We start from the raw sequence: 223,490 nt of genomic DNA, 5'->3' as shown, positions 1-223,490 counted from the left end.
CAAAATCCCCCTGGAGGAGGCGGCGCGCGAACGCCTGGGCCAGGCCGCGACCATCGTCCGCCTGCCGATGGTGTTCGGCCCGGGCGACCGGCAGCGGCGGTTTTCGTGGGCGATCCGGCCGATGGTCCAGAAGCGGCCGCGCTTCGTGATCCCCCATCCGTGGGCCAGCTGGCGCTCGACCTTCGGCTATGTCGATGACGTGGCGGCGGGGATCGCCCTGGCCGCCGTCCACCCCCGGGCGGGCGGCGAGACCTTCAACCTGGGCCGCGCCAACACCCCCACCAACCTGGCCTGGGCCGCCAGCTTCGCCGAGCACCTGAACTGGCCCGGCGACGTGGAACTGTCCCACCCCGACGTGGCGCGCGGGGCCCTGGCCAAGGCGGTCTCGGCCCTGGATCTCGACTACCCCCTGTTCATCGACAACGCCAAGATCCGCCGCCGCCTGGGCTATGCCGAGGTCACCGACTTCGACGAGGCCCTGGCGCGGACGGTGGCCGACGAGATGGGGCGCTAGCCGGCGGTCTCAGCCCCAGCAGGCGTCCATCAGGTTCTTGAACGGCGCCTTGGTCGGCTCGAGGTCGATCATCCACCCGATCGGACCCACCACCAGCTTCAGCGAGGACTGGGTCTTGACCTCGTCGATGTCCAGCACCAGCGGGGCGGTCGCCGGAGCCGCCGCCACCGCCAGGTCGCCCAGCCCCCTCATCAGCATGCTCACGGGATTTTCCCCACCCTGGCCGCCGCCCAGGCTGTCTATGAAGTCGCCGGTGGCATGGAACATCTTCTGCTGATAGGCGGCCACCATCTTGGGGGATTGGATCGACAGCGTGGCCTGGCTGGGATCGTAGTAGTTCGTGGTGGTCTCGACTTCGCGGCCGAACTCGCGCGTGGTGCTTTTCGAGCTGCCGGTCTGACGCAGGTTGGCGAAGACCAGGCGGTCGCGACCATTGACGACCGTCCGCACCCCGACGCTGTCGGTGGCGCCCGTCACGAACTTGCCGTTCGGATAGTTCATGTCCAGCACCAGCCCGCCCGCGCCGCCGCACGACAGGGTGGCCACGACGCCGGTCTGGACGCGCCTGTAGGCGTACTCGCCCGGCCGGCGGCTCCAAAGGCCGGCCTTGGCCGGCAGGGCCTTGGTCGCCGCGCGGCGAATGGCGGCCGAGCGCTCGGCGGCCGCCTGCGCCAGGCGCTGGGCTTCCAGTTGCCGCCGGTCGGCCTCGGCCTGGGCCAGCCGCGCCGCTTCCTGAGCCTGCTGGCGCTCCCGGGTCACGACCAGCGTCTGGCGGCGCTCTTCGCGGCGTTCGGCCAGGGCGTTCGCTGTCGTCGCGCTGTCGGCCGTGTCGATCCGAGCCCACAGCGCCGGTCGCTGCGACGCCAGCAGCCGACGCAGTATCGGCGACGCATAGATCCGGCCCCGGTCGTCGGTGGCCAGGCGGTCGCCGGGCCGCAGCAGGTAGTTTTCCCAGGGATCGCCGAACGAGACCAGGAACTCCGAGGCGCCCGTCTCCAGGGTCTCGGTCCAGGCGGCGACGCGCTCGTCGGAAACAGGGCCGCAGAGCCTGATGTCGACGATCGCGCTTTCCAGGTCCGTGAGGGTCTCCGCCACGCGGTAGAGCGGACCCGGCTTCAGAGAATCGAAAGCCTGGATCTGGGCGTCCAGCTTCTGGACCGCCGTGGCGAACTCGGTCCGGCCGTCGTCGCCGGCCTCGCGCTTGGCGACGTGGGCGGCCATGGCCGCCTGCCAACCGTCCTGGGTCGGGCTGTCCTTGAACCGTGCGGCGCACTCGTCCGCGCGGGCCGCCCCGCTCCAGGCCAGGCCGGCGACGAAGAGAGCGGCGGCCATCCGCCGGATCATTGCGGGACCCGGAAGTCCAGGGTGAGCGGCACGGTCTCGCCGCCCGAGGGGCGGCCGTCCGGCAGCACGGTCCTGGCGCGAAAGAGGCGGCTCAACTTCAGCGCCGCGTCGCCGAATCCGTAGTCGGCCGGCGTCTCCTCCGCCACGACGCAACCGATCACGCTTCCGGCCTCGCCGAGCGTGCACGACAACACGACGTGGCCGGAAATCTCCATCCGCTGCGCGCGATCGGGAAAATAGCGCTGGAGGTCGTCCGCCGAAGGCCGGCGCGCCCAGATCTGCGCCTCGGACATGGGCGAGGCCGCGCCGGCCTCTGGACACGACGCCGCGCAGCTGTCGGGGCCGGAGCCGGGTTTGACGGCGCAATAGTCATAGTTCGATCGGGGCCTTTGGCCCGGGGCGGTCGCGATCTCCAGCGACCAGGCCTCGTTGGGCGCCAGCGTCTTGGACAGGCGCCGAGCCGGACCGGCCCCGCCGACGGCGCAGATATTGAAATGGACCGGGCGACCGCATTGGTTCACGCCCGACAGCTCGTTCGGTCCGATCCGCTGCGTCACGCACTTGGCCGTAGGCTGCGCCACCGAGGCGGTGGGCGCCACGGCCGTCGGCGCCCAGACCACGGCCAGCGTCAAGACCGGGCCGAGCAGCCCCCTGAAAGCCCACATGTCGAAAGTCCCCCAACCGCTGGGACGATAACGGCCTTTCCGAAGCTTCGCCACCTCAAGTTGTTCGTGTGTCCGCGTTCCGAACCCGGGTGGTGAAGCGCCGAAATCCGCGTACCCTCGGCGCAAGGGAAGGGGCGCTGATCATGGGGCCATGGCTCGTCTGCCTGCTGGCGGCGATGATCGAGGGGTTCGACATCCAGTCGATGGGGGTGGCCGCGCCGCGCATGCTGCCGGCCCTTCGCCTGACGCCGGGCCAGGCGGGGTGGGCGTTCAGCGCCAGCCTGATCGGCCTGATGGTCGGGGCCAGCGTGGGCGGGGCGCTCGCCGACCGGGTCGGGCGGCGGCCGGTGCTGACCGCTTCGGTGGCGGCGTTCGGGGTCTTTTCGCTGTTGACCGCCCTGGCCACGGGCTTTGGGCCGCTGTTGGCGGTGCGGTTCCTCACGGGCCTTGGACTGGGCGGGGCTATGCCGATGCTGATCGCCCTGGCTTCGGAGCGCGCCAGCCCGGCCCGCAAGGCCACCATGGTGGCGGTGATCATGGGCGGCATGCCGCTGGGCGGGGCCGTGGCGGGTCTGGTGGCCCGCACGCCGATGGCCCTGGAGGACTGGCGGACCATCTTCCTGGTCGGTGGGCTGGCCCCGCTGGTCCTGGCCCCGCTGCTGCATGTCGTTCTGCCGGTGGGGCGGCTCGACCGGACCGAGCACCGGGCCGGCGACGCCCGCCAGGCCCTGTTCGGCAAGGGGCGCTGGCCGGCCACGACCTGCCTGTGGGTTTCCTACGCCCTGGTCGCCCTGACCCTGCACCTGCTGCTGAACTGGCTGCCGACCCTGCTGGTGGCGCGCGGCCTGCCGCCGGCCTTCGCCTTCCTGGTCTCGGCCCTGTTCAACATCGGCGGGGCCGGCGGCGGAGTGGTGTTCGGCCTGCTGGTCGACCGGCTGGGACCGCGCTGGCCGCTGCTGGCCGGGTTCGCGGGACTGGCCGTGGCGCTGGTGGCTCTGGCGGGCGCTGGGGGCGGACCGGCCATCGCCGTATTGGCCTTCGCCGCAGGCTTCCTGCTGATGGGCGGACAGTTCACCCTCTACGGCCTGACGCCGCCCTACTACCCGCCCGCCGTGCGGTCCACGGGCGTAGGGGCGGCGGTGGCGGCCGGGCGTGTCGGCTCGATCCTGGGACCGTTGGCGGCGGCGCAGCTGATCGGCGGCGGCGCGAGCGGCGCGGCGGTGGTCGGGGCGCTGGTGCCGGTGGTGGTCGTGGCCGGGGCGGTGGCGGGGCTGCTGACCTGGGTGGGGCGGCCGGTCGACTGAGGACGGGGACATGCGCATGCGCGTGTCCCCAGACGGTGCGTGGCATTTGGGGACACGCACGAGTGCATGTCCCCGGCCGAGCTATTGCCCCTCGCTGATCTCCACCACTTCCTCGAACGTCCGCAGGCCCGGACGCTGGGCGCAGACGAGCACCGCCATGTTCCCCGGCAGATGCTGGTTGGCCAGCATCTTCTCGTGGGCGGCGGGGATCTGGTCCCAGGGGAAGACCTCCGACAGGCAGGGGTCCACCCGGCGGTCGATGACCAGTTGGTTGGCGGCCGAGGCCTGCATCAGATTGGCGAAGTGGCTGCCCTGCACGCGCTTCTGGCGCATCCACAGGAAGCGGGCGTCCATGGTCAGGTTGAAGCCCGAGGTGCCGGCGCAGATGGCCACCATGCCGCCGCGCTTCACGACGAACACCGAGACCGGGAAGGTCGACTCGCCCGGGTGCTCGAACACCAGGTCGACGTCCTTGTTGCCGGTGACCTGCCAGATGGCTTTGCCGAACTTGCGGCTCTCCTTCATGTAGTCGGAGAACTCCGGCCCATTGACCTTGGGCAACTGGCCCCAGCAGTCGAATTCCTTGCGGTTCAGCACCGCCTTGGCGCCCATCGACAGCACGAACTCGCGCTTGTCGTCGTCGCTGACCACGCCGATGGCGTTGGCGCCGGTCACGGCCGCCAGCTGCACGGCGAAGACGCCCAGCCCGCCCGAGGCGCCCCAGACCAGCACGTTCTGGCCGGGCTTCAGCTCGTGCGGCTTGTGGCCGAACAGCATGCGATAGGCGGTGGCCAGGGTCAGGGTGTAGCAGGCGGCCTCTTCCCAGGTCAGGTGCCGGGGGCGCGGCATCAACTGGCGCGACTGCACCCGGCAGAACTGGGCGAAGCTGCCGTCGGGCGTCTCGTAGCCCCAGATGCGCTGGCTGGACGAGTACATCGGGTCGCCGCCGTTGCACTCCTCGTCGTCGCCGTCGTCCTGATTGCAGTGGATGACGACCTCGTCGCCCAGCTTCCACCGCTTCACCTTGGCGCCCACCTTCCAGACGATGCCCGAGGCGTCCGAGCCGGCGACGTGGAAGGGCTGCTTGTGGCCGTCCAGCGGGCTGATCGGCTCGCCGAGCGCCGCCCAGACGCCGTTGTAATTGACGCCCGCGGCCATCACGAGCACCAGCACCTCGTCCTCGCCGATCTCCCAGGTGGGCACGACCTCGACCTGCATGGCCTCGGAGGGCTTGCCGTGGCGTTCCTTGCGGATGGCCCAGGTGTACATGTTTTTGGGCACGTGATATGCCGGCGGGATCTCGCCGATCTCGTACAGGTCCTTCAGCTCGGTCTTGGCGTCCAGCGTCTCGGTCGTCATGTCACTCCCCGGGTGTGTCTTCGGCGCTGCAACACAAACGCCTGACGGGCTCTCCGCGCTCCGTGAACCGTTCCGCGCGGGCGCGAACCCGGCGTCGATCCATCGTTATAGGCTCCTCGCGAAGGCTTTCCGCGAGGAGACGACCTAAGCTGTGACAAGTGTTTGACGCTGGCAAGGGGGAATCTTGTGCGTCGCAGCATGGTTGCGCGTGAAACGACCCTTGTCCCCAAAAATCCCGACATCCCGGCGAAGGCCGGGACCCAAGCCGACCTTCCGAAGAGTCTCGGGCCGGTCGATCCGCAACGAACCCCGCTGAGGCGCGGCTTGGATCCCGGCCTTCGCCGGGATGCTGACAAAGAGGAAAGGTTGAAGCGCGCAGGATCATCGGCGAGGCTCGCGCCATGTCGCGTCAAACTCTCCTCGCCATCATCCAAGACCAGAACGGGCGTCAGCGTCGCCAGGCCCTGAAGCTGATCCTTCCGGTGGCGGCGTTCTCGCTGGTCGGGGCCGCCTTGCTGATGAGCGGCAAGGTCGCCGTCGGCCTGGCCTCGCTGCTGTTCTTCGGCGTGGGCGGCGGGATCACCGTCCTGCTGCGGCTGACCACGCGCGACCCGACCTACGGCGGCGGCCGGCTGGAGGCGCGGCCGGTCCTGTGGGCGCGCCTGGCCATGGCGGTGCTGATGCTGGCATCGCTGGCGGGCGTGGTCGCCTTTGTCGTCTCGGCCGAGGGCCTCAGGCAGGCCGAAATGGCGGTCCTGGGTTCGGCCTGGGTCCTGATCGTCGCCCTGGTGCTGGCCTCGTTCCTGAAGCGCGGCCCGGTGATCACGGTCGACGCCCAGGGGTATTTCGACCGCCGCGCCAGCCGCGCCCCGATCCCCTGGGAGCGGATCGACCGCCTGGACGTGACCGGGATCCGCAACCAGGTCTTCTACCGCCTGCGCATCGACGACGACCGTGGCCTGAACCTGCTGACCCGGATGAACCGCTGGGTGGGCGCGCCCGGGATCGCCATCGGCTGCGCGGGGCTGGACGTCTGCGACGGCGACGTGGTGCTGGCCGTCCACGCCTGGCGTCCGGCGCTGCTGGAGAAGACGCTGCTGGATCCGTACGGCGGATGAGCATGATCCACGTCTCCCGCCCCACCGGTTCGATCCTGCTCCTGGAGCTGGACGCCCCGCCGGCCAACGCCCTGGGCCTGGCCATGCGGGTGGAACTGACGCGGATCCTCGAGGAGATCGCGGCCGACGACGAGGTGCGGGCGGTGGTGCTGACCGGCCGGGGCGGGGTGTTCTGCGCCGGCGACGACCTGCGCGAGGCCTCGGCCCGCCAGGCCGCCGGCCGGACCGGCGAGGTGCTGGAGGCCATCGAGGACTTCAACATGATCATGGACTGGGTCGAGGCCGTGCGCGTCCCGGTGGTCGCCGCCGTCGACGGCTGGTGTTTCGGCGGCGGGCTGGAACTGGCCCTGGCCTGCGACATCCGCTTGGCCAGCGACCGGGCCGTCTTCGCCGCCTCGGGGGTCAATATCGGCCTGATGGCCTCGGCCACGCGCCTGCCCCGGCTGATCGGCGCGGCCCGGGCCAAGGCCCACCTGCTGACCGGCGCCCAGTTCGGGCCCGAGCGCGCCCTGGCCGACGGGATCGTCACCGCCGTCCACGCCCCCGAGCGGCTCCTGCCCGAGGCGTTCCACCTGGCCGAATGGATCGCCTCGCGCGCGCCCCTGGCGGTGGAGGCCACCAAGCGGGTAGTCGACGGCCGCTCCTACATCGAGGAAGAGCTGCCGACCCTGGCCGCCAGCGCCGATCACCGCGAGGCCATCGCCGCCTTCATGGCCAAGCGGTCGGCGCTTTTTCAGCGGAAGTAGGGACCCGGAGCGTATTTCCACCGGTCCCCTCGCAGGCGTGCTAGGCTCGTCCCCAAGGCGCTAGGACGCGCCGTCGGCGACTTCAGGTCCGCTCCGCGGAACGTCCCGACGCACCCCGGAAAGGGGTTCGCCCCCGATGAAGACCTATACCGGAACCCGGCCCTCGGGCCCCAAGGGGCTGAACGATCCCCGCTCGACCGGCGGCCAGCCGTCGCGGCCCAGGCCCATCGACCCGCAGGCCCTGCGCGGCACGAAGCTGTCCTGACATGCAAGAGACCAAGGGCGCGGCCCTGGCCGACCGGCTGAAGACGGCCGCCGAGGCCAAGCAGGCCTTGCTGGCCAAGTTCAAGCCCAAGCCGGCGGCGGTCGACCCGCTGTTCGCCGAGCGCGGCGCCGTGGCGGCGGCCGAGCTGAAGGCGGTGCGGGCCGAACGAAAGGCCGAACGGGCCGCCCGGAAGGACGTCGCCGACGCGGCGGCCGCACAGGCCGCCCCCGGCCCGAAGCCCGCGCCCAGGAAGGCCAAGGCGCCCACCGAGGCCGAGGCCAAGCACAAGCGCGACGCCCGCTACGCGGCCCGCAAGTCGCGCCGCTGATGGCCCCCTCCTGATGGCGAAACGCGCGCCCATCCCCGTCTCGCCGTTCGGGTCGCACGACTACGAACTGCTGTGCGACAACCTGCTGACCCTGCGCGAGGCCCACATCCGCTCGCGCCATGCCCGGCCGATGCGGGTGGGCGACCTGTGCACCCTGGTCCAGGACGGCGAGATCTACGACCTGGTCGTCACCGACTTCACCGATCGCGCGGTCGAGGGCTGGAGCGTCCGCTGCCGCATCGTCGCGACGCTTCCGCGATAGGCCCAGGGGCCGGATGAGGTGCAACCAACGCCGGGGCGAGCGGTTGGAAAGCCATGACCCAGACCCCGTCATCGCCTGAAAGCCACGAAACGCCGTCGCCGCCCGAGCGCGACGCCGACAGGCCCGAGACCGCCGCCGAGCAGCGACGCGGTGTCCTGCGGCAACGCCGGCATATCGAGGAGCTGGACGGCGAGGACCCGCTGCGCGGCGGCGTCGCCGACTGAGCAGACCGGCGAACACTTCGCCTACGGCGGGGCGGCCGTCGCGGCCTCACGGGCGCGCAGGGACTCGCGGCGCGGCGGCTGACCGAACAGGCGCGCATATTCCCGGCTGAACTGTGACACGCTCTCGTATCCGACCGAGAAGGCGGCCACGCCCGCCTTCTCGCCGTCGGCGACCATCAGCCGCCGCGCCTCCAGCAGGCGCAGGCGCTTCTGGTATTGCAGGGGCGACATCGAGGTCAGGGTCTTGAAGTGCTGGTGGAACGAGGATGGGCTCATGCCCGCCTCGGCCGCCAGTTCGGCGACGCTCGCGGTCGCCGGGAAGGATTCGTGAAGGCGTCGGATGGCCCTGGCGATCCGCAGAGGCTGGCCGTCCGGCAACACCATGCGCGCCACGTTGCGCCCCGCCGGTCCGGTCAGGAGCCAATAGGCGATCTCCCGCATGATCGCGGGGCCGAGGACCTCGACCGCCCCCGGCCGGCCGATGGTGTCCAGAAGGCGGAGGATGGAGTCGGTGATCCGGCCGTCCAGATCGCTCACCACCAGTCCGAACGCGTCGCCGCCCCGAGGGTGGGCCTCGTCGAGGCGGGCGGCGACGTCCAGGACGATGTCGGGGTCCAGGTTCAGGGTGGCGCCGACGAAGGGCCGGTCGCGGGAGGCTTCCACGATCTGGCTGAGCACCGGAACCTCGACCGTGACGACGAGCGACTGCATGTCGCCATAGGTCACCGTGCGGTCGCCGACCATCACCTGCTTGGCGCCCTGGGCCACCACGCACAGGGAAGGGCGGTAGTTCATGGGGTTGGGCAGCACGCGCTCGAAGGTGCGCATCAGGGTCAGGCCCGGCACGGGCGTCTGGAACGCGCCGGTCTCGACACCCTGGCCGTCCAGGAGGGCGGCGATCGCGGCGGTCAGGGCGTTGGCCATCGGCGGGGTTTCCAGGGGGAGACCTGCGAGGCGTAGCCGAGCGGCGCGGGGCCATCAATCGCCGTCGGAGGTTTAGGCAAAAAGTCCGGCGCTTTCGACATTCGCATCGGCGGGTCGCCGGTCAAACTGGCGACGGTTTCGACCGCCCGGGCGGTCTCTCGAAAGGCGCGAGCATGGCGAAGTGGACGACGTCCGACATCCCCGACCAGGGCGGCCGAACGGCCGTTGTCACGGGAACCGGGGGGCTGGGGTTCGAGGACGCCCTGGCCTTGGCGCGGGCCGGCGCGGCGGTGATCGTGGCGGGCCGCGACGCCGGGAAAGGCGCGGACGCCGTCGCCAGGATCCGACAGGCGGCGCCGGCCTCGGACGTCCGGTTCGAGGCGCTCGATCTGGCCAGCCTGGCGTCGATCTCGGCCTTCGCCGCACGGCTCCGCGCTCGGACGGATCGCCTGGATCTGCTGATCAACAACGCCGGGGTCATGACGCCCCCGCGACGGCGGGAAACGGCGGACGGGTTCGAACTGCAGTTGGGCACGAACTATCTGGGCCATTTCGCGCTCACGGGCCGGCTCATGCCGCTGCTTCGCAACGCCGGCGGCGCGCGGGTGGTCACGGTGTCGAGCGTGGCGGCGCGCGACGGCGCCATCGACTTCGCCGACCTGCAGGCCCGGCGACGGTATCGGCCGATGCCGGTCTACGCCCAATCCAAGCTGGCCTGCCTGATGTTCGCCCTCGAACTGCAGCGGCGCGGCGACGCGGCCGGTTGGGGCGTCGCCAGCCTGGCGGCCCATCCCGGCGTGTCCCGCACCGAGCTGCTGCACAACGCGCCCGGTCGGGGAAGCGCCGCCAGCCTGGCGCGCGGGCTGTTGTGGTTTCTGTTCCAGCCGGCCGCGCGGGGAGCCTTGCCGACACTGTTCGCGGCCACCGCGCCCCAGGCCGAGGCGGGCGGCTACTACGGTCCGGACGGACCGGGCGAAATCCAGGGCTTTCCGACGACCGCCCGGATCCCCCGGCGCGGGACCGACCGAGGTGCGGCGGCGCGGCTCTGGGAGATTTCCGAGGACCTGACCGGCGTGCGCTTCGTCTAGGCCGCGCCTACCGCTCCACCATCCCCGCGTGGTCCAGCGGGTCGCCGCCCACGGGCAGGCGCATGTGCATGTCGCAGATCACGCCGCCGGGCTCGAACCTCAAGGCAGCCGCGCCTTGCAGGTCGCGCAGGGCGCGGGTGATCAGGCGCGAGCCGAAGCCCTGGCGGGTGGGGGCGGCCACGGGCGGGCCGCCGGTTTCGGTCCAGGTCAGACGCACCACGCGGTCGGCCGGGTCGAAGGTCCACATCAGCCGCACATGGCCCTCCGGCGTCGACAGGGCGCCGTACTTGGTGGCGTTGGTGGCCAGCTCGTGCAGCAGCATGGCCAGGGCGAGGGCCGCCGAGGGCGGGGCCCAGACGTCGGGGCCGTCCACCTCGATGGCGTCGGAAAGGGCGTCCTCGACGAACGGGGCCAGGGCGCGCAGGGCCACGGCCCGCAGGTCCGCGCCGTGCCAGTGCTCGCGGGTCAAGAGGTCGTGCACCTGCGACAGGCCCAGCAGCCGGGCCTCGAACTTGGCGTAGGCCGACAGCGGGTCGGGATCGCTGCGCAGGGTCTGGCTGGCCATCGACTGGATGGTGGCCAGGGTGTTCTTCACCCGGTGGTTCAGCTCGTTGATCATCAGCCGCAGCTGCTGGTGGTGGCGCTGCTGCAGGCCTTCGGCCGCCTTGCGCTCGGCGATGTCCTCGACGATGGCCACGAAATAGTCCGGCGCGCCCTCGGGTGTGCGCACCAGCGAGACCGTCAGATTGATCCACACCGTGACCCCGGCGGCCGAGATGTAGCGCTTCTCGATGGTGTAGTTCTGCTTGCCGCCCGCCAGCATGGCGTCGACCAGGGCCTGGTCGGCGGCCAGGTCGTCGGGGTGGGTGATGGCCTGGAAGTTGGTGGCCAGCAGGGCGGCGCGGTCGTGGCCGGCGATGGCGCAGTAGCGGTCGTTGAGCTCCAGGAAGCGGCCGTCCAGCCCCACCCGCGCCACGCCCATGGCCACCTGGTCGAACACCGCGCGGTAGCGGGCCTCGGCGGTCTCCAGCGCCAGGCGGGCCTCGACGGTCGAGGTCACCACCTCGGTGTAGAGCACGATGCCTCCGATCGCCCCGTCTTCCGCGCGCCAGGGGGCCACCGACCAGCGGATCCAGTCGATGTCGCCGTCGGGGCGCACGAAGATCTCGCCGGGATGGTTGCGCTCGATGCCGTCGGCCAGGGCGGCGGCGTGGATGTCGCGCCAGCGCTGGGGCACGTGGGGGAAGACGTCGTAGTGGATCTTGCCCACCAGGGGCGTGTCGGCCGGCAGGTCCTGGTCGGTCAGGTAGCGTCCCGAGGCCGCCAGGTAGCGCATGTCGCGGTCGAAGATGGCGATGCCGATCGGCGCCTGGCGCAGGGCGGTCAGGACCGGCGACGGCTCGGGCGTCGCGATCGGATCGACTGGCCCCGTCTGCGTCGTCACCTGCGGCTTACCCCCTGAAAAGACCTCGTCGTTGCTCGCCCGAGGGCGGCAGGCGAGTCAAGGCTCGGCCCCTGCGTCAGCTCGCCTCATGCGGGATCGAAACGCTCATGGTGGCGCTTCGGCTTCATTCGCGTCACCTGACGCCGGCTAGACCTCCATATAGGCCGCCAGCTCGTCGGCGGTCCCCAGGGGGAAGGCCTGTTTCAGGTGGTCGAGGAAGGCGGAGACGCGCGCGCTGAGCAGGCGGCGGGAGGGATACAGCGCCCAGAGAGCGATCTCCGGCTCGGCCGCGTCGCCCCAGTGGACCAGCCGGCCCGCGGCCAGGTCGCGGCTGACCAGCGAGAGCGGCAGGCGGGCGGCGCCGACCCCCGCGCGCACCGCGTCGCGGACCATGATCATCGACGACAGGCGCAGCACCGGCTCGACCGCGATGCGGGCCGGGCCCGCCCCGGTGGTCAGGGTCCAGGTCTCGGTCCCGTCGCCGCCGCGCACCACGCCCCGGACGCTCGCGCCCTCCGCCGGTCGGGGCAGGTCGGGACCGGCCACCACCACCAGGCGGTCGCGCAGGAACACCCGGCCCACCAGGCTCTCGTCGGGATCGGGGTTTACCCGGATCGCCAGGTCGTAGCCTTCCTCCACCAGGTCGACGGGGCGGTCGTCGGTGGTCACCTCCAGCCGGACCTCGGGATAGGCGCGCGAGAACTCGGCGGCCAGCCGCCCCAGCGCTGTCTGGGAAAGCAGCAGGGGCGCGCTGATGCGCAGCCGTCCGCGCGGGCGCTCGCCGCCCGAGGCGATGGCGGCGGCCGCCTCGTCCAGCTCGGTCAGCAGGACGCCCGTCCGTTCGAACAGGGCCCGGCCTTCCTCGGTGAGCTTGAGCGCGCGCCCGCCGCGTTCGAACAGGCGGAGATCCAGGTCGGCCTCCAGTTCGGCGACCCGTCGCGACAGCGTGGCCTTGGGCCGACCCGCCGCGCGGGCCGCGCGCCCGAACCCGCCGTGCCGGGCCACCAGGTTGAAGTCGGCGAGGGCGAGCAGGTCCATGTGTTCCACCACTGAGACGGATCGTCCAAATATAGCGTCTATTGGATCGTGTGTGGACCGGTCATTTCTCCAGGCGTCGTCTTACCCCAACTGGAGATTTTCCCATGACCATCCTCGTCACCGGCGCCACCGGCCGTGTCGGCCGCCAAGTCGTTCAGCAACTGGTCCAGCGCGGCGCCCGCGTCCGCGCCCTGGTCCGCGATCCTTCCAAGGCCGACTTCCCGGCCGGGGTCGAGGTCGTGAAGGGCGACCTGCTGGACCTCGACGCCCTGCGCGCCGCGTTCCAGGGCGTGGAGGCGTTCTTCCTGCTCAACGCCGTGGCGGGCGACGAATTCACCCAGGCGCTGATCGCCCTGAACATCGCCCGCGACTGCGGGGTCGAGCGGGTGGTCTATCTGTCGGTGCTGCACGCCGAGCGCTTCGTGAACGTGCCGCACTTCGCGGTGAAGTCCGGCGCCGAGCGGATGATCGCCCAGATGGGCTTTTCCGCCACGATCCTGCGTCCGGCCTACTTCATCGACAACGAACTGATGATCAAGGACGTGGTCCTGAACCACGGCGTCTATCCGATGCCGATCGGCGCCAAGGGCGTGGCCATGGTCGACGCCGCCGACATCGCCGAGGTCGCCGCCATCGAGCTGATCCGTCGCCAGCAGGCGCCGGGCAAGCTGCCGGTCGAGATCATCAACCTGGTCGGTCCCGACACCCTGACGGGCGAGGCCCTGGCGGCCCTGTGGTCGGACGTGCTGGGCCGCCCGGTCGTCTATGGCGGCGACGATCCCGGCGGCTTCGAGCAGAGCGTCTCGGCCTTCATGCCCAAGTGGATGGCCTACGAGATGCGCCTGATGGCCCAGCGCTATGTCAGCGACGGCATGGTTCCGGAGGCGGGCGACGTCCAACGCCTGACCACCCTGCTGGGCCGGCCGCTGCGCACCTATCGCGACTTGGCCGCGCGGATCGCGCAAGAGGCGCGGTCGGCCTAGGGGGCGGGAGGCGGAGGGCGGGGGACGGGGCGGTCGCGGCCGCCCTCACCCCACCTTCGCCAGCAGTCCCAGTTCCCCCGCCTTCATCACCGCTTCCTGCCGCTTGACCACGCCCAGGCGCTTCTTGGCGGCTTCGATGTGGTGGTGGACGGTGCGGGGCGAGAGGGTGAGGATCGCGCCGATCTCCCAGTCGGTCTTGCCCCGGCTGGCCCAGTACAGGCACTGGGCCTGGCGCTCGGAGATCACCCCGTAGTCGGGATTGTCGTCCTGCATTTCCCAGTGCTTGAGCATGATGGTGCCGAACACCGTGGCCAGGCTCTCGACCACGGCGCGGGCGGTGGGGTCGACGGCGGTCTCCGGGGTGGACATGCGGATCAGCACCTCGTGGCCGGCCGGGCCGAACACCCGCACCACATAGCCGTCGTTCATGCCGAATTCGGAGGCCTCGCCCCACATGGCCTGGGCGCGGTTGTCGCCCAGCGGCCGCGCATCGCTCCAGGCGAAGGGGCGGTTGGATTTCTGCAGCAGCTTGATGCACGGGTCGTGGACCACGTAGCGCTCGCCCCAGTAGCGGGCGTCCCAGGCGTCGAAGTCGCGGCGCGCCAGGGTGGGGGGCTCGCGGCCCAGCTGCTCGGCGTTGATCAGGGTGGCGCAGAACCGGTCGTAGCCGAACGCGCCGATGGCCCGCCCGAAATGGCATTCCACCATGTCGGGGTCGGTGTAGTGCGGCGCCTTGCTGAGAAAATCCCAGGCTTCCTGTTCGGCGGTGTTCAGCACGCGTGCGGTGTTCCCTGTTCCCGCAAAGCCTAGGTCAGCAAAGGGACGGGGGCCATACCGCGTATCGAGACTGCGGCGCTTTGTTGCAAGTCTGAGACATATCGCACCTGCCGGAGGGTGCATTCGCACCTTGCGACGCGCGATGGTTGTGAAAAGTTCCGCCCGGCCGTGGCGTCGCGCCCTTCCGGCAAGTGGTGAAACCTCTCACCCTCCCACCGCTTCGCGGCGGGTCCCTCCCTCTCTCTATGAGAGAGGGGTCTAGGCCGCCGCTTCGGTGTCTTCGTCGTCGTCGCCGCCCAGGAGGGCGCTCAGGACCACGGCCAGGCGTTCGGGCTTGATCGGCTTTTCGACCACGTCCTGCATGCCGGCGGCGACATAGGTGGCCACGTCGTTGGGGTCGGCGTTGGCGGTCAGGGCCACGATGGGGACCTGGCCGGCGGGGCCGTTCATCTCGCGGATGGCGCGGGTGGCGGCCACCCCGTCCATGCGCGGCATCTTGATGTCCATCAGGATCAGGTCGAAGCGGCCCGAGCGCGCGGCCTCCACGGCCTCGACGCCGTCGACCACCTGCTCGGAGGTGCAGTCGAACATCTCGCAGAGGGCCTCGGCCACCATGCGGTTGGTGGCGTTGTCGTCGACGATCAGGATGTGGGCCGAGCGGGCGTCCAGCGACGGCTCCTCGACCTCGGTGACGGTCAGGTTGGCGGCCGGGGCGGTCAGAGAGAACTGCAGGGTCAGGCCGGCGCCCAGATTGGCCTCGGCGCGCAGCGGGCCGCCCATGGCGCGGGTCAGGCCGTGGGCCAGGGCCATGCCCACGCCCAGGGCCAGCTCGTTGCTGTCCTGGATGCTGCCGGCGCCCAGCGGGTCGTAGACCCGGGTCAGGCGTTCCTCGGCCGAGCCGACGGTGTTGTCGCGCACCCGGCCTTCCAGCTTCAGGCCGCCTTCGGTCGCGCGGGCCTTGAGGCTGGCCTCGATCACGCCGCGGCCGCTGGCCAGGGCGCCCTCGATCAGGGCGTCGAACACCTGCAGCACGCGGTCGGCGTCGATGACGGCGGCGGCTTCGGGATCGCCGTCGTAGGAGAACAGCAGGGTCGAGCCGCCCTCGGCGGCGCGGGCGCTCCAGCGGGCCTCGACGGCGTCGGAAAGGTCGCGCAGCAGGGCGGGGGCGAGGGTCAGGGAGAGGCCGCCGGTGGCCGCGCGGCGCAGGTCCATGGCGCGGTTCAGCACCTGGCTCATGTCGCGGCTGGTGTCGCCGATGGCGCGGACATAGGCGGCCGCGTCGGGCGTCAGGCGCGACTGCTCCAGCCGTTCGGTGAAGGCCAGCACGCCGTCCAGGTGATGGCCGATGTCGTGGGCCATGCGCTCGACCAGGGCCATGGCCTCGTCGGCCTCGCGCTGGCGGCGGCGATGGGAGGTGAGCAAGGAGCTCAGGCCGCCCACGCCCACATAGGTCCCGGCCTCGTCGACCGTGACATAGGCGGTGCGGAACAGGGGGGTGGCGCTCTGGGCCATGCCCTCGACGAATTCGGTGGCCGTCAGGCCGGCGCGGGCGATGCGCGGCTCGCGGTCCATGACGTCGGAAACGGGACGCGCGTCCAGGTCGGCGACCGCCGCCTGGCCCAGGAAGACGTCGCGATAGACCAGGCCCACCGGCCGTCCGTCCACGACGACGGCCACGGCGGCCACGTGCGGCTCGGCGAGGAAGATCGCCCGGACCTCCGCGCATGGGGTGGCGGGGGCGATCGGGGCTCGGCGGTCGATAAGGCGGTCGAGCGTGTCCATGCAGCCGTTCGGCGAGGCGTTCTTGGGACCACACCTTGGCCCGATTGGCGTTGCGGAGTCGTAAATGCCGGGAGGATTTGGGAATTCGGGGGAGCAGGGCCAGGAAAGCCTTAGGTTGTGCCTTGACGATGGAGCCGCCTCTAGGCCCTATGCCTGAGCTTAGAGCGGGGGGTGTTCGCGTGGCGGGGAATTGGAGTGCGGGGGGACCCTCGGCGGGTGACGATGTCTATGTCGGAGACGCGACGAACGAGATCGTGCACGGCCTGGGCGGAAACGACGTCCTGACCGGAGGCGGCGGCGACGACCGCCTGGACGGCGGGGCGGGCACCGACACGGCCTCCTATGCCGGCGCGTCTTCGGGCGTGACCGTGTCGCTGGCGGCCGCCGGCGGCCAGAACACCGGCGGAGCCGGAACCGACACGCTGGTCTCGATCGAGAACCTGACGGGCTCGGCCCACAACGACGTTCTCACCGGCTCCAGCGCCGGCCAGATGACCCTTGTCTCATCCAACAGCGCTGGCGTGCTGGCCGCAGGCGATCCCAACTTTTCGGGATCGAGCCAGCCGGTCTTCTCGCCGGACGGGTCGAAGGTGGTCTTCATGAGCGGCGCGACCAATCTGGTCGCCGGCGACACCAACGGGTACCGCGACGTCTTCGTCAAGGACCTGTCCACCGGCGTGGTCACCCGCGTCTCGACGAACGTCGCGGGTGGCGAGGCGACCCCCACCGCCAGCTACGGCAGCGCCAAGCCGGTGTTTTCGCCCGACGGCGCGAAGGTCGCCTTCGTCAGCTACGCCAACAATCTGGTGGGCGGCGACAACAACGGCTCCGCCGACATCTTCGTCAAGGATCTGCTGACGGGCGCGGTGACCTGTGTGTCGACGACCACCAATGGCCAGTTCGTGTACAGCGAAGGCGGCGCCGACAGTCCTGTCTTCTCGCCGGACGGGACCAAGATCGCCTTCGTCAGCTATGCCAGCATGGAGGCGGGCGACACCAACTACCTCTCCGACATCTACATTAAGGATCTGGCGACGGGCGCTCTGACCCGGGTCTCGACGACCGGCGCGGGCGGGCAGGCGGCGGGCGGCTTCGGCAGCACCCAGCCGGTGTTTTCGCCGGACGGGACCAAGATCGCCTTCGTCAGCTACGCCACCAATCTGGTCGCGGGCGACACCAACAATTCGGGCGATATCTTCGTCAAGGATCTGGCCACGGGCGTGGTCACCCGCGTCTCGGTCTCGGCGACGGGCGCGGAGGCCAACAATGAATCGCGGGAGTTTTCCTTCTCCGCCGATGGCACGAAGATCGTCTTCACCAGCCATGCCGACAATCTGGTCGCGGGCGACACCAACGGCTATTCGGACGTCTTCATCAAGAATCTGCTGACCGGAGAGGTGACGAAGGTCTCCACCGGACCGGCCGGCGTCCAGTCCAACGGCTACTCGCAAAGCGCGAAGTTCTCGCCGGATGGCTCCAAGGTCGCGTTCTGGACCAATGCGAACAACCTGGGCCCCGACATGTCCGGCCCGGGCGTGTACATCAAGGACCTGAGCACCGGCGTCATGACGAAGGCGTTCGCCTCGCCCTATGCGCCCGACTATTGGTCGTTCTCGCCCGACGGGACGATGCTGGTGTTCGCGGGGGATGGAAATCTCCCCGGCGACAACAACTACATGGCGGACGTGTTCATCGTCGACATCGCTTCGACGGGGGCGAACGTCCTGTCGGGCGGCGACGGCAACGACATCCTGACCGGGCTAGGCGGCGCCGACACGCTGGACGGCGGGGCGGGCAACGACCTGCTGCTGGGCGACGACGCCGACACCACGACCGCCGACGGCAATGACATCCTGAACGGCGGCGACGGCGCCGACGTGCTGATCGGCGGCCAGGGCGACGACACCCTTTCCGGCGGCGCGGGCGACGACATCCTGGTCAACGGGATCGCCAGCGGTGGGATCGACGCCGCCGGGGCCGCCTATCTGAAGCTGCGATACAATCTCTATGGCGGCGCCGACGTGATCGACGGGGGCGCGGGCAAGGACATCGCCTATCTGAACTATGCGGGCCAGAACGCCGCGGTCGTGTTCAGCAACGCCAACAGCGACGCGCTGAACGTGGTGACGGTCGGCGGGGTGGCGACCGGATCGGTCACCCGGGTCGAGCAGATCGTCTTTGTGGGCGGCAACGCGAACGACACCCTCACCGGCGGGGCCGGCGACGACACCTTGCAGGGCGCGGGCGGCGCCGACGCCCTGGACGGCGGCGGCGGGGTGGACACCGTCGACTACGTCGATCACTACACCTTGCCGATCACGGTGACCCTGAACGGCGGATCGTGGGTGACCGTCATGGTCGATGGGGTCGCTCAGGACACTATCCGTTCGATCGAGAACGTCACCGGCAGCTATCTGGGCGCGGACCGCCTGACGGGCGACAACCTGGCCAACGTGCTGGTCGGGGTCGGCGGCGACGACATCCTGGCAGGCGGCGGCGGCGACGACATCCTGGAAGGCGGGGCCGGCAACGACGGCCTGGACGGCGGCGCCGGCAACGACACCGCCTCCTATCTGAACGACGGGGCCGGCGTCGTGGTCAGCCTGGCCGAGACGGGCGTGCAGAACACCGGCGGATCGGGCGGGGACACCCTGACCTCGATCGAGAACCTGCTGGGCTCCAACTTCGCCGACGCCCTGGAGGGCGACGCCGGGGCCAACAAGATCGATGGCCGTGGCGGCGACGACGTGCTGTTCGGCGGCGAAGGGAACGACACGCTCTACGGCGGCGCCGGCGCCGACATCCTGATCGGCGAGGGCGGGGCCGACACCATGGTCGGCGGCGCGGGCGACGACTCCTACTGGGTCGACAACGCCGGCGACGTGGTCACTGAACTGGCCGGCGAAGGCTTCGACACCGTCGCCTCGGCGGTCAGCTATGTGCTGTCGGGCAATATCGAGCAGCTGATCCTGGTGGGCACGGCGGCCAACGCCACCGGCAGCGCCGAGGCCAACATGCTGATCGGCAATGCGTCCAACAACGTGCTGACGGGGCTGGACGGCAACGACGTCATGGTCGGCAATGGCGGGCTCGATACGATGATCGGCGGCCGGGGCGACGACGCCTACTGGGTGGGCTCGACCACGGATGTCGTCACCGAGCTGGCGAACGAGGGTTATGACAGCGTCGCGGCCTTCGTCAGCTACACCCTGACGGCCAATGTCGAGCAGTTGGTCCTGCTGGGCTCGGCGGCCAACGGCGTGGGCAACGCCCTGGCCAACATCATCACCGGCAACGAGCTGAGCAACGTGCTCGACGGTCAGGCCGGCGCGGACCTGCTGATCGGCGGCCTGGGCGACGACGCCTACTGGGTCGACAATGTCGGCGACACCGTCCTGGAGCTGGCGGGCCAAGGCTTCGACACGGTGGCCTCGTTCGTCAGCTATACCCTGGCCGACAATATCGAGCAGCTGAAGCTGGTGGGCGACGTCGCCCTGACCGCCACCGGCAGCGCCAGCGCCAACATCCTCAACGGCAACAGCCTCGACAACACCCTCTACGGCCTCGGCGGCGACGACGTCCTGGCCGGCGAGGCGGGCGCCGACACCATGATCGGTGGCATCGGCAACGACGCCTACTGGGTCGACAACGCGGGCGACGTGATCGTCGAACTGGCGGGCGAAGGCTTCGAAAGCGTCGCCTCTTCGGTCAGCTACACCCTGTCGGCGAACCTGGAACAGCTGGTGCTGGTGGGCACGGCGGCCAACGCCACCGGCAACGCCCAGGCCAATGTGCTAATCGGCAACGGTCTGGCCAACACCATCACCGGCGGCGGCGGCAACGATCTGCTGACCGGCGGGGCGGGCGTGGACACCTTCGTGTTCGGGCCGGGCTCGGGCCACGACCGGATCACCGACTTCGGCGCCAACGGCGACCACGACGTGCTGAACCTGGCGGCCTTCACCGGTACGGGCGTGACCTGGACCGTCACCCAGCAGGGCGGGAGCACCGTGGTGGCCTTCTCCAACGGCGACGACATCCTGCTGGACGGGGTGATCGCCTCGCATGTCACCACACAAGGGACGTCGCTGATCTGGAACTGATCGGGATCCGCGCAAGGATCGGCGGGGGCTATCGGGGCTCGGCGGTCGAGCGTGTCCATGCAGCCGTTCGGCGAGGTGTTCGTGGGATCACACCTTGGCCCGATGGGCGTGCGGGGTCGTAAATGCCGGGAGGATTTGGGAATTCGGAGGAGCGATATGACGCCTAGGGGGTCTTGGGCAGATCCGTACGATGCGTCCCGGGTGGGACTTTCGCGTTACCCAAGCCTGCCGTCTCGCGGGCGCCGAAGGTTGTATCTGGCGTGACCGCTAGCTCCTCGCTAGAGGTGATCAAGAATTGGCCGTTGGGGCGCTGAGAGCGCTGCGGCCCGGGAGAGCGACGCATGGCTTACCTGCCCGGCACCGACGCCAGCGAAACGATCGACGGTACGTCGGGGGACGACAATATTCGCGGCTACGGCGGCGCGGATGTGCTGAACGGCGGCGACGGCGCCGACACGATCTACGGCGATGAGGGCGACGACACCCTGAATGGGGGTAACGGCGACGACTTCCTGATGGGTCTGGACGGCGACGACATCGTCAACGGCGGCGACGGCGCCGACCAAATTCGCGGGAATTTCGGGACCGATGTCCTCGACGGCGGCGCCGGCGCCGATGTCCTGACGATTTCGTACGACGGTTTCGTGGCGGACACCTACAAGGGCGGGACGGGAGCCGACTTGTTCTATGTCGAACTGCTCTATGCCCACGAACAGCCCAGCAATCTGGTGGGGCTCGATCATATCGTCGATTTCTCGGCCGCCGACGGCGACCGTATCAGCCTGGGTCCGCTCGTTTCCGGCGGCAAGTCCGGCAACTTCTATTTCATGTGGTATGGCGCCATCACCGACCCGGCATTCAGCCTGTCGGCCGGCAAGACGCTTCCGGGAAGCCTCGGTTCCAACCTTATCGGCGTCTGGACCTGGGCCAGCGCCGGCAAGACCTATCTGATCGTCGACTCCAACCATACCCAGACTCTCGACAACAACGATTTGGTCCTGGCGTTCGACAATGGGGCCGTCATCAGCCAGGCTTCCTTCGTCGATGGCGTCTTTGTCGCCCAAGCCGGCGCCTCGGGCGCGGACGTCTTCGTGGGGACCAGCGGCATCGACGTCATCTACAGCGCCGGCGGTGACGACACGGTGTCCGGGTTCGCGGAGAACGATCAACTGATTGGCGGCGACGGCGACGACAGTCTCGACGGCGGCGACGGCGAGGACACCCTGTCCGGCGAGTCCGGTTCCGACACTCTTCACGGCGGCGCGGACAACGACATCCTGTCGGGCGGGTTCGGCTCCGACATTCTTCACGGCGGCGCGGGCAACGACGTGCTCTACGCGGGCATGGCCTACAGCGATATATCGGACACCGCCGACAGCGTGAACACGCTTTACGGCGAGGATGGGAACGACGCCCTCACTGGCGGCGCCGGTCTGGACACTATGTACGGCGGCGCTGGCGACGACGTGCTGAGCGGGGGCGTGGGCGATACGCTGTATGGCGGCGACGGCGCCGATAGCCTTCGCATCTACGGCGAAGCCTGGGGCTCGGCGGCGGCGGGTTGGCTGGATGGCGGGGCGGGCGACGACCAAATCTACGTGACGGCGCCGCAGGTCGTGACGGGCGGGGCCGGCTCGGACCTATTCTATCTGAGCTTCGCGTCCGAAGAGGCCGAGACCAGCAATCCGGCCGGTTACGCGATCATAACCGACTTCAACGCCACCGAAGGCGATCGACTCGATTTCGGCTACCCCGCCTACGAGACGCCCGTGGTCTTCCGGGGGGCGCTGGACAATCCGACGTTCTCGCTGACCAACGGCGCCGTCTTCTCCAGCAACGACTACGGACCGGACTTCACGCAAATCTGGACCTGGACCCAGGGAAGCGACACCTACCTGATCGTCGACTCGAATGGTGACGGCGTTCTTCAGTACGGGGTCGCCGAACCGGACTTCATCGTGAAGTTCAACGCCCCCGTCGGCCTGGACGCTGGCGCGTTCACGGCGGGTTTCCTGGTCACCGGCGTGAATGGCACGAGCGCGGCCGATCTCTTCAACGGCGGCGACGGCGCGGACACTTATTACGGGGTCAACGGCGACGACCAGCTTCACGGGGGCGGCGGAGCCGACGTCTTCCGAGGTAGCAACGGCGACGATCAGCTGTGGGGCGACGACGGTAACGACCAGCTTAGGGGCGGGACGGGCGACGACATCGTCGAAGGTGGCGCCGGCGCCGACACGCTTCTGGGCGAGTCCGGCTCGGACTTGATGCACGGGGGCGAGGGCAACGATCGGATATATGGCAGCGGAACCGCGGCCAGGTCCGCCGATGACGCGACCGCGGTCAACCGGCTCTATGGCGAGGGCGGCGACGACGTGATGTGGGGCGGCGCTCCGCATGACCAGCTGTATGGCGGCGACGGCGCCGACTACCTGATCGGGGGCGGCTTGCTCTATGGAGAAGCGGGCGACGATCGTGTGTACGGCATCACCGCCAGCATCTTGGACGGCGGGGCGGGAGACGACGACCTCTGGGCCGGCGACGAGGATGACACGCTGATCGGCGGGGAAGGGGCTGACCAGATGGCCGGCGAGGCGGGCAATGACGCCTACTGGGTCGACAATGCCGGCGACGCGATCTTCGAGGAGGCCCGCGAAGGCTTCGACACGGTCGCCGCGTCCGTCGACTACGCCCTGTCGGCCAATGTCGAGCAGCTGATCCTGATCGGCGGGGCGCTGGTCGGGACGGGCAGCGCGACCGACAATATCCTGGTCGGCAACGGCCTGGCCAACACCCTCTACGGCCTGGATGGGAACGACACCCTCAGCGGCGAGGGCGGGGCCGACACCATGGCCGGCGGCGCGGGCGGCGACGCCTATTGGGTCGACAATGTCGGCGACGTGGTCGTGGAGAACGCCGGCGAGGGCTTCGACACGGTGGCCAGCTCGGTCAGCTACACCCTGAGCGCCAATGTCGAGCAGCTGATCCTGGTGGGCACGGCGGCCAACGCCACGGGCGGCGCCGAGGCCAACATGCTGATCGGCAACGCGTCCAACAACGTTCTGACGGGGCTGGACGGCAACGACGTGATGGTCGGCAACGGCGGGCTCGATACGATGATCGGCGGCCGGGGCGACGACGCCTATTGGGTGGGCTCGACCACCGACGTGGTCACCGAGTTGGCCGGCGAGGGCTACGACAGCGTCGCGGCCTTCGTCAGCTACACCCTGACGGCCAATGTCGAGCAGCTGGTTCTGCTGGGCTCGGCGGCCAACGGGGTCGGCAACGCCCTGGCCAACATCATTACCGGCAACGAACTGAGCAACGTGCTCGACGGCCAGGCGGGCGCGGACCTGCTGATCGGCGGCCTGGGCGACGACGCTTATTGGGTGGACAATATCGGCGACACCGTCCTGGAACTGGCCGGGCAGGGTTTCGACACGGTGGCCTCGTTCGTCAGCTACACCCTGGCCGACAATATCGAGCAGCTGAAGCTGGTGGGCGACGTGGCCCTGACGGCCACCGGCAGCGCCAGCGCCAATATCCTGAACGGCAACGCCCTGGACAACACGCTCTACGGCCTGGGCGGCGACGACGTCCTGGCGGGCGAGGCGGGCGCCGACACCATGATCGGCGGGATCGGCAACGACGCCTACTGGGTCGATAACGTCAATGACGTCATCATCGAACTGGCGGGCGAAGGCTTCGAGAGCGTGGCCTCGTCGGTCAGCTACACCCTGTCGGCCAACCTGGAACAGCTCGTCCTGCTCGGGACCGCGGTCAGCGCCACCGGCAACGCCCAGGCCAATGTGCTGATCGGCAACGGCCTGGCCAACACCATCACCGGCGGCGGCGGCAACGACCTGCTGACCGGCGGGGCTGGAGCCGACACATTCGTGTTCGGGCCGGGCTCGGGCCACGACCGCATCACCGACTTCGGCGCCGGCGGCGACCATGATGTGCTGAACCTGTCTGCCTTCACCGGCACGGGCGTGACCTGGACCGTCACCCAGCAGGGCGGGAGCACCGTGGTGGCCTTCTCCAACGGCGACGACATCCTGCTGGACGGGGTGATCGCCTCGCACGTCACCACCCAGGGAACCTCGCTGATCTGGAACTGATCGGCCGAGCGCTCGGGGCGTAAAAAAAAAGGGCGGCGGGAGTGATCCCGCCGCCCTCCTTCTATCCGCCGTCGGACGGCGGTTAGAACGACTTCTGGATGCTGACGCCGTAGGTGCGCGGCTCCAGGGTGATCAGGTTGGTGAACAGGCCCGAGCTGTCGTCGGTGGTGTAGGCGTCGGTGATCGGCGTCTTGTTCGTCAGGTTCTTGACGTAGGCGTCGATCTGCAGGCCCCACTCGGGCTTCTCGATCTTCAGGGTGATGTTGGCGTTGTTCCACGCCTTCAGGCGGTCGTACTCGGTGTTGTAGACCCGGGTGAACTGCTGGCTCTGGCGGTAGTAGTCGCCGCGCAGGGTGGCCGACCAGCCGCTGGAGAAGTCCCAGGTGTACTGGGCGCCCAGCGAGATGGTCCAGTGCGGCGAGTTGGGCAGCTCGTTGCCCGACAGGTCCGCGGACGTGCCTTCCAGCGAGTAGCCGGGGCCGTAGTTGTAGAGGCCGATGCCGTAGGCCAGGCCCTGGGCCTGGGCCAGCGAGGCGCCCCGGCTTTGCAGGAAGGCCTGGTAGAGCGCCGGACCGCCGCAGGCGAACGGGACGCTGGCGCCCTGGCCCAGGGCGATCAGGGTGGCCACGCCGGCGGTGGTCAGCACGCAGTTGGAGCCGACCGCCACGCCGGGCAGGCTGGGGCCGGCCTTGACCACCTGGTAGAGCGGGTTGCTCTGGGTGCGGTTCATGGTGTCGACCGAGGTGACGCCCTTGCCGATCTTGGTGTCCAGATAGCCGAGATTGGCGTTCAGCCGCAGGTTCTGGACCGGCGACCAGACCGATTCCAGCTCCAGGCCGTAGACCGTGGCGTTGACGTTCTCGTTGACCGAGGTGCGGTTGACGATCTTGGAGATCTGGTAGCCCTGGTAGTCGTAGTAGAAGCCGGTGGCGTTCAGCATCAGGCTGCCGCCCAGCAGGGTGTTCTTCGACCCGATCTCGTAGGCGTTGACGAACTCGGGCGCGAAGGTGGCCTGGGTGCCCGCCGCGCCGGCCGCCGCTGGCGGGTTCGAGCCGCCGCCCTTGTAGCCCTTGGAATAGAAGGCATAGAGCAGGTTGTCTTCGGTCAGCTTGTAGTCGAAGCCGAAGCGGCCGGTCAGCTCGTTGAACACGGTGCGGTTCTCGGGGGTGACCGGGTCCTGCTCCAGGCCGATGCCGGGCGACAGCAGGACGGTTTCGAAGTTCTGCTGCACCTTGTCGTCGTGCGTGCGGCGCAGGCCCAGGGTGAACTTCAGCTTCTCGTTGGCCTGCCAGTACAGCTCGCCGAAGATGGCGTTCGACTTCAGGTGATAGGGCGAGCGGTTGTCATAGTAGTTGTGGCCGCTGCCGTCCGGGGTGGCGTTCTGATCGATGCCGATGCAGCTAGTCGGCAGGGTCACCGGGTTGCAGTTGGGGTTGCCGGTGTTCTGGAAGTTCAGGGCCAGGGCCGACATGGTCAGCGAGTTGCCGATCACGTAGTAGTCGGTGACGGTCTTGTAGTCGAACCAGATGCCGCCGAAGTTGAAGTTCAGCGGGCCGTCGAAGTTCGACTGCAGGCGGACTTCCTGGCTCCACTGCTTGGAGTTGCCCGACGAGACGTCCAGGGTGGTGAACTTGTTGGTCGTGCCCACCTGCGGGTCGGTGAAGGTGCCGTTCGAGCTGGTGATGCCCGGCACGGAGTTGAACGAGACCGTCGAGACGTTCCGGTTGTAGTCCAGCTTCGTGTAGACGTTGCCCTTGCTGTACGAGGTCAGGGCCGTGAAGGTCAGGTCGTCGGTCAGGTCATAGGCCAGGTTGAACTGGTAGACGTCCGACTTCGACCGGTAGATCGGGTCGAACATCGTCTCGATCTCACGCAGGTTGCGGCTGGTGGTGTCGCCGAAGTTGGCGTCGCCGCTGGTGAAGCCGAAGATGTTGCCCAGCTCGCCGGTCAGGGTGCCCGAGGTGTTGACCGTGCCGTAGGCGCTGTCGGCGTACAGCGAGGCGGGCAGACAGCCCTGGGTCAGGAAGGCGCGGGCCGCGCCGGTGTTGAAGCCGCCCACGGTGGCCGGGCCGTTGTCCTTGGTGCACAGCTGCTTGCCGACACGGGCGCGGGCGTCGTCCTCCTTGAAGTGCTCCCACATGAAGTTGGTGCGCAGCGAGTCGATGGGATTGAACATCACCGAGACGCGGGTCGAGTACAGGTCCCGGTCGTCGACCTTGTGGTCGTTGTAGGTGTTGGTGACGTAGCCGTCGCGCTTGAGGTAGTTGCCGGCGGCGCGGATCGCCAGCTTGTCGCCCATGATCGGGATGTTGATCATCCCGCGCACCTTCTGGGTGTTGTAGTTGCCGTATTCGGCCCGGACGTTGGCCTCGAAGTCGCCCACCGGCTTGGCGGTGATGATGTTGACCAGGCCGCCGGTGGCGTTGCGGCCGTACAGCGTGCCCTGCGGGCCGCGCAGCACTTCCACGCGCTCCACGTCGAAGAACTCGGCGTCGAACAGGTTGCCCACCTGCAGGGGGGCGTTGTTCTCGTGCAGGCCCACGCCCGCGTCGGTGGCCACGCCCACGGCCTTGTTGCCGATGCCGCGGATGGCGAAGTTGAAGCTGTTGGTGAAGTTGCCCTTGGCGAAGGTGGCGTTCGGTATGGCCTGCTGCAGGTTCGGCCCGCCGTCGATCTTCTGCGCCTCGAGGGTGTCCTGGCTGAAGGCCGACACCGCGATCGGCACGTCCTGCAGGGCTTCTTCCTTTTTCTGGGCGGTGACGACCAGCTCTTCCAGCACGTTGCCGCCGCCTTGCGGGGCGGCCGGCTTGGGAGCTGTCTGGGCGAAGGCCGGAGCGGCGATCGAGACGGCGGCCAGCACGGACACGGACGCGCCCATAGCCAGCAGGCTCCGCATACGCAGAGATTGCGACATTCTATTCCCTCCCTGGATGTCGCGGCCCCTTATTGCGGGGCCTGCGGACATCGCGTTGTTTCCTCGGCGCCGTACTTATATGCGCTGGGCGGGCATACGGCCGACCCATCCCAGCAATGGAGCGATTGCATACTTGGGAACTTGGGCTGTCAACCGGCCTTGGCGTAAGTGAACATTGATAGGTTACGGCTTTTCACTTTGCCTGCCGCGACATTCACCTGTCGCGAGTAAGTTTAGAGAAAAATTCGAAAAACCGGTTCGACGCCTGACGTTGCGTCAAGCGGTGTTTCAGGCCGGAAAACCTAGCGCGATCAGTGAGCGCGTTCAGCCGATAGTGTCTCATTCGCGCCGAAGGTACAGCTCAAATATCGTTGTTCGAAACATTTGTTTCATCGGTGTGACCGCCACGCCGCGCGGACGGGCGGGCGGCGGCGTGCCAAGCCGGCCGCTCTCGTGTAGAGAGGCGGCATGTCCGTTTCCCCCTCTTCCCCGGCCGCGCCGTCGCGCGCCGCCGCCGCGCTCGTGCTGTTCTCGGGCGGTCAGGATTCCAGCGTCTGCCTGGCGTGGGCGCTCGAGCGCTACGACCGCGTCGAGACCGTCGGCTTCGACTACGGCCAGCGCCACGCCATCGAGATGGAGGCGCGCGTGGCCGTGCGTCACCAGATCGCCGCCCGATTCCCGCACTGGGCCGAGCGCCTGGGCGAGGACCACGTTCTGGACCTGACCGGCTTCGGCGCGGTGGCCCATTCGGCCCTGACCGCCGACGTCGCCATCGAGATGACCGAGCGCGGCCTGCCGTCCACCTTCGTGCCGGGCCGCAACCTGGTGTTCCTGATCTACGCCGCCGCCCTGGCCGACCGCCGGGGCCTGGGGGCGCTGGTCGGCGGCATGTGCGAGACCGACTTCTCGGGCTATCCCGACTGCCGCCGCGACACCCTGGACGCCATGCAGAGCGCGCTGAACCTGGGCATGGACCGCGACTTCGTCATCGAGACCCCGCTGATGAAGCTGACCAAGGCCGAGACCTGGGCCTTGGCCAAGCAACTGGGCGGCGAGGACCTGGTCGACCTGATCGTGGTCGAGAGCCACACCTGCTACCAGGGCGACCGCGGCGACCTGCACCCCTGGGGCCACGGCTGCGGCGAATGCCCGGCCTGCGACCTGCGCCAGAAGGGTTATGAAGAGTGGGACGCAAGCGGGCGGGAAGCGCTCGGTGTCTAACGTTCTTTCACCCCACCACGGCTGTCATCCCGGACAAGCGAAGCGCAGATCCGGGACCGACCTGGAACGCGGCGCTCAGGCGTCGGTCCCGGATCGGCGCGCTGCGCGCTTGTCCGGGATGACAGCCGTTTTGTGGGTCGCGCGATGACCTACACCGTCAAGGAAATCTTCCTCACCCTGCAAGGCGAGGGCGGCCAGGCGGGCAAGGCCGCCGTGTTCTGCCGCTTTGCCGGCTGCAACCTGTGGACCGGCCGCGAGCAGGACCGCCACAAGGCCGTCTGCACCTTCTGCGACACCGACTTCGTGGGCACGGACGGCGAGGGCGGCGGCAAGTTCGCCACGGCCGACGCCCTGGCCGACGCGGTCGAGGCGGCCTGGACCGGCGGTCCGCACGACCGCCTGGTGGTCTGCACCGGCGGCGAGCCGCTGCTGCAGCTGGACGCCGCGGCCATCGACGCCCTGCACGCGCGCGGCTTCCAGATCGCCTGCGAGAGCAACGGCACCGTGGTCGCGCCGGAAGGCATCGACTGGGTGTGCGTCAGCCCCAAGGCCGACGCCCCCGTGGTCCAGACCCGGGGCCAGGAACTGAAGCTGGTCTTCCCGCAGGACAAGGCCATGCCCGAGCGCTTCGCGGCTCTGGATTTCGAGCGCTTCTACCTCCAGCCGATGGACGGTCCGGACCGCGAGCGGAACACGCAATTGGCCGTCGCCTATTGCCTTTCGCACCCACAATGGCGTTTAAGCGTCCAGACGCACAAATATCTCGGCCTGCCCTGACGGATAAGGCGCTCGACTTGGTGACAGGGTCGACGCGCTAGAGCCTCCCAGGCCTTGTCAAAGAAGTACACAGATGAAGCCCGTCTTCGAGATCACGAAGGCCGCGTTCTTCGACGCGGCCCATTACATCGAGCAAGGTCCCTCGGACCATCGCTACCGCAAGCTGCACGGCCACTCTTTCCGGGTGGAGGCCAGCGTGAAGGGGCAGATGCAGGACGCCGGCTGGGTGGCCGACCTGGAGAGCCTGGACGTGGCGCTGAAGGCCGTCGCCTCCGAGCTGGATCACGGCCTGCTCAACGACCGCCCGGGGTTGGAGAGCCCGACCCTCGAGCGCATCTGCCTCTATTTCGCCGAGCGCCTGCAACCCCAGTTCCCCGGCCTGTCGCGCGTGGTGCTGTCGCGCCCGACGATCGGCGAGAGCTGCGCGCTGGTGCTGTAAACAAATTCCGCTCATCCCGGCGAATGCCGGGACCCAGATGGAATGGCGATGTGGCTGACGCCATGAGCGCTGAGCGTTTCCAACCATCCGCACAGCCATAGGATCTGGGTCCCGGCATTCGCCGGGATGAGCGGGGTTGGGGGCTCATCGCCCCAGCGTGTAGCGAAAGCTCAGCGAGGCGCTGAACTGATCCGCGGATCCCAGGTCCGCGACGACGGGACTGTCGGCGGCGTCGCCGAGCACGCGACGGTATCGGGCGGCGCCGACGAGGTTCCAGTGGCGGTTCAGGCGATATTCCGCGCTGGCCGTGAGGCCGGCGGCCAGGACGGGACCGTCGGGCGCGTAGGGCGCGATGTCGAACGGGCTTCGAGCCGCTTCGATAGGGCTGACGCTGAAATAGGTGCGGGCGAAGCCGTCGTCCGCCCACGACAGGCGCGGTCCCAGCGACGCGACCAGCGGCCCCTCGCGCCAGACCGCGTCGGACCCGACATCGGCGACCCAGGAATGATGACCGCCGACCCCGCGCCGCAGTTCGCCGTGCAGGCGTAGCCAATCGCGGGGCCAGGAGGTGGCGAAGACGCCGCCCTCGGCCGCCCAGTCGACCTTCTCGAACCCCGTCAGGTCGTCGTCGTTCTCGCGCGGGCCGCGCAGGCGACCGGCCACGCCGGCGGACCAGCCGGAGCCGCCGATCAGCCCCAGGCTCGCGCCGTCGTCCGGCGCGCCGAAGGCGGGCGCCGTGCCTCGTCGGGAAAAGTTGATGCTGCCGCTGGGAAATGGGCGATAGTCGTTCGAGCCCATGTAGTCGGGCGCGACGCGCACGCCCAGACGCAGGTCGTGCAGCGACCATCCGAAGATCGTGATGTCGGCCAAGTCCGTGCCAGCCTGAACCGGGCGCGGGAGCATCGACGCCGCGACGGCCGCGCAGGCCGCCACGGTCCACCAGGCCGCAAGGCGGCGGCGTCCGGGAACCTGGGGCGCGTCCACGGCGAAACCCTGCACGACAGGCCTCCTTCGGGGGAAAGCATTGGCGCGCCGGACGGGCCTCGCCAATGCGGGCGAACCCCTAGGCGGGCCGCGTGGAATCCGGGGCGACGCTCAGGACGGGTCTCGGAAAACGCCGCTCTTCCACTGGGCGCGCGGCTGGCCTATCTCTGCCTCGCCGATGACGCCGGGGAAGGCCGCCGATGCTCTACATGCTGCTGTGCTACAACAACGAGGCCGAGGTCCTGGGCTGGACCCCGGAGCAGGACGCCGCCGTCATGGGCCGGCTGTCGGTGGTCCACGACCGCCTGATCGCCGAGGGCAAGATGGGCCCCTCCGGCCGGCTGACTGGCACCGACGCGGCCAAGACCCTGGTCAAGTCCGAGACCCCCTTCGTCACCGACGGTCCCTTCGCCGAGACCAAGGAGCAGTTCCTGGGCTTCTACACCCTGGACGTCGCCGACATGGACGAGGCCCTGGCCATCGCCCGCGAACTGGGCGTGGCCAATCCCGGCGGGGCCTACGAAGTGCGACCCATGCGGCTGTTCCTGCCCGGAGCGGCGGTGGGGGCGGCCTGAGCTTGGCCTTGAGGGTGCGGCGGGCTAAGTCGACAGCCTAGGGTTTTGTCCGCGAGCGTTCATGGCGTCGGTTTCCTTCCAGTATATTCCCGAGGACTTCCTCGACGCCTGGCGGCTGCAACTGCGCCACAGCTGGCTCGTGCGGTTCAGCCGTTGGATGCCGCTGATTCTGATCGCGTTCAGCCTCCTGACCTCGTGGACCGAGTTCCGCGATCGGGGCGTCCTCTATGGCCTGCTGCTGAACCTGCCGATGCTGGTCCTGGCCGGCCTGCTGCTCGGCCTCAACGTGCTGAACGACAAGGTCCTGCTGCCACGCCGCGCCAAACGCCTCCTGGCGCAGCAGAAGAGCCTGCAGGGCGAGGCCACGATCAGCTGGGACGCCGAAGGGATCAGCTTCGCGATCGCCAACGGGCAGACCCGGGTGGCCTGGGCCGACTATGTCCGGTGGCTGGAAAGCGACACGCTGCTGCTGGCGTTCCAGAGCGACAACCTGTTCAACGCCTTGCCCAAGCGCCTGTTCGACGACGGCCAGGTCGCCGAGATTCGCGACCACCTGACCGCCGCCCTGGGCGGCCCCGGCAAGACTCGGAAATAGCGAGACGTTCATGCAGACCGTCACCTACCGCTACATCGAGGCCGATCTCGTCGACGCGCGTCGCCACGCCTACAACGTCCAGCCGCTGGTGCGGGTGGTGCGGCTCGTGCCCACCGGCTTCTTGCTGATCGGCGTGCTGCTGGGCGTCTGGCAGGCTTCTGAAGGCCATTGGGATGGCGTCTTCGAGTTGTGGGGCTGGATGACGGTGGGCGTGGCCCTGCTGATCTGGCAGGTCATCGGTGATCGCTGGCTGCTGCCCGCCTCGGTCCGCAGGTCCCTGGCGCGCGACAAGGGCTTCCAAGACGACCACACCTTCGCCTGGGACGCCGAGGGCTTCCTGATGGAAAGCCGCCATGGTCAATCCCGTTGGCCTTGGGGCGACTTGGCCAAATGGCAGGAAAGTCCCGGCGGCTTCCTGCTGTGGCAGAGCCCCCGGCTCTACAACTATGTGTCCAAGCGCCTGTTCGACGCGGCCCAGGCCGACGAGATCCGCGGCTATCTGGCTGCCGAGGTTGGGCGCGTGGGCAAGGCCCGAAGACGGGTTGCTTGAGCGCCCCTACCGCCCCGCCACCCACGTGCGATACCGCTTGGTCCGGCCCTTGGACCACAGCTGGTCGCGGATCAGGCTCAGCAGGGGCGAGGTCTTGGCGTCGGGGCGGCGGCCGGAGCCCATGCGGCGCAGCTGGGCCTTGGTGACGGCCATGTCGGCCAGGCTGGCGGCCACCTTGTTCTTCCACTTGGCCACCGGCAGGGCGACTTCCAGGCTCTCGCCGCGCCGCCAGCGGTCGGCCAGGTCGGGGACGAAGGCCATGGCCCTGGCCACGCCCACCACGTCGACCCCGTCGCGGCCGTCTTGCGACTCCAGGGCCTGGCTGGCCACCGCCAGGCGGCGCACGCCGCCGGTGGCCATGACCGGCATCTTCGCGGCCGCGCCGATCTCGCGGGCGAAGTCGATGAAATAGGCTTCCCGCGCGAGGGTGCTCGACTTGGCCTCGCCCTGCATGGCCGGGCTCTCGTAGCTGCCGCCCGACAGCTCGACCAGGTCGACGGCAAGGTCGTTCAGCCAGCCTACCACGGCCGCGGCGTCGGCCGGCTCGAAGCCGCCCTTCTGGAAGTCGGCCGAGTTCAGCTTCACCCCCACGCAGAAGCCGGGCGACACCCGGGCCCGCACGGCGCGGACGATGTCGAGCAGCAGACGCGCGCGGTTCTCCAGTGACCCGCCCCAGGCGTCGGTGCGCCGATTGGTCAGGGGCGAGAGGAACTGGCTGAGCAGATAGCCGTGGGCGGCATGGATCTGCACGCCGGTGAAGCCGGCCTCCTCGGCCCGGGCGGCGGTGACGGCGAAGCGCTCCACCAGCTCCCCGATCTCCCGCGCGGTCATGGCGCGGGGCGTGGCGAACAGCTTGGAGTATTGGCCGAGGTCGATGGCCACGGCCGAGGGGGCGAGCGTCTCCTGGCCGAGGGCGGCCTGCGTTTGGCGGCCCGGATGGTTGATCTGCATCCACACCTGAGCCCCGCCGGCCCGCGCCGTCTTCGCCCATTCGCGGAAGGGCTCCAGTGGCTGGGCGGCGTCCAGCACCACCCCGCCGGGGCCGGTCATGGCGCGGGCGTCGACCATGACGTTGCCGGTCAGGATCAGCCCGGCCCCGCCCTTGGCCCAGGCCGAGTACAGCTTCAGCAGGGCCGCGCCGGGCAGGGCGTCGTCGGTCGCCATGTTCTCCTCCATGGCCGCCTTGGCCAGACGGTTCTTCAGCACCGTCCCGTTGGGCAGGGTGAGCGGCGAGAACAACGGGGTGACGAACGACGAGGCTGCGGGGATCTGCGACATGTCGGGACCTGTTGGAACTTCGATCACGAAGGCCTACACCTTCAACCTAGGTTGAAGGTCAAGCGGGAAGCTCGAACATGAAGATCGGCGACGTCGCCCGGGCCGCGGGGGTCACCACCTCGCGCATCCGCTTCTACGAGGCCGAGGGGGTGATCGCCCCCGCCGACCGCGCGGCCAACGGCTATCGCGACTATCCGGCCGCGACGGTCGAGCTGATCGTCTTCATCGAGCGCGCCCAGAAGCTGGGCTTCTCGCTGAAGGAGATCCGCGCTGGGGCGGCCGCGCCCCAAAACGCGTCAAAGACCGACGGCCACCCGGTGTCGTGCCAGACCGTCCTGCCCGCCCTGCGCCGCAAGCTGGCCGACGTCGAGACCCACATCGCCGCCGCCCAGGCCACCCGCGAGGAGATCGTGGGCCTGATCGCGGCGCTGGAAGCGGGCCGTCAGGCGGCCGAGGCGATGGCGGCGGAATAGATCACGCTTGTAATTTTCTTGCCGCGCCCGCAGGGTCTCGCGCGTGAACCGGACGGGGGCGGGAATGGATCGACGCGATAGCCGAGGCGTGGCGGCGTGGGCCGCCCTGGTCCTGACGGTGCTGCTGGCCATCGGCGGCGCGGGCCGGGCCGTGGCCGACTCGTGGGCTCCGCCCCGGACCGAGGTCTATGCGTCGCCCGACAAGGCGGTCCGGCTGACCGTCACCCCCGGCCGGCTCGACGTGGTCGGCGTCCCGGCGCGCGGGGTGCTGGAGAAGCGCGATCCCAAGGGGCGCTGGGTCGCGGTCTGGGACCGGCCCCTCGTCAATTCCGTGGCCCCCGTCGACGCCCTGGTGGCCCCGGACGGCGGCCATGTCGTCACCTTCGACAACTGGTTCCGCGTCGGACTCGGGCCGGACGTGGTGGTGATCTATGGGGCGGACGGGACGCTGGTGCGCTCCCTGCGCCTGACCGACATCGTGCCCGAGGCCTATGTCGAGGGGCTGGAGCGGTCGACCAGCTCGCTGCGCTGGGCCAGCGAGCACAGGCTGGACGGAGCCGACCTGGTCCTCCAGGTCCTGGGTCCCGGCGACCCGCCGGCGTCGAAGGGCGTCATCGAGATCCGGGTCGACCTCGCCACCGGCCAGGTGCGGCCGCCGTCGGGACCGGACTGGGAAGCGCTCCAGGACGCCGCCCGCCGGGTGGTGGCCCAGCGGCGCGAGGCCGAAGCCCGCGAGATCGCCGCCATGGTCCAGCCCCTGGTCGGGCCGGTCGCGGGCGGCGAGCTGGAATGGTCCGAATATCTGCAGGAGGCCTTCTACCGGCTCACCGCGCGCGAAGAGGACGCCTATCCCGCCACGATCGTCCTGCGGCGGAAGGACGTGCCCGACTACGCCCCGTCCCTAGCCTGGCTGCGCGACGCGATCCGCAAGCCCCAGGCCAGGCCCGGCGAGGTCCTGATGTTCGGCTCGCCCGACGCGGACAATCTGGTGGCGGCCCTGGCGGACGCCGCCGCCAAGGCGCGCCCCGGACGGCTGAAGGGCGTGCGGGTCTATGTGGCCGTGGACGACGCCCGCTGGCCGGCGGTGGCCGCCGCCCTGGGCGCGAGCGGGGCGAACCTGATCCAGCTGGATCCCGGCAAGCCCATCCCGCAGCGCCCGGACCGCCTGCCGCCGGGCGTCCAGGCGGAGTAGGGGCATGGATCGCGACTGGACGACGCTCGAGCGCTTCAGCTTCGGCGACAGTCCCGCCCTGGCGGACGAGCTCCTGGCCCTGGTGTTGAGCGGAGCCAAGACGGCCACCTGCTGGTCGGAGCGCGAGACGGTCGAGACCCATGTCGGCAAGCGGATGGTGGCCTGCGACGGGGCGGGAACGCCGCGCGCGGTGATCGAGACGCTCAGCCTGGAGGCCCGCGCCTTCGACGCGGTGGACGAAGCCTTCGCGCGGCTGGAGGGCGAGGGCGATCTCAGCCTGGCCTGGTGGCGTGACGCGCACCGGGCCTATTTCGAGCGCAACGGCGGCTTCGATCCGAAGATGACGCTGTGGCTGGAGGTCTTCGAGGTGGTCGAGCGGCTCTAGATTTCTTTGTTTTACGCGTTTTCTTCACGCGAACCGGTGTCCACTTCGCTCGAAAACGCTCTAGCCCCGCTGGGCCTTCTTCCATTCCTTGAACTCGCGCTTTTCGCGGTCCTTCTTGCTTTCGCCCGGAATCACGGCCTTGCCGCCGGCGACCACGACCTTGCCGGTGGTTCCGACCACGGTCCCGGCCGCTCCCACCACGGCGCCGCCGGCGGCGACGGCCAGGCAGCCCTGGCTGGTGACGGCGACGGCCAGCAGGGCCAGGGCAAGGGGCAGGCGACGCGAGAACATGAAGACGCTCACTGAAAAACCGAGGTTCGCCTTCTAGCCCGGCGCGGGGCAGGCGTCTCCGCGTCGGATGGCCGCTGTGCTCAATACGCGTCGATCATCACGCCCGGATCGCCGCCGCGCCGGTACGGCCCCTGGAAGTTCGGATCCGCCCGCCGTCTCCGGTCGGGGCCGAAATAGTCGGCGCAGCGGATGAAGGGGCGGGGGTGCTCGATGATCAGGTTGATGCGGTGGATCACGCCGCGCGCCGTCACCGGCTTGGCCAGGAACTCGTTTACCCCCGCGTCGCGCGCCTCGGCCACCCGGCGCAGGGTGGAGTGGCCGGTGATCATGATGACGGGCGCGAAGGGATCGGGGCTGTCGGGCGAGTTGCGCAGCAGATTGACGAAGTCGATGCCGTCCAGCGGACCCATGGTCAGGTCGGTCATGACCAGGTCCATCTGGGTCTCGCGCATGGCGTGGAGGGCCTCGGCCCCGTCCAGGGCCTCGAAGATGTGGCGCACGCCCAGCGCCCGCAGGATCTCGGTCAGCAGCACGCGCATATGCTGATTATCGTCGACCAGCAGGATCTTCAGCAGATCGAAGCGCACGGGCCCGCTCTTTCCGGCGGCGGCCCGCAGGGCGGCTCGCACGGGTCGAAGGTTACGGGGCTGAAACACGCGGTCAATCGCAAATTGACCGGAAAGCTCAATGTTTTCAGTCTTTAGTCGAAATTCGACATAGGCGGCGCGGGGTGTCGGGCGCGTGGATGCGACGGGTTCGGAAGAGTCTTGGTTGTATCCCGGATGAGAACATCCTTAATTTTCGGCGGAGCTTGATTACCTTTTGTCAACGAAAAATACAGGAACGAGTCGCATCGTCGGAGAGTTGAGTGGCTGGAGGATTTGTTTCCAATGCCGTCTCGTGACGAACTCATCAAGCGCGAAGCTCTGGAGCTCTGGGCGCAAATCCACGATGAGCCCCCGCCCGAGGTGAGCGGCGGGGAATTGCTTGAGATCATCTGTCGAGATCTTGACGTTTACGGTTACGACCGCGTGCAGTCGCCGTTCCTGCGTCCGACCATGATCATGCGCCCCGAGGAATGGCCCGAGGCGCGCAAGGGCTAGCGGCTAGGGCGCGGCTTCCAAACCCTCGGACGCCTCCACCGATCTTCTTTTTTAAAGCCGTCATTCCCGCCCTTGTGGCGGGAACCTCTCTGTCCGCCGCAGGTGCGGGAGGGTGGCGCGCCAGCGCGCCAAGACGCTTCACGTGCAAGCTGAACCAGGGGTTCCCGCCACAAGGGCGGGAATGACGGCTGAGATTGAGAGGGGCGCGCCCTTTAAACCCGCCCCTCGACCCCAGGCACGAACGCCCCGCCGCCGGTCTGGCCGCGATGGCGCAGGAAGGCGTCGGCCAGGACGCAGGCGGTCATGGCTTCGACCACCGGCACGCCGCGGATGCCCACGCACGGATCGTGACGGCCCTTGGTGCGCAGGTCGATCTCGGCGCCCGCCTCGTTCACGGTCTCGCGCGGCACCAGGATCGAGGAGGTCGGCTTGAACGCCACCCGCGCCACCACCGGCTGGCCGGTGGAGAGGCCGCCCAAGACGCCCCCGGCGTGGTTGCTAAGAAACACTGGACCGTCGTTGCCCCCATCAGGGCCCATGCGCATCTGGTCGGCGTTATCCTCGCCGGAGAGCGCGGCCGAAGCGAAGCCCTCGCCGATCTCCACGCCCTTGGCGGCGTTGATCGACATCAGGGCCGAGGCCAGCTCGGCGTCCAACTTGCCGTAGAGCGGCGCGCCCCAGCCGGCCGGAACGCCCACGGCCTCCACCTCGACCACGGCGCCGGTCGAGGAGCCAGCCTTGCGGACCTTTTCCAGGTGCTCTTCCCACACGGGGATCACGGCGGCGTCGGGCGACCAGTAGGGGTTCTCGTTCGTCTGATCCCAATCCCAATTGGCGCGGTCGATCTTGTGCGGGCCGATCTGCACCAGGGCGGCGCGCACCGTGACGCCGGGGATCACCAGCCGCGCCACGGCGCCGGCGGCCACTCGCGCGGCGGTCTCGCGCGCCGAGCTGCGCCCGCCGCCGCGATAGTCGCGCACGCCGTACTTGGCGAAATAGGGATAGTCGGCGTGGCCGGGGCGGAAGGCCTGGGCGATCTCGCCATAGTCCTTGGAGCGCTGGTCAGTGTTCTCGATCATCAGGCTGATCGGCGTGCCGGTGGTGCGCAGGCCGTCCGTCCGCTCGTCCTCGAACACCCCCGACAGGATGCGCACGACGTCCGGCTCCTGGCGCTGGGTGACGAACTTGCCCTGGCCGGGGCGGCGCTTGTCGAGGAAGGCCTGGATGGCCTCGGCGCTGATGGCGATGCCGGGCGGCACGCCATCGACCACGCAGCCCAGGGCCGGGCCGTGGCTCTCGCCCCAGGTGGTGACACGGAACAGGTGGCCGAAGGTGTTGTGCGACATGGGGGCGGTGTAGCGGAAAGCTTGAGGAGGGGCAAAACCAACAAGATCCTCCCCCTGTGGGGGAGGTGGCCCGAAGGGCCGGAGGGGGGAGTGGGCCAACCCGCGCAATATCTCCCCACCGATCGCTTCGCGATCGCCTCCCCCACAGGGGGAGGGCCTAAGAGCGCTACTCCACCCCGTACAGCTTCCCCCGTACAGCCACCTTCGGATCGATCGACAGCGCCAGGGCCTTGTCGGCGTCGGCCTTGTCGGTCTTGCCGGCGCGGCGCAGGGCCACAGAGCGGGCGTAGAGCGACCAGGCCTGGCGGGGGCGGGCGGCCAGGGCGGCGTCGTAGTCGGCCAGGGCCTTGTCCAGTTCGCCGCGCCGCAGCCGCACCAGGGCGCGGCTGTCCAGGATGTTCGGCGAGCCGGGACGCAGCTTCAGCGCCGCCTGGCAGTCGCCGAGCGCCGCGTCCAGTTCCCGGTTCAGCAGGGCCCGCGCCCAGCAGCGGCCGTTGAAGGCTTCCGCGCGCTGCGCGTCTTCGGGATGGGCGCGGAGCCAGAGATCGTAGTTCTTGAGGGCGATCTCGGGCAGGTCGGCGCGGTCGGCAAGCCCGCCCAGGCGCATGCGGGCGTCCGACGAGGGGGGCAGGTCCTTGCCCGCCGCCTCCAGGTCGGCGACGGCGCCGTCGCGGTCGCCCTTGGCCAGCAGCACAGGGGCGCGCGCCATGCGGGGCTCGGCGTCGTCCGGCGCCAGCTCGACGGCCTTGTCCAGGTCGGCCAGGGCCGGCTTGAGCTCGCGCGCGGCCATGTGGGCCTGGGCCCGCTGCAGGCGGTAGCGCGGCTCGGTCGGCGCCAGCTCGATGGCCTTGCCGAAGTCGGCGATCGCCGCTTCCATCTGGCCCTTGGACGCGGCCACGGCGCCGCGCTGGCTGTAGCCGGCCGCGTCGGTGGGCGCCTCGGACTTGTCGGTCAGGTCCAGCGCCTTGCCGTCGCTGTCCACGGCGCCCTTGGGCGACAGGCCGAAGAACGGCCCGCCCTCGTAGGTGATGAACATGCGGTGGTTCTCGTTGTCGACGAAGACCCGGTGGCTGAGGAAGAAGTCGATGCCGATCAGCATGTCGATGTCGTCCAGCGACTGGTCCATGATCCGCAACGTCGGCCGCTTGATCGTCTCGCCGGCGATGTCGATGGTGTCCAGCTTGGCGCGCCACGACCGCACGGTCTTGCGCCCGACGCCCACGAACGTGGCGTCCGGCTCGACCCCCGGGCTGTCGGGCGTGAGGCCCAGGCGCCTGGCCGCCGGCAGGGACAGCACCGAGGTCGAGGCGCCGGTGTCGAACATGGCGTCCAGCTCCACGCCGTTGACGGTGACCTTGCCGATCGTGCGCGTGCGGCCCTGGTCGGTGTAGCGCAGCTTCAGCACCGTGTAGGGCCGGTCGCCGGTCCAGTAGGCCAGGCCCTTGTCCTTGCAGCCGTCCACCTTCATCAGCCGCACCGCGCCGTGCGGCAGGTCGTATTCGACGTCCTGCAGGCCCAGGATGTTCTGGCCCAGCATGCCGGCATAGCCGGTGTCGCCGCCGCCCACCGCGAACTCGACGTTGCGGATGTCCTCGCCGGCGATGGTGAAGGTCTTGGCCGTGGCCACGCCCAGGCCGGTCTCGCCGCCCACGCCCTTCATCTTGACGTTCGGCCCCATGCTGCGGACGCTCAGGCCGAACTCCTGGGCGTTGGCCTGGGCGATGGTGCTGTAGAAGGCGCCGCTGTCGAGGACGAAGCGCGCCTCCTGGCCGTTGATCTTGGCGCCGATGATCGGTCTACGACCGGCCATGGTCACCGGAATGTCGGCGAACTTGACCACCTGGCAGCCGGCCGCCGCGAAGGCGGCCTGCGGCGCGGCCACCGCCGCCAGGGCCGCGCCCAGCAAAAGTCCGCCCAGCCGCTGGCCCGACCCGAATACTCCAGACATGCATCCCCCCGTTACGCGCCCATGGCCCGCTCCTGTCGGACCGACGGCCGCCTATTCATGACGCCTCAAGGTAGAGTTCGCCAGCCTTCTTGTTCAGGTCGTCCGGCGCCGCTGCTTGGCGGCGTCCGCCAGGTAGTCCTCCAGGTTGGTCCAGCCGTCGTCGTCGCGGTCCAGGGCGCCGTCGGCCTTTTTCGGGTCGAGGCCGTGGGCCTTCTCCCAGGCGTCGGGCATGCCGTCGCCGTCGGTGTCGACAGGGGCCTTGCCCGGGGGCAGGGCGGGCCAGCCGCCGACGTCCTTCTGGCTGTCGATCTGCTTGCCGGTCTTGTCGCGCACCCCGGCGATCACGCGGGCGTCGACGCTGTCGCGGAACGTCGAGGCGCCGGCGTCCTTCAGCACGCGCTCATAGGCGCTGGCCGCCGGATCGGGCGCGACCGGGGCCACGTCGATCGGCCCCGCCTGGCGGTAGCCGTCGGCCTGCAGCCCGTCGACCAGGCTCCACGGATCGGCGGGGACCACGCCGTTCATGCTGTTGCCGGCGAACCAGGCCTTGGCCAGGCTGTTGCTCTCGTTGAAGGCGATGGCCTTCTCGCTGTCGGGACCCGTGACATAGGCGTTGTCGACGAAGTTGTAGGCCGCCAGCGAGGCCTTGTCGGCGTCGTAGCCGGCCCGGCCCTTGCCCCAGTTGTAGAAGACGTTGGAGCGGAAATCGAAGAACGCCCCGACCGGGTCCTTGTCCGGCCCCTCGTAGTTGCCGGGGCGCGGCATGCGGGCCAGGTGGCTGGCCCACAGATTGTGGTGGAAGCTGATCTTCGAACCGTTCCCGCCCCGGATCAGGCTGCCGTAGCCGTGGTCGCCCTTGGCGTGGATCGAGTGGCGCAGGCTTTCGCTGATGATCGACCACTGGACGGTGAGATCATGGAAGCCCTGCCCCGGCTCGTCGTAGCGCGCCGAGGCCGACAGGGTCTCGTCCACCGACCAGCTGGCCGAGACGTGGTCCAGGATGATCCGCCGGCCCTTGTTGATCCAGATGGCGTCGCCCTCGGTCCGGCTCTCGTCGCCCAGGCGCGAGCGGATGAAGCGGATCACCACGTCGTCGGCGGCCACGATCAGGGTCTGGTCGCGCAGGGTGATCCCGCCGCCCGGGGCGGTCTGGCCGGCGATGGTGATGTTCGGCTCGACGATCTTCAGCGGGGTCTTGAGCGGGATCGTGCCGGCCACGTCGAAGACCACGGTGCGCGGCCCCTTGGCCTCGACGGCGGCGCGCAGGCTGCCCGGACCGGCGTCGTCCAGATTGGTCACCCTCAGCATCGCCCCGCCGCGCCCGCCGGTCGAGAGGCGTCCCGCCCCCTCGGCGCCGGGGAAGGCCAGGACCTCATGCGGGGCGGCGTGGGCGGCGGTGGTCAGGGCCAGCGCGGCCGCGAGAGCGTATCGGACAGGCATGCGTTTCCCCGGTCTTGCGCTCATCGGGGCAACGGCCGACCGGAGCGTTCGTTGGGGCGAACATCACTCGTGCGGTAAGTCCTGTCCACCGGTGTCATCGTTGTATTGCAAAGCTTTGCGTGACGGTCGGTTGACAGCGCTCGCCACAATCATGGTTAGCGAACGGGCGTTCGAAGGCATGATTTGCCGACAATTCGGGCGCCATGGGGTCGGTCGTTCGAAACGTCGTCGAAAACGCGCGACCTATTGTCCTGCCCCCATCCCGCGAACCTGACACTGGTGTCATGCTCCCCCATCCGGCGAGTGATTCGGCCGTTCGAATCCCGCTGCCTTGTTTCGGGGGAAACATGTCCGACCAAGACGCCAGCCTCCGCCCAGAGCGTATCCTGGAACTCAGCGAGCGGCTCAGCGTGGTCGCGGGCGAGAAGATCGGCGAGATCGCCTACGTCAACCGCTCGGCCAAGATGCTGGCCATCAACGCCCTGATCGTGGCCGCCCGCGCGGGCGAGGCCGGACGCGGCTTCGCGATCGTGGCCGAGGAGTTCAAGACGATCTCCACCCAGATCGACGTGGTGGCCGCCGCCCTGGAGAGCCAGGTGCGCGCCGACCTCAACGAGCTGACCCAGATCGGCGGCGCCATCCTGGGTCACCTGCGCGGCCAGCGCCTGGTGGACCTGGCCCTCAACGCCATCGAGATCATCGACCGCAACCTCTATGAGCGCACCTGCGACGTGCGCTGGTGGGCCACCGACAGCGCCGTGGTCGACTGCGTCGCCGCGCCGACGCGCGAGGCCTGCGCCTATGCCAGCCAGCGGCTGAAGGTGATCCTGGACGCCTATACCGTCTATCTCGACCTCTGGATCGCCGACGCCCAGGGGCGGGTGATCGCCACGGGCCGTCCCGACAAGTATCCGGCCGCCAAGAACATCTCGGTGGCCGAGGCCGACTGGTTCCGCAACGCCATGCGCACCAAGTCGGGCGACGACTTCGCCGTGGCCGACATCGAGCGCGTCAAGGCGCTGAACGACGCCCCGGTGGCCACCTACGCCACGGCCATCCGCGAGGGCGGCCAGGCGGGCGGCAAGGTGCTGGGCGTCCTGGGCATCCACTTCGACTGGAAGCCCCAGGCCCAGGCGGTGGTCGACGGCGTGCGCCTGACCGAGGAAGAGCGCGCCCGCTCGCGGGTGATGCTGCTGGACCAGAACCACCGGGTGCTGGCCAGCTCCGACGGCAAGGGCGTGCTGGAAGAGACCTTCAAGCTCGACACCGCCGGCGGCGTGATGAGCAGCTACGCCGACGGCGCCAAGACCATCGGCTACGCCCTGACCCCGGGCTACGAGACCTACGAGGGCCTGGGCTGGTACGGCTGCCTGGTCCAGACGGCCGAGGTCGAGAAGGCGGGCGCCGTTCGCCCCGCCGCGACGCCCCCGCCGACCTTGGCGAGCAAGCTGAGCGCGGCCTAAAGCCCCTCTCCCTCTGGGAGAGGGGTCAAACCTCCCAGAACCGGAACGCCGTCAGCCCGCCGACGATGTCGCGCCGCGCGACGCCCAGCAGGTCGGTGATGGTCAGCACCACGGTGTAGAGCACCGCGCTGACGCCCGGCACGAAGAAGATCGCCAGGAACACGCCGATGAAGACCAGCCCGCCCAGGCGCGTGGCTTGCTGCTGGATCCCCTCCGGCAGATAGGGGCGGATCACGCCGAAGCCGTCCAGGCCGGGCAGGGGCAGAAGGTTCAGCACCAGGGCGAAGGCCTGCAGGAAGGCCAGGAAGGCCGCGGCGCGCGACAGGGCGCTGGTCTCCACCCCGAACGCCCGGTCGGCGGCCAGGCAGATCGCCAGCACGATCAGCACCAGCAGCGTGCCCAGCGGCCCGGCCAGCGAGGCCAGGGCCCGGCCGCGCCGGCTGCGCATCAGGTCGTCGCGCAGATAGACCGCCCCGCCCGGAAAGCCGATGCCGCCCAGGGCCAGGGCGATCAGCGGCAGGATCAGGCTGGTCGACAGGTCGGTGTATTTCACCGGGTCCAGGGTCAGGTAGCCCTTGTCGGCGATGGTGTGGTCGCCGGCCTTCCAGGCCACGAAGGCGTGGGCGAATTCGTGGATCACCACGCTGAGGATCCAGCCCACCACCACGAAGGCGAAGGTCAGCACGCCCGGCGGGTCGGGCAGGCGGGCCAGGGCGAAGGCCAGGCCCGTGAAGATCGCCACCAGGATCAGGGCGTTGGCGCTGATCGGGGCGGGGCGCGAGGGCTTGGTGGGGCGGACGTCGGCGAGGGTCATGCTGCAGGTTGTAGCTGCTCCGGCTCCGGGCGGGAACCAAGATCGCCGCCCGCGCGCTGCCTGGGAGCAGTTGGGGAACGAGCGAGGGAACCCGACCATGAACCTGACGATGCAAGCCGCCGCCGCCCTGACCCTGACCGCCCTGCTGGGCGGTTGCGCCTCCGGCGGCCAGATGGCCAGCCGAGGCCCCAGCAGCGACGAGCGGATGTTCGCCACCACGTTCGCCGCCTGCCGCGACCAGGTCCGCGCCGGCAAGACCGACAACTTCAAGATCTCGCCCGCCTCGCCGGCCGCCCAAGGCACGCCGGCCGGCGACACCGGCCTGCGCCTGAAGGCCCCCTACGACCGGGTCAAGTCCGGCAAGTACCGCCGCAGCCACAACACCGCCATCGAGGCGGCGACGGACCGGTGCCTGTCGGCGAACGGGTATTCGGTTTCGTAAAACCCAATCTCCGGCCGTCATTCCCGCCCTTGTGGCGGGAACCCCTGGTTCAGCTCGTACGTGCGTTGCCTTGGCGCGCCAGCGCGCCACACCCCTGCACCTGCGGCGGACAGAGGGGTTCCCGCCACAAGGGCGGGAATGACGATAGTATTGGGAAATGCCGTCGAAGCCTCACCCCCGAGGCGTCCGCCCCGCGTGATAGACCACCATCGGCCCCAGCCGCCCGCACCCCGTGCATTCGCCCAGCTTGCGCACCGGGCTCGTGGCCCACAGGCGCAGGCCGCCCCTGAACGGCCGGTCGCGGCCGCAGTTCTCGCAGCGGATGCGCCAGGCGCGGCGCTCGCGGGCGATGGCGTCGGCGATGCGGCTGAAGAAGCCCATCCTAATCCACCCCGCTCAGCACCCCTCGGATCGTCTCCACCACCTGGTCCACCTGGCTCTGCTCGATGATCAGCGGCGGCGACAGGGCGATGATGTCGCCGGTGACGCGGATCAGCAAACCCTTGTCGAAGGCGGTCTCGAAGGCCTCCATGGCCCGGGCCGTGGGGGCGCCCGGCCTCGGGGCCAGTTCGATGCCGGCGATCAGGCCGAAGTCGCGGATGTCGATCACGTGGCGGGCGTCCTTCAGCGAGTGCACCGCCGCGCGCCAGTAGGGCTCCATGTCCAGCGCCCGCTGGAAGAGGCCCTCCTCCTGATAGACCTCCAGCGTCGCCATGCCCGCCGCGCAGGCCAGGGGGTGGGCCGAATAGGTGTAGCCGTGGAAGAGCTCGATGGGGGCGTCGGCGCCGTCCATCATCGCTTGATAGATCGCCTCGCTGGCCGCCACCGCTCCCGCCGGGACGGCGGCGTTGGTCAGGCCCTTGGCCATGCAGATCATGTCGGGCGTCACCCCGAACCGCTCGGCCGCGAACGGCGCGCCGACGCGGCCGAAGCCGGTGATCACCTCGTCGAAGATCAGCAGGATGTCGTGCTTGTCGCAGATCGCCCGCAGGCGCTGCAGATAGCCTTCGGGCGGCACCAGCACGCCGGTCGAGCCCGCCACGGGCTCGACGATGACGGCGGCGATGTTGGAGGCGTCGTGCAGGGCGACGATGGCCTCCAGGGCGTCGGCCAGCTCGGCCCCGTTCTTGGGCAGGCCCTGGCTGAAGAGGTTGCCCGGTACGCCGTGGGTGTGGGGCAGGTGGTCGACGCCGGTCAGCAGGCTGCCGAAGTACATCCGGTTCTTGGGGATGCCGCCCACCGAGATGCCGCCGAAGCCCACGCCGTGATAGCCGCGCTCGCGGCCGATCAGCCGGGTCTTGGTCCCCTTGCCGCGCGCCCGGTGATAGGCCAGGGCGATCTTCAGGGCGGTGTCGACCGACTCCGAGCCCGAGCCGGTGAAGAAGATGCGGTCCAGCCCCTTGGGCGTGATCTGGGCGATGCGGCTGGCGAAGGCGAAGGCCGCCGGGTGGCCCATGTTGAAGCTGGGGGCGTAGTCCATCTCGCCGGCCTGGCGGCGGATGGCTTCGACGATCCTGGGCCGGTTGTGCCCGGCGTTGACGCACCACAGGCCCGAGGTGGCGTCCAGCACCTGGCGGCCGTCGGGCGTCTTGTAGTGCATGCCCTCGGCGTGGCTGAGCAGGCGCGGCTGGGCCTTGAACCGCCGGTTGGGCGTGAAGGGCATCCAGAAGGCGTCGAGGTCGTTTGCGCCGAAATCGGGCATGGGCGGGTTCTCTGGGTCTGGCGTTCTGGGAGGACGCGTGCATTGTGATCGCAATTGCGTGGGCTGGCGCAAGCGGATTCAGGAGGCGGGGAGGGCATGAGCACGCAGACGCGCAAGCCTCTCGCCGACAGCCTGGCCATCCACGACCAGGTCTACGAGGCCATTCGCCAGGCCCTGATCACCGGCCGGATCGCGCCGGGCGTGGGGGTCAGCCTGCGCAGCCTGGCCGGCGAGCTGGGGGTCAGCCCCATGCCGGTGCGCGACGCGGTGCGGCGGCTGGTGGCCGAGCGGGCCCTGGCGATCAACCCGGCCAACAAGCGCCTGTCCGTGCCGTCCCTGACCGCCGCGCGGCTGGAGCAGCTGTCCCAGGCCCGCCTCTGGATCGAGCCGGAACTGGCCGCCCGCGCCGCCCCCCACGCCGACGCGGCCCTGCTGAAACACCTGCGCGACCTGGACGCGGCCGTCGACGACGCCCTGAAGCTGGGCGATGTCGACGCCTATATGACCGCCAACCACGACTTCCACTTCGCCCTCTACGAACGGGCCGAGGCCGAGGTGCTGCTGGCCATGGCCGGCGGGCTGTGGCTGCAGATCGGGCCGTTCATGCGGGTGGTGTTCGGCCGGGTGGGCGCCGACGGCCTGGTGGCCGACCGCCACGCCGAGGCCATGGAGGCGCTCAAGGCCCGCGACGCCGAAGCCTCCCGCCGGGCCGTGGCGGCCGACATCTCCGAGGGCATGGACAAGATGCGCGTGGCGGTGGGGGCGGGATGATGTGTTCTCCTCCTCACCCGCAAAGCGGGGGAGGTGGCGCGCTGCGGATACGCAGCGTGACGGAGGGGGCGTCCTCCGCCGCACGACGCCCCCTCCGTCACGTCGCCTATCGGCGCCGCGCCACCTCCCCCGTTGCACGGGTGAGGAGGAAGCAGGCGCCCCGCACAAACCTCACCGCTCCCCCGCCGCCCCGCCTTGACAGTCGGCGATCCGACGCAAACTGTGATCACAATTTTCGGAGTATCTTCGCGTGACCGCCGTCCGTCCCCTCGACGCCCTTGCCACCCTCGCCCTGCCCGGGCGGGCGGTGATCGACGGCGCCCTGGTCGAGGCGGCGTCCGGGGCGACCTTCCACAACGTCTCGCCGCGCGACGGCCAGGTGATCAACCAGGTCGCCGCCTGCCAGGGCGAGGACGTCGAGCGCGCCGTCGCCTCGGCCCGCGCCGCCTTCGAGGACGGCCGCTGGCGCGACCAGGGCCCGCGCGCCAAGAAGGCGGTGCTGTTCAAGCTGGCCGAGCTGATGGAACGCGACGCCGAGGAACTGGCCCTGCTGGAGAGCCTGGACACCGGCAAGCCGATCCGCGACGCCCGTGCCGTCGACATCCCGTTGGCCATCGGCACCACCCGCTGGTACGCCGAGGCGCTGGACAAGATCTATGGCGAGGTCGGCGCCTCGCCCATCGACCGCCTGTCGTGGGCGGTGCACGAGCCGCTGGGGGTGATCGGGGCCATCGTGCCCTGGAACTTCCCGCTGCACATGGCGATGTGGAAGGTCGCCCCGGCCCTGGCCATGGGCAATTCCGTCGTCCTCAAGCCCGCCGAGCAGTCGCCGCTGACGGCGCTGAAGCTGGGCGAGCTGGCCCTCGAAGCGGGGCTCCCGGCAGGGGTCTTGAACGTCATCCCCGGCCTGGGCGGCGTCGCCGGCGAGGCCCTGGCCCTGTCGATGGACGTCGACATGATCGCCTTCACCGGCTCGGGTCCGGTGGGCCGGCGGCTGATGGACTATTCGGCGCGCAGCAACCTCAAGCGCGTCTCGCTGGAGTTGGGCGGCAAGTCGCCCCAGATCGTCTTCGCCGACTGCAAGCATCTGGACGCCGCCGCCGAGGCCGCCGCCTGGGGCGTGTTCTATAACCAGGGCGAGGTCTGCACCGCCGCCTCGCGCCTGCTGGTGCAGGACAGCATCAAGGACGAGTTCCTGGAGAAGGTGGTCGCCGTGGCCAGGACCATGGTCCCCGGCGATCCGCTCGATCCAGAGACAAGCTTCGGGGCCATGGTCAGCGAGCGGCAGATGAACACCGCCCTGGACTACATCGCCACCGCCGACAGCCAGGGCGCCCGCCGGGTGCTGGGCGGCCGGCGCGTGCGCACCGAGACCGGCGGCTTCTATGTGGAGCCCACCATCTTCGACGGCCTGGCCCCCGACCACACCCTGGCGCGGGAAGAGGTGTTCGGCCCGGTGCTGGGGGTGCAGACCTTCAAGACCGCCGACGAGGCCATGCGCCTGGCCAACGACACCGTCTACGGCCTGGCCGCGGGCCTGTGGTCCAGCGACATCGACCAGGCCCTGGGCTGCGCCCGGAGGCTGAAGGCGGGGCTGGTCTGGGTCAACGGCTGGGACGCCTGCGACATCACCATGCCGTTCGGCGGCTTCAAGCAGTCGGGCTTCGGCCGGGATCGCAGCCTGCACGCCCTGCACAAGTACGCCGACCTGAAGTCGGTGTCGGTGACGCTGAGGTGATGGGGATGAGCCGTTCAACTCACCTCCATTCTCAGTCGTCATTCCCGCCCTTGTGGCGGGAACCCCTGGTTCAGTCCGCACGTGAAGCGCAAGCGGACCGCCGGCGGTCCGCTCCCGCTGCCCTTGCGGCGGACAGAGGGGTTCCCGCCACAAGGGCGGGAATGACGGGCGGGAAAAATGGATGGGTGGATTGTGGGGAATGCGCCGCATGACCCCCAAGCCCGCCAACGCCCCCATCCTCGCCGACCTCCTTCAGGACGAGGCCCGCCGCTTCGTGGCCGAACACCCCCGCTCGTGCGCCATGTCGCGTCAGTCGGCCGATGTCTGGCGGGGCGGGGCGCCGATGCACTGGATGACGGACTGGGCCAGCCCGTGCCCGATCTTCGCGGCGCAGGGCGTGGGCGCCCAGATCACCGACGTCGACGGCAAGCTCTACGACGACTTCTGCCTGGCCGACACGCCGGCCATGTTCGGCCATGGCCAGGAGGCGGTGGCCCGGGCGGTGGCCGACCAGGCGATGCGCGGGACCGGCTTCATGCTGCCCACCGCCGGCGCTGTGATCGTCGGACGCCTGCTGGCCGAGCGCTTCGGCCTGCCGCTGTGGCAGGTGGCGACCACGGCCAGCGACGCCAACCGCGCCGCCATCCGCTGGGCGCGGGCGGTGACCGAGCGGCCCGTGATCCTGGTGTTCGACGGCTGCTATCACGGCATGGTCGACGACGCCTTCGTGGTGCTGAAGGACGGCCAACCCGTCATGAAGCCCGGCCTGCTGGGCCAGGTCCACGACCTGACGGCCACCACCCGCGTGATCCCGTTCAACGACCCCGAAGCTCTGGCCGCCGCTCTGGCGCCCGGCGACGTCGCCGCCGTCCTGGCCGAGCCGGCCATGACCAATTGCGGGATGATCCTGCCGCAGGCCGGCTATCTGGACGTGCTGCGCGACCTGACCCGCCAGGCCGGGACCCTGCTGATCATCGACGAGACCCACACCATCTCGACCGGCCCCGGCGGCTATGCCCGCGCCCATGGGCTGGAGCCGGACATGCTGGTGATCGGCAAGGCCGTCGCCGGCGGGGTGCCCGCCGCCGTCTGGGGCGTGACCGCCCGGCTGTCGGAATGCATGGACCGCGCCGCCGCCCGGATCGGGCCGGGCCAGTCGGGCATCGGCACCACCCTTTCCGGCAATGCCCTGGCCCTGGCCGCCATGCGCGCCATGCTGACCGACGTGATGACCGACGCGGCCTACGCTCGGATGCTGGCCGGCGCCGGCCGCCTGGTCGAGGGGCTGCGGGGCGTGATCGCCGCGCGGAATCTCCCCTGGTCGGTGGTCCACGTCGGGGCCCGGGTGGAGCTGGTCTTCGCCGCCTCGCCGCCGAAAAACGCCGCCCTCATGCGCGAGGCGCTGGACGCCGACCTGCTGGCCGCGCTTCATCTGTGGCTGATCAATCGCGGGGTGCTGATCGCGCCCTTCCACAACATGATGCTGGTGTCGCCCGTGACCGAGGACGCCGCGATCGACCGCCTGGTCGAGGCGGTGGACGGGTTCGCGGGCGCGCTGGAGGGACTTTCGCTGTGACCTTTTCAAATCCCAACATCCCGGCGAAGGCCGGGACCCAAGCCGAGGCGGCGGCAAGCATCCTGGACGGAACACCAAGCTCAGCTTGGGTCCCGGCCTTCGCCGGGATGTTGGGAAGTAGGGGTGGCGTGGTGGGGGCGTCAGCATGAGCCAGGTCGCCCCGCTCCAGGAATGCACCGACTTCCTCGCCGCCAACCCGCAGGTGAAGTTCGTCGACGTGTTCTTCACCTCCATGACCGGCGTGCCGCGCGGCAAGCGGCTGCGGATCCACGAGCTGCCGGCGATCTACGAGTACGGCCGTTTCCTGCCGGGCTCGGTGCTGGTGGTCGACACCAACGGGGCCGACTGCGAGGAGACGGGCCTGGTCTGGGAGGACGGCGACGCCGACCGCCGCGCGCGGCCCGTGCCGGGCAGCCTGACCCTGGCCCCCTGGCTGGGCGACGACATGGCCCAGGTGATGCTGTCCATGTACGAGCTGGACGGGACGCCCAACGACCTGGACCCGCGCCATGTGCTGCAGCGGGTGTTGGACCGCTTCGCCGCCGACGGTCTGACCCCGGTCGCCGCCTGCGAACTGGAATACTATCTGGTCGACCAGAAGCGCGGCCCGAACGGCGAGCTGCTGCCCGCCCGCTCGGCCCAGACCGGCGAGCGGCCGCACGGCATCCAGGTCTACGGCCTGCCCGAGCTGGAGGCCCAGGCGCCGTTCCTGCGCGAGCTGTGGGCTGTCTGCGACACCCTGGGCGTGCCGCTGGAAGGCGCGATTTCGGAGTTCGCCCCGGGCCAGGTCGAGCTGACCCTCAAGCACAAGCCCGACGCCCTGACCGCCGCCGACGACGCCCTGCGCTACAAGCGCGCCGCCAAGGGCGTGGCCCTCAAGCACGGCGCCGAGGCCACCTTCATGGCCAAGCCCTGGGCCGACCAGGCCGGCAACGGCTTCCACGTCCATGTCAGCTTCAACGACGCAGCGGGAAACAACCTCTGCGCCGCCGAGGACATCGAGGGCTCCGACCTGCTGAAACACGCCATCGGCGGCATGAAGGTGCTGATGGCCGACTGCATGGCGATCCTGGCGCCCAACGCCAATTCCTATCGCCGCTTCAAGGCCAACAGCTACGCGCCCGTCGCCCCGACCTGGGGCGTCAACAACCGCACGGTATCCTTGCGCGTGCCGGCCGGCCCGCCGCCGACGCGTCACGTCGAGCACCGCGTGGCCGGGGCCGACGCCAATCCGTACCTGGTGCTGGCGGCTCTGCTGGCCTGCGCCCACTACGGCATCTCCAACAAGATCGATCCGGGTCCGGCGGTGGTCGGCGACGGCTACGCGGCCGCGGCCAAGGAGAAGATCCGCCTGCCGACCGACTGGTACGCGGCGGTGAACCTGTTCGAGGCCTCCGACGTGCTGCGCGACTATCTGGGCGCGCGGTTCGTGGAGATGTTCGTCTCGGTCAAGCGCACCGAGCAGGCGCGCTTCGCCGAGGTGGTCGGGCAGCTGGATTATGACTGGTATCTGCGCAACGCCTGACGGCGGGGCGTGAAATGTGGAGTTGAGGTGGATGCCCGATCCCCCTTCCCCCTTGATGGGGGAAGGGCCGGGGATGGGGGTGATGGGGTGGTTCAGCGGCGCGGCCGTTGTCACCCCCACCCCCGACCCCTCCCCCATCAAGGGGGAGGGGAGTCATGTGGATCTTTGGTTGTCAGACGAATTCAAGGGGAGAGAAGGCCATGAGCACCAACCGCATTCTCGGCACGCGCCGCTCGCTGCTGACGGCCATGGGCGCCGCCGCCATCGGCATCAGCTTCACCGCCTGCGGGCAGAAGCCCCAGGGCGAGGCGACGAAGTCGGCCAATGGCGAGGAAGCCAAGCTGAACTTCTACAACTGGGACACCTATATCGGCGAGACCACGCTGGGCGACTTCAAGAAGGCCACCGGCGTCGACGTGAACATGAGCCTGTTCGCCACCAACGACGAGCTGTTCGCCAAGCTGAAGGCGGGCAACGCCGGCTACGACGTGATCGTGCCGTCCAACGAGTTCGTGACCCGCATGGGCCAGGCGGGCATGCTGGAGCCGCTGGACCACGCCAAGATCCCCAACATCAAGAACATCGACCCGGCCTTCCTGGACCCCGACTACGACAAGGGCCGCAAGTTCTCCATGCCCTATACCTGGCTGGTGCTGGGCATCGGCTATCGCAAGTCCAAGGTGAAGGGCGTTCCCGACAGCTGGAAGTACCTGTTCGACAGCGCCCAGTATAACGGGCGCATCGCCCTGCTGTCGGAAAGCGCCGACCTGATCCGCCTGGCCGCCAAGTACAAGGGCCACAGCGTCAACAACATCCCGCCCGAGCTCGTCACCGAGATCGAGAAGATGCTGATCCGCCAGAAGCCCTATGTGAAGGCGTTCCACGACGACAACGGCCAGGACATGCTGGTGGCCGGCGATGTGGACCTGGTGCTGGAATATAACGGCGACATCGCCCAGGTCATGAAGGACGATCCGGACATCGACTTCGTGATCCCCAAGGAAGGGTCGCTGATCAACTCCGACACCCTGTGCATCCCCAAGGGCGCGCCGCGTCCCGACAACGCGCACAAGTTCATCAACTACCTGCTGGACGCCCAGGCCGGGGCCGAGATCTCCAAGACGATCCTGTACCCGACGCCCAATGCGGCGGCCAAGGCGCTGATGCCGCCGGAATACCGCGACAACCCGGTGATCTTCCCGCCCGCCGACATCATGTCCAAGTGCGAGTACGGGGCGTTCGAAGGGGCCGAGAAGGCCAGCCTGTACGAGGAAGTCATCACCCGCGTGCGGGCGGCTTAAACCCTCTTCTCCCTTCCCCCTTGATGGGGGAAGGGCGGGGATGGGGGTGACGCCGCCGGCGGATTGCACGCCGACCGCGCCACCTCCTGAACCGCTTTCACCCCCATCCCCAGCCCTTCCCCCATCAAGGGGGAAGGGGGCAGACGGAGCCCCACGATGGAGCAGAGCTGGAAACAGGCGAAAGCCGTCTTCGCCGGGGCGCTGGCCGCGCCGCTGGTGTGGCTGGTGCTGTTCTTCCTGATCCCCCTGGCCATCGTCTGGGCCTACAGCTTCGGCCACAACGAGGGCCTGACCCAGATCGCCATCACGGGCACGTTCAAGAACTACGCCCGGGCCATCGAGCCGCTGTACCTGAAGATCTTCCTGAAGTCGGCCTCCGTGGCCGCCCTGACCACGGGCCTCTGCCTGGTGATCGGCTTCCCGGTGGCCCTGGCCATCACCTTCGCCTCGCCAAAGGCCAAGGCCTGGCTGCTGCTACTGATCATGCTGCCGTTCTGGACGAACCTCCTGATCCGCACCTACGCCCTGATCGCCGTGCTGCGGAACGAGGGCTACATCAACAAGTCGCTCGAGGCGGTTTGGAACCTGGCGGCCAAGGTGGTGGCCCTGCCGTCGTTCCAGCCGCTGGAGATGATGCACACCAATTTCGCGGTCATCGTGGGCCTCGTTTACGTCCACCTGCCGTTCATGGTGCTGCCGCTCTATTCGGCCCTGGATCGCCTCGACAAGTCGCTGCTGGAGGCCAGTCTCGACCTCGGCGCCGGGCACATGCGCACCCTGTTCCGCGTGGTCGTGCCCCTGGCCCTGCCGGGCATCGCCTCGGGCGTGCTGATCACCTTCATCCCGGCCCTGGGGGCCTATCTGACGCCCGACCTGCTGGGCGGTCCCGACAGCCAGATGATCGCCAACGTCATCGAGCGCCAGTTCAAGCGCGCCAACGACTGGCCCTTCGGCGCGGCCCTGTCGTTCCTGCTGATGTACCTGACCTTCATCGCCATCGCGGTGCAGGCGCTGCTGGCGCGGACGAAGAAGGGGGAACGGGCGTGACTTTCCTCCCATCCCACAACGCCAACATCCCGGCGAAGGCCGGGACCCAAGCCGAGGCGGCGGCAAGCATCCTGGACGAAACATCCAACTCAGCTTGGGTCCCGGCCTTCGCCGGGATGTTGGGAGTTTGGGGACGGGGAGCCTTCCAATGACCAAACGCAGCGCCCCCGGTCCGCTGGAATATCTCCGCCGCTGGCAGATGCAGGCCTGGCTGGCCGCCGTGGGGGTGTTCCTCTACGCGCCGCTGATCGCCCTGATGGCCTTCAGCTTCAACGACAGCCGGCGCAACATCGTCTGGAAGGGCTTCACCCTCAAATATTACGAGAAGGCCTTCAACAACGACGGCCTGATCGAGGCCTTCGCCAACTCCCTCACCATCGCGGCCCTGTGCACGGTGCTGAGCGTGGCCCTGGGGGCCATGGTCGCCCTGGTGCTGTGGCGCTTCCGCTTCCCCGGCAAGACCGCCCTGGACGGCGCCCTGGCCCTGCCCATCGTGGTGCCCGAAATCTGCATGGGCGTGGCCATGCTGGTGTTCTTCGCCAAGGTCTTCCCCTGGCCGGTGGGCCTGCCCTGGCCGCTGAACCTGGGCGCCATCACCATCGCCCACGTGTCGTTCTCGTTCCCGTTCGTGGCGGTGGTGGTGCGCGCGCGCATGGCCAGCTTCAACCGCGAGATGGAGGAGGCGGCCCGCGACCTCGGGGCCGGCGAATGGCGCACGATCAAGGACGTGATCCTGCCGCACATGGCCCCATCGCTGGTGGCCGGCGCCCTGCTGGCCTTCACGCTGAGCCTCGACGACTTCGTCATCACTTTCTTCACCGCCGGCCCGGACACGGTGACCTTCCCGGTGAAGGTCTATTCGATGGTCCGCTTCTCGGTGACGCCCGAGGTCAACGCGGCCTCGACCATCCTGATCGTCCTGACCGTGATCCTGACCGCCGTGGCGCTGAAGCTGCAGGGCGACCCGGCCGGCGTGGCCGGGGCGCATGGGGACGGCAAATGAGCGGCATGACGCCCCCTCCGTCGGGCTTCGCCCGCCACCTCCCCCGTTTCACGGGGGAGGAGAGAGCCGCTCCTCCTCACCCGCGCAGCGGGGGAGGTGGCGCGATGCGCAGCATCGTGACGGAGGGGGCGTCCTGCGGCCGTTCCAACATGACCGAATTCGACCTGTCTCGGGGGCAGACGACGTGACCAGCCAACCCATCATCACCTTCGAGAACGTCACCAAGCGCTTCGGCAAGCTGGCGGCGGTCGACAACGTGTCGCTGAGCGTCAACGAGGGCGAGTTCTTCGCCCTGCTGGGGCCGTCGGGCTGCGGCAAGACCACCCTGCTACGCATGCTGGCCGGGTTCGAGACCCCGACCGAGGGCCGCATCCTGATCGACGGCCAGGACATCTCCAACGTGCCGCCCAACAAGCGCCCGGTGAACATGGTGTTCCAGTCCTACGCCGTCTTCCCGCACATGAGCGTGGCCGACAACGTCGCCTACGGCCTGAAGGTGGACCGCGTCTCCAAGGCCGAGCGCGACCGCCGGGTGGAGGAGGCGCTGGACCTGGTCCAGCTGCACGGCCTGGCCCAGCGCAAGCCCGACCAGCTGTCGGGCGGCCAGCGCCAGCGCGTCGCCCTGGCCCGGGCCCTGGTGAAGCGCCCCCGCGTGCTGCTGCTGGACGAGCCCCTGTCGGCCCTGGACGCCAAGCTGCGCGAGCAGATGCGCACCGAGCTCTGCACCCTGCAGGAGAAGGTCGGCATCACCTTCATCATGGTCACCCACGACCAGGACGAGGCCCTCGCGCTCGCCAGCCGCTGCGCGGTGATGAACCGCGGCGTGCTGCAGCAGGTGGCCGGCCCCAGCGACCTCTACGAGTTCCCCAACAGCCGCTTCGTGGCCGACTTCATCGGCAGCGTGAACCTGTTCGAGGGCGTGCTGGCGGTGGATGAACCGAGCCACGCGGTGGTGCGCTCGCCGGATCTCGACTGCGACATCTTCCTGGACCACGGCGTCACCGGCGCACGCGGCGGCACGGTCTGGGCGGCGCTGCGGCCCGAGAAGATTGAACTGCACAAACGCCCCGACGGCGCCCCGCCGCCGAACATGGGCGACTGTCCGGTGGGGCAGAACGCCGTGGCCGGGGTGATCAAGCACGAGGCCTATCTGGGTGGGCAGAGCCTGTATGAGGTCGAGATTAGGAGCGGCCGGAGGATCAAGGTGGCGCGGCAGAACCTGACCCGCTGGGACCAGGAGGACTTCAAGCTGGGCGAGGCCGTGTGGCTGGGCTGGCACGCCTGTTCGCCGGCGGTGTTGTTGAGCTGATCATGCCCGTGGCTCACCCCCTTGCCCCCACCTGGCGGCTGCGCCGCACGGGCGGCAGGGCTCTTCCCCCTATGGGGGAAGACGACCGCGAAGCGGTCCGTAGGGGGCAAGTGATGAGACCCGTCGCCGGCGTCATCTGCTGCACCCGCACCGTCGGGATCGAACCGGCCCAGGCGGTGATGAACCGCTATGTGGCCGGCGCGATGAAATACGCCGACGCCGCGGCCCTGCTGGTTCCCTCCATGCCCGAACTCATGAAGGCCTCCGAGGTCGCCTCCCGCCTGGACGGCCTGATGCTGACCGGCAGCCCCTCCAACATGGAGCCCGCCCGCTACGGCCAGGACGTGCCCGACGCTCCGGGCCCCTTCGACGCGGCGCGCGACACCATGACCGCCGACCTGATCAAGGCCATGCTCGACCTCGGCCGGCCCGTCTTCGGCGTCTGCCGAGGCTTCCAGGAGATCAATGTCGCGTTCGGAGGCACCCTGCGGCGGGACATGTCGGACACCGGCGCGCCCCTGCCGCACCACGCCCCCGACGAGGTCGATTTCGACGGCATGTTCGACCACGAGCACCGCGTCGACCTGACCCCGCGCGGCGTGCTGGCCACGGCCTTCGGCGCCGAGACGGCCACCGTCAATTCCGTGCACTATCAGGGCGTGGACCAGCTGGGCGAAGGCCTGCTGGTCGAGGCCCGCGCGCCTGACGGCGTGGTGGAAGCCGTGTCGGCCAAGGTCAACGGCGCGCCCGTCCTGGCCGTCCAGTGGCATCCCGAATGGAAGCCCGAGCGCAATCCGCAGAGCCAGGCGTTCTTCCAGGTGTTCGGCCGCGCCCTTAGAGGCGCCCCGCTTTCCCCTCCCCCTTGATGGGGGAGGGGCAGGGGTGGGGGTGATGCGGCAGTCAGTTTCGCGCCACACCTTCGACCGCTGTCACCCCCATCCCCGACCCTTCCCCCATCAAAGGGGGAAGGGAGCAAAAAAGAAAAATCGTCCAGGAGTACCCCCCGATGACCGTCCCCATCCGCAACCACGACATCGCCGAGCTGAAGCGCCTGGACCTGGCCCACCACCTGCCGGCCCAGGCCGACCACAAGGTGATCGCGGAGCTCGGCGGCAGCCGGATCATCACCCGGGCCGACGGCGTCTACATCCATGACGGCGAGGGCCACCAGATCCTGGACGGCATGGCCGGGCTGTGGTGCGTGAACGTGGGCTACGGTCGCGAGGAGCTGGCCAAGGCCGCCTACGACCAGATGCTGGAGCTGCCCTACTACAACACCTTCTTCAAGACGGCCTCGCCGCCGCCGATCCGGCTGGCCACCAAGATCGCCGAGAAGATGGGCGGGCGCCTGACCCACGTCTTCTACAATTCGTCGGGGTCGGAGGCCAACGACACGGTCTTCCGCCTGGCCCGCCACTACTGGAAGCTCAAGGGCCAGCCCCAGCGCACCCAGTTCATCAGCCGCTGGAACGCCTATCACGGCTCTACCGTCGCCGGCGTCTCGCTGGGCGGCATGAAGCACATGCATGTGCAGGGCGACCTGCCGATCCCCGGCGTGCACCACGTGATGCAGCCCTACCAGTTCAACGACGGCTTCGGCGAGGACCCCGCCGCCTTCCGCGACCGGGCGGTCAAGGCGATCGAGGACAAGATCCTCGAGGTCGGTCCCGAGAACGTCGCCGCCTTCATCGGCGAGCCGGTGCAGGGGGCGGGCGGGGTGATCATCCCGCCGGACGGCTACTGGCCCGCCGTCGAGGCGGTGTGCCGCAAGTACGGGATCCTGCTGGTCTGCGACGAGGTGATCTGCGGCTTCGGGCGCCTGGGAACCTGGTTCGGCCACCAGCACTATGGCGTGAAGCCCGACATGATCGCCATGGCCAAGGGCCTGTCGTCCGGCTACCTGCCGATTTCGGCCGTGGGCGTGGCCGACCACATCGTCGCCGAACTGCGCGAGAAGGGCGGCGACTTCATCCACGGCTTTACCTATTCCGGCCACCCGACGGCGGCGGCCGTGGCGCTGAAGAACATCGAGATCATGGAGCGCGAAGGCCTGGTCGAGCGCACTCGCGACGACACCGGGCCCTATCTGGCCAAGGCCCTGGCCAGCCTGAACGACCATCCGCTGGTGGGCGAGACCCGGTCGCTGGGCCTGATCGGCGCGGTCGAGATCGTGCGCGAAAAAGGGACCAACCATCGCTTCCTCGACAAGGAGGGCGAGGCCGGGCCCATCGTCCGCGACCTGTGCATCAAGAACGGCCTGATGGTCCGCGCCATCCGCGACAGCATCGTCTGCTGCCCGCCCCTGATCATCACCCACGCCCAGATCGACGAGCTGGTGGGCATCATCCGCAAGAGCCTGGACGAAGCCGAGCCGGTGCTGCGGGCGCTGAAGCCGGAGGCGGCGGGATGAGTACGGGCAGTCTCACGGGCGCACGGCGAGGATGATCGCCGATGCGCCCCCGCGTTACCTCAGCGAATAAGCTCGACCTCGACGCCGAGTTCCTCGGCCAGGTCCTTCCATGCCCGGTCGGCGGTCAGCGCCGTCGCGTTCGTGGCGCGGGCCAGGGCGAGGCAAAAGCGGTCGCCCAGCGAAAGGCCCGCCTTGCGCGTGGCCGCGAGCATGAGGCCGGCTTCGATGGCCAGGGCTTCATCCGGCGCTATGTAGGTGATGGGCAAGCCGGCCAGCAGAGCGTCGATATCGTTACGGTCCGCGCCCAACTTGGCGAAATGGCCCACGACCTCGGCGAGGTTGAAGGTTGTCATGCTCGCCCCGTGCAAGACGGCGTCGACCCGATCCGCGCCAGGCTCATCCTTCAAAGTCGCGATCAGCGCCGAGGCGTCGAGGACGACCGTCAATCCTCGGCCTCGGCTTCGCGTCGGCGCTCCGCCAGGAAGTCATCGACCGAGGCGCCGGGCTGGTCGCCGATGATCTTGCGCGCGATGTCGCGGGCCCGATCCATGACCTGCTTGATGCTGCGCACATGCAGTTCGCCGTCGACGACCTCGATCACCACCGGGCCGCCGTTCTCCAGGCCGGCCGCCGCGCGAACGTCGGAGGGGAAAGTCACCCCGCCGTCTTCGGACATGATTGCCTTGATCGCCGTCATCTCGGATGAACCCGCGTCTGTGAGTACCGGTAATAATACCGGAAGTCCCGCGATCGGACCATCCGCCAAACCTCCGCCACGCCGCGCACGCCGATCCTAGCCACGAGGGACGATGCGATTGTCGCCGACGTCCTAGAAGATCAGACTTCCAAAGCGCGAGGAGCGCCCCCGTGAAGTACAAAGAAAAGAAATCCAAGCCCGCCCCCAAGACCACGCGCGGGGCGTCCACGCTGGACGACGCCAAGGAGTGGTTCGCCCGGCAGAACATCGAGGAGATCGAGTGCGTCGTGCCCGATCTCGCCGGCGTGGCGCGGGGCAAGATCATGCCGGTGCGCAAGTTCCTGGGCACCCCGTCGATGAACCTGCCGCTGGCGGTGTTCTACCAGACCATCACCGGCGACTTCCCCGAGTTCGAGGGCGACGTCGATTCCGTCCAGGCCGACACCGACGTCATCCTGACCCCGGACCTGGCCACCCTGGCCGTGGTGCCCTGGGCCCAGGATCCGACCGCCCAGGTGATCCACGACGCCTTCCACCCCGACGGCCGCCCGGTGGAGGAGAGCCCGCGCCAGGTGCTGCGCCGCGTGCTGGCCCTCTATCGCGAGAAGGGCTGGGAGCCGGTGGTGGCGCCCGAAATCGAGTTCTACCTGGTCGAGAAGAACACCGACCCGGACTATCCGCTGAAGCCTCCGGTGGGTCGTTCCGGAAGACCGGAAACCGGCCGCCAGGGCTACTCCATCGCGGCGGTCAACGAGTTCGACGCCCTGTTCGAGGACATGTATGAATATTCCGAGCGCCAGGGCCTGGAGATCGACACCCTGATCCACGAGAGCGGCGTGGCCCAGATGGAGATCAACCTGCGGCACGGCAATCCGCTGGAGCTGGCCGACCAGGTGTTCATGATGAAGCGCACCATCCGGGAGGTGGCGCTGGAGCACGACATCTACGCCACCTTCATGGCCAAGCCGATGGCCGCCGAGCCCGGCAGCGCCATGCACATCCACCAGTCGATCCTGGGCGAGGACGGCGATAACCTGTTCTCCGATCCCAAGACCCGCGAGGCCACGCCGCTGTTCTACGCCTTCATCGCCGGGCAGCAGCGCTACCTGCCGGCGATCATGGCGATCCTGGCGCCGTACGTGAACAGCTACCGCCGGATCGCGCGGGACTCGGGCGCGCCGGTCAACACCCAGTGGGGCTACGACAACCGCACCTGCGGCCTGCGGGTGCCGCCATCGGATCCGGCCAACCGCCGGGTCGAGAACCGCATCCCCTCGTCGGACGCCAACCCCTACCTGGCCATCGCCGCGGTGCTGGCGGCGGGCTATCTGGGCATGATCCACAACCTGTCGCCCACGGCGCCGGTGGATACGGACGCCAATGTGCGAGGCATCGAGCTGCCGCGCAGCCTCTTGGAATCGGTGGCCCTGTTCGAGGCCGCGACGCCGCTGATCGACATTCTCGGGAGCACCTTCTGCGCCGCCTACGCCACGGTGAAACAGGCCGAGTACGAGACCTTCATGCGCACGATCAGCCCGTGGGAGCGGGAGTTCCTGTTGCTGAATGTGTGAGGCCGTGCGCGCCGACTTGCCCCCACCTGGCGACTGGCGTCGCCTGTCCGCCCCCATAGGGGGCGGAGCTTTCGAACCGTCCACGCCACGCGGCTCCGCCCCCTATGGGGGCGGACAGACCGCGAAGCGGTCAGGTGGGGGCAAGTAGGTGTTCGCTAACACCGGCCACCCCGCCACCTCCTGGTACGCCGCCACGGCCACGCCGTTCCCGGCGCTGCCGCCCCTGACCGCCGACACCCGCGCCGACGTCTGCATCGTCGGCGCCGGCTATACCGGCCTGGGCGCCGCGCTGGAGCTGGGCACGCGCGGGGTGTCCGTCGTCGTCCTGGAAGCCGCCCAGGTCGGGTCCGGCGCGTCGGGGCGCAACGGCGGCCAGGTCCATATGGGCCAGCGCAACGACCAGGCGTGGCTGGAGAAGACCCTCGGCCGCGACGACGCCCTGGCCCTGTGGCGCATGGCCGGCGACGCGCGGACCCATCTCCTCTCCCTGATCGCCGAGCACGGCATCGCCTGCGACTTCACCCCCGGCATGATCCACGCTCGCCACAAGCCTGGCGGCGAGGCCGAGGACGCGGCCCACATCGAGTTCATGGCCAGCCGCTACGGCTACGACCAGCTGTCGCTGATCGGCGAGGCCGAGCTGGCGCGGGAACTGGGGACCGAGGTCTATCACGGCGGCCTTATCGACCGGGGCGGCGGCCACCTGCATCCCCTGAACCTGGCGCTGGGCATGGCGCGGGCGACCCTGGCGGCGGGGGCCGTAATCCATGAGCAGACCCGCGCCACGGCCTGGCGGCGCGAGGGCGGGTCGATCATCGTCGATACGCCGAACGGCAAGGTCACCTGCGACCAGTTGATCCTGACCGGCGACGGCTATCTCGACACCCTGGTGGGCGGCGCGGCGCGGGCGCGGGTGATGCCGATCAACAACTTCATCCTGGCCACCGAGCCGTTGGGTGAGCGCGTCGACAGCATCATCCGCAGTAACGCCGCCGTGGCCGACAGCCGGTTCGTGATCAACTATTTCCGCAAGAGCCCCGACGGCCGGCTGCTGTTCGGCGGCGGCGAGAACTACCGGCCCGGCTTCCCGCCCGACCTGACGGGCTTCGTGCGGCGGCACATGCTGAAGATCTATCCGGACCTGGCGGACGTGAAGGTCACCCACGCCTGGGGCGGGAGCCTGGGGATCACGGTGCACCGCGCGCCGTATGTGCGCGAGCTGGCGCCGGGCGTGCGGATCGCGGCGGGCTATTCGGGGCAGGGGGTGATGCTGGCGCCGTGGTTCGGCAAGCTGCTGGCCGACGCGGCCTTGGGCGAGGGGGAGGGTGTCGCGTTGCTGTCGCGTCTGCCGACCCCGCCGTTCCCGGGCGGGCGGTTGCTGCGGTGGCCGCTGACGGTGGCGGGGCTGAGCTGGTACGCGATGCGGGATCGGCTCTAGGACGGAGCGACGCGACTTGCCCCCACCTGACCGCTGCGCGGTCTGTCCGCCCCCATAGGGGGCGGAGCTTTCGAACCGCCCGCGCCGTGCGGCTCCGCCCCCTATGGGGGCGGACAGGCGACGAAGTCGCCAGGTGGGGGCAAGTGCGTCGCGCCGGCGGCTCGGCTGATTGACTTCCCTCCGAACCCGCCATCCCATCCCCCCATGTCCACGACCACCACCTCGCCCACCGGCAGCGTCGCCACCGCCCTGGCCCACGCCAACCGCCTGCTGGCGACCAACCCCGCGATGGCCGCCGAGCAGGCCGTGGCGATCCTGGAGGCCGTGCCGCGTCATGCCGAGGCGACGATGATCCTGGCGACGGCCCTGCGGCTGCAGGGCGATCTGGCCAAGGCCCTGCGGGTGGTCGATCCCCTGTCGCGGGCCTTTCCGGGCGCGCCGCCGATCCAGCTGGAGCACGGCCTGATCCTGGCCGCCGCCGGCCAGACCCAGGGCGCCGTCGCCGCGTTCCGGCGCGCGGTCGCCGCCGATCCGAACCTGTCGCCGGCCTGGCGCGGCCTGGCCGAGGCCCTGGAGCTGCTGGGCGACGAGGCCGGCGCCGCCGACGCCCGCGCCCGCCAGATCAAGGGCGGGGTCCGCGACCCGGCCCTGATGGGGGCCGCCGCCGCCCTGGTCGACGGCAAGCCCGGCGAGGCCGAGAAGATCCTGACCGCCCTGCTGGCCGCGCGCCCCGACGAGCCGGCCGCCCTGCGCATGCTGGCCGAGGCCGTGGCCCGCCTGGGCCGCCAGGAGGAGGCCGAGGAGTTGCTGCGGCGCGCCTTGAACATCGCGTCCGACTTCGCCGCCGCCCGCCACAACCTGGCTACCGTGCTCTATCGCCAGGGCCGCTCGGAAGAGGCCCTGGCCGAGCTGGCGATCCTGCAGGCGGCCGACCCGCGCAACCCCGCCTACGACAACCTCAAGGCCGCCGCCCTGGCGCGGATCGGCGAGTACGGCCAGGCGGTGGCGATCTACGAGGACGTCCTGGCCCGTTTCCCCCAGCAGCCCAAGGGCTGGATGAGCTACGGCCATGCCCTGAAGACCGTAGGCCGGGCCGAGGACGCGGCGGCGGCCTATCGCAAGTCGGTCGACCTGGCGCCGACCCTGGGCGAGGCCTGGTGGAGCCTGGCCAACATGAAGACCTACCGCTTCGCCGAGGCCGACCTGGCGGCGATGGAGGCCGGACTGGCGGGCGAGGGCGTCTCGGAAGACGACCGCCTGCACCTGCACTACGCCCTGGGCAAGGCCCACGAGGACGCCGCCCGCTACGCCCAGTCGTTCGGCCACTACGAAAAGGGCGCGGCGATCCGGCGCGAGCAGATCGCCTACGACCCGTCGGTGATGCGCGAGCACGTGGCGCGCAGCAAGGCGGCGCTGAGCGCCCGGCTGTTCGCAGACCGGGCGGGGCAGGGCTGCCCGGCGCCCGATCCGATCTTTGTCCTGGGCCTGCCGCGCGCGGGCTCGACCCTGATCGAGCAGATCCTGGCCAGCCACTCGCAGGTCGAGGGCACCATGGAGCTGCCCGACATCGTCTCGATGGCCCGCCGCCTAGGCGGGGCCAAGACCAGCAAGGACGTCTCGGCCTATCCGGAGAACCTGGCCGAGCTGAGCGCCGACGAACTGGCGGCCCTGGGGCAGGAGTTTCTCGACCGCACCCGGGTGCAGCGCAAGACGGGCAAGCCGCTGTTCATCGACAAGATGCCCAACAACTTCGCCCACATCGGCCTGATCGCCCTGATGCTGCCCAACGCCAAGATCGTCGACGCGCGCCGCCACCCGATGGGCTGCTGCTTCTCGGGCTTCAAGCAGCACTTCGCCCGGGGCCAGAACTTCAGCTACGGCCTGGAGGACATCGGCCGCTACTACGCCGACTATGTGGAGCTGATGGCCCATTTCGACGCCGTACTGCCGGGCCGCGTGCACCGCGTGATCTACGAGGAGATGGTCGCCGATCCGGAGACCCAGATCCGCGCCCTGCTGGACTATTGCGGCCTGCCGTTCGAGGAAGCCTGCCTGAACTTCCACGAAAACGACCGCGCCGTGCGCACGGCCAGTTCAGAACAGGTCAGGCGGCCCATCTTCAAGGACGCCGTCGAGCATTGGCAGAACTACGAATCATGGCTGGACCCGCTGAAGACCGCCCTGGGTCCTGTCCTGGCCCGCTATCCCGCCGCGCCTGAATTTTGATCATCGGCCATCGCCGACGTAGCGGGCGGTCGCTGTCAGGGGTGTCAAAATTACGTCACTCGGCGTGTTTTACAGTCGTTCAATAGGTTGGCGCTTGCCGGTTCCCAAAACCAGGCGGAACCATGTTCTCCTAAAGTGGGGAGCGCGCATGATCTCGAAGAAACCTAGCAACCGGGGCCTGCTGACGGCGGCCCTGCTGACCTCGTCCATGCTGACCGGCGTTGCGGCCCACGCCCAGACGGCGCCGGCCGCGCCTTCGAGCGGCGCCGTGGCCCTGGAAGAGGTGGTGGTCACCGCCCAGAAGCGCTCGGAAAACCTGCAGGACGTGCCGATCAGCATCCAGGCGCTGGGGACCAAGACCCTGGAAGAGCGCCACATCGCGGGGCTGAACGACTACATCAAGTTCCTGCCCAGCGTGTCGATCCAGACCACCTCGCCGGGCTTCTCCAGCGTGTTCATGCGCGGCATCGTCAGCGGCGACAACGCCAACCACTCCGGCCCGCTGCCCACCGTCGGCACCTATCTGGACGAGCAGCCGATCACCACGATCCAGGGCGCGCTGGACCTGCACCTCTACGACATCGCCCGGGTGGAAGCCCTGGCCGGGCCGCAGGGCACGCTGTACGGCGCCAGCTCTCAGGCCGGCACGGTGCGGATCATCACCAACAAGCCCAGCACCGCGGGCTTCAGCGCCGGCTACGACATCGAGGCCAACAAGATCGCCCATGGCGACGCGGGCTATGTGGCCGAGGGCTTCTACAACCAGCCGCTCAGCGACACCGTGGCCGTGCGCCTGGTCGGCTGGGCCGAGCATGACGGCGGCTATATCGACAACGTCCCCGGCACGCGCACCTACCCGACCTCGGGCGTGACCGTGACCAACACCGACCGCGTCAAGGACGACTACAACGACGTCAAGACCTACGGCGCCCGCGCGGCCCTGCGCATGGAGTTCGGCGACGACTGGATCGTGACCCCCACGGTCATGGGCCAGCAGACCAAGGTCGGCGGCCTGTTCTCTTACGACCCGGCGGTGGGCGACCTGAAGGTGGCGCACTACTATCCGGAAACCTCGAACGACAAGTGGTGGCAGGCGGCCATGACCGTCGAGGGCAAGATCAGCAACCTCGACGTGGTCTATGCCGGCTCGTACCTGAAGCGCGACGTCGACACCCAGTCCGACTACACCGACTACTCGTACTTCTACGACACCCTGACCACCTACGGCGCCTACTGGACCGACGACCTGGGCAATCCGGTCGACCCGTCGCAGTACATCAAGGGCAACGACGCCTACACCAAGGTCAGCCACGAAATCCGCATCTCGACCCCGCAGGAGAACCGCCTGCGCTTCGTGGGCGGGGTGTTCTACCAGCGCCAGACCCACGGCATCACCCAGAACTACATCATCGACGCCATCGGCGAGTCGATCTCGGTGACCGGCTATCCGCACACCATCTGGCTGACCAAGCAGAAGCGCGTCGACCGCGACCAGGCCGTGTTCGGCGAGATCGCCTACGACATCACCGACAAGCTGACCGTCACCGGCGGCATCCGGTTCTTCAAGGCGCACAACACCCTGAAGGGCTTCTTCGGCTACGGCGCGGGCTACAGCTCCAACACCGGCGAGGCCCGCTGCTTCGCCGGCCAGGAAATCGCCGAGTCGCCCTGTACGAACCTGGACAAGGGCATCAAGGAAAACGGCAATTCGCCGAAGGTGAACGTCACCTACAAGATCGACCCGAACAAGCTGGTCTACGTCACCTATTCGGAAGGCTTCCGGCCGGGCGGCATCAACCGTCGCGGCACCATCCCGCCCTACACCGCCGACTATCTGAAGAACTACGAGGCGGGGTGGAAGACCTCGTGGCTGGACAACCGCATCCGCTGGAACGGCGCGGTCTATATCGAGAAGTGGAACGACTTCCAGGTGGGCCTCCTGGGCGCCAACGGCCTGACCGAGATTCACAACGCCGGCTCGGCCAAGGTCAAGGGCGTGGAGACCGACATCAACTGGGCCATCGCCGACGGCTGGACCCTGGCGGCCTCGGGCGCCTATACCAGCGCCCACCTGACCGAGAACTTCTGCCAGGACCTGGTGGGCGGCGTGCAGGTCACCGATTGCCCCACGCCCAACGCGCCCAAGGGCACGGTGCTGCCGATCACGCCCAAGCTGAAGCTCAACGCCACCACGCGCTACGAATGGGGCCTGGGCGACATCACCGCCCACGTCCAGGGCTCGGTCGTCTATCAGAGCGGCAGCTGGACCGACCTGCGCCTGGTCGAGCGCGAGATCATCGGCCGCCAGGAGGCCTATACGACGGCCGACTTCACCGCCGGCCTGGCGCGCGACAACTGGACGATCGAGGCCTACGTCAAGAACGCCTTCGACAAGCGCGCCAGCCTCTATCGCTACGCCGAGTGCATCGAGAGCGTCTGCGGCTCCAACCCCTACATCGTGCCCAACCAGCCCCGCCTGATGGGGCTCAAGTTCGGGCAGAAGTTCTAGGATCGCGAGGCTCCCTTCCCCCTTGATGGGGGAAGGGCCGGGGTTGGGGGTGATGCGGCGGTTCGGTCGCACGGGCCGTGGTCACCCCCACCCAACCCTCCCCCATCGAGGGGGAGGGCTCGCGACGATGGACGTCCGGTCCGCCCCGTGAAAGCGTAGCCATATGACGACGACCCAAGAGAAGGTCCCGATCCCTCAAGTCACGGGTCCAAAAGCCCTGGGCTTCTGGATGTGCACGGCCCTGGTGGTCGGCAACATGATCGGCTCGGGGGTGTTCATGCTGCCCGCGTCCCTGGCCCCCTACGGCTGGAACGCGGTGTTCGGCTGGCTGATCACCATCGCCGGCGGCCTGGCCCTGGCCTTCGTCTTCGCGGGCCTGTCGCGCGAGTTTCCCAAGGCCGGCGGGCCCTATGCCTACACCCAGGAAGCCTTCGGGCCGCTGGTCGGGTTCATGGTGGCGTGGAGCTACTGGATCTCGCTGTGGGTCGGCAACGCGGCCATCGCCACCGGGGCGGTCAGCTATCTGTCGGTGATCTTTCCGGCCATCGCCAAGGTTCCCGGCCTGCACATGCTGCTGACCCTGGCGGCGGTCTGGCTGATGGTGGGCGTCAATATCGTGGGCGCCCGCGCGGCCGGCGGGCTGCAGGTGGTGACCACGGTGCTGAAGCTGCTGCCGCTGGTGGCGGTGGCGGGCCTGGCCTTCTGGGTGATCGGCTCGGACGGCGGCGCCAGCCTGACGCCGTTCCACGCGTCCGACATCCATCCCGGCGGGATCACGGCGGCGGCCACCCTGACCCTGTGGGCGCTGCTGGGCCTGGAGTCGGCCACCGTGCCGGCCGGCAAGGTGGTGGACCCCACCCGCACCATCCCCCGCGCCACCCTGGCCGGGACAGTGTTCACCGGCCTGATCTACCTGCTGGTCTGTTCTGCCGTGGTGCTGCTGACGCCCGCCGACAGCCTGAAGGTCTCCAACGCCCCCCTGTCGGACTTCGTGGCCCTGCATTGGGGCGCGGCGGCGGGCAAGGTGCTGGCCCTGTTCGCGGCGATCAGCGCCTTCGGGGCCCTGAACGGCTGGGTGCTGCTGCAGGGCGAGATGCCCTACGCCATGGCCCGGGGCGGGGTGTTCCCGGCGTTCCTGGGCAAGGAATCCAAGCGCGGCGCGCCGGTGCGGGCCCACCTGATGTCGGCCGGTTTCCTGACCGTGCTGGTGGCGATGAACTACGCCAAGTCGATGGCCGAGGTCTTCACCTTCATCGCCCTTCTGGCCACCACGGCCTCGCTGTTCACCTATCTGGCCTGCGCCCTGGCGGCCCTGAAGCTGCAGGCGTCCAAGCGGATCAACCCGACCACGGCCCTGACCGTGGTGGCCATACTGGCGGGCGCCTATGCGGTCTTCACCCTGTTCGGCGCCGGCGGCCCGGCGGTGCTGTGGGGCGTCGTCCTGCTGGCCATCGGCGCGCCGTTCTACTGGCTGACGCGGGGGCGGTTGGGGGCGAAGACGGGGACACACACTCACCCCACCGCCTAGCCCTTTTCACACAGGTCGCGGGGTGAGTGTGTGTCCCCACCTCGATCCCCGGCCGCGCAGGATGAACACGATGATCCGCACCGCCCTGATGGCCGCAGCTCTCGCGCTGACCGCCTCCGCCGCCCAGGCCGCCCCCGTCTACGTCCACGCCGGCAAGCTGGTCGACACCCTGCAGGGCAAGGTGCTGACCGACCAGCTGATCAAGATCGACGGCGAGCGCGTGGTCTCGGTCGCGCCCTGGACCACGGCCCCCACCGACGGCGCGGTCATCGACTGGTCCAGGCGCATGGTGCTGCCCGGCCTGATCGACATGCACACCCACCTGGTCGACCAGGAGCAGACCGAAAACATCGCCGAGCCCCTGCTGACCACGGCCGCCTACCAGTCGTTCATCGCCGCCGCCCACGCCCGGGTAACGCTGGAGGCCGGCTTCACCAGCGTGCGCGACGTCGGCACCTGGCGGGCGTTCGGCGACGTGGCTCTGCGCGACGCCATCGACAATGGGCTGGTGCCCGGTCCGCGCATGTCGGTGGCCGGCGCCTACATCACCATCCCCGGTGGCGGGGGCGAGGTCACAGGCATCGCGGCCGATGTGGGCATCCCGCCCGAGATGCGGGTGGGGGTGGTGGAAGACGCCCCGGACGCCCGGCGCAAGGCCGCCAACATCCTGGCCCACCACGCCGACTTCCTGAAGCTGATCGCCACCGGCGCGGTCCTCACCGTCGGCACCGAGCCGGGCCAGCAGGAGCTGACCGAGGACGAGATGCGCGCCGCCGTCGACGAGGCCGCCCGGCGCGGGACCTACGCCACCGCCCACGCCCACGGGGCCGAGGGCATGAAGTCGGCCATGCGGGCGGGCGTCCGCTCGATCGAGCACGGCTCGCTGATGGACGACGAGGCCATCGCCATGATGAAGGCCAAGGGCGTCTTCCTGGTGGCCGACATCTATGACGGCGACTGGATCGACGAATACGGCAAGGCCCACGGCTGGCCGGCCGAGACCCTGCGCAAGAACTGGGAGACCACCGAGGCCCAGCGCGTGGGCTTCCGCAAGGCGGTCAAGGCCGGGGTCAAGATCGCCTACGGCACCGACGCGGGCGTCTATCCGCACGGCCTCAACGCCCGCCAGATGAAGTACATGGTCCAGTGGGGCATGACCCCCATGCAGGCGGTGCAGTCGGCCACCACGGTGGCCGCCGAACTGATGAAGAAGACCGACGTCGGCGCCGTGGCCCCCGGCCGCTACGCCGACCTGATCGCGGTGGACGGGGATGCGATGGCCGACATCACGGTGCTGGAGCACGTGGCCTCGGTGATGAAGGGCGGGGTGGTGGTGAAGTAGACCCAGGGCGCGGGCAAAGATGGGGACACACACTCGCCCCTCGGCCCTGCCGATTGAATCCGGGCCCTGCCGCGAGTGTGTGTCCCCCTCTCCGGGCGCCGCGCTGGCCCCGCAACCCTAAGCTTATGGTTAACCTTTCGGGCGCACCGTCCGTATCATGATCACCCGCCTGCTCATCGCGACCGGCCGCATGATCGTCTCCCTCGGCGAGATGCTGCCGCTGGGCGATCGTCTGCTGGACGACCGGTTCCGCGACGACGAGGGCGAGCACCTGATGTGGGGGCTGGGCTTCTATGTCAGCCTGGTCCTGGGCGCGGTGTCGCTCTTGGCCTGGCGCCACTGAACCCTTCGAATATCGCGACCGCGAACACTTCCGCCCGCTGATCGAGTCGTGGTGTCCGCGCCACCCCACGGCGCCGCTTTTCCTTACGCCGCAAGGCTTCGGCAACGCGAAAGCGGCCACAAAGTTGCCCGCCCATTCACCAAAAGACCGCTTGGCCCGGCTCCTGCAGTGTGCAATGCACAGGCGATGTTGCTGTGCAGCATCGAAACAGTTGTCACGCGGACGCGGTATGGCGGACGCTGAACGGGTACCAAGGAGTGCAAACCATGGCCGACGAACACACCTATTTCGTCCGACCTGTTTCGGGCGTCTGGCACGTGACCTGGAACGACGCGCCCGACCTGATCGGCTCCTATCCCGCCCAGCCCGAAGCCGTCGGCGTGGCCGAGATGCTGGCCCGCCACATGCGCACCCAGGGCAAGACCGCCCGCGTGCAGGTCTCCGAGCCGGAAGCCCGCCGCGCCAGCTGGGGCCGCACCAACCTCGGCGCCCAGGCGGCGGCCTAAGTCTTTCCTTCTCCCAGAGGGAGAAGGAGGGGCCCGCGCCGAAGGCGTGGGAGGATGAGGGGTTAAACCGCCAGCCGGCGCGCCGGCACGGCGCTTGTGTGCAATCGGTGAGGGCGTAACCCCTCACCCTCCCGCCACTCCGCGGCGGGCCCCTCCCTCTCCCTCTGGGAGAGGGTTTCTATTTGAGATACCCCGCCAGCAACCGCTCGGCGATGGCCCCCGCTTCGGCCGGGGTGAAGACCGTGTCGTCCAGGCACAGCTCCAGCCATAGTCCGTCCACGACCGCCGTCAGGCCGATGGCCGCCAGGCGAGCGTCGACCGCCGGGTCGCAGGCGGTCAGCAGTTCCTCCAGCCGGGCGCGATAGCCGGCATAGGTGCGCCGGTGGATGGCGGCGATGGCCTCGTTCACCTTCACCAGGCTCCAGAAGGCCAGCCACGTGGCCAGCAGGTGCGGGTCCAGCACCGGCGGGGCGAAGCTGGCCGTCAGATAGGCGGAGAGACGCTTGCGCGGGTCGTCGCCCGCCGCTTCGACGGCCGCCTCCAGGGCCGCGTCGATCAGGGCGCCGGTGGCCTCGTAGGCTTCGGCGATCAGGGCGTCGACCCCGTCGAAATAGTGCCGCAGCAGCCCCGCGCTGACCCCCGCCTCGGCGCAGATCGTCCGCACGGAGGCGCCGGCCACGCCCTTGGCGGCGAGGACGCGCGCGGCGGCCCCGATCAGGGCCGTGCGGCGCACGTCGGCGGCTTCGCGGGTGAAGGTGGCGCGGGTCATGGGTGAGGCCTACGTGCATTCCAGAAGGTTGTCATCCCGCCGGGACGCCCCCTCCGTCACGATGCGTATTCGCATCGCGCCACCTCCCCCGCTGCGCGGGTGAGGAGGATGCGGCGCCATCTCTTCTCCTCACCCGTGAAACGGGGGAGGTGGCGGGCGAAGCCCGACGGAGGGGGCGTCAAGGCGGCTACCACCCCTCCGGCGGCCGATGCAGCCGCGCCTGCGGGATCAGCGCCCGCATCTTGCGGCCGAAGCTGCGCAAGCTGACCTCCGTCTCCGCCAGCGGCCCCGCCGTGAAACTCCGAGACGCCATGCCCTGCTGCACGCGGGCGACCAGCTCGGTGTCCTCGGCGTTGACCTGGCGGTTGATGCGCCAGTTCAGATAGCGCGCCGCCTTCATCTCGCGCCGCTCGTCGGGCAGGGCGTAGGCGATCTCGCGGATCATGGTTTGGGTGGGCGAGACCGGGATGAACTGCATGAAGTCCACCTGGTCGGGATAGATGTCGAAGGCCTGGTTGGGCCAGAGCTTGAAATAGGTCCAAAGCCGCTTGCGCTCGGCCGGCAGGTGATCGACGTCGGGCAGCAGGTCCTGGTAGAGGCGCTCGGACGGATTGCGCGAGGGCTCGTCGATCAGCTGGCCCCACATCTTGTCGACCCAGGTCTGCGCTTCCACGCCATAGCCCTTGCCGAACAGGCGCGTCAGGCCCGGATGGGCGATGGGGATGTGCAGGCCGTCAGAATAGTTGTCGCTGATGTTCTTCCAGTTGACGTCGCGCGGCCGCAGGGTGACGCGGCCGAACGGGACCATCTCCTCGAAGCGGTAGGGCTCCAGCTCGTGGTCGTAGGGGGCCATCATGTCGGCCACCGAGGGACCGTCCCCCTCCAGCCGCACGAAGACGAAGCCGCGATAGACCTCGACGTCGACCGGGGCCAGGCCCTGCTCCTCCAGCTTGAGCGCCGGATAGGTCTCGCGGTGCGGCACGCCGATCAGCTGGCCGTCCAGGCTGTAGGTCCAGGCGTGATAGGGGCAGACCACCCGCGCGCAATGGCCGCTGGGGCCGTCCAGCAGCCGCGCGGCGCGATGGCGGCAGACATTGGCGAAGGCCTTGACCCCACCGTCCTTGCCGCGCAGCACCACGGTGCTCTCGCCCAGGAAGTCGAAGGTGTGGAAGTCGCCGGCCTTGGGGATGTCGTTCAGGTGGCAGACGATCTGCCAGGACGGGCGCAGGACCTTGTCCTGTTCCTCGCGAAAGAACCGGGCGTTGTCGTAGAGCCAGCCGGGGAGGCCCCAGTCGGAATCGGGGTCGTGGTTGGGGAGGTTCAGGTCCATCACCGCCACTCCTCAAATCCCAACATCCCGGCGAAGGCCGGGACCCAAGCCGAGGTGGCGGGAAGATCATTGCCGCTCGATCGTCCGCGGCCTTTCTGACAGTCAGCTTGGGTCCCGGCCTTCGCCGGGATGTTGGAGCTGAGAGGGAGGTCGCAACCCATCACCGCCCCACCACGCTCAGCTTCACCGCCGTTCCGAAGTCCCGGTCGCGCAGGATCTCCCGCGCCGCGTTGCGTCCCGGATTACCCGACACCCCGCCGCCCGGATGGCACCCCGCCCCGCACATGTAGAGCCCCTTGATCGGCGCGCGGTGGCTCGCATGCCCCAGCACCGGCCGGGCCGCCCACAGCTGGTCCAGCGACATGTGGCCGTGCATGATGTCGCCGTTCACCAGGCCGAACTTCCGCTCCAGGTCCACCGGCGACAGGATCATCCGCCCCAGGACCGACGCCTTGAAGTTGGGGGCCCACTGGTTGACCGTGTCGATGATCAGGTCGGCGGCGGCCTCGCGTTCGTCGTCCCAGGCGCGGCCGTCGGGCAGGTTCCAGGCGAACTGCTGGCAGAACAGGCTGGCCACGTGCTGGCCGGGCGGGGCCAGGGTGTCGTCCAGGGTCGAGGGGATCAGGATCTCGACGATGGGCTTCTTGGAAATCCCCGTCGCCTTGGCGTCGCGATAGGCCTCGTCCATGTAGTCCAGGGTCGGCGACAGCACGATGCCGCACTGGTGGTGCTCGGCCACGGCCTTGCCGGGCAGGCAGGTGAAGTCGGGCAGCTCCGACAGGGCCACGTTCATGCGGAAGGTGCCCGAGCCGTTCTTGTAGCCCTTGATCGCCTTCTTGAACGGGGCGGGCAGGGCCGAGGGCGGCACCAGCGAGCCGTACAGCAGCGACGGATTGAGGTTGGAGCTGATGATCGGGGCCATGATCTGGGTGCCGTCGACCAGCTGCACGCCCACGGCGCGCTTGCCGCCGCCTTTCGGGCTGTCCTCGACGTGGATGCCCTCGACCTTGGCGCCGGTCAGGATGTCCACGCCCTTGGCGCGGCAGGCTTTCGCCATGGCCTGGGTGATGGCCCCCATGCCGCCCACCGCGTGGCCCCAGGCGCCCTTCTTGCCGTTCACCTCGCCGAAGGTGTGGTGCAGCAGGACGTAGGCCGAGCCGGGGGTGTCGGGGCTGGCGAAGTTGCCGACCACGGCGTCGAAGCCGAAGCTGGCCTTGACCGCGTCGCTCTCGAACCAGCCGTCCAGGAAGTCGCGGGCGCTCTTGGTGAAGAGGTCCAGCAGGTCGCGCTTGCGCTCGCGCGACAGCATGGCCATCCGCCCGCCCTGGCGCAGGGCCCGCAGCAGGCCCGGCAGGCCGTCGCCCAGGTTCGGCGGGGTCTCGCCGGCGAAGTCGCGCAGCACGTCGCCGATCTCGTCCAGCATGGCGTAGTAGGCGGGCAGCCGCTCGGCGTCCTTCTCGGAGAACTTGCGGAACTCGGCTTGCGTGCGCTCCAGCCCGCCGCCCAGCTTGATGTAGGTGCTGTCGTCGATGGGCAGGAAGTTGGAGATCGGCCGCTCCAGGATCCGCAGGCCGTGGCCGTGCAGGTCCATGTCGGCGATGACCTTGGGGCTGAGCAGGCTGACGGTGTAGCTGGCGACGGAGTTGCGGAAGCCGGGGTGGAATTCCTCGGTGACGGCGGCCCCGCCGACCACGTCGCGGGCCTCGCAGACCGTGACCTTCAGTCCGGCGCTGGCCAGGTAGAAGGCGCAGACCAGCCCGTTGTGGCCCCCGCCGATGATGACGGCGTCGCGTTGCTGGGTTCCGGCCATGGTCTTACTCCCCCGAGGTGTGGAGGGAGGTTGCTATACGGGTGTAAAATAAGCAAGGGAAAGTCCGGGGATCACCCACTTGCCCCCACCTGGCGGCTTCGCCGCCTGTCCGCCCCCGTAGGGGGCGGAGGACCTGAACGCGTCCGTGGGGGCAAGTGAGCGCCCGAACTAGCCCTTACACAGCTTATGGAAGTCCACGGCCATGTCGTTGAGCGCGTCGGCGAAGGCGTCGTCGACCAGGCGGCGCAGCTCGGCTTCGCTGCTGGACCAGTTCATCACCGTCAGGGCGCCGCGATAGTCGCGTTCCACCACCGGCGCGCCGGCCCGCTCGGCGCGGACATGGACGACCACGTTGGCGACCTTGTTGGTCGAGACGCTGGTCAGCCAGGCCGAGCGCAGGGCCACCTTGGCCACCACCGCCTCGCCCGTGGGGGCGGCGTCCTTGTCGAACGCCACGCCCACGCCGCGCGCCTGCAGGCCGCCGAGGATCGAGGTCAGCCACACCGTGGTGTCCTCCGGGGCCTTTACCGCCCGCCCGCCGACGATCCCCAGCAGCTGGGGCTCGCGACGGGTGTCGGTCAGCTCGGCGACGGCGACCTTGCAGGTCACGGGCGGCGCCGTGACCGGCAGGCCGGCCTTGGTCTGGGCCTTGGCCAGAGCCTTGGCTTCCGCTTGAGCCTTGGCCGTGGTGGCCACCGGCACGCGGTCGACGAAGGTGGAGCTCACCGCCACCGGCGGCTGGCTGGCGCAGGCCGCCAGCGACAGGGCCGCCCCGGCCGACGCCAGGCCGGTCAGGAGTTTGGAAGCGCGCATGCCCGGACCTATTCGGCCAGGGTCTTGGCGCGCACCAGCACGCCGTTGAACAGCAGCGTGCCCTCCGGCGTCTCTTCCTGGATGCGACCGCCGTAGCCGCCCAGCATCACGAACTTCTTGTCGCGGGCGTTCATCGGCTTGACGTCGGCGGCCTTGATCTCCAGGGCGCGCGGGGCCAGCTGGCCGACCTGGTCGAAGGCTTCGGCCAGGGCCTTGCGGGCCAGCTTGCCGTCGTCCTTGGCCCAGCGGGCGGCGTTGTCCTTCTCTTCTTTCGAAGCGCCGGCCAGGGTGATCACGCTGGTCACGGTCTGGCTGTAGATCAGGTACTTGGGCGCCAGGCGGGCGGCGGCGTCCTTGCCGGCCGGGTTGGCCTTGTTGGCCACCTGGATGTTCAGCGACACCCGGATGCTCGAGAAGTCGGGCGAGGCGTCGTAGGTGTATTCGAAGAAGGCCACCTGCGGGGCGGCGGCGGCGTCCAGAGCCGCGCCCTTGCCGGCCGGGGTGTTGTCGCGACCGAAGGTCTGGGCGGGCGCCTGCAGCCAGGCGGTCTTGGCGACGATGGCCTTGCTGGTCTCGACGGCCAGGGTGTCGACGTCATAGCCGGTCAGGGACTCGCGCATCGGCTGGATGGCGATCTCGGCGCGCTTGGCGCGGTCGGAATTGACCTTGGCGTCGATCAGGGCGCCCAGCAGGCCGCCGCCGGTGGCGACCACGATGTTGGACTGGTTGATGTCGGACTTCATCTCGGTCTGCGAGACCAGCACCTGCACCGAGCGACCGCCCTCGACGGTCTTGGCCGTCTCCGGGAAGACGTATTTGGGATCGGCGGCGGCCGCCGGCAGGGCGACGGACAGGCTGAAGGCGGCGACAACGGCGCCGTAAACGAAAGCTCTCACTAGGATTCCCCCCTAAAGCACGCATTCCGGCACTGGCGCCGGGACCGTATGGTCAAGCTGTGCACCAGATTTCGGAGGTTGTGGCAAGGGGGCGCGCAACCGGTGTCAGTGGGGCCCCTCGGGCGTCTGGGGATAAGTTTCAGGCCCGCTCCGCCTTCCCCCGCGCCGTCAGCCAGTACATCACCGGGGTGGCCACTCGCGACAGCACGGTGGAGGTGATCAGTCCACCGATGATCACGATGGCCAGGGGCGAATAGAGGCCCGAGCCCTCCAGCGCCAGGGGCAGCAGGCCGCCGATGGCCGTGACGCTGGTCAGCAGCACCGGCAGGAACCGCACCTCGCCGGCCTTTTCGATGGCGTCGTGCAGGCCCATGCCGTCGCGCCGCAACTGCTCGGTGAAGTCGACCAGCAGGATCGAGTTCTTGATCTCGATGCCGATGAGGGCGATCAGCCCGATGGTCGCGGTGAAGCTCAGCGAATAGCCGGTGATCCACAGGGCCGCGACGGCGCCGAACAGGCCGAACGGGATGATGCCGGCCACCACCAGGGCGGTCTTGAACTTCTGGAACTCCAGGACCAGCACGGCCAGGATCCCGAACACCGCCACCATCACCGCCGCCCCCAGCCCCGAGAAGCTCTCCGACTGCGCCTCGGCCTGGCCGCCCAGGCTCAGCACATAGCCGGGCGGCATCGGCAGGTCGCGGTTCAGGCGCGCGAGCGCGTCCTGCGTGACCTTGGCGGTCAGGAAGCCGGTCTGGACGTAGGACGTCACCGTCACCGTCCGCTGGCGGTCGAAGCGGTCGATCCGCGCGGGGCTGGAGCGCAGGGCGGGCTGGGCGATGGCCCCCAGAGGCGCGGCCTCGCCCTCGGCGGTGGGCACATAGACCTTGGACAGGTCGGCCAGGGCGTTGTGGTCGCCGGCCTGCAGGGCGCCGGAGGTGGCCATCGGCAGGCGCACCTTCACCGCGTAATCGTCGCCGTCGGCGTCGCGGAAGCGACCGGTCTCCTCGCCCGACAGGGCCAGGCGGGCCACGCGGCGCGGCGCCCCGGCCGGCACGCCCAGGGCCGCGGCCTTGCCCTCGTCGACGCCGAGGTCGAGGTCGGTGCGGTCGAGACGTATGGGGTTGTTGACGTCGCGCGTGCCGGGCGTGGCCTTCAGGATCGCCTCGGTGCGGGCGGCCAGGGCCTTCAGCACGTCCAGGTCGCGGCCGGTCAGGCGGATGGCCACCGGGGCCTCGATGGGCGGGCCGTTCTCGAAGGTGATCACGCTGATCCGCGCTCCGGGGAAGCGGGCGAAGTCGGCGCGCAGGCGGTCCAGCACCTGGTCGCTCTGCCCTGGCTCCCAGGCCTTCAGGCTGGCGAACACCTCGGCATAGGTGGTGGAGCTCTCGTGCTGGGACTGGTTGTAGAAGATCTGGGGATTGCCGCGCCCCAGGTTGTCGGCGTGCCAGATGATCTTGGGCTCGGCCGACAGGCGCGTCTCGACGAAGCGCAGGGCCCGGTCGGTGCGCGACAGCGGACTGCCGTTGGGCGTCTCGACGCGGATCAGAAACTGCGGGGTCTCGGCGGCGGGGAACAGGGACGAGCCGACGATCTTCAGCATCGGGACGGTGGTGGCGCACAGGGCCAGCATGATCGCCAGCGACAGCCACGGCCGGGCCAGGCCGAAGTGCAGCACCGGCCGGTAGAAGCGGTGGATGCCGCCGTTCACCGCCTGGAGCAGGCGGTTGCCCTCCGGGTCGGAATGCTTGTCCAGCACGCGGCTGGCCAGGAACGGGATGATGGTCATCGACACCACCAGCGAGGCGCCCACGGTGCACAGCACCGTCACCGGCAGCGACTTGATATAGGCCCCCGAGCCGGCCGGCAGGGCCATCAGCGGCAGGAAGGCCAGCATCAGGGTGGCGGTGCAGCCCAGCACGGCCAGGGCGATCTGGCGCGTGCCGTTCACCGCCGCCTCGGTGCGCTCCTCGCCCTCGCGAATCCGGCGGGCGATGTTCTCGGTGATGACGATGCTGTCGTCGACCAGCAGGCCCAGGGCCAGCACGAAGCCGGCGATCGACAGCTGGTTCAGGGTGAAGCCGAACGCCTGCAGCAGGGTCAGGCCGATCAGCAGGGACAGCGGGATCGACACCATCACCACCAGGCCCGCGCGCGGCCCCAGCGGCAGCAGGGTGATCAGCACCAGCACGAGAGCGATGCCGAAGTCGCGGAAGAGGTTGCCCAGGCGGTGTTCGACGTTCCTGGCCTGGACGAAGCCGCGCTCCAGCTTCACCCCGGCCGGCAGGGTCTTTTCGTAGTCGTCCAGCACCTTGTCGACGGCCTTGGTGATGCGGGCCACGTCCTGGCCGTCCTTCTGGGTGACGGTGACGAAGACGGCGCGCTTGCCGTTGAAGCGGGTCAGGTGGGTGGGTTCGTCCTGGGCCCAGGCCACCTGAGCCACGTCGCGCACACGCACCACCTGGCCGCCGATGGAGCGGACGGGGGTGTTCTTCACCGTCTCCAGGTCGCGGAAGGCCCCGCCGGACTTGACGTTGAAGCGCCGCTCGCCGGCCTGGACCGCGCCGATGGGGGCCTCGGCGCCGGCCGCCTTCAGGGCGTCGGAGACGGCGGTGGCGGGCAGCTTGAGCGCCGACAGACGGGCCAGGTCCAGCGACACCCGCACCTCGCTGGGCGGCGTGCCCCAGTATTCGGACCGGCGAACCCCGGGCACGCGGTCGATCTGCTCGCGCAGCCGGTCGGCCACCTTCTCCAGGCGCCGCATGGGCAGGGTGTCGCTGACGAGGGCGGTCTGGATGACGGCCACCTCGGTGGTGCGCACCCGCTCGATCTCCAGCCGCGCCAGGCCGGCGGGCAGGTTGCCCCGGATGGCGTTCACCTCGCGCACCACCTGGTCGTACTTGCGCTCGGGATCGACGTTCCAGGTGAAGTGGACGCCGACCACGGCCGCGCCGTCGGCGCTGGTGGAGATCACCTTGTCGATGTCGTCCAGGCCGTAGACGGCGTCCTCGATGGGGTGGGCGACCAGCTGCTCCATCTCGGCCGGCTCGGCCCCGGGCAGCACGGCGCGGATCACCACGATGGGCACGGGGAAGTGCGGGTCCTCCGAGCGCGGCACGCTGAAAAAGGCGTTGAGGCCCAGCATCACCAGCAGGCCGAAGGCGACCAGGGTGAACTGCCAGCGATGGACGGCGAAACCGGCGAGGTCGAACTTCATTGGGGGGCTCCCCCAACCCTAACGGCCGTCATTCCCGCCCTTGTGGCGGGAACCCCTCTGTCCGCCGCAGGTGCGGAGGGGGCGGACCGCCAGCGGTCCGCTTGCGCTTCACTCGCGGGCTGAACCAGGGGTTCCCGCCACAAGGGCGGGAATGACGGCGGAAAGGTGGAGGGCAGGGAGGACGCGGTCATGGCGCTCATCGCCCGCCCGCCTTCCCCAGCGCCTTGGGATCGGTCACCGTCACCCGGTCCCCGTCCGAGACGAACCCCGCCCCGGCGGTGATCACCCGCGTCCCGTCGGCCAGGCCCGCCACCAGGGCGTCGTCGCCGTCGAAGCCGCCGAACCTCACCGCCGTGCGGCGCGCCCGTCCGTTGTCCAGCCGCAGCACCGAGGCCTTGTCGCCGGTGGCCTCCAGCACCGCCTCGGCGGGGATGCGCGAGAAGGCCGTCGTGGTCGCGGCCGCGCGGCTGGCGATGTGGGCGCTGGCGATCTGGCCGCTGCGCAGGTCGGGCCGGGCGGCGACCTCGATCTCGACCGTGACGGCGCCGGTGCGGGCGTCGGCCGACTGGCCCACGCGGGTGACGCGGCCGGTCAGGATCTGGCCCGGCAGGGCGTCCACCGTGACCTCGACCGGCGCGCCTACGCCGATCCCGGCCACCTCGCGGTCGGGCAGGGGCACGCGCAGCACCAGGGGACTGTTCAGGTCGGCGACGCTGACCACGGCCTGGCCGGGCTGCACCACCTCGCCGACCTGGGCCTTGCGCTCCAGCACCACCCCCGAGGCGGGCGAGACCAGCTGGGCCCAGCGGCGGTCGAAGGCGGCGCCGTTGTAGGCGGCGGAGGCCGAGCGCACGGCGCTCTCGGCGTCGTCCAGCCGGGCCTTGGCCACATAGCCCTTGGCGTAGAGGGTCTTGGCGCGCTCCAGGTCGCGGCGGGCCTTTTCGAGGTCGGCCGACGAGGCCTGCTGGCGGGCGTCGACGCCGGCGGGGTCGATGGCGGCCAGCACCTGGCCGGCGCGGACGGGATCGCCGGCCTCGACCCCGACCCGGGTCAGCACCCCGGCGATGCGGAACGACAGCGCCATCTCGCGGCGCCGCTCCAGGGTCCCGGTGGCGGTGACCCCGCCGGCGGCGCGCGGCGCGGCCACGGCCACGGCCTCCACCGCCTGAGGCGGCGGCGGGGCGGGCGGGGTCTTGGCGGGGCCGCAGGCGGCGAGGGCGAGGATAGCGAAGGCCAACCCGCGGCCGATTCCCCAACGGTTGTCATCCCGGAAGCCCCGCAAGGGCTGTCCGGGACCCAGGGGACCGGGTGCTGCCTCGATGCGGTTCACCTGGGTCCCGGACAAGCGCTGCGCGCTTTCCGGGATGACAACCGTTAGGGGGCAGGGGGCTTTCGCGCGCTCCTCGATCCGTACACGCACAGCCCCGCCCCTCGACTATCGATCAGTGATAAGTTATCAGTGATAGATTATCGCGCCTTGTCAAGCCGGGCGCGGCCTGGGAAAGGCTGTTTCTGTATGAAGTCGCCTCAAGTCCGATCGCCGCGTAAACCCAAGGGTCAAGGCTCCGAGCGTCGGGAGGAGATCCTCGACGCCGCGCTCCGGCTGTTCGCCGCCAGGGACCTGCACACCGTCTCCACCCGCCAGATCGCCGAGGCCGCGGGCATCAGCCAGCCGGCGCTCTACGCCTATTTCGCCACCAAGGACGACCTGATCGCCGAGCTGTGCGTGCGGGCCTTCGCCACCCTGTCGGCGCGGATGAGCGCGGGCAAGGCCGACTGGACGCCCAGCCCCGAGGGCTTCGACCGGGCCATGCGGGTCTATGTCGACTTCGGCCTGGAGCAGCCGGACGCCTACCGCGTGGCCTTCATGATCGAGAAGAGCCACGACGGCTCGTTCAACGCCCGCACGGGCGGGCGGCCGATGGCGGCGGGCATCGCCGCCTTCCAGGGCTTCGTGGCCCTGGTCGCCGACCTGCACGCCGCCGGCCTGACCCACGACGACGACCCCCTGCGCGTGACCCAGACCCTATGGGCCGGCCTGCACGGCCTGGTCTCCCTGCTGATCGCCCGGCCCGAATTCCCCTGGGTCGAACGCGAGGCCCTGATCGCGGGCCACATCGCCATGCTGCGGCGCGGGGTGCTGAAGTAGGGCGAAGGGTTCCAGAACGGCGCCTGCGCCCCTATATCCGCGCCTTCCTTTTCTTCCGACGAGACCCCGCCATGGCCAAGCTCCTGCCCCTCGACACCTTCAGCCTGCAGGAAACCGAGGACGGCTACCGCCTGCTGGTCTCGGCCGTCGGCGGCGAGGCGATCTACGTCTCGATCACGCCCGAGCAGATGGACGACATCATCGAAAGCCTGGAAGCGGCCATGGGCGGCGAGGAAGACGATGGCGTGGAGGAAGACGAGGCGTTCTGAGGGGGCGCTCTTCTCAGTTTCGCCAATCCCCATTTCAACCGTCATCCCGGGCCTTGTGCCCGGGACCCCTCTGTCCGCCGCAAGTGCGGTGGTGTGGCGCGCTGGCGCGCCAATGCATCTCACGTGGAAGCTGAATCAGGGGTCCCGGGCACAAGGCCCGGGATGACGGTTGTTAAGTTGAGAACAAAATGGCAACATATGGTGGTAAAGGACGTGGGAGCTCGCCATGGTCGGTCGCGACGCCTGGATCGCCGTCTACATCATGACCGATCACTATCGGGGCACGCTCTACATCGGCGTGACCAGCGCCTTTCAGACGCGAATGGTCCAGCATCGCGAGGGCGCGCTGCCGGGCTTCACCAAGAAACACGGCCTGACACGGTTGGTCTGGTATCAGCTTTACGACCGAATGACCGATGCGATCCAACGCGAGCGATCGATGAAGGAGTGGCCTCGGCAGTGGAAGATCAATCTGATCGAACGGGACAATCCGCGATGGGATGACCTCTATGCGAGCGTGTTCGAATGGACGCCCGTGCCGCCCCAGGTTTGATCTCCCCGCGCGATCCTGAAAATCTACCTTTGAGATTATAGTCAGCTCTTTACAACCTGAATTGACAGGCGTCGGCCAAGCTGGAAAGCTGCCGGCCGCCAAGCGCGCAAAGCGCGGCTTCAAGTCAGCGGGGAGAGCCGGGATGCCCAATGTCAGGCGCGATGTCGCATCGTTCGGCAACGGCTGGTCGCCCGCCACCGAGTGGTATGCGCGGGCCGTGCGGGCCCTGGCGGCCAAGCCGGCGAGCGACCCCACCAGCTGGGCCTTCCAGGCCGCCCTGCACGGGGTCGACATAGCCGGATGGCAGCGGTTCGGCATCCTGCCGTCCGGCCAGCCCATGGCCCCCCAGTGGCGGCAGTGCCAGCACAGCAACTGGTTCTTCCCGCCCTGGCACCGGGGCTATTGCGCCGCCTTCGAGGCGATCATCGCCAAGACCATCGTCGGCCTGGGCGGCCCGCCCAACTGGGCGCTGCCCTACTGGAACTATCTGAACGCCGCCGATCCCAATTCCCGGCGGCTTCCCCGGGTCTTCACCCTGCCGACCCTGCCCGACGGCTCGCCCAATCCGCTGCTGATCATGCCCTATGGCGGCGGCCGCAACCCCTGGCCGCGCGAGAGCACGGTGCTGGCGCCGCGTCCGGGCATCCCCACCGACATCAATCTGGGCGCCATGGGCCTGCCCCGCTACACCCCCGCGCCGGGGATCCAGGGCTTCGGGGGCACGCCGACCGCGGCCGGGGCGCTGGAGCTCAATCCGCACAACACGGTGCACGTGATGATCGGCGGCTCCAGCGGCTTCATGGGCAATCCCCGCTACGCCGCCCTGGACCCGGTGTTCTGGCTGCATCACTGCAATATCGACCGTCTGTGGGCCGCCTGGATGAGCGTGCCGTCCAACATCCGCGAGACCGGCTCGGCCTGGTCGAACGGCCCGGCCGTGCCGCCGTTCACCCTGCCCGACCCGAACGGCGTCTTCCGCCTGTTCAAGCCCGGCCAGACCTTGCCCGGCGGTCCGCTGGCGCCCACCTATGACGATCTCTACAAGGGCACCGGCATCCGGCCGCCCCCCGTGAGAGGCGCAGCCATGCCCGCAGGTCTCGACGACGACGGCCCCGCCGCCGTTTCCGCCACGCCAGAGCCGCCCCCCTCTAGCCTGGTGGGCGCCAATGTCGCCAACGTCGCCGTCCCGCCGGGCGAGAGCGTGGCCGCCGGCCTGGGCCTGGTCACCGCCAACGTCCCCGCCGGCCTCGACGACGCCCCGCCGCGCTACTACCTCAATGTCGAGAACGTCACCGGCGAGGCCGCCAACGCCGTCCTCAGCGTCAATATCGGCGTCAAGGGCCAGGCCAAGGACGCCCCCGGCGCGGCCGACGAGTTCGTCGACAGCGTGGCGCTGTTCGGCCTGGAGGACGCCTCCGATCCCGAGGGCAAGCACGGCGGCAACGGCCTGAGCCTGGTGCTGGACATCACCGACGCGGTCGAGGCCCTCAAGCGCAACGCCAACGCCGAGCTCGAGGACCTGGAGGTCACCCTGACCCAGTCGTCGTCCGGCGAGGGCGCGGCGCCGATCAAGGTGGGCCGGGTCAGCGTCTACAGCGCCCCCGCCGAAGTCGTTCCCGACTCCCCCAATCCCGACGCTTAGAGGGTGATCGCCCAGCTGACCTCCGGCCTGGGGCGCTGGTCGCGCGCGGGACCCGTGGCGGTCAGCGTCGCGGCCTTCGCCCTGGCCTTCGCGCCCTGGAGCGCCGGGGCCGGCCAGCCTGCCTGGATCGGCGTCTGCGGCCAGGGCGTGTCGCTGGACATGCTGTGGATGAACCTGCGGCTGCTGGACATGCCGGGCCTGGTGCTGCGCTGGATCGCCATGCTGTGCGCCATGATGCTGCCCCTGCTGATCCAGCCGATCGAGCATATCGAGCGCAAGACCTTCCGCCGCGACCTGCCGCGCTCGGTGGCCCTGTTCGTGGGGGCCTATCTGGCCGCTTGGCTGCCCGTGGCCGCGGCCCTGATGGTGGCGATGATGCTGCTGCGCCAGCTGTTCACGCCCGAGCAGCTGTTCGGGCTGGCGGCCGCCGGGGCTCTGGCCTGGAGCGCCTCGCCCCTGGCCCAGATGGCCCGTAACCGCTCGCACCGCATGCCGCCGCTGTCGGTCAACGGCTGGGCCGCCTGGCGCGATTGCCTGGCGTTCGGCTGGCGCACCGGCACCTGGTGCGTGGCGGCGTGCTGGCCCTGGATGCTGCTGTGCGAGGCGGTGCCCGGCTCGCACATGCTGGCCCTGCCGTTGATCGCCCTGATCCTGGTCGCCGAGCGCGCCATGCCGCCCGGCCCGCCGCGCTGGCAGGCGCCGCGCCTGGTCTCATTCCTGGCGGTGCTGAGGCCTTACAAGAATTTGGGCAGGGCGTAGGGGCTGCGCCCCTAAAGAATTTGGGCGGGCGTAGGGGCTGCGCCCCTACAGGGACTTGGGCAGGGCGTAGGTGCTGGTCTCGCCGACGTTCCAGCCGTCGACCTCGTTGTTGACCAGCTTGCGCACGCGGTCGCGCTCCCAGGCGTTTCTGGCCGGGAAGGTCAGCTCCACCCCCGCGTCGCCGCGCGACTCCAGGGCCACGTCCTCGATGCCGGTGGTCTGGCTGATCTGGACCTGAAGGTCCTCGATGGTCGCGGGCGAGGCTTCGACGAAGCCGTCGCTGGGAAAGAGCATCAGCTTGGCCCGAGGACCGTCCGTCACGACACGCGTCTCCTGACTACGAGGCCAGACCATACCCCTCCTGACCCCTTTGCGGAAGCTTCAGGGCCCGGGCGCCGCCGATCAGCAGGCCCAGCATGGCCGCGCTGCGGGCCGCGTCGCCCATGGCGTTCAGCACCTGGGGATTGTTGGACAGCACCCGCGCCAGGATCCCCGACACATAGGGCGCTGCCATCGAGGTTCCGGAATCGAACCACCACTCGCCGCCCGGGAAGGTGGAGACGATCGCGTGCCCCGGGGCGGCGAACTGCACCTGGGGTCCGAAGTTGGAGAAGCTGGCCAGGTAGATCGACTCGTCGTTGGCCGACACCTGGTCGGACTCGTATTTCAGGAACTCCGGCTGGGGCGGATAGGCGCCCTTCTTGCCCAGGGCCGTCACCGCCACGCAGTTGGGGTGGGCGGCCGGATAGCTGACCGGCTTGCCCGCGCCGTTGCCGGCGGCGGCCACGCAGATCACCCCCTGGTTCCAGGCCTCGGTGATGGCGCTGCGCACCCCGTCCTCGCGCAGCTTGGCGCCCTCGATGCTGAGATTGATCACGTGGCAGCCGTCGCGGATGGCGGCGATGATCGAGTTGATGATGTCGATGTTCTCCGCCCCTTTCTCGCCGCCGGGGTTGTCGGGGAAGATCCGGTAGCTGCACAGGCCCGCGGCCGGGGCCACGCCCCCGGGACCGCCCTGGTCCGGCCGGGCGGCGATGATCCCGGCCACGTGGGTGCCGTGGGCGGCTCGGGCGGCCGAGGCCGCGCCCCAGTTCACCGGCCGGCCCTCGCCGGGGTGGGCGTCGGCGATCAGGCAGCGCGAGGCGCTCAGCGATCCGGCCAGGGCGGGGTGGGTGAAGTCGATCCCGGTGTCGATCACCGCCACATTGACCCCGGCCCCCAGGGCGCCCGCCGCCAGGCCGGGCAGGAAGGCGCTCTTGAGGTCGCTTCCCCAGACCACGCCGTCGGCGCCGAGAGCGCTCTGGGTGACTTTCGCGGCGGGGGCGGCGGCCACCGTGGCGGCCTCGGCCTCGTCGGGTGCGGGCTTGCGACGGCGGCGGGCGCTGGCCTCGGTGTCGGGCAGGCTGTAGCGGGTGACCGGCAGCACCCGCACCCCCGGATTGGCGGCCTCGAAGCCCAGGCGGGCGGTCGAGGTCAGGCTGACCATGGCCGGGCCGTCGTCGAACTGCTGGGACAACACGCGGTAGTCCTCGTCGCCGATCTCGGCGGCCAGCTGGTCCATGGCCGCCGCCGGGGCCTCGACCATCGCCTCCATCGCGCCGAACGGCCCGGGACCGCTTGCCTCGAACAGCGAAGCCGCGCTGACCGCCGCCCGCAGCGACTCGCCCTGGGGCTGGCTGCTGGACGACTCGAAAGCGCCCACCCGCAGGGCCGGCTCGCTGAGCGCGGCCTGGATGGTGTCGCTCAGAACCCCGCTGCGCGGCATGACCACGTAACGCGTGCGTCTTTCCCGCATGCTCGAACCTCCCCCGATGACGCCGTGTGCTCATGGCGTGTGTATTGTCCATGCTCGGCTTAAGGTGGTTTTCTGTCGATAGCTATCCAGACATTTCAAGCATCTGCGCTTGCCCCAACATCCACTCATCCCGGCGAATGCCGGGACCCAGATGGAATGGCTCTGGGCCTGACGCCATGAACGCCGAGCTCTTCCAATCATCCCCAGCGCCATAGGATCTGGGTCCCGGCATTCGCCGGGATGAGCGGATTTGAAAGTTGGGATTCAAACCCCGACGGCCATGCTCTAGACAGGCGCCATGTCCCGCCCCGATCTCCGTGCCGTCCTGCCTTACGTCTGCCTGGTCGCGGCCATGGTGTCGCTGTGCGCGGGCACCTCGTTCGCCAAGAGCCTGTTCCCGCTGGTGGGGGCGCAGGGGACCAGCGCCTATCGGGTGGGGTTCTCGGCCCTGATCCTGTGCCTGGTCTGGCGGCCCTGGCGCATGGCCATGACCCGCGCGGACCTCAAGGCCGTGGCCGCCTATGGCGCGGTCATGGGGGTGATGAACCTGTGCTTCTACATGGCCCTGCGCACCATCCCCCTGGGCCTGGCTATCGCCATCGAGTTCACCGGCCCGCTGGGCCTGGCCATGATGCATGCCAGGAAGCCCATCCACTTCCTGTGGATCGCCCTGGCCGTGGCGGGGCTGGGCCTGCTGCTGCCGCTGGGCGACGTGGGCATGCATCTGGACCCGGTGGGCGTGGCCTATGCGGCGGCGGCGGGGGTGTGCTGGGCGCTCTACATCGTGGCCGGCCAGCGGACCGGACACCTGCACGGCGGCCGCTCGGTGGCCCTGGGGATGGCGACGGCGGCGGTGGTGATCGCGCCCTTCGGCCTGGTCGCGGCCGGACCGGCCCTCTTGAACCCGGTCGCCATCGGCCTGGGGCTGGTGGTGGCGGTGGTCTCCAGCGCCATTCCCTATTCGCTGGAGATGGTGGCCCTGCGCGGCATCTCCAAGCGCAGCTTCGGGGTGATGCTGAGCCTGGAGCCGGCCGTCGGCGCCCTGGCGGGCCTGCTGCTGCTGGGCGAGCACCTGATCGCCCGCCAATGGCTGGCCATCGCCCTGGTCATCGCCGCCTCGGTGGGGACCGTGGCGACGGACCCTTCGCGGCGAGAGGTCGAGGCGCCGCTGCACGACTGAGGACTGAACGGCGGCTTCAGACGGCGTCGATCCACAAAGTGGAAGCGGGCGTTTCTTCATACTTGCGTTTTGGTTAAGCTTCCGCACATGAGGTGCCTAAATCGCATAGTCGCGACGGTTCGACGCCATCGCCTCCTAGCTATTGGACTTGCGCTGAGTGGCTTTCCTTTAGGGGGCGCGGTGGCGACAGACGGCCTCTTTGGGTCTGTTACTGCCGCTTGGATTCAAGCCGTCGGATCAATCGCTGCAATCGTTTCGGGGGTGTGGATTGCCCAAACCAGCGAGCGTGCACGGCAACAAGACGCCAAAGAGCGTGAACGTGATCGGCTCGAGCTGGTCGCGCACCTCTCCGGTGATTTGGTGCGGAATGTTCGGCTCCTGATGAGCCGCGTCCGAGGAAGAAGAAAAACACGCATAAGCACGCTTGGTTTGAAGCGTGCTTTAACGGCACTCTACAACTATCCGATCTCTGATATGCCAGGTGGTTCAGTTGCTGTTTTAATGCAAAATGTTATCGGGCAAGCGGAGCATTTTCTCGAGTTCCATGAGCACTGGATGAATGGAGTTGAAACGCAAGGAAATCAGTATCTGGATTGGAGCGTCCAGCAAAAGAGAAAGAGTGCGGCAGCAATACTTATGGAGGAGGACTATGAGGGCATGCGCCGCGCGCAGCGTGTGATTGTCGAAGCCTGGCAAACTGCTGTGCTCAAGAGGCCGCCTTTTCCCCGAGATGTCCTAGCAGCGCAGGTAGGCCTCGTTCGATTGCGAAAGCTGTACTAGCTAAATCGGCGTCGGACCTCGGTCCTGGTTCTACAGCTTGTTTCCTCAAACCAAGCCACGATCTGGCAACCGCTGTTATTCCACCCTTGTTTTACACCCGTTCAACAGTACGCTCACGGCCACGCTCCGCATCCGGAAGAGGCCGCCATGTTTCGTTCGATCGTTCGACAGACTTCCGCCCTAGCCTTGCTCGCGACGCTAGTCGCCGCGCCGGCCTTCGCCGCCGACCGCACCGCCGACCAGAGCCAGATCATCGCCCTCAGCGACAAGGCCGCCCCGGCCGTCGCGGCCAACGCCCTGAAGATCTGGAGCTTCGCCGAGATCGGCTATCACGAGACCCAGAGCTCGGCCCTGCTGCAGGCCCAGCTGAAGGCGGCGGGCTTTTCGGTGAAGGCGGGCGTGTCGGGCATGCCCACCGCCTTCGTGGCCAGCTACCGCACCGGTCCCGGTCCGGTGATCGCCATCGTCGGCGAGTTCGACGCCTTGCCGGGCCTGTCCCAGGAGGCCGTCCCCACCCGCAAGCCCATCGAGGGCCAGCGGGCCGGTCACGGCTGCGGCCACCACCTGTTCGGCGCGGCCTCGGCGGGGGCGGCCATCGTCCTGGCCCAGTGGATGGCGGCCAACCACGTCCAGGGCGAGATCCGCTTCTACGGCACGCCGGCCGAGGAGGCGGGGGCGGGCAAGGTGTTCATGGTCCGCGACGGCCTGTTCGACGACGTCGACGCGGCGATCAACTGGCACCCGTCCGACCTCAACAGCGCCGCCCAGGAGCGGAGCCTGGCGGTGGTGGGCATGCGCTTTCGCTTCCACGGCGTTTCGGCCCACGCCGCCGCCGATCCGGAGAAGGGCCGTTCGGCCCTGGACGGGGTCGAGATCATGAACGTGGCGGTCAATTACCTGCGCGAGCACGTGCCGCAGGAGACCCGCATCCACTACGTGATCAAGAAGGGCGGCGAGGCTCCCAACGTGGTGCCGGACCTCGCCGAGTCCGAATACTACATCCGCAGCCCGACGGCGGCCCAGCTGGGCGAGGTGGTCGAGCGGGTCAAGAAGGCCGCCGAGGGCGCGGCCATCGCCACGGGCACGACCTACGAACCCATCCTCGACAGCGGGGTCTATGATCTGCTGCCCAACGACGTGCTGGGCCACATCGCCGACCGTAATTTCCGCCTGGTGGGCGGCCTGACCTATGACGCCGCCGAGACTGCGTTCGCCAAGACCCTGTCCCAGAGCCTGGACAAGAAGACCTACACGCCGGGCAGCGAGACGGTGATCGAGTCCTACCACTCCGGCGACATGAGCTACGGCTCCACCGACGTGGGTGACATCAGCTACGTGGTTCCCACGGTCGGGATCGAGACCGCCACCTGGGTTCCGGGCACCTCGGCCCACAGCTGGCAGGCGGTGGCGGCGGGCGGCACGACCATCGGCACGCGGGCGGCGGTGCTGGCGACCAAGGTCATGGCCCTGACCGGCGCCGACCTCTTCCGCGACCCCGCCGCGCTCAAGGCCGCCAAGGCCGAACTCGACCGCCGGCGCGGCCCGGACTTCAAGTACAAGGCCCTGCTGGGCGACGTGGGGCCGGACCTGACGTACGGGGATTAAACCCTCTCCCAGAGGGAGGGGCCCGAGCGCAGCTTGGGAGGGTGAGGGGTTTAGACGTCGGACGGCGGCAGGCAGGGCGGTCGATATGGCAAATCGCTATTTGCTATCGAGATAGTGAGAGAGCGTCAGCCTCACCTCTTCAGCAATGCCACGGAGGCTCGCTGCCTCAAGCCCGCCAATAGGCGCGTCGCCATTTGGTCCGGACGCGCGATAGGGCATTCCTTCGCCCGTCTTGGCCTTATGAAGGTCCGCAGGAATGGTCTGATCGACATGAGCGCCCCCATCGGTGTCCGCGACCTGAGTCACGAAGTCGTAGCGGCTGAACTCGACCGCACCGATTCTAGCGACCTTCCGGGTCCACCAGGCATCAAATGCAAGTTGGTTGGTCACGGGCATTGTGAGCGCATTGGCCGTGAAACGTGTCCCATCATCGTCCATCAGGAATGACGCGAGGCCTGGAAGCACGAAGAAGCCGCCAGGTCTTGGCTCTATAGGAGGGACGCTGTCGAAGAACGGTCTATTTCGCAGCCCCAGCTGACCCAAGATCGAGCGGGAATTTTTGGTTTCATGAAGAAGGACTCGCAGCACTACCGCGATGTCCCTGGCCGCGTATAAGTCTCCACCGTCATAGCCTGCAATAGCGCGATCAAGGCGTCGCCGCTGACCATTCAAATGGTTCTGTTGGTCGTCGTCGCTTTGTGGAGTTCGAGCCATGAATCAATCTCGTACTGAAGATTGATTAAGTCCAGCTCGATAGCAGCCGGCGAGGGTGTAACGCCTCACCCTCCCACGACTTCGTCGCGGGCCCCTCCCTCTCCCTCTGGGAGAGGGCTTTTACTCCGCCGCGTAGACCACCGGGTGCACGTGCGCCCACAGGTGTGCGCGGTAGGTGTCGAAGCACTGCTCGCCGCAGATCAGGCGCATGACCGCGCCCTCGGCGATGAAGCGGGCGCAATGCGGAAACTCGCTGACCAGGGGATGCAGGGCCTCGGCGTTCCAGGCCTTGGAATGCTCGATGTCCAACTGGGCGTGCAGGGCGAAATATTTGCGGGCCGAGGGCGAGACGCCCAGGCGTTTGAGCCCCGCGTCTACGCAGGCCACCCGGCCGGGCGCGGTCAGCTCGACCACCCCCAGGGCGCCGATCGACTGGTAGGTGTAGCGCCGGGTGGTGGCGAAGGCCGTCATGGTGTTGGCCAGGCACAGCGACTGCCACAGGGTGGAGTCGATGGTGGGCGTCAGGCCCAGGACTTCGGTGGTGCGGGTCAGCATCGGGCCGTGCATGCCGGCGGCCGCGCCCCGGCCCATCTCGTCCCAGTAGTTGCGGGCCAGTTCCAGCTTGGCGCGGTCGCTGACCTTGACCTGGGTCATGGCGACCAGATCGTCGAAGCCGGCCTCGCCGGCCGCCTCCTGGGTCAGGAACCACTGCAGGTCGGGCAGGGAGGCCGCGCCTTCCAGCCAGTCGAACAGCGGGTCGTCCTGGCCCGGACCCGTTTCGCGCAGGTCCTCGAACCAGGCCACGAAGGCGTCGGCATCGGTGGGGACATCGGCCACCAGGGGCAGGACGTGGTCGCGGAACTGCTCGACGAACTCGCCCTCGATCCGCTTCATCCGGGCCTCGTCGGCGACGTCGGCGCGCCAGTCGGGGTCGGGCGTCCCGACCGCTAGGCGGCGATGGTTCCAGTGGGCCAGGCCCTTGTGCAGGGCTTCGGCGTCGGGAAATTCGGGACTGAAGGCGCCGAGGCGCGACAGGCGTTCACCACCAAACACGGTCACTTGCTCCTGAGGTCTTGTAGGGGTCGTTCCAGGACGAGAAAGGCCGCCTTCGGGAGAAGGCGGCCCTCGTCTCGCGCGCTATGGATCAGCGCTGGCCGGTCTTGCCGGGCTCGATGGCGCCGGTGTCGACGCCGCCTTCCAGCCCGTCTTCCAGGCCTTCGTTGCGCACGCCCTCGATGCCTTCCGGATCGTCGCGGCGCGGCTGGCGCTCGCCCTGCTGGTTTTGCTGATCGGCCTGGCGGCGTTGTTCGTCGCCGGGTTGCTGTTGCAGGCCGTCGCGTTCGTTCTGGTCGCCCATGGTCGTTCTCCCTGATCGCGCCGGAGGGTCCGGCGGGGAGATCAACGGGGCGCGAGGCCAGGCGTTCCTAAGTCGAAAAAGCGACAAATCGGCTCTGGAAAGCCAAGCTTTTCAGCGCTTTCGCCTCAGCGTCCCTGCGGCAAGGTCAGGCGGTAGACCAGGATCACGCTGTCGTTGTCGCCGGCGCCCGCGCCCTTGTCGTTGGTCAGGCCCGCGTCGAAGGGCTGGCCGTTGACCTGGCCCTTGGCCGTGGCGAAGTCGTTGTCGTTGCCCACCAGCAGGAAGACGTCGTTGGGCGCGGCCGGGTCCAGGGCGGGGGCCAGGGCCATGGCCTCCCACTTCTCCGACAGGCTGAATCGATCGGACGGGGCGGTCGACAGGTTCATGCCGAACTTGGCCAGCTGGACGGGGTTGAGCAGGTTCACCAGCTCGGCCTGCCTGACCGGCGTCAGGCCGGCCGCGAGGGCGCCGTCGACGGCCACCGGCTGGGTAGTCTGCTCGTAGGGCGTGCCGGCCAGGTTCGTCGCGCCGTCGGTGTCGATCAGCAGGATGCTCTTGAACACCGGAGCGCGGGTCGAGCCCTTGCCCCGGCCGCTGCCGTCGCGGGCCAGGACCAGCAGCTGGTGGTCGTTCAGGGCCAGGGCCTCGGACTGGGCGGCGGTGACGTCGGCGGCCAATCCACTACCAGGAAGGCCGTCGCCGTTTTCACGGACCGTGGGCAGCTGCAGCAGGTAGTGGCCGACGGGCGCCTTGGGCGTGCGGGTCTTGGAGATGTCGTAGACCAGGACGCGGGTGTTGTTGCGGGTGGCCGCGTTCTTGCCGGCGGTGTCCTGCACCGTGGCGCTCTGCAGGATGGCGATCAGGCGCTGGCCGTCGGGCGTCACCGACAGGGCCTCCAGGCCCTGGTTGTTGCGGCGGCCGGCGTCGGGCGCGCTCTCGGCGCCGAAGTCCAGCTTGCCGGCCTTCATCGGCAGCAGGGCGGGCGGGGCCTGGATCGCGCCGATCTGGCGGCCGGTCTTGTCGAACAGATAGATGCCCGCGGCGTACTCGTCGGAGACGTAGAACGACCCGTCCGGCAGATAGGCCACGGCCTCGGAATCCAGGCTGATCTTGCCCGCGCCTTCGCCGCTGGCCGGGGAGGGGTAGCGCACGCCGTCGCGGGTGATCACGCCGGCGCCCGGATCCTTGCCGGTGAAGGTCTGGCCCGTGGCGTCCTTCAGCAGGAAGCCGCCGGTGGGGGCGATGGTCAGCTTGCCGCCCGCCAGGGTCAGGCGATGGGCGTGCAGGCGGTTGGCGTAGTCCACCGTGCCGGCCACCGAGCCGACGCCGTTGGGACCCCGGTCGGGCAGGGTCATCAGCTCGCCCGTATAGCTGCCGTCCGGCAGGCGCTTCCACGACCGCAGGGCCATGCCCGAGAACGAGCCCAGGCTGTCGCCCTGGAAATCCCGCGTGGCCGCGTCCAGCCGCCCCACGGCGACCAGGCCGTGGTCGACGAAGGTCTGGCCCTGGAAGGTCACCGTCTCGTCGCCGGGCGCCTGGCTCCAGTGCTTTTCGACATAGGTCGACGACTGGGCGTGGGCCGCGCCGGCCAGCAGGGCGGCGGCGAGGGTCATCGGGATCAGACGGCACATGGGAGCTCCTTGGACGAGAAAGGCGGGCGGCCGCTGGGGCCGCCCGCCGATGCGAGGTCTCTGGTCGGGCGCGGACGCCCTAGAAGTCGAAGCCGACCGTGGCGAACACCTGGCGCGGGGCCGAAGAGTGGAACACCAGGATCGAGCCCGCCGCGTCGTCCGGGGCGAACACGCTGCTGTCGAAGTTGGAGGCGTAGCGCTTGTTGGTCAGGTTGGTGACGTTCAGCGAGGCCTTGGCGCCCTTCAGGAAGCCCACCGAGCCGAAGTCGTAGCCCAGGCCCAGGTCGAAGGTGGTGTAGCCGCCGAAGCTCTGGTCGTTGGTGTAGGTGTAGTAGCGGCGGCCGGTGTACTTGCCCTGCAGCGAGGCGAAGAAGCCGTCACGCTTCACGCTGAGCATGCTGGAGAACATCTCCTTGGGCGTGTCGACCTGCTGCTTGCCGGCGGTCTGCTTGATCACGCAGGTGGTGGTGCACCAGTTCAGGTTCTCGTCGTAGGTCGACTTGTTGTACGAGGCCGAGTTGTACCAGCTCAGCCACTCCAGCGGCTTCCACAGCACGCCGATCTCGGCGCCCTTGCTGGTGACGCTGCCGGCGTTGTGGAAGGAGTTGCCGCAGCCGGGGTTCTGCTGCTGGTTGGTGGGGCAGGGGTTGTACTGCAGCAGGCGGTTGTTGAAATCGACCTCGTAGGCCGAGACCGACAGCTGCAGATTGTCGCCCACATAGCGGTAGCCGACGTCGAAGCTCTTGGAGGTTTCCGGCTGCAGGTACTTGCCCTGGGCGTCCCACACGGCCTGGCTGACCGACTGCGGGCCCAGCTTGAAGCCGCCCTGGAACATGGCCATGTTTTCGGCGTAGCTGGCGAAGACCTCGTGGCCCGGGCGGATGCGCCAGCGGGCGCCCACTTCCGGCAGGAAGTCGTCCTTGGCCTTCAGCACGCCGCTGGCGAACTGGCTGGACGCCGTCACCGGAACCTTGGCGATGCCGCGCTGGGCTTGGGCGTCCGACTTGGCGTGGGTGCTCTTGAAGCCGAAGTCGATGCTGAGCGCGTCTTCCAGCAGGGTGACGGTGTCCTGCAGGTAGAACTGCTGGGTGGTCCAGTCGGTCTGCTGCACCCACTGGGCGGTGTCGGGCACGCCGTCGTCGTCCAGGAACTGGGCCAGGCTGAACGGGCCGGTCACGTTGGTCCAGATGTAGCGGGCGGCGCTGGAGGTGTTGTCCTCCAGCCAGAGGCCGCCCTGGATGTGGTGGGCGCCGACGGTCCAGCCCAGGCTGGCGACCACGCCGGTGCGGTTGATCGTGTAGCGGGTGTCGCGGATCTGGACGGGCAGGTCGTCGGCGGTGGACGTGGTGCCCTGGTTCGACAGGCCGGTGATGAAGTTGTTGCCCGCGCCCTTGTCGGCGTGGTGGTAGACCTGGGTGTGCAGCTTGACCGACGGGGTCACGTTGAAGTCGCCCGCCAGGTAGTAGAGCTCGTCGTTACGCAGGATCTGGCCGTTGGTGAAGGTGACGTCGGCCAGCTTCTCGGGCGCCGTCGAGGGCACGCACTTGGCCGCCAGCGAGGCCACCGAACAGGCCGCGCGGGCCACATAGGCGTCCCAGTTGGGCGCGTAGCCGCCCCAGTCCCAGCCCAGGCGGCTCTGCATGTCCTTGGACAGGTAGGCGTCGTCGGCCTGGTTGGTGCGCGAGATGTCGGCGAAGGCGGTCAGCTTGCCCACTTCGCCGAAGCGATAGACCACCTTGGCGTTGATCTGCTTGCCGGTGGACTTGTTGTAGACCGGCTGGTTCACGAACAGGTCCTGCTGGGCGTAGTGGCCCGAGAGGTAGGCCGACAGGCCGCCGTGCTCGCCGCTGTCCACGCGGAAGAAGGTGCGGGCGCTGTCCTCGCTGCCGACGGTCTGGCTGACCGACAGGCCGGCGTCCTTCTTGGGATCGCTGGACTGGTAGATCAGGGCGCCGCCCAGGTTGCTGGTCGAGGGGATCGACAGGCCGGCGATGCCGGTGGCCAGGTCCGCGCGGGCCAGGTTCTCGGAGATCAGGGCGCGGCTGATGGTCAGGCCGTTGTAGTTGTTGTAGGCGCCGTCGCCCAGCGGCATGCCGTCCAGGCTGTAGCCCAGGTGGGTGGTGTTGAAGCCGCGCACCTGCAGCGACAGCGACTGCTCGTTGACGCCCAGGGCGTCGATCGACTGGGCCATCACGCCGGGCAGGAAGTTCAGGGCCTTCTGCACGCTCGTGCCGGGCGGCAGGACTTCCAGGCTGGCCGGGGTCAGGGTCGAGACCGAACGGGTCTGGCCGCTACCGACGATGACCACCGCATCGACCTCGGTGCTGTCGGCGGCGGGCGCGGCCGGAGCCTCGGCGGGCGTCTCGGCCGCTTGAGCCTGGGTGGCGAGCATGAGGCAGGCGGCGATCGCCACCGCGCTGGTGGTCCGGAGCAGCATTCGGATATCCCCCGATATCAAAGGTGGCCGGGGGACTCGCTGGTCCACGGCGCCGGTGTTCCGGCGTCGCGTCTATTTCACACCTTGATGACACTTTTTCTGCAACAGCGTGTGGTGCGGGAGTAGGCAAAGTTCTTTCCCTCCCCCTTGTGGGGAGGGTGGCCCTGGCGGCGCCAGGGTCGGGTGGGGGTTGCTGAGTCAGCAAATCCACCCCCGTCCAGCACCCTGCACCGATCCCCCACCCGACCCGCTACGCGGGCCACCCTCCCCACAAGGGGGAGGGAAGGCGCAGGGCTCTACCCCGCCAGCGCTTCGCGCTTCTCCTCCAGCGCCAGCCAGTCCTCTTCCGCCGTCGCCAGATCCGCACGCGCCTTGTCGAGGGCCTTCATGATCTTGTCGAAGCCGGTCGGGTCCTTGGCGTAGAGGTTCGGGTCGTCGAGCTTCTTCTCCAGGTCGGCGATGATCTGGGGCGAGGCGGCGATCAGGGCTTCGCATTCCTCGAGGCGCCGCTGGTCCTTGTAGGACAGCTTGACCACCTTCTTCGGCGGCGGGGCCGAGGGGGTGATCACTGCCTTGTGCGAACCCGTGCCGGTGGCGAAGTCGCCGGCCGCGCCGCGGGCGCCCTTGAAGAAGTCCGGGGCCTGGTCGATCAGGTCGGTCCAGCCGCCGGGAGTCTCCAGCACGCGGCCGTGGCCGTTCATGGCGATGGTCGAGGTGGCCAGGCGATCGATGAAGTCGCGGTCGTGGCTGACCAGGATCAGCGTGCCCTCGAAGTCGGCCAGCACCTCTTCCAGCAGGTCCAGCGTGTCCATGTCCAGGTCGTTGGTCGGCTCGTCCAGCACCATCAGATTGGTGGGGGTGGCCAGGGCCCGGGCCAGCAGCAGGCGGTTGCGTTCCCCGCCCGACAGGCTGGTGACCGGCTGGCGCAGCTGGGCCTCGGTGAACAGGAACTCCTTGGCGTAGCCGGCCACGTGCTTGGGCTGGCCGCGCACCAGGATGGAGTCGCCGCCGCCGGGGGTCAGGAAGTCCCACAGGGTGATCTTGTCCGACAGCGCCATGCGGTTCTGGTCGACGTAGGAGATCTCAAGGTTGGTGCCCAGCTTGATGTCGCCGGAGTCGATGGGAATCTCGCCCAGCAGCATGCGCACCAGGGTGGTCTTGCCCGCGCCGTTGGGGCCGACCAGGGCCACGCGGTCGCCGCGCAGGATGCGGGTGGAGAAGTCCTCGACGATCACGCGGTCGCCGAACTTCTTGGTGACGTGCTTGGCCTCGACCACCTTCTTGCCCGACGTGCCCGAGCTCTCGACGGCCAGGGTCATGGTCCCGCGCTTGTCGGCCTGCAGGTCCTTTTTCTGGGCGCGCAGGTCCAGCAGGGCGCGGCGGCGGCCCTCGTTGCGGGCCCGGCGGCCCTGGACGCCGCGCGCCAGCCAGGCGTTCTCGCGCTCCAGCACCTTGTTCAGGCGGCGCTCCTCGTCGGCCTCGGCGGCCAGCACCTGCTCGGTCCAGGCCTCGAACTCGGCGAAGCCCTTGTCCAGCCGGCGGACCTTGCGGTGCTCCAGCCAGAACACCCGGTGGGTGACGCGGTTCAGGAAGGCGCGGTCGTGGCTGACGATCAGGGCCGCGCACTTGGAATTGGCCAGCTCCTCTTCCAGGGTCTGGATGGCGAAGATGTCCAGGTGGTTGGTCGGCTCGTCCAGCAGCAGCACGTCGGGCTGCTCGGCGAAGGCGCGGGCCAGGGCGGCGCGGCGCCGCTCGCCGCCCGACAGGCCGACCGTGCTCTTGGCGTAGTCCAGGCCGAAGTCGGCCAGGGTGGCGTGGGCCTCGTAGTCTTCCGCGCCGCCGGCCGTGCAGTAGTCCAGCAGGGTCTCGCCGGTGATGTCCGGCTCCTGGCTGACATAGACGATCTTGGCGCCCGGCTGGGCCGAGCGCTCGCCGCTGTCGGCCTCGATGCCCTGGTTGGCCAGGATCTTCAGCAGGGTCGACTTGCCCGCCCCGTTACGGCCCACCAGGCAGGCGCGCACGCGCGGTTCCAGCGCCAGGTCCACCCCGTCGAACAGGGGCTTGGCGCCGTCGGCGAGACGGACGTCCTTGAGGGCCAGGACAGGGGCGCGGGTCGGGGAAGCCATGGTGGGGAGGTCTTACTGTCGACGGGGAGGGAGGAGATGGGGGCGTATAGCAGGGGAGGCGAGGGGGCGGGGTAAAATCTCCTCACCCGTGAAACGGGGGAGGTGGCGCGAGGCGCAGCCTCGTGACGGAGGGGGCGTCCTGCCGCCGCCCCGACGCCCCCTCCGTCACGGCGCGTATCCGCGCCGCGCCACCTCCCCCGCTGCGCGGGTGAGGAGGAAGTTCATGCGGCCAGCTTGATCTCTTCCTCGGCCTTCGCCTTCGGCGCCAGCACCCGGTCCCGCAGCCGCAGGAACGGCCGCTCGACGGCGTAGTGCAGGAGCACCGCCGCCGCGAAGGCCGCCGCGAAATAGGCCGCGAACCCCGTCCACCCGGAGAGCCAGAACCGCTCGTTCAGGGCGTGGAACACCGGCTTGTGGACCAGGTACAGGCTGTAGGCCAGGCCCGCGGTAAAGGCCACGCCCGGCAGGCGGAAACGGGCCAGGCGGGGCTCCAGGTCCAGCAGGGCCGACAGCAGCAGCGCGCAGCCCAGGCTGAACAGCGGATAGACCACCACCACGCCGGCGAGGGGCAGCATGATGCCGGTGTCGCCGATGATCACGAGGGCGCCGGCGATGGCCGCCACGCCCAGCGGTCCGGTCACGACCGGCGGGCACAGCCGCGCCCAGGCGTCCGGCAGCCAGGTCCGCGCCGCGGCCAGCAGGACGCCCAGGGTCAGGCCGTCCAGCCGGGTCCAGGTGGGGTAGTAGATGGTCTTCAGGAACAGCGGCCCCGACGGCGGCAGGGCGGCCAGATCCCGCCACAGGACGTAGCGCAGGGCCATGCCGCCCAGCAGGATCGCGCCCGCCAGCAGCAGGGCCGGGGCGGGGTTCCGGAACCGCCGCAGGCCCAGCACCAGCAGCGGCAGGGTCAGGTAGAACCACTCCTCCACGCACAGCGACCAGGCCGAGGTGAAGGTCCCGGTCTTCGAATAGTCCAGGCCCCAGTTCATCGTGAAGGTCAGGAACTGCCAGAGCGGCCGCATGGCCTCGCCCTCGGCGAAGCCGGGCAGGGCCAGATAGAGGGCCAGCACCACAAGATAGGCCGGCAGGATGCGGAAGGCCCGGCTGGCCCAGAACCGCTTCAGGTCGGGCGTCTCGCCGCGCGAGATCGGCCGCAACAGCTGGCCGCCGATCAGGAAGCCGGACAGGACGAAGAACACGTCCACCCCCATCCAGCCGTAGGGCTTGATCGCCAGGATCACCCCCGGCGCCGAGGCCTTGGACAGGTGCTGCAGCATCACCAGCAGGATCGCCACGGCCCGCAGCAGGTCGGGCCCCACGGCGCGCGGAACCGACGCGCGGGAAGGCGCGAACCACGAGATCAAAACCGACACGAAACGCCCCCGGAGGTTGTGTTCCTCCATAGGGCCGGGTGGCGGAAACGTGTGGTCACAGGTGGGTGATTTTCACGGGATTCGAGCGGTGGTCGGCGGCGCGAAGGGGAGCGCGGCCGGGGACACACGCATGCGTGTGTCCCCAGTTGTGGTCTGGGGTGTCTTTTCCCGAAGAGGCAGGCCCGAATCCAGCGCGGCATGGAAGCGCGCGCGGTCACTGATCGAGACGTCGACATCGAAGAAGCTGCCCATCTCGCTGCTCAATCTATTCGCCAGAGGCTCGGGATTGAGGAGTGGGTCGGACGCCCCGTTCACATGCGCCGCCACGCTCGACCAAGGCCAGTCTATCGCGCGCTGAACCAGGCCGGCCCGAACCGGATTGAGGCCGACATAGCGGGCGCAGAGACGCAGATAGGGCTCGTCCATGGGGAAGGAGCCGAAACGCCCTTGCCATAGACAGCCCGTCCAACCTTCGCGCTGGTTGATCCGCCAGGAGTACCTCTGATGGGTCAGGGCGACCGCGCGAGTCAGGCCAGTGTCCGTGCTGGGCGTCGCGATCAGATGGACGTGGTTCGGCATCAGGCAATAGGCCCAGACCTCGACCTTGGTCTCGGCGAAGGCTTCGGCCGCGATGGCGAGATAGGTCGTGTAGTCGGCGGGGCCGAAGAAGGTTGGCTGACGCCTGTTGCCCCGTTGCACGACATGGTGCGGCTCGCCTGGAATAACGATGCGTGGGCCGCGTGGCATGGCGCTTCCCTCTCTGGGGTGAAGATATGATGTTCTTTGTTTGTTCTTAAGGCAAGGCTTTCGTGATGCGTTTGGGGACACACGCATGCGTGTGTCCCCGGCCGTGGTCGCTGCTTGCTCCGCCCCCAAAAGAAAAAGGGGCCGCCCTTTCGGGCGACCCCTTTCCATCTCATCGGGAGCGAACTGATGCTCCCGTACGCGAGATCTCCTTGACCTGGTCCTAGTACTTCAGGCGGACGCCCACGCGGAAGTAGCGGCCCACGGCGCCGGCCTGGGAGTAGGTCGGGTTCCAGTTCACCGCGGCGTAGTTGGCCGGGTTGAACATCGGGCCGGCGTCGAACAGGTTCAGCACGTCGGCATAGACCTTGGTCTTCTCGTTGATCGCGTACGAGCCGGTCAGGTCGAAGTCGTAGAAGTCCTTGGTGTGGCACTTGAAGCCGTCCACGCCGTAGAGGCACGACTGGTCGCCCGTGTAGCTCTCGTCGATCGACCGCAGGCCGCTGACGTAGGACAGGGTGCCCGTCACCGAGACCGGGCCGCGCTCGAAGGTGTTGGACCACGAGGCGCGGTACTTGGGCGTGCCGGCGCCGGACGACAGGACGTAGGGCGCCTGCTTGCCGACGTAGTTATAGGTCACGCCGTCCTGGGTGTACTTGAAGTCGAACATGACGGTGGCTTCCAGGTCGCTGGTCCACTTGATGTCCGCCGGCAGGTACGCGGTGTTCTGGACGGAGAGGTCCATGCCGCTGGTGCGCAGGGAGTCGGCGTTGATGTAGGGCGAGGCCACCGACAGGATGCGCGGCAGGGCGTTGGGGGCGTCCGGATCCGGCAGGTCGGGGGTGACCACGTAGCCGGCCGGGATGGCTTCGCCGGCGTAGTAGGCGGCGATCGCCGTACCCGCGCTGGCCTGCGCGATCACGTCGTTCTTCTTGATGTGGTAGTAGTCCAGCGAGACGCTGAAGGTCCGCGTGGGGGCCCACACCGCGCCGACCGTGAAGCTGGTCGACTTTTCCGGCTTCAGGTCCGGATTGGCGGCGGTGATGCTCGAGAGCGAGTAGGTCTTGGTGTACTCGCTGCCGCCGTGGGCGGCCACGAAGTCGGGGTAGTTCGTGAACGAGAAGTTCGTGAAGCCCTGGCTGGCCGAGTCGCCCGATTCCGAGAACGACGGGGCGCGGAAGCCCTTGGAGACGGTGGCGCGCAGGGCGACCTCCTTCACCGGGGTCCACTTCACGCCGATCTTGGGCGACAGGTTGCCGCCGAAGTCGGAATAGTGGTCGTAGCGGCCCGAGACGTTGACCTCGACCTGCTCGGTCACCGGCATGCCCAGCTCGGCGAAGGCCGAGGCGACGGTGCGGTTGCCCTTGGTGCGGGCGTTGCCCAGGCCCTGGGCGTCGTTGACCGGGTTCAGGGCCGGGTCGTTGGTGGCCTCGTAGCGCAGCTCGCCGCCCAGGCCCAGCTGGGCGGGGCCGCCCGGCAGGTTGAAGACGTCGCGCGAGGCGCTGAAGTTCACCGAGTCCATGTCCGTCGTCGACGTCTTGGCCAGGGTCGGGGCCAGGGCGTCGCGAACCGCCTGGCTGTTCTGCGAGGGGTTGATGAAGTTGTACGTGCCGTTGTTCACCGCCGCCAGCAGGGCGTTGTAGCTGACGAAGCCGTTGACTTCGCTTTCCAGCCAGCCGTGGGCGATCACGAGGTTGGCCTGGTAGTTCCAGTCGAAGGCCGAGCCTTGGACGCCGCCGACGATGCGGGCCATGTGGTTCTTGTATTCCGAACCGGTGGCCAGGTCGCTGAAGCGGTAGCGGATCAGGGCGTCATAGCCTTCGGCCGCGAACGGGTTGTTCGGGTTCAGCTGGCCGTTGGACAGCAGGGCCGGCAGGACGATGTTGCTCAGGTTGTGCGGGGTCGACGACGAGATGCCGGGCGGGGTGCCCGTGGTCGAGGTCGTGCTCTGCATGTAGCTGGTGCTGATATAGGCCTGGAAGTTGTCGTTCGGCTTGATCGTGAAGCGGCCGTAGACACCCGCGCGCTCCTGCTTGGGCTGGACGTCGCCGTACAGGGCGTTGTTGGCCGCGCAGTAGGAGCCGCCGGCCGAGGTGGTCAGCGGGGCGTCCGACGAGCACGACAGCAGGGGCTGCCACAGGTCGCCGGTCAGGGCGACGCCGGTCGAGATGTCGCCGGGCGTGCCCATGGTGGCGCGTTTGACCTGGCCGTAGATGGTGCTGCCGCCGGCGCCGGGGTTGTCGTTGGTGCCGCCCGGAATGCCCGACAGGTCGAAGGTGTTGTACGGATAGCCGCGCTGGTCGACGCGGATGCGCTTGTCCAGCTGGTACTCGACGTCCAGGTACATGTTGTACTTGTCGGTATCCAGGTCGCCGTAGCCGACTTCGCCGTTGAAGCGGTACTGGTCGCCGCCGCCGTGCTGGGACGTGCCGAACGAAGCGTCGGCGCCCATGCCCTGGAAGTTCGACTTCATGATGATGTTGACCACGCCGCCGATGGCGTCGGCGCCGTACAGCGACGAGGCGCCGTCCTTCAGGGTCTCGATGCGCTCGACCGCGTTGAACGGGATCGAGTTGAGGTCGACGAAGCCGCGCTGGCCGTCGTCGGCCAGCGGGTAGTTGGCGTTACGCAGGCCGTCGATCATGACCAGGGTCGAGTTGACGGTCAGGCCGCGCAGGGCCACGCCGGTCGAGCCGGCGGCGAAGCCGTTGCCGAAGGCGGCCGGGACCGAGCCCGAATTGTCGGCCGACAGGCTGCGGATGGCGTCGGCCACCGTGGTGATGCCCTGGGCCTTCAGCTGCTCGGAGGTCTGGACCTGGACGGGCGACGGGGTCGCGGTGTCGGTGCGGCGCAGCAGCGAGCCGGTGACGACGACGGCCTCGACTTCGTCGGGCGCGGCGGTGGCCTGAGCCGCCGGGGCGGCGTCCTGGGCGTGGGCGGCGAAGCCGGCGAAGGCGACCCCCGCCATCATCGTCGTCGCGAGCAGGCGCCCGCGGGTGATCTGGAATTTCATGTCGGTCCCTCCGGGTCGGCGGGGCCTTGGGTCTTACGACCCGCTCGTCCGTCGCCCTGTCAGTTGCAGGTTTCCCGAGCGGCCTTAGCCCCCGGTTGCCGCTGGGATAGGCGCCGGCAAAAACGAGCGTCAATCGCGCACGCCGTTATGTAATCAATATGTCGACTAACTGTCACATCAAAGCAACGGCGGGGAGATGATTGCGGCGAGAATCTGACTTTATGATGTCTGGCACGAAATGTGACGCATAGAGATCGCCGATATCTAAGCTCAACTACAGGTAATGGGGTTCAAAGAACCTGGTGATTTGGCGCGAATCCTTACCGACCTGTAATTATTATAACGTTGCTCATTGAAAGTCGATATTTCGAGATCGATAAACGATATGTGTGAGTGCACGGAGGGGGCGTCTCAGGCGGTTTGTCAGGGGAGTGGGTGCGGGCCGACATCGGCGACGGAGAACAAGCGCGCTATTGTGGCGAGCTTCTCGGTAACTAACGCCAAGGTCGAAGTCACACTGGCTTTTTAGCGACGATATGTGACCATGGCCCGCCATCACCTCGGGGGCGGGACACGTGGCCGAAGCCGATGAAGACGCAGGCGAACACGGGCCACGGACGCACGTCCTGATCATCACCGTTCCGCCCATTGCCGAATTCCGGCGATGGTTGCCCTTTTCGGCGGAAGCCTCTGCCGATGCTGTCGCCACGTGGTTGGACAAGAGTCATCACAACCCGGACGCTCCGATCAGCGTGGTTCGAAAGGTCTCGTCGACGGACCGTGGCGGCACGTCCACGATCCGTCAGGTCTACAGAGAATGGCTGACGGATGTTCGGTCGCATCCCGGCAACATCGCGGTTCTCTATGTCTGCGGCCTTGCGGTGTTCGACAAGGACGAGGTGAACGTCGTGGTCGAAAGCACCAGCCGGGGTGGCGACACCACGTTGGATTTGACGGCAATCGTGCGAACGCTGATTACGACCCCACAAAAGCAGGTGCTGTTATTCGATCTGGGCCGGGCGAACACTTCTCCCTTTCCAGAGGGGGCGTTGCTGCCGCCGGCCTTGAACGCGGGACGGATGACCTTGGCCGCCGTCGCCGATTGTGATGTCGAGGAGGAGGAACGGTTCTCCCCCAGTCCCCTGGCGCGCGCCTTTGTCGAAGTGATGTCGCGATCCGGTGAGGAGGTGGTGGATACCGATTTCATGGCGAAAGCGATCGGTGCTCGCGCCCGTGACTTCGGCGTCGAAGCACCGTTCCTTGTCGCCAAAGCCGGAAAAGCCGGTCAGCGCCTCGTGGTTCATGGTGCGACCCATGGGAATTTCGAATTTCAACATCCCCGACCGTTTTCGGACCCCCGCGCGCCAGACCAGGATTTCGTCTCCGACGACGCCGAGGTGGAAAGGGATGCCTTCGGCAGGGGAGTCCTGGCGGTGGTCTTCGCGCGGCGTCTCCACTCCATCTGGCGCACGCTCAATGCCGAGGGGGCATCCACCTCCGGCGGTTCTTTCGTCGCCCATCTGGACTCCCCGTGGGGCGGGGGAAAGACCACCTTCGCCAACTTCGTCATGCGGGCGCTGAACCCTTCGGGTTTCGGCGCGCGGCCCGCGTCATTTCTGCGCGATCTCTTCCCGAAGGGCGCCGACCTACGGGCCGCCTTCCTGCCCGCCGACCGCCGGAGCGTCACCGATGAGAACCACCGCCGGCCCTGGATTGTGGTGGAATACAACGCCTGGAGGCTGGAGCACTGCGCCCCGCCGTGGTGGACCTTCTACCAGGCGATCCGCAAGAGCTGCTTTAGCGCGATCCGCAGCGAGGGGGACAAGCCGCTACCCCTGGATGACGGCCCCACGAGCCCGCCTTCGGGGGGCGAGCGCGTCGGGCGCTGGGGCTATCTCTGGCTTCAGGAGCTGGGGTGGCGTCTCTTCACGTGGCGACTGATGCTGCCGCTGATGGCCTTCCTGCTATCAGGCGTGCTGGTCTGGGGCCTGATGCAGGGCGAGGTCATACGTCCGACACCGCCGCCCGCTCAGGCCTCGAAACAGGCGCCGGCCGCGATAGCAGCCACGTCCGATGCCGGCTCGTCCGCAGCCAAGCCGCCAACGATGGCCTTCAATCTGGGCAATCTCTTCGGCGGCATTCTCGCCGGCGTCGCCCTGCTGGCCGGCCTGCAGTCGGCAGTCACTCTCGTGCTGGAGACGGCCGCTCCGGGCGAGGACCCTCTGGCCGAGCGCCTCGGTCTAGGACGCGGCGATCCCCTCGAACGCTTCCGCCGGCACTTCACGGCGACCCTGAGGCGGATACGCCGCCCCGTGCTGGTGGTGGTCGACGACCTGGACCGTTGTCGGCCGTCGGTGATCGTCGACCTCGTCCGGGGCATGCAGACGATCCTCAGGAGCCCGCGCATCGTCTTCCTGGTGCTGGGCGATCGGGAGTGGATCGAGCGGGCCTTCGAGGTGGAATACGAAAAGATGGCCAGGTCCGGCGCGGGCTTGGAGCAATCGCTCGGCGCGCGGTTCGCGGAGAAGGCGATTCAGATGTCGTTCCTTCTACCGGGCGTGAGCGCCGACCGGCACGCCGCCTATGTGAACGAGGTGCTTCGGCGGGGGCACGGACAGTCCCCGGCCACACAGTCCGCGACCAAGGCCCTGCGCGCAGCCATCCGCCGGCAGGCCTCATCCCAGCATGCGCTCAGTCCTGAAGCGCTTCGGCGGTCGGCGAAGCGGAACCTCGGCGAGGCTGGCGACTATCTGCGGGAGGCCAGAGAGATCATCCGAGGATTGCCCGCCGAGGTCGGGCGCGCCTGGACCGAGGCCGAGGTCACCGAAAAGGCCGAGGAAGCCTTCGAGCAGCTACTGCAGGAGGAGGGGGCTCTGCTCGCGGCGGGGGCGCCCGAGGAGGATATCCGCGCCGCCGAGCGGTTGCGAGAGGTCGCGCCTTGGCTGCCGATCAATCCCCGCCAGGTGAAGCGAATCCTCAACGCCATCGCCCTCTATGAAGCGGCGGCCGGCGGGCATGGCTTCGCTCTGACCGGAGATCGCCGGACGCAGCTGGCGCGCTGGCTGATCCTGATGAACGAATGGCCGATCACGTGGCGCCTGCTCGCCGCCTATCCCGAGATGGCCGACGCTCTGAACGACCCCACGCCGCGCGCGTGGCTGGAACAGAAGGCGACCGAGGGCGTGCGCTTACCGGGCTCGTTGGCGGCGACGGAGATGGCCTTTGCCCGCATCCTAGGCGAGCCGCGCCTGAAGGGCTTGGTGAGTGGCCTGGACGCCAAGATCATCAGCGAGCTTGCCCTGCTCACGCCGCTCCACAACCCGCCGGCGCCGTTGGACACCCCAAAGCCGGACGGCGAGGCGCGAGGTTCCCCCTAATACGGCAGCTGCTCCGGCGCCGGAGCCGCCCCCGGCGCCACCGCGTCCGGCGTCTCCACCGGCTCCAGCTCCGAAGCCGCCCGCGCGAACTCCGACGACAGCATCTCGTAATACCCGTTGCGGGGATCGGGCGAGGATAGCGGCGCCGGGTCGGGCAGCAGCCAGGGGAAGTCGCGCACGGCCAAGCCCTCGTGGGCGGCCAGCATGTAGCGGCGCCAGATGCTGGCCGGAATGTCGCCGCCCACCACCTTGTTCATCGGCTTGTCGTCGTCGTTGCCCACCCAGACGCCGGTGACGTAGTCGGCCGTGAAGCCCACGAACCAGGCGTCGCGCCAGTTCTGGCTGGTGCCGGTCTTGCCCGCCGCCGGCCAGCCGAAGGCCGCGCGCCGGGCGGTGCCGACCTCGACCACCTTCTTCATCATCTTGACCATCATGCTGGCCTTGGAGATGTCGTAGACGCTGGTCGGCGCGTCTCCGGGCGCGGGGACGGTGTGGGTGAAGATCGGCCGGCCGTCCTGGGTGGCGATGCTCTCGATCACATAGGGCGCGATCCGATTGCCGCCCTGCTGGAACACCTGATAGCCGCTGGTCATCTGCAGCAGGTTCACCTCGTAGGCGCCCAGGGCCACCGACAGGTCGGGGTTGGAGGGCAGGGAGGTGATCCCGAAGCGGCGCACCAGGTCGCCGATGGCCGGGCCGCCGGCTTCCTGGGCCAGCTTGACGGCGATGGTGTTGACCGAGTTGGTCAGGGCGTCCTGCACGGTCATCGGACCGCGATAGCCGGCCTCGTAATTGGCCGGTTTCCAGTCGCCGAACTGCACGGGGCCGTCCACGCGGATGTCGGTGGGCAGCACCCCCTTCTCCAGGGCGGCGGCGTAGATGAAGGGCTTGAAGCTGGAGCCCGGCTGGCGGCGGGCCTGGACGGCGCGGTTGAACGGGCTCTCGATATAGTCGGTCCCGCCCACCATGGCCCGGATGGCCCCGTCGGCCGACAGCGACAGCAGGGCCGCCTGGCGGGCCCCGGCGTTCTCGCCGCCGACGGCGATGGCCTGGCGCACGGTCTCCACGCCCACGTGCTGCAGGCGCGGATCGATGGTCAGCCGCACGACCAGATCGGGGGCGTTCTGGCCGGCGATGCGCACGGCCTCGCTGGTGGCGTAGTCCAGCACCCAGCCGTAGTCGCCCTCGTCCTGGATGGCCAAGGGCGACAGGCGCGGCGTGTCGTCCAGGGCCCGGCTCTCCTGCTCGGGGGTGATCCAGCCCTCCTTGCGCATATTGGCCAGGACCAGGCGCGAGCGGGCCAGGGCCCCGCTCATGTCGCGGGTCAGGGCCAGGCGCGAGGGGGCCTTGGGGAGGCTCGCCAGCAGGGCGGCTTCCGACAGGGTCAGCTGGCTGGCCGGCTTGCCGAAATAGGTGCGGCTGGCGCCGTCCACCCCGAAGGTGTTGGCACCGAAGAACACGCGGTTGAGGTACAGCTCCAGCACCTCGTCCTTGGTCAGGACCTGCTCCAGGCGATGGGCCATCAGCATTTCCTGCAGCTTGCGCTTGACCGTGCGGTCGGGCGTCAGGAACAGGCCCTTGGCCAGCTGCTGCGAGAGGGTCGAGGCGCCTTGCCTGGTGCGGCCGGCGCGGTGGTTCACATAGGCCGCGCGGGCGATGCCGTAGAGGTCGATGGCCCCGTGCTTGTAGAACCGCCGGTCCTCGGCGGCCATGAAGGCCAGGGGCACGTAGTTGGGCACGCCCGCCAGGGTGATGCGCTGGCCATAGCGCGGGCCGCGCGTGGCGATCACCTGGCCGTTGCGGTCCTCGAAGCGGATGCCCGGGGCGCGGTTGACGGCGAACAGGGCTTCCCGCGACGGCAGGGTGGGGGTGTCGCGCAGGTACTTCCACCAGACATAGCCGGCGCCCGAGGCGGCCGCAGCCAGGCCCAGCAGCACCACGATCCCCAGCGTCCACCAGATCCAGCGGCTTTTCTTGGCCTTGGCGTGCTTCAAATCAGCGCGGAAGGGCTCTTCCGGCGGCGGCTGGCGAGGGGGCTCGGGCGGGGGAGGCGGGGGTGGAGCAGAGCCGAATTCCGGCGGCCGCGCGGGCTCCTGGCCCGCCGGCTTGTCTTCGAAGCGGTAGGGCGGCAGCGTCCAGTCGTTCAAGTCGGCCCCACGGTCGCGTTTGGTCCCCCGTTTGTGGTGAGGACGGTTTGGGTTTAGGACGCCGCGATGATGGCGCGCAAACCTTTCTGGGAGACGAAGTCCCTAAACCAGATGACCGTCCCCGAGTGGGAGAGTCTATGCGATGGCTGCGGCCTTTGCTGCCTGGTTCGCTTCGAAGACGAAGATACCGGCGAGATCATCCCAACCAGGGTGCACTGCCAGCTGTTCGACGAGCACCGCTGCGCCTGCAAGGACTATCCCAACCGCAGGAAGACGGTCCCAGACTGCATCAAGCTGACGCCGCACAACATCGAGGACCTGGAGTGGATGCCGGCCTCCTGCGCCTATCGCCGGTTGCACGAGGGCAAGACCCTGCCGGCCTGGCACCCGCTGGTCACCGGCGATCCGGACAGCACCCACAAGGCCGGCGTCTCGGTGCGCGACCAGACGGTGTCGGAGCTCAGCTTTGAAGACCCGGAGGACGCCCTGGACTTCGTGGCGACCGACCTGATGGAAGACAAGGGCGAGTGGCCGTGGGAGCCGGAAGGGTAGAGACGCCCCCTCCGTCACGATGCGTATCCGCATCGCGCCACCTCCCCCGTTTCACGGGTGAGGAGGACGCCGCGGCGATCCTCTCCTCCCTTGCGAAGCGGGGGAGGTGGCGGGCGAAGCCCGACGGAGGGGGCGTCCCGCGCCGTATCCCCTTCCGCCGGCCCGAAACCTAGGATTCCCCCTGATAGACTCCCCCCGGCCCAGGCCGGATCGTCCACGCCGGACAAGCTTCCGGAGGCCGACGATGGACAGACGCCGTTTCACCCTTCTGGCCCTGGCGGGCTTCGCCGCCGCGGCCGCCGCCGAACCCGCCCTGGCCGCCAAGGCGCCGGCCGAGTGGGACGGGCTGGTCAAGGTCAAGGCCAAGAAGTTCCAGCTGGTCTATCTGCGCCCCGGCGCCGACTTCCGCGGCTACACGAAGGTCATGCTCGACCCGACCGAGATCGCGTTCCAGAAGAACTGGAAGCGCGACTACAACAGCGACGCGGCCACCCTGGGCAACCAGCTCAGCGACAAGGACCTGCAGCGCATGGCCGACGAGGGCCGCAAGGGCGCGGCGCAGATTCTCCAGAAGGCCTATGCCGACGGCGGCTATCCGGTGGTCACCGAGGCCGGCCCCGACGTGCTGCGGGTGCGCACGGGCCTGGTCGACATCACCGTCACCGCCCCGGACGTCGACACCGCGGTGATGATGCGCAGCTACAGCCGCGACGCGGGCGGGGCCACCCTGGTGGTCGAGGCGCGCGACTCCCAGACCGGCGCGCTCCTGGGCCGGGCCGTCGACAGCCGCACCATCGACGACTTCACCATGGAATGGCGCAACCGCGTCTCCAACCGCGCCGACTTCGAGATGCAGATGAAGACCTGGGCCAAGAACAGCGTGAAGGGCCTGGACGAGCTGAAGGCGCTGTCGCCGATCGCGGGGACGGCGGGAGGGAAGTGAGGGCTTGATCCGCCCATCCCCGCGCGGGACGCCCCCTCCGTCCGCTACGCGGACACCTCCCCCGTTTCACGGGGGAGGAGAAGGTTCGCGCGGCTTCCTCCTCACCCGCGAAGCGGGGGAGGTGGCGCGAGGCGCAGCCTCGTGACGGAGGGGGCGTCCCGTGCTGGGAAAGCTCCTTAGGCCACCAGCTTCGACAGGTACCCGTAGCTGATCCCCACCGACTCCAGCCGCGAATGGGCGAAGGGCGGTTCCTGCTCCACGAAGAAATCCCGCACCCCGGCCGCATGGGCCGCCGGCAGCAGGCGCTTCCAGTCGATCATGCCCGAGCCCACCTCGGTGGGGTCCTGCTCGAAGACGAAGTTGGGCTTGGTCGAGGCCTTGATGTCCTTGACGTGCATGGCCGTGAACCGGTGCGGATGGGCCTTCAGCAGGGCGAACGGGTCCTGGCCGGCGGCGGCCACCCAGCCGGCGTCCATCTCGAAACTGACCAGGGCCGGGTCGGTGCCGGCCAGCAGGATCTGGTAGCCGTTGCCGCCCTTCTCCAGCGGCGAGAACTCGACGTTGTGGTTGTGGTAGGCCAGCTTCAGTCCCGACTTCGCCAGCACCGCGCCCTTGGCGTTGAGGAAGTCGGCGTTGAACTTCCAGTCGTCGGCGGTCATGGCCGCGCCGATCCGGCCCAGGAGCTGGCCGAACGCCTCGCCGGCCCGGGGCTTCATCTCGAAGCGTTCGGGGGCGTAGAAGATCGGCATGACAATGGTCTTCACGCCCAGCACGTGGGCCTCGTCGGCCAGGCGCGACAGGTCGCCGTCCAGGCTGGACTCGCCGCCCCGGGCCTGGACCTGCACGTGGGCGCTGGGCGTGACCAGCCCCACCGCCTCCATGGCCGCCCGCAGCTGGGCCGGCGTGCGGCCCGCATAGCCGGCCAACTCGATGCTCTTGAAGCCGATGTCGGCCACGGCCTTCAGCGTGCCCTCCAGGTCCGCCTGGGCCTGGTCGGCCAGGGTGTAGAGCTGCAGGCCGACGGGCAGGCCGGTGCGGGCGAAGAAGGGCTGGGCGGTCGCCGAACCGATGCCCGGCAAGGCCAGGGCGCCCAGACCGGCAGCCCCTGCGCCCATCAGTCCGCGCCGCGATAGTCCAGCCATGACGTCCTCCCTGGTGTGTCCTGGCCGGGGACTATGCATCGATAGGACGCGGCGTCGAGGCCAGGTGCGCGCGGGCCGTAAAGCCCAGCCCCTCCCGACCTCCGTCCGCAGCGGCGAGGCCGCGCCTTGAAACCTTGGAGGCGAGCCTGCTCTGTCGTCTGGCCGTGTCAATGACCGCCTCCGGCGGCCGCGTCGCGGCGACGCGACGCGTCGTCATTGACACGGCCAGACGACAGAGCTCCGATCCACCAAGGCTTCAGGGCGTGGCCCCATCCGGGGCGGATGCGGGCTTGTGCCAAGCGGCCGCTCGGGATGTGAGCTGGGGGGATGTTGGAAGTCCGGTCATCACGACCGCAACCTTCCCAGAAGTTTTCCGCGCCATCCGGCACGCCATGTGTGGGGTCGCGAGTTTTCAAAACGGGCAGCCCAACTCGACAATGCTGGACCAAAGAACGCCTGCATCGCTCTGAGCTGTCCACGCCCCTGCAGGTTCTCGATGAAGCTGACAGAGATTACGTTGGTGGCTGACTCATCGCCTTCCTTCCACGCCTTTTCCAGCAAGGACAGTGTTTGGACAAGAACAGTCCGATCTGTGTCCGAGCCATCCTTGAGACCGATTAGAAAGGGAGTTAGTTCGCCAAAGAAAACATGGGGAAGCACCTCATCATAGTCAGCTATGTGTTCTGCGAGCATCGGTGCAAGGCCGGGAACATCCCGAACCAACTGATCTACGAGCGCGAAACTGTCCATGCGACGACGTTAGCCTAGGCACGGAAGTGACCAAAGGTCCGATTTGGGTCGAAACCAGACATGAAGGCTAGTCCCCGACCACCCCTGACGGGGATAGAGCGCCGTCTATCCCCCGCGAATAGCCGGCGGACCTGAGCGAAATCAAAGCTCTAAACTTTCTCGAGCTAAGTTATCGGCGGCGCCCGCTGCTCCCGTATCTTTGTGTCATGGCCGGGAGAAGCGAGATGAGCCCCGAAGAACGGATCCGAGACAGCGACGCCGTCCTGGCCGACCTGCAGACCTTCAATGTCGATCGGATCAAGCGCGGCGCCGAGCAGACTTCGCCGGCCGAGCTCAGCAAGCTGATCGCCGGCGCGGGCCTTTCCAGCCGCCGGGTCAGCGGGGCCCTGGCGGCCAGCCGCAAGGGCGTGACCGATGCGGCCAACGCTGCCGCCGCCAAGGCGCTGAAGGCCCTGGCCGCCAACGAGAACGACATCGACGCCAAGCTGGAGACCGAAATGGATGACGACTCTGGTCGAACCCCCGAGCGGATGGCGGAACTTCACGCCGATCTCCGCCGCAGACTGGATGCTGCTCGAGCCGCCCGAGAATCTAAGCAAATGGGAGGAAGCGGCGCCCTTCCAGCGGATCGTGCGCTGCCAGGCGGCATGGAAGCCGCCGGCGGAGCATCAGAGCCCGCCGTCTGATCCCTGGACGACCTGGCTGTTTCTGGGTGGACGCGGTGCGGGCAAGACCTTCGCGGGCGCCGCCTGGATCAAGGAGGAGGCCCAGAAGGGCGGGCGCTTCGCCCTCGTCGGCCCCACCTTCCACGACGTGCGCGAGGTGATGATCGAGGGGCCTTCGGGCATCAAGAGCCTCTATCCCGTGGGGGCGCGCCCTCGATGGGAAGTCACCCGTCGTCGCCTGCTGTTCGACAACGGCGCCGTCGCCCAGGCCTTCTCGGCCGAGGACCCCGACGCCCTGCGCGGACCCCAGTTCCACGCCGCCTGGGCCGACGAGTTCTGCGCCTGGCCCAAGCCCGCCGAGACCCTGGCCATGCTGCGCTTCGGCCTGCGCCTGGGGACCGATCCGCGCCTGGTGGTCACCACCACGCCCCGGCCGATCCGGGCCCTGCGAAACCTGATCGCCGAGCCGGGCGCGGTCCACACCCGCGCGCCCACCAGCGCCAACGCCGACCACCTGGCGCCGGCGTTCCTGTCCACGCTGCAGAGCCTCTACGGCGGCACCCGTCTGGCGGCCCAGGAGCTGGACGGCCTGATCGTCGAGGGCGAGGGCGGCTTGTTCCGCGCCGAGGACCTGGCCCGCTGCCGGGGCGCGCCGCCGGCCGGTTTCGACCGGGTGGTGGTAGCGGTCGATCCGCCGGCCACCGCTACGGGCGACGCCTGCGGGATCGTGGTTTGCGGCCGGTCGGGCGACCGGGCGTTCGTCCTGGCCGACCGCACCGCGCGCGGCCTCTCGCCCAACGCCTGGGCCCGCCGCGCGGTCGAAGCCGCCGCCTCCTGGAACGCCGACGCGCTTGTCGCCGAGGCCAACCAGGGCGGCGACATGGTCCGCACCGTCCTGGCCCAGGCCGACCCGCCGTGCCCGGTGAAACTGGTCCGCGCCTCGGTCGGCAAACGCGCCCGGGCCGAGCCGGTGGCGGCCCTCTACGAGCAGGGCCGCGTCGTCCACTGCGGAGCCTTTCCGGCTCTGGAGGAGGAGCTGATGGCCCTGGGCTCGGGGGATCTGGATCACAGTCCGGACCGGGCGGATGCGCTGGTCTGGGCGCTGAGCGAGCTGATGCTGGGGGTGGGGCGGCGGCCGAGGTTGAGGGTGTTGTAGCCACTTGCCCCCTTCAGTCGCTCCGCGACAGCTTCCCCCCGAGGGGGAGCATCCGAGCGCGGTAAATCCTCCCCCTCTGGGGGAGGTGGCCCAGAGGGCCGGAGGGGGGTCAGCGCCGTGCTTCCGAAAGGATCGTGGCCAGCGAGCCATCCACGGATTCCAACACTTCGATGGCTGGAATCCTCAACGTCCTGATCCCCTGCCGGATCATCCAGTCGTCCCGAATGGCGTCCTGACGTGGCCGATCGCCGAAGCCATGGGATTCGCCGTCCACCTCGACCGCGAGTTTTGCTTCGTCGCAGTAGAAGTCGAGTACGTAGGGCCCGATCGGATGCTGCTTCCGGAAATGAAGACCTTCGAGACGACCCGCTTTCAAGCCGAGCCAAAGCAGAACCTCCGGCAGTGAAAGCTCGCGTCTTAGCCGCTTCGCCAAAACCTTCGTGCGTCGCGGCGCGTCCAGTTTCGCCTCCACCTCAGCAGACCCCCTCCGGCCCTCTGGGCCACCTCCCCCAGAGGGGGAGGATTTACGCGGCGCAATGCTCCCCCTCTGGGGGAGCTGTCGCGGAGCGACTGAGGGGGGTCTTCCTTTTTTTGTCTGCCTCTCACCCCCTAACATGTTCCCTATTCGTTCTCAACCTCCGCGAGCCCCCACATGCCCCTGTTCAAACCCCGCCCGCCGGAGACCAAGGACTCCCGCGCCGCGCGTCTCATCGCCCTGACCACGGCCGGGCGGCCCCGCTGGACGCCGCGCGACTACGGCGCCCTGGCCTCCGAAGGCTTCGCCAGGAACGCCGTGGCCTATCGCTGCGTGCGGATGATCGCTGAGGCCGCCGCCGCCGTGCCGCTGGCGGTGTTCGTCGGCGGCCAGCGGGCCGACGACCATCCGCTGCGGCGGCTTCTCCAGGCGCCCAATCCCGAACAGGGCGGGGCCGATCTGATGGAGGCGTTCTTCGGCCATCTGCAGGTGGCGGGGAACGGCTACCTGGAAGCCGCCGGACCCGACGGCGCCCCCACCGAGCTCTACGCCCTCCGTCCCGACCGCATGACCGTGGTGCCCGGCCCGCGCGGCTGGCCCCAGGCCTACGACTACCAGGTCGCCGGCCGCACCGCCCGGATCGGGCGCGACGCCTCGGGCTGGCTGCCGGTGCTGCACCTGAAACTCTTCAACCCCACCGACGACCACTACGGCTTCTCGCCGCTGGAGGCCGCCGCCTTCGCCATCGACGTCCACAACGCCTCGGGCGCCTGGAACAAGGCCCTGCTGGACAATTCGGCCCGCCCGTCCGGCGCCCTGGTCTATGCCAGCCGCGAGGCCGGCGACCGGCTCAGCGCCGAGCAGTTCGAGCGGCTGAAGGCCGAGCTCTCCGACGCCCACGCGGGCTCGGCCAACGCCGGCCGGCCGCTGCTGCTGGAGGGCGGGCTGGACTGGCGGCCGATGTCGCTGAGCCCCGCCGACATGGACTTCATCGCCGGCAAGCACGCCGCCGCCCGCGAGATCGCCCTGGCCTTCGGCGTGCCGCCCCAGCTGCTGGGAATCCCCGGCGACGCCACCTACGCCAACTATCGCGAGGCCAACGCCGCCTTCTGGCGCCACACGATCGCGCCCCTGGCCGAGCGGGCGGCGCGGGCTCTGTCGGTGTGGCTGGAGCCCAAGTTCCCCGGCGCCCGCGTGGCCTGCGACCTGGACGCCGTGCCGGCCCTGTCGGCCGAGCGGGATGCGTTGTGGGCGCGGCTGGAGGCGGCCAGTTTCCTCACCGACGCCGAGCGGCGGCGGCTGGCGGGGTTGGAGGGCTGAACCGGCGTGGCTCTTCCCCCTATGGGGGAGGAGCGCCGAAGGCGCGGAGGGGGCAAGTCGGCGCGCACTGCCTCCCCGCTTGCCCCCACCTGACCGCTTCGCGGTCTGTCCGCCCCCATAGGGGGCGGAGCCGCGCCGAAGACGGAGACTTCCCATGACCACCAACACCCGCTGGCGGCTGGACCGCCAGGTTTCCATCGGCCTGCTGGTCGCCGTGGCCCTGCAGGCGGCCGCCGCCCTGATGTGGGCCGGGCGGGCCTCGGCGCGGATCGACGACCTGCGCCAGCGCCTCGACGCCCAGGCCCCGGTCGCCGAGCGCCTGGCGCGCCTGGAGACCCAGGCCGACGCGACGCGGGCCTCGCTGGCCCGGATCGAGAGCAAGCTGGACGGAGACCGACATGACTGAAGACGACCTGCCCATCGAAGGCCATGCCAGCCTCTTCTGGACCCGCGACCTCAACGACGACGTCGCCGCCGCCGGGGCCTTCGCCGCTACCCTGGCCCGCACCGGTCCGGGCGGGGTGAAGATGCTGCACCAGCACGACGACGCCGAGCCCGTCGGCGTCTGGGACGAGATCGCCGAGGACGCCTCGGGCCTCTACGTGCGCGGCCGCATCCTGCGCACCACGCCCCGAGGCCGCCTGGTCGCCGCCCTGGTCGAGGCCGGGGCGCTGGACGGTCTCTCCATCGGCTTCCGCGCCGTGAAGGCCCGGCCGGACGAGACGGGACGGCTGCGTGTGCTGACTGAAGTGGAGCTGTGGGAGGTGTCGATCGTCACCTTCCCGATGCTGCCGGGCGCGCGGCTTAGAGCACCTTCAATGCAACGTACGGATTGGAGATAACATGATCAATGCGCAGATGGGTGACGGTATGCGTACCATCGAGGAGAACGCGAGGGCCTTCTTAGCGGACTTCAATGTGCTCTGTAGAAAGTATGGCTTGGCCATCGCCGACGCTCCTCACATTTTCATCATGGAAGTTGAGGACTATATGTTTTCGTACATTTGCGACGACGATGGCCGTTTAGTGCTAAGCTAACCGGATGCTAAGCCCCGAATTTGGCATGGGTATACCGATTTCCGGCTCCACGCCTTTCGTACGTCGAAGCACGTCGAGAACCTGTTGTGGATCGAGATTGGTTCCAATCATTTGCTCGGATTCCGGGCGAGGATTCATTGTTTGCTTTGCTCTATAGACTTCTAGGCGCTTTCCTTCAGCGAGCGCCCGAAGCGCAAGTCCCCGCATGAAATACATATTGAATTGGCTTTCCGCGAGCGTCTGGGCGGCGGTCACTGGAACGTTCGCCATTGTGAAGCCTCCACTGGGCTTTTTGCGCTCGACCTGCTGCTTGAAGGCTCTGGCGGCTCCGAGCGAGGCCGCGAGGCTATCGTCGTTCCCAGTTTCGGCAGCGGCTCTTAAGAGGCCTGGCCACGATGCTCCACCTTCGCTCGTAAGGTAGTTGCTCGTATAGAAGCCTGCCCCGTTTGCGTCCGCGTCGATCTCTGCGAGCATCGCTGTTCGTGTGGCTTCATTCAGATCAAAGAAACTTAAACCCATGATCGCCTCCCCGTTGTGTTTAGGTGAGGCTTTCATCTTTGGCGGTCCTGGTCAAATCGCGAACAGCTCTGAGCTGGCCTATTGTCGCAGGCACTTACCACCTTCTCGAAGCTCCCGGGCGCGCGGCTGAAGCGGGTTTGACGTGGCCTGCATCGCGACTGCACGCCGCCCGGTCTAGGATCGTGGCCACTCTTCTCGGAGCCTCTCGCCTTGCAGGATTTCAGCGACCGTCCCGAGTTCGCCCTGGGCCTTGGCCTGACGCCTTTGCTGTTGCTGGCGGTGGTGCTGGTGTTCCTGCTGATCGGGACCCGGGCGAGGGGGCGGCCGCTGCGGCGGCTGTTCCAGGTGCTGGCCTGGATCGCGGGCCTGGCCTTGGCCGCCGGCGTGGCCTGGACGGCGTTCGCGGCCGCCTGAGGCGGCGCGACTTTCGATACGGCTGACCTTCCGCACGGACGCGCCTGGGGCGCGGCCGCGACGGCGGCTGGCTGACGAAATCTCCCTTCCCCCTCGATGGGGGAAGGGCCGGGGTTGGGGGTGTCTTCGGCGGTTCAACGCCACCCCCCGCCCGACAATGGGTCGGACGCGCCGCGTCCACCCCCACCCCAACCCCTCCCCCATCGCGGGGGAGGGGCCTTTTCGGAGATCCCCATGAAGGAAACCAAACAGGCCGCGGCCTCGCCCGAGGCCCGGGCGGCGCTGCACGAGGTGCTGGCCGCGTTCGAGGGCTTCAAGGCCGCCAACGATCAGCGCCTGGCCGCGCTGGAGACCAAGCGCGCCGACGTCCTGCTGGAGGAGAAGGTCGCCCGCATCGACGAGGCCGTCTCCAGCGCCCAGGCGCGGCTGGACCGCGTGCTGAGCGACGCGCGGCGGCCTTCCATTGGCGGTGACGCGCCGCTGGCGCGTGTCGACGAGCGCAAGGCCGCCTTCGACCGCTACATCAAGACCGGCGAGACCCCCGGCCTGCTGCTGGAAGCCAAGGGCCTGTCGGAAGGCGTGGCCACGGCCGGCGGCTATGTGGCCCCGGCCGAGCTGGAGCGGCAGATCCTGCGCCGCCTGGCCGCCGCCTCGCCGATGCGCGACATCTGCCAGGTGCGCACCATCGGCGCCGGGACCTTCCGCAAGCCGGTCTCGACCGCGGGCCTGGCCGCCAGCTGGGTGGCCGAGACCGCGTCGCGTCCGGAGACCACGGCCCCGACCCTGGACGTGATCGACTTCCCGGCCGGCGAGCTCTATGCCAGCCCGGCCGCCACCCAGGCCCTGCTCGACGACGCCTATGTCAACATCGACGAGTGGCTGGCGGAAGAAGTGCAGGACGCCTTCGCCGCCCAGGAGACCTCGGCCTTCATCAGCGGCGACGGGGTCAACAAGCCCAAGGGCCTGCTGGCCTACACCGCCGCCGCCGACGCCACGGCCACCTGGGGCCAGGTCGGCTATCTGGCCACCGGCGTGGCGGGGGCCTGGCCGGCGTCGAACCCCACCGACAAGTTGATCGACCTGATCTACGCGGCCAAGACCCAGTACCGCCAGAACGGCCGCTTCGTGATGAACCGCCGCACGGTCAGCGCCGTGAGGAAGTTCAAGGACGCCCAGGGCAACTACATCTGGAACGCGGCCCTGCAGCCGGGGCAGTCGGCTTCGCTGCTGGGCTATCCGGTGACCGAGATCGAGGCCATGCCCGACGTCGCGGCCAACGCCATGGCCATCGCGTTCGGCGACTTCGAGAAGGGCTACCTGATCGTCGACCGCGCCGGCGTGCGGGTGCTGCGCGACCCCTATTCGGCCAAGCCGCACGTGCTGTTCTACACCACCAAGCGGGTCGGCGGCGGGGTGCAGAACTTCGACGCGATCAAGCTGCTGAAGTTCGCGGTCTCGTAAGGCGCGACCCACTTGCCCCCACCTGACCGCTGCGCGGTCTGTCCGCCCCCATAGGGGGCGGAGTCGCGCAGGGCGAGCCGAAGCTCCGCCCCCTATGGGGGCGGACAGGCGGCGAAGCCGCCAGGTGGGGGCAAGTCCTCATCCCCGAAGGAAATCCCATGCCCCTCTCCACCACCCTGGCCGAGGCCAAGGGTTTCCTGCGCGTGGCCGACGCCACGGAGGACGCCCTGGTCGGCCTGCTGATCGACGCGGCCGAGGCGCGCGTCGCCACCGCCACCGGCCTGACCCTCACCCCCGCCAGCCCCGCGCCGCTGCGCCTGGCCGTGCTGATGCTGACGGCCCACGCCTACGAGCATCGCGACCTCTCCGAACCGCCGCCCGGCCCGGTCGAGGCCTGGCTGGCGCCCTATCGGACGGCGCGGCTGTGAGCGCCGGTTCAGACGCGGCCCTGGCCGCCGCCGTGGTCGAGGCCCTGAAGGCCGCGCCCGCCGTTTCCGCCCTGGTCGCCGCCCGCGTCCATGCCGACGCGCCCCGACGTCCCACCTATCCGTGCGTCAGCCTCAGCCGCCAGGAGAGCCGGCCGTTCGGACCCGACGCGGACGGCCTCGAGCACCTGCTCACCGTCACCTGCGCCAGCAAGTTCGGCGGACCCGAGGAGGCGCGCGCCGTCACCTCGGCCGTCCGCGCGGCCCTGCACAACGCCCCGCTGACGGTGGCCGGCCGGCGCCTGGTCACCCTGCGCGTCACCTATGCCGACGTCTTCCGCGCCGCCGACCGCGAGCTGTCGCTGGGCGTGCTGCGGGTGCGGGCGGTGACGGAGAGCGTCTGAAGGACGGTAGCTCACCCGCTTGCCCCCACCTGACGGCTGCGCCGTCTGTCCGCCCCCGTAGGGGGCGGAGGACGAAGAAAACAGTCCTCTTCCCCCTCCGGGGGAAGGAGGGCCGAAGGCCCGAAGGGGGCAAGTGCTCGCCACAATCCCACAAACCGAAAGGACACCCCATGGCCGCTCAAGCCGGCAAAGACCTGCTCCTGAAGATCAGCGACGGCGCCCCGACGCCGGCCTTCGTCACCGTGGCCGGCCTGCGGGCCCGGACCATCAGCCTCAACGCCCAGACCATCGACGCCACCGACGGCGACAGCGCCGGTCGCTGGCGCGAGCTGCTGGCCGGATCGGGCGTGCGCTCGGTCGCCGTCTCGGGCGCCGGGGTGTTCCGCGACGCCGCCTCCGACGCCATGGTGCGCGACAGCTTCTTCGCCCAGACGGCCCGCGTCTGGCGCCTGGTGATCCCCGACTTCGTGCAGCTGGAGGGGCCGTTCCTGGTGACGGCCCTGGAATATGCCGGCGACCACGACGGCGAGGCCGCCTTCGCCCTGTCGCTCGCCTCGGCCGGGGCGGTGACGTTCACGGCGATCTGACCCCTCACTTGCCCCCACCTGACGGCTTCGCCGTCTGTCCGCCCCCGTAGGGGGCGGAGGACGAAAACGCGGGTCCTCTTCCCCCTATGGGGGAAGGAGGGCCGCAGGCCCGAAGGGGGCAAGTGCGTAACCGAAAGGCCCCTGGACCATGCCCACCCCCAACCCCGCCCGAGGGGAGGTCGTCGCGCCCCTGGCCGGAACGCCCCGCCGGCTGTGCCTGACCCTGGCCGCCCTGGCCCGGATCGAGACGGCCCTGGACCTTCCCGACTGGAGCGCTCTGCCCGAGCGGTTCGCCCGACTGTCCGCGACGGAGCTGACCGCCGTCCTGGCCGCCCTGCTGCACGGCGGCGGCGAGGATCCGGCGGTGCTGGACGCCGCGGCGGTGTCGATCCCCGAGGCGGTCTCCGCCGTCGCGGCGGCCCTGGCGGCGTCGACATGAACGCACACTGGCGCGCGGCTCTGCGCCTGGCCGTCCTGCGGCTGGGCCTGACGCCGGAGGCCTTCTGGCGGCTGTCGCTGTCTGAATGGCGCGCGCTCGCCGAGCCCTTGGCCGAGACCCCGGCCGCGCCGGTCCTGGACCGGGCGGCGCTGGACGCCCTGATCGCCCGCTTCCCCGACGAGGAGACCCCATGAGCGACTTCGACCCCGATGGCCTCGACGCCGTCCCCGCCCGCGCCACCGAGGCCGCCGCGGCCCTGGCCGCCCTGCGCGCCCCGGCCGAGCAGGCGGCCCGCGCCATCGACGAGGCCTTCGACAAGGCCGGCTCGAGCCTCGCCCGCTCGTTGGCCCGCGCGGCGTCCGACGGCAAGGTTAGCCTGGCCGAGCTGGCGCGGGCGGTGATCGACGCGGCCTCGGCGGGTTCGGGCGGAGGCGGCGGCCTGGTCCAGGCCCTAGCCTCGGTGGTGAAGTCGTCGTTCTCGGGAGCGCGCGCCGACGGCGGACCGGTGACGGCCGGCGGCGCCTATCTGGTCGGCGAGCGGGGTCCCGAGGTGTTCCGCCCCGCGACCGGCGGCGCGATCGAACCGGCCGGCGCGGGCGGCGTGAACGTCACGGTCAACGTCCAGGGCGGCGACGTCGCGGCCCTGGCCCGCTCGGACGCCCAACTGGCCCAGGCCCTGGCCCGGGCCGTGAGTCTGGGCGCGCGGCGGCTATAGAAGGTTTCTCTCCGAGGGGCTTTCGACCTAGGCCGCCGTCGCCGGCGGCGGGCCGTATCGGTTCTCGCCGGGTTGGCCCTTGGCGAAGCCCAGCCAGACCAGGAAGCCCAGCCAGATCGCCAGGCCCGCGACGCTGGCCAGCAGGCTGTTGGCGGCGCCCGGGATCAAGGCCGGGCTTTCGGGGAACAAATCCATCACGCTCAAGGCGGGCACGGCGATCATCGCCAGCCAGGAGGCGAGCACCACGACCACCCACCACCCGGACAGGCCCAGGTCATGCAGGCGCTTGATGTGCAGGCAGGTCGAGCCATAGGCCAAGAACAGGATCACGACCTGGCCCACGAAGGGCAGAGCCTGCGCGAAGTGGCCGACGCCTGTGAGCGCCAGCCACCCAAGCCAGAAGATCGAACGTTCCAGCCGCCCCCTCGGCGACAGGAACAAGGTCTTGAAGCTCATCAGGCGGTCCACTTGCGAGTGAACCGCCTGAGTAGATCAATCGGTCGAGCTACACCATGGCCGGGGTCAGCGGCGGGGCGCCGTAGCGGTTCTCGCCGGCCTGGCCTTCGGTGATCCCCACCCACAGGGTGAAGGCGACCACCGAGATCGCGGCTATGGCCAGGCTGACGAACAGGCCGCCCACCCCCGCCAGGGCCGCCAGGCCCGCGTCGCCGTTGGTGATGTCGGCCAGGATCGCGCCGAAGCCGATCCACATGGCCGAGCCGATGATCAGCACCGGGCCCAGCACGATCGGCACGACCTGCCACCAGCCGGTGCGGCCCATGTCGTGCAGCCGCTTGGTGCACAGGCACACCCAGGCGAAGATGGCGGCCAGGGCGATCAGTTGCCCCAGCACCGGGATCCAGCCGGCCACCACGTGGGCGCCCAGCAGCATCAGCCAGCCGATCCAGAACGCCTGACGACCGATGCGGCCCTCGGCGGTGAAGAAGAGTGATTTCCAGTCCATATCCAGCTCCCAAATTCTGAGAAGAGATTAGGGCCGGCAAGCTCGCGGTTTAAGTGAATTGCAAGTCATGACGCGGGTTTAACCCGCCGACATATCTCGGGGCCGACGACCGCGCGCCCAGCCAGGCGGTGAAGGCGGTCGCCAGGACGGTGACGACCGCCAGGTCGACCGCCATCGGCACCAGCACCGCCATGCCTTCCTCGAACAGGGCGCAGGTCCAGGCGATCATCGCCGCGTGGAGGAGCAGGAGCGCCACGCCGAAGGCGACGGGCGCGCCGACGCCCTGGCCCGCGTCCCGCGAGCGCTTCAGCATCAGGCAGGCGGTGACGTAGAGGCGCGCGGCCAGGATCGCCAGGGCCGCCAGGGTCGAGACGTCGGGGGCTTGGCCGCCATAGAGGCAGCCCGCCACGGCGCCGACCGCGAAGGCCTCGCCGACCATCGGCAGGGCGGCGGCCGCCGCCGGGCCGTCCAGCCGCAGCAGTCCTCCGAAGACCATCAGGCTGACCAGCAGCAGCTGGGCCAGGCCGCTCCAATAGGCGCGCCGGTCGATGGCGCCGCGCGGGTCGAACAGCAGGGACAGCAGGCGCATCGGGCGGGTCTCTCCAAGGTTTCAAGCTCTATAAGTGAATGTTCACTCACATGCAAGGAGACGGCGCCATGACGGCGTTCCACGACACGCACCTGCCCGCGCGGCTGGCGTTCGGCTGCACCGGCGGGGTCGAGCGGCGCACCCGGGTCACGACCCTGGGCTCGGGCTTCGAGCAGCGCTCCAGCCCCTGGAGCCAGGGGCGGCGGCGCTATCTGATCGGCACGGCCGCGCGGCCGCTGGACGACGCGGCCGAGCTGGTGGCGTTCTTCGAGGCGCGGCGCGGGCGGCTGCACGGCTTCCGGTTCCGCGACCCGGCCGATTGCAAGTCGTGTCCGCCCTCGGGGACGCCGGCCGCGACCGACCAGGCCCTCGGGTTCGGCAACGGCGTGCGCAAGGTCTTCGCCCTGACGAAGACCTATGGCGCGGGCGAGACGGCGGTGGTCCGGCCCATCGCCAAGCCGGTGGCCGGCACGGTCAAGGTGGCGGTGGACGGCGTGCCCCTGGCGGCCGGGGCCTACGCCGTGGACGCCGCGACGGGTCTGGTGACCCTGGCCGCCGCCCCGACCCTGGGCGAGGCGGTGACGGCGGGCTTCGAGTTCGACACCCCGGTGCGCTTCGACGCCGACCGCATCGACGTGACCCTGGAAAGCTTCAACGCCGCGCGGATCGGGGCCCTGGCCCTGGTCGAGGTGCGGGTCTGATGCGGGCGGTTCCCGAGGCGCTCGCCGCCCGGATCGCCGGCGGCGCGGCCGGCCTGTGCCACGCCTGGATCCTGACCCGCGCCGACGGGGTGGTCATGGGCTTCACCGACCACGACGCCGACCTGACGGTGGATGGCGTGACCTGCCGGGCGGCCAGCGGCTGGACCGCCGGGGCGGCCGAGACCGCGGCGGGCCTGTCGCCGGGCCTGGCCACGGCGCTGGGCGGCTTCGACGACGCGGGGCTGACGGAGGGGGATCTGGCGGCCGGGCTCTATGACGGGGCGCGGGTCGAATGCCGGGTGGTGGACTGGTCGGCGCCCGCCCTGTCGGTGCGGCTGTGGACCGCCACGGTCGCCGCCGCCAAGGCCGAGGGCGGGGCGTTCACGCTCGAGCTGGAAGGCCCGCTGGCGGCGCTGGACCGCGTGGCGGGGCGCACCTTCGCCCGCACCTGCGACGCGGCGTTCGGCGACGCCCGCTGCGGGGTGTCGGCGGCGCCGGGCGTGGTCTGCGACAAGCGGTGGGTCACCTGCCGGGATGTGTTCGGCAACGGCGTGAACTTCCGAGGCTTCCCGTCGGCGCCGGGCGAGGACTTTCTGACGCTGTACCCGACGGAGGGGGATCGGAACGATGGTGGCCGGCGGTGAGGGACCTAACTTGCCCCCACCTGGCGGCTTCGCCGCCTGTCGCGGCGAGGGGGCGGAGCCTCGCGCTCGGCGCCGACGGCGGGACTCTTCCCCCTATGGGGGAAGACGACCGCGAAGCGGTCCGTAGGGGGCAAGTGGTCGCCGCCGAAGTGCCAGCCGCCCTCCAAGAAGCCCGCCTCTGGCTCGGCACCTCCTACCAGCACCAGGCCTCCGCGCGCGGCGTCGGCTGCGACTGCCTGGGCCTGGTGCGCGGCGTCTGGCGGGCGTTGCACGGCGCCGAGCCGGAAACCCCGCCGCCCTATCGCCCCGACTGGGCCGAACTGGGCGGCCGCGAGCTGCTGCACGAAGCCCTCTCCCGCCGGCTGATCCCGCTCGACCCCGCCGACGCCCGCCCCGGCGACGTCCTGCTGTTCCGCATGGCCCCCGGCGCTCCCGCCAAGCACTGCGCGATCCTGTCCGCCCCCGACCGCATGATCCACGCCTATTGGGGCCGGGCCTGCGTCGAGAGCTGGCTGGGGCGCTGGTGGCGCGAGCGGCTGGTCGCCGCCTTCCGTTTTCCCGAACCCTAAGGAGGCCCCCATGGCCCAGGTCATCCTCTCCGCCGCCGGCATGGCCCTGGGCGGTCCCTTGGGCGCGGCCATCGGCGCGACGCTCGGCCGGGTGGTCGACGACGCGGTCATCGGCGCCCTGACCCCGGCGCGCCGGGTGGGGCCGCGCATCCCGGAGCTGCGGCTGTCGGGCGCCGCCGAGGGCGCGCCGATGGCCGCCGTGTTCGGCCGCGCCCGCGTGGCCGGCCAGGTGATCTGGGCCGCGCGGTTCAAGGAGCGCTGGGTCGAGGGCCGGACCGGCGGCGGCAAGGGCCCCCGCACCAGCCAGGCCGCCTACAGCCTGTCGTTTGCTGTCGCCGTCTGCGAAGGCCCCATCGACGGCATCGGCCGGGTCTGGGCCGACGGCAAGCCGATGGACATGGCCGGGGTTGTCATGCGCGTCCACACCGGGGCCGAGGACCAGGCGCCCGACGCCCTGATCGAGGCCGTGGACAGCGAGGCGCCGGCCTATCGCGGCGTGGCCTATGTGGTGTTCGAGGACCTGCCGCTGGGCGCCTATGGCAACCGCCCGCCGCAGCTGTCGTTCGAGGTCTTCCACCGTCCGCGCGCCGAGGCGCCGGGACTGGAGGAGCGGCTGAGGGGCGTCTGCCTGATCCCCGGGGCGGGCGAGTTCGTCTACGCCACCGAGCCGGTCCTGCGCCGCGACGGCCTGACCCGGACCACGGCCGAGACCCTGAACAACACCGAGGGGCGGCCCGACCTCGTCGTGTCGCTGGACCAGCTCCAGGCCCAGCTGCCGAACGTGGAGGAGGTGACCCTGGTGGTCTCCTGGTTCGGCGACGACCTGCGCTGCGGGTCGTGCGCGATTCGGCCCAAGGTGGAGCAGGCGGCCAAGGCGACCATCCCGTTCGAGTGGCGGGTGAACGGGATCGACCGCGCGGGCGCGGCGGTGGTGTCGCTGCACGGCGGCGGCCCGGCCTATGGCGGCACGCCGGCCGACCGGACGGTGCTGCAGGCCATCGCCGAGCTGAAGCGGCGGGGCCTGAAGGTGACCCTCTATCCGTTCGTGCTGATGGACGTGCCGACGGGCAACACGCTGCCCGACCCTTACGGCGGCGCGGCCCAGGGCGCCTATCCCTGGCGGGGCCGGATCACCTGCCACCCCGCCGCCGGCCGGCCCGGCTCGCCCGACAAGACCGCCGCCGTCGGCGCCCAGGTCGCGGCCTTCTTCGGCGCGGCCACGGCGGTGCAGTTCGGGGCGGCGGACGGCCTGCCGACCTATGGCGGTCCGGCCGGCGACTGGGGCCTGCGCCGTATGCTGCTGCACTACGCCAAGCTGGCCCAGCTGGCGGGCGGGGTGGACGGCTTCGTCCTGGGCTCGGAGCTGCGCGGCCTGACCACGGTGCGCGACGGGGCCGGAGCCTATCCGGCGGTGACGGCGCTGAAGGCCCTGGCGGCCGAGGTGCGCGGTCTGGTCGGTCCCGCGACGAAGCTCGGCTACGCCGCCGACTGGAGCGAGTATTTCGGCCACCAGCCTGGCGACGGCAGCGGGGACGTGCGCTTCCACCTCGACCCGCTGTGGAGCGACGCCAATATCGATTTCGTCGGGATCGACTTCTATCCGCCGATGGCCGACTGGCGCGACGGCGGCGATCATCTCGACGCGGGGCAGGGCGGGCCGCACGACATCGGCTACCTGCGCGCCAACCTGGCGGGCGGCGAGGGCTTCGACTGGTTCTACGCCTCGCAGGCCGACCGCGCCGCCCAGGTCCGGACCCCGATCACCGACGGCGCTTACTCCGAGCCCTGGGTGTTCCGGCCCAAGGACCTCATCAACTGGTGGAGCCGCCAGCACTTCGATCGTCCCGGCGGCGTGCGGTCCGTCACGCCGACCGCCTGGGTCCCCAAGTCCAAGCCGCTGCGGCTGGTCGAGTTCGGCTGCGGGGCGGTCGACAAGGGCGCCAATGCGCCGAACCTGTTCGTGGATGCGAAAAGCGCCGAGAGCGCCCTGCCGCCGTTTTCGGACGGGACCCGCGACGAGCTGGGCCAGAGGCGGGCGCTGGAGGCGGTGCTGGAGGAGCTGGCCGACCCGGCCGCCAATCCGGTCTCGCCGGTCTATGGCGGGCCGATGATCCAGGGCGCGGCGGCCTGGTGCTGGGACGCCCGGCCGTTCCCCGACTTCCCCGCCCGCGAGGCGGTCTGGGCCGACGGTCCCAACTGGACCCTGGGCCACTGGCTGAACGGCCGCAGCGGCATCGCGCCCCTGCCCGAGCTGATCGCCGCCCTGGCCGCGCGGGCGGGCGTCGAGGTCGATCCGGGCGAGGCGGGCGGCAGCCTGGTCGGCTACGTCATCGACCGGCCCATGGCCCTGCGCGACGCCCTGGCCCCGCTGCTGGAGGCCTTCGCGCTGGACGCGGTCGAGCGTCAGGACGGCGTCGCCCTGGTCGGCCGCTCGGGACCGCCGGCCCTGGCCCTGGGCGAGGACGACCTGGCCTGGCCCGAGGACCGCGAGGCGCCGGTCTCGGCCACCCGCGCCCTGGCCCCGCCGGTCCAGGCCCTGCGCCTGCGCTTCATCGACGCCGCCCGCGACTACCAGACCGGGGCGGTGATCGTGCGTCGCGACGGCGGCGAGGGCAGCGCGGACGCCGACGCCCCGCTGGTGCTGGCCGCGTCCGAGGCGTGGGCGGTGGCCCAGCGGCTGCTGGCGGCGGGGGAGGGGCGGTCGGTCACCGCGCACCTGTCGCCCCTGACCGCCCTGCGGCTGGAGCCCGGCGACCGCCTGTCGCTGGACGGGGCCACCTGGCGGGCGACGCGGATCGATCTGGACGATCACCCGCGTGTCCAGCTGGCCCCGACCGTCCCGGCCATCGGCGTCGGCGGCGACATCGACTGGACGCCCGCCCCGCCGCGCGAGATCCCCGGCCCGCCGGTGCTGCACGTGCTGGACCTGCCGGGCCAGGAGGATGACCGGCCGCTGGTGGCGGTGGCGGCCTCGCCCTGGCGGGCCTTCGACGTCCACGCGGGCGCGGGCGAAGCGGCCCTGCGCGTGCGGGCCACGGCGAGCGTGCCGGCCACGGTGGGCGTTACCCTGTCGGACCTGCCGGCCGGACCCCTGCACCGCTTCGACCGCGCCACGCGCCTGACCGTGCGGCTGGAGGGCGCGCCGCCGGCGAGCCGCGACCGCGCCGCCGTCCTGGCCGGGGCCAACGCCCTGGCCGTGCGCGGAGCCGGTGGCGAGTGGGAGATCGTCCAGTTCCTCACCGCCGAGCCGGTCGCGCCCGACGTCTGGACCCTGTCGGGCCTGCTGCGCGGCCAGGCCGGCAGCGACCCGGCCATGGCGGCCCTGACCCCGGCGGGGGCGGCGGTGGTGGTGCTGGACGAGGCCCTGGTCCGCGCCGAGCTCGTCGCCGCCGAGCGTGGCTTGCCGCTGACCTGGCGCGCCGCCCCGGCCGGCGGCCCGGCCTCGGGGCCGTCGATGAGCCAGGCGTCCGAGACCTGGCGCGGGCTCTCCAGCCGCCCTTGGTCGCCGGCCCACCTGCGGGTGAAGACCGTCGGCGGCGACAAGGTCGTGACCTGGATCCGCCGCGCGCGCCTGGCCGGTGACGGCTGGGACGCCGAGGTCCCCCTGGGCGAGGAGCGCGAGGTCTATCGGGTCGAGATTCTGGACGGTGAAACCGTGGTCCGCACGGTGGAAACCGCCGCCCCGGCCTTCACCTACGCCGCCGCTCAGCGGGCGGCCGACTTCCCCTCTGGACCGACCGGGGCCTTGGCTGTCAGGGTCACTCAAGGCTCGGCCCTGTTCGGGTGGGGCGCCGTGTCACGCACCTTGCTGTGATATTAATGCAACATAACGCTTGCGCGGCGCGCCGAACGGCCTAATTGAGGCGTTCAGCCCATACGAACTGACGTGAGGAGCCTCCTTGGCGCGCGACCCCTATCTGGAGCTTGGCGTTTCCCGCACCGCGAGCGCGGCGGAAATCCGCAAGGCGTTCCACAAGCTCGCCAAGCAGCACCACCCCGACGCCAACAAGGGCGACAAGAAGTCGGAAGAGAAGTTCAAGCAGGTCAGCGCCGCCTTCGACATCCTGGGCGACGCCGACAAGCGCAAGAAGTTCGACGCCGGCGAGATCGACGCCGACGGCCGCGAGACCATGCGCGGCTTCGGCGGGGGCGGCGGCAATCCGTTCGGCGCCGGCTTCGGCGGTCGCGCCCGGGGCGGCGGCATGGGCGAGGGGCCGGAGATCGACCTCAACGACCTGTTCGGCGACATCTTAGGCCGCAATCGCGGCGGCGGGGCGGGCGGCGGCTTCGGCGGCGGCGGCTTCTCGCCCAAGGGCGCGGACGTGCGCGCGCGGCTCGACATCGACCTGGAAGAGTCGATCAAGGGCGGCAAGAAGCGCGTGGCCTTCTCGGACGGCCGCACCATCGACGTCACCATCCCGGCCGGCGCCCAGGAAGGCCAGACCCTGCGCCTGAAGGGCCAGGGCAGCCCGGGGCGCGGCGGCCAGGGCGACGCCCTGATCGAGCTGGCCATCAAGCCTCACCCGATCTACCGGCCCGAGAACGGCGCCCTGGTCATGGACCTGCCGATCACGGTTCCCGACGCGGTGCTGGGCGGCAAGGTCGAGGCCCCCACGCCCGACGGCCCGGTGACCCTGACCGTCCCCAAGGGCTCCAACAGCGGCGCCAAGCTGCGGCTCAAGGGCCGGGGGCTGTCGGACGCCAAGGGCGTGCGCGGCGACCTCTTCGCGCGCCTGGTCGTGACCCTGCCGGACGCGCCGGATGCGGAGCTGGAAAAGTTCGCCGAGACTTGGCGCGAGAAGCGGCCTTACGCGCCCAAGCGGCGATAGGTCTGTATCGACATTTGTTGACACGTTCTCAATGCGGGTCGATGCTTGCGGACCAAGCGGCCGGAGCATCGACATGCAGGTTCTGATCAAGAAGTGGGGCAACAGCGCCTCGGTGCGCATTCCGGCGACGGTGATGGCGGCGGCTTCGCTGAGCGTCGACCAGGCGGTCGAGGTTCGCGAGGAGAACGGCCGCGTCGTCATCGAGCCTGTCCGAGGGCCGATCTATAGCCTGGTCGCGTTGCTGGCGGGCATGACGCCCGAGACCTTTCCCGACGACGAGGATTTCGGCCCGGCCATTGGCCAAGAAGTGTGGTGATGGCCGCCTACGTGCCCGAAGCTGGCGATATCGTCTGGCTGGAATTCGACCCTCAAGCCGGCCACGAACAGGCCGGACATCGACCGGCCCTCGTGCTGTCGCCGGCCGCCTACAACGGCAAGCGCGGCATGATGGTCTGTTGTCCGATGAGCAGCCGGGTCAAGGGCTATGCGTTCGAGGTCCTGGTTCCGGGCGTAGAACCGAGCGTCGTCCTGGCCGATCAGGTCAAGAGCCTGGACTGGGTGGCGCGCAAGGCGCGAAGGAAGGACGTCGCGCCGACCGCCGTCCTGGCCGATGTCCGCGCCAAGCTGAAGGCCTTGCTGGCCCTCTGACGCTCCGCGCGGCGGCCTGCCTATCGACAGCGATAAGCTTACCCCTTGTTCAGCGGCAACGCGGCCTTCTTGACCAGGTAGGTGCCCTGGCCCAGGCCGAAGGCGGCCAGGAGGGCGGGGTCGACGTCGGGCAGGGTCATCTCCCGCACCACGGCCAGGGCGCTGAGGGCGTCCACGGCGGCGACGGCGAAGATGCCGGCCGAGACCGCGCTGATCAGGATCATCTGGAAGTCGCCCAGGTCGGCCTCGCCCTCGGCGTTGGTGAAGAGGTCCTTCAGGCGCGGCTTGACGTCTTCCTTGCGCGGGCGGGGTTTCTCGGCGGCGGTCGGGGTGTCGGCGACCTTCTGCTGGGCGTCTTGAGCGGCCTGGGCCGCGTCCTGGGCGGCCTGGGCGGCGGTGTCCGGCGCGGGCGAGCCGGGGCCGGCCAGGGCCGCGACGGTGGTGGCCGAGGCCTGGGCGGCGGCCGCGGTCGTCTGGGCCTTCTCGGCCTCGGCCTTGGCCTGGGCGTGGGCGGCGTCCTGCTTCTGGGTCGAGATGATCTTGGCCCCGCCGAAGGTCAGGCCGCTGAGGCCGGTCAGCATCAGCACGTGCTCGGTCAGGCCGATGCCGCCGATGAAGTCCGGACCCAGTTCCTTGAAGCGCAGGATCAGGGCCGCGCCGTAGGCGACGGCCACAACCCCGAACCACAGGGCCATCTGGCACTGGGAGTTGCTGAGCCGCCCGTCGTGGCCGACCAGGAAATCCATGGGCTTGCCGCCCGTCGCCACATAGACCGCCAGCCCCAGCAGCAGGATGACCGCCGCCGCGGCCCAGAAGAGCTGGACGCCGTCGACCGGCCGCGTCAGCTCGGCGATCTTGACGATCTTGGTGGGGGCGGCCGGGTCGTCGACCTCGATGACGATCCGGTCCTTGGGCTTGGCGCCCACCTTCAGCGCCTCGCGGGCGGCCGGGGTGGCGACCGGGAGGGTGAAGGCCGGATAGCCACCGTCGGGCTGGAATTCGATGGAGTCGAAATTGGCGGCCTTGGGCTGGGTCCAGCTCGTCTTGCCGGTCTTGTCGGTGACCTCGACCTTCGTCCCGATGCTGACGATCGTGCCGGAGAACTGGGTGAAGGCGGTCTGCGGCTTGGAGGCGTCTTTCTGTGCGCCGGTCGCGCCGGCCGACGGGTTGGCGGCGCCGGACTGGGCCGCGCCGCCGGTGGCATTGGCATTGGCGTCGGCGGTGGGGGCGGGCGCCGGATCCGCCGTTTGGGCGGTCGCGCCGCCCGTCACGGCCAGGGCGAAGGCGAAGGCGAAGGCGCAGGCCATGGCCAGGCGCCGGATAATGGTGGTGATCGATCGCATGAAGCCCTCCCCCGAACGCTTCCCGTTTCGCCATGGCGGGCGAGCTGTCGCCGCCATGCGCGTGGAGATTGAACGGTAGAGTTCTCCAGCTTGGCTGACAAGTGCGCCGCCGGGTGCGCGGAGGGCGGACGGTTCGGGCAGAAAGACCGCCCCCGCGCCGATCCGCGCCGAATCCGTGACAGAACGACGCTACCCGTCCATAACGGCCGTGTTCAGCCTCTATTCAGCCGCCACGCTCTAAACCGGAGCCCATGAAGCCGATCCATTTCCTCTTCGCCGCCGCCTTGGCCGCCGCCGCCCTCCCGGGCGTGGCGTCCGCGCAGCGCGGCCCGGACTCGCTGGGGGCCGACTGGCGCGCCCGGCAGGATCGGGCGCGTGGCGGCGTGCAGTCGGGCGAGCTGGTGCCGCTGGGGCGGGTGATCGACCAGATCAGCCGCCGCACGCCGGGCCGCGTGCTCGACGCCGGCCTGGAAGGCCCCAACTACCGCGTGCGCTGGGCCACCACCGACGGCCGCCGCATCGACTTCATCGTCGACGCCCGGACCGGCCAGATCCTCAGCGCCAACTAAGCGACATCAAGCGACAATAAAGGCCCTCCCATGCGCATCCTGCTTGTCGAAGACGATCCCGACCTGTCGCGCCAGCTGAAGCTGGCCCTGGGCGACGCGGGCTACGCCGTCGACCACGCCGCCGACGGCGAGGAGGCCCAGTTCCTGGGCGAGACCGAGCCCTACGACGCCGTCGTGCTGGACCTGGGCCTGCCCAAGGTGGACGGCGTCTCGGTGCTCGAGCGCTGGCGGCGCGGCAGCGTGGCCACGCCCGTGCTGATCCTGACCGCGCGCGGCTCGTGGAACGAGAAGGTGGCGGGCTTCGACGCCGGCGCCGACGACTACCTGACCAAGCCCTTCCATACCGAGGAGCTGCTGGCCCGCCTGCGCGCCCTGCTGCGCCGCTCGTCCGGCCATGCGTCGCCGACCCTGTCGTGCGGCGGCCTGCGCCTGGACCCGCGCGCGGCCCGGGCCAGCGTCAACGGCGAGCCCCTGCGCCTGACCTCGCTGGAATACCGCCTGCTGCACTACATGATGATGCACCAGGGCCGGGTGATCGGCCGCACCGAGCTTGTCGAGCACCTGTACGACCAGGACTTCGACCGCGACAGCAACACCATCGAGGTGTTCATCGGGCGGCTGCGCAAGAAGCTGGGCAGCGACCGCATCGAGACCGTGCGCGGCCTGGGCTACCGCCTGACGCCGCTGGAAGGCGAGACGACCGAGTGATGCCAACTCGCCGGGCCTGCTGAGCATGTGGGATCTTTCCAAGCGCTCGCTGGTCCGGCGGCTGGTGCTGCTGGCCACGGCCTGGAACCTGGTGGTGCTGGTGGTGGCGGGCGTGTTCCTGACCGCCCAGTTCCGCGAGGCGGCGATCCGCCGGTTCGACCAGTCGCTGGCCGTGCTGACCGACGATCTCTATGCCGGCTCGACCGTCGAGGACGGGGTGCTGAAGGCCCCGGTCCTGACCGACATCCGCGCCACCCGGGCCTATTCGGGCCGCTACTGGACGATCTTCGACCAGCCGCCGGGCAATGCGGCGCTGAACGTGGTCGAGCGCTCGCGGTCGCTGTTCGACAGCGACCTGGCGATCCCGGCCGAGCAGTCCGAGCGGCTGATGGCCGAGCCGGGCAAGACCCTCTATTTCGACCTTCGGGGACCGCAGAACCGGCCCCTGCGCGCGGCCGCCCTGCTGGCGCGCCTGCCGGGCTATGCGCGGCCGGTGGTGTTCATCGCCGCCGAGGACCGCTCGCCCATCGACGCCGACGCCGACCGCTTCGGCCGGATCACGGCCGTGGCCCTGGTGATCCTGGGCGGGGGCCTGATCGCCGCGGTGGTGGTGCAGGTGCGGGTGGGCCTGTTGCCGATGTTCCGCCTGCGCCGCGAGGTGGCCTCGGTGCGGCGCGGCAAGGCCGAGCGGCTGGAAGGGATCTATCCCGAGGAACTGGCGCCGCTGGCCGTCGAGCTGAACGCCCTCCTGGCCCACAACCAGGAGGTCGTCGAGCGCCAGCGCACCCACGTCGGCAATCTGGCCCACGCCCTGAAGACCCCGCTGTCGGTGATGCTGACGGAAGCCAGTCAGCAGCCGGGGACCCTGGCCGAGGTGGTCGAGCGCCAGGCCCAGACCATGCGCGAGCAGGTCGACCACCACCTGCGCCGGGCCCGCGCGGCCGCCCGCTCCCAGACCAGCGGCGAGCGCACGCCGGTCGAGCCGATTCTGGACGAGCTGGCCGTCACGCTTGAGCGGATCTTCCAGGGCAAGGCCGAGGGCCGGGGGATCGAGATCGACTGGCGCTGTCCCGAGGACCTGGCGTTCCAGGGCGAGCGCCAGGACTTCATGGAACTGGCCGGCAACGTCATGGAAAACGCCGGCAAGTGGTGCAAGGGCAAGGTCCGCGCCGTGGCCGTGGCCAGCTCGCCCGAGCAGATGACGCTTACGGTCGACGACGACGGCCCCGGCCTGCCGCCCGACCGCTGGGCCGACGCCCTCAAGCGCGGGCAGCGGATGGACGAGCACACGCCGGGCTCGGGCCTTGGCCTGTCGATCGTCGACGAACTGGCCCGCGCCTACGGCGGCTCGGTGACCCTGGGCGCCTCGCCCCTGGGCGGCCTGCGCGTGACCCTGGTGCTGCCGAGGTCGGAGGGATGACTGTCGCTCTCCTCCCCCGTTTTCACGGGTGAGGAGGACCAGCGATTCGGTCTCTCAACCCCACATCGCACGTTCCGCAACCCAACATTTCAAAGACTTGGCGCGGTAACCGGTTCCCTCCCGTCGCGACCGTTTGACGCTGTTCCCTGAACGGCAAAAACATATGGTTTCGGAAAGTCTTAACCTCGTTGGCAACATGGTTGACGCGGCCCGGAGTGGGGCCGATCCGCGGGGGACTATGGCCGCTATCGCCGCCAACAAGTTGCTGATGGTCCGGAAGCTGGTGGAAACCGCGCCCGACGCCGCGCTGCGCAGCCTGGAGCTGGCCCTGGCCGGTCCGGCCGGCGGCGAGGGCGCCCTGGCGTCCGTGCGCCGGCTGGTCGAGGACGAGACGGCCGCCCGCTATGTGCGCAACAGCGTCCTGGCCCCGATCGTCCCGCTGTGCGCCGTCCACGGCCCCGACCAGATCGCGTTCCCGCCCCGCACCCTGTCCCTGCTGTGGATCGCGCTGAGGGAAGCCGCGCCCAAGAAGGTCGAGGAGGCGGCCGCGCGCTGCAATCCCTGGGACCTGGAACAGGGGCCGCCCGAGGTCTTCAACGAGCTGTGCAAGATCGCCGCCCGGGGGCTGCGCGCCCAGGCCGAGCCGGGCTTCGTGGCGCTGGACGCGGTGTGCGACACCGACGAGCTGGCCTCGTGCCTGGAGCTGTCGATGATCGTCCGCTCGGCCCTGCCCAAGCTGTCGGAATGGGTCAGCAAGATGACCGACGAGCGGGCCTCCTCGGCGCGCCTGGCCTATAACGACGCCTGCGACATCCGCTCCGACGCCGGGCCGCTGCTGTTCGAGATGCTGGCCGCCCACCTGCCCGACGAGTGGCGGATCCTGCGGGTGATCTCGGCGGTCATGGACCGGCCGACCGACAAGTTCTGGGCCTCGTCCGAGGTCGGGGTGTTCGGCGAGCGGGTGCTGACCGACATCGAAAGCAACATCGCCTTCATCCAGGGCTTCGACGCCGACAAGGGCGAGGCCGAAGGGCGCAAGGCCGCCCTGGCCGCCCAGCGGGTCTCCCACGAGATCACCGAGTTCGAGCAGTCGGTGAACCTGAACAAGGACGGCCCCTGGGGCCGCCGGATCGCCAAGTACAAGCAGGCCATCGCCCAGGCCGTCGAGAGCCGGATGAACGCGGCCGAGAAGGAATTGCTGGCGGCCCTGCCGCTGCGGCCGATCTCGATCCTGGGCGGCAAGAAGGGCAAGGGCGTGCCCCAGCTGACCGCGGAGCCCGACCCGGCCCTGGGCCGTCGCCTGACCTCGGTGCTGGTGTTCATCGCCGAGATCCGCGCCTGCGCCGCCCAGAGCGGCTACGGCTCCAGCCGGACCAAGGTGCTGGAAAAGCTGAACACGCGGCTGGACCAGTACATCGAGGACATCCTGCACATCGTGCGCACCGGCGACGGCGGCGACCAGAGCCTGGCCCGTCTCTATGTCGACCAGGCCGCCGGCTACATCGCCTACAGCCGCGACGACAAGACCGCCGAGATCGTCCGCCGCCGCGCCGCCGCGGCGATGGCGGCGGCGGCTTAGGGACAGCGGCGCCCTTAAGCGCTTTTTTCGCTAACGGCCGTCCACAATCCCGGCTAACACGCGCGACATGATCGCTTTCTGGATCGCCGCGGCGGGTTTGTCGGCCGTCGTCGCCGCCTTGATGCTGCGCGGCGCGGCGCGCGCGGCCGTGGGCGGCGGGGGCGACGACGCCAGCCTGGCCGTGCACCGCCGGCAATTGTCCGAGATCGACGACCTGGCCGAGCGCGGCCTGCTGGCCGACGCCGAGCTGAAAAGCGCGCGGGCCGAGGCCGGCCGCCGGCTGCTGGCCGCCGCCGACCACCCGTCCGCCTGGCCGGTTTCCAACCCCAAGCTGCGCCCCCTGGTGCTGGGCCTGGGCGGCCTGGCGCCCGTGATGGCCCTGATCGTCTACATGATGATCGGCATGCCCGGCATGGCCGACCAGCCGTTCCTCAAGCGCGTGGCCGAATGGCGCAACACCGATCCCGCCGAGCTGGAGCCGCAGAAGGTCGTCGCGGTGCTGGAGCAGATCCTCGCCGCGCATCCGGGCGACGTCCAGGGGCTTAGGAACCTGGCCCTGGCGCGCCTCGCCGCCGGCGACGCGACGGGCGCGGCCCAGGCGCTGCGCAAGGCCGTCATCGTCGCGCCGGACCGCGCCGACCTGTGGGTGGCCCTGGGTGAAAGCTTCGTGGCCGAGGCCAATGGCGAGATCGGTCCCGACGCCCGCCGCGCTTTCCATGAAGCCCTCAAGCGCGACCCCGACAGCGCCAGCGCCCGCTATCACCTGGCTCGGGCCCGGATCGCCGACGGCGACCTGGCCGGCGGCATCGCCGATTGGCGCGCCCTGCTGGCCTCGCTGCCCGCCGACGACCCGCGCCGCGCGCCCTTCGGCGAGGAGATCGCCCGGGTCGAGGCGGCCGGCGCCCTGCCGACCTTCGCCGCCCCCACCGGCCAGCCGGCCCAGGCCGCCGCCGGCGCCGGCGCCGCCGAGGGCGACGTCCAGGACATGATCCAGGGCATGGTCGCGGGCCTGGCCGCGCGGCTCGAAGCCAATCCCGACGATCCCGACGGCTGGATCAAGCTGACCCGCGCCTATGCCGTGCTGGGCGACGCCGCCCGCCGCGACGCGACCCTGGCCAAGGCCCAGGCGCGCTACAAGGACCAGCCCAAGGTGCTGGCCGCCTTGCGCCAGGCCGCCCAGACTCCCTCCCAAGCCCCTGGGGCCGCTCGATGAGCTTCCTGCCCAAGTCCCGCAAGGCGCGTCGCCGCCTGACCGTCCTGGCCGTGGCCGCCCCCGTGGTGGCCCTGGCCGTGGGCCTGGCCCTGTGGGGCATGCGCGACGCCATCTCGCTGTTCTACACCCCCGCCCAGGCCGCCGCCGCCCACGTGCCGGCCGGCCGCAAGGTGCAGTTGGGCGGGCTGGTCCAGGTCGGCAGCGTGGTCAAGCATCCCGACGGCAAGGTCGAGTTCGTGATCGCCGACCAGAAGTCCACCGCCCTGGTTCGCTACCAGGGCGATCTGCCCGACCTGTTCCGCGAAGGGCAGGGCATCGTGGCCTCCGGTTCGTTCGACGAGTCCGGCGCCTTCGTCGCCAAGCAGGTGCTGGCCAAGCACGACGAGCGCTACATGCCGCGCGAAGTGTCCAAGGCCCTGAAGGAACAGGGCGAATGGCGCGGCGACGGCGCCAAGCCGGCCTATGGAAATTACTCCTCCCCCGTGAAAACGGGGGAGGTGGCGGCGAAGCCGACGGAGGGGGCGTCCCCTTCCGCCGCTGACGCCCCCTCCGTCGCGACGCCAGAGGCGTCGCGCCACCTCCCCCGCGATGCGGGTGAGGAGAAGGCTCGCCAATGATCACCGAATTCGGCGCCTTCGCGCTCGTCCTGGCGCTTGTCCTGTCGTTCCTGCAGGCCTTCCTGTCGGCGGTCGGGGGCGCGCGGCGTTCGGCGCTGCTGGCCGGGGCCGGGCGCGGCGCGGCGGTGGGCGCCTTCCTGTGCGTGGGCCTGACCTTCCTGGCCCTGGTCCACGCCTTCGTGGTGTCGGACTTCTCGGTGGCCAATGTCGCGGCCAACTCCCACACCGCCAAGCCGATGCTCTACAAGGTGGCCGGCGCCTGGGGCAGCCACGAGGGCTCGATGCTGCTGTGGTGCCTGGTGCTGACCGGCTACGGCGCGGCCGTGGCCAGCTTCGGCGAGGCCCTGCCGCCGCGCCTGCGGGCCTATGCGGTGTCGACCCAAGGCGTGCTGGGCGTGTTGTTCCTGGCCTACACGGTCTTCGCCTCCAACCCGATGGCCCGGCTGGTCGACGTGCCCGTCGAGGGCGCGTCGCTGAACCCGCTGCTGCAGGACCCGGCCTTGGCCTTCCACCCGCCGTTCCTCTACTGCGGCTATGTGGGCTTCTCGGTGGTGTTCTCGTTCTCGATGGCGGCGCTGATCGAGGGGCGGGTCGACGCGGCCTGGGCGCGCTGGGTGCGGCCCTGGACCCTGGCGGCCTGGAGCTTCCTGACCGTCGGCATCACGCTGGGCGCCTTCTGGGCCTATTACGAGCTGGGCTGGGGCGGCTGGTGGTTCTGGGATCCGGTCGAGAACGCCAGCTTCATGCCCTGGCTGATCGGCTCGGCCCTGCTGCACTCGGCCGTGGTGCTGGAAAAGCGCGGCGCCCTGCCGGGCTGGACGGTGTTCCTGGGGCTGGCGGCCTTCACCTTCTCGATGCTGGGCGCGTTCCTGGTGCGCTCGGGCGTGCTGACCAGCGTCCACGCCTTCGCCGTGGACCCCACGCGCGGGATCCTGCTGCTGACCATCATGGGCATAGCGGCCGGGGCGGGCTTCATCCTGTTCGCCCTGCGCGCGCCCAGCCTGAACAGCGGCGGCCTGTTCGCCCCGGTCAGCCGCGAGAGCGCCATCGTCCTGAACAACATCATCCTGTCGACGGCCACGGCGGTGGTGCTGGTGGGCACCCTGTTCCCGCTGATCCGCGAGGCGCTGGACGGCGAGGCCGTGTCGGTGGGCGCGCCGTTCTTCAACATGACCTTCGTGCCGCTGATGATCCTGGCCCTGGCCGTCCTGCCGGCGGGACCGTTGCTGGCCTGGAAGCGCGGCGACGCGCGGCTGGTGGTGCGCCGCTTGTGGCTGGCCCTGGCGCTGGCCGCGATCCTGGGCCTGATCGCCTTCGCCGTGACGGCCCCGCGCAGCGCCCTGGCCAGCGGCGGCCTGGTGGTCGGCTTCTGGCTGATCGGTGGCGCGGTGCTGGAGCTGGCCGAGCGGGTCAAGGCCTTCCGCGCCCCCTGGCCCGAGGTGCGCCGCCGCCTGACCGGCCTGCCGCGCGGCGCCTGGGGCACCACCCTGGCCCACGCGGGTCTGGGCCTCTTCGTGCTGGGCGCGTCGTTCGAGACCACCTGGCGGGTCGAGGCGGCCCAGGCCCTGGGCGTGGGCGGCCAGCTGAAGCTGGGCGCCTATGAACTGACCCTCGGCGACGTCGGCACGGTGGAGGGCTCCAACTACATCGCCGAGCGCGGGATCGTGAAGATCACCAAGAACGGCGCCGAGGTCTGCGAGGCCAAGCCCGAGCGCCGCTTCTATCCCACCGGCAAGCAGACCACCTCGGAGGTGGCGATCTGCCCCAAGGGTCTGGACGACCTCTATGTGGTGCTGGGCGAACGGCGGGCGGGCGCGGACGGCCAGCCGGCCTGGCTGGTTCGGGCCTTCGTCAATCCGTGGGTGCGGCTGATCTTCCTGGGGCCGCTGGTCATGGCCATCGGCGGGCTGGTCTCGCTGTCGGATCGTCGCCTACGCTTTGGTGTGGCCAAGCGCGCGGAGAAGGCGGCGTGAAGCGGCTGCTGGTCATTCTCGCCGCCCTGGCCTGCATGGCCGGGGCCGCCGCCGATCCAGCCGAGCGCCTGGCCGATCCGGCCCAGGAGGCCCGGGCCCGTACGATCTTCCGCGAGGTGCGGTGCCTGGTCTGCCAGAACGAGTCGATCGACGACTCCCAGGCCGACCTGGCCGGCGACCTGCGCCAGGTCGTGCGCGACCAAGTGAAGCAGGGGCGCAGCGACCAGCAGATCCGCGCGTTCCTCGTCGACCGCTACGGCGAGTTCGTGCTGCTCAAGCCGCCGTTCTCGGCCGGCAATGCCCTTCTCTGGGCCACGCCGTGGATCGTGCTGGCCCTGGGCGGCGTTCTGATGGTTCTGCTCTTGCGTCGTCGCGCCGTTTCTTCGACGACCGACGAGGATGCGCAAAGGCTTTCCGAAGCCGAGGAAGCGCGTCTTCAGGTGTTGTTGAAGGACGAATGACACGATTGCGCCGCGAAGACGCCGCAAGACCATCTTGAGCGTGGACGCATGATCTCTTCGAAGACCATTGCGCCTTTCGCCAGCGCAACTAGGTTCTCAAGCCAAGGACCCGGCGCCGCGCGCCGAGGGTGAGGAAAGACGTGAAGATGGCTGCTAGGAAGTCTGGTTTCTTTGTCGGCGCCGTCGCCGGCGCGGGCGTGGCCTGCGCGGCTCTGGCCGGGGTCGGCATGCGCATGGGGCCGGCGGGCGCCGCCGAGCCGGCGCAGGTCGTGCGCACCTCTGGCGCGGGCGTGGGTGCTCCCGCCGCTCCGATGTTCGCCCCGCCGCCCGGCGCGCCGATGTCGTTCGCCGACATCTTCGAGCAGGTCTCGCCCGCCGTGGTGCAGATCGACGTCACCTCCAAGGCCGCCGCCGCGCCGAAGCTGCGCATCCCGGGCCTGGAAGGCTTCGACCTGGTGCCCAAGGGCCAGAAGGGCGAGGACGGCGAGGAGGCCCCCGGTCCCAAGCAGCAGTCCTCGGGCTCGGGCTTCTTCATCTCGGCCGACGGCTATCTGGTGACCAACAACCATGTGGTGGCCGACGCCGACGACGACGGCATCAACGTGGTGCTCAAGGACGGCCGCGAGCTGAAGGCCACCATCGTCGGTCGCGACGAAGGCACCGACCTGGCCGTGCTGAAGGTGGTCGATCCCAAGGCCAAGGGCGCGGCGTTCCCCTATGTGAACTTCGAGAACCAGGCCAAGCCGCGCGTCGGTGACTGGGTGATCACCATCGGCAACCCGTTCGGCCTGGGCGGCACCGCCACGGCCGGCATCATCTCGGCCTATAACCGCGACCTGGGCGACAGCTCGTCGACCTTCGTCGACTACATCCAGATCGACGCGCCGATCAACCGGGGCAATTCGGGCGGTCCGTCGTTCGACATCTACGGCCGGGTGATCGGGGTCAACACCGCGATCTTCTCGCCGACCGGCGGCTCGGTGGGTATCGGCTTCGCCATCCCGGCGGACGTGGCCGAAAACACCGCCAAGCAGCTGATCGCCGGCGGCAAGGTGGTGCGCGGCTATATCGGCGCCCAGATCCAGCCCTTCACCCAGGAAATGGCCGACGCCCAGGGCCTGGGCGACGTCAAGGGCGCCATCGTCGCCGACCTGGTGCCCGGCGGTCCGGCCCAGAAGGGCGGCCTGATGCCCGAGGACGTGATCACCGCCGTCAACGGCGTGGCCATCAAGAGCGGTTCGGAACTGACCCGCGAAGTGGCCAAGGGCCGTCCGGGCGACACCCTGAAGCTGTCGATCCTGCGGGGCGGCAAGCCGCGCACCGTCGACATCAAGTCGGGCGTGCGTCCCACCGAGAAGGAACTGGCGCTCAGCGACGACGACAGCGACGACAGCGCCGGCGAGACCCCGACCAAGCCGAAGATCCAGAAGTCCGAGGCCCTGGGCCTGACCCTGGTGCCGATCGACGAGGCGGCCCGCCGGACCTACAGCATCGACGCCGCCGTCAAGGGCGTGCTGATCGACGGCGTGAAGACCAATTCCGACGCCGGCGAGAAGGGCCTGCGCAAGGGCGACGTGGTCACCAGCGTCAACGGCGAGCCGGTCTCGTCGGCGGCCCAGGTGTCCTCGGCGGTCGACGCGGCCAAGAAGCTGCAGCGGCCCAGCGTCAATCTGCGGATCATCCGCGCCGGTCGTCCCACGATCGTGCCGCTGAAGATCGAGCCGTAGGCGGACTGAAGACCTAACGCCGGTACGCGGGGGCTTCCTCCCGCGCCCGGATCACGTCACCATCGCCGTGACGTGACGACAACACGACAGAGGGCGTCATCGATTCGCACGGTGACGCCCTTTCGTGCATCTGGGGATCTGATCTGGCATGCGTATTCTGATCATCGAGGACGATCTCGAGGCCGCCGCCGCGATGAGCCACGGCCTGACCGAGGCCGGCTATCAGTGCGTGCACGCTCCCGACGGCGAGGCCGGCCTGACCGAGGCGGGCAAGGGCGGGTTCGACGTCCTGATCGTCGACCGCATGATGCCCAAGAAGAACGGGGTCGAGGTGGTCGAGACCCTGCGCCGCGAGGGCGACAACACCCCGGTGCTGTTCCTCTCGGCCCTGGGCGAGGTGGGCGACCGCGTGGTGGGGCTGAAGGCCGGCGCCGACGACTATCTGGTCAAGCCCTACGCCTTCCCCGAGCTGATGGCCCGCGTCGAGGCCCTGTCGCGCCGTCGCGAGACCGGCGCGGTGGCCACCACCCTGAAGGTGGGCGAGCTGGAGATGAACCTGATCAACCGCACCGTCCATCGCCAGGGCAAGGAGATCGACCTGCAGCCCCGCGAGTTCCAGCTGCTGGAATTCATGATGCGCCACGCCGGCCAGTCGGTGACCCGCACCATGCTGCTGGAGAAGGTGTGGGAATACCACTTCGACCCGCAGACCAACGTCATCGACGTGCACATCTCCCGCCTGCGTTCGAAGATCGACAAGGGGTTCGAGCGGGCCATGCTGCAGACCGTGCGCGGAGCGGGCTACCGGCTCGATCCGTAGGCTGTCTGGTTTGGCTGTCGGCGGACCCGTGTTAGGCTAGGCTCATGAACAAGCTGACCCAGCCAGTTCCCCATGACGAAGAACTCTTCGGCCCGGAGCTTTCCGACGCTGATATCGACGCCTGGATCGATCGCAATCGCGACGCCCTGAAGGTGGCCCTTCAGGAAGCGCGCGATGAGATCGCGCGTGGAGAGGTCTCGGAACTGGATATGGAAGATATCATCGCTCGAGGCCGCGCGCGGTTCGAGGCGTCGAAGAAGCGGGTCTGAAACCCAAGCATGGCGCGCCTTCTGGTTTCCGCTTCGGCGCAAGAGGATTTGTTGCGCATCTACGAATGGATCAGCGAGCACAATGGTGAGGACCGCGCCGACGCGGTGATGAGACGCCTGAACATGAGTCTCCGGCGTCTGGCGAAATTTCCAAACCTGGCGCCGCCGGCGCGAAGTTTGGACGACGAGGCGCTCCGTCGTCATAGCGTACGGCCGTGGACGGTGTTCTATCGGCCATTGGTAGAAGGCGGCGTGGAGATCATGCGCGTCTTCGACAGCCGTCGCGACGTCGCGATGCTGCTCGGCAAGAAGACCTGAAGCCCATGCGTCTGCCGCGCCTGATCCGATCCACGCCGTTCCGGCTGACCCTGCTGTTCCTGGCCCTGTTCGCGGCGGCCGCCAGCGCGTTCCTGGGCTACATCTACATCGCCACCGCCGGCGAGGTGAACCGCCGCGCCGACGCCGACATCACCCGCGAGATGGAGAGCCTGGAGGCCGCCTATCGGGTGGGCGGGGTCAACGCCCTGAACCAGACCATCGTCGAGCGCGCCACCGGCGAGCGGCCGTTCCTGTATCTGTTGCTCGACAAGGACGGCAAGCGCATCTCCGGCTCGATCGAGGAGTCGCCGATCGACGACTTCGAAGGCCCGGGCCCGACCTGGGAGACCTTCAAGCTCACCGAGACCGACATCGACGGCGCCGAGGTCAAGCGCGCCGCGCGCGGGGTGCAGGAGCGCCTGTCCGGCGGCGAGGCCCTGTTCGTAGGCGCCGACGTTCAGGAGTCGGAAGGCTATGTGATGAAGATCGTCCGGGCCCTGCGCGGGGCCGGGGCGCTGGTCATCATCCTGGGCCTGGCCGGCGGGGTGCTGATCAGCCGCAACGTCTCGCGCAGCATGCAGGGCCTGGTCGATGTGGTGAACGCCGTGCGGGCCGGCGACCTTCACGCCCGCGCCCAGGTGCGCGGCACGCGCGACGAATATGACGAGCTGGCCGAGGGCCTGAACGACATGCTCGACCGCATCGAGCGGCTGATGGGCGGCCTGCGCCACGCCGGCGACGCCATCGCCCACGACCTGCGCTCGCCGCTCACTCGGCTGAGAGCCCGCATGGAGGTGTCGCTGATCGACGCCGAGAACGGCAAGGGCGATCCCGTGGCGGCCCTGGAGACCGCCCTGGCCGACGCCGACGGGGTGCTGAAGACCTTCAACGCCGTCCTGGCCATCGCCCGCCTGCAGGCGGCCGGCGAGGCCCCCGACCAGAAGACCTTCGACGCCAGCGAACTGGCCTCCGACATGGCCGAGCTCTACGAGGCCAGCTGCGAGGACAAGGGCCTGGATTTCAAGGCCGAGATCGTTCCGGCCCTGGGCATCCGGGGCAATCGCGAGTTCATCGCCCAGGCTCTGGCCAACATCCTGGACAACGCCATCAAGTACACGCCCGAGGGCGGGGCGGTGATGCTGCGGGCGCGGCGAACCTCGTCGGGCGAGCTGGAGTTCTCGGTCACCGACACCGGCCCCGGCGTGCCCGAGGGCGACCGCGTCCGGGTGGTCCAGCGCTTCGTGCGGCTGGAGAACAGCCGCAGCGAGCCGGGGGCGGGGCTGGGCCTGTCGCTGGTCCAGGCCGTGGCCGCCTCGCACGGCGGGCGGCTGGAGCTGGCCGAGGGCCCGGGGGAATACGGCGGCTTCGGCCCGGGCCTGCGCGTGGCGCTGCTGCTGCCGCGGGTGGAGTAGCTCCGCCATTGGACGCCCCCTCCGTCGGGCTACGCCCGCCACCTCCCCCGTTGCACGGGGGAGGAGAAGGTCGGCGCGAGTTCCTCCTCACCCGCATCGCGGGGGAGGTGGCGCGATGCGGATACGCATCGTGACGGAGGGGGCGTCCAGCCGCCCCTACCGCCCGTACACCACGTCGAAGCACCGCTTCTGCCCCAGCTTGGTCGGACAAAACCCCGTCTCTTCCGAGCCTTCGCGGATGATCACGTAGCGGTCGCGCCGACAGGCCCACCACTCGTTCTCGAAGTCGGCCCCGCCGTCCTGCTTGAACACCGGTTCGTCGCCCGGGGCGTAGAAGCGGGTCATGCCGGTCAGGCCGCCGAAGCTGCCCCAGCCGTTGACCAGGCCGCAGACCCGGCCGTCGCGCCGGGCCCAGATCCGGCCCAGCTCCAGGCTGTGGGGCTGATCCAGCCGGGCGATCAGCCGAGGCTTGACGCTGGCCCAGCGAATCCGCGCCATCGACTTGGCCGCGACCAGGGCCGCGCCCTTGGCCGGCTGCTTGGGCTCCACCGCCAGCTCGTAGCGGACGATGAAGACCACGATCACCGCCACGCCCACGCCGATGATCGCCATTACGCCCAGGTCGAAGATCTTCTCGGCCAGCGCCTTGCGCCGGGTCCTTATGTCCCGCGCGGCGGGCATCCTGAGGACGAAGGTCATGGTCGCGCCCCTCACGCGTAGATTACATGTGTAGACTAGAAAAGTTACAAATGTAATCTTAAACGTCAAGCCGCTATCGCGCGCGGCCTCACGCGCAGGGCGTCAGTGGTGCAGCTTGGGCAGGGTGATGCCGTCGGTGGGCGTGTCGCCGACGAAGCGGCCCGGCCAGGAGACCTCCTGGTTGGGCAGGGGGCCGCGCGGGGTGACCGTCCAGACGGTCAGGGCGGTGACCACGGCCAGCAAGGCCACGGCCCCGGCGCCGGCGGTCTGGCGACGCGTGCTGGGCTCAGGCCGCGCCAGCAGCTTGACCCGCATCAGCAGCGGATGGGCCGCGAAGAAGCAGGCCAGGGGCGAGCCCGTACGGCGGGTGTGGGCCTCGACCAGGGCCTGGGCGTAGGCGCGGCGCAGGTTGGGGCGCAAGCTCAGCACGGTGGCGTCGCAGGCCATCTCCTGGTCCAGCCGGGCGCACAGGGCGCCGATATGGATCAGCGGATTGCACCAGCCCAGCACCTGGATGCCCGCGATGATCAGATTGGCCAGCGGATCGCCGCGCTTGATGTGGGCGCGCTCGTGCAGGTCGACCATCTTGCGGGCCTGCTCGTCGAAGCGCGTGGCGAAGTCGGAGGGCAGGACCACCCGCGGCCAGAACACCCCCATCACCGCCGGACCGGCGCGGCCGGACTCGGCGCGGGCCCGGAAGGCGCGCTCCTGCAGGAAGATGGCGGTGGCCAGGGCGACGCCGCCCGTCAGCCAGACGGCCAGCAGCAGCACCGCGCGTTCCTCGCCCATCAGGGTGGGCGGCAGGCCCGAGCCCAGGGCTTCGGACAGGCTGGGGAACACCGTGGCAATGGCCGCCACCGGCACCAGCACCCACAGGCGATAGGCCAGGCCCGGGCCGAACACCTTGCGGGTGGGGCCGCGCAGCAGAAGCACCAGCACCACGGCGGCCATGGCGGCCGCTTGCGTGCGCAGCAGGGTCAGGGCCAGGAGTTCAGCCACCATCTTCGAGATCCGCGATCAGCGTTTTCAGTTGCTTGATCTCATCCTTCGACAGCGCGCGATGCTGGGCGAAATGCGCCACCAGCGGCGTCAGCTGGCCGTCGAAAAGGCGATTGAGCAGGCCCTGGCTTTCGGACTGCACATAGTCGGCCCGCTGGATGATCGGGGCATAGCGCGCCCGGCCGTCGATGCGGTCCGAGCGGATGGCCTTGCGCTTCAGCAGGCGGTTGATCAGCGTCTTGACCGTGGCCTCGCCCCAACCCTGGGACTCGGCCACCTCGGCCATGATCTCGTCCACCGTCAGGGGCTGGCGCGTCCAGAGCGCCTCCATGATGCGGCTTTCGGCCTGGGTGATGTTCATGACGCTGCAATCTCCACCAGGAACGATTACGCCTGTAACTTACGGTGTCAAGCGGCCGCGATCATGAGCAAGCTTTAACGCACCGGTGGGCGCGGACGGTGTTATGCGGGTCCATCGTCACCGAGGGTTTCCCATGGATCGCCGCCACTTTCTGAGCTTGTCGATGCTGGGCGTCGCCGCCCCGGTCCTGGCCGCGCCCGGCGCGGCGCTGGCCCGCCAGGCCGCGTCGGCCCCGCCGGCGTTTCCGCCGGTCGACGACAAGAGCGTCTGGCTGGTGGGCGACACCATGCCCTCGGGTCCGGTGCACACGACCGAGCATCTGCTGGAGGTGCTGAAGCGCGGCGGCAAGCCGCGCGATTCCTACCTCTCGGGCGGCGCGGTGGGCGAGCTGGAGACGCGGTTCGCCACGCTGCTGGGCAAGGAGGACTGCGCCTTCCTGCCCACCGGCACCCTGGCCAACCACCTGGCGGTGCGGGTGCTGGCCGGCGACGCCTCGCGGGTGATCGTCCAGCACGAAAGCCACCTCTATCGCGACGAAAGCGACGCGACCCAGCTGCTGTCAGGTCTGAACCTCGTGCCGTTGGCCACGGGCCGGGCCGCCCCGACCCTGGCCGAGATCAAGGCCGCCGTCGACGAGGCCGAGAACGGACCCTATCCGCTGCGCGTGGGGGCGATCTCGCTGGAGAGCCCCGTGCGCCGTGCGAACGGCGAGATGGTCGACCCGGCCCTGCTCCGCGAAATCTCGGCCTACGCCGAGGGCAAGACCATCCGGATGCACTTGGACGGGGCGCGCCTGCTGCTGGCGCCGCCCGGCTACGACATCCCCGCCACCGCCGCCCTGTTCGATACGGTCTATGTCTCGCTCTACAAGTATCTGGACGCGCCGTTCGGGGCGGTGCTGGCCGGGTCCAAGGCCGACATCGCCAAGGTCCGCGACCTGCGCCACCGGTTCGGCGGCACGATCTACCAGGCCTGGCCCAGCGCGGTGCTGGCCCTGGCGGCGCTGGACGACTTCCAGGCCCGCCAGAAGGCCGCCTATGTCGCCGCCGACCAGCTGTTTGCGGCGCTGCAGGCCAAGGGCGCGGCCACGCTGAAGCCCTTCCCGAACGCCTCCAACATCCGCGAGCTGACGCTCAAGCCGAAGATCGCCGAGGGCCTGTTCGACCGCATGCGCGTGGCGGGCGTGCGGATGCTCCAGCCCGAAAAGGGCGTGGTCGAGATCTATGTCAACGAGACCATCACTCGCCGGCCCGTCGAGGAATACGTGAAGCTGTTCACCGGCTGAGGGCGCCGGCTCGGGGGATGACCTCGCCGTCGTCCCGCGCCATGGTGGCCGCCATGACTCGCCTGCTCGAATGTCTCACCCCCTGCGGCCCCGTGGTCGATCCCAAGGCCGCCGAGCGGGCGCACGAGGCGATCGGCAAGCGAGTCGGCGAGGCCGCCCCCCTGGTCGAGGCCGCCTGGCCGGCCTTGGCGCCGGTGTTCGCCGCCTCGTCCTATCTGGCGGGCCTGGCGCGACGCGACGGCAAGCGCCTGCCGCTGATCCTGGACAGCGACCCGCAAGAGCGCCTGGCGCAAATCCTCACCGCCGCCGAGGCCGTGGCGTCCGAGCCCGATTTCGAGACCGCCCGCAAGGCCCTGCGCGAGCTGAAGGCCGACCTGCACCTGCTGACCGCGCTGGCCGACCTGGGCGGCGTCTGGGACCTGGACGCGGTGACCGGCGCCCTGACCCGCTTCGCCGATGCGACCCTGCACGCGTCCCTCGCCCAGGCCGTGCGGCTGGAGGTGGCGCGCGGCGCCCTGACCCATGTCGGCGAGGGGGCGGACGGTCCCGCGCCGGGCCTGTTCTGCATCGCCATGGGCAAGCACGGCGCCTTCGAGTTGAACTACTCCAGCGACATCGATTTCTCGATCTTCTACGAACCCGAAGCCCTGCCGGTGGCGCAGGGCGTCGAGCCCCAGGGCGTGGCGGTGCGCATCGCCAATCACCTGGGACGCCTGCTGCAGGAGCGCACGGCCGACGGCTACGTCTTCCGCATCGACCTGCGCCTGCGCCCCGATCCCTCGTCGACCCCGCCGGCCATGCCTATCGACGCGGCCTTGGACTACTACGAGAGCGTCGGCCAGAACTGGGAGCGCGCGGCCCACATCAAGGCGCGAATCTGCGCCGGCGACTTCGCGCGGGGCGAGGCTTTCCTGGCCGAGCTGCAGCCGTTCATCTGGCGCAAGAACCTCGACTTCGCGGCCATCGCCGACATCCACTCGATCAAGCGCCAGATCCACGCCTACAAGGTGGACGAGCGCCTGACCGCCAAGGGCGCCGATCTCAAGCTCGGTCGCGGCGGCATCCGCGAGATCGAGTTCTTCGTCCAGACCCAGCAGCTGATCCTGGGCGGCCGCCAGCCGGACCTGCGCAGCCCCCGCACCCTGGACGCCCTGGCCGCCCTGTCGGAAGCCGGCCACGTCACCCCCGACGACTGCGCCTATCTGACCAAGGCCTATCGCGACCTGCGCGCCCTGGAGCATCGGACCCAGATGATCGCCGACGACCAGACCCACAAGCTTCCCGAGGCCGACGCCGACCGCAAGAAGGTGGCGGCCCTCTGGGGCCATCCGGCCCTGCGCAGCTTCGACGCCGTGGTCGGCCAGATGCTGAAGGGCGTCAACCGCCGCTACGGCGCGCTGTTCAAGGGCGAGGAGGAACTGTCCTCGAAGTTCGGCAGCCTGGTGTTCACCGGGGTGGAGGACGATCCGGAGACCCTGGCCACCCTCAAGCGCATGGGGTTCTCCCATCCCGAGCGGGTGGCAGCCACGATCCGGTCCTGGCACCACGGCCACATCGCCGCCACCCGCACCGAGCGGGGGCGCGAGCTCTTCACCCGCCTGGCGCCCCGCCTCTTGGACGCGGCCAACGCCTCGGGCGCGCCGGACGACGCCTTCAACCGGTTCGGCGACTTCTTCTCCTCGCTCAGCAGCGGGGTGCAGATCCAGTCGCTGTTCCTGGCCCAGCCGCGGCTGTTCGAGCTGATCGTCGAGGTCATGGCCTTCGCCCCGCGCCTGGCCTCGACCCTGGCGCGCCGGCCCACGGCCCTGGACGCCCTGCTGGACCCCGCCTTCTTCGGCCCCATGGAGATGCCGACCGAGGCCCCGTGGGACCCGGCCGATTTCGAGGGCGCGATGGACGCCGCGCGGCGCCTGTTCCGCGACCAGACCTTCCGCATCGGGGTGCGGGTGATCAGCGGCACGGCCGGGGCGCGCGACGCGGGCGCGGCCTTCGCGGCCCTGGGCGACCTGATCGTGGGCGGGCTGGCGCCGGCGGCCCTGGCCGAGGTCGAGCGGCTGGGCGGCGAGTTCCCCGGCCAGGTGGCGGTGGTGGCCCTGGGCAAGGCCGGTTCGCGCGAGATGACCGCCAAGTCGGACCTGGACCTGATGACGTTGTACGCCGCCGACGAACCGGCCGCGATGTCGGCCGTGAAAGGCTGGGGGGCCGAGACCTTCTACGCCCGCTTCACCCAGCGCCTGGCCTCGGCCCTGTCGGCCCCCACGGCCGAGGGCACGCTCTACGAGGTGGACCTGAAGCTGCGGCCCTCGGGCACCAAGGGGCCGGTGGCGGTCAGCTTCGCGGCCTTCGAGGACTATTACGAGCGCGAGGCCGAGACCTGGGAGCTTCTGGCTCTGACCCGGGCGCGGGTGATCTGGGCCTCGTCGCCCGCGTTCAAGGCGCGGGCCGAGGGCGCCATCGAGGCGGCCCTGCGCCGGGCGCGCGACCCGAAGAAGACCGCCGCCGAGGTGCTGGACATGCGCGACCTGATGGAGCGCGAGCGGCCGGGCAAGGGCGACTGGGACCTGAAACTCACCCCCGGCGGGCTGGTCGACATCGAGTTCTCCGCCCAGTTCCTGCAACTGGTCCACGCCGCCGCCGGCGGTCCGCTGGCCCAGAACACCGGCGAGGCGCTGGTCGCCCTGCGCGAGGCGGGCCTGGCCGACAAGGCGGCGATGACCGCGCTGGAGACGGCCTGGCGGCTGGAGCAGGACCTGTCGCAGCTGATCAAGGTGGCGCTGGAGGACGGGCATGACCCGGATACGGAGCCGAAGGCGTTTCGGGCGCTCTTGGCCCGGGCGGGCGGGGTGCGGGAGTTCAAGTCGCTGAAGACGAAGCTGGCCAAGGCGAAGACCGAGGCGCGGCGGGCGTTCGAGGCGATCGTGCGCTAGCGGCGCACGCACTTGCCCCCACCTGGCGGCTTCGCCGCCTGTCCGCCCCCGTAGGGGGCGGAGGACGTGCGCTCCAAGTCCTCTTCCCCCTACGGGGGAAGGAGCGCCGAAGGCGCGAAGGGGGCAAGTGCGCAACATTACCCAATCCCCTGTAACCATTCCCCCTTCCAGCACGTATCTTCCTGGGCAAGCCTTGGAGCGCCCCCGCCATGCTGATCCGCCAAGCCCCCGACCTGACCGACAACGACGTCACCGACCACGGCCTCTATCTGCGCCGTCGGCAGTTCATCGGCGGGGCGGCGGGGCTGGGGCTCTTGGGCCTGGCCGGTAACGCCAGTGCGCGGGGCCTGGCCTACAAGCCGGGGTTCTCGACCACCGAGAAGCCGACCCCCAAGAAGGACATCACCAGCTACAACAACTTCTACGAATTCGGCGTCGACAAGGGCGATCCGGAGCAGAACGCCGGGTCGCTGAAGACCCGCCCGTGGACCGTTCGCGTCGACGGCGAATGCGAAAAGCCGGCCACCTTCGGCATCGAAGACCTGATCGGCGGCCAGAAGCTGGAGGAGCGCATCTATCGCATGCGCTGCGTCGAGGGCTGGTCGATGGTGATCCCGTGGGTGGGCTTTCCGCTGAAGGACCTGATCGCCGCGGTCCAGCCCACCTCCAAGGCCAAGTACGTGGCCTTCGAGACCCTGATGCGGCCGTCCGAAATGCCCGGCCAGCGGTGGGACACCCTGGCCTGGCCCTATCGCGAGGGGCTGCGGATCGACGAGGCGGTCCACCCGCTGACCATCCTGGCCGTGGGCCTCTATGGCGACGTCCTGCCCAACCAGAACGGCGCGCCGCTGCGGCTGGTCGTGCCGTGGAAGTACGGCTTCAAGGGCATCAAGTCGATCGTGCGCATCAGCCTGGTCGAACGCCAGCCGCGCACCGCCTGGAACGTGCTGGCCCCGCGCGAATACGGCTTCTATTCCAACGTCAATCCGGCCGTGGACCATCCCCGCTGGTCGCAGGCCAGCGAGCGCCGCATCGGCGAGTTCCGCCGCCGCGAGACCCTGCCGTTCAACGGCTATGGCCAGTACGTCGCCGACCTCTATCGCGGCATGGACCTGCGGGCGAACTTCTGATGGCGCGGGACGAACGCAAGCGTCCCTCCAAGACGCGCGACAACCTGGTCTACGCCGCCGTCTGGCTGGCCTGTTTCGCGCCGCTGGTCTGGTTGGCCTGGCGGGGCTTCAGCGGCGACCTGGGCGCCAATCCCATCGAGGCCCTGATCCGCCAGATCGGTGTCTGGGGCCTGCGCCTGCTGCTGGTGGGCCTGGCGATCACCCCGGCCGCGCGCATCCTGAAGAAGCCGCGCCTGGTGCGCTTCCGCCGGACCGTCGGCCTGTTCGCCTTCGCCTACATCTGCCTGCACCTGCTGACCTATATCGGCGTGGACCTGTTCTTCGACTGGAACCAGCTGTGGAAGGACATCCTCAAGCGGCCCTTCATCACCCTGGGGATGGCCGCCTTCGTGCTGCTGATCCCGCTTGCCGTGACCTCGACCAACGGCATGATCCGCCGCCTGGGCCGGGCGACCTGGCAGCGCCTGCACTGGCTGATCTACCTGATCGTCCCGCTGGGCGTGGCCCACTACTACCTGCTGGTGAAGGCCGACCACCGACCGCCCCTGGTCTATGCGGCGGTGTTCGCCGTGCTGATGGGCTGGCGGGTGTGGGATGCGTGGAAACGCGCGAAAATCAGCCAACATCCCGGCGAAGGCCGGGATCTAAGCTGGCGATCCAGATGATGCTCGGAGCCAGGAACCGTCAATGCCGCTTGGGTCCCGGCCTTCGCCGGGATGTTGAAATATTTGGGAGCTTCAGAACAGCTCCGCCTCCGGGTCCCGCGTCTGATCGCGCTTCCACCATCCGCCCAGTTTGGCGCCGCCGCACGGGCCCTTCTGGGTGATCGTCACCTCGTCGGCCTTGAAGGCCGCGTCCAGGCGGCAGGCGTCGGGGCCCGCGCCGGTCAGGGGGAAGCTGACCACGTCCTGGCCCACGGCCACCTTCACAGGCTGGGTGTCGTCGGTGAAGCCCTGGGTCGCGTTCGGATCGCCCAGCATGTAGCCGAGGTTCAGCCCCGTCGGCATGGCCTTGAGGCTGATCATGTCGGCCCCGCGCACATAGACGCCGCTCAGCCGGAAGCCCGGGCTCCTCAGCACCGCGATGCGGTCGGCGTGGATCGTGCGCAGGCAGGGCAGGGCGGAGGCGTCGTCGACGCACAATATGCCGCCCCCGCTCACCTCGGGCGGCTCCAGGGCGCGCGAGCCCACCCAGCCGCGCTGGTTCAGCTTCACATAGGCGGCGATCTGGCCGTCCCAGAGCTTCAGCGCCTCGCCATAGGCCTTGGCCAGATCCTCGTCCTGGCGGGAGAGCTGCGGGTCCTTGCAGATCAGCTTCTCGACCTTGGTGCGGGCCTTGGCGCAGTCGAAGCTGGCCGCGCCGGCGGGCAGCGCCAGGGCCAGCAGGACGAAGCCGGCGAGCGCGGCGAACAGACGGGTCCCAAAAAAGGTCATTGCGCCTCCGACAGATAGGGCGACTTGGCCGGGTCGCGGCGGAAGACGGTCTCGTCGGTGCCCATCCGGCAGGCTTGCGTCTTGGGCGCCGACAGGGTGGCGGTGTCCTGGGTGAAGGTCAGGACACGCGGGCAGCCGGCGTCCTCGAAGGCCAGCCTGCCCGAGGCGTCGACCGTGCCTTCGGCCTGCAGCAGCATGTTCCCGGCCGAGTTGGGACAGATGTAGAGCTCGACCCCGATCCCGGCGTCCGGATAGTTCTGGGCCACGTCCAGATAGACCCCGTCGCCGGGACAGCGCCCGGCGACGTAGCGGCCCATCCATTTGAGGCTGGGATGGGTGAGGAAGCTCAGGCGGCGCTGGTAGTCCTGCTTGAGGCAGGCGACGTCGCCCTTGCAGATCGTGTCGCGGTCCTTCAGCCAGCCGCGCTGCTCGGTGCGCAGATAGACGGACCAGTTCCCGGCCGGCCACAGGCCCTGGGCGCTCTTGAAGGCGGCGGCGACCTGCTCGTCGAGCTTGGACAGGCCCGCGTCCTTGCAGATCGCCTTCTCGGTGGCCGTACCCGCCTTGGCGCAGTCGAAGCTGGCGGCGGCGGACGGAGACGCCAGGGCAAGGCAGAGCAGGGCCAGAGACCCCAGCCAACACGCGACACGGATCATCGGAAGTCTCCCAGCGACGCGGGAGCAACCTAACCGAGAACGTCGTTATCCGGTAGGCGCCGAGGCCCTACTTCGCCGCCGTCTGCTTGGCCGCGTAGTCCTGGGCCTGGCGGACGATGCGCAGCACGTTGCCGCCCCAGATGGCGGCCACGTCGGCGTCGGTGTAGCCGGCAGCCTTCAGGCGGGCGGTGACCTTGGGCAGGTCGGCCACGTCCTCGAAGCCGATCACCCCGCCGCCGCCGTCCCAGTCGGCGCCGATGCCCACGTGCTCGGGTCCCACCAGCTTCAGGGTGTGGGTGAGGCTGGCCATGAAGTCCTCGAAGCTGGCGCGGACCGGCGGGAACTTGGCGTCCACCTCGGCGCGCTTCTTCAGATAGGCGACCATCTGGGCCTCGGTCGCCGTCTCGCTGTCGGGCGCCTCGCCCAGGGCCTTGATCGCCGCGGCGCGCTCGGGGCTGGCCTTGGTGTCCTTCAGATAGACCGAGTTGATGCAGATCACCCCGCCGGCGTCGGCGATCTTCTTCAGGCGCTCGTCGTCCAGATTGCGGGCGTGGTTGTAGATCGCCTTGGCGCCCGAGTGCGAGGCGATGATCGGGACCTTCGACAGCTGGACGGCCTGGTCGACCACGTCGTCCGACGCGTGGCTGACGTCGATCAGGATTCCCAGGCGGTTGGCCTCGGCCAGCCAGCGCAGGCCCAGCGGCGAGAAGCCGTGCCAGATCGGCTTGTCGGTGGAGCTGTCGGCGAACTGGTTGTTGCGGAAGTGCACCGGCCCGGCCATGCGCACGCCGGTGGCGTAGAAGGTCTGCATCAGGGTGAGGTCCTCACCCAGCGGCCAGCTGTTCTCGATGCTCTGGAAGACGAACTTCTTGCCGGCCTTGTTGATCCGCTCGGCGTCGTCGGCGGTGTAGGCCAGTTCGAACTTGTCGCCGTGGGCCGCGACCATCTCGCGGATCTCCGTGGCGCGGTTGAGCGCGAAGTCGCGGGCGCCGCGATAGCCTTCGGCGGTCAGCGGGCCCTGGGTGGTGTAGATCACGAAGAACCCGCCATCCAGGCCGCCGGCGTTCATGCGCGGCAGGTCCACCTGGGTGCCGTCCTCGGTGACCACGTGGCGGTCCAGCATGCTCCAGCCCTCGCGGGCGAAGTGCTCGGGGGTGTCCAGGTGGGTGTCGAGGGTCAGCACCTTCTCGTGCACGGCGCGGTCGGCCTTGGAGACCGGGGCGTCGGCGGCGTGAGCGGCGGTGGCGAGCAGGGCGGCGGAGCCGAGCAGGGCGGTCAGCAGGCGGGACATCTTGGCTCCGAAGCGGAAAACGGCACTGCGGCCACGCTCGGGGATCGGAGCGGCGGGGTCAAGGTGAAGGCGCACTCACTTGCCCCCACCCGACCGCTTCGCGGTCTGTCCGCCCCCGTAGGGGGCGGAGGACAAAACCGCGTCCTCTTCCCCCTACGGGGGAAGGAGGGCCGAAGGCCCGAAGGGGGCAAGTGCCGACCTAGTAGAACGCTCCGTAGATCACGTCCGCGATCCGGCCGGTGCGGGTCTCGACCAGCAGGAGGTCGGGTCCGTAGCGCACCCAGCGATAGCCCCACGGCGGGCCTTCCAGTCCCATCCGCCAATAGTCCTCGTAATAGTAGGTCGAGCTGAGGAACAGCGACGGCAGGACCACGCCGATGGTCCAGCGGCGATAGCGATAGCCCGGCGGATAGCGCCAGCGCGGGCCGGGCACGGGGCGGAAGCCGGGCGGGCGGCCGGCGCCGGGATGGTGCGGACCCATGGGCGGCGGGGGACGCGGCCCGGGCGGCGGGCGATGGCCGCCGCCGCCGGAGGGCGGGCGCGGCGGGGGCGGCTTGGGCGAAGGGCCAGGACCGGGGCCGGGCGGACGTCCGCCGCCGCCGCTAGGCGGGCGTGGGCCGCCGCCGGGAGGGCCGCCTTGGCCGCCGTGGTTCCCGCCATGTTGGCCGCCGCCCTGACCGCCTCCGGGCGGACGGCCGCCGGGCGGTCCGCCCTGCTGGGCCGAGGCGACGCCGGGAACCAGCAGTCCCAAGGCCGAGGCGACGAAAAGACGGCGATCCATGACCCACTCCCACACAGCCGCGCTTTGACGCGTTCACTCGTGAACGCGCGGCGAGCGGCGCCGGTTCAACGGACCTAGATCAGCCCCAGCGCCTTGAAGCTGGCCACGCCCTCGCGGCCCACCACCAGGTGGTCGTGGACGTTGATCTTCAGCGCCTTGCCGGCCTCGACGATCTGCTTGGTCATGTCGATGTCTGGCCGCGACGGGGTGGGGTCTCCACTGGGGTGGTTGTGCAATAGGATTATGTTGGAGCTGGAGAGCTCCAGCGCCCGGCGCATCACCTCGCGCGGATAGACCGGGGCGTGGTCGACCGTGCCGTGGTTGAGGATCTCGTCGGCGATCAGCTGGTTCTTGTTGTCCAGGAACAGCACCCGGAACTGCTCGCGCGGCTCGTTGGCCAGGGCGACGCGGACATAGCCCAGCAGCGCCGTCCAGGACGAGATCACCGGCCGCTTGGCGATCTTGTCGCGACCGGCGCGCAGGGCCGCCTCGTGCAGCAGCTTGATGTCGATGGCGGCCGTCTCGCCCACGCCCTTGACGGTCTTCAGCTCCTCGATGGACGCCGAGATCGCCGCCCCGAACGAGCCGAACCGCGCCAACAGGGCCTTGGCCATCGGCTTGACGTCGCCGCGCGCGAAGGTGCGGAAGAGGTAGAGCTCCAGGAGCTCGTAATCGGGCAGGGCGGCCAGGCCGCCGGCCACGGCCCGCTTGCGCAGGCGCTCGCGGTGGCCGAGGTGATGGGCGGCGGGAGAGGGGCGCTCGGCCAGGCCCGGCGTCAGGGCCGGTGTCGGGGCCGGCGCATCCCCGGCGTTCTCTTCCCGCGCGCCCTCTTCCCGCGAGAGCTGCGCCCGCAATGACCTGCCGCTGACCATCGAGCCCCCATGCGCGAGAGTCGATTAGGTCAGATCAATTGAGGGTTGTCGAGAGGGCTTCAGCCCCCCAGGATCGCCGGCTGGAACAGGCCGGCCGGCGAGGCGGTGAACACCTCGTAGCCGTCCTCGGTCACGCCGATGGAGTGCTCGCACTGGGCCGACAGCGACTTGTCGCGGGTCACCGCCGTCCAGCCGTCGCCCAGCACCTTCACGGCCGGCTTGCCCAGGTTCACCATCGGCTCGACGGTGAAGAACATGCCCGGCTTCAGCACCGCGCCCTGGCCGGGGCGGCCGAAGTGCAGGATGTTCGGCGCGTCGTGGAACACCTTGCCCAGGCCGTGACCGCAGAAGTCGCGCACCACGCTGCAGCGCTGGGCCTCGACATACGACTGGATGGCGTAGCCGATGTCGCCCAGGGTGGCGCCCGGCTTCACGGCCTCCAGGCCGCGCTTCATGCCCTCGTAGGTGATCTCGACCAGGCGGCGGGCGCGCGGCCCGACCTCGCCCACGCCGTACATCCGCGAGGTGTCGCCGTGCCAGCCGTCGACGATGGCGGTGACGTCGATATTGACGATGTCGCCCTCGCGCAGGTTCCAGTCGCCCGGAATGCCGTGGCAGACCACGTGGTTGCGCGAGATGCAGACCGTCTTGGGATAGCCGCGATAGAACAGGCACGCCGGCAGGGCGCCGTGGTCCAGGATGAACTCGCGGGCCAGCGTATCGAGGTGATCGGACGACACGCCCGGCTGGACGTGCGGGATCAGCATGTCCAGGCATTCCGCCGCCAGCTTGCCGGCGCGGCGCATGCCCTCGAAATCCTCGGGCTTGTGGATCTTGATCTGGCCGGTGCGGGTTTCGGCGGCGATCTCGAGGGTGTCGTCGAGGGTCATGGTGGTGGTCTCAAAACTGGCTCAAACGGGCGCGGCTCGGCGCGCCGGGTACAGGCGTCTTCAGGGCGTATGTCGCAACGATAGCACAGAAGTTCAATGTCGGCGCGGGGGACCGTATGCGCTGCCGTTGCCTCCTGTGAATTTACAAGCCTAATATCGGTCATGTCCAAGCTTGGAAGCCTGATCACACTGACGGTGTCGATTGTCCTGGTCGCGGCCTGCGGCGAAAAGCCTTCTCGCGCCGACCTGATGCAGGAGGAGGCGCGGCGATTGCTGGCGCCGCATTTCAGCAATCCCGTGACCATTCAGGTCGCCAGTCCGTCGGAAGACGGCACGGTGATTTGTGGCTATGCGCTCGCGGCCAGGCCGGGGTCAATCGCCCTGCCGATGGCCTTCGTGGCCCATGACGGCCGAGCGACACTGCTTGTCGAAGACCCCGCCGGCTTCGAGGCGGCCCAGCGTCGCTGCGGGCCCGACTGGGTGGCGCCCCGGATACAGCCGGGGGTTCCTTGACGGCGGCAGATCAGGTCTGGCGGTCCCAGGCGATGCGCCGGCTGATCCGCACCGCTTCCGTGCTCATCCCACACGCATAGACCAGCACCTCCACGCCCGCGTCCGCCGCGCGCTCCAGGCCCGCCGCGAAGGCCGGGTCCAGGTCGGCGCAGGCCTGGAAGGTCTCGCAGTCCTCGCGCTGGACCACGAACAGGGCCACGGCGCGGTGGCCTTCGCGGACCTGGGCGGCGAGGTCCTCCAGGTGGCGGGTCGAGCGGGCGGCCTTGCAGTCGGGGAACTCGGCCAGGCCCGGGGTGCGCGACAGGTGGACGTTCTTGACCTCCAGCCAGCAGGGCGGACGGTCCGGATCGGTCAGCAGGAAGTCGACGCGGCTGGCGGCGGCGTATTTCACCTCCGGGCGGATCGAGGCGTAGCCGGTCAGTTCCGGGATGACCCCGCCGACCAGGGCCTCGGCGACCAGCTTGTTGGGCAGGTGGGTGTTGACGCCCACGAGACCCTTGCCGTCCGGCCCGGCGGCCTCGACCAGCTGCAGCGTCGAGGCGAGCTTGCGCTTGGGATCGTCCGACCACGACACCCACGCCCCCTGGCCCGGCAGGTTCACCCCCAGCATGGCGCCGGAGTTGGGGCAGTGGGCGGTCACCTCGCGTCCGTCGTCCAGCACCAGGTCACAGAAGAAGCGCTTGTAGCGCTGGACGATCACGCCGCGCGTCATCGGTTGCGGGAGGAGCATGTCAGCCGCCCGCCGGTCGCATCGGGTTGAACACGTCCACCGCGCCGACGAAATGGCGCTCGTTGTCGGTGACCACGACGCAAGCGTTGGCCTGACCGATGGCGCCGATGATCATGTCGAGCGCGCTGCGGGGCGAACCTTGCCGATGACCCTCGGCCATGAGGTGCGCCCAGGCCTCGGCGGCGGCCGTGTCGAACGCCAGGACCCGTGTCCCGAACAGGGCCTTGGGGCCGAGTTCGCCCGCGTACCAGGCTTCGAGTTCACGGCGCTTGCGACCCTCGGGCTTTTGCAGGATGCCGCGACGGATTTCGGCGAGGGAGAAGGTCGAGATGTAGAGGTCGGAGTCGCGCTGGTGGACCATCCAATCCAGCAGGGGCGGCGAAGGCTCGGGCTTGACGACATTGCTGATGATGTTCGTGTCGAGCAGGTAGCGCGTCATAGATCGATATCGCGCCCGGCGGTGGTTTCGCGAGCCAGGTCGAGCTCCGCGCCTACCAGAGGGGATCCGCGGAGAGCGCGGAGGATGCCGCCGCGTTGCTCCGGCGAAGGCGCGATTTGCGCTTCGATGTCGGCCCTCAGGCGGGCTCCCGCCTCGTCATTGTGCGCCAGCCGCTTGGCGACGGCGCGCAGCAGGGCTTTGTCGGACTCCAGACCGCGAACCTCGAAGCGGTCCAGCCCCTGTTCGCGCAAGCGCCGCCTGTTGTTCTCGACGGCGCGTCTTTGGGCATCGGCCATGGTTCTCTCCTGACCGGTAATATAACCGGTCATGTGCTCGTCGCAAGTCGCCGGCATCGGTTGCGGTGCGGACGCGAGGGCCTTAAGTCGGAGGGAGACCGACGCGGACAGGACCAACACCATGACCACCACTCAAGCCAGGACTGGCGAGCGCGTGACGGCGGCGGTTCTGATCATCGGCGACGAGATCCTGTCGGGCCGGACCCAGGACGTGAACCTGAACGCCATCGCCAAGTACCTGGCCACCTACGGCGTCGATCTCTGCGAAGCGCGGGTGGTGCCCGACATCGAGCAGGAGATCGTCGACGCGGTGAACCACCTGCGGACCAAGTACGACTACCTGGTCACCACCGGCGGCATCGGTCCCACCCACGACGACATCACCGCCGACTCGGTGGCCAAGGCCTTCGGCGTCACCGCGCCCGAGCATCCGGAGATCATGGCCATGCTGCGCGAGCGCTGGGGCGAGCCCAACGCCGCCCGCCGCCGCATGGCCCACGTGCCCGAGGGCGGTGTGCTGGTGAAGAACCCGGTGCAGGGGCCGCCGGGCTTCCAGAAGGAGAACGTCTTCGTCCTGGCGGGCGTGCCGGCGATCATGCGCGGCATGCTCGACGACGTGGGTCCGCGCCTGCGCACCGGGGCGGTGGTGATCAGCAAGACGGTCCGCGTCACCGGCACCGGCGAGGGCACCATCGCCGCGCCGCTGGAGGCGGTGGCCAAGGCCCATCCGGACCTGTCGATCGGCAGCTATCCGTTCTTCGCCCCGCCGGACGTCTACGGCGCCAGCCTGGTGATCCGCGGGCGCGATCCGGCTGAAGTCGACGCGGCGGTGGAGGAGCTGGTCGTGGCGCTGGAAGGCGTCGGCGCCCGGGGGATCGAGCGGGTGGAGGCGGGGGCAGCTTAGCGCACTTCCGCTCATCCCGGCGAATGCCGGGACCCAGATCCTATGGCTGTGTGGATGATTGGAAGAGCTCGGCGCCCCTGGCGTCAGGCCCAGAGCCATTCCATCTGGGTCCCGGCATTCGCCGGGATGAGCGGAGTTTTGTCAGGCCACGTCCGCCGAATCGTCGGGTTCGACCAGGGTCTTGGCGACGTTGAGGATCGCCTTTCGGCCCTTGGGGGTGGCCTGGCCGTAGGCGCGCAGCAGGTCGATGGCGCCGGGGGTCGACAGGGCCGTCAGCATGGCCACGTCCTGCTCGGCCAGCACGTCCTCGCCCACCAGGCTGCCCACGGTGGTCTGCAGCTTGGCGGCGATGCGCACCAGCATCGAGGCCGAGACCCGGTTGGTGCCGCGCTCGTATTTCTGCACCTGCTGGAAGGTCAGGCCCAGCACCTGGGCCAGGTCGTCCTGGCTTATCTTGAGGTGGCGTCGCTGGACCCGAATGCGGGTTCCGACCGCGACGTCGATGGGATCCGGACCGGTCGGCGTGTTCAAGGCGCGTCTCAAAACTGAAATGGCTGTTTCCGAACTATCGGCTTGGCCTTCGCCAACTGCAATGCATTCTTGCACCGTACGCGGCGCGTAGGGCGTTCGCGGCCACAGTACTCTCGAGTCATGGACCGGCAGCGACCTCCCGTTCCCCCGATCGAACTCTTGACCCAGCGTGAACGCGAAGCGCTGCGCTGGGTTGCCGAACACCGTTTGTCCAAGGAAATCGGGCCCTTGATGGGGGTCTCCAAGTCGCGCGCCGATGCCCTGGTCGAAAGCGCCTGCCGCAAGCTGGGCGTCAACGGCCGCCGCGCCGCCGCTCGCGTTCTGACCGCCCACGAACTGCAAGGTCCGGTCGCCGTCCCCCTTGGAGAGGGCGACGAGGGCTATGGGACTGAATCCCACCCCGACTCAATCCGACTGCCGCCCGGCGCCGACGCGCTCTCTCCTGACGTCTCCACACCCAACGAGGCGGAAACGGATAGTGAGTATGATCGGCGTAACCAACGACAACGAAGCGACCAGCCTGGCGGGCTATCGGCTGAGCCTGATGGTCCAGAGAGCGCTCCAGGTCCGGGACGCGGTGGAGGTGTTCGACCGCGACTGGCCGCCGTTGCTGAGCCGCTCGCCGATGCCGGCCTTCGCCTGGGCGGAACTGGAACGCCAGCTGCAGAGCCTGGCGCCGGCCGACATGGCGCCGGTGATCCGGGACCTGGTCTCGGCGGTGCGCAAGGAGGCCAGTCCCAAGCCGCCGGAGATGGTGCTGCGCGAGATCCTGATCATCGCGGCCACGGTGATGGACGAGGAGTTCCACACCAAATGGGCGGAGGGCACGATCATGTCCTGAGCCCAGCCGCACGCATCCTGATCGTCCTGGCGATAGCCGCCGCCTTCAGCCTGCTGATCGGCGGGCTGCTGGGGACGAGGCAGGTGGCCCACCTCTTCCAATTCCTGCGCCACGGCTGACCCCCAACAGAGGGGCGTCGCGGCGCCCTTCAATCACTGAAACGCGCCCAAGGGCGCTGGGGGAACTACTCATGAAGCGTCGCATCGTCGCCGAGCAACTGGCCGGCCAACTGTTCACCACCGAGGAAGCCATCGACACCACCCTGGCCCTGATGGGCGACCTGATCGCGGCCATGCCGCGGGCCCGGCTCGAGGCGGGGCTGGGGGCCGGCGTCGGCCAGCAGGCCGTCGACCACGTGCTGGAGGCCGCCTCGGGCATGGCCCACGCCCGCCGCTCGCTGATCGCCGCCCACGGGGCCCTGGCCGAGGCCAAGGATCAGGTCGGCCTGCGCCGCGTGACCCTGGTCGGCGGCGGCGACAAGGCCGAGGACGACGTGCCGCGCACCGGCCAGCTGCGCGCGGTCAAGAGCGCCTAAGCCTCGATCCCACCGGTCGCCTTCGGGGGGAGGCGATCAACCAAGGGCCTCGCGCGACGCGTGCGAGGCCCTTGGCGTGTTTGTGATTCGTGGGACACATGTCGGGTCGCCCAGAGTTGCGTAAGGGCGCGGGGGCGACATGTTCCATTTCTTCAACTTCTTCTCGATCCTGCCGACCCAGATCGCCGCCATGGTCATGCTGGCCATCTGCGGCCTGGCCCTGCTGGTCGGCCGGCGGTTCGAGCGGCTGCTGGCGATCGTGACCGTCGCGGCCTGGTTCATCTCCGCCGCCGTCCAGATCCCCGACCGGGGCGTGACCCAGTGGGGCATCTTCACGGTCGACGTGATCTATCTGCTGATCCTGGTCGGCTTCTGCACCTTCGAGCGGCGGCTGTGGATCCTGTTCATGACCGCCTTCCAGCTCTTGGTGGTGCTGACCCACGTGGCCTTCATCGTCGACTGGTCGCTGATGCAGTGGAGCTTCTTCTCCACCTACTACCTGTGGAGCGACGCCCAGCTGGCCGCCTTCGCCGTGGGCGTGGCCCAGGCGGGTTGGGAGCGGTGGAGGGCGCGCAAGGGCGGCTAGGGGAGCGCCGGCTCTCCCGCGTCCGGCGCGGGTCCCCTCCGCACCCCGTCGTCGGGCGAGGTGCGCGCCTCGCGGGCGGCCAGGGCCACGAAGGCCGCGCGCTGGTCGGCGATGTACTTCTGGTAGCCCGCCGGATCGACGAAGGCCTCGGCGCCGATCCTGGCCGCCCGCGCCCGCTTGCCCTCCAGGTCGAACCGCTCGGTATGCGAGACCAGCCAGATGTCAGGCTTCAGCGCGGCCAGCCGCGCGCCCGTGCGGCGGTAGTCGTCGGCTATGCCCGGATAGGACGGCCGGTCGCCCAGCCGGTAGCCGGGATTGACGCTGAGGCCGTCGGGCCAGACCACGACATACGACTTGCCGTGGTCGGTCACGGTGGTGGTCCAGCTGGTGTCGCCGCGCGTGTGGCCGGGCGTGGCCAGGGCCGTCAGCGCCACCTCGCCCAGCCGCACCGTGTCGCCGTCGTGCAGCACGCGGTCGACCTTGGCCGGCGGCCAGCCCATGGTCTTCCAGTCCCAGCCGTAGTGGAAGTCGCTCTTGCCGCCGTCCTCCATGGACGCGACGTCGCCCTGCATCATCGCCAGCTTGGCGCCCGACAGCGACTTGAAATAGGCGACCGCCCCCACGTGGTCGGCATGGGCGTGCCAGGTGACGATGATCTTGATGTCCTTGGGATCGAAGCCCAGCTTGCGGATCGACTGGGCGATCATCGGCCCCGACGAGGGCAGGCCCGTGCCCATCAGGATCAGCCCGTCGGAGGTCTTGAACATGTAGGAGCCCAGCCCCTGGGTCCCGACGTAGTAGATCGGGCCGACGATCCGCATCGGTTCGGCGGGCGCCTCCCACCTCAGGGTCTTGGTCGCCCGCTCCAGGAACAGCCTGTTGTCGCGGGCCAGGGCCTCGCGCGTCGGCGGGGCCGCCGACGGGCCGGCCGCCGTCAGCAGGATCGCTCCCGCCAGTCCCGTCAGCCCGACGAGCACCTTCCGCGCCATGGCCGCCTCCCGGTTCGAGGCCAAGACGCTAGGCTCGCCGCAGGGGCCGGCCCATCGGGCGAAACCCCGAGCGCCGCCAGGGGGAGGCCTGATTTCGCGAAACGAGGTTCAAATTGTCCGACTATAGCTATTGATACCGCTACCATCACCGTGTAGCCCTTTGATCAACGAAAAGGGAGGAAGCCATGTCTTTGTCGCGTCGGGCCATCATGGCCGCGCTTTCCAGTCTGCCGTTCGCCTCGGTCGCCCGGGCCCAGGCCGCCGCCAAGCGCACGATCGCCGTGGACGCCGCCAAGGCGGGCGGACCGGTGGACCGCTTCTTCGACCTCTCCATCGGCTCGGACTATCCGGGCACCCTGATCCGCTCCGACAGCCAGGCCCAGCTGAAGACCACCGTCGACGAGCTGGGCTTCCGCTACATCCGCTTCCACGCGATCTTCCACGACGTGCTGGGCACGGTGAAGGTGCGGGACGGCAAGATCGTCTATGACTGGACGAAGCTGGACCAGCTCTACGACGCCCTGCTGGCCAAGGGGATCAAGCCGTTCGTCGAGCTGGGCTTCACGCCCGACGCCATGAAGACTTCCGAGCTGACGATCTTCTACTGGAAGGGCAACACCTCCCACCCCAAGCTCGGGCCGTGGCGCGACCTGATCGACGCCTTCATCAAGCATGTCCGCCAACGCTACGGCGCCGAGGAGGTGCGGACCTGGTTCTTCGAGGTGTGGAACGAGCCCAATCTCGACGGCTTCTGGGAGAAGGCCGACCAGGCGGCATACTTCGAGCTCTATGACGTCACCGCCCGGGCCATCAAGGCCATCGACCCGGCCCTGCGGGTGGGCGGTCCCTCCACCGCCGGCGCGGCCTGGGTCCCGGAGTTCCTGGCCCATGTGAAGCAAAGCGGCTCGGCCGTCGATTTCGTCACCACCCACACCTATGGCGTGGACGGCGGCTTCCTGGACGAGAAGGGCGAGCAGGACACCAAGCTGTCGGCCTCGCCCGACGCCGTCGTCGGCGACGTGCGCCGGGTGCGCGAGCAGATCCAGGCCTCGGCCTTCCCGGGGCTGCCGCTGTACTTCACCGAGTGGAGCACCAGCTACACCCCGCGCGACAGCGTCCACGACAGCTACGTCAGCGCCGCCTACATCGTCGAGAAGCTGCGGCGCACCCAAGGCCTGGTCCAGGGCATGAGCTACTGGACCTATACCGACCTCTTCGAAGAGCCCGGCCCGCCCACCGCGCCGTTCCAGGGCGGTTTCGGCCTGATGAACCCGCAGGGCATCCGCAAGCCCGCCTGGTTCGCCTACAAGTACCTGAACGCCGTGAAGGGCAAGGCTCTGGCCTGCGCCGACGACCAGGTCTTCGCCGCCCGCGACGGCGACCGCGTGACCGTCCTGGCCTATGCCTGGCGCCAGCCCGACCAGAAGGTCAGCAACCGGCCGTTCTACACCCGCCTGCACCCGGCGACCGACGTCGAGCCGCTGACGCTGGACCTGTCGGGGCTGAAGCCCGGCGCCTACCGCCTGCGCGTGCGCCGCGTCGGCTATCGCGCCAACGACGCCTACAGCGCCTATATCGACATGGGCCTGCCCAAGACCCTGAGCGCCGACCAGCTTCGCAAGCTGGAGGATCTGACCCAGGATCGGCCCGAGATCGACAAGACGATCAAGACCGATGGCGCGACCAGCGTGGACCTGCCGATGCGGTCCAACGACGTGGTGCTGATCGAGCTGATCCCGGCCTGAGACGAGACATGCCCATGAACCGCTCCCGTCGCGACGCCCTGCTGCTGGGCCTGGCCTCGGCCGGCGCCGCCACCGCGCCCGCCGTGGCCGCCGCGCCCGCCGGCAAGGCCTGTCCGCCGCCGCCCGCCCCCACCTGGCGGCCGGGCGTCGAGGGCCAGCGGCAGAGCGACCTGGGCGACGGGCGGTTCCTCAATCCGGTGCTGTCGGGCGACCGGCCCGATCCCAACATCTTCAAGGACGGCGACGACTACTACGCGGTCTTCACCTCGTTCCTCTACTATCCGGGGGCGGCGATCTGGCGCTCGCGCGATCTCGTCAACTGGACGCCGGTCTGCGCTGCGCTGGAAACGCCCCTGGGCTCGGTCTGGGCGATGGACATCGCCAAGCACGACGGCCGCTATTTCATCTACATCCCGGTGCTGGTCGCCGCGAAGGCTGACGGCCTGCCGTTCAAGATCTACGTGGTCCATGCCGACTCCATGGCCGGTCCGTGGAGCGCGCCCGTCGACATGGGCGTCGATGGCTATATCGACCCGGGCCACGCGGTGGGCGAGGACGGCAAGCGCTACCTCTTCCTCAACGACGGCCACCGCGTGCGCATCAGCGACGACGGCCTGCGCCGCGAGGGCGAGGTCTCGAAGGTCTACGAAGGCTGGCCGATCCCCGACGACTGGGTGATCGAGGCGCCCGCGCCGGAAGGCCCGAAGATCCTGCGGCGGGGCGAGTGGTTCTACCTCTTCTCCGGCCAAGGCGGCACGGCCGGACCGCCGACCAGCCACATGGTGGTGGTCGCCCGCTCGCGCTCGATCCACGGGCCGTGGGAGAACTGCCCGCACAATCCGATCGTGCGCACTGCCAGCAAGGTCGAGCCCTGGTGGTCGCGCGGCCACGCCACGCCCGTGCAAGGCCCGGCCGGCGACTGGTGGCTGGTCTATCACGGCTACGAGAACAGCTTCCGCACCCTGGGCCGGCAGATGCTGCTGGAGCCCTTCGACTGGACCGCCGACGGCTGGCCCAAGGCGCGGGGCGGGGTGCTGGAGGGGCCGCTGCGCAAGCCGGTCCCGGCCTCGCGCGGCGAGCACAACCTGGCCCTCTCCGACCTCCTGCGCCGCGACCGCCTGGGCGTGGGTCTGCAGTTCTGGGATCCCAAGCCCGGCTATCTGGACCGCGCGCGCTTCACAGCCGATGGCCTGGTCCTGGCCGGGCAGGGAGCCGGCCCCGCCGACGCCTCGCCCCTGGCCTTCGTGGCCGGCGACCGCGCCTACGAGGTGACCGTCGAGCTGGAGCTGGTCGGCGACGTCCAGGGCGGCCTGCTGCTGTTCTACGACCAGAAACTGTTCTGCGGCCTGGGCGCCAAGGCCGACAGCCTGGCCGCCTACAAGACCGGAACCGCTCAGTCCTATCCCACGCCGGGACCGGCCGTCGGACGACGCCTGGCCCTGAAGGTGGTCAACGACGAGAACGTGGCGACCTTCTTCGTGCGGGCTGACGGCGGCGCCTGGCGCAAGGCGGTGTCCTACGAGGTGGCCGGCTACAACCACAACATGGCCGACGGCTTCGTCAGCCTGCGCCCGGCGGTGTTCGCGTCCGGAGGCGGCGAGGTGGTGTTGCGCAAGCTGACCTACCGCGCCCTGCCGCCGTCGGCCTGATCGGCCAAATCCTTCGGTCAAACCAGCAATCGCCCCGATGGCCGCCGACCGGCCGCGCGCCCAGCCTGCCGCCAGGACAAGGCCGGAGCCGTGGCATGGTCGAGAACACCCTTTCCCCCTCGGGCCTGCCCAAGGACCTGGGGACCCTGCGGACCGTCATGGCCGCCGACCGCACCCTGATGGCCTGGGTGCGCACCTCGCTGTCGATGCTCAGCTTCGGCTTCACGATCTACAAGGTGCTGGATACGGCGGCCAAGCAGGGACACCTGGCTCGTTCGGAAAGCCCGCGCGAGGTGGGCCTGTTCCTGGCGGCCATGGGCACCGGCTCGATGATCCTGGGCGTGATCAGCTACTGGACGACGCTCAAGGACCTGCGCCGCACCGAAACCTTCCGCCTGGGCCGCCCCGTCCTGATCGTCGCCTTCGTCATGGCCCTGGCCGGCCTGGCCCTGTTCGTCTCGATCGCCGCGCGGGTGGCGTAGGGCTATTGAGTCGGCCAGGTGGCATAGAGGGTGATGTCGCGGTTCAGATCGCGATTGCAGCGCATCGTGTAGGTCTCGATGGGACCAGACCCGCCCTTCTTTCCCCGGCAGTCCTCGACGCGCTGGCCGTAGCCCGGATGCTGCTTGGGCAGGGCGATGTTGGCGATGCATTCGTCCGTCTCGCGTTTCACCCGGGCTTGAACCGCGCGAGCGCAGTAGGCGGGAATCTGTCCGGGCAGGGGCTGGATTTCCGCGTGGGCGGATGCGGCGATCAGGAGGGCGAGCGCGCCTCCCGCCGCCAGAGAGGTCGGCTGCATGCGATGTCTCCGCTGGTCGATAGAGGCTGAGGCGGGTACGCAACTGGTTCTGGCCGTCCCCCGGAGCGTAAGGAAATAGTATCAGGGCAAGCTTGACTAGCAAGCGTGTCGCGTGGCTTGCCGCTCTTCTGGTTGAGTGCTCGGCGGAGTGGTCGTGGAAGCGACCCTGGAGCCTGGTGCGGGCGGCCGGGGTCGAACCGGCAACGGATTGCTCCGGGCGGATTTTAAGTCCGCTGCGTCTACCAGTTTCGCCACGCCCGCGCTGGTCATGCTCGTATAGGGGGAGGGCGCGGCCTCGCCAAGGCCGTCGCTTCGCGGCGCCCTGTGGAAACTGCGCCGTGGCGCCTCGACGCCCGCGCGGCGCGTGATAGCGTCGCCGTCCTCGGAAAGAGGTCCGGGTGCGGGGGTAGTGATCATGCGGCGTGAACTGACGGTTCTGGCTTTCCTGGCGGCGGCCTGCGCCGCGCCTCTCGCCCAGGCGGCGGACGTGGAGGTCGTGCGCGCCGCGCGGCTGCTGGACGTGGCCACGGGCAAGTATGTCGACAATCCGCAGGTGACGATCACGGACGGCCGGATCACCGCCGTCGGCAAGGCGGGCGACGCCACGCCGGCCGGGGCCAAGGTCGTGGACCTGCCGGGCGCGACCCTGCTGCCGGGCCTGATCGATATGCACACCCACATCAGCGCCGTGGCCGAGATGGGCGGCTACAACAGCCTGCAATATAGCGACGCCTTCTGGAGCGTGGTCCAGACCGCCAACGCCAGGAAGACCCTGGAGGCCGGCTTCACCACCATCCGCAACGTCGGCGCCGACCGGTTCGACGACGTGGGCCTGCGCGAGGCGATCGACGAGGGCTATGTGCCCGGCCCCCGCATCGTCACGGCCACCTACGCCATCGGCGCGACGGGCGGCCACTGCGATTCGACCTTCTTCCCGCCGTCGATGGACCAGAAGGCGCCCTACAACGTCGACAGCCCCGACGAGGGCCGCAAGGCGGTGCGTACGCTGAAGAAGTACGGCGCCCAGGTGATCAAAATCTGCGCCACCGGCGGGGTGTTCTCGCACGGCGACGAGCCGGGCCAGCAGCAGCTGACCCTGGCCGAGATGCAGGCCATCGTCGACGAGGCCCACATGGCCGGGCTGAAGGTGGCCGCCCACGCCCACGGGGCGGCGGGAATCAAGGACGCCATCCGCGCCGGGGTCGACACCATCGAGCACGCCAGCCTGGTTGACGACGAGGGCATCAAGCTGGCCGTGGCCAAGGGCGCCTACTTCTCGATGGACATCTACAACACCGACTACACCCAGGCCGAGGGCGCCAAGAACGGGGTGCTGGAGGACAATCTGCGCAAGGACCGCGACATCGGCGAGATCCAGCGCGAGAACTTCCGCAAGGCGCTGAAGGCCGGGGTGAAGATGATCTACGGCACCGACGCCGGGGTCTATCCGCACGGCACGAACGCCCGGCAGTTCGCGGTGATGGTGCGCTATGGCGCCACGCCCCTGCAGGCGATCCAGGCCGCGACGATCACCGCTTCGCAGGCCCTGGGCCGCGAGAAGGACGTCGGCCAAGTGGCCGTGGGGCGCTACGGCGACCTGATCGCGGTGGCCGGCGATCCGCTGGCGGACGTCACCGTCCTGGAGCGCCCGGTGTTCGTGATGAAGGGCGGCGAGGTGGTGAAGGCGCCCTGACCGGCGCCTCGCGGTTTCCGCTTCAGAATGTCGCGGTGGTTGAGTCGGCATGGTAACTTATTGGTTTTTGGAGTGATGATACGCACGTTGGAGTAGACCTCCGGAGACGTCGTCGCTCATGAGCCGGACCGCCGCCCATCGCGCCTTTAGACGGACGATGACCCTGATCGCGGGCGGCAAGTCGCTGGCCACGGTGCTGGAGGCCATCGTCCAGGCGGTGGAGGACGAGGATCCGGACATGGTCTGCAGCATCCTGCTGCTGGACACGGACGGTCGGCGCCTGCTGCTGGGCGCGGCCCCCAACCTGCCGGGCTTCTACAACCAGGCCATCCACGGGATCGAGATCGGGCCGTCGGTCGGCTCGTGCGGCACCGCGGCGTTCCTGGGCCAGCGCGTGGTGGTCGAGGACATCCAGGCCGATCCCCTGTGGGCCGACTTCCGGGGGCTGGCGGCGCAGGCGGGCCTGGCGGCCTGCTGGTCGCAGCCGATCCTGGCCGACGAGCGGGTGGTGGGCACCTTCGCCATCTATCACCGCCAGGTCCGCGCGCCGGACGAGGACGACATCGCCTTCATCGAGACCGCGGCCGAGCTGGCCGCCATCGCCATCGACCGCCAACGCGAGGGCGAGGTCCTGGCCGCCAGCGAGGCGCGGGCGATGGGCGCGACCGCCAACGCCCGCGAGATGGCCCTGAACCTGTCGACCTTCTTCGACGTCTCGCTGGACATGCTGTGCATCCGCGACATGGAAGGCCGCCTGGTCAAGCTGAGCCGGGCCTGGGAGCAGGTGCTGGGCTATCCCATCGAGGACCTGCAGGGCGGGCCGCTGCTGCCCCTGGTCCATCCCGACGATCTCGAAGAGACCCTGGTCTATATGCGCCAGGCCGAGACGGCCGGCGAGGTGCTGGGCTTCGTCAACCGCTACCGCCACGCCGACGGGAGCTATCGCCAGCTGGAATGGCGGGCGCGGCGGTCGGGCGACCTGATCTTCGCCGTGGCCCGCGACGTGACCGAGCGGCTGAAGGTGGAGGCCGAGATGGCCGCCGCCCGCGTCGCCGCCGAGGCCGCCAACCAGGCCAAGAGCGACTTCCTGGCCAATATGAGCCACGAGATCCGCACCCCGCTGAACGGCGTGATGGGCCTGGCCGCCGCCCTGTCGCAGACGCAGCTCGACCCCGCCCAGCGCGAGATGGTCGACCTGATCCAGGGCTCGGGCGAGACCCTGGAGCGGCTGGTCTCCGACATCTTGGACGTCTCCAAGATCGAGGCCGGCCAGATGACGCTGCACGCCCGGCCCTTCGACCTGGGCCCGGCCCTGAAGGGCCTGCTGGACCTGACCCGCATGCGCGCCGACGAAAAGGGCCTGGCCTTCCGGGTCGAGGGCCAGGAGGCGGCGCGCGGAGTGTTCCTGGGCGACGCCGTGCGCATCGGCCAGGTGCTGGGCAACCTGCTCTCCAACGCCGTGAAGTTCACCGACCGGGGCGAGGTGGTGGCCCGGATCAATCTGGAAGAGGCCGACCGGGATGTGCCGGCGCGCCTGATCCTGGAGGTCCAGGACACCGGCGTCGGCTTCGATCCGGGCCAGGCCGAGATGATCTTCCAGCGGTTCAGCCAGGCCGACGCCACCATCACCCGGCGGTTCGGCGGCACGGGCCTGGGCCTGTCGATCAGCAAGATGCTGGTGGAGATGATGGGCGGCGACATTCGGGCGGTGTCGCGGCCGGGCCGGGGCAGCCTGTTCCGCGCCATCCTGCCGCTGCCCCGCGTCCAGGGCTCGGCCGCCGGTCCGGACGCCGCGTCCGACGACGACCTGGCCGACTGCGAAGGCACGCTGCGGGTGCTGCTGGCCGAGGACCATCCGGTCAATCAGAAGGTGGTCCAGCTGCTGCTCGAGCCCTACGGCGTGCGGATGACCACGGTCGACAACGGCGCCCAGGCGGTCGAGGCGTTCCGCGAAGGAGCCTACGATCTGGTGCTGATGGACATGCAGATGCCGGTGATGGACGGCCTGGCCGCCACGCGGGCCATCCGCGGGCTGGAGCCGGCCGGCGTCCACACGCCGATCATCATGCTCAGCGCCAACGCCATGGCCCGTCACCGCCAGGACGCCCTGGCGGCCGGCGCCGACCTGCACGTGGCCAAGCCCGTCACCGCCGCCGCCCTGATCGGCGGCATCGGCGAGGCGATGAGCCTGGATCGACGCCAAGCCGGCTGATCGGCAGCGGTTTTCCTTCACCTTTCGCCGCCGAGCGCCTAAATCGTCGCGCTTGCGGTCCATCGGGCCGATGGACCTTCGCTTCGGGCGCGCCGCGTGATCACCTTTCAAGACGTTTCAAAGACCTATGCCGGAGGCGGCGGCCGCGCCGCGCTGTCGGGCGTCAGCCTGTCGGTCGCGCCCGGCGAGGTGTTCGGGGTGATCGGCGCCTCGGGCGCGGGCAAGTCCACCCTGATCCGGCTGATCAACGGCCTGGAGACCCCGACCGGCGGCAAGGTGATCGTCGACGGCGACGACGTGGCCGCCCTGGGCGTGGACGGCCTGCGCGACTTGCGTCGCCGGGTCGGCATGATCTTCCAGCACTTCAACCTGCTGTCGTCCAAGACCGTGGCCGGCAACGTGGCCTTCCCGCTGAAGCTGGCCGACAAGCCCGACGCCGAGGTCAAGGCGCGCACCGCCGAGCTGCTGGCGCGGGTAGGCCTGTCCGACCACGCCGGCAAGTATCCGGCCCAGCTGTCGGGCGGCCAGAAGCAGCGGGTCGGCATCGCCCGCGCGCTCGCCACCGGCCCCAAGGTGCTGCTGTGCGACGAGGCCACCAGCGCGCTCGATCCCGAAACCACAGAGCAGATCCTGGAGCTGGTCTCGGGCCTGAACCGCGAACTGGGTCTGACCATCGTGCTGATCACCCACGAGATGGACGTGGTGCGCCGCGTCTGCGATCGGGTGGCGGTGCTGGAGGCGGGCAGGGTGGTCGAGACCGGCGCGGTGGAGGAGGTGTTCCTGCACCCGGCCAGCGACACGGCCAGGCGCTTTGTCATGGAGGCCGACGGCGTTCCGGGCGAGGCCGGGGCGGCGGTGGGCGGCCGCGTGGTGCGTCTCACCTTCAAGGGCGAGGCCACCTACAAGCCGATCCTGGGCGCGGTGGCCCGCGAGACGGGCGTCGACTATTCGATCCTGGGCGGCCGCATCCATCGCCTGCGCGAGACGCCCTACGGCCAGCTGACCCTGTCCCTGACCGGCGGCGACATCGACGCGGCCATCAAGCGGTTCCAGGCCGACGGCGTCCGGGTGGACCTGGTGACGGAGGCGGGCCGATGAGCGGCTTTTTCGAGAACATCGACTGGTCGGAGATCGGCCAAGCCACGCTCGACACCCTGTCGATGCTGGGCGGCTCGCTGGTGCTGACCGTGGTGCTGGGCCTGCCGCTGGGGGTGATTCTGTTCCTGACTGGCAAGGGCCAGATGCTGCAGAACCGCGTGGCCAACGGCGTGCTGTCGCTGGTGGTCAACATCCTACGCTCGGTGCCGTTCGTGATCCTGCTGATCGTGATGATCCCCCTGACCGTGGCCCTGGTCGGCACCTCGTTGGGCGTGGCCGGGGCGATCCCGCCGCTGGTGGTGGGCGCCGCGCCCTTCTTCGCGCGCCTGGTGGAGACGGCCCTGCGCGAGGTCGACAAAGGCGTGATCGAGGCCAGCTTCGCCATGGGCGCCAAGCGCCGCCAGGTGGTGCTGGGCGCGCTGCTGCCGGAAGCCATGCCGGGCCTGATCGCGGCGGCGACCGTCACGGCCATCGCGCTCGTCTCCTACACCGCCATGGCGGGCGTGGTCGGCGCGGGCGGCCTGGGGGACCTGGCCATCCGTTTCGGCTACCAGCGCTTCCAGACCGACGTGATGGTGGTGACCGTGGTGCTGCTGCTGGTGCTGGTCCAGGCGCTGCAGATGGTCGGCGACGCGGTGGTGCGCCGGGTTTCGCACCGCTGACGCGGTCCCCCTCAGTCGCTATGCGACAGCTCCCCCAGAGGAGGAGCATTGCGCGGCCTAGATCCTCCCCCTCTGGGGGAGGTGGCCCAGAGGGCCGGAGGGGGCCTTCCGGCGTTAGACATTTCGAACTGGAATTCCCATGACCGACGACGACATCATCCTCCCCGGCCCGCCGCCCGAGCATTGGGACGAAAGCTTCGCCCAGGGCCTGGTCGGCAAGATCATGCTGGTGAACCTCACCTTCCTCGACGCCGACGGCGAACTGGAAGGGCGAGAGGCCTTCTACGGCGTGGTGATCACCGCCGATGCCGAGGAGGGCATACTGCTGGACCTCCTGGGTCCCCAGGACGGCGACACCACGACCCTGCCGCCCCAGACCTCGAACATCCGCGCGGCCGCGCCGGGCCTCTATCCGCTGACGGACGGCGAGACGGTGGAGAACCCGGACTTCCTGTCCAGCTGGACCATCGCCGGACCCGAAGAGCCGGCGAACGACGAGGAATAATAAAACCGCTCATCCCGGCGAATGCCGGGACCCAGATCCTATGGCGGTGCGGATGATTGGAAGGGCTCCGAGCTCTTTGCGTCGGCCTCAAAGCCATTCCATCTGGGTCCCGGCATTCGCCGGGATGAGCGGAATTTTGATCAGGCCTGGTCGAACGGAAACGGCAGGCGCCCGGCCTTGAACAGGATCTGCGGGTTCTCGTCGTAATCGCCCAGCTCCACATCGGCCGAGGCGGCGAAGGCCACGACGCCTTCGCGGATCGGGGCCAGGCGCTCGGCCTTGCGGCGGGCTTCCTCGGCGTCCTTGCAGCCGACCTGCTGCTCGGCCTTCAGGCCCTTGCCGCGGCCGGCCTTGTAGGCTTGGACGATGTAGACGGTTTCTCTGGCCATCCCCACCCAGGCGACCTGTTCGAGGCCGGGGTCAAGGCGCGATCTTGAAATGATCCAAGACTCTGCGCGCCGGTTCAGGAAAACTGATTTCCCGATCCGCTGGCGGGCGGGCAAAACCCTACCCGTCCAATCGCCTTTATGGAGCCGTTCATGGTCGCCCGTCGCGCCGTCCTCGTCAGCCTCGCCGTCCTGTCCCTCGCCGCGTGCGCCAAGAAGCCCGCCGCGAGCGCCGGCGACACCCTGACGGTCGCCGCCACGGCCATCCCGCACGCCGAGGTGCTGGAGTTCATCAAGCCCAAGCTGGCGGCCGAAGGGCTGAAGATCGAGGTCAAGGTCTTCAACGACTACGTCCAGCCCAACATCCAGGTCGCCGAGAAGCGCATGGACGTCTCCTACTTCGAGACCCTGCCGTATCTGGAGACCTTCAACGCCGACAAGGGCACGAACCTCGTGCCGGTGATCGGGGTGCACATCGAGCCCATCGGCGCCTATTCGCACCGCCACAAGTCGGTGGCCGACCTGCCCCAGGGCGCGACCGTGGCCATCCCTAACGACGCCTCGACCGAGGACCGGGCCTTGCGCCTGCTGGCGCGCGGCAACGTCATCGCCCTGGATACGAGCAAGAAGTCGCTGAGCCTGAAGGACATCAGCGGCAACCCCAAGGGCCTGAAGTTCAAGGAACTGGAAGGCGCGACCCTGCCGCGCACGCTGGACCAGGTGGACCTGGCGGTGATCAACACCAACTACGCCCTTGACGCCAAGCTGGACCCGTCCAAGGACGCCCTGCTGATCGAGGACAAGGACAGTCCCTATGTGAACTACCTGGTGGGCCGTCCGGACAACAAGGACGACCCGCGCGTCCAGAAGCTGGCCAAGGCCCTGACCTCGCCCGAGGTGAAGGCGTTCATGGAGCAGAAGTACCACGGCGCGGTGGTGCCGGCGTTCTAAGGCTTCGACCGGGGACACACGCATGCGTGTGTCCCCAGCCCCGTTCTCGCTCCGGGCACGCCCCTAAGTAGAATACCGGCTGGCGCGGCCTGACATTTCACCGTACATATCAGGCCTGCCTTCTCGCGGAGCCGACCCTTGCGCAAGTCCCTGGCCCCTGACGACGCCACCGCCTCCGGCGCTGTCCAAGCGCAAAGTGGCCGCGACCGGATGCTGGTGCTGGACGTCTGCTCGTCCTCGGGCCTGGAGGACTGGTCGCCCGACCTGCAGAAGGCCAAGGTCTACGAGCGTATCCTGCTGGACCTGATCCTGGGCCGCCTGGCGCCCGGGGCGCGGCTGGATGAGCAGTCGCTGGCGGCGCGCTATGACGCCGGCCTGGCCGGGGTGCGCGACGCCCTGGGGCGCCTGGCCCTCGAAGGCCTGGTGATCCGCCGCGCCCGTTCGGGCACCACCGTCGCGCCGCTGGACCTGGTGGAGCTGCGCCAGGGCTACGAGGCCCGGGCCCTGATCGAGCCGCATTGCGCGGGCCTGGCCGCCAAGCACGCCAGCAAGGCCGAGGCCGCCGCCATCCGCGCGGCCTTCGACGACGGCGAGGCGGCGGCGCGCGACCGCGACCTGCCGGCCCTGGTGTCGATGGACCAGCGCTTCCACGCCGCCGTGGCCCGCGCCGGCGGCAACCTGGCCCTGGCCCGGATTCTCATCCCCCTACAGCACAAGGCCGCCCGCTACTGGGTGTTCTCGTTCGGCGCGGCCACAGAGGCCGAGCTGATCGCCGACGTCGAGCAGCACCGCGCCGTGGCCGACGTGATCGCCAGCGGCGATGTGGAAGGCGCCAAGCTGGCCATGATGCGCGTGCTCAACATCATGCCCGAGGCGACCCGGCCGATGGTCGAGGGCTGAGCTTACGATTGGGGACACACGCATGCGTGTGTCCCCAGCCGCGTCCCCGACATCCCCAGCATCCCTGATAGCGCATCAATATAATTTCTTCTGAAATGTCAGATAACGGTTTGACGAACGTTGCGTAAGGTCCCATTGGCTAGCTCCACCGTCGCTCCCCCGACGGATCCGGAGCCTTGTCGATGTCGATCCGCGCCCTTCTGCTGGCCTCGGCCGTGACCTTCGCCGCCGCCGCGCCCGCCCTGGCCCAGGACGCCGACACCGTCGACGCGGTGATCGTCCAGGCGCGCGACAAGGCGGGGCTCCTGGAAAAACAGCCCAGCACCACGGTGTTCGGCCTGGAGAAGTCGCTGCTGGAGACCCCGCGCTCGGCCAGTTTCGTCAGCGACACCACCCTGACCCGCTACGGCATCGAGACCCTGGACGGCCTGACCGCCGTCTCGCCGGGGACCTACACCGCCAGCTTCTACGGCGTGCCCGGGGCGCTCAACATCCGGGGCACCCTGGCCGAGAACTACTTCCGCGGCTTCAAGCGGGTGGAGAACCGGGGCACCTATTCCACCCCCATCGGCGGGGCGGCCCAGATCGAGATCGTGCGCGGCCCGCCGACCCCGATCTACGGCGCGGGCAAGGTGGGCGGCATGCTGAACTTCATCCCGAAGTCGGCGCGCGACGAGGGCCGGTTCCTGACCGATCCCAAGGGCGAGCTGACCGCAACGGTCGGGGCCTACGACAAGAAGAACGTCACCGGCCAGATCGCCCTGCCCGTGAAGCTGGGCGCGGCCGACGGCGGGGTCTACGCCTATGGCGAGATCGACGATTCCAAGAGCTTCTACCGGGGCCTGCATCCCAAGCGGCAGCTGGCCGAGGTGTCGGCGGATTTCGACCTCAACAACGGCTGGAGCACGGCCTTCGGCGGCATGGTCTACCACTCGACCGGCGACATCCAGACGCCGGGCTGGAACCGCCTGACCCAGGACCTGATCGACCACGGGACCTATGTCACCGGCCGCGACACGACCCTGGTCGACGCCGACGGCAACGGGCGCCTGACCCCGAACGAGGTGGGGCCGTACCCCTTCGGCAACGCCCTCTACATCCCGTACTACGGCTTCCCGGCCAGCGACGCCAACCACACGCTGGACGTCGGGGTGGGCACGACGAAGCTCTCGCCCCGCACCGTCTATGTCAGCGACGCCGACTTTTCGAAGACCCGCACCAACACCCTCTATTTCGATCTCGCCAAGCGGTTCGACGACGACGGCGTGCTGAAGCTGCAGCTGTTCTACGACGACCAGGAGAACAAGCGCTTCGTCTCTTACGGCTATCCGGCCTGGTTCGACAGTTCAGTCTGGGAGGCGCGGGTCACCTACGCCTTCGCGCGGGACTTCGGGGCGGTGGCGACCAAGACCATCGTCGGCGCCGGTTATCGCGACTTTTCCGGCCGTCGGCGCGAGAGCTTCAACAGCGGCATGATCGCCCTGGACCGCCGCGACATCAGCTATGGGGCCACGGCCACCGACATCATCGACAGCCCGTTCTCGACCGAGCCGGCCGGCGTCCAGGGGCTGGAATGGGAGAACGACAACCGCAGCGACTGGAGCCAGACGGGCCTGTTCTTCACCAGCGACGTGAAGCTGGGCCAGCGCCTGACCCTGACCCTGGGCGGTCGCTACGACTGGTACGACGTGACCTCGGAGGATACCGGCTATCTCACCTTCACCGCCCCGGGGCGCCAGAAGGACAGCAAGGGCAAGGGGACCTATAGCGCCAGCCTCACCTACCAGACCCCGGTCGGCCTGATGCCCTATATCAGCTACGCCAAGGCCTCGGCGCTGGAGGTCAGCCAGGCGGGCGATGTCTCGCCGGGGCTGGTGGCCGACGACTCCTGGCTGTCGGACAGCGACTTGGCCGAGGTGGGGGTGAAGTTCCAGCTGCTGCGCGGCACCCTGGTGGGCTCGCTGGCCGGCTATCGCCAGAACCGCACCCAGCTGTCGGGCCTGACGGCGGTGGTGCAGGGCACGCGGGCCAAGGGCGTGGAGCTGGAGGTCCGCTGGCTGGCGTCGGAACATTTCAGCTTCACGGCTACCGGCAACGCCCAGCACACCACGGTGAAGGGGCCGGACGCCTCGTTCCAGTACATCCCCGCCTATACGGCCGGCGTGCCCGGCGCCAAGGCCTATGGCGGCTCTTACGTGGTGTGGAGCTTCGCCAGCCTGCCGGGGCGCGGCGGCGACTACGACTACACCCTGATCCCCAAGTCGGTGGTCAGCCTCTACGGCGCCTATACCAGCGACAGGCACGACTGGGGCCAGGCGGGGGCGACCCTGGGCGTGACTCACGTGACCAAGACTTCGGGCACGGTGCAGGACGCGGTGACCTATCCGGCATATGCGGTGGTCAACGCCTCGGCCTATCTGACGCGCGGGCCTTACACGGCCGAGCTCAATGTCGATAACCTGCTGGACAAGCTTTACTTCACCCCCGACGCCGACACCTACGCCAACCTTGGCGCCTTGCCCGGCAAGGGCCGCGAGTGGCGCGTGACGCTGAAGCGGAGCTTTTAAACCCTCTCCCGGAGGGAGAGGGAGGGGCCCAAGCGAAGCTTGGGAGGGTGAGGGGTTACGCCCTGACCGTTTTCCTCCAATGATCCTTTCAAGACGTCGAACGCCTTAATCCCTCACCCTCCCACGCCTCCGGCGCGGGTCCCTCCCTCTCCCGCTGGGAGAGGGTTCAAGAGACGCCGATGACCCCCACCGCCTTCCGCCCCTGGCTGCTCGTCGCCGCGTTCAGCCTGCTGCTGTTCCTGATCACCGCGGCCACCTATTCGTCGCTGGGCGTGGTGATCCCGGCCATGGTCGGCGAGCTCCATTGGAGCTGGGAGCACGCCTTCGCCGGCTTCTCGATCCTGGGGGTGTTCACGGGGCTGTCGTCGTGGTTGCCGGCCATGCTGATCCGGCGGATCGGGGCGCGGGGGGCGATCCTGGTCGGGGTGGCGGTGATGGCCGGCGGGCTCTTCTGCCTGGCGCGGGTGCACGCCCTGCCGATCTACTTCCTGGGCGCGGCCCTGTGCGGGATCGGCTTCCAGATGGCGGCCCTGATTCCCGGCACCCACGTGCTGTCGGCGATCTTCAAGGAACGCGCCCTGCCGTTCGGGATCTACTTCACCTTCGGCGCCCTGGGCGGGGTGGCCGGGCCGTGGATGGTGGTCAAGGCGCTGGAGGCCACCCATGGCGACTGGCGGCTCTATTGGGCCCTGCAGGCGGTGGCGGTGGGGCTGGTGGGCCTGGCCTGCGCCGTGGCCGTGGGCGGTCCGCGCTGGCTGGAGCAGGCCGGCGCCGCCCTGGATCGCGAGCTGGACGCCGAGGCCAAGGCCGGCGAAACGCCGAGCGGCGTCTATCACACCGACCACGAATGGAGCGTGCGCGACGCGGTGCGCACCCCGCAGTTCTATGTGCTGCTGGCCGCCTATTTCAGCCATCTGCTGGCGGGAATCAGCGCCGCCAGCCTGACCCAGGCCCACCTGACGGGGCTGGGCGTGGCCGGGGCGGCGGCGGCCGGGGCGCTCAGCCTGGAGGGGCTGATGCAGGTGGTGGCGCGGCTGGGCGGCGGGGCGATCGGCGACCGCATCGACCCGCGCTGGCTGCTGGTGGCGGCGCAAGGCCTCTTGGTGGCCGGCCTGCTGGCCCTGTCCCACGCTACGACGCCGTTGCTGCAGACCCTCTACGCTGTGGGGGTTGGGGTGGGCTTTGGCCTCACCGTGCTGGCCGTTAGCTTGCTGTTGCTGAACTATTTCGGCCGCCGCAACAATGTGGAGCTGTTCTCCCTGACCTGCCTGGTCGGGGCGGTGTCGGCGGCGGGGCCGATCGTCGGCGGGATGGCGCGCGACCGGCTAGGCTCGTTCACCCCGGCTTTTCTGCTGTTCGCGGCCGTGGCGGCTGTGGTGTTCGTGGCGGCGCTGTTCATGCGGCCGCCCCGGGCTAGGGTCTAAGGCTCGGGCAAAAGAAAAGCCGCCTCGCTGGGCGAGGCGGCTTCCTTTAGATCGCTAAAGCGTCGTTCTTAGAACGAAGCCTTCAGGCCGACGGTGAAGCGCGAGCCGTAGATCTTGCCGTAGCCATGCTCGTCGGTGTCCGAGTAGCGCATGTCCAGGCCCAGGTGCGAGGTGACGGCGTAGGTGGCGCCGACGTTCCAGGTGGCGTAGTCGCCAGCCGAGTCGATTTCCTGGTGACCCAGGGCGCCGCTGAAGCTCAGCTTTTCGCCGGCCGGGATCGAGCCGTTGACTTCATAGTACAGGGCTTCGCCGGTCTTGCCCGGGAATTCCGGCGAGTAGTAGGCGGCGAGGCCGACGGTGGCCGGACCGATCGGACGCGAAGCCGCGGCCTTGACTTCGAAGTAGCTGTACGAACCGGGGGTCAGGCCCTTGTCGTCCACGTAGCCGTAGTACAGCACGCCCAGGTCCAGGGCGGTGTCGCCCACGGTGGGACGCACGCCGGCGTACAGGTCGATTTCAGCCGACGGGTCGTCGGCGCCGAAGTCGACGTTCGAAGCCCAGACGCCGGCGTAGCCGATGCCGTAGGTCAGGTCGACGCCGCCTTGGATGGCCGGGTCGTTCTGGGTTTGGCTGACGCCGCGGAAGATGTAGTCGCTGACAACGCCGACATTGTACGAGAGCTTCAGCTCCTCGGCCATCGCGGCGCCGCTCATGGCGACCGAAGCGGCGGCGGCGACCAGCGCCAGTTTCAGAACCTTCATGTGATCTATCCCCTTAATCTCTGTTTTGCCGACCGAAGGGCATGGAGCCTTCATCGTTCATCGACGCCTGCAAGCGCATTGAGCACAACGGAAGTAGTTGTCGACCTCGCCTTAGTTGCAATCACGGCGGTAAAATCGCCAGCAGAAAGGGCGCCTGGGCGCAAAGTTTGGGCGTAGTGTGACGATTTTGCTTCAGAAGTGGCTTGGGGCGCCACAGTCACGAGAATGGGTTTGTTTGCGCTTTACCTGCGGCTTTAGCGCATCGCCAGACTCGCCGATCCCAGGTGCAATCCGGCGTCCACCAGCAGGGTTTCGCCGGTGACGTGACGCGAGGCGGGCGAGGCCAGGAACACGGCCGAACCGGCGATGTCCTCGGCGGTGGAGGCCACCTTCAGCGGCGCGGCGGCGGCCGAGCGCTCGCGCAGGCGGTCGGTGCGTTCCTCGTCCATGACCTTGCTGAACCAGGGGGTGTCGATGAAGCCGGGGCACACGGCGTTGACCCGGATGCGCGGCGCGAGCGCTCTGGCCAAGGACAGGGTCATGGTCGTCAGGGCGCCCTTGGAGGCGGCGTAGGGCACCGACGAGCCGTTGCCGACCACACCCGCGATGGAGGCGGTGTTGACCACCGCGCCGGGCTGGGGCGCAGCCTCCAGCAGGCTGCGGGCGGCGCGCACCATCTGGAAGGCGCCCACCACATTGACGGCGTACAGCCGCAGGAAGTCGTCGGCGTCCACCGCGTCGAGGTCGGCGTGGTTGGGGGCGAACTTGGTGATCCCGGCGTTGTTGAACAGGGCGTCGATGCGGCCCGTGCCCGCCGCCGCTTCGGCGATCCTGCGGCAGTCGGCGTCCTGGGCCACGTCGCCCTGGACCAGCACGGCCTTGGAGCCTTCCGCCTCGATCAGCCGGGCGGTCTCCTCGGCTTTCTCGGCGCTGCGCGCGAAGTTGACGACCACCAGGCCGGCGCCGCGCCGCGCGGTCTCGACCGCCATGGCCCGTCCCAGGCCCGTGGAGGCGCCGGTGACCACCACCGTGAAGCCGTCGAAATCGCGTCCGCTCATGGTCTTTTCCTGTCCCAACGTTTGTTTGGCGCGACGATAGCGACGCCGCGCGCGCTTGTCTCGCGAAGGCGCGGGGCCTAGATGACCGCCATGACCGAACTTCATGTGACCCAGCTGGGCCAGGTGGTGGAACCCGCCGCCAGCCCCGACCAGGCCGTTCTCGAGCGGGTGCCCAACCCGCAGAGCGACGTGACCTATCTGGCCCGCTTCGTGGCCCCCGAATTCACCTCGCTGTGCCCGGTGACCGGCCAGCCCGACTTCGCCCACCTGGTGATCGACTACGCGCCCGGCGACTGGCTGATCGAGAGCAAGTCGCTGAAGCTCTATCTGACCAGCTTCCGCAACCACGGCTCGTTCCACGAGGACTGCACGGTCAAGATCGGCCGCAAGATCGTCGAGATCGCCCAGCCTCGCTGGCTGCGCATCGGCGGCTACTGGTATCCGCGCGGCGGGATCCCCATCGACGTGTTCTGGCAGACCGGCCCGGCGCCGGAGGGCCTGTGGGTGCCCGACCAAGGCGTGGCGCCCTATCGCGGCCGGGGCTGATTTCGGCCAAGGCCTGAAACGACGAAGGGGCGCGTCCGCCAAGGACGCGCCCCTTTTTCTTTGGGCCTAGAACGGCGGCGGAGGCGGCTGGGTCGCGCCCGACCCGGTCCCCGCCCGCGACGCCGGCGGCGGGGTGGGCGAGGGCGGGTTCGCGCCGGGCGGCCGCACCGGACGGGCCGGTCCGATCAGCTTGCGGAAGCTGAGGCGCACCGTGCGGCCGATCGGGTCGCGGAAGGCTTCCTGATAGGCCTGGGGCGTCTGGCCCGTGCGGTCGTGGACGTCCTGGCGGGTGTCGAACACGTTCTGGAACTGCAGCTGGACGCGCGAGCCGCGCAGCCACGGATGGGCCTGCATCAGCTGGGGCCGCTGCGAGGGGTCCATGAACAGGTTCAGGCTGAACGTCGACTGGTCGCCGAAGAACAGGTCGTTGTCGGCGGTCGCGCCGTTCAGGCGGTAGCTGCTGCGCCAGCTGCCGTTCAGGAACATGCCCATGCCGCTCTTGAACACGCCGACCTGCAGCTGGACCTCGTGCTCGGGACCCGCGCCCGAGCCGCCGTCCAGGCGGTCGATCACCGGCAGGCCGTCGCGGATGGTCACTTCGTCCTTCAGTTTCCAGGTGTGGTAGAGCGAGACCTGCACCTGGCCTTGGCCGGGACGCATGCCGCCGCCGCGGAAGCCGCCGCCACCGCCGCCACCACCACCACCGGGGCCACGGAAACCGCCACCGCCTTCACCGCCGCCGGGAGGCGGGCCGCCGCCGCCCGGACCGCCGCCGGGGAAAGGGGACGGCATTGCGTTGGGCTTGCCGAACGGCCGCGAGAAGTTGAAGCCCCAGCGCACCGTCTCCTGCTCGGACTTGGCGTAGTTCACCGGCCGCGCGTCGATGGCCACCAGCTTGCCCTCGGCGTCGCGGACGATGCGGTCGGGGAAGGCCTGTTCGATGTCGGGCGTGATCGCCGGGAAGCTGTTGATCGAGTCGTCGATGCGGGTGGAGGTGTAGTTGGCGCTGATCTGCAGGTTGCTCTTGGCGTCCTTGGGCAGCGGCTTGATCGTGACGCCCAGCTTGATCACCTGGCGGGTGTCCGAGTTCAGGTCGGGATTGCCGCCCTCAATGCGGGTGATCTGCACGGTCTCGCCGGTGACGAAGTCGTAGGTCGAGACGTTCGGCGTCGACAGGATCGGATCGTTCAGCTGCGAGGCGCTGGGGGCGCCCTGCTCGTGGGTGTAGCTGACCAGGAAGCTGACCGGATCGACCGGCGACCAGTTGGCGCCGCCGCCCAGGGTGGACAGGCCGCCGAAGTCCGACAGCTGCTCGTATTCGAGGTTCAGATTGGCCGACAGATCGCCCACGAACGGCAGCACGCCCTTGGCGCGGCTGGTCAGCGGCACGTTGATGCTGGCCTGCAGGTCGCCGCTGGTGCGGTTGATGTCGTTGCTGACCCCCACGCCGTTGCGCAGGCTGCTGGAGTCGAGGAACTGGGTTCCCGCGCCCACCTTGAAGGTGGTCGACACGCCGCCGGCCGGGGCCTGCAGCAGGTTGCCGACGAACACCGCCTCGGCGTTGGCGACGTTGGAGGTCGAATTGGCCGTGTTGGGCGACTGGCGGCGCAGCATCGAGGCCGGGATGTTGCCGAACGGGTTTTCGCCGCCCGCCACGGCCGCGCCGAACAGCGAGGCGTCCACGCCCCGTCCCGTGGTGGTCTCGCTGGTCGAATAGACGTAGCTGCCGGTGGTGCTCCAGCGCCATTCCTTGATCCGGCCGTTGGCGGCGGCCGACAGGGTGGCCTTCTGGGTGTCGGTCTGGCGCGTCATCGACACGTAGTCGTCGACATAGCGGTAGAGCTCGACGTCCTGGTCGAACGGCGAAGAGGGATTGCCGTCCGGCACGGTCAGGCGCACGCCCGGCAGGCCCATGTAGCTGAGCGAGGTCGTGTCCTCGAAGGCGCCGCTGTAGGTGATCAGCGAAGACTTGCCCAGCGGGCGGGTCAGGGCGCCGGTCAGCGAGGCCGAGGTGGTGCGCGGCGCCAGGCTGCGCCAGGCCGTCAGGTCGTCGCTGGCGACTTCGCCGGCGTGGCTGGTGAAGTCGGCCAGGCTTGCGTTGCCGGTCACGGCCGAGGTCGGCACGGGCATGATCACGTCGGGGCCGATGGGCGCGCCGGTCACGCCCTTGACGTTGCCGGTCAGGTCGTAGGGCTGGTCGGGAGCCGAGCGCCAGACGCCGCGGTCGTTCTCGAACAGGCTGGTGTCGTGCGAGACCTTGGCGTTGAACAGCCAGCGCTGGTCGCCCTGGACGCGGAAGAAGGTCTCGGTGATGTCGGTGGAGGTGCGGTCGCCGGCCGTCGGGACCTTGATGCCCGCCTCGGTGGTCAGGGCGCGGAAGCGGCGGCGCAGCACGATGTTCACCACCCGCTGGTCGGGGCGGTAGCCGTAGGTCAGAGACACTTCCTCGGGCAGGATCTCGAAGCGCTCGATGGCCTCGGGCGGAATGTCGCGGATCTCCTGCATGCCCGAGATGCGGCGGCCGTTGACCAGCATGACGGGCGAGCCGTCGCCCCGGCTCTGGCTGGTGCGCAGCTGCGGCTCGAGGAAGGCCAGCAGTTCGGAGATGCTGCCCGCGCCATAGGCGCGGATCTGGGCCGGGCCCAGGGTCAGTTCGGGCTTGATGTCGCCCTCGACCGAGCCGCGCGGCTTGCCGGCGGTGATCTCGATGGCGTCGACCTCGTTGGCGTAGGGATCGGCCTCGGCGCCGGCGGCCGTGTGCGCCGGCTGCTGCGGTTGCTGTTGCTGCTGCTCGGAGGTCTGCGGCGCCGCGGGCGCGGAATCCGGCGCGCCGTCCAGAGCCGCCGCCAAGCCGATAATCAAGAAAGAGAGCGCCATGAACCCCGTCGGCGATAAGAGTGTGGTCTGCGTGTAAGTACGCAGACATCGTCAAGCTGGGCCTTAGGCAGGCCAAGGCCAGATGACAAGTTACCGATGCTTAAGGTGGATTTGATGCAGGACTGTTACATTCGATGTCGTGGCTGATGCATGAACAGGTTCGCATCACTTAAGTCCCATGCCGTGGGATTTGAGACTAGTTGCGCGGCGATTCTGCGTCGGAGCGCGGCTTTTTCACGCAAGAGCCTCGCGAGAAACCGCCGCCCCGATGCGCGGAGGCAACAGTCAGCCGGCGGTCCATTCGGTGGTGATCGCCGCCACGTCGGGCCGCACCCGCTCCTGCGGGGCTTCGCTGGAGGTCCCCAGATACACGAAGCCGGCCACCAGCTCGCCCTCGGCCAGGCCCAGGATCGCGGTGGCGCGCGGGTCGTAGGAATACCAGTCGGTGATCCAGTTGGCGCCCCAGCCCATGGCGGCGGCGGCCAGCAACAGTTGCTGGCAGACGGCCGAGCCGCTCTGGCGCTGCTCCCATTCGGGGATCTCGCCGGGGATGTGGCGCGAGATCACGGCCACGCAGACCGGCGGGCGGGTCAGCTTGCGCAGGGCGGCGTTGGCCTTGACCGGGTTGGCCTGGCTGTCGGCCAGGGCGGTGATCTTCTCGGCGAAGGCGTCCTTGGCCGCGCCCTTCAGGATCACGAACCGCCAGGGCGCCAGCTTGCCGTGGTCGGGCACGCGGGCGGCCAGGCGCAGCAGGTCCGCCAGTTGGGCGTCGTCGGGGCCGGGCGCGGTCAGGCTCATGGCCGAGGCCGAGCGGCGCTTGGCCAGGAAGTCCAGCACCGCCTGGGACGGCTCGATCGGCAGCACTTGTCCGAATTCGGGGGCGGGGGGAACGGAACCGGTCAAGACGACCTCCAGGAAGAAGGGTAAGCCAAGCACACCTATGGCCGGGCCCTTCCCGCCACAAGTCGCGAGTCGTTCGCATGTCGAAGAATTCCAAGCCCGAATGGCTGAAGCCGCATGGAACGCCCTGGGGCGTGACCAGCAGCAAGCTCGCCTACGACAATCCCTGGATCAGCCTGACCGAATACCAGGCCGTGGCCCCCACCGGGCGGCCGGCGCTCTACGGCAAGGTCACGTTCAAGAACCGGGCGATCGGCATCGTGCCGCTGCACGCCGACGGCACGGTCACCCTGGTGGGGCAGCACCGCTTCCCGCACGCCAACTACAGCTGGGAGATCCCAGAGGGCGGCGCGCCGCTGGACGAGGACCCGCTGGAGGGCGCCAGGCGCGAACTGGCCGAAGAGGTGGGGCTGCTGGCCGGCGACTGGCGGCAAATCCTGGTGATGGAACTTTCCAACTCCATCACCGACGAGATCTGCCACGGATTCCTCGCCATGGACCTGACCCCCACCGACACCGCGCCGGACGAGACCGAGGACCTAGCCGTGGCCCGCGTGCCCTTCGGAGAAGCCCTGGAGGCGGCCGTCGGTGGCCACATGCCCGACTCCTTGACGGTGGCTTTACTGCTCCGCGTGCATCATATGGCGGTGAAGGGCGAGTTGCCCGGCGACCTGGCGAGACTTGTGCTGGCCTAAGCGCGTTCTTAAGTGGCGAACACTTCAGCGGCTTGGCCGTTGAAGCGGTAGGACGTCTGGAGCATTTCTAAAAAAGATGCTCTATAGGCGGCTGGGAGAGGGAGATCCCGATGGCCAAGCATCTCGAAGTGGTGACGCAGGAAACCACGCCGCCCGTCTGGGCCGCCCTACGCAACCAGGCCGAACACGCCGCCAAGGCCGAGCCGGCCCTGGCCTCGCTGCTCAACGCCGTGATCCTCAGCCACGACAACCTGGCCGACGCCCTGACCTTCCAGTTGGCCCGCAAGCTGGGCGACCAGGAAATGCGGGCCATGACCGTCCGCGAGTTCGCCGCCTCGGCCTTCCTGAGCGACCCGTCCCTGGTGGCCGCCGCCGAGGCCGACTTGAAGGCGGTGTTCGAGCGCGACCCGGCCTGCAAGGGCTATGTCCAGCCGTTCCTGTTCTTCAAAGGCTTCCTGGCCCTGCAGACCCACCGCGTGTCGCACTGGCTGTGGAACGAGGGCCGCGAGACCCTGGCCTTCTATCTGCAGAGCCGCGCCAGCGAGGTCTTCCAGGTCGACGTCAATCCGGCCGCCCGCATCGGCAAGGGCGTGTTCATCGACCACGGCACCGGCATCGTCATCGGCGAGACCGCGGTGGTCGGCGACGACGTCTCGATGCTGCACGGCGTGACCCTGGGCGGCACCGGCGCCGAGCGCGGCGACCGCCACCCCAAGATCGGCAACGGCGTCCTGCTGGGCGCGGGCGCCAAGGTGCTGGGCAACATCACCATCGGCGACTACGCCAAGGTGGCCTCCGGCTCGGTGGTGCTGAAACCCGTGCCCCCACACTGCACCGCCGCCGGTGTCCCGGCGCGGATCGTCAACTGCCCGACGTGCGAGGAACCGGCGCGGACGATGGATCATACGCTGGCGGATGTTGTGTACGACTACGTGATCTAGAGCCCCGAAACCCCTCTCTCATAGAGAGAGGGAGGGGCCCATGGCGAAGCCATGGGAGGGTGAGAGGTTACACTCTTTCAGAACCCAGCACTGTCGTTCAGTGGCCTTCGGGCGGTTATCCAATTCGCGGCGGTGGTTGCATCTAGACGGAACGCTAGCGCCTTTCCGGCTGACGGTGAAACCTCTCACCCTCCCACCGCTTCGCGGCGGGCCCCTCCCTCTCTCTATGAGAGAGGGGTTCAGTGCCCGCGCCGCGCCAACTCCGCCTGGACCAGCGCGTGGATGTCGATCCCGTAGATCGTCAGCCCCTCGATGTTGGCGTTGTCGATGGCGACGCCCGACAGGTTCACGTCGGTCAGCCGCGCCCCGCGCAGGTTCACGTTCGAGAAGGCGGCCTCCGCCAGGTTGACGTCGTCGAAGCTCGCGCCGGGCAGGGCGCAGTCGTGGAACACCGCGCCGGCCAGGTTCCGGCGTTCGAACCGCTCGGCTTCAGGCGCGCCGCCGAGCGGCTGGCCCACGTCGATGCGGTTGCCGTCGGGGTCGGCGAAGACGAAAGCGCGCAGGCCGTAGTCCTTGTCGGCCAGCGACTTGATGATCCGCACGCCCGCCTTCACGCAGATCGCGTGCAGGGCGTCGACGTCGTCGACCATCAGGTGGGCGACGTTGGTGGTCGAGGCCTTGTGGTCCTTCACCAGGTTCAAGTGCAGCTCGGCCTTGTCCTTCTCCAGGATCATGAAGCCGACCGGATCGCCGTTCTGAAAGACTTTCTGAAAGCCCAGGACGTCGCGATAGAAGGCGTGGGCCTTGTGGGTGTCGCGCACGAAAATCCCGGCCGCCAGGCGGCCGAAGGCTAGGGTCGAAACAGGTTTGGAAGTCATCGCTCACGGTCTCGTCGGGCGAGCAGGGGCGGCGGTGCGCGTGCTCAGGTGTGGAGCGGTGTCCGTAAGGTCAGTCTGCCATAAGGCGGCGAAGCGTCAAAGGCGCCTCGGCGGGCGCGGCCGGGGACACACGCCTGCGTGTGTCCCCATCGGCTGATCTAGTAAACCACCCCGCCGACGCCGCCGTCGAGGCTGAGGCTCAGGCCCGACTGTTCGCGCACGGTTTCCTCGCGATAGGCGGTGTACTTCTCGGTGGTCAGGATGGTCAGCACCTTCACGCCGGCGCCGTAGCGGCGCAGCAGCGAGCGTTCGTTGCAGTCGCGGGCCGGCTTCTGCGGGCGGCAGGTGGCGTTACCGCCCTGGGCGCCGGGCGCGCCGGGCGAGTAGTAGAGCGCTTCGTTCTTGCCGCAGACATAGGTCTCGCCGCCGAAGTTCGCCTCGCTGTAGCCCTCGTAGGCGCCGATCACGTATTGCATGCGCGAGCCGGCGATGCAGCGATAGAGCTCGCCGTCGTAGTCGCGGTCGATGTCGCGGTCGGGGGTGACCTGCGAGGCCGGATGGGGCACGTCGCGGTCGTCCAGGCAGACGGCGCGGATGACCACGCGCTTGAAGGTGGTGCGGGTGGCCTCGTAGGCGGCGCGGCGGCGGCCCTCGGCGCCTTCCACGTTCAGGCCCTGGATGTAGCCGGTCGAGACCGGGCCGGAATAGTAGCCGCCGTGCGTGCCGCCGCCGTAATAGACGGTCGAGCCGGCCGAGGCGCCGGCGCCCGCACCGGCCCCCGCGCCGGCCGTGGCCGTGCTGGTCGCCGAGGCGCTGGCGTTGACGACCACCGAGCCGCCGACGTGGATGTTGATGCCGGGCACATAGACGTTGTGGCCGCCGCCGCAGGTGTTGCAGCCCGACGGCGGGGTGGGCGGACGCGGCGGGGCCGGCGGCGGGGTGCAGCAGGTGGGCGGCGTGGGCGTGCAGCCGCTGTTGCACTGGGCGTAGGCGACCCCGCCGAGCACGAGCGCGCCCAGGGCTGTAGCCAGGCCGATCCACAGCTTGGACAAGGTCATTTTCGGCGCCTGCATAGGCCTCTTCCCTTCACAACACGTCGGCGTGCCGCGTGGCTGAAAGCCAAGCAAGAAACGCGCCATGCTCGGCGTTCCACCGGGAAACTGTCCCAGGACGATACGGTCCGGGGACTGGCCCGGTTCTCCCTGCAAGCCCGATGCGGTCGAAAAGGGGACCGCGAGTGAGCCCGCGAGGGGAACGACGATGTTCCATCCAAGCACGGAACGATTGATAGACTATTGGCGTAGCAAGGCCGTTAACGACGCCGTGCCCGCGCGCGCCGACGTCAGTCCGGGCGATTTCCTGGATCTGCTGCCGCAGGTGTTCATCCTGGGGCGTGACGGTTCGGGCCGCTATCCGGTGCGTCTGGCGGGCGGTTTCGTCACCGATCTGCACGCTCGCGACCTGCGCGGCGAGGACGCCCTGGGCTTCTGGGCCCTGTCGCACCGTCTGGAGGTCAAGTCGGCCCTGGAGGTCGCGCGCCGCCGGGGCGAGCCGACGGTGATCACCGCCGATATCCGCGCCGTGGGCGCGCCGTCGGTGGGCATGGAGGTGCTGCTGGCGCCGATGGTCGGCGTCGACGGCGAGGTCGACCGGTTTTTGGGCCTCTACCAGCCCATCGCCATGATCCAGCGCCTGATGGGCCGTCCGGCCTCGGAGCTGGGCGTGCGCAAGATCCAGGCCCTGGGCCCCGCCAACGAGGAGGCGCCGCGCCTGCGGCTGGCCACCCTGCACGGGCGCCTGATCGCTTAGGGGAATTTCGGAGCTTTTCCGTCCTGGGGGGGCGGAAGGGGCGGCGCGGGCAGGGGGCGCGCCGCACGAACGGGAAGGGGGCGCCGGAGGGCGACCCCTTCCCGTTTTTCGTTTCTAAAACCCGCTCATTGGACCGAACGCGTTGACCTAACCCGCCGCGTTCAGGCTCTCGATCACCTCGGCCGGAAGGGTCAGGCGGGCGGCGGCCATCAGCTCGTTCAGTTGCTCGACGCTGGTGGCGCTGGCGATGGGGGCGGTGATGGCCGGGTGGGCCATGATCCAGGCCAGGGCCACCTGGGCCGGGCTGGCCGAGACGGCCTTGGCGGCGGCGTCCAGCGCAGCCAGCACCCGCAGGCCCTTGTCGTTCAGATAGCGCCCCACCGTGCGGCCGCGCGCCTTGCCCTCCAGGTCGGCGGCGTCGCGGTACTTGCCGGTCAGGAAGCCGGCGGCCAGGCCGTAATAGGGGATCACACCCAGGCCCTCGCGCGCGGTCAGGGCGGCCAGGGCGCCGTCCACCTCCTCGCGGTCATAGAGATTGAACTTGGGCTGGATCGTCTCGTAGCGCGGCAGGCTCTTGTCGGCCGAGGTCCTCAGCGAGGCTTCCAGGCGCTCGACCGTGAAGTTGGAGGCCCCGATGGCGCGCACCTTGCCGGCCTTCACCAGGCGCTCATAGGCCTCCAGCGTCTCGTCGATGGGGGTGTCGGCGTCGTCCTGGTGGGATTGATAGAGGTCGATGTAGTCGGTCTGCAGGCGCTTGAGCGAGCCCTCGACGGCGGCGGCGATATTGGCCGCGGACAGGCCCGGCTGGGCCGGCCACATGGCCACCTTGGTCAGGATCAGCACGTCGTCGCGCTTGCCCCGCGCCTTGAGCCAGCGACCGATCACGTTCTCGGACTCGCCGCCCGCGTGGCCCGGGACCCAGGCCGAGTAGACGTCGGCGGTGTCGACCGCGTTGAAGCCGCCGTCGACGAAGGCGTCCAGCAGCCGGTGCGAGGTGGCCTCGTCGGCGGTCCAGCCGAAGACGTTGCCGCCGAACACCAGCGGTGCGGTGGAGAGGCCCGAGCGGCCGAGGGGGCGGTGGTTCATGGGATCGTCCTTCGTGAGAGCGGCCCCTTAGATATCCTCTCCCAGAGGGAGAGGAAGGGGCCCGCCGCGAAGCGGTGGGAAGGTGAGGGGTTACACCGTCGGACGGCGTGCCGGCAGGGCGCTGAGAGAACTGCGGTGAGGGTGTAACCCCTCACCCTCCCACGCCTGCGGCGCGGGTCCCTCCCTCTCCCTCTGGGAGAGGGTTACTTTCAAGCCGCCGCCGCCCGTCCGTCCTCGAACACCGGCGCGTCCACCGGCGCCAGCGTCGCCTTGCCCCGGATCAGGTCGCTGGCCCGCTCAGCGATCATGATGGTGGGGGCGTTGGTGTTGCCGCCGATCAGGGTGGGCATGACCGAGGCGTCGATCACCCGCAGGCTCTCGATCCCCTGCACCCGCAGCTGGTCGTCGACCACGGCCAGCGGGTCGCCCGCGGCCCCCATGCGGCAGGTGCCGACCGGGTGGTAGATGGTCTCGGCCTTGGCGCGGATCCAGGCATCGATGTCGGCGTCGGTCTTCACCTCGGCGCCCGGCGCGTATTCGGCGTCGCGATAGGGATCCAGCGCCGCCTGGGCCACCACCTCGCGGCCGATCTTCACCCCCTCGCGGATCGCGCGGCGGTCCTCTTCGGTCGACAGATAGTTGGCCAGGATGGTCGGATCGGCGAACGGATCGGCCGAGCGCAGCCCCACCTTGCCCCGGCTCTCGGGACGTAGCTGGCAGACGTGCAGTGTGAAGCCGTCCTTCTCGACCATGGTCTTGCCGTGGTCCTGCATGATGGCCAGCACGCCGTGGATCTGCAGGTCGGGGCGGTCCAGGTCCGGGCGCGACTTGAGGAACGCGCCGCTCTCCAGGAACTGCTGGCGGCCCAGCCCCTTGCCCAGCAGCATGTAGGACAGGCCCGTACCCAGCTTGTTCAGCCCCTTGTTGGCCGAATAGGCGGTGACCAGGTTCTTGCTGGTCCACGACAGGCAGACGTCCAGGTGGTCCTGCAGGTTGGCGCCGACGCCCTTGCTCTCATGCACGGTGGCGATGCCATGGGCCTTCAGGTCGTCCGGCGCGCCGATGCCCGACAGCTGCAGGATGTGGGGCGATTGCACCGCCCCGGCGCTGAGCAGCACCTCGGCGTCGGCATGGGCGACCAGCCGCTCGGGGTTGGCGCCCACCACATATTCGACGCCGATCGCCTTGTTCTTCTCGACCAGGATGCGCGTGGTGCGGGCTTCGGTCACGCAGGTCAGGTTCGGGCGCGAAAGGGCCGCCGTCAGATAGGCTGCCGCCGCGCTCCAGCGCTTGCCGTCGCGGATGGTCAGGTCGTAGGGGCCGAAGCCCTCCTGGCGGAAGCCGTTGAAGTCCTGGGTCACCGCGTGTCCCGCCTGGCGGCCGGCCTCGATCAGGGCCGGATAGAACGGGCTCTTGGACTCCCCGCGCGACACGTGCAGCGGGCCGGCCCCGCCGTGATAGGGGTCGCCCCCGCCGTGGTGGGTCTCAGAGCGCTTGAAGTAGGGCAGGACCTCGGCATACGACCAGCCATTGAGCCCCATCTGCCGCCACTGGTCGTAGTCGCGCGCGTGGCCTCGGATGTAGATCATGCCGTTGATCGCCGAGCTGCCGCCCAGGCCCTTGCCGCGCGGCCACCACAGCTTGCGGAAGTTCAGGCGCGGCTCCTCCTCGGTCCAGAAGCCCCAGTTCTGGTCGCCCTTGGCCTTGATCAGCTCGCCCACGCCGGCGGGCATGCGCACCAGGATCGAGCTGTTCTTGCCGCCGGCCTCCAGCAGCAGGACCTTGACGTTCGGGTCTTCGGTCAGGCGCGCGGCCAGGACGCAGCCGGCCGAACCGGCGCCGATGATGACGTAGTCGTAGCGCGTGCTGGCCATGGCCCGACGTCGCCTCCCTGGAATGTTATCGTTGTTAAGACAGAGAGTGACCCGGCTTTCGGCGGGCGGCAAGAGGCCGTTACGTCAAGCCGGCGGCCACGTCCGTGATCAGGGCGCGCAGCCAGCGGTGGGCCGGGTCGTGGCGGTAGCGGACGTGCCAGCCCATGTGCATGGGGAAGGTTCCGAGATCCACCGGGGCGGGCACGATCTTCAGCCGTGGATCGCGCGACAGCTGGCGGCAGATCAGGCGGGGCAGGGTGGAGCAGTAGTCGGTGCCGGCCACGATCTCGGGCACGGCCAGGAAGTGGGTCACCGACACGGCCACCTCGCGGCGCAGGCCCTGCTGGCCCAGGGCCTGGAAGAGGCCCGCCCGCAGCCGGCCCGGCGGCAGGACATTGACGTGCTTCAGCGCCTCGTACTGCTCGCGCGAGATCGTGTCGCCGACCTCCGGGTGGTCGGCGCGCACCACGCAGGCCAGGCCGTCGTCCATCAGGTGCTGGACCACCAGGTTGTCGGGCGGATCGACCAGGCGCCCCAGCACCATCGCCGTCTCGCCCGAGATCACCCCGGTCTCGGCGAGATCCGTACCGAACGGGATCAGCCGCAGCTTGATGCCCGGGGCCCGCCGGCGCAGCTGGGCGACGATGGCCGGGGCCATGACGAACTCGACATAGCTGTTGGGCGCGATGACGAAGAGGCGGTCGGCCGTCAGCGGATCGAAGTCCTGCTGGCCCAGCACGATGTCGTCCAGTCGCGCCAGGGCCTCGGCGATGGCCGGCGCCATCTCCTCGGCCTTCTGGGTGGGTTTGACCCCGTAGCGCTCGCGGATGAACAGCGGGTCGCGCAGGGTGACGCGCAGGCGCGCCAGAGCGTTGGACAGGGCCGGCTGGGTCATGCCCAGCCGCTGGGCCGCGCGTGTGACGCTGCGCTCCTCCATCAGGGCCGCGAACACCGGCAGCAGGTTGAGGTCGTACCGCATGCGACATCACTGTGATGAATATCTACAATCACAGCAATAAACTTCTGCAATATGTGCCTGGGGCGCATGGTGAGGCCGTCCAAGAGGACGCCACGCAAACTTCCAGACCGCAGGAGGTCACCATGTCGAAGGGTAAGGTTCTCATCGTCGGCTCCAACGCCACCCGGATCGAAATCCGTGGCGGCGGCTTCGGGGCCACCGGTCAATATCTGAACGAGACGGTCGTCCCGGCCATGGCCCTGGTCGACGCCGGCTACGAAGTCGTGCTGGCCACGCCCAATGGCCAGAAGCCGCACATCGACCCGGCGTCCGACAGCGCCGACCACTTCGGCGGCGACGAGGCCGCCTGGCGCCGGGCCCGGGCCTTCTACGACACCGACCCGGCCATGAACGCCGTGCGCACCCTGGGCGCGGTGATCGCGGAGGGCCTGGACCGCTATGCCGGCGTCTTCGTGCCCGGCGGCCAGGCCCCGGTGGTCGACCTGATGCAGGACGTGGAGCTGGGCCAGATCCTTCGCCACTTCCACGAACGCGCCAAGCCGACGGCCCTGCTATGCCATGGCCCCATCGCGGTGGTCTCGGCCATGCCGCACGCCCGCGAGTTCCGCGCCGCCCTGATGGCCGGCGACACCGCCAAGGCGGTCGAATGGTCGAAGGGCTGGCCCTATGCCGAATACCGGATGACCGTTTTCTCCAATACCGAGGAGAAGGTGGTGGAGGACCATATCCTCGACGCCAAGCTCTACTTCAACGTGGCGGACGCGCTGGAAATCGCGGGCGGCGAGGTGATCGTCAACCCGGTGGATTTCGAGCCCAACGTCGTGGAGGACCGCGAGCTGATCACCGGCCAGAACCCCCGCTCGGACCATCCGCTGGCCGCCAAGCTGGTGGCCGCTCTCGACCGCGCCCTGGTCGCGGCCTGACCGTTTTGGTCTCCGGCGGCGCATCCGCCGGGGACTGGCCTCGAATTAAGGAAAACCCGATGTCGAACCTCGTGAAGATCACCGCGATCCTGAGCGCCAAGCCGGGCAAGGCCGCCGCGCTCGAGGCCCTGCTCTTCGGCATGGCTCCGGCCTGCCGGGCCGAGCCGGGGAACCTGCGCTGGGACGTCTGGCGCGACAAGGCGCAGGCCGACCGCTTCGTGCTGGACGAGCTCTATGTCGACGACGACGCCGTCGCCGCGCACCGCCAGACCCCGCACTTCCAAGACTATTTCGCCCGGATCAACGACCTGGCCGACCGCACGGCCCTGGTCCTGGATCCCGTCAATCTTGCCTGAGCGCAAAGCTCAGAACCCAAAAGGATAAGACCATGTCCCTGAAAGACATCCTCCCCAGCCGCCTGGGCTTCGGCGCCGCGCCCCTGGGCAACATGTTCCGCGATATCCCCGAGGCCGAGGCCCAGGCCACCGTCGAGGCCGCCTGGAACGACGGCATCCGCTACTTCGACAACGCCCCGTTCTATGGCGCGGGCCTGGCCGAGATTCGCATGGGCCAGGCCCTGGCCGGCAAGCCCCGCGACCAGTACGTGATCAGCACCAAGGTCGGCCGGGTGATCCTGGACGAGGTGGAAGACGCCGGCGCCCGCGACAACGGCGAGAAGGGCGACGTCTTCAAATACGGTCGTCCCAACAAGGTGGTGAACGACTATTCCGAGGACGCCACCCTGCGGTCCATCGAGGACAGCCTCAAGCGCCTGAACACCGACCACATCGAGATCGCCTTCGTCCACGACGTGGCCCAGGACTTCTACGGCGACAGCTGGCTGGAGGTGTTCGAGAGCGCGCGCAAGGGCGCCTTCAAGGCCCTGGACCGGCTGCGCGACGAAGGGGTGATCAAGGCCTGGGGCCTGGGCGTCAACCGCGTCGAACCGATCGAGATCCTGATGGACCTGGAAGGCCCGCGCCCCGACGCCTTCCTGCTGGCCGGCCGCTATACCTTGCTGGACCACGACCGCGCCTTGCAGCGGGTGATGCCGACCGTGGCCCAGAAGGGCCTGGGCATCGTCGTGGGCGGTCCCTACAGCTCCGGCGCCCTGGTGGGCGGTCCCAACTTCGAATACGCCCCGGCCACCCCGGCCATCCTCGACAAGGTGGCTCGCATCAAGGCCATAGCCGACCGCCACGGGATCAGCATGAAGGCCGCCGGCCTGCAGTTCTCCCTGGCCAACCCGGCCGTCGCCGCCGTGATCCCCGGCGCCAGCCAGCCCAGCCGCATCGCCGAGGACAGCGCGGCCCTTGCCGAGGTGGTGCCGACCGACTTCTGGCGGGAGCTGCGCGAGGCGGGGTTGGTGAACCCGGCCGCGCCGTTGCCGGGGCTTTAAATACTACCGTCATCCCGGGCCTTGTGCCCCGGGACCCCTCTGTCCGCCGCAAGTGCGGGAGGGTGGCGCGCTGGCGCGCCAATGCACTTCACGTGGAAGCTGAACCAGGGGTCCCGGGCACAAGGCCCGGGATGACGGCGTTGGAGGAGGGGCTTAACCCCCGGCGCCCGCTGTCCGCTCCGAGCCTTCCCGCCCCGCCTCCAGCGCCCGGGATACCGCCGCCAGCAGGTCCTCCCGCCGGATGGGCTTGGCGACGTGGTCGTTCATGCCGGCGGCGCGGCAGCGGGCGATCTGGTCGGGCAAGACGTCGGCGCTGAGGGCGATGATCGGGGCGGCGCCGCGCGGCGCGGGCAGGGCGCGGATGGCCCGGGTGGCGGCCAGGCCGTCCATGCCGGGCATGTGCACGTCCATCAGGATCAGGTCGAAATCGTCGAGCCGCGCGGCCTCTACGGCCTGGACGCCGTCGTCGGCGGTGACCACCTCGCAGCCGGCCAGGGTCAGCAGGGCGTGGCCCAGCTCGCGGTTCATCGGATGGTCGTCGACCAGCAGCACGCGCGGCGCGTGGTCGACGTCCAGCACCACGGGCGCGGCGGTCGCGGCGACGTCGGCCGGGGCCACGGTCTGGGCGGTCAGGGCGATCCAGAAGCGCGAGCCTTGGCCCGGCGCGCTGTCGACGCCGATCTCGCCGCCCATCTGGGTGACCAGGGCCTTGCTGATCGCCAGGCCAAGACCCGCGCCGCCGTAGCTGCGGCTGATCGAGCTGTCGGCCTGGCTGAAGCGGCGGAAGAGGCGGGCCTGCACCTCCGGAGCGATGCCGATGCCGGTGTCGGTGACCTCGAAGCGCAGGTCGCCCGGGCCGGGGCCGATGGCCAGCCGCGCCACGACCTCGCCCTGGGCGGTGAATTTCAGGGCGTTGGACAGAAGGTTCAGCAGCACCTGGCGCAGGCGGGTCTCGTCCAGGGCCAGGCGGGCGGCTTCGTCGCCCTGGCCGGTGGTCTCGATCCGCACCGACAGGGCCAGGTCCTTGGCCTGGGCGGCCGGGGCGACGATGGCGGCGGCGTCACGCAGCAGGGCGGCGGGCGAGACCGGCTCCAGCCGCAGGTCCAGCCGCCCGGCCTCGACCTTGGCGAAGTCCAGCAGGTCGCCGACGATCTCGGCCAGGGAGCGGCCGGCGCGCTCGACCAGGTCCAGCCGGCGGCGGCTCTCGGCCGACAGGCCGGGGTCCTCGCCGACCAGGGCGGCGAAACCCAGGATGCTGTTGAGCGGGGTGCGGATCTCGTGGCTGATCGTGGCCAGGAAGTCGGACTTGGCCTGGTTGGCGGCCTGGGCCCGGCCTTGCGCGGCGCGGGCGACGGCCTGGCGGCGGACCAGCAGGGCCTGCAGCCGCGTCTGGCGGCTGAGCGCCAGGGCGGCGACCAGGCAGACGGCGTACAGCACCAGGTGAAACAGCTGAGCCTCGCGGATGGGGGCCAGCGCCACGGCGGGGTCCAGGCCGAACTTGCGGATCACGGCCGGGATCGTCGCGGCCATCGACAGGGTGACGACGATCGCCGCCGCCCGGGGACCGCCCCGGAACACCGCCAGCATGGCGGGAGCGAACAACAGCACCTGCAGCGCGTTGCCGGCCGAGAACACGACCACGGCGGTGGCCATGACCAGGGTGGTTCCGGCCAAGGATTCGATCAGCGGCACCCGGAAGCCCTGCAGGTGGCGGCGGTCGAACAGGATCAGCACCGTCGGGATGGCCATGGCCGCGCCCAGGACGTTGGAGGTCATCCAGCCGTGCCAGTCGGTGAAGAACGGCTTGCCGACGTCGAGGGACAGCAGGCCGCTCTGGAGCACGCCGGTGGCCGCCGTGAACAGGGTGGCCACCGAGGTCAGGGTCAGAAGGCCGCTCATGCTGCGGATGCGGGTGGGCAGGTGGAGGGCCTGCACCAGCATCACCAGGCCGACGATCTGCAGGTTGTCCAGGACGGTGACCTGGATGGCGAAGCGCAGGGTGTCCTCGGCCACCAGCTCCAGGATGATGTGCAGGATCGAGGTCAGGACCAGGAAGAGGGTCCCGTAACGGCGGTTCAGCAGCAGCAGGCCGGCGACGGCCACGGCGTTGGCGGTCCAGATCGTGGGCAGGCCATGGGTGGCGCCGGCCAGGAACACGCTGTAGCAGACGGCCGCGACATAGGCGGCCGTGAGGATCGCCAGGCGGCGGTTCACCGGACTCCAAGCTCGCCGAAGATTCACCGCTGAACTCGCACCCCACGCCATCGCGTCAGACTGCCATGGAATCCGTCGGTTTTCCGTTAAGTCCGGTCAGTCCCGCCGCGACAGTTCGGCGCGGTAGCGTTGCCAGTTGGCGACATAGCCCATGGCCGAGGCCTGCAGGACGAAGGCGTGCTGCTCGCCGATCTCGCGCACCACCTTGCCCGGCGCGCCCATGACCATGGAGTTGTCGGGGATCTCCTTGCCCTCGGTGATCAGGGCGCCGGCGCCGATCAGGCAGTTCTTCCCGATCCTGGCGCCGTTGAGCACGATCGAGCCGATGCCGATCAGCGAGCCATCGCCGATCGTGCAGCCGTGAAGCATCACCATGTGGCCGATCGTCACGTTCGCGCCGATGGTCAGCGGGCTTCCGATGTCGGTGTGCAGTACTGAGCCGTCCTGGACGTTGGTGTTCTCGCCGATCTCGATCGGATCGTTGTCGCCGCGAACTATTGCGCCCCACCAGATGCTGGAATTGCGCCGCATAATGACGTTTCCCATCACGGCGGCATTGGGCGCGATCCAATATTCGCCTTCAGGGGGGAGCTGGGGACCTGTGGCGCCCAAGGAATAGACAGTCATCCGTACACACCGTGTTCTAAAAGCGGGCAGGGCCTTAACGGCTCATAAACCATACGAGCCCCATTGTATTTGTGCGATTCGAGGGGGAACACTCCCATATCGGGAGACATTCTTCCTTGTATCCGAGCCGCGCTCGATCGCCGAACGCGGCCTCCCGGTAACGGAGACCTTGGGTGTCGGTTTTGGGGTTTGGGCGTTCATTTCCGCCTTCGGGGGCAAGCTCCGAACCGCCCGGCCGCGCTCGCGTCTTCGTTTCTTTCCTCCCCACCTGCTCCAAGGACGTCGCCATCCGGCCGCGTCCTTTTTTCATGCCTGAATGGAGGCTTACATGACCAAGCGAGCTCTCAAGCGGATGGTGCGCGAAGGCGCGAACGACGCTGGCCGTTACGACGACGACGCCAAGGTGCGCCGCCTGCCGGTGGAGCACCGCAATGCTTGGTCGCCGCTGGGAACGCCGGGACACGAGGACCGGGACCAGGGTTACCTCAAAACGATCAAACCCAAATCGCCAGGCCAGGCCAGCCTGATGGAGGCGATCGACGACAAGAACCTGATCATGGCCCTGGGCCCGGCCGGCACCGGCAAGACCTACATCGCCATCGCCAAGGCCGTCGAAGCCCTGGAGGCCGGCAAGGTCGGCCGCATCGTGCTGTCGCGCCCCGCCGTCGAGGCCGGCGAGTCGATCGGCTACCTGCCGGGCGACATGGAAGACAAGCTGGCCCCCTATCTGCGCCCGCTCTACGACGCGCTGAGCGACCGCCTGTCGGTCAAGCGCATGCGCGCCCTGATGGCCGAGGGGGCGATCGAGATCGCGCCGGTCGGCTTCATGCGCGGCCGCACCCTGAACAACGCCTTCGTGGTGATCGACGAGGCCCAGAACTGCACCTACATGCAGCTGAAGATGCTGCTGACCCGCCTGGGCTGGAACTCGACCATGGTCGTCACCGGCGACCCGAACCAGTCGGACCTGCTGCCGGGCATCTCGGGCCTGGCCGAGGTGTCGGACAAGTTCGAGGCGGTCGAGAACATCGCGGTGGTCCGCCTGGCCGATCGCGACATCGTCCGCCACCCGCTGGTCGCCGAGATGCTGGGCGTTCTTTAGGCGCCTGCCGCCGGCGCGAGGGGCAAGCCTTCGCGCCGGCGGTCATGCCTGTTGACTTGCAATCTTAAGTGGCGTCACCTTCCTGTCGTAGGAAGCCATTGGAGGGTGAGATGATGAAGCGCTTGATCATTGCCGGGCTGCTGTGCGCCGCCTCGGCCTTCCCGGCCCAGGCCGCCAAAACGCCCTCCACGCCTTCGGGCCTGCCGCCGGCCAGCGGCTATTACGTGGCGCCGACCCTCAATCCGCTGGCGACCGACCAGGCGCTCTGGAGCGCGGCCCTGTCCGGATCGGGCGTGTTGGCGCCGACCAAGACCCAGTGGATGAACGCCCGTCGCGCTGCCGAGCTGATCAACGCCGGTCAATGCCGCGAGGCCTACGACTACGCCATGAAGAGACGCGACAAGTTCCTGGCGACCCGCGTGACGCAGGTCTGCAGCGGCGGTTCGTGACGAGGCGCCAGACGGCCGGCCTCGCGGGGCCGGCCGTCTCGATCTCGACCTTTTAGACTCATGGGAGAGCGACCTTGAAAAGTCTGATGATCGGCCTGATCTGCGCCGCCTCGGTGGCGGCCCCCGCCTTCGCGGGCGAGGCCCCGCAGTATCGGGTCTCGGGCGACAACACCGTCGTCCTGCCCAAGATCTCGGGGCCGCCGCTGCCGCCGCTCATCAGCGGACGAGCGCAGTGGAACACCAGCTTCAGCGCGTACCAGGCCCTGCCGACGCCGGCCCAATGGTCGCGCGCCCGACAGGCCGCGACCCTGATCAACGCCAATCGCTGCTCGGACGCCTACCAACTGGCGGTCGACGCCAGGGACACCAGGCTGGCGACACGGATCGAAGAGGTTTGCTCGGCTTCGCGGTCATAAACGACCCGCAAAACGCAAAAATGCGGAACAAGGCTTGAGTTTGGGGCGGTCGGACGTGCAAGGTCCGACCGCCTTAACTGTTTTCAGGACCCTGCATGTCGTCCGACGCCGCTACGACTCCCCGTTCGGAGTTCACTATCCGAGGGGTCCTTCTCGGGATCGCCATCACCATCATCTTCACCATGGCTCAGGTCTATCTGGGCCTGAAGGTGGGTCTGACCTTCGCCACCTCGATCCCGGCCGCCGTCATCTCGATGGCGCTGCTGCGGATGTTCCGGACCGGCACCATCCAGGAAAACAACATCGTCCAGACCATTGCGTCCGCAGCCGGGACGCTGTCGTCGGTGATCTTCGTGCTGCCGGGCCTGCTGATGATCGGCTGGTGGAGCCAGGTGCCGTTCCTGGCCACCTTCGGGGCCTGCCTGGTCGGCGGCATCCTGGGCGTGATGTACACCATCCCCCTGCGCCGGGCCTTGGTGACCAATTCCGACCTGCCCTATCCGGAAGGCGTCGCCGCCGCCGAGGTGCTGAAGGTCGGCACCGGCTCGCGGGCCGGCGCGGCCGAGGGGCAGAAGGGCCTGGTCGCCGTGGTGCTGGGCACCGTCGCCTCGGCCCTGTTCGCGGCGCTCGCCGCCGCCAAGATCTTCGCCGCCGAAGTGGCCGGCTACTTCAAGGCCGGAGCCGGCGCGACCGGCCTGGGCGCCTCCAGCTCGCTGGCCCTGATGGGCGCGGGCCACCTGATGGGCATCACCGTCGGCATCGCCATGTTCGCGGGCCTCGCCATCGCCTGGGGCGTGCTGGTGCCGCTCATGACCAGCCTGCACCCGATGGAAGGCGTCACCGTCGCCAAGCACGCCCTGACCGTCTGGAAGACCGAGGTGCGCTTCATGGGCGCCGGCGTCATCGGCGCCGCCGCCATCTGGACCCTGGGCAAGCTGGCCCTGCCGATCTGGTCGGGCCTGGTCTCGGCCTTCGAAGCCAACAAGGCCCGCAAGGTCGGCGGCGCGGTCATCCCGCGCACCGAGCAGGACATTCCGATCGGCATCGTCGGCCTGGTGTCGCTGCTGCTGCTGGCCCCGGCCGGCTGGTTCCTGGCCCACTTCCTGACCGGCGGCCCGATCGCCAGCCTTTCGGCGCCCCTGGTGGCCATCGGCATCGGCTATGTGCTGATCGCCGGCCTGCTGGCCGCCGCCGTCTGCGGCTACATGGCCGGCCTGATCGGCTCGTCCAACAGCCCCGTCTCGGGCATCGCCATCCTGACCGTGCTGGGCGCCTCGCTGATGGTCGGCGTCGTCGGCCGCGGCGTCATCGGCCCCGACATCGCCAAGGCCCTGGTCGCCTACGCCCTCTACGTCACCACCATGGTGCTGGCCGTGGCCGTGGTCGCCAACGACAACCTGCAGGACCTCAAGACCGGCCAGCTGGTCGACGCCACCCCGTGGAAGCAGCAGGTGGCCCTGATCATCGGCGTCACCGCCGGCGCCATCGTCATCCCCTTCGTGCTGGAACTGCTGAACCAGTCGAACGGCTTCTCCGGCGCGGCCAACCTCAACACCGTTCCCGGCGCCACGCCGCTGGACGCGCCGCAAGCGACCCTGATCTCGACCCTGGCCAAGGGGGTGATCGCTCACGACCTGAACTGGACCCTGCTGGGCTACGGCGCCCTGATCGGCCTGGGCCTGGTGCTGGTCGACATCGTCCTGCGCCGGGCCAGCAACGGCCGTTTCAGCCTGCCGCCCCTGGGCGTGGGCCTGGCCATCTACCTGCCCAGCGCGGTCACCGCGCCGGTGGTGGTCGGGGCCCTGGCCGGCTGGATCTACGAGAAGGTGGTCGCCAAGGATCGCATGGCCGAACCGGCCAAGCGCCTGGGCGTGCTGGTCGCCTCGGGCTTCATCGTCGGCGAGAGCCTGTTCAATGTCGCCTTGGCCGTGATGATCGTCGTCACCCAGAAGGCCTCGCCCCTGGAGGTCCCCTTCGCGCCGTCCGAGCACGTGGGCATGATCTTCGCCCTGATCGCCGCCGCGGTCGTGGTGACGGGGCTCTACGGCTGGGCGCGGAAGTCGGCGAACCAGATCCAGGCCTGATCGCGCCGACCTGATCGGAGAAAGGGACCCGGAGGGCGAGAGCCTTCCGGGTCTTTTTCGTTTCTGGCGTCCTTCTCCCCTTGCGGGAGAAGGTGGCCGCCGAAGGCGGTCGGATGAGGGGTTGAAAGTCCTGTCCGGCAAGGGCTGTGCGACCCCTCACCCGACCCCGCTTCGCGGGGCCACCCTCTCCCGCAAGGGGAGAGGGAAGCGTCCTAAACCGCCTCCAGCACCGTCAGCACCTGCTCGCATCGGAACCGGAAGCCCAGCGCCTCGTAGAGGGCGATGGCGCCGGCGTTGTGGTCATAGCTGTGCAGGAACGGGGTTTCGCCGCGCGCGACGATCTTGTGGGCCACGTGCAGCATCAGCTTGGCGGCGTAGCCCTTGCCGCGATGGTCGGGATGGGCGCAGACGGCGCTGACCTCGGTGAAGCCCTCGGGCCGCATCCGCTCGCCGGCCATGGCGACCAGGCGCCCATCGACCTTCACCCCGACGAACTCGCCCAGCTGATGGGTGCGCGAGAAGAACGGCCCCGGCGCGGTCAGGGTGGCCAGGGCCACCATCTCCGGGCTGTCGGCGTCGGTCAGGGGCGTGATCTCGAAATCGACGGGCCTAGGGGCCGCCAGGATTTCGGCGACCATCTGGTTCAGCACCGCGCGGCGATTGACCCGCGTGCCCGGGACGGGCGGCGGATCGAAGCGCTCGACGATCCCCACCTCGCCGGGATGGGCGCGGACCAGCCGGCCCAGGGCCTCCAGCGTCTCGGGCGCATGGTCGGCCGTGGCGACGAACAGGCCGATCTCGGGATCCACCCGCAGGGCGCCGCCGTCGCGCAGCGTCAGAGGCGCCTGGCGCGTGGTGAAGGCGTTCCAGACCACGCGGTCGAGGGGATGGGCGGTCATCTGCAGTAAACCTCGATCAGCGCCTTCACCGCTCCGACCACGGCCAGGGCGGGCTTGTCGTCGTCGTCGAACATCTGGCTGGAGGTGAAGACGCCCTCGATCAGCAGCATCATCGCATCGCCCAGGGCCTTGGGATCGGACGCGCCCATCTCGACGGCCTTGGTCCGCAGCCGCGCGCGCAGGTCCTGCTTGTGCCCTTGCGAGACCGCCCGGCCGGCATGGTCGCGGTCGGGATATTCGACCACGGCGTTGGACAGGGCGCAGCCGCGATAGTCGGCCCCGCCCGAGCGCGCGGCCAGGCCTTCGAAATAGGCCACCATCTGGGCCTTGGGATCGTCAGGGAAGGCGGCCTCGGCCGACTCGAACCGCTCCCAGAAGCCGGTCTCGACCTCGCGCAGCACGGCGGCCACCAGCTCGTCCTTGGACTTGAAGCTGCGATAGAGGCTGGGCTTGGTCACGCCCGCCTTGGTGACGATCTCGTCGACTCCCACCGCGCGGATACCCTCGCGATAGAACAGGTCCCGCGCGGTCTCGAAGATGCGCTCGGCCGCGCGCGCCCCGGGATTGTAGGGCTGCAGGTGAGGGGGAATTTCGTTGTTTTTCGTCATGGCGCTTGACGATGTTACTTACCGGTACGTATGCATGGCGACAAGCCCCGTACCGATCGGTTACATCGCATGATCCAGACGCTCCGCCGCACCCTTGGAAACCGCTACGCCTTCGTCGTGGCCGTAGCGACCTTCCTGGCCCTCCTGTCGGCCGCCGGCCTGCGCGCCGCGCCGGGCGTGCTGATCCTGCCGCTGGAGAAGGCCTTCCATTGGGATCGCGGCGCGATCAGCCTGGCCGCCGGGATCGGCATCTTCCTCTACGGCCTGACCGGACCGTTCGCGGCGGCGCTGATGCAGTCGTTCGGCGTGCGCCGCACGATCGGCCTGGCCTTGCTGCTGATGGCGGTCTCGACCGGGCTCTCGAGCTTCATGACCCAGAGCTGGCAGTACGTGGCCACCTGGGGCGTGATGGCGGGCGTGGGCAGCGGGGCGGTGGCCATGGTGCTGGGCGCGACCATCGTCAATCGCTGGTTCGTGGCGCGGCGCGGCCTGATGCTGGGTCTGCTGACGGCGGCGACGGCGACCGGCTCGCTGATCTTTCTGCCGGCCATGGCGTGGATCGCAGACCACGGCGGCTGGCGGCCGGTGGTGCTGACCGTAGCCGCCGTCGCGGCGATCATGGCCCCGATCTGCTGGTGGCTGATCCCCGAAAGCCCCGACGCCATCGGCCAGCGCCCGTTCGGCGCGCCTGAAGACTGGACCCCGCCGCCCAGAGGTTCGGCCGCCAACGCTCTCTCCGCCGCGTTCGGGGCCCTTCATCGCGCGTCCAAGACTCGCACCTTCTGGCTGCTGTTCGGCGGCTTCTTCATCTGCGGCCTGACCACCAATGGCCTGATCGGCGTGCACATGATCGCCTTCTGCGGCGACCGTGGCATGCCCGAGGTCAAGGCCGCCGGCCTGCTGGCCCTGATGGGATTGTTCGACCTCTTCGGCACCACGGCCTCGGGCTGGCTGACCGACCGCTACGATCCGCGCAAGCTGCTGTTCGTCTATTACGCCCTGCGCGGCCTCTCGCTGATCTACCTGCCGTTCTCGGACTTCTCGCTGATGAGCCTGTCGGTCTTCGCGGTGTTCTATGGCCTCGACTGGATCGCCACTGTGCCGCCCACCGTGCGCCTGGCCACCGAGGCGTTCGGCGACCGCGACGGGCCCATCGTGTTCGGCTGGATCGGGGCGGGCCACCAGCTGGGCGCGGCGACGGCCGCCATCGGCGCGGGCGTGATCCGCGCGCAGCAGGGGCAATACATGGAGGCCTTCATCATCGCCGGCGTCGCGGGCCTTCTGGCGGCGGGCGCGTCGCTGATGGTGCGGCGGGGGATGGTCGCCGGGGCGGTGGCCTAGGCAGCCCACGGATCGAGGATCGGTCCGCCCCAACCTTGGAAGTCTCGGACGTTGCGTGTCACGAGGGTAAGGTCGTGGACCTCGGCCGTCGCCGCGAGGAAGGCGTCGATCGCGGGCATGGTCCGGCGAGCATTTTCGGCCGCTCGCCGAATGCGTCCTTGGGCCATGGCGATCTCGGCGTCGACCGGCAGGAGGCGTCCGTCGAAGTCGACAATCACGCTGCCGAGCCACTGACGAAGGTCATCGGCCTTGCGACCGGCCGGGAGGCTCTCGATCCCATAGCGGGCTTCGGCGAGAGTCACGACACTGACAAAGAGGGTCGTGATCGGCTGAGCTTCCAGCCACGCCGTCACCGCCGGACTCGGAACCAGCTTGGTGGAATCCGACAGGACGTTGGTGTCGAGCAGGAACATCAGAAGCTGATGACGCGACCCGGATCTTGGTCACGGCTGAACACCGCGTCGTGTTCATCGTCGCTCAGAACTCGAAAACGGGAATCGAGCCAGGCGGGGGCGCGCTTCGGGGCGCCGCTACCGACTTCGCTGAGCCGCCGGTAGTCCTCGGCCGACAGCACGACGGCGGCGTCCTTGCCGTTCTTGGTCAGATGCTGGGGGCCCTGCGTCTTGGCCCGCTCGACCACTTCGCTCAGCTTGGCCTTCGCGTCGGCCAGGCTCCAGGTTCCATCGGGCATGCCGCCCTCCAATGACCACTTCGACCAAAAGATAGTCAAAGTGGTCATTTTTGCCAAGCGGCGGAGAGGCCTTAGCCTTCCAGGTCTTCGGCCAGGATCGCCATTTCGAACATGAACGAGCCGTCCTCGTCCTCGTCCTGGAAGACGACGCCGATGAATTCGCCCTTCACCTCGACCTCGGCCGAGTCCTTCTGCTTGGGACGGGCCTTCAGGGCGATGTGCGGGTTGCCGAAGGTGCGCTTCAGATGGGCTTCGATCTTGGCGATGGTGGCGGCGTCCATGACGGCTCCTGATAGGTTGGGGCGCGCGAGGGCGCGGGGGATCGGCGGAACCTAGAGGGCCGGACGCGAAAGTGTAAGGGGTTTTGCTCAGACGCGCGCGGCGGGCTGTTGAGAACCGCCGTCCGCGCCCGGCGGCGGCGGGGTGGCCGCGCCCTGGGCGACCAGCCAGTCGCGGAAGCGGCGGGCCGCGCGGGTGGCCTTGCTCCGGGGCGTCAGGGCGCAGACCTGGGCCTGGCCGGGGATCATGCCCAGCGGGGCGACCAGGCGGCCCGACTTCAGGTCGGTCTCGGCGAAGGCCCAGGGGCTGAGCGCCACGCCCAGGCCCGCGGCGGCGGCCTCCAGCATGTAGAAATAGTGGTCGAACTCGCGGTCGACCTGCGCCGGCGGCAGGACCAGGCCGGCGGCGCTTTCCCACTCGGCCCAGCTTTCCAGGAAGGTGCGGGTGTGCAGCCGGGGCAGGCGCGCCAGGCTTTCCACATCGTCGACCTGGGCGGCCAGGGCGGGGGCGGCCACCGGGCCGACATAGTGCTTGAGGAAGGGCGTGACGTCGGAATCGGGCGAGGGCGGGGCGTCGGGCAGGCGCATGCGGATGGCCAGGTCCACCCCGTCGGCGCGGTAGTCGAATGGGCCGTTGGACTCCACGATCCGCGCCTGGACGTCGGGATGGGCGGCCACGAAGTCGGGCAGGCGCGGGATCAGCCACTTCATGGCAAAGGTCGGCAGGCACGAGACCACCAAGGCGCCGTCGCGGTCGCCGGCCGGGCGGGGCAGGGCCGCGTCGATCTGGTCCAGCGCCTGGGTCAGGGCCTGGGACAGGGTCAGGCCGGCCTCGGTCAGGGTCAGGGCGTTGCGCGGCCCCTCGGTCAGGGCCACGCCCAGATGGTCCTCCAGCTGGCGGATCTGGCGGCTGATCGCCCCGTGGGTGACGCACAGCTCGTCGGCCGCCAGGGTCATGCGTCCGCGCCGGCCGAAGGCCTCGAAGGCGCGCAGGGCGTTCAGCGGCGGGAGCGAGCGGGCGACCATGTGACGAAACCTCACAGACGGCCGCTGATAAGTCGTTATCCCCGGCGAGGCAACCGCCCGATAACGACGCCATGACCAGGACCAAGCCCCGCGACGTGACCCTCGCCCAATGGCTGGCCGTGCTGGCGGTCTGGGGCCTGGCGGCCTACGGGGCGTTCGGGGAAAAGCCGGTGGAGCCCAGCGGGGACCAGGTCCATCTGATTGGCTGCCAATAACGCACAGCTCCAAAACTCCCGCTCATCCGGCGAATGCCGGGACCCAGATCCCTTAGCGGTGTGGTTGACTGGAAAGGCTCAGAGCCTTTGGCGTCAGCCTCAAAGCCATTCCATCTGGATCCCGGCATTCGCCGGGATGAGCGGTGTTTCAGGGGTTACTTCCCCTCCGGCCGCACGATCATCGTCCAGGACTTGTCGTCGCCCAGGAAGTCCTTGGCGGCCTTCTGGACGTCGGCGGCCGAGACGCGTTGCAGGCCGGCCAGGACCGAGCGGGTGGAGTCGATCAGGCGCGGGTCGGCCTGGGCGCCCGACAGGGTTCCCAGCCAGTACTCGTTGGTCTCGCGGGCCTTCTCGATCTGGTCGATGCGCGGCTTCTTGGCCCGCTCCAGCTCGTCGGCGGTGACGGGCTTGTCGCGCAGGTCGGCGGCGATCTTGCGGATGCTGGCGACCACGCCGTCGATCTTGTCTGGCGGGGTCTCGACGCTGACGGCCAGATAGCCCCAGTGGTTGAACACCACGCTGGCGGTGGCCGAGGCCGAGGGCGAATAGGTGGCGCCCTGCTTCTCGCGCAGCTCGTCGGTCAGGCGCAGCTGCATCACCTGGGCCAGGATCTGGGTGTTGCGGGCCCGCTGCAGGTTGGAGAACAGGTCGTCGGTCCTCCAGGCCATGTAGAGCGAGCCCTGGTCAGCGCGGCCCTTGTGGGTGCGGACCACGGGCGTGGCCGACGGCGCCGGGAAGGGCGCGTCGCGGGCGCCGGCCGGGGCCGGGGTGTCGGCGCGGACGGGCAGGGCGCCGAAGGTCTCGGCCACGGCGGCGACAGCCTTGTCGACCGTGGTGTCGCCTACGATCACCACCTCGATGTCGTCATTGGCCAGCGGGCCCGAGATCGAGGCTTTCAGCTGGTCCAGCGAGGCGGCGGCGATGTCCTGGCGACTGGGGAAGGTCCAGCGGCCGTCGCCGCCATGCATCAGCCCGCCCAGGTCGCGGCCGATCACCCCGCCGGGGGTGGACTCCAGCTGGTCGTGGATCGTGCCGTAATAGGTCTTGATCCGGTTGAAGGCCTCCGGACGCCAGCCGCCCTCGGTGGCGTAGGCGGCCAGGACCTGCAGCTCGGTGTCCAGGTCGTCGGGACGGGTGCGGCCCGACAGGGTGAAGGCGTCGTCTTCGACCCCGAGGCCGGCGTTCCAGACCTTGCCGTTCAGCACGCGCTCCATGTCCTGGGTGCTGATCTGCTTGAGGCCGCCCTCGATGAAGGCCGAGCCGGCCCACATCGGGCTCTGGCGATTGGTGGGCAGGTCCAGCAGGCCGTGACCCAGCCGCGCCTTCACCAGGATCTGGTCGTCGCGGAACTTGGTCGGCTTGACCGTCAGGCGCACGCCGTTGGCGAAGCGCACGAAGACGGTGTCGAGATCGATGACGTCCTTCTGCTCGGCGACCACGCCCTTGTCGCCGAAGACGGCGTAGGGCCAGGCGGTGACGCCGGGCGCGGCGGGCGCGGCGACGGCGACCTTGCCCGAGGCCAGGTAGGCGTCGGTCACGGCCTTCTCGCCGCCCTCGATGGCGGTGGGCGTGGGGATGGTGATCAACGGGCCGGAGCCGACGAACTGGGCCTTGAGCAGGGCTGAGACCGTGTCGGCGGTCAGGCCCTTGGTGGCCTCGTCGAACACCGCCAGGTTCTGGGACGGGCTGGTGACGATCTCGCGGTCGCCCAGGGTGCCGACGATGGCGCCGGCCAGGGCCGTGGTGCGCTGGGTGGCCTCGCCCGCGGCGGCGGCGGCGAAGCCTGCGCGCATGGCAGCGATCTCGCGGTCCACCTCGTCCTGGCGCACGCCGTACTGCATGACGCGGCGCTGTTCCTGGTCCAGCGCGGTCAGGGCCTCCTGCCAGTGGCCGGGCTGGACGGTGGCGGCCAGGGTGGTGATCTCGGCGGCGTGCTCCTGGTCGTTGCGCACGGCCATGGCCACGATGAACGGCGGGGCGTCCGAGCGGGTCAGGGCCTGCAGGCGGCGGTTCATCACCGCGAAGCCGACGGCCTGGATCAGGTCTTCCTTGTCCTTGGCCTTGGTCTCGAGCGCGAGGTCCGGGGGCGAGACCCAGGCCATCTGGACCGAGGTCTGGGCGCCGGGCTCGACCAGCACCTTGGCGGTCAGGCCGCGCTTGGCGACGGGGCCCAGGTCCGGCTTGGCGCCCGGCTGGCCCACGCCTTTCCAGTCGCCGAACCGGGCCTTGATCTTGGCCTCCATGGCGTCGACGTCGAAGTCGCCCACCGCCACCACCACGGCGTTCTCGGGCCGGTACCAGGCCTGGTAGAAGTCGCGGATGGTCTGGGCCGGGGCGTTCTTGAGGATGTCGGTCTTGCCGATCGGCAGGCGCTGGGGCAGGCGCTGGCCTTCCAGCTGGAAGCCGAACGTGCCCACGAAGGTGCGGTAGCCGGGGCTGTCGCGGGTGCGTTCCTCCGACAGCACCACGCCGCGCTCGCGGTCGACGGCGTCCTGGGCGATGGTCAGCTCGCCGGCCGCCTCGCGCAGCAGCATCAGCGAGGTGTCGACCGTGTCGTCGTCGGTCTTGGGCAGGTCCAGCTGGTAGGTGGTTTCGCTGAAATTGGTCGAGGCGTTGGTGTCGGCGCCGAACGACAGGCCGTGGCGTTCCAGGATCTTGATCATCTCGCCTTCGGGCACGTTCTTGGACCCGTTGAAGGCCATGTGCTCGAGGAAGTGGGCCAGGCCCTGCTGGTCGTCGGTCTCGTCCAGCGAGCCGGCGTCGAACCACAGACGCAGGGCGGCCTGGCCGGGTGGGGTGGCGTTCTTCTGGATGGCGTAGCGCATGCCGTTCGGCAGCACGCCGAACCGCACGCGCGGATCGGGGGCGACGTCCGACACCGCCTGGGGCCACTGGCCGGGCTTCACGGCGGCGATGGTCGGGCCGGCGGGGGCGGCCGGCGTCGGCGCGAGAGCCGCCTTGGCGACTGGCGCGGCGCTCTTGGTCTCGCCGCCGGGCTTGAGGTTGGACAGGGTCGCGCAGGCGGAGAGGCTGAGCCCGGCGGAGAGAACGAGCGCCAGGCGCGAAACGCGGATCATGAGCGACCTTGGAGAAAAGGAGCGGGAAATCAGTACCGTGAAGGAGCGGCACCTTGGCCCCGACACGTGGCGCAAGCAAGGCGTCGGCGCGGCGAACTTGGCCGCTCGGTGTCGGGGCTGCGACGTTCGGTCCGGCCCGCATCGCCTCGATAGGGCCATTGCCGCGACCATATGTGCAACTGCACCTGACCCCCTCGTTCGGCTATAAGTAATAATTCTATGACTTACGACCCTGCCTTGTCCGCGCCGCCGGGCCTGCCGTTCGACACGGCGGGACTGGATCGCCTGCGCCGGCCGGTCTGGGTGTTCGACGACGCGCGCAAGCGCAAGGTCTACGCCAATCCCGCCGCCGTGGCCCTGTGGGGCGCCGACAGCCTGGAGGCGCTGCTGGCCCGCGACTTCTCCGACCAGTCGCCGGCCGTGGCCATGCGCATGGCCTCGGTCGCCCGGCGCATCGCCGGCGGCGAGACGGTGACCGAACGCTGGACCTTCTATCCCCTGGGAACGCCCACCTCGGTGTCGACGGCGATATCGGCCGTGACCCTGACCGACGGGACGGAGGCCATGCTGTTCGAGGCGGCCCCCGCCGAGCTGCAGCCCGAGGAACTGCGCGGGGCCGAGGCGCTGCGCCACACGCCGGTGCTGGTGGGGCTGTTCGCCGCCGACGGCGCGCGGCTCTACGCCAACCCCACGCGTCGGGCCACCTTCCCCGACCAGGCCCGCTTCCACGACGCCTTCGTCGATCCGGACGAGGCCCACCGCATCTGGAACGCGGCGCTGGAGAACGGCGTCTGGGTCGGCTCGTCCCAGGTGCTGATCGGCGGCGAGATCCTGTGGCACGGGCTGGACGCCCGCCGCACCCGCGACCCGGTCACCGGCGAGACGGGCGTGCTGGTCTACCAGGTCGACATGAGCGACGAGATCGAGGCCCGCCGCGAGCTGGCCCTCGCCCACGCCCGGGCCGAGGCCGCCGCCCGCGCCAAGGAAGAGTTCCTGGCAAACATGAGCCACGAGCTGCGCACGCCCCTGACCAGCGTGATCGGCTTCGCCGGCCTGCTGCGCGGCGCCGCGCTCGACGACCAGCAGCGGCGCTATCTGGACCGCATCGAGGACGCCGGCCAGGCCCTGATGTCGACCCTGAACGACGTGCTGGACCTGTCGAAGCTGGAGGCCGGCGGTGTCGAGCTGGACTGCCGCCCGTTCGACCTTCCCGCCCTGCTGGACCAGGCCCTGGGCATCCTGGAGAGCCAGGCCGGCGCCAAGGGCCTGGTGCTGGACAAGCGGGTCGAGCCCGACGTGCCGGCCGCCGTGGTCGGCGACCCCGAGCGCCTGCGCCAGATCCTGCTGAACCTGCTGGGCAACGCCGTGAAGTTCACGACCCGGGGCTCGGTGACCCTGGGCGCACGCCGTCTCGACGATGGCCGCATCGAGCTGTCGGTCACCGACACCGGCATCGGCGTGGCGCGCGACATGATCGACCATGTCTTCGAACGCTTCACCCAGGCCGACGCCACCGTCACCCGACAGTTCGGCGGCACCGGTCTTGGCTTGTCGATCACCCGCCACCTGGCCCTGGCCATGGGCGGCGAGGTCGGGGCCGAGAGCGAGCCGGGGCAAGGCTCGCGGTTCTGGTGCGCCCTACCGCTGCCGGTCGTCGAGACGCCGGACCCCGAGGCCGTCGAGGACGCGGCCGAAGCCCCGGCCGCCGGCGTGCGCGTGTTGCTGGCCGACGACAACGAGGCCAACCGCGAACTGGTCGGCGCCCTGCTGCGCGCGGTCGGCCACCAGGTGGACCTGGCCGTCAACGGCGTGGAAGCCGTCGCCGCAGCGGCGCGGGGCGAGCACGACCTGGTGCTGATGGACGTGCAGATGCCCGTGCAGGACGGCGTCAGCGCCACCCGCGCCATCCGCCGCCTCGCCAGCCCCGCCGGCCGCGTGCCGATCATCGCCCTCAGCGCCAACGTCCTGGCCCAGCAGGTGGAGACCTACCGGGCCTGCGGCATGAACGACCACGTCGCCAAGCCCATCGCGCCGGCGGAGCTGCTGAGCAAGGTGGCGCTGTGGGGTACGGGAAGCTCCCCTCTCTCATAGAGAGAGGGAGGGGCCCATGGCGAAGCCATGGGAGGGTGAGAGGTTATACTCTCTCAGGATAGAACTGGGCCATTCGGTCGCTGAAGCTCAGATGTCATCCCGGCCGAAGAGCCGGGACCGACGCGTGAACTCAGAGCTTCGGGTCGGTCCCGGATCGGCGCGCTACGCGCTTGTCCGGGATGACAACGGAGGGATTGGGGATTTTCCGGCAAGCGGTGAAACCTCTCACCCTCCCACCGCTACGCGGCGGGCCCCTCCCTCTCTCTATGAGAGAGGGGTTTCCGCCCTCAGTCGCCCCCCGTCTCCCGCATCTTGGCCAGGGCGTCGTCCACCGTGAAGGTGTTGGGCCGTTGCACGGGCGGGAAGTCGACGAAGGTCTCGGCGAACTTGGCCGCGCCCGTCTGCGCCGCGTAGATGAAGTAGGCGTTGTACAGGAACCAGTCGTAGTAGCTGTTGGACGTGATGTCCGCGAATTCGTACGGGTCGGTGCGCAGGTTGAAGATCTTGGGCAGGCGCAGGCGGGTGAACGGTTCGGCCCAGACCTTCATCGTGCCCTGGCAGCGCTGCTCCATGAACACCAGCTTCCAGTTGTCGTAGCGCATGCCCAGCATGTCGCCGTCGTCGCTGAAGTAGAAGAAGAAGTTGCGCGGGCTCTCCTTCTCCTCGCCGGTCACGTATTTCAGCAGGCTCATGCCGTCGATGTGGTTCTTGTAGGTGCGGCCGCAGGCCTCGTAGCCGGTCTTCAGTTTCTCGACGACGTCGGCGGCGCCGGCGGCCTCCAGGAAGGTGGGGAACCAGTCGTGGTGCTGGACGATGCCGTTGGCGATCGAGCCAGCGGGGATCTTGCCGGGCCAGCGGGCCAGCTGCGGAATCCGGAAGGCGCCTTCCCAGTTGGTGTTCTTCTCGCTGCGGAACGGGGTCATGCCGCCGTCCGGCCAGGAGTTGCGGTGCGGGCCGTTGTCGGTCGAATAGACCAGCAGGGTGTCGTCGGCGATGCCTAGCTCGTCCAGCAGGTCCAGCATCTGGCCCACGTTCTTGTCGTGGTCGATCATGGTGTCGTGATAGGGCGACTGCCAGCGCCCCGCCTGGCCCAGGCTTTCCTTCTTGGTGTGGGTGAACATGTGCATGTGCGTGGTGTTCAGCCAGACGAAGAACGGGGTGTCGTCGGCCTTGGCGCGCTTGATGAAGTCGGTGGCGGCGGCCACGAACTCGTCGTCGCAGGTCTCCATTCGCTTCTTGGTCAGGGGACCGGTGTCCTCGATCTTCTGCTTGCCCACCTTGCCCCAGCGCGGCTGGTCGGTGGGGTCGTCGACGTCGGTGGCCCAACTGTGCATCACCCCGCGCGGACCGAAGTGCTCCCGGAATTTCGGGTCCTTGGGATAGTTGTCCATCTCCGGCTCTTCCTCGGCGTTGAGGTGGTAGAGGTTGCCGAAGAACTCGTCGAAGCCGTGGTTGGTGGGCAGCATGTGGTTCAGGTCGCCCAGGTGGTTCTTGCCGAACTGCCCGGTGGCGTAGCCCTGGTTCTTCAGGGCGCCGGCGATGGTGATCAGCTTGTCGTTCATGCCGATGGGCGCGGCCGGGATGCCCACCTTGGAAAGGCCCGTGCGATAGACGCTCTGGCCGGTGATGAACGACGAGCGGCCGGCGGTGCATGACTGCTCGCCATAGCTGTCGGTGAACAGCACGCCCTCTTTGGCGATCCGGTCGATGTTGGGCGTCTGGTAGCCCATCAGGCCGTGGGTGTAGCAGCTGAGGTTGGACTGACCGATATCGTCGCCCCAGATGACGAGGATGTTGGGCTTTCCGTTGGGCATGGCGCGGCTCCTGCTGGACGCCGATACTTGGCCCGAGCAGGGCGCGGCGGCCTATGGGGCGAACCGCTGAGGAGAGGCGGGGGGATTCCCGATGAGGCAGGGTGGGGACGCCGGGGACATGCTCTCATGGCAAGGCGTCTGCAGGTTGGCGGGGCGCCCGGGGTGAGTGCGTGTCCCCCAAGTCGTCCGCTGAGTCTGGGGTGTTTAGCGCCGCGACCGAAGGAGGGGACACGTACTCACCGCATGGCCGTTGATCACCCCCGGCAAGGCCGTGCCGTGAGTACATGTCCCCGGCGCTTCGGCGGCCACGGCTGGGGACACACGCATGCGTGTGTCCCCATCAGCGGGTTCGGCGCTCTTCCTCCTCACCCGTGAAACGGGGGGGTGTCCGCGTAGCGGACGGAGGGGGCGTCGGGGCCGCCGCACGACGCCCCCTCCGTCACGATGCGTATTCGCATCGCGCCACCTCCCCCGCTACGCAGGTGAGGAGGAAGGCGCGTCTATTCTCAGCGGATAGCGACCGGACTTCAGCGATTTCAATCGCTTGAACTTTCTCGACCTAACTTATCCCCCTCGTGCGGACCTGCCGTATCCTTATCCCACCTGAAAGCACGGGAAGGGCGCACGTACGGCGACCGTTGCGGCTTTCGGGGGCGATCGAGCGGGAAGCTCTGTCGGTGGTCCTCTTCGGTGGACCAACCTCGTCCATCTGGTGCCGGCCGGGCCTCGAAAATAAACGGCGTTGGATGGGGGCCGACAGAACAGCAGGCGGGCGGTGATGCGCTCGCGGTCCGGGATCAGGCGCGTTGGTCTGGTTCCGCCCGTCGGAGGCTTCAAGGCGGCGAGGCCCTAACAGGGCTCAGCGTCGCGGGCTTTCGGATAACGGTCGCGCGAAGCGCCTGAACTTCGTCGAAACGGTATTCAAAACTGCAAATCATCCGGGCGAGGCCCGGGCGCTTCGCACCCTTCCCCACCTGTCGGCGCCTGCTGATGGGGACACACGCATGCGTGTGTCCCCAGCCGTGCGCTCACAACGCCTCCCCACAGGGGGAGGGTCTGAGGTCAGTTGGAGTTCGTCACCGAGAACGTGGCGTTGTTGCCCGTGGCCGTCGACACGCCCACCACCGAGCGGCCGGTGCTGCGCACGCTGACCGTCGAGCGGGCGCTGACGTCGACATTGTTGGACTGGCTGTTGGTCGCCGTCATCGTGCCGCCGCACTGGTTGCAGTTGTAGCCGCTGACGGCGTTGCCGATGGCCGTGGCGTTGGCGCCGGCGTCGTAGCCGTCGTGGCCGTCGAAGCTGGCGATCACCTCGACCCCGCCGCCGTCGTTGACCTGGACGTTGTCGAGCACCAGGCCGGGGCCGTTGTAGTTGGTGGCCATGGCCGAGTTGCCCACGCCGTAGGCCGTCGCCTGGGCGCCGCCGAACTGGTAGGAGGTCTCCTCGGCCTGGGCCCGCACATAGGCGGTGTTGACCTGGTGGCTGGCCACGTCCAGCAGCGTGCCTTCGTTGCTGGCGTTGAGGTTGTTGCCGGAGGCGGTGGCCGCCGTGGTGGTCAGGTAGCTGTTGCCGTAGGCCGTGAACTTGGTGGCCGTGACGTTGTCGGCGACGTTGTTCTGGTCGGTGATCACCCGGGCGGCCGAGCCGTTGGCGCCGGTCAGCTCGATGTTGTTGCCCGCCGCCGTGCCGTTCACGACGGCCGTGCCCGAGACGTACTGGATCACCGCCCCGCCGTCGGCGGCGACGTCGGCCTCGTTCTTCTGGCTGACCCGCGCGCCCATGGCGCCGTTGACCATCAAGAGGCCCTGGCTGTTGCCGGCCGCCAGGCTGCTTTCGACCACGTCGCCGGCCTGGGCGGTCTCGCCCTCGATCTGGCTGCGCGCGGTGACCTTGGCGCTGTTGGTCTGGACCATGAAGCCGCTCAGCGTGCCGTAGGCCGCGAAGGCCGTGCCGCTGTTGCCCACGGCCGTGGTGGTGACGTTGCTGCTGTCGCCCAGCGAGCCGGTGACGTTGACCACGCCGTGGCCATAGACCTCGCCCTGGTTGACCTGGTTGGAGGTCAGGCTGCCGTCGGCGTTGGCCACGGTCATGCCGAAGGTGTTGGCGCCGGCCGTGGTGGTGGCGGTCACGCCCTCGTCGGCGGTGACGACGTTCAGGGTCTGCTCGGCGAACAGGCCGCCGACGTTCAGCTGGTCGTTGCTGGCCTGGCCGGTGGTCTGGCTAGTAGCGACCCCGGCCAGCATCACGCACATTGGGATCGCTGCGATCGTTCCAGCGAGACGGGTCTTCGCGGGTCTGCGCATTGTTGGTTCCCAGATTGTTGTAGGCGGGGACGAAGGCCCCGGTCGCACCCACGGTGTTGGCGGCGTAAGGATCGTATTTCAGGCAGCTCTGCGGACCCGGCATGCCGTAGAGATTGGCGCTCATCTCGATGGTGGCCCGCTCGATCAGCGAGCGCACGGCCAGCTGCATCGGCTCCAGGGCCCCGCGGCCGGCCGAGATGTCGAAGATGTTGCCATTGAGGAAGTCGAAGACGCCGGCGCTGATCTCGCGGCCGACCACCTGCTTCTGGTAGGAGATGACGTCCACCACCTCCAGCGTGCGGGTGTTGATCAGCCGCAGGTCGATGGCGATGTTCATCACGAAGACGCGGCGGCGGAAGTTGCCCTTCAGCCCGTCGGTGTCCTTGTCGCCCACATAGGCGTCGGCCCCGACCGAGCGGATGTTGTAGTTCAGCTCGGTGATGCCGCCGGCCACATAGAAGTCCGAGCCGGGCACCTGGCCCGCCAGGATCTTGCGGTACTCGGCCGGCACGTCGGCGCCGGGCTTGGGATTGTCGGAGATCAGCTTGTTGTTGGCGTATTTCAGCTCGTACTCCGACACCGAGGTGTCGAAGCGCTCGACCATGGGCATGCCGGCCTTGGCGAAGGCGGTCATGGCCAGCAGCGAGGCGCCTTGCGTGACCTTGCGGCCCGAACCGTCGGACTCTTCCTTGCCGGTGTAGTCGGCGATCCGGCCGATGGCGACGCGCGGGGCCACCACGTGGTTGGCGCGGGCGTACTGAGCCAGGCACACCAGGCCCGCCGTATAGGGCGTGGGGTTGGCGGTGACGGGCGCCGTGCCGATAGGCGTGGCGTAGTTGCCGTCCGTCATCGTCTTGGGCACGCCGCCGCAGGCGGTCAGCGCCGCGCAGGCTCCCGCCAGCAGAAGGTAGAGGCGCTTACTGGCCATTTCCCGATTTCCCGACGTTCGTACCGGCGCTGATATTGCCGTTGTTGATCTGGTTGGAGTTGACGATCACCGTGTTGTTGTTGCCCTGGGTGATGACCGTCAGGTTGTTGCCGATCGCCGTGGAGCTGCCATAGCCCCCCAGGCTGCCGACCCCCGAATAGCTGTCCAGCGAGCCCGACGAGTGGCTGGACGAATAGACGCTCTGGTCCGCGCCGGTCAGCATCACGCCGTCGACGATGACGCGGTTGCCGTTGGCGTCGCGGGTCGAATACTCGACCACGTGGTTCTCCGAACCGGCGACGCGGCCGTAGCCGGCGTTGAAGGCGGCCGAATTGCTGTCCAGGGTCTGGGCGTGGGCGGGGCTGGCCAGGATCAGGCCGGTCGCGGCCATGCCGAGGGCCAAAACGACCGCGCTGATCGCCAGCACGCGACCGTCTCCCGGCAGTTTCTTCCCATAAGCAGCCATGATGAGCTCCGCGAACGCCGACACGGGAGCGTTAAGCAACCCTCGTGCCAAAATCGGACAGCGTTCGGTCTAACCCCGAAGGTCTCGCGATTTGGTTAAGCCTGCGGGGGATGGGCGCCGCTTGGCGAGGGGCGCGACAATATGTGTTCCCGTCCCCGCGTTTCCTCGAAGGGCGATCCGCCATTGATCGGGGAGCCGCTTTGCGAGACCCTGCGTTAAAACAACTATCAGGGAGGATTGAGCTTTGCTGGTTTCTCAGATCCTGAAGGACAAGGGCGATCTGGTGTTCACCGCCTCGCCCAACGAGACGGTGGGAGCGGCCGCGGCCCTGCTGCACACCCGGCGGGTGGGCGCGATGGTGGTGCTCGAGGAAGACGAGACGATCGCCGGCATCCTGTCCGAACGCGACATCGTGCGGGTGATCGCCAAGGAAGGGGCCGGGGCCCTGGGCAAGCCGATCTCGTCCTGCATGACCCGCGACGTGGTCTTCGCCCAACCGGAAGAGACGGTCGACGCCCTGCTGGAGCGCATGACCGACCGCCGCATCCGCCACCTGCCCGTCTGCAAGGGCAAGCGCCTGGCCGGCATCATCTCGATCGGCGACCTGGTGAAGTACAAGATCCGCGAGGCCCAGGCCGAGGCCGAGGGGCTGAAGGCCTATATCGCCGCCGGCTGAAGCCGCGCGGCGCACTCTATATAGGTCGCTCTATATATAGGGCGCGTCTCAGCGCGTGGGTTCGCTCAGCAGTTCCGCGCCCGAACCGGCGATGGCGTCCGACAGGCTGTAGCCTTCCAGCACCGATGCCGTGGCGTCGCGGGCTCGCAGCAGGGCCTCGCGCAGGGCGCAGGTGGCCAGGTCCCGGCAGTCTTCGCAGCGACGGAAAGCGGTGCGGCTGACGCAGGGGGTCAGGGCCAGCGGGCCGTCAACTAGGCGGATGATCTCCGCGAAATTGATCTGGGACGGCTCGCGTCCCAGCAGATAGCCGCCGAACTTGCCACGGCGGCTGGTCACCAGGCCCTGACGCGCAAGTGTAAGAAGTATGGCCTCCAGGAACTTGCGCGGCGCATCGGCCCGCACCGCCAGTTCGCCGGCCGTGACCTGTCCGTCTTCGCGGGCCAGCTCGATCATGGCGCGCAGGGCGTAGCGCGCTTTCTGGGACAACATGGACGCGTGGTCTCCTCTCGAGGAGGTCTATGGCGCTAGGGGAGGGGTGGCGCAAGCGCCGTGGCCCGGGCGCGCGGGAAACTTGGCCGCAAACCATTCACAGATCCACGCACAGGAGAAGCGATGCGTGCGGTTGATCACGTCGCTTTTGCGGTTGCGACTCTCCAGGGGGCTGGCTACACACCGCCCTCGCTTCGGGGCCACGGCCTTCCGGACGAATTCGAGGCCTTCGGGGCTTGCATTCGGAAGGGTGGATCGCTAGGTTCCGCAGCCTCAATCGACTCGGTGACGAATTTGCGAAGACCCTGTCTTCAAGGGCTTCGTCGCCGCGCTTTTGTCCTTCGAAGCGACCTCGGTCAGCTCATCGACGAAAGTGAAAAGGCCGGTTGACAAGATTGGGTGGCTTCAATAGAAACCGCCCTCCCTTGAGGTAGATCGAAGAGTTCGCAAGAATTCGGAAGTTTACTTCAACCAGTTCTGAAGTTTTTCTTTTGAAAAAGTTCTTGACTGGATCGGCGGTTTTCTTCTAGAAAGTCGCCTCCGGTTTTGACCTGAAGCTTTTCGGGGCGAGATTGGAAAAGTTGAAACGTTTTGAAAAAAACGATTTGACATGGAATTCGGGGTTGGATAGATAGCCGCCTCCGCCGACATCGGGCGTTAAACGG

Annotated in this window: 207 protein-coding genes, 1 tRNA gene and 8 pseudogenes (1 of these 216 running past the window's edge); 127 read left to right on the top strand and 89 right to left on the bottom strand. The window is 69.3% G+C overall.

What is annotated here, in order from left to right; genetic code table 11:
- Positions 1-514, top strand: partial view of an NAD-dependent epimerase/dehydratase family protein gene (locus AC07OA_RS01080; RefSeq protein ID WP_494661909.1) — the 3' portion only. The gene continues 455 nt to the left of window position 1, outside the view; only the last 514 of its 969 coding nucleotides appear in the window; its start codon lies beyond the left edge, outside the window; it ends in the stop codon at positions 512-514.
- Positions 515-523: 9 nt separating this feature from the next.
- Here AC07OA_RS01080 and AC07OA_RS01075 read toward each other — a convergent pair whose 3' ends face one another.
- Complete coding sequence (locus AC07OA_RS01075; RefSeq protein ID WP_494661908.1) at positions 524-1,846, bottom strand: hypothetical protein; 1,323 nt, start codon at positions 1,844-1,846, stop codon at positions 524-526.
- 8 nt (positions 1,847-1,854) lie between these two features.
- Complete coding sequence (locus AC07OA_RS01070) at positions 1,855-2,490, bottom strand: TonB family protein (protein WP_494661907.1); 636 nt, start codon at positions 2,488-2,490, stop codon at positions 1,855-1,857.
- Positions 2,491-2,666: 176 nt separating this feature from the next.
- On the opposite strand from AC07OA_RS01070, the gene AC07OA_RS01065 reads away from it, so the two are divergent.
- Positions 2,667-3,827 carry an MFS transporter gene (locus tag AC07OA_RS01065; protein WP_494661906.1) on the top strand — a complete coding sequence of 387 codons (1,161 nt, stop codon included), beginning with the start codon at positions 2,667-2,669 and terminating at the stop codon, positions 3,825-3,827.
- Between the two features lie 81 nt (positions 3,828-3,908).
- On the opposite strand, the gene ccrA is transcribed toward AC07OA_RS01065, so the two are convergent.
- A complete protein-coding gene (ccrA, locus tag AC07OA_RS01060) occupies positions 3,909-5,186 on the bottom strand; it encodes a crotonyl-CoA carboxylase/reductase (RefSeq protein ID WP_494661905.1) in 1,278 nt (425 codons plus the stop codon).
- 401 nt (positions 5,187-5,587) lie between these two features.
- On the opposite strand from ccrA, the gene AC07OA_RS01055 reads away from it, so the two are divergent.
- From AC07OA_RS01055 to AC07OA_RS01030, 6 genes are all read left to right on the top strand, one after another.
- Entirely contained in the window at positions 5,588-6,304 is a 717-nt protein-coding gene (locus tag AC07OA_RS01055; protein ID WP_494661904.1) for a hypothetical protein, read from the top strand.
- Positions 6,305-6,306: 2 nt separating this feature from the next.
- A complete protein-coding gene (locus AC07OA_RS01050) occupies positions 6,307-7,050 on the top strand; it encodes an enoyl-CoA hydratase/isomerase family protein (protein ID WP_494661903.1) in 744 nt (247 codons plus the stop codon).
- 136 nt (positions 7,051-7,186) lie between these two features.
- Positions 7,187-7,315 carry a hypothetical protein gene (locus tag AC07OA_RS01045; RefSeq protein ID WP_494661902.1) on the top strand — a complete coding sequence of 43 codons (129 nt, stop codon included), beginning with the start codon at positions 7,187-7,189 and terminating at the stop codon, positions 7,313-7,315.
- 1 nt (position 7,316) lies between these two features.
- Positions 7,317-7,643 (top strand): DUF6481 family protein, encoded by a 327-nt coding sequence (locus AC07OA_RS01040; protein WP_494661901.1) that lies wholly within the window; start codon positions 7,317-7,319, stop codon positions 7,641-7,643.
- A 13-nt stretch (positions 7,644-7,656) separates the two neighbouring features.
- On the top strand, positions 7,657-7,905 hold the full coding sequence (locus AC07OA_RS01035) for a hypothetical protein (RefSeq protein ID WP_494661900.1): 249 nt from the start codon (positions 7,657-7,659) through the stop codon (positions 7,903-7,905).
- Positions 7,906-7,958: 53 nt separating this feature from the next.
- Positions 7,959-8,129, top strand: coding sequence for a hypothetical protein (locus AC07OA_RS01030; RefSeq protein WP_494661899.1), 171 nt, complete (start codon positions 7,959-7,961; stop codon positions 8,127-8,129).
- A gap of 21 nt (positions 8,130-8,150) precedes the next feature.
- On the opposite strand, the gene AC07OA_RS01025 is transcribed toward AC07OA_RS01030, so the two are convergent.
- A complete protein-coding gene (locus AC07OA_RS01025) occupies positions 8,151-9,053 on the bottom strand; it encodes an AraC family transcriptional regulator (RefSeq protein ID WP_494661898.1) in 903 nt (300 codons plus the stop codon).
- 173 nt (positions 9,054-9,226) lie between these two features.
- Between AC07OA_RS01025 and AC07OA_RS01020 the strand changes: the two genes are divergently transcribed.
- Positions 9,227-10,141, top strand: a complete 915-nt coding sequence (locus AC07OA_RS01020) for an oxidoreductase (protein ID WP_494661897.1) — start codon at positions 9,227-9,229, stop codon at positions 10,139-10,141.
- Positions 10,142-10,148: 7 nt separating this feature from the next.
- Here AC07OA_RS01020 and AC07OA_RS01015 read toward each other — a convergent pair whose 3' ends face one another.
- On the bottom strand, positions 10,149-11,585 hold the full coding sequence (locus AC07OA_RS01015) for a sensor histidine kinase (RefSeq protein WP_494661896.1): 1,437 nt from the start codon (positions 11,583-11,585) through the stop codon (positions 10,149-10,151).
- Positions 11,586-11,732: 147 nt separating this feature from the next.
- Positions 11,733-12,623 (bottom strand): LysR family transcriptional regulator, encoded by an 891-nt coding sequence (locus AC07OA_RS01010; RefSeq protein ID WP_494661895.1) that lies wholly within the window; start codon positions 12,621-12,623, stop codon positions 11,733-11,735.
- 104 nt (positions 12,624-12,727) lie between these two features.
- Between AC07OA_RS01010 and AC07OA_RS01005 the strand changes: the two genes are divergently transcribed.
- Positions 12,728-13,606 carry an SDR family oxidoreductase gene (locus tag AC07OA_RS01005; RefSeq protein ID WP_494661894.1) on the top strand — a complete coding sequence of 293 codons (879 nt, stop codon included), beginning with the start codon at positions 12,728-12,730 and terminating at the stop codon, positions 13,604-13,606.
- A 45-nt stretch (positions 13,607-13,651) separates the two neighbouring features.
- Here AC07OA_RS01005 and AC07OA_RS01000 read toward each other — a convergent pair whose 3' ends face one another.
- Positions 13,652-14,383, bottom strand: a complete 732-nt coding sequence (locus AC07OA_RS01000; protein WP_494661893.1) for a helix-turn-helix transcriptional regulator — start codon at positions 14,381-14,383, stop codon at positions 13,652-13,654.
- A 258-nt stretch (positions 14,384-14,641) separates the two neighbouring features.
- Entirely contained in the window at positions 14,642-16,165 is a 1,524-nt protein-coding gene (locus AC07OA_RS00995; protein WP_494661892.1) for a response regulator, read from the bottom strand.
- A 128-nt stretch (positions 16,166-16,293) separates the two neighbouring features.
- On the opposite strand from AC07OA_RS00995, the gene AC07OA_RS00990 reads away from it, so the two are divergent.
- Complete coding sequence (locus AC07OA_RS00990; RefSeq protein ID WP_494661891.1) at positions 16,294-20,268, top strand: beta strand repeat-containing protein; 3,975 nt, start codon at positions 16,294-16,296, stop codon at positions 20,266-20,268.
- A 341-nt stretch (positions 20,269-20,609) separates the two neighbouring features.
- Positions 20,610-24,389, top strand: coding sequence for a beta strand repeat-containing protein (locus AC07OA_RS00985; RefSeq protein ID WP_494661890.1), 3,780 nt, complete (start codon positions 20,610-20,612; stop codon positions 24,387-24,389).
- 82 nt (positions 24,390-24,471) lie between these two features.
- On the opposite strand, the gene AC07OA_RS00980 is transcribed toward AC07OA_RS00985, so the two are convergent.
- On the bottom strand, positions 24,472-27,303 hold the full coding sequence (locus AC07OA_RS00980) for a TonB-dependent receptor (protein WP_494661889.1): 2,832 nt from the start codon (positions 27,301-27,303) through the stop codon (positions 24,472-24,474).
- Positions 27,304-27,771: 468 nt separating this feature from the next.
- Between AC07OA_RS00980 and queC the strand changes: the two genes are divergently transcribed.
- From queC to AC07OA_RS00965, 3 genes are all read left to right on the top strand, one after another.
- A complete protein-coding gene (gene queC / locus AC07OA_RS00975; protein WP_494661888.1) occupies positions 27,772-28,524 on the top strand; it encodes a 7-cyano-7-deazaguanine synthase QueC in 753 nt (250 codons plus the stop codon).
- A 144-nt stretch (positions 28,525-28,668) separates the two neighbouring features.
- Positions 28,669-29,301 (top strand): 7-carboxy-7-deazaguanine synthase, encoded by a 633-nt coding sequence (gene queE, locus AC07OA_RS00970; protein ID WP_494661887.1) that lies wholly within the window; start codon positions 28,669-28,671, stop codon positions 29,299-29,301.
- A gap of 73 nt (positions 29,302-29,374) precedes the next feature.
- Entirely contained in the window at positions 29,375-29,740 is a 366-nt protein-coding gene (locus tag AC07OA_RS00965; protein ID WP_494661886.1) for a 6-carboxytetrahydropterin synthase, read from the top strand.
- 144 nt (positions 29,741-29,884) lie between these two features.
- Here the strand turns inward: AC07OA_RS00965 and AC07OA_RS00960 are convergent, their stop codons facing one another.
- Positions 29,885-30,739, bottom strand: coding sequence for a MipA/OmpV family protein (locus AC07OA_RS00960; RefSeq protein WP_494661885.1), 855 nt, complete (start codon positions 30,737-30,739; stop codon positions 29,885-29,887).
- A 185-nt stretch (positions 30,740-30,924) separates the two neighbouring features.
- Here AC07OA_RS00960 and AC07OA_RS00955 point away from each other — a divergent pair, with 185 nt between their 5' ends.
- The 3 genes from AC07OA_RS00955 (at position 30,925) to AC07OA_RS00945 (ending at position 32,444) form a co-directional block, all read left to right on the top strand.
- Positions 30,925-31,299 carry a YciI family protein gene (locus tag AC07OA_RS00955; protein WP_494661884.1) on the top strand — a complete coding sequence of 125 codons (375 nt, stop codon included), beginning with the start codon at positions 30,925-30,927 and terminating at the stop codon, positions 31,297-31,299.
- A 61-nt stretch (positions 31,300-31,360) separates the two neighbouring features.
- On the top strand, positions 31,361-31,894 hold the full coding sequence (locus AC07OA_RS00950; protein ID WP_494661883.1) for a YcxB family protein: 534 nt from the start codon (positions 31,361-31,363) through the stop codon (positions 31,892-31,894).
- Positions 31,895-31,904: 10 nt separating this feature from the next.
- Positions 31,905-32,444: a YcxB family protein gene (locus AC07OA_RS00945; protein ID WP_494661882.1), complete on the top strand. Its 540-nt coding sequence runs from the start codon at positions 31,905-31,907 to the stop codon at positions 32,442-32,444.
- Between the two features lie 6 nt (positions 32,445-32,450).
- Here the strand turns inward: AC07OA_RS00945 and AC07OA_RS00940 are convergent, their stop codons facing one another.
- A complete protein-coding gene (locus AC07OA_RS00940) occupies positions 32,451-33,722 on the bottom strand; it encodes an NADH:flavin oxidoreductase/NADH oxidase family protein (protein WP_494661881.1) in 1,272 nt (423 codons plus the stop codon).
- Between the two features lie 77 nt (positions 33,723-33,799).
- On the opposite strand from AC07OA_RS00940, the gene AC07OA_RS00935 reads away from it, so the two are divergent.
- The 3 genes from AC07OA_RS00935 (at position 33,800) to AC07OA_RS00925 (ending at position 35,772) form a co-directional block, all read left to right on the top strand.
- Positions 33,800-34,195 (top strand): MerR family transcriptional regulator, encoded by a 396-nt coding sequence (locus tag AC07OA_RS00935; protein ID WP_494661880.1) that lies wholly within the window; start codon positions 33,800-33,802, stop codon positions 34,193-34,195.
- Positions 34,196-34,259: 64 nt separating this feature from the next.
- The gene (locus AC07OA_RS00930; protein WP_494661879.1) at positions 34,260-35,387 is read left to right on the top strand and encodes a hypothetical protein; all 1,128 of its coding nucleotides are present in this window, start codon (positions 34,260-34,262) and stop codon (positions 35,385-35,387) included.
- Positions 35,388-35,391: 4 nt separating this feature from the next.
- Positions 35,392-35,772, top strand: coding sequence for an ASCH domain-containing protein (locus AC07OA_RS00925; protein WP_494661878.1), 381 nt, complete (start codon positions 35,392-35,394; stop codon positions 35,770-35,772).
- A gap of 60 nt (positions 35,773-35,832) precedes the next feature.
- Here the strand turns inward: AC07OA_RS00925 and AC07OA_RS00920 are convergent, their stop codons facing one another.
- Both AC07OA_RS00920 and AC07OA_RS00915 read right to left on the bottom strand, forming a co-directional pair.
- Positions 35,833-36,063 (bottom strand): hypothetical protein, encoded by a 231-nt coding sequence (locus AC07OA_RS00920; protein WP_494661877.1) that lies wholly within the window; start codon positions 36,061-36,063, stop codon positions 35,833-35,835.
- 80 nt (positions 36,064-36,143) lie between these two features.
- On the bottom strand, positions 36,144-36,650 hold the full coding sequence (locus AC07OA_RS00915) for a response regulator (RefSeq protein ID WP_494661876.1): 507 nt from the start codon (positions 36,648-36,650) through the stop codon (positions 36,144-36,146).
- A gap of 303 nt (positions 36,651-36,953) precedes the next feature.
- On the opposite strand from AC07OA_RS00915, the gene AC07OA_RS00910 reads away from it, so the two are divergent.
- Positions 36,954-37,166: a hypothetical protein gene (locus AC07OA_RS00910; RefSeq protein ID WP_494661875.1), complete on the top strand. Its 213-nt coding sequence runs from the start codon at positions 36,954-36,956 to the stop codon at positions 37,164-37,166.
- A 212-nt stretch (positions 37,167-37,378) separates the two neighbouring features.
- Here AC07OA_RS00910 and aroC read toward each other — a convergent pair whose 3' ends face one another.
- The 3 genes from aroC to AC07OA_RS00895 form a co-directional block, all read right to left on the bottom strand.
- Positions 37,379-38,512 (bottom strand): chorismate synthase, encoded by a 1,134-nt coding sequence (gene aroC / locus AC07OA_RS00905; RefSeq protein ID WP_494661874.1) that lies wholly within the window; start codon positions 38,510-38,512, stop codon positions 37,379-37,381.
- Between the two features lie 166 nt (positions 38,513-38,678).
- A complete protein-coding gene (locus tag AC07OA_RS00900; protein WP_494661873.1) occupies positions 38,679-40,460 on the bottom strand; it encodes an aspartyl protease family protein in 1,782 nt (593 codons plus the stop codon).
- Positions 40,461-40,553: 93 nt separating this feature from the next.
- Positions 40,554-41,900 (bottom strand): pectate lyase, encoded by a 1,347-nt coding sequence (locus AC07OA_RS00895; protein WP_494661872.1) that lies wholly within the window; start codon positions 41,898-41,900, stop codon positions 40,554-40,556.
- Between the two features lie 347 nt (positions 41,901-42,247).
- Here AC07OA_RS00895 and AC07OA_RS00890 point away from each other — a divergent pair, with 347 nt between their 5' ends.
- The gene (locus AC07OA_RS00890; RefSeq protein ID WP_494661871.1) at positions 42,248-43,363 is read left to right on the top strand and encodes a cache domain-containing protein; all 1,116 of its coding nucleotides are present in this window, start codon (positions 42,248-42,250) and stop codon (positions 43,361-43,363) included.
- Between the two features lie 25 nt (positions 43,364-43,388).
- Here the strand turns inward: AC07OA_RS00890 and AC07OA_RS00885 are convergent, their stop codons facing one another.
- Positions 43,389-44,177 (bottom strand): site-2 protease family protein, encoded by a 789-nt coding sequence (locus AC07OA_RS00885; protein WP_494661870.1) that lies wholly within the window; start codon positions 44,175-44,177, stop codon positions 43,389-43,391.
- A 97-nt stretch (positions 44,178-44,274) separates the two neighbouring features.
- On the opposite strand from AC07OA_RS00885, the gene AC07OA_RS00880 reads away from it, so the two are divergent.
- Positions 44,275-44,619, top strand: a complete 345-nt coding sequence (locus AC07OA_RS00880; protein ID WP_494661869.1) for a hypothetical protein — start codon at positions 44,275-44,277, stop codon at positions 44,617-44,619.
- Positions 44,620-44,790: 171 nt separating this feature from the next.
- Here AC07OA_RS00880 and AC07OA_RS00875 read toward each other — a convergent pair whose 3' ends face one another.
- Together AC07OA_RS00875 and aptA are read right to left on the bottom strand one after the other, a co-directional pair.
- Positions 44,791-45,000, bottom strand: a complete 210-nt coding sequence (locus AC07OA_RS00875) for a hypothetical protein (RefSeq protein ID WP_494661868.1) — start codon at positions 44,998-45,000, stop codon at positions 44,791-44,793.
- Position 45,001: 1 nt separating this feature from the next.
- Positions 45,002-46,321, bottom strand: a complete 1,320-nt coding sequence (aptA, locus tag AC07OA_RS00870; protein ID WP_494661867.1) for an omega-aminotransferase AptA — start codon at positions 46,319-46,321, stop codon at positions 45,002-45,004.
- 96 nt (positions 46,322-46,417) lie between these two features.
- On the opposite strand from aptA, the gene AC07OA_RS00865 reads away from it, so the two are divergent.
- From AC07OA_RS00865 to AC07OA_RS00815, 11 genes and pseudogenes are all read left to right on the top strand, one after another.
- A complete protein-coding gene (locus AC07OA_RS00865; protein WP_494661866.1) occupies positions 46,418-47,092 on the top strand; it encodes a GntR family transcriptional regulator in 675 nt (224 codons plus the stop codon).
- A gap of 44 nt (positions 47,093-47,136) precedes the next feature.
- Positions 47,137-47,238: pseudogene (locus AC07OA_RS00860) on the top strand (TPM domain-containing protein); the annotation flags it as partial.
- A gap of 104 nt (positions 47,239-47,342) precedes the next feature.
- Positions 47,343-48,830 carry an aldehyde dehydrogenase gene (locus AC07OA_RS00855; protein ID WP_494661865.1) on the top strand — a complete coding sequence of 496 codons (1,488 nt, stop codon included), beginning with the start codon at positions 47,343-47,345 and terminating at the stop codon, positions 48,828-48,830.
- A 181-nt stretch (positions 48,831-49,011) separates the two neighbouring features.
- Positions 49,012-50,406 (top strand): aspartate aminotransferase family protein, encoded by a 1,395-nt coding sequence (locus tag AC07OA_RS00850; protein WP_494661864.1) that lies wholly within the window; start codon positions 49,012-49,014, stop codon positions 50,404-50,406.
- Between the two features lie 145 nt (positions 50,407-50,551).
- Complete coding sequence (locus AC07OA_RS00845) at positions 50,552-51,931, top strand: glutamine synthetase family protein (RefSeq protein WP_494661863.1); 1,380 nt, start codon at positions 50,552-50,554, stop codon at positions 51,929-51,931.
- Between the two features lie 200 nt (positions 51,932-52,131).
- On the top strand, positions 52,132-53,232 hold the full coding sequence (locus AC07OA_RS00840; RefSeq protein ID WP_494661862.1) for an ABC transporter substrate-binding protein: 1,101 nt from the start codon (positions 52,132-52,134) through the stop codon (positions 53,230-53,232).
- 156 nt (positions 53,233-53,388) lie between these two features.
- Positions 53,389-54,279: an ABC transporter permease gene (locus tag AC07OA_RS00835; RefSeq protein ID WP_494661861.1), complete on the top strand. Its 891-nt coding sequence runs from the start codon at positions 53,389-53,391 to the stop codon at positions 54,277-54,279.
- A 127-nt stretch (positions 54,280-54,406) separates the two neighbouring features.
- Positions 54,407-55,282 (top strand): ABC transporter permease, encoded by an 876-nt coding sequence (locus AC07OA_RS00830; protein WP_494661860.1) that lies wholly within the window; start codon positions 54,407-54,409, stop codon positions 55,280-55,282.
- Between the two features lie 184 nt (positions 55,283-55,466).
- On the top strand, positions 55,467-56,591 hold the full coding sequence (locus AC07OA_RS00825) for an ABC transporter ATP-binding protein (RefSeq protein ID WP_494661859.1): 1,125 nt from the start codon (positions 55,467-55,469) through the stop codon (positions 56,589-56,591).
- Positions 56,592-56,704: 113 nt separating this feature from the next.
- On the top strand, positions 56,705-57,457 hold the full coding sequence (locus AC07OA_RS00820) for a gamma-glutamyl-gamma-aminobutyrate hydrolase family protein (protein WP_494661858.1): 753 nt from the start codon (positions 56,705-56,707) through the stop codon (positions 57,455-57,457).
- Positions 57,458-57,597: 140 nt separating this feature from the next.
- Entirely contained in the window at positions 57,598-59,001 is a 1,404-nt protein-coding gene (locus AC07OA_RS00815) for an aspartate aminotransferase family protein (RefSeq protein WP_494661857.1), read from the top strand.
- 59 nt (positions 59,002-59,060) lie between these two features.
- Here the strand turns inward: AC07OA_RS00815 and AC07OA_RS00810 are convergent, their stop codons facing one another.
- The gene (locus tag AC07OA_RS00810; protein ID WP_494661856.1) at positions 59,061-59,447 is read right to left on the bottom strand and encodes a type II toxin-antitoxin system VapC family toxin; all 387 of its coding nucleotides are present in this window, start codon (positions 59,445-59,447) and stop codon (positions 59,061-59,063) included.
- The gene (locus AC07OA_RS00805) at positions 59,444-59,698 is read right to left on the bottom strand and encodes an AbrB/MazE/SpoVT family DNA-binding domain-containing protein (RefSeq protein WP_494661855.1); all 255 of its coding nucleotides are present in this window, start codon (positions 59,696-59,698) and stop codon (positions 59,444-59,446) included. The genes AC07OA_RS00810 and AC07OA_RS00805 overlap by 4 nt, the downstream gene beginning before the upstream one ends.
- 170 nt (positions 59,699-59,868) lie before the next feature.
- Between AC07OA_RS00805 and AC07OA_RS00800 the strand changes: the two genes are divergently transcribed.
- From AC07OA_RS00800 to AC07OA_RS00765, 8 genes are all read left to right on the top strand, one after another.
- Positions 59,869-61,269 (top strand): glutamine synthetase family protein, encoded by a 1,401-nt coding sequence (locus tag AC07OA_RS00800; RefSeq protein WP_494661854.1) that lies wholly within the window; start codon positions 59,869-59,871, stop codon positions 61,267-61,269.
- 148 nt (positions 61,270-61,417) lie between these two features.
- Positions 61,418-62,707: an NAD(P)/FAD-dependent oxidoreductase gene (locus AC07OA_RS00795; RefSeq protein ID WP_494661853.1), complete on the top strand. Its 1,290-nt coding sequence runs from the start codon at positions 61,418-61,420 to the stop codon at positions 62,705-62,707.
- Positions 62,708-62,911: 204 nt separating this feature from the next.
- Complete coding sequence (locus AC07OA_RS00790) at positions 62,912-64,933, top strand: tetratricopeptide repeat-containing sulfotransferase family protein (RefSeq protein ID WP_494661852.1); 2,022 nt, start codon at positions 62,912-62,914, stop codon at positions 64,931-64,933.
- A gap of 148 nt (positions 64,934-65,081) precedes the next feature.
- The gene (locus tag AC07OA_RS00785; RefSeq protein ID WP_494661851.1) at positions 65,082-67,442 is read left to right on the top strand and encodes a TonB-dependent receptor; all 2,361 of its coding nucleotides are present in this window, start codon (positions 65,082-65,084) and stop codon (positions 67,440-67,442) included.
- Between the two features lie 163 nt (positions 67,443-67,605).
- Positions 67,606-68,970, top strand: a complete 1,365-nt coding sequence (locus tag AC07OA_RS00780) for an amino acid permease (protein ID WP_494661850.1) — start codon at positions 67,606-67,608, stop codon at positions 68,968-68,970.
- Between the two features lie 70 nt (positions 68,971-69,040).
- Complete coding sequence (locus tag AC07OA_RS00775) at positions 69,041-70,312, top strand: Xaa-Pro dipeptidase (protein WP_494661849.1); 1,272 nt, start codon at positions 69,041-69,043, stop codon at positions 70,310-70,312.
- A 157-nt stretch (positions 70,313-70,469) separates the two neighbouring features.
- On the top strand, positions 70,470-70,655 hold the full coding sequence (locus tag AC07OA_RS00770; RefSeq protein ID WP_494661848.1) for a hypothetical protein: 186 nt from the start codon (positions 70,470-70,472) through the stop codon (positions 70,653-70,655).
- Positions 70,656-70,921: 266 nt separating this feature from the next.
- A complete protein-coding gene (locus AC07OA_RS00765; protein WP_494661847.1) occupies positions 70,922-71,161 on the top strand; it encodes a hypothetical protein in 240 nt (79 codons plus the stop codon).
- A gap of 178 nt (positions 71,162-71,339) precedes the next feature.
- Here the strand turns inward: AC07OA_RS00765 and AC07OA_RS00760 are convergent, their stop codons facing one another.
- The 7 genes from AC07OA_RS00760 to AC07OA_RS00730 form a co-directional block, all read right to left on the bottom strand.
- Complete coding sequence (locus AC07OA_RS00760) at positions 71,340-71,930, bottom strand: TetR family transcriptional regulator C-terminal domain-containing protein (protein WP_494661846.1); 591 nt, start codon at positions 71,928-71,930, stop codon at positions 71,340-71,342.
- 187 nt (positions 71,931-72,117) lie between these two features.
- Entirely contained in the window at positions 72,118-73,260 is a 1,143-nt protein-coding gene (locus AC07OA_RS00755; RefSeq protein ID WP_494661845.1) for an aromatic ring-hydroxylating oxygenase subunit alpha, read from the bottom strand.
- Between the two features lie 160 nt (positions 73,261-73,420).
- Positions 73,421-75,070 (bottom strand): phytoene desaturase family protein, encoded by a 1,650-nt coding sequence (locus AC07OA_RS00750; RefSeq protein WP_494661844.1) that lies wholly within the window; start codon positions 75,068-75,070, stop codon positions 73,421-73,423.
- Between the two features lie 168 nt (positions 75,071-75,238).
- Positions 75,239-75,883: a hypothetical protein gene (locus AC07OA_RS00745; RefSeq protein ID WP_494661843.1), complete on the bottom strand. Its 645-nt coding sequence runs from the start codon at positions 75,881-75,883 to the stop codon at positions 75,239-75,241.
- A gap of 8 nt (positions 75,884-75,891) precedes the next feature.
- The gene (locus AC07OA_RS00740; RefSeq protein WP_494661842.1) at positions 75,892-76,779 is read right to left on the bottom strand and encodes a hypothetical protein; all 888 of its coding nucleotides are present in this window, start codon (positions 76,777-76,779) and stop codon (positions 75,892-75,894) included.
- A 139-nt stretch (positions 76,780-76,918) separates the two neighbouring features.
- On the bottom strand, positions 76,919-79,996 hold the full coding sequence (locus AC07OA_RS00735) for an efflux RND transporter permease subunit (protein WP_494661841.1): 3,078 nt from the start codon (positions 79,994-79,996) through the stop codon (positions 76,919-76,921).
- A gap of 196 nt (positions 79,997-80,192) precedes the next feature.
- A complete protein-coding gene (locus AC07OA_RS00730) occupies positions 80,193-81,233 on the bottom strand; it encodes an efflux RND transporter periplasmic adaptor subunit (RefSeq protein ID WP_494661840.1) in 1,041 nt (346 codons plus the stop codon).
- Between the two features lie 279 nt (positions 81,234-81,512).
- Between AC07OA_RS00730 and AC07OA_RS00725 the strand changes: the two genes are divergently transcribed.
- The 5 genes from AC07OA_RS00725 (at position 81,513) to AC07OA_RS00705 (ending at position 85,368) form a co-directional block, all read left to right on the top strand.
- Positions 81,513-82,145, top strand: coding sequence for a TetR/AcrR family transcriptional regulator (locus tag AC07OA_RS00725; protein WP_494661839.1), 633 nt, complete (start codon positions 81,513-81,515; stop codon positions 82,143-82,145).
- 71 nt (positions 82,146-82,216) lie between these two features.
- On the top strand, positions 82,217-82,414 hold the full coding sequence (locus AC07OA_RS00720; protein ID WP_494661838.1) for a hypothetical protein: 198 nt from the start codon (positions 82,217-82,219) through the stop codon (positions 82,412-82,414).
- Between the two features lie 226 nt (positions 82,415-82,640).
- Positions 82,641-82,967: a GIY-YIG nuclease family protein gene (locus AC07OA_RS00715; protein WP_494661837.1), complete on the top strand. Its 327-nt coding sequence runs from the start codon at positions 82,641-82,643 to the stop codon at positions 82,965-82,967.
- A 142-nt stretch (positions 82,968-83,109) separates the two neighbouring features.
- Complete coding sequence (locus tag AC07OA_RS00710) at positions 83,110-84,609, top strand: tyrosinase family protein (protein ID WP_494661836.1); 1,500 nt, start codon at positions 83,110-83,112, stop codon at positions 84,607-84,609.
- A gap of 3 nt (positions 84,610-84,612) precedes the next feature.
- Positions 84,613-85,368 (top strand): copper chaperone, encoded by a 756-nt coding sequence (locus tag AC07OA_RS00705; protein WP_494661835.1) that lies wholly within the window; start codon positions 84,613-84,615, stop codon positions 85,366-85,368.
- A gap of 45 nt (positions 85,369-85,413) precedes the next feature.
- On the opposite strand, the gene AC07OA_RS00700 is transcribed toward AC07OA_RS00705, so the two are convergent.
- Entirely contained in the window at positions 85,414-85,689 is a 276-nt protein-coding gene (locus tag AC07OA_RS00700; RefSeq protein ID WP_494661834.1) for a hypothetical protein, read from the bottom strand.
- 16 nt (positions 85,690-85,705) lie between these two features.
- Positions 85,706-87,163 (bottom strand): S8 family peptidase, encoded by a 1,458-nt coding sequence (locus tag AC07OA_RS00695; protein ID WP_494661833.1) that lies wholly within the window; start codon positions 87,161-87,163, stop codon positions 85,706-85,708.
- 298 nt (positions 87,164-87,461) lie between these two features.
- On the opposite strand from AC07OA_RS00695, the gene AC07OA_RS00690 reads away from it, so the two are divergent.
- From AC07OA_RS00690 to AC07OA_RS00680, 3 genes are all read left to right on the top strand, one after another.
- Complete coding sequence (locus tag AC07OA_RS00690; protein WP_494661832.1) at positions 87,462-88,343, top strand: EamA family transporter; 882 nt, start codon at positions 87,462-87,464, stop codon at positions 88,341-88,343.
- 180 nt (positions 88,344-88,523) lie between these two features.
- Positions 88,524-89,123, top strand: a complete 600-nt coding sequence (locus tag AC07OA_RS00685) for a hypothetical protein (RefSeq protein WP_494661831.1) — start codon at positions 88,524-88,526, stop codon at positions 89,121-89,123.
- Positions 89,124-89,270: 147 nt separating this feature from the next.
- Positions 89,271-90,728, top strand: a complete 1,458-nt coding sequence (locus AC07OA_RS00680; RefSeq protein ID WP_494661830.1) for an amidohydrolase — start codon at positions 89,271-89,273, stop codon at positions 90,726-90,728.
- A 96-nt stretch (positions 90,729-90,824) separates the two neighbouring features.
- On the opposite strand, the gene AC07OA_RS00675 is transcribed toward AC07OA_RS00680, so the two are convergent.
- The 9 genes from AC07OA_RS00675 to AC07OA_RS00635 form a co-directional block, all read right to left on the bottom strand.
- Positions 90,825-91,442, bottom strand: coding sequence for a hypothetical protein (locus tag AC07OA_RS00675; protein ID WP_494661829.1), 618 nt, complete (start codon positions 91,440-91,442; stop codon positions 90,825-90,827).
- Positions 91,443-91,562: 120 nt separating this feature from the next.
- Positions 91,563-92,501, bottom strand: a complete 939-nt coding sequence (locus tag AC07OA_RS00670; protein ID WP_494661828.1) for an iron-containing redox enzyme family protein — start codon at positions 92,499-92,501, stop codon at positions 91,563-91,565.
- An 85-nt stretch (positions 92,502-92,586) separates the two neighbouring features.
- Positions 92,587-92,799 carry a hypothetical protein gene (locus tag AC07OA_RS00665; RefSeq protein ID WP_494661827.1) on the bottom strand — a complete coding sequence of 71 codons (213 nt, stop codon included), beginning with the start codon at positions 92,797-92,799 and terminating at the stop codon, positions 92,587-92,589.
- 125 nt (positions 92,800-92,924) lie between these two features.
- Positions 92,925-94,430, bottom strand: coding sequence for an esterase-like activity of phytase family protein (locus AC07OA_RS00660; protein WP_494661826.1), 1,506 nt, complete (start codon positions 94,428-94,430; stop codon positions 92,925-92,927).
- Between the two features lie 79 nt (positions 94,431-94,509).
- Entirely contained in the window at positions 94,510-96,867 is a 2,358-nt protein-coding gene (locus AC07OA_RS00655; protein WP_494661825.1) for a TonB-dependent receptor, read from the bottom strand.
- 296 nt (positions 96,868-97,163) lie between these two features.
- Positions 97,164-98,993: an ABC-F family ATP-binding cassette domain-containing protein gene (locus tag AC07OA_RS00650; RefSeq protein WP_494661824.1), complete on the bottom strand. Its 1,830-nt coding sequence runs from the start codon at positions 98,991-98,993 to the stop codon at positions 97,164-97,166.
- 221 nt (positions 98,994-99,214) lie between these two features.
- Entirely contained in the window at positions 99,215-100,366 is a 1,152-nt protein-coding gene (locus tag AC07OA_RS00645) for an acyltransferase family protein (RefSeq protein ID WP_494661823.1), read from the bottom strand.
- Positions 100,367-100,438: 72 nt separating this feature from the next.
- Positions 100,439-101,113, bottom strand: a complete 675-nt coding sequence (locus AC07OA_RS00640; protein ID WP_494661822.1) for a transposase — start codon at positions 101,111-101,113, stop codon at positions 100,439-100,441.
- Positions 101,114-101,333: 220 nt separating this feature from the next.
- Positions 101,334-104,123 (bottom strand): TonB-dependent receptor, encoded by a 2,790-nt coding sequence (locus tag AC07OA_RS00635; protein ID WP_494661821.1) that lies wholly within the window; start codon positions 104,121-104,123, stop codon positions 101,334-101,336.
- Between the two features lie 575 nt (positions 104,124-104,698).
- On the opposite strand from AC07OA_RS00635, the gene AC07OA_RS00630 reads away from it, so the two are divergent.
- Complete coding sequence (locus tag AC07OA_RS00630; RefSeq protein WP_494661820.1) at positions 104,699-107,500, top strand: P-loop NTPase fold protein; 2,802 nt, start codon at positions 104,699-104,701, stop codon at positions 107,498-107,500.
- Here AC07OA_RS00630 and pbpC read toward each other — a convergent pair.
- A complete protein-coding gene (pbpC, locus tag AC07OA_RS00625; RefSeq protein ID WP_494661819.1) occupies positions 107,497-109,647 on the bottom strand; it encodes a multimodular transpeptidase-transglycosylase PbpC in 2,151 nt (716 codons plus the stop codon). The two genes, AC07OA_RS00630 and pbpC, sit on opposite strands and share 4 nt — an antisense overlap.
- 66 nt (positions 109,648-109,713) lie before the next feature.
- Between pbpC and AC07OA_RS00620 the strand changes: the two genes are divergently transcribed.
- From AC07OA_RS00620 to AC07OA_RS00610, 3 genes and pseudogenes are all read left to right on the top strand, one after another.
- Complete coding sequence (locus tag AC07OA_RS00620; RefSeq protein WP_494661818.1) at positions 109,714-110,199, top strand: YcgN family cysteine cluster protein; 486 nt, start codon at positions 109,714-109,716, stop codon at positions 110,197-110,199.
- Between the two features lie 3 nt (positions 110,200-110,202).
- Positions 110,203-110,286 (top strand): annotated as a pseudogene (locus AC07OA_RS00615) (hypothetical protein); the annotation flags it as partial.
- Positions 110,287-110,443: 157 nt separating this feature from the next.
- A complete protein-coding gene (locus tag AC07OA_RS00610; RefSeq protein ID WP_494661817.1) occupies positions 110,444-111,142 on the top strand; it encodes a DUF3313 family protein in 699 nt (232 codons plus the stop codon).
- A 176-nt stretch (positions 111,143-111,318) separates the two neighbouring features.
- Here the strand turns inward: AC07OA_RS00610 and AC07OA_RS00605 are convergent, their stop codons facing one another.
- Both AC07OA_RS00605 and AC07OA_RS00600 read right to left on the bottom strand, forming a co-directional pair.
- Positions 111,319-112,284, bottom strand: coding sequence for a sugar phosphate isomerase/epimerase family protein (locus tag AC07OA_RS00605; protein WP_494661816.1), 966 nt, complete (start codon positions 112,282-112,284; stop codon positions 111,319-111,321).
- A gap of 345 nt (positions 112,285-112,629) precedes the next feature.
- Positions 112,630-113,034: a DUF7674 family protein gene (locus tag AC07OA_RS00600; RefSeq protein ID WP_494661815.1), complete on the bottom strand. Its 405-nt coding sequence runs from the start codon at positions 113,032-113,034 to the stop codon at positions 112,630-112,632.
- A gap of 224 nt (positions 113,035-113,258) precedes the next feature.
- Here AC07OA_RS00600 and AC07OA_RS00595 point away from each other — a divergent pair, with 224 nt between their 5' ends.
- A complete protein-coding gene (locus tag AC07OA_RS00595) occupies positions 113,259-113,720 on the top strand; it encodes a hypothetical protein (protein ID WP_494661814.1) in 462 nt (153 codons plus the stop codon).
- Positions 113,713-114,855 (top strand): annotated as a pseudogene (locus tag AC07OA_RS00590) (DNA-packaging protein); the annotation flags it as partial. The gene AC07OA_RS00595 and the pseudogene AC07OA_RS00590, both read left to right, overlap by 8 nt.
- 109 nt (positions 114,856-114,964) lie before the next feature.
- Here AC07OA_RS00590 and AC07OA_RS00585 read toward each other — a convergent pair.
- Positions 114,965-115,327 carry an endonuclease domain-containing protein gene (locus AC07OA_RS00585; protein WP_494661813.1) on the bottom strand — a complete coding sequence of 121 codons (363 nt, stop codon included), beginning with the start codon at positions 115,325-115,327 and terminating at the stop codon, positions 114,965-114,967.
- Between the two features lie 23 nt (positions 115,328-115,350).
- On the opposite strand from AC07OA_RS00585, the pseudogene AC07OA_RS00580 reads away from it, so the two are divergent.
- The 3 genes and pseudogenes from AC07OA_RS00580 to AC07OA_RS00570 all read left to right on the top strand — a co-directional run bounded on the left by AC07OA_RS00580 (position 115,351) and on the right by AC07OA_RS00570 (position 117,492).
- Positions 115,351-116,650: pseudogene (locus AC07OA_RS00580) on the top strand (phage portal protein).
- A gap of 154 nt (positions 116,651-116,804) precedes the next feature.
- Complete coding sequence (locus AC07OA_RS00575; protein ID WP_494661812.1) at positions 116,805-117,056, top strand: hypothetical protein; 252 nt, start codon at positions 116,805-116,807, stop codon at positions 117,054-117,056.
- On the top strand, positions 117,049-117,492 hold the full coding sequence (locus AC07OA_RS00570; RefSeq protein WP_494661811.1) for an HK97 family phage prohead protease: 444 nt from the start codon (positions 117,049-117,051) through the stop codon (positions 117,490-117,492). The genes AC07OA_RS00575 and AC07OA_RS00570 overlap by 8 nt, the downstream gene beginning before the upstream one ends.
- Positions 117,493-117,679: 187 nt before the next feature.
- Here AC07OA_RS00570 and AC07OA_RS00565 read toward each other — a convergent pair whose 3' ends face one another.
- Positions 117,680-118,243, bottom strand: a complete 564-nt coding sequence (locus AC07OA_RS00565; protein WP_494661810.1) for a hypothetical protein — start codon at positions 118,241-118,243, stop codon at positions 117,680-117,682.
- 174 nt (positions 118,244-118,417) lie between these two features.
- On the opposite strand from AC07OA_RS00565, the gene AC07OA_RS00560 reads away from it, so the two are divergent.
- The 8 genes from AC07OA_RS00560 (at position 118,418) to AC07OA_RS00525 (ending at position 122,652) form a co-directional block, all read left to right on the top strand.
- The gene (locus AC07OA_RS00560; protein WP_494661809.1) at positions 118,418-118,621 is read left to right on the top strand and encodes a hypothetical protein; all 204 of its coding nucleotides are present in this window, start codon (positions 118,418-118,420) and stop codon (positions 118,619-118,621) included.
- A 234-nt stretch (positions 118,622-118,855) separates the two neighbouring features.
- Entirely contained in the window at positions 118,856-120,082 is a 1,227-nt protein-coding gene (locus tag AC07OA_RS00555) for a phage major capsid protein (protein WP_494661808.1), read from the top strand.
- 158 nt (positions 120,083-120,240) lie between these two features.
- Positions 120,241-120,510, top strand: coding sequence for a head-tail connector protein (locus AC07OA_RS00550; RefSeq protein ID WP_494661807.1), 270 nt, complete (start codon positions 120,241-120,243; stop codon positions 120,508-120,510).
- A complete protein-coding gene (locus AC07OA_RS00545; RefSeq protein WP_494661806.1) occupies positions 120,507-120,911 on the top strand; it encodes a DUF3168 domain-containing protein in 405 nt (134 codons plus the stop codon). Before AC07OA_RS00550 ends, AC07OA_RS00545 begins: the two co-directional genes overlap by 4 nt.
- A 170-nt stretch (positions 120,912-121,081) precedes the next feature.
- A complete protein-coding gene (locus tag AC07OA_RS00540; RefSeq protein ID WP_494661805.1) occupies positions 121,082-121,498 on the top strand; it encodes a phage major tail protein, TP901-1 family in 417 nt (138 codons plus the stop codon).
- A gap of 148 nt (positions 121,499-121,646) precedes the next feature.
- Entirely contained in the window at positions 121,647-121,937 is a 291-nt protein-coding gene (locus AC07OA_RS00535; protein ID WP_494661804.1) for a GTA-gp10 family protein, read from the top strand.
- Positions 121,934-122,131, top strand: a complete 198-nt coding sequence (locus AC07OA_RS00530) for a phage tail assembly chaperone (RefSeq protein ID WP_494661803.1) — start codon at positions 121,934-121,936, stop codon at positions 122,129-122,131. Before AC07OA_RS00535 ends, AC07OA_RS00530 begins: the two co-directional genes overlap by 4 nt.
- Positions 122,128-122,652, top strand: a complete 525-nt coding sequence (locus AC07OA_RS00525; protein WP_494661802.1) for a phage tail tape measure C-terminal domain-containing protein — start codon at positions 122,128-122,130, stop codon at positions 122,650-122,652. Before AC07OA_RS00530 ends, AC07OA_RS00525 begins: the two co-directional genes overlap by 4 nt.
- Before the next feature lie 27 nt (positions 122,653-122,679).
- Here AC07OA_RS00525 and AC07OA_RS00520 read toward each other — a convergent pair whose 3' ends face one another.
- The 3 genes from AC07OA_RS00520 to AC07OA_RS00510 are packed head-to-tail and all read right to left on the bottom strand — an operon-like array spanning position 122,680 to position 124,205.
- A complete protein-coding gene (locus AC07OA_RS00520) occupies positions 122,680-123,108 on the bottom strand; it encodes a DUF805 domain-containing protein (protein WP_494661801.1) in 429 nt (142 codons plus the stop codon).
- Between the two features lie 49 nt (positions 123,109-123,157).
- Positions 123,158-123,616, bottom strand: a complete 459-nt coding sequence (locus AC07OA_RS00515; RefSeq protein ID WP_494661800.1) for a DUF805 domain-containing protein — start codon at positions 123,614-123,616, stop codon at positions 123,158-123,160.
- 49 nt (positions 123,617-123,665) lie between these two features.
- Positions 123,666-124,205, bottom strand: a complete 540-nt coding sequence (locus AC07OA_RS00510) for a hypothetical protein (protein WP_494661799.1) — start codon at positions 124,203-124,205, stop codon at positions 123,666-123,668.
- A 68-nt stretch (positions 124,206-124,273) separates the two neighbouring features.
- Between AC07OA_RS00510 and AC07OA_RS00505 the strand changes: the two genes are divergently transcribed.
- The 7 genes from AC07OA_RS00505 (at position 124,274) to mazF (ending at position 131,596) form a co-directional block, all read left to right on the top strand.
- The gene (locus AC07OA_RS00505; protein WP_494661798.1) at positions 124,274-124,906 is read left to right on the top strand and encodes a phage distal tail protein, Rcc01695 family; all 633 of its coding nucleotides are present in this window, start codon (positions 124,274-124,276) and stop codon (positions 124,904-124,906) included.
- Positions 124,906-125,550 (top strand): phage/gene transfer agent baseplate hub protein, encoded by a 645-nt coding sequence (locus AC07OA_RS00500; protein ID WP_494661797.1) that lies wholly within the window; start codon positions 124,906-124,908, stop codon positions 125,548-125,550. Before AC07OA_RS00505 ends, AC07OA_RS00500 begins: the two co-directional genes overlap by 1 nt.
- A gap of 134 nt (positions 125,551-125,684) precedes the next feature.
- Entirely contained in the window at positions 125,685-126,119 is a 435-nt protein-coding gene (locus AC07OA_RS00495; protein WP_494661796.1) for an NlpC/P60 family protein, read from the top strand.
- 10 nt (positions 126,120-126,129) lie between these two features.
- Positions 126,130-129,933: a baseplate multidomain protein megatron gene (locus AC07OA_RS00490; RefSeq protein WP_494661795.1), complete on the top strand. Its 3,804-nt coding sequence runs from the start codon at positions 126,130-126,132 to the stop codon at positions 129,931-129,933.
- An 85-nt stretch (positions 129,934-130,018) separates the two neighbouring features.
- Positions 130,019-130,948: a DnaJ C-terminal domain-containing protein gene (locus tag AC07OA_RS00485; RefSeq protein WP_494661794.1), complete on the top strand. Its 930-nt coding sequence runs from the start codon at positions 130,019-130,021 to the stop codon at positions 130,946-130,948.
- Positions 130,949-131,021: 73 nt separating this feature from the next.
- Positions 131,022-131,264, top strand: a complete 243-nt coding sequence (locus AC07OA_RS00480; protein WP_494661793.1) for an AbrB/MazE/SpoVT family DNA-binding domain-containing protein — start codon at positions 131,022-131,024, stop codon at positions 131,262-131,264.
- A complete protein-coding gene (gene mazF, locus AC07OA_RS00475) occupies positions 131,264-131,596 on the top strand; it encodes an endoribonuclease MazF (protein ID WP_494661792.1) in 333 nt (110 codons plus the stop codon). The genes AC07OA_RS00480 and mazF overlap by 1 nt, the downstream gene beginning before the upstream one ends.
- 38 nt (positions 131,597-131,634) lie before the next feature.
- On the opposite strand, the gene AC07OA_RS00470 is transcribed toward mazF, so the two are convergent.
- The gene (locus AC07OA_RS00470; protein ID WP_494661791.1) at positions 131,635-132,939 is read right to left on the bottom strand and encodes a hypothetical protein; all 1,305 of its coding nucleotides are present in this window, start codon (positions 132,937-132,939) and stop codon (positions 131,635-131,637) included.
- A 251-nt stretch (positions 132,940-133,190) separates the two neighbouring features.
- Between AC07OA_RS00470 and AC07OA_RS00465 the strand changes: the two genes are divergently transcribed.
- From AC07OA_RS00465 to AC07OA_RS00405, 13 genes and pseudogenes are all read left to right on the top strand, one after another.
- Entirely contained in the window at positions 133,191-133,508 is a 318-nt protein-coding gene (locus tag AC07OA_RS00465) for a PepSY domain-containing protein (RefSeq protein WP_494661790.1), read from the top strand.
- A gap of 30 nt (positions 133,509-133,538) precedes the next feature.
- On the top strand, positions 133,539-134,216 hold the full coding sequence (locus tag AC07OA_RS00460) for a response regulator transcription factor (RefSeq protein ID WP_145682795.1): 678 nt from the start codon (positions 133,539-133,541) through the stop codon (positions 134,214-134,216).
- 25 nt (positions 134,217-134,241) lie between these two features.
- Complete coding sequence (locus AC07OA_RS00455) at positions 134,242-135,636, top strand: ATP-binding protein (protein WP_494661789.1); 1,395 nt, start codon at positions 134,242-134,244, stop codon at positions 135,634-135,636.
- A 238-nt stretch (positions 135,637-135,874) separates the two neighbouring features.
- On the top strand, positions 135,875-137,215 hold the full coding sequence (locus tag AC07OA_RS00450) for a hypothetical protein (protein WP_494661788.1): 1,341 nt from the start codon (positions 135,875-135,877) through the stop codon (positions 137,213-137,215).
- A gap of 67 nt (positions 137,216-137,282) precedes the next feature.
- Positions 137,283-138,428 carry a c-type cytochrome biogenesis protein CcmI gene (ccmI, locus tag AC07OA_RS00445; RefSeq protein WP_494661787.1) on the top strand — a complete coding sequence of 382 codons (1,146 nt, stop codon included), beginning with the start codon at positions 137,283-137,285 and terminating at the stop codon, positions 138,426-138,428.
- Positions 138,425-138,898, top strand: a pseudogene (ccmE, locus tag AC07OA_RS00440) (cytochrome c maturation protein CcmE); the annotation flags it as partial. The gene ccmI and the pseudogene ccmE, both read left to right, overlap by 4 nt.
- Before the next feature lie 143 nt (positions 138,899-139,041).
- Positions 139,042-141,018: a heme lyase CcmF/NrfE family subunit gene (locus tag AC07OA_RS00435; RefSeq protein ID WP_494661786.1), complete on the top strand. Its 1,977-nt coding sequence runs from the start codon at positions 139,042-139,044 to the stop codon at positions 141,016-141,018.
- Positions 141,015-141,479, top strand: a complete 465-nt coding sequence (locus AC07OA_RS00430) for a cytochrome c-type biogenesis protein (RefSeq protein WP_494661785.1) — start codon at positions 141,015-141,017, stop codon at positions 141,477-141,479. The genes AC07OA_RS00435 and AC07OA_RS00430 overlap by 4 nt, the downstream gene beginning before the upstream one ends.
- 146 nt (positions 141,480-141,625) lie before the next feature.
- The gene (locus AC07OA_RS00425) at positions 141,626-143,206 is read left to right on the top strand and encodes a Do family serine endopeptidase (RefSeq protein ID WP_494661784.1); all 1,581 of its coding nucleotides are present in this window, start codon (positions 141,626-141,628) and stop codon (positions 143,204-143,206) included.
- Between the two features lie 148 nt (positions 143,207-143,354).
- A complete protein-coding gene (locus AC07OA_RS00420; RefSeq protein WP_494661783.1) occupies positions 143,355-144,026 on the top strand; it encodes a response regulator transcription factor in 672 nt (223 codons plus the stop codon).
- 44 nt (positions 144,027-144,070) lie between these two features.
- Entirely contained in the window at positions 144,071-144,295 is a 225-nt protein-coding gene (locus AC07OA_RS00415) for a hypothetical protein (RefSeq protein WP_494661782.1), read from the top strand.
- A 9-nt stretch (positions 144,296-144,304) separates the two neighbouring features.
- Positions 144,305-144,613: a type II toxin-antitoxin system RelE/ParE family toxin gene (locus tag AC07OA_RS00410; protein ID WP_494661781.1), complete on the top strand. Its 309-nt coding sequence runs from the start codon at positions 144,305-144,307 to the stop codon at positions 144,611-144,613.
- Between the two features lie 5 nt (positions 144,614-144,618).
- The gene (locus AC07OA_RS00405; RefSeq protein ID WP_494661780.1) at positions 144,619-146,025 is read left to right on the top strand and encodes a sensor histidine kinase; all 1,407 of its coding nucleotides are present in this window, start codon (positions 144,619-144,621) and stop codon (positions 146,023-146,025) included.
- Positions 146,026-146,054: 29 nt separating this feature from the next.
- Here AC07OA_RS00405 and AC07OA_RS00400 read toward each other — a convergent pair.
- The 4 genes and pseudogenes from AC07OA_RS00400 to AC07OA_RS00385 all read right to left on the bottom strand — a co-directional run.
- A pseudogene (locus AC07OA_RS00400) lies at positions 146,055-146,169 on the bottom strand (hypothetical protein); the annotation flags it as partial.
- A gap of 12 nt (positions 146,170-146,181) precedes the next feature.
- A complete protein-coding gene (locus AC07OA_RS00395) occupies positions 146,182-146,724 on the bottom strand; it encodes a hypothetical protein (RefSeq protein WP_494661779.1) in 543 nt (180 codons plus the stop codon).
- A 102-nt stretch (positions 146,725-146,826) separates the two neighbouring features.
- Positions 146,827-147,726: a M56 family metallopeptidase gene (locus tag AC07OA_RS00390; protein WP_494661778.1), complete on the bottom strand. Its 900-nt coding sequence runs from the start codon at positions 147,724-147,726 to the stop codon at positions 146,827-146,829.
- Positions 147,716-148,084 carry a BlaI/MecI/CopY family transcriptional regulator gene (locus tag AC07OA_RS00385; RefSeq protein ID WP_494661777.1) on the bottom strand — a complete coding sequence of 123 codons (369 nt, stop codon included), beginning with the start codon at positions 148,082-148,084 and terminating at the stop codon, positions 147,716-147,718. The genes AC07OA_RS00390 and AC07OA_RS00385 overlap by 11 nt, the downstream gene beginning before the upstream one ends.
- A gap of 133 nt (positions 148,085-148,217) precedes the next feature.
- On the opposite strand from AC07OA_RS00385, the gene AC07OA_RS00380 reads away from it, so the two are divergent.
- The 4 genes from AC07OA_RS00380 (at position 148,218) to msrQ (ending at position 154,091) form a co-directional block, all read left to right on the top strand.
- Positions 148,218-149,369 (top strand): threonine aldolase family protein, encoded by a 1,152-nt coding sequence (locus AC07OA_RS00380; protein ID WP_494661776.1) that lies wholly within the window; start codon positions 148,218-148,220, stop codon positions 149,367-149,369.
- A gap of 53 nt (positions 149,370-149,422) precedes the next feature.
- Positions 149,423-152,296, top strand: a complete 2,874-nt coding sequence (locus tag AC07OA_RS00375) for a bifunctional [glutamine synthetase] adenylyltransferase/[glutamine synthetase]-adenylyl-L-tyrosine phosphorylase (RefSeq protein ID WP_494661775.1) — start codon at positions 149,423-149,425, stop codon at positions 152,294-152,296.
- A gap of 209 nt (positions 152,297-152,505) precedes the next feature.
- Positions 152,506-153,426 carry a protein-methionine-sulfoxide reductase catalytic subunit MsrP gene (msrP, locus tag AC07OA_RS00370; RefSeq protein WP_494661774.1) on the top strand — a complete coding sequence of 307 codons (921 nt, stop codon included), beginning with the start codon at positions 152,506-152,508 and terminating at the stop codon, positions 153,424-153,426.
- On the top strand, positions 153,426-154,091 hold the full coding sequence (msrQ, locus tag AC07OA_RS00365) for a protein-methionine-sulfoxide reductase heme-binding subunit MsrQ (protein WP_494661773.1): 666 nt from the start codon (positions 153,426-153,428) through the stop codon (positions 154,089-154,091). The genes msrP and msrQ overlap by 1 nt, the downstream gene beginning before the upstream one ends.
- A 72-nt stretch (positions 154,092-154,163) precedes the next feature.
- On the opposite strand, the gene AC07OA_RS00360 is transcribed toward msrQ, so the two are convergent.
- The 6 genes from AC07OA_RS00360 to map form a co-directional block, all read right to left on the bottom strand.
- The gene (locus AC07OA_RS00360; RefSeq protein WP_494661772.1) at positions 154,164-154,859 is read right to left on the bottom strand and encodes a lysozyme inhibitor LprI family protein; all 696 of its coding nucleotides are present in this window, start codon (positions 154,857-154,859) and stop codon (positions 154,164-154,166) included.
- Positions 154,856-155,515 carry a lysozyme inhibitor LprI family protein gene (locus tag AC07OA_RS00355; RefSeq protein ID WP_494661771.1) on the bottom strand — a complete coding sequence of 220 codons (660 nt, stop codon included), beginning with the start codon at positions 155,513-155,515 and terminating at the stop codon, positions 154,856-154,858. The genes AC07OA_RS00360 and AC07OA_RS00355 overlap by 4 nt, the downstream gene beginning before the upstream one ends.
- 67 nt (positions 155,516-155,582) lie before the next feature.
- A complete protein-coding gene (locus AC07OA_RS00350) occupies positions 155,583-156,806 on the bottom strand; it encodes a dipeptidase (RefSeq protein WP_494661770.1) in 1,224 nt (407 codons plus the stop codon).
- Positions 156,807-157,005: 199 nt separating this feature from the next.
- Positions 157,006-157,587: an RcnB family protein gene (locus AC07OA_RS00345; protein ID WP_494661769.1), complete on the bottom strand. Its 582-nt coding sequence runs from the start codon at positions 157,585-157,587 to the stop codon at positions 157,006-157,008.
- A 74-nt stretch (positions 157,588-157,661) separates the two neighbouring features.
- Positions 157,662-158,459: a RadC family protein gene (gene radC / locus AC07OA_RS00340; protein WP_494661768.1), complete on the bottom strand. Its 798-nt coding sequence runs from the start codon at positions 158,457-158,459 to the stop codon at positions 157,662-157,664.
- A 59-nt stretch (positions 158,460-158,518) separates the two neighbouring features.
- A complete protein-coding gene (map, locus tag AC07OA_RS00335) occupies positions 158,519-159,349 on the bottom strand; it encodes a type I methionyl aminopeptidase (protein ID WP_494661767.1) in 831 nt (276 codons plus the stop codon).
- A gap of 162 nt (positions 159,350-159,511) precedes the next feature.
- Here map and AC07OA_RS00330 point away from each other — a divergent pair, with 162 nt between their 5' ends.
- Complete coding sequence (locus AC07OA_RS00330) at positions 159,512-159,862, top strand: hypothetical protein (protein WP_494661766.1); 351 nt, start codon at positions 159,512-159,514, stop codon at positions 159,860-159,862.
- Between the two features lie 10 nt (positions 159,863-159,872).
- Here the strand turns inward: AC07OA_RS00330 and sfsA are convergent, their stop codons facing one another.
- The 3 genes from sfsA to AC07OA_RS00315 are packed head-to-tail and all read right to left on the bottom strand — an operon-like array spanning position 159,873 to position 161,327.
- Complete coding sequence (sfsA, locus tag AC07OA_RS00325) at positions 159,873-160,592, bottom strand: DNA/RNA nuclease SfsA (protein WP_494661765.1); 720 nt, start codon at positions 160,590-160,592, stop codon at positions 159,873-159,875.
- 1 nt (position 160,593) lies between these two features.
- Positions 160,594-161,031: a PIN domain-containing protein gene (locus tag AC07OA_RS00320; RefSeq protein ID WP_494661764.1), complete on the bottom strand. Its 438-nt coding sequence runs from the start codon at positions 161,029-161,031 to the stop codon at positions 160,594-160,596.
- Positions 161,028-161,327, bottom strand: a complete 300-nt coding sequence (locus AC07OA_RS00315) for a hypothetical protein (protein WP_494661763.1) — start codon at positions 161,325-161,327, stop codon at positions 161,028-161,030. Before AC07OA_RS00315 ends, AC07OA_RS00320 begins: the two co-directional genes overlap by 4 nt.
- 121 nt (positions 161,328-161,448) lie before the next feature.
- On the opposite strand from AC07OA_RS00315, the gene AC07OA_RS00310 reads away from it, so the two are divergent.
- Positions 161,449-162,231 (top strand): competence/damage-inducible protein A, encoded by a 783-nt coding sequence (locus tag AC07OA_RS00310; protein ID WP_494661762.1) that lies wholly within the window; start codon positions 161,449-161,451, stop codon positions 162,229-162,231.
- Between the two features lie 141 nt (positions 162,232-162,372).
- Here AC07OA_RS00310 and AC07OA_RS00305 read toward each other — a convergent pair whose 3' ends face one another.
- Positions 162,373-162,762, bottom strand: coding sequence for a helix-turn-helix domain-containing protein (locus AC07OA_RS00305; protein WP_494661761.1), 390 nt, complete (start codon positions 162,760-162,762; stop codon positions 162,373-162,375).
- 120 nt (positions 162,763-162,882) lie between these two features.
- On the opposite strand from AC07OA_RS00305, the pseudogene AC07OA_RS00300 reads away from it, so the two are divergent.
- The 5 genes and pseudogenes from AC07OA_RS00300 to AC07OA_RS00280 form a co-directional block, all read left to right on the top strand.
- Positions 162,883-163,071, top strand: a pseudogene (locus AC07OA_RS00300) (LuxR C-terminal-related transcriptional regulator); the annotation flags it as partial.
- A 175-nt stretch (positions 163,072-163,246) separates the two neighbouring features.
- On the top strand, positions 163,247-163,603 hold the full coding sequence (locus tag AC07OA_RS00295) for a hypothetical protein (protein ID WP_494661760.1): 357 nt from the start codon (positions 163,247-163,249) through the stop codon (positions 163,601-163,603).
- Positions 163,576-163,722, top strand: a complete 147-nt coding sequence (locus AC07OA_RS00290; protein ID WP_494662932.1) for a hypothetical protein — start codon at positions 163,576-163,578, stop codon at positions 163,720-163,722. Before AC07OA_RS00295 ends, AC07OA_RS00290 begins: the two co-directional genes overlap by 28 nt.
- A gap of 71 nt (positions 163,723-163,793) precedes the next feature.
- Positions 163,794-164,138, top strand: a complete 345-nt coding sequence (locus tag AC07OA_RS00285) for a hypothetical protein (RefSeq protein ID WP_494661759.1) — start codon at positions 163,794-163,796, stop codon at positions 164,136-164,138.
- Positions 164,139-164,277: 139 nt separating this feature from the next.
- Positions 164,278-164,724, top strand: coding sequence for a hypothetical protein (locus AC07OA_RS00280; protein WP_494661758.1), 447 nt, complete (start codon positions 164,278-164,280; stop codon positions 164,722-164,724).
- Here AC07OA_RS00280 and bla read toward each other — a convergent pair.
- Entirely contained in the window at positions 164,721-165,713 is a 993-nt protein-coding gene (gene bla / locus AC07OA_RS00275; RefSeq protein ID WP_494661757.1) for a subclass B3 metallo-beta-lactamase, read from the bottom strand. The genes AC07OA_RS00280 and bla overlap by 4 nt on opposite strands.
- Positions 165,714-165,898: 185 nt before the next feature.
- Here bla and AC07OA_RS00270 point away from each other — a divergent pair, with 185 nt between their 5' ends.
- The 3 genes from AC07OA_RS00270 to AC07OA_RS00260 all read left to right on the top strand — a co-directional run bounded on the left by AC07OA_RS00270 (position 165,899) and on the right by AC07OA_RS00260 (position 169,589).
- Complete coding sequence (locus AC07OA_RS00270) at positions 165,899-167,458, top strand: GH39 family glycosyl hydrolase (RefSeq protein WP_494661756.1); 1,560 nt, start codon at positions 165,899-165,901, stop codon at positions 167,456-167,458.
- Between the two features lie 14 nt (positions 167,459-167,472).
- On the top strand, positions 167,473-169,107 hold the full coding sequence (locus AC07OA_RS00265; protein WP_494661755.1) for a family 43 glycosylhydrolase: 1,635 nt from the start codon (positions 167,473-167,475) through the stop codon (positions 169,105-169,107).
- 95 nt (positions 169,108-169,202) lie between these two features.
- The gene (locus AC07OA_RS00260; RefSeq protein ID WP_494661754.1) at positions 169,203-169,589 is read left to right on the top strand and encodes a YidH family protein; all 387 of its coding nucleotides are present in this window, start codon (positions 169,203-169,205) and stop codon (positions 169,587-169,589) included.
- A 2-nt stretch (positions 169,590-169,591) separates the two neighbouring features.
- Here AC07OA_RS00260 and AC07OA_RS00255 read toward each other — a convergent pair whose 3' ends face one another.
- Positions 169,592-169,906, bottom strand: a complete 315-nt coding sequence (locus tag AC07OA_RS00255; RefSeq protein WP_494661753.1) for a hypothetical protein — start codon at positions 169,904-169,906, stop codon at positions 169,592-169,594.
- A 174-nt stretch (positions 169,907-170,080) separates the two neighbouring features.
- Positions 170,081-170,167 (bottom strand) — tRNA-Leu (locus AC07OA_RS00250).
- A 154-nt stretch (positions 170,168-170,321) separates the two neighbouring features.
- On the opposite strand from AC07OA_RS00250, the gene AC07OA_RS00245 reads away from it, so the two are divergent.
- The 5 genes from AC07OA_RS00245 to AC07OA_RS00225 all read left to right on the top strand — a co-directional run bounded on the left by AC07OA_RS00245 (position 170,322) and on the right by AC07OA_RS00225 (position 176,076).
- On the top strand, positions 170,322-171,599 hold the full coding sequence (locus AC07OA_RS00245; RefSeq protein ID WP_494661752.1) for a Xaa-Pro dipeptidase: 1,278 nt from the start codon (positions 170,322-170,324) through the stop codon (positions 171,597-171,599).
- A 118-nt stretch (positions 171,600-171,717) separates the two neighbouring features.
- Complete coding sequence (locus AC07OA_RS00240; RefSeq protein WP_494661751.1) at positions 171,718-173,811, top strand: hybrid sensor histidine kinase/response regulator; 2,094 nt, start codon at positions 171,718-171,720, stop codon at positions 173,809-173,811.
- A 96-nt stretch (positions 173,812-173,907) separates the two neighbouring features.
- Positions 173,908-174,909, top strand: coding sequence for a methionine ABC transporter ATP-binding protein (locus tag AC07OA_RS00235; protein WP_494661750.1), 1,002 nt, complete (start codon positions 173,908-173,910; stop codon positions 174,907-174,909).
- A complete protein-coding gene (locus AC07OA_RS00230; protein WP_494661749.1) occupies positions 174,906-175,571 on the top strand; it encodes a methionine ABC transporter permease in 666 nt (221 codons plus the stop codon). Before AC07OA_RS00235 ends, AC07OA_RS00230 begins: the two co-directional genes overlap by 4 nt.
- A gap of 139 nt (positions 175,572-175,710) precedes the next feature.
- Positions 175,711-176,076, top strand: coding sequence for a hypothetical protein (locus tag AC07OA_RS00225; RefSeq protein WP_494661748.1), 366 nt, complete (start codon positions 175,711-175,713; stop codon positions 176,074-176,076).
- 140 nt (positions 176,077-176,216) lie between these two features.
- Here the strand turns inward: AC07OA_RS00225 and AC07OA_RS00220 are convergent, their stop codons facing one another.
- Positions 176,217-176,465, bottom strand: coding sequence for a hypothetical protein (locus tag AC07OA_RS00220; protein ID WP_494661747.1), 249 nt, complete (start codon positions 176,463-176,465; stop codon positions 176,217-176,219).
- A 138-nt stretch (positions 176,466-176,603) separates the two neighbouring features.
- Here AC07OA_RS00220 and AC07OA_RS00215 point away from each other — a divergent pair, with 138 nt between their 5' ends.
- The 4 genes from AC07OA_RS00215 to AC07OA_RS00200 all read left to right on the top strand — a co-directional run bounded on the left by AC07OA_RS00215 (position 176,604) and on the right by AC07OA_RS00200 (position 182,304).
- Positions 176,604-177,413: a MetQ/NlpA family ABC transporter substrate-binding protein gene (locus AC07OA_RS00215; RefSeq protein WP_494661746.1), complete on the top strand. Its 810-nt coding sequence runs from the start codon at positions 176,604-176,606 to the stop codon at positions 177,411-177,413.
- A 210-nt stretch (positions 177,414-177,623) separates the two neighbouring features.
- Positions 177,624-178,313, top strand: a complete 690-nt coding sequence (locus tag AC07OA_RS00210; protein WP_494662899.1) for a GntR family transcriptional regulator — start codon at positions 177,624-177,626, stop codon at positions 178,311-178,313.
- A 182-nt stretch (positions 178,314-178,495) separates the two neighbouring features.
- The gene (locus tag AC07OA_RS00205) at positions 178,496-180,880 is read left to right on the top strand and encodes a TonB-dependent siderophore receptor (RefSeq protein ID WP_494661745.1); all 2,385 of its coding nucleotides are present in this window, start codon (positions 178,496-178,498) and stop codon (positions 180,878-180,880) included.
- A gap of 179 nt (positions 180,881-181,059) precedes the next feature.
- A complete protein-coding gene (locus tag AC07OA_RS00200) occupies positions 181,060-182,304 on the top strand; it encodes an MFS transporter (protein WP_494661744.1) in 1,245 nt (414 codons plus the stop codon).
- 68 nt (positions 182,305-182,372) lie between these two features.
- Here AC07OA_RS00200 and AC07OA_RS00195 read toward each other — a convergent pair whose 3' ends face one another.
- Both AC07OA_RS00195 and AC07OA_RS00190 read right to left on the bottom strand, forming a co-directional pair.
- A complete protein-coding gene (locus tag AC07OA_RS00195; RefSeq protein WP_494661743.1) occupies positions 182,373-183,065 on the bottom strand; it encodes a TorF family putative porin in 693 nt (230 codons plus the stop codon).
- A 254-nt stretch (positions 183,066-183,319) separates the two neighbouring features.
- On the bottom strand, positions 183,320-184,123 hold the full coding sequence (locus tag AC07OA_RS00190) for an SDR family NAD(P)-dependent oxidoreductase (RefSeq protein WP_494661742.1): 804 nt from the start codon (positions 184,121-184,123) through the stop codon (positions 183,320-183,322).
- 90 nt (positions 184,124-184,213) lie between these two features.
- On the opposite strand from AC07OA_RS00190, the gene queF reads away from it, so the two are divergent.
- Positions 184,214-184,669: a preQ(1) synthase gene (gene queF, locus AC07OA_RS00185; RefSeq protein ID WP_029907399.1), complete on the top strand. Its 456-nt coding sequence runs from the start codon at positions 184,214-184,216 to the stop codon at positions 184,667-184,669.
- A gap of 66 nt (positions 184,670-184,735) precedes the next feature.
- On the opposite strand, the gene AC07OA_RS00180 is transcribed toward queF, so the two are convergent.
- Positions 184,736-187,546: a Plug domain-containing protein gene (locus AC07OA_RS00180; protein ID WP_494661741.1), complete on the bottom strand. Its 2,811-nt coding sequence runs from the start codon at positions 187,544-187,546 to the stop codon at positions 184,736-184,738.
- Between the two features lie 285 nt (positions 187,547-187,831).
- Positions 187,832-188,449: a nitroreductase family protein gene (locus AC07OA_RS00175; RefSeq protein ID WP_494661740.1), complete on the bottom strand. Its 618-nt coding sequence runs from the start codon at positions 188,447-188,449 to the stop codon at positions 187,832-187,834.
- Between the two features lie 77 nt (positions 188,450-188,526).
- On the opposite strand from AC07OA_RS00175, the gene AC07OA_RS00170 reads away from it, so the two are divergent.
- Together AC07OA_RS00170 and cysE are read left to right on the top strand one after the other, a co-directional pair.
- Positions 188,527-189,141 (top strand): NUDIX domain-containing protein, encoded by a 615-nt coding sequence (locus AC07OA_RS00170; RefSeq protein ID WP_494661739.1) that lies wholly within the window; start codon positions 188,527-188,529, stop codon positions 189,139-189,141.
- 110 nt (positions 189,142-189,251) lie between these two features.
- Positions 189,252-190,082: a serine O-acetyltransferase gene (gene cysE, locus AC07OA_RS00165; RefSeq protein ID WP_494661738.1), complete on the top strand. Its 831-nt coding sequence runs from the start codon at positions 189,252-189,254 to the stop codon at positions 190,080-190,082.
- 239 nt (positions 190,083-190,321) lie between these two features.
- Here cysE and AC07OA_RS00160 read toward each other — a convergent pair whose 3' ends face one another.
- Both AC07OA_RS00160 and AC07OA_RS00155 read right to left on the bottom strand, forming a co-directional pair.
- Positions 190,322-190,960: a glyoxalase superfamily protein gene (locus AC07OA_RS00160; RefSeq protein WP_494661737.1), complete on the bottom strand. Its 639-nt coding sequence runs from the start codon at positions 190,958-190,960 to the stop codon at positions 190,322-190,324.
- 158 nt (positions 190,961-191,118) lie between these two features.
- Positions 191,119-192,033, bottom strand: a complete 915-nt coding sequence (locus AC07OA_RS00155; protein WP_494661736.1) for a hypothetical protein — start codon at positions 192,031-192,033, stop codon at positions 191,119-191,121.
- A gap of 187 nt (positions 192,034-192,220) precedes the next feature.
- On the opposite strand from AC07OA_RS00155, the gene AC07OA_RS00150 reads away from it, so the two are divergent.
- Positions 192,221-192,769, top strand: coding sequence for a PAS domain-containing protein (locus AC07OA_RS00150; RefSeq protein WP_494661735.1), 549 nt, complete (start codon positions 192,221-192,223; stop codon positions 192,767-192,769).
- A 147-nt stretch (positions 192,770-192,916) separates the two neighbouring features.
- Here AC07OA_RS00150 and AC07OA_RS00145 read toward each other — a convergent pair whose 3' ends face one another.
- Positions 192,917-193,855 carry an aldo/keto reductase gene (locus AC07OA_RS00145; protein WP_494661734.1) on the bottom strand — a complete coding sequence of 313 codons (939 nt, stop codon included), beginning with the start codon at positions 193,853-193,855 and terminating at the stop codon, positions 192,917-192,919.
- A gap of 37 nt (positions 193,856-193,892) precedes the next feature.
- On the opposite strand from AC07OA_RS00145, the pseudogene AC07OA_RS00140 reads away from it, so the two are divergent.
- Positions 193,893-193,970, top strand: a pseudogene (locus AC07OA_RS00140) (hypothetical protein); the annotation flags it as partial.
- A 94-nt stretch (positions 193,971-194,064) separates the two neighbouring features.
- Here AC07OA_RS00140 and AC07OA_RS00135 read toward each other — a convergent pair.
- Positions 194,065-195,729 (bottom strand): choline dehydrogenase, encoded by a 1,665-nt coding sequence (locus tag AC07OA_RS00135; protein WP_494661733.1) that lies wholly within the window; start codon positions 195,727-195,729, stop codon positions 194,065-194,067.
- A 79-nt stretch (positions 195,730-195,808) separates the two neighbouring features.
- A complete protein-coding gene (locus tag AC07OA_RS00130) occupies positions 195,809-196,708 on the bottom strand; it encodes a LysR family transcriptional regulator (protein WP_494661732.1) in 900 nt (299 codons plus the stop codon).
- A gap of 122 nt (positions 196,709-196,830) precedes the next feature.
- Here AC07OA_RS00130 and AC07OA_RS00125 point away from each other — a divergent pair, with 122 nt between their 5' ends.
- Genes AC07OA_RS00125 through AC07OA_RS00115 form a run of 3 tightly spaced genes read left to right on the top strand, consistent with a single transcriptional unit; the run spans position 196,831 to position 199,030 of the window.
- Entirely contained in the window at positions 196,831-197,631 is an 801-nt protein-coding gene (locus AC07OA_RS00125; protein ID WP_494661731.1) for a type 1 glutamine amidotransferase domain-containing protein, read from the top strand.
- A gap of 59 nt (positions 197,632-197,690) precedes the next feature.
- Entirely contained in the window at positions 197,691-197,987 is a 297-nt protein-coding gene (locus AC07OA_RS00120; RefSeq protein WP_494661730.1) for a putative quinol monooxygenase, read from the top strand.
- A gap of 32 nt (positions 197,988-198,019) precedes the next feature.
- Positions 198,020-199,030 (top strand): aldo/keto reductase, encoded by a 1,011-nt coding sequence (locus AC07OA_RS00115; RefSeq protein ID WP_494661729.1) that lies wholly within the window; start codon positions 198,020-198,022, stop codon positions 199,028-199,030.
- Between the two features lie 153 nt (positions 199,031-199,183).
- Here AC07OA_RS00115 and AC07OA_RS00110 read toward each other — a convergent pair whose 3' ends face one another.
- Both AC07OA_RS00110 and AC07OA_RS00105 read right to left on the bottom strand, forming a co-directional pair.
- Positions 199,184-201,244, bottom strand: coding sequence for a hybrid sensor histidine kinase/response regulator (locus AC07OA_RS00110; protein ID WP_494661728.1), 2,061 nt, complete (start codon positions 201,242-201,244; stop codon positions 199,184-199,186).
- A 96-nt stretch (positions 201,245-201,340) separates the two neighbouring features.
- On the bottom strand, positions 201,341-201,871 hold the full coding sequence (locus AC07OA_RS00105) for a gamma carbonic anhydrase family protein (RefSeq protein WP_494661727.1): 531 nt from the start codon (positions 201,869-201,871) through the stop codon (positions 201,341-201,343).
- 316 nt (positions 201,872-202,187) lie between these two features.
- On the opposite strand from AC07OA_RS00105, the gene AC07OA_RS00100 reads away from it, so the two are divergent.
- From AC07OA_RS00100 to AC07OA_RS00085, 4 genes are all read left to right on the top strand, one after another.
- Positions 202,188-202,973 (top strand): PhoH family protein, encoded by a 786-nt coding sequence (locus AC07OA_RS00100; RefSeq protein WP_494661726.1) that lies wholly within the window; start codon positions 202,188-202,190, stop codon positions 202,971-202,973.
- A gap of 110 nt (positions 202,974-203,083) precedes the next feature.
- Positions 203,084-203,422, top strand: coding sequence for a hypothetical protein (locus AC07OA_RS00095; protein WP_494661725.1), 339 nt, complete (start codon positions 203,084-203,086; stop codon positions 203,420-203,422).
- A 74-nt stretch (positions 203,423-203,496) separates the two neighbouring features.
- A complete protein-coding gene (locus tag AC07OA_RS00090; RefSeq protein WP_494661724.1) occupies positions 203,497-203,838 on the top strand; it encodes a hypothetical protein in 342 nt (113 codons plus the stop codon).
- 95 nt (positions 203,839-203,933) lie between these two features.
- Positions 203,934-205,922, top strand: coding sequence for an OPT family oligopeptide transporter (locus AC07OA_RS00085; RefSeq protein ID WP_494661723.1), 1,989 nt, complete (start codon positions 203,934-203,936; stop codon positions 205,920-205,922).
- Positions 205,923-206,134: 212 nt separating this feature from the next.
- Here AC07OA_RS00085 and AC07OA_RS00080 read toward each other — a convergent pair whose 3' ends face one another.
- Both AC07OA_RS00080 and AC07OA_RS00075 read right to left on the bottom strand, forming a co-directional pair.
- Positions 206,135-206,821 (bottom strand): GNAT family N-acetyltransferase, encoded by a 687-nt coding sequence (locus AC07OA_RS00080; protein WP_494661722.1) that lies wholly within the window; start codon positions 206,819-206,821, stop codon positions 206,135-206,137.
- Positions 206,818-207,429: a TetR/AcrR family transcriptional regulator gene (locus AC07OA_RS00075; protein ID WP_494661721.1), complete on the bottom strand. Its 612-nt coding sequence runs from the start codon at positions 207,427-207,429 to the stop codon at positions 206,818-206,820. The genes AC07OA_RS00080 and AC07OA_RS00075 overlap by 4 nt, the downstream gene beginning before the upstream one ends.
- Before the next feature lie 69 nt (positions 207,430-207,498).
- On the opposite strand from AC07OA_RS00075, the gene AC07OA_RS00070 reads away from it, so the two are divergent.
- Positions 207,499-208,770: an MFS transporter gene (locus AC07OA_RS00070; protein WP_494661720.1), complete on the top strand. Its 1,272-nt coding sequence runs from the start codon at positions 207,499-207,501 to the stop codon at positions 208,768-208,770.
- On the opposite strand, the gene AC07OA_RS00065 is transcribed toward AC07OA_RS00070, so the two are convergent.
- The 4 genes from AC07OA_RS00065 to AC07OA_RS00050 form a co-directional block, all read right to left on the bottom strand.
- Positions 208,767-209,183: a type II toxin-antitoxin system VapC family toxin gene (locus AC07OA_RS00065; RefSeq protein WP_494661719.1), complete on the bottom strand. Its 417-nt coding sequence runs from the start codon at positions 209,181-209,183 to the stop codon at positions 208,767-208,769. The two genes, AC07OA_RS00070 and AC07OA_RS00065, sit on opposite strands and share 4 nt — an antisense overlap.
- Positions 209,183-209,461, bottom strand: a complete 279-nt coding sequence (locus AC07OA_RS00060; RefSeq protein WP_494661718.1) for a type II toxin-antitoxin system Phd/YefM family antitoxin — start codon at positions 209,459-209,461, stop codon at positions 209,183-209,185. Before AC07OA_RS00060 ends, AC07OA_RS00065 begins: the two co-directional genes overlap by 1 nt.
- A 71-nt stretch (positions 209,462-209,532) precedes the next feature.
- The gene (locus AC07OA_RS00055) at positions 209,533-209,742 is read right to left on the bottom strand and encodes a DUF3126 family protein (RefSeq protein ID WP_494661717.1); all 210 of its coding nucleotides are present in this window, start codon (positions 209,740-209,742) and stop codon (positions 209,533-209,535) included.
- An 87-nt stretch (positions 209,743-209,829) separates the two neighbouring features.
- The gene (locus tag AC07OA_RS00050; RefSeq protein WP_494661716.1) at positions 209,830-210,765 is read right to left on the bottom strand and encodes a LysR substrate-binding domain-containing protein; all 936 of its coding nucleotides are present in this window, start codon (positions 210,763-210,765) and stop codon (positions 209,830-209,832) included.
- A gap of 71 nt (positions 210,766-210,836) precedes the next feature.
- Between AC07OA_RS00050 and AC07OA_RS00045 the strand changes: the two genes are divergently transcribed.
- On the top strand, positions 210,837-210,980 hold the full coding sequence (locus tag AC07OA_RS00045) for a hypothetical protein (RefSeq protein ID WP_494661715.1): 144 nt from the start codon (positions 210,837-210,839) through the stop codon (positions 210,978-210,980).
- A 155-nt stretch (positions 210,981-211,135) separates the two neighbouring features.
- On the opposite strand, the gene AC07OA_RS00040 is transcribed toward AC07OA_RS00045, so the two are convergent.
- The gene (locus AC07OA_RS00040) at positions 211,136-214,057 is read right to left on the bottom strand and encodes a M16 family metallopeptidase (RefSeq protein WP_494661714.1); all 2,922 of its coding nucleotides are present in this window, start codon (positions 214,055-214,057) and stop codon (positions 211,136-211,138) included.
- 219 nt (positions 214,058-214,276) lie between these two features.
- On the opposite strand from AC07OA_RS00040, the gene AC07OA_RS00035 reads away from it, so the two are divergent.
- The gene (locus tag AC07OA_RS00035) at positions 214,277-216,148 is read left to right on the top strand and encodes a hybrid sensor histidine kinase/response regulator (protein ID WP_494661713.1); all 1,872 of its coding nucleotides are present in this window, start codon (positions 214,277-214,279) and stop codon (positions 216,146-216,148) included.
- Positions 216,149-216,435: 287 nt separating this feature from the next.
- Here AC07OA_RS00035 and AC07OA_RS00030 read toward each other — a convergent pair whose 3' ends face one another.
- The 4 genes from AC07OA_RS00030 to hfaA form a co-directional block, all read right to left on the bottom strand.
- On the bottom strand, positions 216,436-217,962 hold the full coding sequence (locus AC07OA_RS00030; protein WP_494661712.1) for an arylsulfatase: 1,527 nt from the start codon (positions 217,960-217,962) through the stop codon (positions 216,436-216,438).
- 1,062 nt (positions 217,963-219,024) lie between these two features.
- Positions 219,025-220,215 (bottom strand): holdfast anchor protein HfaD, encoded by a 1,191-nt coding sequence (gene hfaD / locus AC07OA_RS00025; protein ID WP_494661711.1) that lies wholly within the window; start codon positions 220,213-220,215, stop codon positions 219,025-219,027.
- Positions 220,184-221,194 (bottom strand): holdfast anchoring protein HfaB, encoded by a 1,011-nt coding sequence (gene hfaB, locus AC07OA_RS00020; protein WP_494661710.1) that lies wholly within the window; start codon positions 221,192-221,194, stop codon positions 220,184-220,186. The genes hfaD and hfaB overlap by 32 nt, the downstream gene beginning before the upstream one ends.
- Positions 221,184-221,660: a holdfast anchoring protein HfaA gene (gene hfaA, locus AC07OA_RS00015; RefSeq protein ID WP_494661709.1), complete on the bottom strand. Its 477-nt coding sequence runs from the start codon at positions 221,658-221,660 to the stop codon at positions 221,184-221,186. Before hfaA ends, hfaB begins: the two co-directional genes overlap by 11 nt.
- A 244-nt stretch (positions 221,661-221,904) precedes the next feature.
- Between hfaA and AC07OA_RS00010 the strand changes: the two genes are divergently transcribed.
- Positions 221,905-222,336 carry a CBS domain-containing protein gene (locus AC07OA_RS00010; protein WP_494661708.1) on the top strand — a complete coding sequence of 144 codons (432 nt, stop codon included), beginning with the start codon at positions 221,905-221,907 and terminating at the stop codon, positions 222,334-222,336.
- 48 nt (positions 222,337-222,384) lie between these two features.
- On the opposite strand, the gene AC07OA_RS00005 is transcribed toward AC07OA_RS00010, so the two are convergent.
- Positions 222,385-222,825 carry an RrF2 family transcriptional regulator gene (locus AC07OA_RS00005; protein WP_494661707.1) on the bottom strand — a complete coding sequence of 147 codons (441 nt, stop codon included), beginning with the start codon at positions 222,823-222,825 and terminating at the stop codon, positions 222,385-222,387.
- Positions 222,826-223,490 lie beyond the last annotated feature (665 nt).

This window comes from Caulobacter sp. GW821-FHT09B08 (assembly GCF_059418225.1).
The sequence above is the reverse complement of the archived record's forward strand: the minus strand, read 5'-3'. Positions and strand labels throughout refer to the sequence as shown.

Excerpts from the sequence above, each read along its gene's own strand:
- AC07OA_RS01075 (WP_494661908.1), bottom strand. The coding sequence starts at position 1,846 with ATGGCCGCCGCTCTCTTCGTCGCCGGCCTGGCCTGGAGCGGGGCGGCC.
- AC07OA_RS01065 (WP_494661906.1), top strand. The coding sequence starts at position 2,667 with ATGGGGCCATGGCTCGTCTGCCTGCTGGCGGCGATGATCGAGGGGTTC.
- ccrA (WP_494661905.1), bottom strand. The coding sequence starts at position 5,186 with ATGACGACCGAGACGCTGGACGCCAAGACCGAGCTGAAGGACCTGTAC.
- AC07OA_RS01055 (WP_494661904.1), top strand. The coding sequence starts at position 5,588 with ATGTCGCGTCAAACTCTCCTCGCCATCATCCAAGACCAGAACGGGCGT.
- AC07OA_RS01050 (WP_494661903.1), top strand. The coding sequence starts at position 6,307 with ATGATCCACGTCTCCCGCCCCACCGGTTCGATCCTGCTCCTGGAGCTG.
- AC07OA_RS01045 (WP_494661902.1), top strand. The coding sequence starts at position 7,187 with ATGAAGACCTATACCGGAACCCGGCCCTCGGGCCCCAAGGGGCTGAAC.
- AC07OA_RS01040 (WP_494661901.1), top strand. The coding sequence starts at position 7,317 with ATGCAAGAGACCAAGGGCGCGGCCCTGGCCGACCGGCTGAAGACGGCC.
- AC07OA_RS01035 (WP_494661900.1), top strand. The coding sequence starts at position 7,657 with ATGGCGAAACGCGCGCCCATCCCCGTCTCGCCGTTCGGGTCGCACGAC.
- AC07OA_RS01030 (WP_494661899.1), top strand. The coding sequence starts at position 7,959 with ATGACCCAGACCCCGTCATCGCCTGAAAGCCACGAAACGCCGTCGCCG.
- AC07OA_RS01025 (WP_494661898.1), bottom strand. The coding sequence starts at position 9,053 with ATGGCCAACGCCCTGACCGCCGCGATCGCCGCCCTCCTGGACGGCCAG.
- AC07OA_RS01020 (WP_494661897.1), top strand. The coding sequence starts at position 9,227 with ATGGCGAAGTGGACGACGTCCGACATCCCCGACCAGGGCGGCCGAACG.
- AC07OA_RS01010 (WP_494661895.1), bottom strand. The coding sequence starts at position 12,623 with ATGGACCTGCTCGCCCTCGCCGACTTCAACCTGGTGGCCCGGCACGGC.
- AC07OA_RS01005 (WP_494661894.1), top strand. The coding sequence starts at position 12,728 with ATGACCATCCTCGTCACCGGCGCCACCGGCCGTGTCGGCCGCCAAGTC.
- AC07OA_RS00995 (WP_494661892.1), bottom strand. The coding sequence starts at position 16,165 with ATGGACACGCTCGACCGCCTTATCGACCGCCGAGCCCCGATCGCCCCC.
- AC07OA_RS00990 (WP_494661891.1), top strand. The coding sequence starts at position 16,294 with ATGGAGCCGCCTCTAGGCCCTATGCCTGAGCTTAGAGCGGGGGGTGTT.
- AC07OA_RS00985 (WP_494661890.1), top strand. The coding sequence starts at position 20,610 with ATGGCTTACCTGCCCGGCACCGACGCCAGCGAAACGATCGACGGTACG.
- AC07OA_RS00980 (WP_494661889.1), bottom strand. The coding sequence starts at position 27,303 with ATGTCGCAATCTCTGCGTATGCGGAGCCTGCTGGCTATGGGCGCGTCC.
- queC (WP_494661888.1), top strand. The coding sequence starts at position 27,772 with ATGTCCGTTTCCCCCTCTTCCCCGGCCGCGCCGTCGCGCGCCGCCGCC.
- queE (WP_494661887.1), top strand. The coding sequence starts at position 28,669 with ATGACCTACACCGTCAAGGAAATCTTCCTCACCCTGCAAGGCGAGGGC.
- AC07OA_RS00965 (WP_494661886.1), top strand. The coding sequence starts at position 29,375 with ATGAAGCCCGTCTTCGAGATCACGAAGGCCGCGTTCTTCGACGCGGCC.
- AC07OA_RS00955 (WP_494661884.1), top strand. The coding sequence starts at position 30,925 with ATGCTCTACATGCTGCTGTGCTACAACAACGAGGCCGAGGTCCTGGGC.
- AC07OA_RS00950 (WP_494661883.1), top strand. The coding sequence starts at position 31,361 with ATGGCGTCGGTTTCCTTCCAGTATATTCCCGAGGACTTCCTCGACGCC.
- AC07OA_RS00945 (WP_494661882.1), top strand. The coding sequence starts at position 31,905 with ATGCAGACCGTCACCTACCGCTACATCGAGGCCGATCTCGTCGACGCG.
- AC07OA_RS00940 (WP_494661881.1), bottom strand. The coding sequence starts at position 33,722 with ATGTCGCAGATCCCCGCAGCCTCGTCGTTCGTCACCCCGTTGTTCTCG.
- AC07OA_RS00935 (WP_494661880.1), top strand. The coding sequence starts at position 33,800 with ATGAAGATCGGCGACGTCGCCCGGGCCGCGGGGGTCACCACCTCGCGC.
- AC07OA_RS00930 (WP_494661879.1), top strand. The coding sequence starts at position 34,260 with ATGGATCGACGCGATAGCCGAGGCGTGGCGGCGTGGGCCGCCCTGGTC.
- AC07OA_RS00925 (WP_494661878.1), top strand. The coding sequence starts at position 35,392 with ATGGATCGCGACTGGACGACGCTCGAGCGCTTCAGCTTCGGCGACAGT.
- AC07OA_RS00920 (WP_494661877.1), bottom strand. The coding sequence starts at position 36,063 with ATGTTCTCGCGTCGCCTGCCCCTTGCCCTGGCCCTGCTGGCCGTCGCC.
- AC07OA_RS00910 (WP_494661875.1), top strand. The coding sequence starts at position 36,954 with ATGCCGTCTCGTGACGAACTCATCAAGCGCGAAGCTCTGGAGCTCTGG.
- aroC (WP_494661874.1), bottom strand. The coding sequence starts at position 38,512 with ATGTCGCACAACACCTTCGGCCACCTGTTCCGTGTCACCACCTGGGGC.
- AC07OA_RS00900 (WP_494661873.1), bottom strand. The coding sequence starts at position 40,460 with ATGTCTGGAGTATTCGGGTCGGGCCAGCGGCTGGGCGGACTTTTGCTG.
- AC07OA_RS00895 (WP_494661872.1), bottom strand. The coding sequence starts at position 41,900 with ATGCCTGTCCGATACGCTCTCGCGGCCGCGCTGGCCCTGACCACCGCC.
- AC07OA_RS00890 (WP_494661871.1), top strand. The coding sequence starts at position 42,248 with ATGTCCGACCAAGACGCCAGCCTCCGCCCAGAGCGTATCCTGGAACTC.
- AC07OA_RS00885 (WP_494661870.1), bottom strand. The coding sequence starts at position 44,177 with ATGACCCTCGCCGACGTCCGCCCCACCAAGCCCTCGCGCCCCGCCCCG.
- AC07OA_RS00880 (WP_494661869.1), top strand. The coding sequence starts at position 44,275 with ATGAACCTGACGATGCAAGCCGCCGCCGCCCTGACCCTGACCGCCCTG.
- AC07OA_RS00875 (WP_494661868.1), bottom strand. The coding sequence starts at position 45,000 with ATGGGCTTCTTCAGCCGCATCGCCGACGCCATCGCCCGCGAGCGCCGC.
- aptA (WP_494661867.1), bottom strand. The coding sequence starts at position 46,321 with ATGCCCGATTTCGGCGCAAACGACCTCGACGCCTTCTGGATGCCCTTC.
- AC07OA_RS00865 (WP_494661866.1), top strand. The coding sequence starts at position 46,418 with ATGAGCACGCAGACGCGCAAGCCTCTCGCCGACAGCCTGGCCATCCAC.
- AC07OA_RS00850 (WP_494661864.1), top strand. The coding sequence starts at position 49,012 with ATGGGTGGATTGTGGGGAATGCGCCGCATGACCCCCAAGCCCGCCAAC.
- AC07OA_RS00845 (WP_494661863.1), top strand. The coding sequence starts at position 50,552 with ATGAGCCAGGTCGCCCCGCTCCAGGAATGCACCGACTTCCTCGCCGCC.
- AC07OA_RS00840 (WP_494661862.1), top strand. The coding sequence starts at position 52,132 with ATGAGCACCAACCGCATTCTCGGCACGCGCCGCTCGCTGCTGACGGCC.
- AC07OA_RS00835 (WP_494661861.1), top strand. The coding sequence starts at position 53,389 with ATGGAGCAGAGCTGGAAACAGGCGAAAGCCGTCTTCGCCGGGGCGCTG.
- AC07OA_RS00820 (WP_494661858.1), top strand. The coding sequence starts at position 56,705 with ATGAGACCCGTCGCCGGCGTCATCTGCTGCACCCGCACCGTCGGGATC.
- AC07OA_RS00815 (WP_494661857.1), top strand. The coding sequence starts at position 57,598 with ATGACCGTCCCCATCCGCAACCACGACATCGCCGAGCTGAAGCGCCTG.
- AC07OA_RS00805 (WP_494661855.1), bottom strand. The coding sequence starts at position 59,698 with ATGACGGCGATCAAGGCAATCATGTCCGAAGACGGCGGGGTGACTTTC.
- AC07OA_RS00790 (WP_494661852.1), top strand. The coding sequence starts at position 62,912 with ATGTCCACGACCACCACCTCGCCCACCGGCAGCGTCGCCACCGCCCTG.
- AC07OA_RS00785 (WP_494661851.1), top strand. The coding sequence starts at position 65,082 with ATGATCTCGAAGAAACCTAGCAACCGGGGCCTGCTGACGGCGGCCCTG.
- AC07OA_RS00780 (WP_494661850.1), top strand. The coding sequence starts at position 67,606 with ATGACGACGACCCAAGAGAAGGTCCCGATCCCTCAAGTCACGGGTCCA.
- AC07OA_RS00775 (WP_494661849.1), top strand. The coding sequence starts at position 69,041 with ATGATCCGCACCGCCCTGATGGCCGCAGCTCTCGCGCTGACCGCCTCC.
- AC07OA_RS00770 (WP_494661848.1), top strand. The coding sequence starts at position 70,470 with ATGATCACCCGCCTGCTCATCGCGACCGGCCGCATGATCGTCTCCCTC.
- AC07OA_RS00765 (WP_494661847.1), top strand. The coding sequence starts at position 70,922 with ATGGCCGACGAACACACCTATTTCGTCCGACCTGTTTCGGGCGTCTGG.
- AC07OA_RS00760 (WP_494661846.1), bottom strand. The coding sequence starts at position 71,930 with ATGACCCGCGCCACCTTCACCCGCGAAGCCGCCGACGTGCGCCGCACG.
- AC07OA_RS00755 (WP_494661845.1), bottom strand. The coding sequence starts at position 73,260 with ATGGACCTGAACCTCCCCAACCACGACCCCGATTCCGACTGGGGCCTC.
- AC07OA_RS00750 (WP_494661844.1), bottom strand. The coding sequence starts at position 75,070 with ATGGCCGGAACCCAGCAACGCGACGCCGTCATCATCGGCGGGGGCCAC.
- AC07OA_RS00745 (WP_494661843.1), bottom strand. The coding sequence starts at position 75,883 with ATGCGCGCTTCCAAACTCCTGACCGGCCTGGCGTCGGCCGGGGCGGCC.
- AC07OA_RS00735 (WP_494661841.1), bottom strand. The coding sequence starts at position 79,996 with ATGAAGTTCGACCTCGCCGGTTTCGCCGTCCATCGCTGGCAGTTCACC.
- AC07OA_RS00725 (WP_494661839.1), top strand. The coding sequence starts at position 81,513 with ATGAAGTCGCCTCAAGTCCGATCGCCGCGTAAACCCAAGGGTCAAGGC.
- AC07OA_RS00720 (WP_494661838.1), top strand. The coding sequence starts at position 82,217 with ATGGCCAAGCTCCTGCCCCTCGACACCTTCAGCCTGCAGGAAACCGAG.
- AC07OA_RS00715 (WP_494661837.1), top strand. The coding sequence starts at position 82,641 with ATGGTCGGTCGCGACGCCTGGATCGCCGTCTACATCATGACCGATCAC.
- AC07OA_RS00710 (WP_494661836.1), top strand. The coding sequence starts at position 83,110 with ATGCCCAATGTCAGGCGCGATGTCGCATCGTTCGGCAACGGCTGGTCG.
- AC07OA_RS00695 (WP_494661833.1), bottom strand. The coding sequence starts at position 87,163 with ATGCGGGAAAGACGCACGCGTTACGTGGTCATGCCGCGCAGCGGGGTT.
- AC07OA_RS00690 (WP_494661832.1), top strand. The coding sequence starts at position 87,462 with ATGTCCCGCCCCGATCTCCGTGCCGTCCTGCCTTACGTCTGCCTGGTC.
- AC07OA_RS00680 (WP_494661830.1), top strand. The coding sequence starts at position 89,271 with ATGTTTCGTTCGATCGTTCGACAGACTTCCGCCCTAGCCTTGCTCGCG.
- AC07OA_RS00675 (WP_494661829.1), bottom strand. The coding sequence starts at position 91,442 with ATGGCTCGAACTCCACAAAGCGACGACGACCAACAGAACCATTTGAAT.
- AC07OA_RS00665 (WP_494661827.1), bottom strand. The coding sequence starts at position 92,799 with ATGGGCGACCAGAACGAACGCGACGGCCTGCAACAGCAACCCGGCGAC.
- AC07OA_RS00660 (WP_494661826.1), bottom strand. The coding sequence starts at position 94,430 with ATGTGCCGTCTGATCCCGATGACCCTCGCCGCCGCCCTGCTGGCCGGC.
- AC07OA_RS00655 (WP_494661825.1), bottom strand. The coding sequence starts at position 96,867 with ATGCTGCTCCGGACCACCAGCGCGGTGGCGATCGCCGCCTGCCTCATG.
- AC07OA_RS00650 (WP_494661824.1), bottom strand. The coding sequence starts at position 98,993 with ATGGCTTCCCCGACCCGCGCCCCTGTCCTGGCCCTCAAGGACGTCCGT.
- AC07OA_RS00640 (WP_494661822.1), bottom strand. The coding sequence starts at position 101,113 with ATGCCACGCGGCCCACGCATCGTTATTCCAGGCGAGCCGCACCATGTC.
- AC07OA_RS00635 (WP_494661821.1), bottom strand. The coding sequence starts at position 104,123 with ATGAAATTCCAGATCACCCGCGGGCGCCTGCTCGCGACGACGATGATG.
- AC07OA_RS00620 (WP_494661818.1), top strand. The coding sequence starts at position 109,714 with ATGATGGCGCGCAAACCTTTCTGGGAGACGAAGTCCCTAAACCAGATG.
- AC07OA_RS00610 (WP_494661817.1), top strand. The coding sequence starts at position 110,444 with ATGGACAGACGCCGTTTCACCCTTCTGGCCCTGGCGGGCTTCGCCGCC.
- AC07OA_RS00605 (WP_494661816.1), bottom strand. The coding sequence starts at position 112,284 with ATGGCTGGACTATCGCGGCGCGGACTGATGGGCGCAGGGGCTGCCGGT.
- AC07OA_RS00600 (WP_494661815.1), bottom strand. The coding sequence starts at position 113,034 with ATGGACAGTTTCGCGCTCGTAGATCAGTTGGTTCGGGATGTTCCCGGC.
- AC07OA_RS00595 (WP_494661814.1), top strand. The coding sequence starts at position 113,259 with ATGAGCCCCGAAGAACGGATCCGAGACAGCGACGCCGTCCTGGCCGAC.
- AC07OA_RS00575 (WP_494661812.1), top strand. The coding sequence starts at position 116,805 with ATGACCACCAACACCCGCTGGCGGCTGGACCGCCAGGTTTCCATCGGC.
- AC07OA_RS00570 (WP_494661811.1), top strand. The coding sequence starts at position 117,049 with ATGACTGAAGACGACCTGCCCATCGAAGGCCATGCCAGCCTCTTCTGG.
- AC07OA_RS00565 (WP_494661810.1), bottom strand. The coding sequence starts at position 118,243 with ATGAAAGCCTCACCTAAACACAACGGGGAGGCGATCATGGGTTTAAGT.
- AC07OA_RS00555 (WP_494661808.1), top strand. The coding sequence starts at position 118,856 with ATGAAGGAAACCAAACAGGCCGCGGCCTCGCCCGAGGCCCGGGCGGCG.
- AC07OA_RS00550 (WP_494661807.1), top strand. The coding sequence starts at position 120,241 with ATGCCCCTCTCCACCACCCTGGCCGAGGCCAAGGGTTTCCTGCGCGTG.
- AC07OA_RS00540 (WP_494661805.1), top strand. The coding sequence starts at position 121,082 with ATGGCCGCTCAAGCCGGCAAAGACCTGCTCCTGAAGATCAGCGACGGC.
- AC07OA_RS00535 (WP_494661804.1), top strand. The coding sequence starts at position 121,647 with ATGCCCACCCCCAACCCCGCCCGAGGGGAGGTCGTCGCGCCCCTGGCC.
- AC07OA_RS00530 (WP_494661803.1), top strand. The coding sequence starts at position 121,934 with ATGAACGCACACTGGCGCGCGGCTCTGCGCCTGGCCGTCCTGCGGCTG.
- AC07OA_RS00525 (WP_494661802.1), top strand. The coding sequence starts at position 122,128 with ATGAGCGACTTCGACCCCGATGGCCTCGACGCCGTCCCCGCCCGCGCC.
- AC07OA_RS00520 (WP_494661801.1), bottom strand. The coding sequence starts at position 123,108 with ATGAGCTTCAAGACCTTGTTCCTGTCGCCGAGGGGGCGGCTGGAACGT.
- AC07OA_RS00515 (WP_494661800.1), bottom strand. The coding sequence starts at position 123,616 with ATGGACTGGAAATCACTCTTCTTCACCGCCGAGGGCCGCATCGGTCGT.
- AC07OA_RS00510 (WP_494661799.1), bottom strand. The coding sequence starts at position 124,205 with ATGCGCCTGCTGTCCCTGCTGTTCGACCCGCGCGGCGCCATCGACCGG.
- AC07OA_RS00505 (WP_494661798.1), top strand. The coding sequence starts at position 124,274 with ATGACGGCGTTCCACGACACGCACCTGCCCGCGCGGCTGGCGTTCGGC.
- AC07OA_RS00500 (WP_494661797.1), top strand. The coding sequence starts at position 124,906 with ATGCGGGCGGTTCCCGAGGCGCTCGCCGCCCGGATCGCCGGCGGCGCG.
- AC07OA_RS00490 (WP_494661795.1), top strand. The coding sequence starts at position 126,130 with ATGGCCCAGGTCATCCTCTCCGCCGCCGGCATGGCCCTGGGCGGTCCC.
- AC07OA_RS00480 (WP_494661793.1), top strand. The coding sequence starts at position 131,022 with ATGCAGGTTCTGATCAAGAAGTGGGGCAACAGCGCCTCGGTGCGCATT.
- mazF (WP_494661792.1), top strand. The coding sequence starts at position 131,264 with ATGGCCGCCTACGTGCCCGAAGCTGGCGATATCGTCTGGCTGGAATTC.
- AC07OA_RS00470 (WP_494661791.1), bottom strand. The coding sequence starts at position 132,939 with ATGCGATCGATCACCACCATTATCCGGCGCCTGGCCATGGCCTGCGCC.
- AC07OA_RS00465 (WP_494661790.1), top strand. The coding sequence starts at position 133,191 with ATGAAGCCGATCCATTTCCTCTTCGCCGCCGCCTTGGCCGCCGCCGCC.
- AC07OA_RS00460 (WP_145682795.1), top strand. The coding sequence starts at position 133,539 with ATGCGCATCCTGCTTGTCGAAGACGATCCCGACCTGTCGCGCCAGCTG.
- AC07OA_RS00455 (WP_494661789.1), top strand. The coding sequence starts at position 134,242 with ATGTGGGATCTTTCCAAGCGCTCGCTGGTCCGGCGGCTGGTGCTGCTG.
- AC07OA_RS00450 (WP_494661788.1), top strand. The coding sequence starts at position 135,875 with ATGGCCGCTATCGCCGCCAACAAGTTGCTGATGGTCCGGAAGCTGGTG.
- ccmI (WP_494661787.1), top strand. The coding sequence starts at position 137,283 with ATGATCGCTTTCTGGATCGCCGCGGCGGGTTTGTCGGCCGTCGTCGCC.
- AC07OA_RS00435 (WP_494661786.1), top strand. The coding sequence starts at position 139,042 with ATGATCACCGAATTCGGCGCCTTCGCGCTCGTCCTGGCGCTTGTCCTG.
- AC07OA_RS00425 (WP_494661784.1), top strand. The coding sequence starts at position 141,626 with ATGGCTGCTAGGAAGTCTGGTTTCTTTGTCGGCGCCGTCGCCGGCGCG.
- AC07OA_RS00420 (WP_494661783.1), top strand. The coding sequence starts at position 143,355 with ATGCGTATTCTGATCATCGAGGACGATCTCGAGGCCGCCGCCGCGATG.
- AC07OA_RS00415 (WP_494661782.1), top strand. The coding sequence starts at position 144,071 with ATGAACAAGCTGACCCAGCCAGTTCCCCATGACGAAGAACTCTTCGGC.
- AC07OA_RS00410 (WP_494661781.1), top strand. The coding sequence starts at position 144,305 with ATGGCGCGCCTTCTGGTTTCCGCTTCGGCGCAAGAGGATTTGTTGCGC.
- AC07OA_RS00405 (WP_494661780.1), top strand. The coding sequence starts at position 144,619 with ATGCGTCTGCCGCGCCTGATCCGATCCACGCCGTTCCGGCTGACCCTG.
- AC07OA_RS00395 (WP_494661779.1), bottom strand. The coding sequence starts at position 146,724 with ATGACCTTCGTCCTCAGGATGCCCGCCGCGCGGGACATAAGGACCCGG.
- AC07OA_RS00390 (WP_494661778.1), bottom strand. The coding sequence starts at position 147,726 with ATGGTGGCTGAACTCCTGGCCCTGACCCTGCTGCGCACGCAAGCGGCC.
- AC07OA_RS00385 (WP_494661777.1), bottom strand. The coding sequence starts at position 148,084 with ATGAACATCACCCAGGCCGAAAGCCGCATCATGGAGGCGCTCTGGACG.
- AC07OA_RS00380 (WP_494661776.1), top strand. The coding sequence starts at position 148,218 with ATGGATCGCCGCCACTTTCTGAGCTTGTCGATGCTGGGCGTCGCCGCC.
- AC07OA_RS00375 (WP_494661775.1), top strand. The coding sequence starts at position 149,423 with ATGACTCGCCTGCTCGAATGTCTCACCCCCTGCGGCCCCGTGGTCGAT.
- msrP (WP_494661774.1), top strand. The coding sequence starts at position 152,506 with ATGCTGATCCGCCAAGCCCCCGACCTGACCGACAACGACGTCACCGAC.
- msrQ (WP_494661773.1), top strand. The coding sequence starts at position 153,426 with ATGGCGCGGGACGAACGCAAGCGTCCCTCCAAGACGCGCGACAACCTG.
- AC07OA_RS00360 (WP_494661772.1), bottom strand. The coding sequence starts at position 154,859 with ATGACCTTTTTTGGGACCCGTCTGTTCGCCGCGCTCGCCGGCTTCGTC.
- AC07OA_RS00355 (WP_494661771.1), bottom strand. The coding sequence starts at position 155,515 with ATGATCCGTGTCGCGTGTTGGCTGGGGTCTCTGGCCCTGCTCTGCCTT.
- AC07OA_RS00350 (WP_494661770.1), bottom strand. The coding sequence starts at position 156,806 with ATGTCCCGCCTGCTGACCGCCCTGCTCGGCTCCGCCGCCCTGCTCGCC.
- AC07OA_RS00345 (WP_494661769.1), bottom strand. The coding sequence starts at position 157,587 with ATGGATCGCCGTCTTTTCGTCGCCTCGGCCTTGGGACTGCTGGTTCCC.
- radC (WP_494661768.1), bottom strand. The coding sequence starts at position 158,459 with ATGGTCAGCGGCAGGTCATTGCGGGCGCAGCTCTCGCGGGAAGAGGGC.
- map (WP_494661767.1), bottom strand. The coding sequence starts at position 159,349 with ATGACCCTCGACGACACCCTCGAGATCGCCGCCGAAACCCGCACCGGC.
- AC07OA_RS00330 (WP_494661766.1), top strand. The coding sequence starts at position 159,512 with ATGTCCAAGCTTGGAAGCCTGATCACACTGACGGTGTCGATTGTCCTG.
- sfsA (WP_494661765.1), bottom strand. The coding sequence starts at position 160,592 with ATGCTCCTCCCGCAACCGATGACGCGCGGCGTGATCGTCCAGCGCTAC.
- AC07OA_RS00320 (WP_494661764.1), bottom strand. The coding sequence starts at position 161,031 with ATGACGCGCTACCTGCTCGACACGAACATCATCAGCAATGTCGTCAAG.
- AC07OA_RS00315 (WP_494661763.1), bottom strand. The coding sequence starts at position 161,327 with ATGGCCGATGCCCAAAGACGCGCCGTCGAGAACAACAGGCGGCGCTTG.
- AC07OA_RS00310 (WP_494661762.1), top strand. The coding sequence starts at position 161,449 with ATGACCACCACTCAAGCCAGGACTGGCGAGCGCGTGACGGCGGCGGTT.
- AC07OA_RS00295 (WP_494661760.1), top strand. The coding sequence starts at position 163,247 with ATGATCGGCGTAACCAACGACAACGAAGCGACCAGCCTGGCGGGCTAT.
- AC07OA_RS00290 (WP_494662932.1), top strand. The coding sequence starts at position 163,576 with ATGGGCGGAGGGCACGATCATGTCCTGAGCCCAGCCGCACGCATCCTG.
- AC07OA_RS00285 (WP_494661759.1), top strand. The coding sequence starts at position 163,794 with ATGAAGCGTCGCATCGTCGCCGAGCAACTGGCCGGCCAACTGTTCACC.
- AC07OA_RS00280 (WP_494661758.1), top strand. The coding sequence starts at position 164,278 with ATGTTCCATTTCTTCAACTTCTTCTCGATCCTGCCGACCCAGATCGCC.
- bla (WP_494661757.1), bottom strand. The coding sequence starts at position 165,713 with ATGGCGCGGAAGGTGCTCGTCGGGCTGACGGGACTGGCGGGAGCGATC.
- AC07OA_RS00270 (WP_494661756.1), top strand. The coding sequence starts at position 165,899 with ATGTCTTTGTCGCGTCGGGCCATCATGGCCGCGCTTTCCAGTCTGCCG.
- AC07OA_RS00265 (WP_494661755.1), top strand. The coding sequence starts at position 167,473 with ATGAACCGCTCCCGTCGCGACGCCCTGCTGCTGGGCCTGGCCTCGGCC.
- AC07OA_RS00260 (WP_494661754.1), top strand. The coding sequence starts at position 169,203 with ATGGTCGAGAACACCCTTTCCCCCTCGGGCCTGCCCAAGGACCTGGGG.
- AC07OA_RS00255 (WP_494661753.1), bottom strand. The coding sequence starts at position 169,906 with ATGCAGCCGACCTCTCTGGCGGCGGGAGGCGCGCTCGCCCTCCTGATC.
- AC07OA_RS00245 (WP_494661752.1), top strand. The coding sequence starts at position 170,322 with ATGCGGCGTGAACTGACGGTTCTGGCTTTCCTGGCGGCGGCCTGCGCC.
- AC07OA_RS00240 (WP_494661751.1), top strand. The coding sequence starts at position 171,718 with ATGAGCCGGACCGCCGCCCATCGCGCCTTTAGACGGACGATGACCCTG.
- AC07OA_RS00230 (WP_494661749.1), top strand. The coding sequence starts at position 174,906 with ATGAGCGGCTTTTTCGAGAACATCGACTGGTCGGAGATCGGCCAAGCC.
- AC07OA_RS00225 (WP_494661748.1), top strand. The coding sequence starts at position 175,711 with ATGACCGACGACGACATCATCCTCCCCGGCCCGCCGCCCGAGCATTGG.
- AC07OA_RS00220 (WP_494661747.1), bottom strand. The coding sequence starts at position 176,465 with ATGGCCAGAGAAACCGTCTACATCGTCCAAGCCTACAAGGCCGGCCGC.
- AC07OA_RS00215 (WP_494661746.1), top strand. The coding sequence starts at position 176,604 with ATGGAGCCGTTCATGGTCGCCCGTCGCGCCGTCCTCGTCAGCCTCGCC.
- AC07OA_RS00210 (WP_494662899.1), top strand. The coding sequence starts at position 177,624 with ATGCTGGTGCTGGACGTCTGCTCGTCCTCGGGCCTGGAGGACTGGTCG.
- AC07OA_RS00205 (WP_494661745.1), top strand. The coding sequence starts at position 178,496 with ATGTCGATCCGCGCCCTTCTGCTGGCCTCGGCCGTGACCTTCGCCGCC.
- AC07OA_RS00200 (WP_494661744.1), top strand. The coding sequence starts at position 181,060 with ATGACCCCCACCGCCTTCCGCCCCTGGCTGCTCGTCGCCGCGTTCAGC.
- AC07OA_RS00195 (WP_494661743.1), bottom strand. The coding sequence starts at position 183,065 with ATGAAGGTTCTGAAACTGGCGCTGGTCGCCGCCGCCGCTTCGGTCGCC.
- AC07OA_RS00190 (WP_494661742.1), bottom strand. The coding sequence starts at position 184,123 with ATGAGCGGACGCGATTTCGACGGCTTCACGGTGGTGGTCACCGGCGCC.
- queF (WP_029907399.1), top strand. The coding sequence starts at position 184,214 with ATGACCGAACTTCATGTGACCCAGCTGGGCCAGGTGGTGGAACCCGCC.
- AC07OA_RS00180 (WP_494661741.1), bottom strand. The coding sequence starts at position 187,546 with ATGGCGCTCTCTTTCTTGATTATCGGCTTGGCGGCGGCTCTGGACGGC.
- AC07OA_RS00170 (WP_494661739.1), top strand. The coding sequence starts at position 188,527 with ATGTCGAAGAATTCCAAGCCCGAATGGCTGAAGCCGCATGGAACGCCC.
- cysE (WP_494661738.1), top strand. The coding sequence starts at position 189,252 with ATGGCCAAGCATCTCGAAGTGGTGACGCAGGAAACCACGCCGCCCGTC.
- AC07OA_RS00160 (WP_494661737.1), bottom strand. The coding sequence starts at position 190,960 with ATGACTTCCAAACCTGTTTCGACCCTAGCCTTCGGCCGCCTGGCGGCC.
- AC07OA_RS00155 (WP_494661736.1), bottom strand. The coding sequence starts at position 192,033 with ATGCAGGCGCCGAAAATGACCTTGTCCAAGCTGTGGATCGGCCTGGCT.
- AC07OA_RS00150 (WP_494661735.1), top strand. The coding sequence starts at position 192,221 with ATGTTCCATCCAAGCACGGAACGATTGATAGACTATTGGCGTAGCAAG.
- AC07OA_RS00145 (WP_494661734.1), bottom strand. The coding sequence starts at position 193,855 with ATGAACCACCGCCCCCTCGGCCGCTCGGGCCTCTCCACCGCACCGCTG.
- AC07OA_RS00135 (WP_494661733.1), bottom strand. The coding sequence starts at position 195,729 with ATGGCCAGCACGCGCTACGACTACGTCATCATCGGCGCCGGTTCGGCC.
- AC07OA_RS00130 (WP_494661732.1), bottom strand. The coding sequence starts at position 196,708 with ATGCGGTACGACCTCAACCTGCTGCCGGTGTTCGCGGCCCTGATGGAG.
- AC07OA_RS00125 (WP_494661731.1), top strand. The coding sequence starts at position 196,831 with ATGTCGAAGGGTAAGGTTCTCATCGTCGGCTCCAACGCCACCCGGATC.
- AC07OA_RS00120 (WP_494661730.1), top strand. The coding sequence starts at position 197,691 with ATGTCGAACCTCGTGAAGATCACCGCGATCCTGAGCGCCAAGCCGGGC.
- AC07OA_RS00115 (WP_494661729.1), top strand. The coding sequence starts at position 198,020 with ATGTCCCTGAAAGACATCCTCCCCAGCCGCCTGGGCTTCGGCGCCGCG.
- AC07OA_RS00105 (WP_494661727.1), bottom strand. The coding sequence starts at position 201,871 with ATGACTGTCTATTCCTTGGGCGCCACAGGTCCCCAGCTCCCCCCTGAA.
- AC07OA_RS00100 (WP_494661726.1), top strand. The coding sequence starts at position 202,188 with ATGGAGGCTTACATGACCAAGCGAGCTCTCAAGCGGATGGTGCGCGAA.
- AC07OA_RS00095 (WP_494661725.1), top strand. The coding sequence starts at position 203,084 with ATGATGAAGCGCTTGATCATTGCCGGGCTGCTGTGCGCCGCCTCGGCC.
- AC07OA_RS00085 (WP_494661723.1), top strand. The coding sequence starts at position 203,934 with ATGTCGTCCGACGCCGCTACGACTCCCCGTTCGGAGTTCACTATCCGA.
- AC07OA_RS00080 (WP_494661722.1), bottom strand. The coding sequence starts at position 206,821 with ATGACCGCCCATCCCCTCGACCGCGTGGTCTGGAACGCCTTCACCACG.
- AC07OA_RS00075 (WP_494661721.1), bottom strand. The coding sequence starts at position 207,429 with ATGACGAAAAACAACGAAATTCCCCCTCACCTGCAGCCCTACAATCCC.
- AC07OA_RS00070 (WP_494661720.1), top strand. The coding sequence starts at position 207,499 with ATGATCCAGACGCTCCGCCGCACCCTTGGAAACCGCTACGCCTTCGTC.
- AC07OA_RS00065 (WP_494661719.1), bottom strand. The coding sequence starts at position 209,183 with ATGTTCCTGCTCGACACCAACGTCCTGTCGGATTCCACCAAGCTGGTT.
- AC07OA_RS00060 (WP_494661718.1), bottom strand. The coding sequence starts at position 209,461 with ATGCCCGATGGAACCTGGAGCCTGGCCGACGCGAAGGCCAAGCTGAGC.
- AC07OA_RS00055 (WP_494661717.1), bottom strand. The coding sequence starts at position 209,742 with ATGGACGCCGCCACCATCGCCAAGATCGAAGCCCATCTGAAGCGCACC.
- AC07OA_RS00050 (WP_494661716.1), bottom strand. The coding sequence starts at position 210,765 with ATGGTCGCCCGCTCGCTCCCGCCGCTGAACGCCCTGCGCGCCTTCGAG.
- AC07OA_RS00045 (WP_494661715.1), top strand. The coding sequence starts at position 210,837 with ATGACCAGGACCAAGCCCCGCGACGTGACCCTCGCCCAATGGCTGGCC.
- AC07OA_RS00040 (WP_494661714.1), bottom strand. The coding sequence starts at position 214,057 with ATGATCCGCGTTTCGCGCCTGGCGCTCGTTCTCTCCGCCGGGCTCAGC.
- AC07OA_RS00035 (WP_494661713.1), top strand. The coding sequence starts at position 214,277 with ATGACTTACGACCCTGCCTTGTCCGCGCCGCCGGGCCTGCCGTTCGAC.
- AC07OA_RS00030 (WP_494661712.1), bottom strand. The coding sequence starts at position 217,962 with ATGCCCAACGGAAAGCCCAACATCCTCGTCATCTGGGGCGACGATATC.
- hfaD (WP_494661711.1), bottom strand. The coding sequence starts at position 220,215 with ATGTGCGTGATGCTGGCCGGGGTCGCTACTAGCCAGACCACCGGCCAG.
- hfaB (WP_494661710.1), bottom strand. The coding sequence starts at position 221,194 with ATGGCCAGTAAGCGCCTCTACCTTCTGCTGGCGGGAGCCTGCGCGGCG.
- hfaA (WP_494661709.1), bottom strand. The coding sequence starts at position 221,660 with ATGGCTGCTTATGGGAAGAAACTGCCGGGAGACGGTCGCGTGCTGGCG.
- AC07OA_RS00005 (WP_494661707.1), bottom strand. The coding sequence starts at position 222,825 with ATGTTGTCCCAGAAAGCGCGCTACGCCCTGCGCGCCATGATCGAGCTG.